Below are 224,723 nucleotides of genomic sequence, written 5' to 3'. Positions count from 1 at the left end.
TGATCCCGGGTGACGGCGACGTCGTCGAAGGCATCGCCTCGGTCGACGAGTCGGCGATCACCGGTGAATCCGCTCCGGTGATCCGGGAATCCGGCGGTGACCGGTCGGCGGTGACCGGCGGCACCACCGTGCTGTCGGACCGGATCGTCGTCCGGATCACGCAGGAACCGGGACAGAGCTTCATCGACAAGATGATCGCCCTGGTGGAGGGGGCCAGCAGGCAGAAGACCCCGAACGAGATCGCGCTGAACATCCTGTTGGCGGCGTTGACGATCATCTTCGTCTTCGCGGTGGTCACGCTGCAGCCGATGGCGATCTTCAGCAAGTCGAACAATCCGGGCGTGCCGGACACCGTGGCGCTGGACGCGCACGGCGTCACCGGCATCGTGCTGGTCTCGTTGCTGGTGTGCCTGATCCCCACGACCATCGGCGCGCTGCTGTCGGCGATCGGGATAGCGGGCATGGATCGCCTGGTGCAGCGCAATGTGCTCGCCATGTCCGGGCGGGCCGTCGAGGCGGCCGGAGACGTGAACACCTTGCTGCTGGACAAGACCGGCACCATCACGCTCGGCAACCGCCAGGCGGCGGACTTCGTCCCGGCGCCCGGCGTGAGCAAGGCGGAACTGGCCGACGCCGCACAGCTTTCCAGCCTGGCCGACGAGACCCCGGAGGGCCGCTCGGTCGTGGTCTACGCTAAACAGGCCTACGGCCTGCGGGAGCGCACACCGGGCGAGCTGAGCCACGCGCGGTGGGTGGAGTTCACCGCGCAGACCCGGATGTCCGGCGTCGACGTCGAGGGCCGTCTGCTGCGCAAGGGCGCGGCGAGCGCGGTCACCGATTGGGTGCGATCCCAAGGTGGTTCGGTGCCGGCGGAACTCGGCGCCACTGTCGACGGCATCTCCGCCGCGGGCGGCACACCGCTGGTCGTCGGCCAGGTCGACGGCGGCGCCGCCCGGGTGCTCGGCGTGATCCACCTCAAGGATGTGGTGAAGCAGGGCATGCGCGAGCGGTTCGACGAGATGCGCAGCATGGGCATCCGTACGGTGATGATCACCGGCGACAACCCGTTGACCGCGAAGGCGATCGCGGACGAGGCGGGGGTCGACGACTTCCTCGCCGAGGCGACGCCGGAGGACAAGCTGGCGCTGATCAAGCGGGAGCAGGAGGGCGGACGGCTGGTCGCGATGACCGGCGACGGCACCAACGACGCGCCCGCGCTGGCGCAGGCCGATGTGGGCGTCGCGATGAACACCGGAACGTCGGCCGCCAAAGAGGCGGGCAACATGGTCGATCTGGATTCCGATCCGACCAAGCTGATCGAGATCGTGGAGATCGGCAAGCAACTGCTCATCACGCGTGGCGCGCTGACGACGTTCTCCATCGCCAACGACATCGCCAAGTACTTCGCGATCATCCCCGCCCTGTTCGTGACGCTGTTTCCCGGCCTGGACCTGCTCAACGTCATGCGGCTGGCCAGTCCACAGTCGGCGATCCTGTCCGCGGTGATCTTCAACGCCGTCGTCATCGTGGCGCTGATCCCGCTGGCGCTGCGCGGTGTGCGCTACCGGCCGTCGAACGCGTCGAAACTGTTGAGCCGCAACCTGACCGTCTACGGGCTCGGCGGCATCATCGCGCCGTTCCTCGGCATCAAACTCATCGACCTCGTGGTCCAGTTCCTCCCCGGGATGTCCTGACATGCGCCTTTCAACCTGGATCCGGCAGCATCTCGCCGCCCTGCGCGCGTTGCTCGCGCTCACGGCGATCACCGGAATCGTCTACCCACTGGCCGTTTTCGCGGTGGCCCAGCTGCCCGGCCTGCACGAGAAAGCGGACGGGTCGCTGGTCGCCGTCGACGGAACGACCGTGGGGTCCGGCCTGATCGGGCAATCGTTCACCGGATCCGACGGTGCGGCCCTGGTGCGGTACTTCCAGAGCCGCCCTTCCGCCGCCGGTGACGGCTACGATCCTCGGTCCACCGCGGCGAGCAATCTCGGACCGGAGGACATCGTCGACACTCCGGCACGCGCGAGCCTGCTCACCACGATCTGCGCCCGCAGCAAGGAGGTCGGCGACCGTGAGGGGGTCGACGGCAGTCGACCGTTCTGCACGAAAGGCGGTGTGGGCGCGGTGCTCTCGGTGATCGGACCGCGTGACGCCGACGGGGACGTTTCGCATCCCGTCCAGGTCGTCAGCGTCAACGAGGCGTGCCCGGCGCAGCCCTTCGTCGCCGCCTATCGCGGCGTCCGGGTCGAATGCGCCGAACCGGGACGGGACTATTCCGCCGGGCGAGTCGTCCCGATCCACGGCGACGCGCCCGCCGATCCGGCGGTGCCCGCCGATGCCGTCACCGCGAGCGGGAGTGGGCTGGACCCGAACATCTCGCCGGAGTACGCGGCCATCCAGGTGTCCCGGGTCGCGAAGGCGCGCGGGATTTCCGAAGAGCAGGTGCGCGCGCTGGTCGCCGAGCACACCAGCGGCCGGACGCTGGGATTCCTCGGCGAGCCGCGAGTCGAGGTGCTCCGGTTGAACCTGGAGCTGGATCGCCGGTTCCCCGGTTGATCCGCGCGGTGCCGCCGCGGGCGGCGCCGGGTGCCGCCCGCGGCGGTCAGTGGCCGCGGGCGATCCAGTCGGCGAGGAAGGGTTTCTCCGCGCCGATGGTGGTGGAATCGCCGTGCCCGGTATGGACCGTGGTCTCCTCCGGAAGCGTCAGCAGGCGTTCGCGAATCGACTCGATGATCGTGCCGAAATCGGAGAACGATCGGCCGGTCGCACCGGGTCCACCGGCGAACAATGTGTCGCCCGTGAACACGACCTTCGCATCGGGCAGATGCAATGCGACGGAACCGGGGGAGTGGCCGGGGGTGTGCAGGACGTGAAGCTCGCTGTCCGACACGGCGATTCGATCGCCGTCCGCCAGCGGCCGGTAGGCCGTGTCCGGGTGGGTCATGCGCCACAGCGGCTCGTCGCCGGGATGCAGCAGGATCGGCGCCGCCGAGCGCTCGGCCAGTTCGGGGGCGACCGTCACGTGATCGTTGTGTCCGTGGGTGCATACGATCGCGCGAACGGTGCGCCCGGCGACCGCCGCGACGATCGGATCGGCGTCGTGGGCGGCATCGATGACGACCACTTCGTCGTCGTCGCCGACGAGCCAGATGTTGTTGTCCACCGCCCAGGTTCCGCCGTCGAGACAGAAGTCGCCGGAGGTGACGACGCGGTCGATGCGGACGGTCACCAGACCACCACCGAACGCAGCACGTCGCCCGCGTGCATCTTCGCGAAGGCCTGCTCGACCTGGTCGATCCCGATGCGCTCGGAGACGAAGCGGTCCAGTGGCAGCCGTCCCTGGCGGTAGAGGTCGATCAGGGTGGGGAAGTCGCGTTCGGGAAGACAGTCGCCGTACCAAGCGGATTTCAGCGCGCCGCCGCGCGAGAAGAAGTCCAGTAATGGCATCTCGAGGGTCATCTCCGGGGTCGGCACGCCGACGAGGACCACTGTGCCCGCCAGGTCGCGACCGTAGAAGGCCTGCTGCCAGGTCTCCGGCCGTCCGACCGCGTCGATGACCACGTCCGCGCCCCAGCCGTCGGTGTACTCCTGGATCTTCTCGACCACGTCCTCGGTGCTCGCGTCGATGGTGTGGGTGGCGCCGAAATCCGTGGCCCACCGCAGTTTCCGGGCGTCGCGGTCCACCGCGATGATCGTGCGCGCGCCCGCCAGCCGGGCTCCGGCGATGGCCGCGTCCCCGACGCCGCCGCAGCCGATCACCGCGACGGTGTCGCCGATCGAGACGTTGCCGGTGTGTATCGCCGAGCCGATGCCCGCCATCACCCCGCAGCCGAGCAGGCCCGCCACCGCCGGGTCGGCGGCCGGATCGACCTTCGTGCACTGGCCTTCGTGTACCAAGGTCTTGTCGACGAACGCGCCGATGCCGAGGGCGGGAGTCAGCTCGGTCCCGTCGGCGAGCGTCATCTTGTTGCTCGCGTTACGGCTGTCGAAGCAGTACCAGGGCTTGCCGCGCTTGCACGCCCGGCACTCGCCGCAGACCGCGCGCCAATTGAGGATCACATAGTCACCCTCGGCCACGTGGGTTACCGCGGCGCCGACGGCTTTCACCACGCCCGCCGCCTCGTGGCCGAGCAGGAAGGGGAAGTCGTCGGTGATGCCGCCTTCGCGATAGTGCAGGTCGGTGTGGCAGACCCCGCACGCCTGCACCCGCACCACCACGTCGTGCGGGCCCGGATCGGGGATTACCACTTCGACGAGCTCGACCGGTGCGCCTTTGCTGCGGGCCACGATCCCGCGGACGGTTTCCGACACCTGTGCCTCCTGAGCGAGTTCTCGGGACGCGGATCCGGACGTTTCATGGACCCGCGAGCTGAACACCTGTCCATACAGTTGTTCTCGGTGCGAACACTACCGCCGGATCGCGGGAAGTCTCGAGTTTCGGCGCGGAATCACGGCAGGGGTTGACATTCCACTTTGGAGGGTTATGCTTAAGTCATATTCCACTATGGAGGGTGGAACCCGTCGATAGGACCAGGCATGGACATCTCCACCGGCACCCGCGCCTCGAATGCCGAACGCGACGCCGTGGTGCGCCTGCTCGGCAGGCATATGGCGGACGGGCGGATCGATCTGCCCGAATACGACCAGCGCGTCGCCCAGGTGTACGCCACCACCGACCGGGAGGACCTGCGCGGGGTGTTGTCCGATCTGCCCGAACTGAGCAAGGACGCGGGCGCACCGGCCTCCGCACGCCCGCGCATCCCGATCTGGCAGCGCATCGAGGGCAGCACCTGGCTGGCCGTGAGCGCGCTGGTGCTGGTCATCTGGGGCGCGATCTCGCTCAGCGTCGGCGCCTTGACCTACTTCTGGCCGGTCTGGGTGATCGGCCCGTGGGGCGCCGTCCTGGCGTTCCGCATGGTGGCCGGCTTCGAGAACGGCCGATTCACCCACCGCGCGAGCTGAGCGTCATTCCTCGGCGCTGTCACCCGGAACATCGAGTGACAGCGCCGCTTTCGTGTCCTACCATCTGCGCCGCGAGGACTCGTGCGGGGGAAGCGAGGTATCGCGGCGTGACCGCTGGTCGTCGCGATGGCGGCGGCTGGGTGGTTGGTCGTAGGTCTGTTCCGGTGCTCGGTCGGATGGGGTGGGGCGGTCGCGGTAGGGAGTATCGGGTCGCTCTCGTCGGCCGGTCTCGGACTCGAAGTTCGTGGGCTCCTGGCCACGCCCCGATCGCCGGTTCGCTCGCGGCCATCGGGCATCCGCTTCGTCGTAGTCGTCGCGATGTCCAGCGACGGGTGTTGTGCCGTGCCCGTCCTGCTGCCGACGTCTCGGCAGTTCGGGGCGGCCGGGTGTAGGGCGCGGGTGTGAATCCGTCCCGCCGCCGCGCGGGAGCCGATCGCCGCGCCGAGTGGGTTCGGATTCGTCACGGCGACGGCGCGACGGCGCGGGCGAACCGTAGTCGTCGGCCGGACGGTTCGCTTGTCCGGTGGGCCGGGGTTTGTCGCCGCGAGTTCGTCGATCGGTATCGGTGCGCCGGGACGAGGACGGTGGGTCGGCGGCTCCGCGCCGGGTGGAGCGAGTTTCGCCGTGCGCGGACAGGGACTCGCGGGATCGTGTCGCAGCGGGTTTTCCGCGGTGGTCATGGTCGTCGGAGGCTTTCGCGGACGCGCGGGCCTCCCGTGCGCCGGCCGCGTCGTTCGGCGGCTTCCGGTGGGATCTGCTCGCGTGGGGCGGCTGCGGTGGACGCCCCGGCTGGAGCACGGGAAGTTCCCGGGTGTCCTGGGTGGCGCTGACGCCTTTCTCCTGATACTTCGCGGGAATGTCGTGAGCGCGCAGCCACGCACCCGGGTCGTGGCGGGCGGCGGCGTCCAGCCACGGAAGGGTGTCCTCGAGCAGATCGAGCAGGTCACCGCGCCCGTCGCCGAGTGCGCCGCGGATGGCGGGGAAGACGTCCGCGGGGAACGTCCACTTCCATTCCGACCGCGCCTCACCGTGTCGGCGGCCGTGCAGGACGAGGTCGCCGGAGCGGGAGATCTTGGCCCGCACCGTTCGCGTGCCGGATTCGATGACGAGTTCGCCGGTCTCGCCGCGGGTGATCTGCTCCGTCTCGTCATGGTCGTCGAGTTCGCCGGGCTCGATGTCGTCGTGGGGGTGGACGCGGCGCATCCATTTCGTCACCGCGCCCAGCGGGAGCAGCGGCTGCCGGTCGTCCGAGGCGCCGGAGCGGGTGATCCGCAATGTCCGCGCAATCCCGGCGACGAGATCCGCGCGCCTCGGGGTTTCCGCGGGTTCGGGCAGGTCCTCGTCCTCGAAGTGAGCCATGGGCGCCGACCGCGCGCCGATTCCGGTGCGTCCGGCCCGCTCGTCCCTGCCGTACGCGGGGTCGGCGGATCGCCCGGCTCGACCGGAAAAATTCCCAGAACTGGGAGTTTCGGCTTCCGCGTCGTCGTCCCACGGCGGGTCCGCGTCCTGCTCCTGCGCCCGCAGTTTGATCTCGAACCACGCCGCGCCCAGCGCGGCCGCACCGAAGGCGGCCGCGATCGCGACCTCCACCCGCACATCGCTCAGCAACGCGCTCTTGCTGCGTTCACAGGCGTGCAATAGCAGCAGGCTGCCGAGGACCAGCCCCGCGATCCGGGCAAGGCGGAACCGGGTACTTGTCCCTGGTGAGGGGGCAGACATCGTGGTGCGCTCCCGAAATTCCGCTGGCGAATCAGAGGGATCGTATGTGGCCGGAGGGGGTGGCGTCAGTGCCAGTTCGAGACCGCGCGGAATCGGCGGACCCACGGGTGGGGAGGGTACCGGTGGCCGGCCGAGTGCCGGCGAGCGTTTCCGGGGTCGCGGCACGAGGGCTGAGTGGGTCACGGCGCGGACGCCGACCGACAGTGCCGCCGCCCATGTGGGCAAACCTCGAGCACATCGAAATGCGCGCGAACCGGCGGCGAGTCGATAACCTACGGATATCGCCGAACCACCACTCGGCCGCGCACGCCGTCGGGCCCCGGAGGCTCCCGGTACGCGACGGATACCATGACAGGTCGCCGGATGCGCTGCCGCGACGCGAAACGCCGACCGGGCAGAACACGGAAAGGTCGTCGAACTTGCACCTGAAGAGCCTGACGTTGAAGGGCTTCAAATCCTTCGCGTCCGCGACGACCCTGCGCTTGGAACCGGGCATCACGTGTGTGGTCGGTCCCAACGGATCGGGCAAATCGAACGTCGTCGACGCGCTCACCTGGGTGATGGGCGAGCAGGGCGCGAAGGCGCTGCGCGGCGGCAAGATGCAGGACGTGATCTTCGCGGGCACGGCGGGCCGCGCCCCCCTCGGCCGCGCCGAGGTCACGCTGACCATCGACAATTCCGACGGCGCGCTGCCGATCGACTACGCCGAGGTGTCCATCACCCGGCGCATGTTCCGCGACGGCGCGGGCGAATACGAGATCAACGGCAACTCCTGCCGCCTGATGGACGTGCAGGAACTGCTCAGCGACTCCGGTATCGGCCGCGAGATGCACGTCATCGTGGGGCAGGGTCAGCTGTCGGCCATCCTGGAGTCGCGCCCGGAGGACCGCCGCGCGTTCGTCGAGGAGGCCGCCGGTGTGCTCAAGCACCGCAAACGCAAGGAAAAAGCGGTACGCAAGCTCGAAGCTATGCAGGCCAACCTGGCCCGGCTGACCGACCTCACCACCGAACTGCGCCGCCAGCTCAAACCGCTGGGCAGGCAGGCCGAGGTGGCGCGCAGGGCGCAGACCGTGCAGGCGGACCTGCGCGACGCCCGGCTGCGGCTGGCCGCCGACGATCTGGTCACCCGGCGCGAAGAGCTGGCGAGCCAGCAGAGCAAGGAAGCGTACGCGCGCGAGCAGCAGATCACCGTGCACTCCGAGCTGGACGCCGCCAACGCGGCGCTGGCGCAGCAGGAATTCCAGCTGTCCCGGCTGACGCCGAGCGCCGAGGCCGCCGCACAGCTGTGGTTCCAGCTCTCCGCGCTCGCCGAACGGGTCAACGCGACCATTCGCATCGCCGGCGACCGGGCGCGGCACCTGGACACCGCCGCTCCGGTCAGCGCCGGCCGCGACCCCGAGCAGCTCGAGGCCGAGGCCGCCCGGGTCGAAGCCGAGGAGGCCGAACTGCGCGAAGCGGTGGAGATCGCCGCGGAGACCTTGGAGGCGGCCCGAGACCAGCTGGCCGAACGCGAATACGCCGCCAAGGCCGCCGAGCAGGCGCACCTGGCCGCCGTGCGGGCGATCGCCGACCGGCGCGAGGGCGTGGCCCGGTTGTCCGGCAAGGTGGACACCCTGCGGGCCAGGGCGCAGTCGGTGGACGCGGAGATCGCGCGACTGTCGGTCGCCATCGCCGACGCCCGTCACCGCGGCGAGGCCGCCCAAGCCGAATTCGACACGGTGCAAGCCGAACTCGCCGAACTCGACGCGGGCGAGGCCGGTCTGGACGCCCAGCACGAGCACGCGGTACAGGCGCTGGAACTGGCCGATCAGCGGGTCACCGAACTGCGTGAACAGGACCGCGACGCGAGCAAGCGAGTCGCATCGCTCGGCGCGCGGATCGAGGCGCTCGGCATGAACCTGGCGCGCCGGGACGGCGTCGCCTGGCTGGTGGAGCACCGCGAACAAGGTCTGCTCGGCCCGCTCTCGGCGCTGCTGCGTGTGCACGGCGGCTTCGAGGCCGCGGTCGCCGCCGCGCTCGGCCCGCTGGCCGACGCCGTCGCCGCCGACACCGGCGAGTCCGCGCACGCCGCGATCCAGGCGCTCAAGGACGCCGACGGTGGCCGCGCCGCCGTCGTCTTCGGCGCCGAGCGCACCGATCGGCCGCAGCCGGGCGCGTTGCCCGACGGCGCCCGCTGGCTGGTCGACGTGGTGGAGTGCCCCGACACGGTGCGCGGCGCGATCGCGGCGCTCACCGCGGGGATCGCCGTGGCCGACGATCTGCCCGCCGCCCGCGCGCTGGTCGCGGTGCGGCCCGAGCTGCGCGTGGTCACCCGCGACGGCGATCTCGCCGGAAACGGCTGGCTGCTGGGCGGTTCCGATCGCGCGCCCAGCCAGCTGGAGATCCAGGCCGACATCGACGCCGCCCGGACCGAACTGGTCGCGGCGCAGCGGCGCGCCGAGGAACTCGAGGCCGCGCTGTCCGGCGCGCTCGAAGAGCAAGCCGATCGCAAGGACGCCGTCGACCACGCGCTGCTCGCCCTGCACGAATCCGACCAGGCGCTGGTGGCGATCTACGAGCGGCTGGGCAGGCTCGGCCAGACCGCCCGCACCGCACACGCGGACAGCGAACGGCTGGTCGGCCAGCGCGACGACGCGGAGACGAGCCGGGAAGAGGCACTCGCCTCGCTCGCCGAACTGGAAGACCGCCTGCGCCACGCGGAACTCGAGCAGGCCGAGGTCGATGCCGACGGTGCGGGCGCGGCGGGCACCGAGTCCGCGGGCCGGGCGCGGGAGGAGGCGGCGGCCGCGCTGGCCGAGGCGCGGGCGATGGAGGTCGAGGCCAGGCTCGCCGTGCGCACGGCCGAGGAACGAGCGGAATCGGTACGCGGCAAGGCGGACTCGCTGCGCCGGGCCGCGCGCGCCGAGCGGGAGACCCGGGCCAGGGCCGAGCGCGCCCAGGCCGCGCGCAAGAAGGCGGCGGAGGTGGCCGCCGCCGTCGCCGAATCCGGCGCGAAGATCGCGGGCGAACTCGAGCGCGTGGTCGCCGAGGCGGGCGCGCGCCGGGACGAACTGGTGCGCAAGCGCTCCGAGTGTGCCGCGCAGGTGGAACAGGTCAAGGAGCGGGTGCGTGCGCTCACCGCGCAGCTTTCCCAGCTCACCGACGCGGTGCATCGGGACGAGGTGGCGAAGGCTCAGGCGGCGCTGCGCATCGAGCAACTGGAGGCGACCATCGCCGAGCAGTTCGGCATCGCGCTGGACGACCTGATCGCCGAGTACGGTCCGGACGTGCCGCTGCCGCCCTCGGCGCTGGAGCTGCAGGAATACGAACAGGCCAAGGAGCGCGGCGAGCAAGTCAGCGAACCCGCGCCGATGCCTTACGACCGGCAGACCCAGGAACGTCGCGCCAAGCGTGCGGAGAAGGATCTCGCCACCCTGGGCAAGGTGAATCCCCTGGCGCTGGAGGAATTCGCGGCGCTGGAGGAGCGGTACAACTTCCTGGCCACGCAACTCGAGGACGTCAAGAGCGCGCGCAAGGATCTGCTCGACGTGGTCGCCGAGGTCGATGCCCGCATCCTCCAGGTGTTCACCGAGGCATACGCCGACGTGGAACGCGAGTTCGTCGAGGTGTTCGCGAAACTGTTCCCCGGTGGCGAGGGCAGGCTGCTGCTCACCGACCCCTCGGACATGCTCACCACCGGCATCGAGGTGGAGGCGCGTCCGCCGGGCAAGAAGGTCAAGCGGCTGTCGCTGCTGTCCGGTGGGGAGAAGTCGCTGACCGCGGTCGCGTTACTGGTGGCCATCTTCCGCGCCCGGCCCTCGCCGTTCTACGTGATGGACGAGGTCGAGGCCGCGCTCGACGACACCAACCTGCGCCGCCTGATCGGCCTGTTCGAGCAGTTGCGGGAGAAGAGCCAGCTGATCGTCATCACCCACCAGAAGCCGACGATGGAGATCGCCGACGCGCTCTACGGTGTCAGCATGCGGGGCGACGGCATCACCCAGGTGATCTCCCAGCGGCTGCGCGGGGAGAACCTGGCCCCGGTCGGCGCGGCGGGCTGAGCCGCGCCGCGCGGTCACCCGCGGCGTGCGGGAAGGCCAGGTACGCCTCGCCGCACGATCATCCCGTTGAACAGGGCGAATAGTCGCCTCGAATCACCCTGCGACGCGCGCGTTTTCGTGGTCGAGCAGCGCTTTGATCTGCGCCGCTCCGGTCTCGGCGAGCCAAGTGTCGAACGTGCGCAGCCCGGGGTGGATCTCGCGGATCTCGTCGACGTCGGCGCGCCAGCCGCCGGTGTGGCGCATGAGGCGCCACGTATTGCCGATCTCCTCGCCGAGCGCGTCCGACTCGGCTTCGGTGACTTCGTGGTAGCGCACCTGATGCCCGGTAGCGGCGCTGATCGCCGCGGCGGCCGCGGGCGGGACGAGCACATCGCCCGCGAGTTCGAGGACGCGGCCGTGGAAGCGATCCGGGTCGGCGAACGCGAGACCGGCGATATCGCCGATGTCCGCGACGGCGATGACCTTCATCGGACCTTCGGCCGGGAACAGGTGCCGGTGCACGCCGTCGAAGATGCCGTCGACGGGGGACGTGCGCAGCAGGTAGTTCTCCATGAAGCGCACCGGGCGCAGCAGGGTGTACCGCACGCCGCTGGCGATGACGGCGTCTTCGATGCGCTTCTTGCCCCTGGCGCCCCACGAGACGTCGTCGCCCATCGACGCGATGCCGGTGAACACGATCTGCCACACACCGGCCGCACGCGCGGCGTCCACGACGGCTTCTCCGCGCGCGGCTTCCAATTCGACATCCCAGCCTTTGGGGCCGTACGCGGCGGGCGGGACCAGGAACAGTCCGCTGACGCCGGCCAGCGCCGCGGACAAGGTCTCGGGGGCGTCGAAGTCGCCGACGGCGAGTTCCGCGCCCGCCGCGGCCAACTCCCGCGCGGCGGGCGACTGCGCGTCGCGGACCAGCGCGCGCACCGCCCTGCCGTCGGCCAGCAGTCGCCTGGCGGTCACGCCGCCTTGCTTGCCGGTGGCGCCGGTGACCAGGATGAGGTTGTGCTGAGGGGACATGCTCCGCCTTCTCTGCTCGGTAAAATCGGGTTGGTTGACCCGGATTCGAACGATACGGGTGCCTCGACCCGATTGACCAGGCTGCTCAACGGAAGGCCGTAACGAAATGACCGCATCGCTCGCCCAGGGCGCGACGTCGCGAGCCGATGCCCGCCGCAATCGCGCCCTCGTGCTGGCTGCCGCGCAACGCGCCTTCGCGGAGCAGGGCGCCTCCGTGTCGCTCGTCGAGGTCGCCCGCAGGGCGGGTGTCGGCGCGGGCACCGTCTACCGGCACTTCCCCACGAAAGCCGCACTGTTGGAAGCGGTTATGCAGCAGCGCGTCGACCGGTTGGCGAAGATGGCCGCAGACCATCTCGCCGCGCCGGATCCGGGCGCCGCCTTCTTCGACTTCTGCACCGCGGTGATCACCACAACGCCGGACAACCAGGCGTTATGCGACATCGTTCAGTCCGACGACGGCTGGCCTCGTGCGCTTTTGCGCAGCGCGGGGGCACGTTTCCACGACGCGTTGGCCGCCCTGCTCGTGGCGGCCAAGCGCGACGGGGCGGTCCGGGCCGACATCGAACTCGACGACGTGCTGGCGATCTTCACCGGATGCGTTGCGATCCAACGGCTCCGGAAGGCGCGGGGCGGCATGGACCGTAGCGCCGCCATCGTGCTGGACGCGCTGCGTGCGGAGCCGGTAGGGCTGATGGTGACGAAACGGGATGCGGTGGCCGAAGTCCGTAACGAAACTGTCGATCGTAACGAAAGTGAAGCCGACAGCTGCCCGGTGTGTCACGCGGCGTTGTCCCGCGCTGGGACGGGCCGACGGGCGAGATATTGCTCGGCGGCATGTCGTCAGAAAGCTCATCGCCGGCGCATCGCGGCGGCGCGCTGAGCCGAATGGCGCATTTGTGCCAATCGGTTCTCTACTGCGCCACGAACCGATCGGACACCGGCCCGCTATTCGGGTGAGCCGGTGGTCCGCGCTGCGCACCGCCGTAGGTGTTACCGGTGGCTCAGAGCAGGTCGCTGACGTCGTCGGGCACGTCGACGGCATACTTGCGCAGGATGTCCATCGAGATCACTTCCAGGGCGTTCTCGTGCGTGGCGGCCAGCACCACGGGCGCGGCGACGCCGTCCTCGTGCGCGTGCAGCCATCGCACGGCGACCACGCACCATCGGTCACCCGGCTGCAAACCGGGAAAATTGTTCTCCGGGCGCGGCGTGCTCAAATCGTTTCCGATGGAAGCTTGATGCTCCAGGAATTCTGCCGTGACGACGGTGCACACGGTGTGGCTGCCCAGATCCTCCGGCCCGGTACTGCAGCAGCCGTCCCGGTAGAAGCCGGTGAGAGGATCGGTGCCGCACTCTTCCAGCGGCCCCCCAAGCACGTTTCGATCGGTCACGTCGCCGATCCTATTGTCCCTTCGCGAGAAGTTCCGCAGGACAAGAAATCTGGAGGGCTGTGTCGGTGCCCGCTCGCACCTGCCCTCGGCCCCGCACCTGCGATGTTCGCCGAGTTCGCGCCCCCGGCCCCGGCGCGCGACGCGCGCGCCGGGTGCGGCTCGGGGCCGATCCCGTGACGGTCGGTCTGCAAGGATGGTCCGCGTGAGTCCTGAAGTCTGGATCCTGATCGCCGCGGTCGCCGCACTGCTGCTCGTCGTGCTCGTCGCCGGTTTCGTCCGGTACAAGCGTGGCCGCGTGTCGCTGACTCCGCCCACGCAGGAGAAAGAGGTGACCGACCGGTCCGGTGGTTATGCCGCGTCCGGCGGATTCACCTTCAGCCGGGGCGGCGCGGCGACCGAACCGCAACCGGTCGAGCGCACCGACACCGAAGGACAGCCGCACGTCGGCGACGACGCCGCGATTCCACGCGACGCGCCCAAACGCGGCATCACCAACGTTCCGTTGCCGGACGCGGACGTCACCGACGTGTCCGTCGCGCCGGACGTCGTGGAGCCGGCCACCGAGCGCGAGGCGGGCACTCCGGCGGCCGAGACGACAGCTCAGGCGCCCGACCAGCTGGAAACCCAGGAGAGCCCGGCCACGGCCGAGGACGCGACCGCCGAGCCGCCCACCGACACCGCGGAGCCGGAGACCGAACCCGCCACCGAGATCGTCGCGCCCGACACGCCCGCGGGGGCGGAAGCACCCGTCGCGCTGGAGGAGATCGAGCCCACCGCCGGCCGCCTGGTCCGGCTGCGCGGACGACTGTCGCGCTCGCAGAACGCGGTCGGCAAGAGCCTGCTCGGCCTGCTCGGTGGCGGTGACCTGGACGACGACTCGTGGGAAGAGGTGGAGGACACCCTCGTGCTGGCCGACCTCGGCACCGCGAGCACCACCGCTGTCGTCTCCCGGCTGCGCTCGGAGATGGCGGCACGCAGCGTGCGGACCACCGACCAGGCGCGTGCCGTGCTGCGCGACGTGCTGATCGAGCAGTTGCGACCGGAGCTGGACCGCTCGGTGCGCGCGCTGCCGCATCCCGATCACCCGTCGATCCTGCTCGTGGTCGGCGTGAACGGCACCGGTAAGACCACCACCACCGGAAAGCTCGCCCGCGTGCTCGTGGCCGACGGCCGCCGGGTGCTGCTCGGCGCGGCCGACACCTTCCGCGCCGCGGCCGCCGACCAGTTGCAGACCTGGGGCGAGCGGGTCGGCGCCGACACCGTCCGCGGCCGCGAGGGCGCCGACCCGGCCGCGGTCGCGTTCGACGCGGTGGCCGCGGGCGTCGAGCACGGCGTCGACGTGGTGCTGATCGACACGGCCGGTCGGCTGCACACCAAGACGGGTCTGATGGACGAGCTGGGTAAGGTCAAGCGCGTCGTGGAGAAGAAGGCAGCCGTCGACGAGGTCCTGCTCGTGCTGGACGCGACCGTCGGGCAGAACGGACTGACCCAGGCCAGGGTGTTCGCCGAAGTGGTCGATATCACAGGCGTCGTGCTGACCAAGCTCGACGGGACGGCGAAGGGCGGCATCGTCTTCCAGGTCCAGCACGAATTGGGCGTGCCGGTGAAGCTGGTCGGGCTCGGTGAGGGGGCTGACGACCTGGCTCCGTTCGAGCCCGCCGCGTTCGTGGACGCGCTGCTGGGCTGAGCCGTTCCACTCGCCGAGACCGGTCGAAAGAGGTTGCCGCCCGCGGCGTTCCATCCACGAGGTGCGCCGAGGGTGCTCGTTCGATCGCCGCCGCCCTCGGTGCGAGGGCGGTCACACCCCGGAAGTTTGCCGACTCCTCGTGCGCGGTAACGAATGCCCGATTTCCCGAACACCGTGCTCACAGCGCCGGAAAACCGCTGGTGCGCGGGACGAAACCTAGTGGCAACACAGCTGCTCCATCCGTTCACGTAGGTGAAACACGGCAGCTCTACGGATGAAACACCAAGTTAGGACCCTTCTGTTCAGGTCCATTTGCCGGAAGCGGCTGGGCCCGAGATGAGGAGGACATTAAGGTGGCTTTTCCACTTACCGGTGCACCGGATACCGGTGACACCGCTTGGATGCTGGCGAGTTCGGCGCTCGTGTTGCTGATGACGCCGGGCCTGGCTTTCTTCTACGGCGGCATGGTCCGGTCGAAGAACGTGCTCAACATGATCATGATGAGCATCAGCGCCATGGGCCTGGTCGGCGTTCTGTGGTCGCTGTACGGATACTCGACGGCCTTCGGCGACAACACGTTCGGCGTGATCGGTGACCCGACGCAGTTCTTCGGCCTGAAGGGGCTGATCGGCGGCAACTCCGTCGCCGAGGTCAAGGACGCGGCGGGCGCGGTCACCACCGACGCGGTGAACATCCCGCTCGCGGGCACGATTCCGGCGACCGTCTTCGTCGCCTTCCAGCTGATGTTCGCCATCATCACGGTTGCCCTCATCTCGGGTGCGGTCGCCGACCGCTTGAAGTTCGGCGCGTGGCTGGTGTTCGCGGGCATCTGGTCCACGGTGGTCTACTTCCCGGTCGCGCACTGGGTGTTCGACTTCGACGTCAAGGACGCCGACGGCAACGTCGTGCACGAGGGCGGCTGGATCGCCAACAAGCTGCTCGCGGTGGACTTCGCCGGTGGCACGGCGGTGCACATCAACGCCGGTGCGGCCGGTCTGGCCCTGGTGCTGGTGCTCGGCAAGCGCAAGGGTTGGCCGACCACCCCGTTCCGCCCGCACAATCTGCCGTTCGTCATGCTCGGCGCCGGTCTGCTGTGGTTCGGCTGGTTCGGCTTCAACGCCGGATCCGCGGTGACCTCCGGGGGCCTCGCCGGTTCGACCTTCATCACCACCACCATCGCGACCTGCGCCGGGATGCTGGCCTGGCTGTTGGTGGAGAAGATCCGCGACGGCAAGCCCACCTCGCTGGGCGCGGCCTCGGGCATCGTGGCGGGTCTGGTCGCCATCACGCCGTCGTGTTCCTCGGTGAACGTGCTCGGCGCGCTCGCCATCGGCGTCGTCGCCGGCGCGCTGTGCGCCCTCGCGGTCGGCCTGAAGTTCAAGTTCGGTTTCGACGACTCGCTCGACGTGGTCGGCGTGCACCTGGTCGGCGGTATCGTCGGCACCCTGATGGTCGGTTTCGTCGCGGCGCCCGAGGCGGGTGCGGCCAAGACCGGTCTGTTCTATGGCGGCGGTTTCGATCAGCTGTGGCGGCAGGCGGTGGGCGCCGGTGTGGTACTTGCCTTCTCCTTCATCGCGACCCTGATCATTGCCTATATCGTGAAGTTCACCATTGGGCTGCGCGTGAGCGAGGAAGCAGAGTCGGTCGGCTTGGACGAGTCCGAGCACGCGGAAACCGCCTACGACTTCGCCGCTCTGGGTAGCACGGCACGTTCGGCCGTCAAGGAGGCATGACGAACATGAAACTGATCACCGCAATCGTCAAACCGTTCACGCTCGAAGACGTCAAGTCGGGTCTCGAGCAGGCGGGTGTGTTGGGCATGACCGTCAGCGAGGTCCAAGGGTACGGCCGGCAGAAGGGCCACACCGAGGTGTACCGCGGCGCGGAGTATTCCGTCGACTTCGTGCCGAAGGTTCGCGTCGAGGTCGTCGTGGACGATGCCTCCGTCGACAAGGTCGTGGAGGTGATCGTGGAGGCCTCCCGCACCGGCAAGATCGGCGACGGCAAGGTCTGGATCACGCCGGTGGAGGCGATCATCCGGGTGCGGACCGGCGAACGCGGCACCGACGCGCTGTAGCGGAAACGAGTCGAGCGGCGGCCCCGCTCCCACCGGAGCTCCCGGTCGGGGCGGGGCCGCGCGCATCAAATGGGCGGTGGGTTGTGGCTAATCAGTACGAGCACGACGGTGATCCGAAGGTCACCGAACAAGGCAACGGCAAGGTGTCCAACGGGGCGGCCGACCTGGTCCGCGCGCGAACCCAACTGCTCGACGGCGGCCAGCCGCGCAATCCCCGGCTGGACGCCCAGTCGCTGCGCCAGGCGCTGGTCGACCTCTACGAACTCTGGCTCACCAGCAAGGGCGCCGAACTGGGCATCGCCCCCGACAGCGGTCTGGCCGTGGTGGCCGTCGGCGGTCTCGGGCGCGGGGAGATGCTGCCGTACTCCGATCTGGACCTGGTGCTGCTGCACGACGACGTCGACCCGGCCCGGGTGGCCGAGGTCGCCGACCAGCTCTGGTATCCGCTGTGGGACGCGCACATCAAACTCGACCACAGCGTGCGTACCGTTCCGCAGGCGCTTCGGGTGGCCGCGGACGATCTCATCGCCGCGCTCGGCATGCTCGAGGCCAGGCACATCGTCGGCGACCAGGAACTGAGCAATCTGCTGATCGGCGGGGTGCGCCGGGAGTGGCGCACCGGCATCCGCTCCCGCTTCGAGGAGCTCATCGCCCAGGCCAAGGCCAGATGGGAGCGCAACGGCGAGATCGCGCACCGCGCCGAGCCCGACCTGAAGAACGGGCGCGGCGGCCTGCGTGACATCCAGCTGCTGGACGCGCTGGCCATCGCCCAACTCACCGACGCCATGCCCGGATTGGGACCGGACGTGCCTGGCGGCGGATTGAAGCAGGCGCACCGTCGGCTGTTGGACGTGCGCACCGAACTGCACCGTGTGGCGGGACGAGCCCGCGACCAGCTGCGCGCACAGGACGCCGACGAGATCGGAGCTGCCCTGCGCATCGGCGATCGGTTCGATCTGGCCCGCACACTGAGCGATTCGGCCCGGACGGTCAGCTACTCCGTGGACGTCGGGCTGCGCACCGCGGCCAACGCGCTGCCCCGCCGGGGATTGGCGCGCCTGCGCCGGATGCCGGTGCGCAGACCGCTGGACGAAGGCGTGGTCGAGCACGCGGGTGAGGTCGTGCTGGCCAGAGACGCCCGCCCGCAGCGCGACCCCGGGCTGATCCTGCGCGTCGCGGCGGCGTCGGCGCAGACCGGCCTGCCGATGTCGGCCACCACCCTCAACCGGCTCTCCGAGGACGCTCCCGAGCTACGCGAGCCGTGGCCCAAGGACGCCCTCAACGACTTGCTGGTCCTGTTGGGCGCGGGCCGCGGCACGATCGACGCGATCGAGGCGCTGGATCGGACGGGATTGTGGGGCAGGCTGCTGCCGGAATGGGGCGCCGTGCGCGACCTGCCGCCGCGCGATGTACAGCACATCTGGACCGTCGACCGCCATCTCATGGAGACGGTCGCCTACGCGGGCGGGCTGAGCACCCGGGTCGCCCGCCCCGACCTGCTCGCCCTCGGTGCGCTGCTGCACGACATCGGCAAGGGTCGCGCGGGCGATCACAGCGTGGTCGGCGCGGAACTGGCCACCCACATCGGCCGCCGCCTCGGACTGTGGCCGTCGGACGTGCGCACGCTCAGCGCGGTCGTGCGCCATCACCTGCTGCTGCCGGAAACCGCGACCCGGCGCGATCTGTCCGATCCGGAGACGGTGCGGTACGTCGTCGAGGCGCTCGACGGCGATCCGCAACTGCTGGAGCTGCTGCACACCCTGGCCGAGGCGGATTCGCAGGCCACCGGTCCCGGCGTGTGGGGCGACTGGAAGGCGTCGCTGATCGGCGAACTGGTCCGGCGCTGCCGGTTGGTCATGGCGGGCGACCAGCTGCCGACACCGGAACCGATCGCACCGGAACTGGTCGAGAAGGCCAGGGCGGGCGGTGTGCACGTCGATCTGCAGCCCGGTGAGAGCAAGCACACGTATGTGGTCACCGTCATCGCGCCCGACAGCTCCGGGCTGCTGTCCGACGCCGCGGGCGTGCTCGCGCTGCATTCGCTGCGCGTGCTGTCGGCCGCGCTCGGCGTCGAAGGCGCCTCCGCGGTGGACACCTTCGTCGTCGCGCCCAAGTTCGGCGATCCGCCGGACCCGGGGCTGTTGCGCCAGGAATTGATCCGGGCCACGGCCGGCGACCTGGATGTGGCGGCGGCGCTGGCCAAACGCGAGCGCGAGGCGGGCACGATCGGCCGGAGCCGGTACGCGCAGGCCCAACCCCGGGTGATCTGGTCGGACACCTCGGTACCGGGGCAGGTGATCCTGGAATTGCGCGCCGAGGACCGGGTCGGCCTGCTCAGCCGCCTGGCCGCGGAGCTGGCCGGCTGCGGAGCCGACGTCCGTTGGGCCAAGGTGGTCACGATGGGGTCCGCGGTGGTCGACAGCTTCTGCCTCGAGCTGGGCGCCGAGGACAGCCCCGCGCGCCGCGAAACGATCGAGAAAGCGCTTATCGCGGTGGTTCCCAGAACCGCGCCGAAACCGCCTGCTGACGGTGCTCGGGACTCGGAAAATAGTGATTAGCGGCACTTTTATCCGGTGATAAATCTGTTGCGCAATATTTGCTGCATCCCAACTCTCGTCTCGCGAGCTGACCCTACGATCTAGAGCGTCCAGCTATCGCGAGCACGAGGGGAGCAGGTCGATGGCAATTGAAGTCGTTTCGGCATCCACGATGACGAGTGACGAGACCGCGCACATGGCGCGCTGCGTCGGCGGCGACCGGTGGGTGGTCTCCTGGCTTCCTGGTCGCACGCTGACCGGGCGACAGGCGGTTACCGCAATGACGATCGCCTCCACGGTCGCCACCTCGCCCATCCCGAGCAGGGCCGAGTGGGCCGTTCTCGACGGCCTGGCCCTCGAGCTGGGCCTGACCGCCAACGAGGCGGTCTTCATGGTGGCCGAGGAGAACCACGACTACCGCAAAACGGCCAGGCCGCGCCGTCGCGTGCTCGACTAGCGAGCCCGCCGCGCCGGGAAGGACGCACCGCCTGCGCGAACACGCGGGCGATCCCATTACCCTGGGAGAGAATGTGACGTCCCCCGAGATCAGGAGCGCGATCGGTGTTCGAATCCCTGTCCGACCGGCTTACCGGTGCCCTCAAGGATCTGCGCGGTAAGGGGCGTCTGTCACCGGCCGACATCGACGCCACCTGCCGCGAGATCCGCCTGGCCTTGTTGGAGGCCGACGTCGCGCTGCCCGTGGTCCGCGGGTTCATCGGGCGGATCAAAGAGCGTGCCAAGGGCGCGGAGGTCTCCGCGGCGCTGAACCCGGCCCAGCAGGTCGTGAAGATCGTCAACGAGGAACTCGTCGGGATCCTCGGCGGCGAGACCAGGCGGCTGAACCTGGCCAAGAACCCGCCGACGGTCGTCATGCTGGCCGGTCTGCAGGGTTCCGGTAAGACCACGCTCGCGGGCAAGCTGGCCAAACTGCTGAAGGGGCAGGGCCATCAACCGTTGCTGGTGGCGTGCGACCTGCAGCGCCCCGGCGCCGTCACCCAGCTGCAAGTCGTCGGCGAGCGCGCGGGCGTGCCCGTCTACGCGCCGCACCCCGGCACCTCGATCGGTGGCGGTGAGAACCCGCTCGGCATCTCCGCCGCCGATCCGGTGAACGTGGCGCGCGGGGGTGTCGAAGAGGCGCGGCAGAAGCAGTACGACGTCGTCATCGTCGACACCGCGGGCCGTCTCGGCATCGATGAAGAGCTCATGCGCCAGGCCGCGGGCATCCGCGACGCCGTGCAACCGGACGAGACCCTGTTCGTGCTGGACGCCATGATCGGCCAGGACGCGGTCAACACCGCCGAGGCGTTCCGTGACGGCGTCGGCTTCACCGGCGTGGTGCTCACCAAGCTCGACGGCGACGCCCGCGGTGGTGCGGCGCTGAGTGTCCGTGAGGTCACCGGCGTGCCGATCCTGTTCGCCTCGACCGGTGAGAAGCTCGAGGACTTCGACGTCTTCCACCCGGATCGCATGGCCAGCCGCATCCTCGGCATGGGCGACGTGCTCACCCTGATCGAGCAGGCCGAGCAGGTCTACGACGCCAAGCAGGCCGAGGAGGCCGCCCGCAAGATCGGCAGCGGCGAGCTCACCCTCGAGGACTTCCTCGACCAGATGCTGGCCATCCGCAAAATGGGCCCGATCGGGAACCTGCTCGGCATGCTGCCGGGCGCGGGCCAGATGAAGGACATGCTCGCCCAGGTCGACGACAAGCAGCTGGACCGGGTGCAGGCGATCATCCGCGGTATGACCCCGGCCGAACGGGCGAACCCGAAGATCATCAACGCCTCGCGCCGCCTGCGCATCGCCAACGGTTCCGGTGTCCAGGTCTCCGAGGTCAACCAGCTCGTCGACCGCTTCTTCGAGGCCAAGAAGATGATGACGATGATGGGCCGCCAGATGGGGTTGCCCGGCGCCCGTCGCGGCAACGCGAAGAAGGGCAAGAAGGGCAAGAAGGGTGGTCGCGGCCCGACGCCGCCGAAGGTGCGCGGTGGTTTCCCCGGGATGGGCGGCATGCCCGGCCTGCCCGCGGGGATGCCCGACCTGTCCAACATGCCTGCCGGTCTGGACCAGTTGCCGCCCGGCCTGGAGGGCTTCGATCTCAGCAAACTGAAGTTCCCGAAGAAGTAGGCCACTTACGCCGCCCACGCTGTTCGTGGGCGGCGTGCCTGTGTGCCTCGCCGGTCGGTCGCCGTGTGCGCGGCGTCGCTGCCGCGTGGCCGTGCTTCGCGCGAAATGTCCGATTCGGGAGTCGGACACCAGGTTGGCGGCCGCCGACGAGTTCCAGGAGGTTGCGGTGCATCTGCGCGGTGTGGTTCTTCCCGAAGGCGAGGTGCGCGACCTCTGGGTACGCGACGGCCTGGTGTCGTTCGAGCCCGTGCCCGGAGCCGAAACGCTCTGCGGCTCGGGCTGGATCGTGCCGGGACTGGTCGACGCCCACTGCCACGTCGGGATCCGGTACGGCGGGGGCCACGAGGACCACGCAGGCGCCGTCGCACAGGCCGAGACCGAGCGCGACGCCGGTGCCCTGCTGCTGCGCGACGCGGGCTCGCCCATCGACACCCGGTTCGTCGACGACCGCGAGGACCTGCCGCGGATCATCCGCGCGGGGCGCCACATCGCCCGTCCGAAGCGCTACATCCGCGAACTGGGCATCGAGCTCGACGACGAACGCGACCTGCCGGAGATCGTCGCCGAGCAGGCCCGCCTCGGCGACGGCTGGGTGAAGATCGTCGGCGACTGGATCGACCGCTCGGTGGGCGACCTGCGGCCGTTGTGGAGCGACGCGATCCTGAAGGAGGCCATCGCCGCAGCGCACGCCAACGGTGCGCGGGTCACCGCACACGTCTTCGGCGAAGACGCGCTACCCGGCCTGATCGACGCCGGTATCGACTGCCTGGAGCACGGCACCGGCCTGACCGACGAGACCATCGAGATGATGGTCGAGCACGGCACCGCCTTGGTTCCCACCCTGATCAATATCGACACCTTCCCCGGTATCGCCGACAGCGCGGGCAAATTCCCTGTCTACGCCGCGCACATGCGCGATCTGCACCGGCGGGTGCGCGGCACGGTCGCCGCCGCGCACGAGGCGGGCGTGCCGATCTTCGCGGGCACGGACGCGGGCGGTTCCATCCGCCACGGGCGCATCGCCGACGAGATCGCCGCGCTCGGCGCCGCGGGACTGTCCCGGCACGACGCGCTCGGCGCGGCCTCCTGGCAGGCGCGCGAGTGGCTCGGGCGACCCGGCATCGAGGACGGTGCTCCCGCGGATTTCGTTGTCTACGAGGAGGATCCGCGTAGCAACCCCGAGACGCTCACCACGCCGTACGCCGTCGTGCTGCGCGGGCGCGTGTACGGCGGGCACGGTCCGGTCACCGGCCATAGATAACTCGGCACCGTGGCTCACCCGCGCGTATCCGAAAGGGGCGTAAGGTCGGATTTCGTGACAATTCGCCTCGGATATCAGATGCCCAACTTCAGCTACGGCAAGTCGGTGCGCGAGCTGTTCCCCACGGTGATCGCACAGGCCCGAGAGGCCGAAGCCGCCGGTTTCGACACGGCCTTCGTCATGGACCACTTCTATCAGTTGCCCGGCATCGGCACGCCCGACGAGCCGATGCTCGAGGCCTACACCGCGCTCGGCGGCCTGGCCACGGCGACGGAGCGAATCCAGTTGTCGGCGTTGGTCACCGGCAACACCTACCGCAACCCGGCGATGCTCGCCAAGACGGTCACCACGCTGGACGTGGTCAGCGGTGGCCGCGCGGTGCTCGGCATCGGCGCGGGCTGGTTCGAACTCGAGCACCGCTCCCTGGGCTACGAATTCGGCACCTTCACCGACCGCTTCGAGCGGCTCGACGAGGCGCTGCACATCATCCAGCCGATGCTGCGCGGCGAGCGGCCCACCTTCCAGGGCAAGTGGTACCGGGTCGAGGACGCGATGAACGAGCCGCGCGTACGCGACGATCTGCCGATCCTGCTCGGCGGCAGCGGTGAGAAGAAGACCTTCGGCCTGGCCGCTCGCTTCGCCGACCACCTCAACATCATCTGCAACGCGTCCGAGCTGCCGCGCAAGATCGAGGCGCTGCGGGCGCGCTGCGCGGAGGTCGGCCGGGACCCGCGGACCCTGGAGACCAGCTACCTGTGCTTCGTCATGATGGACGAAGACGGTGACCTCGTGCGCAAGCAGCAGCGGGATTACTTGAGCCGCATGGGTATCGACCTGTCGGCCCTGTCGGACGCCGAGCTCGCGCAGAGCCCGGCCGACCGCCAGTTCGTCGGCACACCGGACGAGGTTGCCGAACAGCTGCGGACCCGCGTTCTCGACCACGGCGTAGACGGTCTCATCATCAATATGGTGTTCAACGGGCACGAGCCGGGTGCGGTCGAACTCGCCGGGCGTACCTTCGCTCCGTTGGTACGCTGACGAGCGCGAACAAGGCGCGAATACCGTTGGCGCTGGTTATGATCGGGCAATGATAGCCCCTCCGTGGCGCGCGTCGTACGGTGTCGACGCGCCGTCGGTGCTGTTGTTGCTGGGAGTTCTCGCGGTCGGGTATCTTGCCGCCGCGCTGGTGGTGGCGCTGTTCCAGCAACTGCGCCCGAGCCTGCTGCTCCTGCTGATCGGCGTCGTGCTGGCCACGCAGTTCGGGCTGTTCCTGCACGCGACCCGCCGGGGCAAGTTCCGGGTCTGGGCGCGCCTGCTCGACGACCTCGAACTGCGTGGCGACGAACGATTGCTCGACATGGGGTGCGGGCGCGGCGCGGTGCTGCTGGCCGCCGCGCGCCGCTTGCCCGCCGGGTGTGCGGTGGGCCTGGACCTGTGGTGCTCCGCGGACCACTGCGAGAACACCCCGGCCACCGTGGAGCGGAACGCGCTCGCGGAGAACGTCGCCGACCGGATCGAGTTGCGCACCGGCGACATGACCCGCATGCCGTTCCCGGACGGCGTGTTCGACGTCGTCGTCTCCAGCTTGGCGATTCACGACATCAAGACCGCCGAGGGCCGGGCGGCGGCGCTCCGGGAGGCGTGCCGCGTGCTGCGTCCCGGCGGCAAACTGGTCATCGTCGATATCGGCGACACCCGGGCGTACCGCGCCGTCCTGGCGGCGAACGGCGCGACCGCCATCACCCTGCGCCCCGTGGGGTGGCAGATGTGGTGGGGCGGCCCCTGGGTCCCCACCCGTGCGCTCACCGCCACCGCCCCGGGCTAGCCGCATCGAGACGCCGAGCCTCACTCCATGGCGCGGGCGACGCCCGCGGCAACGAGTCGCAGCACCCGGAACACGCCGGGTACGACGTACTCGACGGCAGCCTCCTCGCCGAGTTCGCTCGCGATGTCGCGGGTGATGCGGGCGGGTCGTGTGCGGTGGCGTCGGAACAGTCGCATGCCTGGTTATGGCGGGTGGGCATCGTTGTGTGAACACGCACGCGATTTCTGGCGGGATCGTCCGGTCTGGCACAATGGACCACCGTCCTTCCGGACAAGTGTCAGCCCGTCTCCGGTTCCGTACCGCGCGGCGGTCACACACTCGAAAGCGCAAAACCGGGCTCGCAGACCATGCGGGTCGCCGAATTGCGTCGTGACCAACCAACGAAAGGCAGATCAGCAGTGGCTGTTCGCATCAAGCTCACCCGCCTGGGCAAGATCCGCAACCCGCAGTACCGCGTCGTCGTCGCGGACGCCCGCACCCGCCGTGACGGCCGGGCCATCGAGTCCATCGGCAAGTACCACCCCAAGGAAGAGCCCTCGCTGATCGAGATCGACTCCGAGCGCGCGCAGTACTGGCTGGGTGTCGGCGCGCAGCCGACCGAGCCGGTCCTCCAGCTGCTGAAGATCACCGGCGACTGGCAGAAGTTCAAGGGCATCGAGGGCGCCGAGGGCACCCTGAAGGTCAAGCCGGCCAAGCCGTCGAAGCTGGACCTGTTCAACGCCGCGCTGGCCGCCGCCGACAACGAGCCGGTCGCCGAGGCGGTCACCCCCAAGAAGAAGGGCAAGAAGGACGCCGAGGAGGGCGCCGAGGCTGTCGAGGCCGGCGAGTAATGAGCGGGCGATACCCGTCCATCCGATATCCGTCGCGAGCCGTGCGCAGACCGGCCCCGACGACGGGTGAGTTGCGTCGTGAGGTGATGGAGCAGTGAGCGCCGTCGTCGCCGATGCCGTCGAGCACCTGGTGCGCGGTATCGTCGCCAATCCCGATGACGTCCGCGTCGAGCTGATCACCGGCCGCAGGGGACGCACCGTCGAGGTGCACGTTCACCCCGATGACCTGGGCAAAGTGATCGGTCGCGGCGGACGTACCGCGACCGCGCTGCGCACCCTCGTCGCCGGTATCGGCGGCCGGGGCATCCGGGTCGACGTGGTCGACACCGACCAGTAGATGGAACTCGTCGTCGGGCGGGTCGCCAAGTCGCACGGCGTGCGCGGCGAACTCGTCGTCGAGGTGCGCACCGACGAGCCGGAGGCGCGTTTCGCGCCGGGCGTCAGGTTGCGCGGTCGGCTGCGGCGAGCGGCGGAGGTTCGCGAGTTCACCGTGGAGTCGGCCCGGGAGCACTCGGGCCGGCTTCTGGTGTTCCTGTCCGGTGTGACCGACCGCACCGCTGCCGACGCGCTGCGCGGCATGCTGTTCGTGGTCGACAGTGCCGACCTTCCGCCTTCGGAGGATCCGGACGAGTTCTACGACCACGAACTGGAGGGGCTGGAGGTACGGCTCACCGACGGCACCGTGGTCGGCTCCGTGCGCGAAGTGCTGCATTCCGCGGCGGGTGAGTTGCTGGAGGTGCGGGCCGCGGACGACGGGCGGGAGATCCTGATCCCGTTCGTCACCGCCATCGTGCCCACGGTGTCCCTCGCCGAGGGCGTGATCGTGATCGATCCGCCCGAAGGTTTGCTCGACCCGGAATGACACGGTGGGCGTCCGACCGCGCGTCGCTCGCCGCGGCCGACGACCTGCGGCCCGGCGGCGCTAGGAGACAGTCATGAAACTCGACGTCGTCACGATCTTCCCCGAGTACCTGGAGCCGTTGCGCACGGCGCTGCTGGGTAAGGCGATCGACAAGGGACTGATCTCGCTCACGGTGCACGACTTGCGCCGTTGGACGCATGACGTGCACAAATCCGTCGACGATTCCCCCTACGGGGGTGGGCCCGGCATGGTCATGAAACCGACCGTGTGGGGCGACGCGCTCGACGAGGTGTGTCCCGATGACGCGCTGCTCGTGGTCCCCACGCCCGCGGGGGTGCCGTTCACGCAGGCCATGGCACACAGCTGGGCCGCCGAGCGGCATCTCGTCTTCGCCTGCGGGCGCTATGAGGGCATCGACCAGCGCGTCTTCGACGACGCCGCCCGCCGCGTCCGGGTGCAAGAGGTCAGCATCGGCGACTATGTATTGATCGGCGGCGAGGCGGCCGTGCTGGTGATGACCGAGGCCGTGGTCCGGCTGCTTCCCGGTGTCCTCGGCAATCAGCAATCACATCAAGAGGATTCGTTCTCCGACGGGTTGCTCGAAGGTCCCAGCTACACCCGTCCGGTCTCCTGGCGCGGGTTGGACGTCCCGCCGGTCCTGCTGTCCGGCGACCACGCGAAGGTGGCGGCCTGGCGGCGCGAGCAATCACTCGCGCGGACCCGCGAGCGTCGTCCGGACCTGCTCGCGGACCACGACACGGCCGGACCCGAGCGATAATCCCACGCCCGCGCAAGCGCCCCAAGTGTGCGGAGCTCGGCCGCGCGGTCCGGACGGCCGGGGATCAGTCTGCTTCTTGCCAGAGGGTGCGCCGCGCGGGACAGCTGCGTGGGAGCGTGTGCGCCGCGCACTACGCCGAGTGAATGCCAGACACCCAGTCCGCGCTGCTCGATTCCGCGATCCGGCTGCTCGACGCGGGCGGCGTCGAGGCGGTGACCCTTCGCGAGGTCGCGCACGGTGCCGCCGACCTCGCCGCGGCGGGTCACCTCGCGGCCGATGGAAAAGGCAACGCCGACCCCACCGACCTGGTCGACGACCTCCTCATCCACCTGAATCAGAATTCTCGAGCAGCCGGGCGTCGCAGGCCGTGCTCGGGCCTTCCCTCGGTGAACTCCAGCGGGAATCTTCGCCGCGTCAGGGCAGCAGACCATGGCGGCGGGCGGCCACCACCGCCTCGTGCCGGGAGTGGGCGTCGAGTTTGACCATCGCGTTGCGAAGGTAGCTCTTCACGGTCTCCGGGCCGAGTGAGAGTCGTTGCGCCGCTTCCTGGTTGGTGCAACCCAAGGCGATCTGGGACAGCACGTCGAGTTCTCGGCGGGACAGTTTCGGACCGTCCGGCCGCGGCTCGCCGGTCATGACCCGGGTGAGGCGCTCGCATACCGCGTGCAGGCGTCCGCGCAGCCGATCGTCCTCGGTCGAGCGCGCCATGCCGCGCAGTTCGGTGTGGATGTCGCGGAGTTCCTCCGTGATCGCCGGTGCCGCGGCCGCCGACGGCGCGGTGACCTCCAGCATGCGCAGCCGACGGTCGACCTCGTCGCGAACGGCGATCTCGGTGGCCAGGCGGCGCCCGGCCTGCACGACGAGATCCGCGGTGCGGTCGCCCAGCGGACTCGCGCCGCGCGTCGCGGCGTAGAGCACCGCGCGGGAGCGCTGGTCCACCACCACGGGCACGGCGAGCACGGAGCGGATGCCCTCGCCGGAGACCGGCCCGTCGTAGTCGTGGGTGATCGAGGAGGCGCGGCGATAGTCGGAGACCGCGGCGGGCCGTCCGGAATCCATCACCCGTCCGCCCAGCCCGGAAGCCCGCACGACGGCCAGACCGCGCAGGCCGTTGGTCAGCGTGCCGACGAATTCCGACAGCAGCAGCGCGTCGCCGTGCACTTCGCCGCCGAACGCCACCGGCACGCCCGCCGCGCTCGCCACCCAGCGGATCTCGGCGCGCAGCGCGTCGCTGTCGCGCGGACGCAGCAGGGCGGTGTGGGTCACGAGACTCACCCCTTTTCGGGGGTAGTGGGCAGCGGGATGTGACCCACATCCTATTGCACACCCGGGTTGAGCTGGATCACAGAACGAGGAGAACTGAAGATGGGCACCGATCTGAATCAGCGGGTGCGCGAACTGCTGGACTGTTACGACCGCGCCGACGCGTCGGCGGCGGACCTGCTGTGTGATCGGCACCCGGCCGACCGGGTCGCCTTCACGATCGTCGAGGCCGACTTGTCCTCGACCGACCTCACCTACGGCGAACTACGCGAACGCTCCGCCCGCTTCGCCGACGCACTCGCCGGACTCGGCGTCGAACCCGGCCAGCGGGTCGCCACGCTGATGGCGAAATCCGCGGACCTGGTGGTCGCTCTGCTCGGGATCTGGCGCCGGGGTGCGGTGCACGTTCCGCTGTTCACCGCCTTCGCTCCGCCCGCGATCGCCCTGCGGTTGAACGCCGGTCGCGCCTCGGTCGTCATCGCCGATGCCGACCAGGCGCCGAAGCTGGCGCCGGGACCCGATCTGCCCGACGACCCGTCCTGGCGGCTGATCGTCACCGGAGCGGAGGCTCCCGAAGGGGCGCTGCGGATGGACGAGTTGCTCCACGCTCATTCGGCCACCTCTCCGCAGGCTCAGCCGATCGCGGTCGGCGGTGACGGACTGCTCGTCCAACTGTTCACCAGCGGCACCACGGGCACGCCCAAGGGCGTCCCGATTCCGCTGCGCGCGCTCGCCTCCTTCCACGCGTACCAGGAATTCGCGCTGGACGTCCGCCCCGACGACGTCTTTTGGAACGCCGCCGATCCGGGCTGGGCCTACGGGCTCTACTACGCCATCCTCGGACCGCTGGCCACCGGCATCCGTAGCATCCTGCTGCACGCGGGCTTCTCGGCACCGCTGACCTGGCAGGTGCTGGAGACGTTCGGCGTCACCAACTTCGCCGCCGCACCGACGGTATATCGAGCGTTGCGCGCCGACGGTGCCACGCCGCCCGTGCATTCCCGATTGCGCCGTGCCTCTTCGGCGGGAGAACCGCTGACCCCTGAAGTGGTCGCGTGGTCCGTCGAGTACCTCGGTGTCGCGGTGCGCGACCACTACGGCCAGACCGAGCACGGCATGGTTATCTGCAACGCCTGGCACGAAGACCTGGACACCGAGACCCCGGCCGGATCGATGGGTCGCTCGCTGCCCGGCTGGACCTGCGCCGTGCTCTCCGACGACGCCGACACGATCGCTCCCACCGGCGAATTGGGCCGGGTCGCGATCGACACGGAACGCAGTCCGCTGCTGTGGTTCCTCGGCTACCTCGACGCTCCGGACCGCACCGCGCAGCGCTACACCGCCGACGGCCGCTGGTATCTGACCGGTGACGCGGGCTCACAGGACGCGGACGGCTTCTTCCGCTTCTCCTCCCGCGACGACGACGTGATCATCATGGCCGGCTACCGCATCGGCCCGTTCGAGGTGGAGAGCGTTCTGGTGCTGCACGAGCAGGTCGCGGAGGCGGCGGTGGTCGGCATGCCGGACGAACTGCGCGGCGAAGTGCTCGAGGCGTTCGTCGTGCTGCGTGACGGCGCCGTCGGCGGTGCCGAGTTGGAAGCCGAGCTACAGAGCCTGGTGAAGCGAAAGTTCGCGGCGCACGCCTACCCGCGCCGGGTCCACTTCGTGGCGAGCCTGCCGAAGACGCCCAGCGGCAAGGTGCAGCGGTTCGTGCTGCGGCAGGGCGGTGCCCGATGACTTCGGCCACGGTGCCCCTGCCCAGCTACGCCTCGGGCGTGTCGGACGTCGCGCTGCTCGGCGACACCATCGGCGGCAATCTCGATCGCGCGGTGGCGGCGTTCCCGGACCGGGAAGCCCTGGTGGACCTGCCGAGCGGACGGCGCTGGACCTATCGCGCTCTCGGCGCCGCGGTCGACGCCCTGGCCTGCGGCCTGGCCGCACAGGGCATCGGCAAGGGCGACCGGGTCGGCATCTGGGCGCCGAACCGCGCGGAATGGTTTCTGGTGCAGTACGCCACGGCGAAAATCGGCGCGATCCTGGTCAACATCAATCCGGCGTACCGCACCAGTGAACTGGAGTACGTGCTGTGCCAGGCGGGCGTGCGAATGCTCATCGCGGCCGAGCGGTTCAAGTCCTCGGACTACGTGGCGATGATCGAGCAGGTCCGGCCGAACTGTCCGGCGCTGACGCAGGTGCTCGTGCTGGGCACACCGGAGTGGGAGGCGCTGTCGGGCACCGAGATCGACACTGCTCGGCTCGTCGAACTGGGCGCGCGGCTTTCCGCCGACGACCCGATCAACATCCAGTACACCTCGGGCACAACCGGTTTCCCGAAGGGCGCCACGCTCAGTCACCACAACATCCTGAACAACGGCTATTTCGTCGGGGAACTGTGCGGATACACCGAGCAGGACCGGATCTGCGTCCCGGTGCCCTTCTACCACTGCTTCGGCATGGTGATGGGCAACCTGGCGAGCACCAGCCACGGTGCGGTTATCGTGATTCCGTCGCCGTCGTTCGAGCCCAGGGCGGCCCTGGCTGCGGTCGAAGCCGAGCGCTGCACCTCCCTCTACGGTGTGCCGACGATGTTCATCGACATGCTCGCCGCACTGGACTCGGCCGCCGCGGACCTGTCCACGCTGCGCACCGGGATCATGGCGGGCTCGCCGTGTCCGGTCGAGGTGATGAAGCGGGTGATCGACCGGATGGGCATGCGCGAGGTCTGCATCTGCTACGGCATGACGGAGACGTCTCCGGTCAGCACCCAGACCCGGCGCGACGACGGCATCGAACGGCGCACCGCCACCGTCGGGCGGGTCGGGCCGCACCTGGAGGTCAAGATCGTCGATCCCGCAACGGGTCTCACGGTGCCGCGCGGCGAACCCGGCGAGCTGTGTACCCGAGGCTATTCGGTGATGCTCGGGTACTGGGACGAGCCGGACAAGACCGCCGAGGCCATCGACGCCGCCCGTTGGATGCACACCGGCGACATCGGCGTGATGGACGACGAGGGCTACGTGGCCGTCACCGGCCGGATCAAGGACATGGTCATCCGGGGTGGCGAGAACGTCTACCCGCGGGAGATAGAGGAATTCCTCTACACCCATCCCGACATCCTGGACGCGCAGGTGATCGGTGTGCCGGATCCGAAGTACGGCGAAGAACTGATGGCCTGGATCCGGATGCGCGAGGGCGCAACGCCGTTGGACGCCACGGCCGTGCGCGACTTCGCCGCCGGCAAGCTGGCGCACTTCAAGATTCCCCGCTACGTGCATGTGGTCGAGGAATTCCCGATGACGGTCACCGGCAAGGTCCGCAAGGCGCAGATGCGGGAACTGTCGCGGCGGCTGCTCGGCCTGGACGACAGCTGAGACGAGGGAGGTTCACCTGGGTGTGGACCGCGTGTCAGGCGGCGACGGTAGTGTCTCCGACGTGACGACAGCGCCCGAGACTGCCAGTGCAGAGTCCACACCCGCCGTGCCACGCTCCGACACCGCGGGCCCAGCCAGCGTGAACCGTCGCATCGCCGAGGAACTCGCGGTGCGCGAGACCCAGGTGCGCGCCGCCGTCGAGCTGCTCGACGCGGGCTCGACGGTGCCGTTCATCGCCCGGTACCGCAAGGAGGTCACCGGCGGCCTGGACGACGCGCAGCTGCGCGTGCTCGACGAGCGTCTGCACTACCTGCGCGAACTCGACGAGCGCAGGGCCGCGATCGTCGAATCGATCCGGGGCCAGGGCAAACTCGACGACGCTCTGCACCGGCAGCTCCTGCTCGCCGAGACCAAGGCCCGGCTCGAGGACATCTACCTGCCGTACAAGCCGAAGCGGCGCACGAAGGCGCAGATCGCGCGTGAGGCCGGGCACGAGCCGGTGGCCGACGCCCTGATCGAGGATCCGAACACCGACCCGGCGCAGTACACCGCCGAGCAACTCGACGGCGCGCGCGCCATCCTGGTCGAACGTTTCGCCGAGGACGCCGATCTGGTCGGTGAGTTGCGCGAACTGATGTGGAACCGCGGGCAGGTCACCTCGACCGTGCGCGCGGGCAAGGAGGAGGCGGGCGCGAAGTTCGCCGACTATTTCGAGTTCAGCGAGCCGTTCGACAAGCTGCCCTCCCACCGCATCCTGGCGCTGCTGCGCGGCGAGAAGGAGGAGGTGCTCACCCTGCACCTCGAACCGGACACCGAGGAGCCGCAGCCGGGCGAGCGCACCGTCTACGAGGGTCGTATCGCCACTCGCTTCGGCATCGCCGACCGGGGCCGCCCCGCCGACTCCTGGCTGCTGGACACGGTGCGCTGGGCTTGGCGGACCAAGCTGCAGGTCAGCCTCGGCATCGACACCAGGATGCGGTTGCGGCAGGCGGCGGAGAAGGACGCGGTCGACGTGTTCGCCGCGAATCTGCGCGATCTGCTGCTCGCCGCCCCCGCGGGCACCCGCACGACGATGGGTCTGGACCCCGGCTACCGCACCGGCGTGAAAGTGGCGGTGGTCGACGCCACCGGCAAGGTGGTCGCCACCGAGGTGATCTACCCGCACAAACCGCAGGGCCAGACCGAGAAGTCGCTCGCGGTGCTCGGCGCGCTGGTGGCCCGATTCGGCGTGGAACTCATCGCCATCGGCAACGGCACCGCCTCGCGCGAGACCGACGCCCTTGCCGCCGAACTGATCTCGCGCATCCCGGAGAACAAGCCCACCAAGATCGTGGTCTCCGAGGCGGGCGCTTCGGTGTACTCCGCCTCGGCCTACGCCTCGCAGGAGCTGCCCGAGCTGGACGTGTCGCTGCGCGGCGCGGTGTCGATCGCGCGCCGGCTGCAGGACCCGCTGGCCGAGCTGGTGAAGATCGATCCGAAGTCCATCGGCGTCGGCCAGTACCAGCACGACGTGTCCGAATCGCTGCTGGCCCGTTCGCTGGGCGCGGTGGTCGAGGACGCGGTGAACGCGGTCGGCGTGGACGTGAACACCGCCTCGGTGCCGCTGCTGTCGCGGGTCTCCGGCATCGCCGGGTCGGTGGCGGAGAGCATCGTGGCGCACCGGGATCAGAACGGCCCGTTCCGCAGCAGGACCGCGCTGCTCGACGTCCCGCGGCTGGGCCCGAAGGCGTTCGAACAGTGCGCGGGCTTCCTGCGCATTCGCGGCGGCGACGATCCGCTGGACACCTCCGCGGTGCACCCGGAGGCGTATCCGGTGGTGCGGCGCATCCTCGAATCGACGGGGCGCGGGATCGCGGAGATCATCGGCAACACCACGGCGCTGCGCTCGCTGCGCGCGGGCGATTTCACCGACGAGCGCTTCGGTGTCCCGACCGTCACCGACATCATCGCCGAGCTGGAGAAGCCGGGGCGCGACCCGCGTCCGGAATTCAAGACCGCTGAGTTCGCCGCGGGCGTGGAGAAAGTCGCCGACCTGAAGCCGGGCATGGTGCTCGAGGGCGTGGTGACCAACGTGGCCGCCTTCGGCGCGTTCGTCGACGTGGGCGTGCACCAGGACGGCTTGGTGCACGTATCGGCGATGTCGCACAACTTCGTCAAGGACCCGCGCGAAGTGGTCAAGTCCGGCGACGTCGTGAAGGTGAAGGTGCTCGAGGTGGACGTCGCGCGCCAGCGCATCGGTCTGTCCCTGCGCCTGGACGACGAACCCGGCACGCCCGCCAAGGGCGGCGACAACCGGCAGCGCGGTCAAGGCGGCGGCCGATCCGGTGGAGGCGATCAGCGGCAGCGGCAGAATGGTCAGAACAGGCAGCAGGGCCAGAACCGCAATCAAGGACAGGGGCGTGGCGGCAATCAGCGCAGGAACGCGCCGGCACCTAGCGGCGCGATGGCGGACGCCTTGCGCAGGGCGGGTTTCGGCCAGTAGCCCGATCCGCAGGAGGAAGTAGCGGCCATGCGACGGTGGCTCCACGAGGACGTGATCGCCCAAGGGCGGCTGCCGTTGCTGTGCTTTCTACTCGGATTCATCGTCGGATTCCTGTTCATCCGCCTCAGCGTCCGGCTGATCCGCGCGCGCGTGCGCTGGTGGCCGGGCAACCTGCGGGCCGGTGACACGCACATCCACCACATGGTGTTCGGGGTGATCCTGCTGCTGTCCTCCGGCATCGGCATGGTCTCGCAGTACGAGAGCGCCGACGCCGCCACCGCCAGCGTCCTCGCCGCGCTCTTCGGCGTCGGCGCCGCTCTGGTGCTCGATGAATTCGCGCTGATCTTCTACCTGCGCGACGTGTACTGGGAGGAGCAGGGGCGCACATCGGTGGACGCGGTGTTCGTCGCGCTCGCCGTGACGGGACTGCTACTGCTGGGCTTCCACCCGCTGTGGCTGCTGGACATCAACGACTTCCGGCACGATCCGAGCCTCGAGGTCCGCGCCTTCGTCGTGGCGTTCGCCGTGGTCAACCTGGCTCTCGCCGCGATCGTGATCGCCAAGGGGAAGATCTGGACCGGCCTGTTCGGCATGTTCTTCCTGCCGTTGCTGGTCGTCGGTGCGCTGCGGCTGAGCCGCCCTGGCGCGCCCTGGGCGCGCTGGCGTTACGGCGACCGCAGGCGCCTGAGGTACCGGGCCATCGTCCGGGAACGGCGATACCGTCGCCCGGTCATCCGCGCCAAGATCTTCGTGCAGGATCTGGTCGCCGGAAAACCGGACGTCGAGCACGTCCGCACGGCGGCGGAGGCGGAACTCACCCGCACGGTCGTGCCCGCCCCGCCCGCTCCGCACCGCGACCATTCGTTCTGGCACTCCGACCACGGCTCGCCGCGTACGCCCGGCCCGCCGCCCGCCCAGGACGCGATCTCCGGCGAACAGAACCGCTGACGAACGTGCTCAGCGGCGGGTCGGCCGGGCAACGTGCCGTGCGCGGCCGGGGATGATCGGGGTCGCGTGAGATTGCCGGGAGCCTCTGTGTCGCGTAACCCGTGAATGGGTCGGTCGCAGGCCATTTTCGATCGACGGTGGCTATGCGTATACGTATACTGCGTTCATGTTGGATCCGCTCAGCCTTGCGGTCGGTGCCGGCCTCGTCGGTGTCGGCTGGGTATGTGGTCGATTCGTGCCTCGGCGAGGCCGGGCGGGGAAGGAGCTTCGCGCACGCTGCGGTTGTGGTCACGACCTGGCACTGCACGACCGCTCCTCGGGCGCTTGTCACGCCGAGATCTCCCGCAAAGGCATCCACGGCCTGCGTGAGTGGGTCGGTTGCCACTGCCGCCGCTACACCGGCCCGATTCCGCTCGAAGAAGTGTTCGCCTCGCCCATACTCCCGCCGGAGTCGTGAACAGATCGCACCGCCTCGGGCGTAACGTGAAAAGACCGCCGGACTCGCCGTCACCAGGGTCGATTTCTTCCTCGGCACGCCGATCTGGCACAATGCTCAGGTTGCCCTGGGTGGTTGTCGACCCGGCGCACCCCATTGATCGGAGCATGAACCGGCCGAGCACGCCCAGTGCCGCCAGGGTCCTCTGTTCGCGCGAAACCATAAGGATGGAAATGAACACCCTTGACTTCGTCGACGAGAAGTCGCTGCGCAGCGACGTCCCCGAGTTCCGGCCGGGCGACACGCTGAACGTGCACGTGAAGGTCATCGAAGGCTCGAAGGAGCGCATCCAGGTCTTCAAGGGCGTCGTGATCCGTCGCCAGGGTGGTGGCATCCGCGAGACCTTCACCGTCCGCAAGGTGTCGTTCGGTGTCGGCGTCGAGCGCACCTTCCCGGTGCACAGCCCGAACATCGACCACATCGATGTCGTGACCCGCGGTGATGTCCGCCGCGCCAAGCTGTACTACCTGCGCGACCTGCGTGGCAAGGCCGCCAAGATCAAGGAAAAGCGCTGAGTTAGCTTTTCGGCACAACAGATCTTCCTCAGCCCGGCATCGGACCTCGGTTTCGCTGCCGGGCTAATCTGTTCGGCGTGGCAGACGAAAGTGGGTCGGTATCGGTGTCCGAATCGGGCGACGAGAGTACGCGGGCGGGTCGCGCCAAGCGGCGATCGAAGAAGAAGCAGCGGCCGTTCTGGCAGGAATTGCCGATCCTCATCGTGATCGCCGCGGTGATCGCCGCGCTGATGGTTACCTTTGTCGGTCGGCCGTACGTGATTCCCTCGGAGTCGATGGAAACCACGTTGCACGGATGCGCCGGATGCACCGGTGACCGCATCTACGTGCAGAAGCTGAGCTACTACTGGGGCGACCCGCAACCGGGCGACGTGGTCGTGTTCGTCGGCCCGCCGTCGTGGAACACCCGCTACCAGTCGATCCGCTCGGACAATCCCGCGGTCCGTGGCGTGCAGAACTTCTTCTCCTTCTTCGGCTTGGTGCCGCCGGACGAGAACGATCTGGTGAAGCGCGTCATCGCGGTCGGCGGCCAGACCGTGGAGTGCTGCGACCCGCAGGGGCGGGTCATCGTGGACGGCAAGCCGCTGGACGAGCCGTACGCCCGATACCTCGCCCCGTACGTGCCCGGCCAGCCCTACAACGCGTCCGGCGGCCGCGAGTTCAAGCCCGTGAAGGTGCCCGAAGGGCATCTGTGGGTAATGGGCGACAACCGCAACCAGTCCGCCGACTCCCGCGCCCACATCACCGACGAACTGCAGGGCACCATCCCCGTGGAGAACGTCCGCGGCAAGGCGGTGTTCAAGATCTGGCCGCCGGGACGGATCGGTCCGGTGCACTCGGAGAATCCCCAGCAGAACTGATCACGCGAGGCGCTGGATAATTGAACGGTGGGGCAAGGTCGAGTGCCGGTGGGTAACGGTTGGCCGCCGCGTGTGGTGATGCGCAGGGCCGGAGGATTGCGCACGCTCGAGGCGGCGTTGATCCGCAGTGGTCTCGGGCCGGTCGCCGGTGTCGACGAGGCGGGGCGCGGCCCCTGCGCGGGACCACTGGTGGTGGCGGCGTGCCTGCTGGCGCCGAAGGCCTACGACAGGCTGGCCGGCCTCGACGATTCCAAGAAGCTCACCGAGGCCACTCGCGAAGAGCTGTACCCGGTGATCGTCCGTCTGGCACTCGCTTATCAGGTCGTCGTGATCCCGGCCTGGGAGATCGACTCGATCGGCATCCACGTCGCCAATATCGAGGGGATGCGCCGCGCCGTGGCCGGGCTCGGGCGCACTCCCGGCTACGTGCTGACCGATGGGTTCCGGGTGCCCGGCATACCGGTGCCTTCGTTGCCGGTGATCGGCGGCGACGGTGCGGCGGCCTGCATCGCGGCGGCCAGCATCCTGGCCAAGGTCACCAGGGACCGCATCATGGTCGAGCTGGACGGGCGGTTCCCCGGCTACGGATTCGCCGCCCACAAGGGCTACAACACGCCCGAGCACACCGCCGCGTTGCAACGTCTCGGCCCGAGCAGCGAGCACCGGCGCTCCTGGCGCAACGTGCGCGAAGCCGCCGGGTTGCGCCCGGTCGCGGCGGCGGCCGATGTCGCGGACGCCGTACTGGCCGAGGGCTTGGACGAAGCGCTGTCGGAGCACATTCCGAACGGGCGTACGGCTGGCCGAGTAGCTACCGACGCAGCGCATGCGCGATGATGTCACCACACGACGCGATGCGGCGAGAAGGAGGACGTCCCACCCGATGAGTGCCGAGGACCTCGAGAAGTACGAAACCGAGATGGAGCTCTCGCTGTATCGCGAGTACAAGGACATCGTCGGTCAGTTTTCGTACGTGGTGGAGACCGAGCGCCGCTTCTACCTGGCCAATTCTGTGGAGCTGCGGCCGCAGAACGCGGACGGCGAGGTGTACTTCGAGGTGCGGATGAGCGACGCGTGGGTCTGGGACATGTACCGCCCGGCCCGCTTCGTCAAGCACGTCCGGGTCATCACCTTCAAAGACGTCAACATCGAGGAGCTGGAGAAGCCGGACCTGCGCTTGCCCGAGTGAGCCCGCTCGGCGTTCTGCACAGCGACTCGGTTATCAACAGGTTTTCCGATTCCCCCGGTCGGCGGCGCTGACCTGATCCGGCTGCGGCGCACGCTGGCCGGGTGACGGACAAACAGGCGCTCGGCGCGCACGGGGAGGAATTAGCGGCGGACTTTCTGCGCGCCGCGGGGATGGAAATCGTCGCCAGGAACTGGCGGTGCCGATACGGCGAGCTCGATCTGATCGCCCGAGACGGGGATGTGACCGCGTTCGTCGAGGTCAAGACCCGCTCCGGGCTGGGCTACGGCACTCCCGCGGAGTCGGTCACCTTCGCCAAGCGGCAGCGGATCCGGCGGCTGGCGCTGCTGTGGCTGGCCGAGCAGGACGGACCGTGGCGGCGCATCCGGTTCGACGTGGTGTCGGTGCTGGTGGCGCGGGGGCGTACACCGGTCATCGACCATCTCGAGGCGGTGTTCTGAATGGCGCTGGGGCGGGCGCACTCGGTCGCCGTCACCGGCGTGGACGGTCTGCTCGTCGAGATCGAGGCAGATATCGGACAGGGCCTGCCATCGGTCCACCTGGTCGGGCTTCCCGACACCGCGTTACAGGAGTCCCGTGACCGGATCCGCTCCGCGGTGGCGAACTCGGGGGAGAAGTGGCCCGACGGCCGGGTGGTTCTCGCGCTGTCGCCCGCGACACTGCCGAAGCTGGGCAGCGTGTACGACTTGGCGCTCGCGATCGCCGTGCTGGACGCGTCCGGCTCGGTGCCCTCCGAACGGCTCGCGAAGACGGTGCTGCTCGGCGAACTCGCGCTGGACGGACGGGTGCGGCGAGTGCGCGGCATCCTGCCCGCCGTGCTCGCCGCGCGCAGGGCGGGCTGGTCGACCGTCGTGGTGCCCGCGGTGACACTGGCGGAGGCCGGGCTCGTCGAGGGTATCGAGGTCTTCGGGGCGCGCAGTTTGCGCGCGGTGGTGGCCTGGTTGCGCGGGGAAGGCGCGCTCGACGAGCCGGACGGCGACCTGCCGGACACGGTGCGCCACGGCGGCGATCTGAGCGAGGTGGTGGGGCAGGAAGAAGCCCGCTGGGCTCTGGAGGTGGCCGCGGCGGGCGGGCACCACCTGCTGCTGACCGGGCCGCCCGGCATCGGCAAAACCATGCTGGCCCAACGTCTTCCTGGGCTGCTGCCACCGCTCACGGAGACCGAGGCGCTGGAGGTCACCGCCATCCACTCCATGGCGGGCACACTCGCAGGCGATCACCCGTTGGTCACCGCGCCGCCGTTCGTCGCCCCGCACCACTCGACCTCGGTGACCGCGATGATCGGCGGCGGCTCGGGGACCGCAAGGCCGGGCGCGGTCAGCCGAGCCCACCGCGGCGTCCTGTTCCTCGACGAATGTGCCGAGCTCGGCACGAAAGTGCTGGAAGCGATGCGAACGCCGTTGGAAGAAGGGGAAGTGCGCATCGCCCGGCGCGACGGTGTCGCGCGGTACCCGGCTCGCTTCCAGCTGGTACTGGCGGCCAATCCGTGCCCGTGTGCTCCGGCGCGCGACGTCGACTGCATCTGCGCGCCGCTGGCTCGCCGTCGCTATCTCGGCAAATTGTCCGGTCCGCTGATGGACCGGATCGACATCTGGGTGCGGATGCACGGGCAGTCCGGCGCGGCGTTCAGCACCGATGCGGCCGAGAGCAGCGAGGTGGTCCGCGGCCGGGTCGCTGTCGCACGGCGCGCCGCCGCCGCCCGGTGGCGCGAATACGGATGGCTCACCAACGCCGAGGTTCCCGGCCACATCCTGCGTCAACGATTCCGGTTGCCGCGTGAATCGCTCGCTCCGGTCGAGGCCGCGTTGCGCCTCGGTCGCATGTCCGCGCGGGGTGCCGACCGAGCCATCCGCGTCGCGTGGACCATCTGCGATCTGCGCGGCGGCGAGCTGCCCTCGGCGCAGGACGTACTGTCCGCGTTGAACTTCCGTCAGCGGGGTGCGCAATGAGCGCGACGGTGCCGCCCGAAGGCGCGGACGACCTGCCTGTGGCGGCCGATGTGCCCGCGGTGGTGGACGTGCCTCGAAGCATTGATTTATCCGGCGTCGTGAATCTGCCAGCGATCGTCGGCGCCCCTGTGGTCTTCGGGGCAATGGCGGGGGCCCACATGCGCGCAGCCGCAGATGCGCCTGCAGTCGCCGAGGTGGTTGTTCCTGGTGTCGGACAGGCGCGTGAGGCCGTGGACGTGCCCGCGTCAATAGATCTGCCTGCCCGGGCGGGTTTGTCCGTGGTTGTAGACGTGGCTGGGAATACGGAAGGGCGCGAGGTGGATGTGCCTGCCGTCGTCGAGGTGCCCGCGATGGTGGCGGTCTCTCGAGCCGGGGACTCGAGTGCAGGCGCGGATCGCCCTGTGCTCGCGGAGGTGGCTGCTACGGCGAACGTAGTACCGGTTGTCGAGACGCCGGCAGCGGCGGGCGTTCCTGGGGTCGTAGATGCGCCTGCGGTGGTTGGTGTGCCCGTGAGCGGGGCGGGATCGTCGTCCGGTGAATGCGACGACCCGCGGCTCGCGTGGGTGTATCTGTCGCGGGTGGTGCAGGGGCCGTGTGCTCCGTTGTCGGCGCTCATCGAGTCGGTCGGGGTTGTCGAGGCGGCCCGTGCCGTGCGGGAGTGCGCGTTGCCCGAGCCGCTTCGCGGGCCCACGGCGCAGCGGCGCGACATCGACCTCGCGGCGCGGGATCTCGAGATCATCGAGCGGATCGGCGGGCGCGTGGTGACGCCGGACGATCCGGAATGGCCCGCATGGCGCATGCTCGGTCTCGCCCAGCTCGAGCCGGGCAAGGATCGCGACGGCGCGGTACCGCTGGTGTTGTGGGTACGTGGCCCGCGCTCGCTGCTGGAATCCAGTGAACGCGCGGTGGCGGTGGTCGGGGCGCGGTGCAGCACCGGCTACGGAAACCGGGTCACGGGGGAGATCGCGGGCGACCTCGCCGCGCAGGGGTGGACCATCGTGTCCGGAGCGGCGTTCGGTATCGACGGCATGGCGCACCGGGCGGCGCTGGCGGTGGAAGGCCCCACTATCGCCGTCCTGGCCTGCGGCATCGACCGGCCCTATCCGGTGCAGCACGAACGCCTGCTGGCCGATATAGCCGAATCAGGCTTGGTCGTCAGCGAATACCCGCCCGGCGTCACCGCACAGAAGCATCAGTTCCTGGCCCGGAACCGCTTGATCGCCGCTCTCGCCGACGGCGTGCTCGTCGTCGAGGCGGGCCTGCGCAGCGGCGCGCGCAACACCGTCAAATGGGCACGCCGCATGGGTCGTCCCGCCTTGGCCGTGCCGGGTCCGGTGACCTCGGCCGCTTCGGTGGGCTGTCACCGCATGATTCGCGACGGCGAAGCCCTGCTGGTGACCCGAGCCGAAGAAGTCGTCGACGAGGCCGGACCGTTGCGGCTGTCGATCCCCGCGGCGGCAGCGGGCGGCAATCCGGATGATCAGCTGACCGGAGACGACGCGCTGGTCTTCGCCGCGCTGCCGAGAATCGGCTCACGACTGCCACTGGAGGTCGCCCGGCAGTGCGGATTGTCGCTTCCGGTGGTCCGTGCGACTTTGTCCGCTCTCGAATTGGCGGGTCTGGTGTCCAGTGACGAAAGCGGTTGGCACCGAACGGTACGGGGTCGATGAGCGTGTTCGGCGCGGTCGCTTGCCATCCGGACCACGGGTGGGGACGGTGGAGGCATGGACGAACTGCCCGAAGACCTGGAAGCGCTGCTGACGGAGTACGGCAGGCATCTGCGGCTCGGGCGCAACCGCTCGGAGCACACGGTGCGCGCGTATCTGGGGGACGCGCGATCCTTGCTGGAGCATCTGTACGCGCGATCGGCGGATTCGGCGATTCGCGAACTGGACCTGATGTTGCTGCGTTCGTGGCTGGCCCGGCAAGCCGCCGCGGGTGCGGCGCGCACGACCGTGGCCCGGCGGGCGTCATCGGCGCGCACGTTCACCGCGTGGCTCACCCGGACCGGCCGGCTGCCTGTCGATCCCGGACTGCGTTTGGGGTCGCCGAAGGCGCATCGCGTGCTGCCCGCCGTACTCGGGCGGCAACAGGCGCTCGGTGCCATGGACGCGGCGGAATCCGGTGCCGCGCAGCGCGATCCGATGGCGCTGCGCGATCGGGCGATCGTGGAATTGCTGTACGCCACCGGTATCCGGGTCAGCGAGTTGTGCGGGCTGGACATCGAAGACGTGGACCGCGAGCGGCGCGTGGTGCGGGTGCTCGGCAAAGGCAACAAGGAGCGCTCGGCGCCGTTCGGCACGCCCGCCGACGAGGCGGTAGGCAACTGGCTGCGCTACGGACGCCCCGCTTTCGCCACCGCGGACTCGGGTCGAGCGCTGCTGCTCGGCCGCCGCGGCAGGCGCTTGGATCAGCGCCAGGCCAGAACCGTTGTGCACGAGGTGGTCTCGGCCATCCCCGGCGCACCGGACCTGGCGCCGCACGGTCTGCGGCACACCGCGGCGACCCACCTCCTCGAGGGCGGTGCCGACCTGCGCGTGGTCCAGGAACTCCTCGGACACGCAAGCATGGCCACCACCCAGCTCTACACCCACGTCTCCATCGACCGTCTCAAGAAGGTGCACGACCAGGCTCACCCCCGCGCCTGACCCGCTCGTGGGGCGGTGGCGGCGTGCGTGCACGTTGGTTCCGCCGATACCCAAGTGATCGGTCCGGGTGAGGGCCGAGCGAACGAGTGCATGCAGCCCACCTTCGGCGACGCGGCGTCCATCGGCTTCGGCCCTTTGGGGTCACGCGGAGACGGCAGCATCTCGAAGGCGACGACAAACAGCCCGGCTGTCGATGCCAATCACGGCGTCGGCAACCGGTCGGATGGCCGGGCACGCTGTCCTCCGGTACCGCCAGCGGGTGCGTACGTGCACAGTGCGCCGGACCCATGGCTTTGGCCTGTTGGAGCGCGTGCGGCCCGTGGCGTGCCGCTGGGCCTGCCGGAGTGTGCGGAGGGCGGTGGTCCGTGTGTTGGCCTGCTGGAGCATGTGCGAGTGTGGGCGGCCCGTGGCGTGCCGCTGGGCCTGCTGGAGTGTGCGTGAAGGCGCGCCGTTCGTGTGTTGGCCTGTGGAGCATGTGCCGAGTGCTGGCGGCCCGTGCTGGCCGTCCTGGAGTGTCTGGGGGCGGTGGTTCGTGTGTTGGCGTGCTGGAGCGTGTGTGAGTGCTGGCGGCCCGTGCTGGCCATCCTGGAGTGTGTGCGTGGGGGCGGCGGTTCGTGCGTAGCCTGCTGGAGTGTCTGGGGGCGGCGGTTCGTGTGTTGGCCTGCTGGAGTGTGTGCGAGTGCTGGCGGCCCGCGCTGGCCATCCTGGAGTGTGTGCGTGGGGGCGGCGGTTCGTGCGTAGCCTGCTGGAGTGTCTGCGGGCGGCGGTTCGTGCCTTGCCCTGCCTGAGCGTGTGCGTGTGTTGGCGGCTGGTGCCCTTGGCTTGCTGGAGTGTGTGAGGTCGGCGGTTCGTGCGTGGGCCTGCTGGAGAGTGTGGGTGAGGGAGGCGCGGCTCGTCCGTTGGCCTACCGGAGTGTGGGCGGCCGGTGCTCTTGGCCTGCTGGACTGTGTGCAAGTGTGGGCGGGGCCAGTGCCTTAGCCTGCCTGCGCGTGTGCGTGGGAGGCCGTGTGGGCTTCATCGGGTGAGCCGCATCCATTTTGCTCGTCGCGCCCCTGCCGAACCTGCATCTTCGGTGCGGTCGCCGATTCCGCCCGGGCGGTGCGCGCAGCCACTTACGCCACCCGGCATAGTCGCAGGTCGCGATCTCCCGGACAAAGGGAGTGAGCGGACAAGCGACAACATCCGCGACCCGTCACGGGCTGACGTAGTAATGCACCCGCGCCTCTTGTCCATCCGAGGTATGCCAACCGCCGGGCCCGCTGTACACCTGCCGCCAACCGTGCCGCTCGTACATCGCTATCGCCGCCGCACTGTCGAAGGCCACGGTGAGTACAGCACGGTGCCCCAGGCCCGCGGCCATGCGCGCAGTCGCGGTCAGCAACTGCGAACCCACTCCCACCCGGCGCGCGGTCGGGACGACATACAGCCGGATCACCGAGACGACAGTCTCCGCGCCGACCGATTCGCTCACGACCTCCGGTATTCCGCCGCCCGTGCCGAGTCCGGCGTGCCCGACCAACGCTCCGTCGTGTTCGGCGACAAGGGCCGCGAGGAGTTTGGGCGGCGACAGCCAGCCTGCCGGGTTCGCAGGCCACACGTCCGGATACCGATCGCTGTCGTGGACGTGCCGCAGTGCCGCGGCGCAGGCGTCGAGATCACCCTCGGTGCGCGGTCGAATGATGACGCTCATCTCGGCCATTCTTATTGCCCCACGCTGGAGGCAGCATTATTCAGACCGATCGGTTGGATTTCCGTTCATTGTCGTGCACTGCGGTCCGGTACTGCCTCGCTCGCGCAGCGAAGTAGTCGAATACGCATGTGATCGGCGTTGAGAAAGGGCACCCTTGAGGTAGCGAATCAGTGCCCGCAGTTCACGGCGTACTTCGAGTGGGAAGACGAGCGATGTCTACGTCCAGCGGACCGGAGGCCCTGCGTCGCGAACTGCACCCACTGGTGGGGCAGTCCGCGTGGCGACGCTCGGCCATCGCTTCCGCCTCGCCGCAGCCCGCCGCACCGGACGGGGCGCGGGAGATCTCCCTCGACGGCGGCGCGTCCAGGATGACGATCGGGCGCTCCGTCGCCGCCGACATCATCGTGACTTCCGACCCGACCGTGTCCCGGCTGCACGCCATTCTCGAGCGGGTGGGCGGATGCTGGACCATCGTCGACGACGGATTGTCCAAGAATGGGACATTCGTCAATGGCGAACGTGTGGGCGGTCGGCGGAAGCTCGGTTCCGGCGACATGATTCGCGTAGGTCGATCGGTATTCGTCTTGCGGGTCGACGAGTCCTTCGACGAGGAAATGACTCTCGCCCATTCACCACTGCCGACCCGAAACTCCCTTACCCCGGCCCAGTATGTGGTTCTCGAGGCGCTGTGCCACCCGTACGACGCGCGCGACGCGTACTCGTACCCTGCCTCCAACCGGCAAATCGCGGACAATTTGTGTCTGAGTCTGTCCACGGTGAAGACGCATATGCGGGCGCTGTTCCGGATATTCCAGGTCGAAGCCTTACCCCCGAACCAGAAAAGGCTGTTCCTGGTCGAACGCGCTATCGAATTCGGCATCATAACCGACCAGGAGAGGTAAGGCTCCGGCTGGGAACGAAATGAAATCCGATCAGATCGGCTGAAAACCGGACCCTGCCCCGCCGCGTGCATTTACGTCTGCGACGACCGCGGTGATGTCGGCGCCGAGTTCCGGTCCGAGACACGGCACCCCCAAGTAACCGTTGACCATGCCGACGAGCGTCGTTCCGACGACGAGCGGAGCGCCCGAATCTCCCTCGGCGACACATGTTTGGCTCCACGTCGAATTGCCGCCCGTCAACATATCGCCGTAGGCAGGCCCGCAGGTCCGGCCGGTCGTCCTGCCTTCCTTGCAGACGGTGTCCGGGAATCGAGCCGGTCCGCCCAGGCCGGTGATGGTGGTTCCGCCCACTTGGTTGACCGGCGTCACCTTCCCCGGATCGAATTCGATGACGGCATAGTCCATGTCGTTGTTGGCGTAGACGATGGTGCCGAGGGTGCCGGCGTCGCGATCGTTCTCCGAGACGATGGCGGCATTCGCCCCACCACAATGCCCCGCGGTGAACCCGACCAGCCGACCACCGGAGTCGCGTCCGATCGTGGTCAGAGTGCAGATGTTCTGACCGCCGACGACGATGCCGGAGCCGCCACCCAGCACGGATGGCGTCGCGGCCTGCGCGGTCCCAGGTGCTCCGAACGGCGCTGTCAGCGCGGCGAATGCCGCCGCAGCGCCCACGAGTTTCCTGAACTTGGTCATCCGGTAATTCAACCGCACTTGTCCGTGCGTCACCGTCGATTCCCAGATGTTCACGTGGCATGGATACGGCTCGAAACAAATTTCTTCATCGGGGTGGGAATCGATGGTCAGAAGTGATGCGCCTCGGGTCTACGCCCGAGGCGCACTCGTGTTCGACGAGCTTATGACGAAACGCGATCAGGCGGCGCAAACGGCCACGGCAACCGCATTGGCCACCGGCGGAAGCAGCAACAGAGGAGCGCAGAAAATGCCCAGCGGCCAAATCAGGCCCAGTGTCGCGGGCTCGACCTGGACAGGTACCGGATGGTCCGCCACTTGCACCGGTCCCGGTGCTACGTCCGGGGCTGCGGAAGCGAAACCTGACCCGAGGGCGATGATCGGTGCGAGCGCTACCGCCGCCGCCGTTACGCGCATTTTGTTCGTGATCATGATGTCTCCAGTGGTTGATTGCTTCACCAGCCCTCGTTTGTTGAAGGCCTCAGTGTGAACACACAACCAACTCTGCTCGGAGCAAGCGCAAGAGGCCATCAGCCTCCGGGTCGGAATCATTCATACCGGAGGAGGCGAGAAGACATCGGAATCGCTATTCTGCGCAAACGAATGTGGCCGCCGAATCAGGCGGCGCCGCGCCGGACGGTGATCTCACCTACCCGGCGCGGCCCGCCGAAACGATCAGCCGTGCGCGACCGGAGCGGGATCCGGCTGCTCGGTCGATTGCGGACGCCGGGCGCGCAGCAGCACCGCGCCGAGCACGGCGGCGGCGATGCTGAATCCGGCGCTGATCCACGCGCCCGTGGACATGGCGGCGGTGAAGGCGTCCTTGGCGGGCTCGACGTAGCCGAGCTGGAAGGCGGCGCCGATGGATTCACGCGCCGCGTCGGGCGCGTCGGCGGGCATGTTCGAGGTGAACACACCGGCCAGCACGCTACCGAGGACGGCGATGCTGATCGCCATGCCGACTTGCTGGATCGTGTCGTTCATCGCGGAGCCGACACCGGCGTGCTCCAGCGGAATGGCACTCATGATGGCCGCGTAGGCGGCCGGACCCGCCAAGCCGCCGCCCACACCCATCACCAGCATGCTGACCAGCACCCAGAGATATCCGCTCCCGAGCGCGAGGATGCCGAAGGCCACTCCCATGACGAGCAGGCCGGACACGACGAGTGTCTTGTTGCTCAGCGTCTTGCCGAGCGTCGCGCCGAGGCCGTTGCAGACCGCGGCGGCCACGGCGTACGGGAGCAACGCCAGTCCGGCCTTCATCGGGCCGTAGCCGAGTACGAACTGCAAGTACTGAGTGAGCATCAGCATGACCGCACCCATGCCGAAGACCATCAGCAACAGGGTGAAACAGGTGCCGGTGAAATCGCGGCTGCGGAACACCGCCAACGGCAGCATCGGATGTGCCGATCGGCTCTCCCAGATGACGAAGGCGGTCGCCGCGACAGCGGCCAGCGCGAGCACGCCGACGTTCCATTCCCGTTCGATGATCACGTAGACCGTGGCGCTCAGCGCCACGACGGACAGGACGACGCCGACGAGATCGACCGGTCGCTGCTCGCCGGTGGTCTCCGGCATCAGCACGACGGCCGCGATGATCGCGAGCACCGCCACCGGGATATTGAGCAGGAACACCGATCCCCACCAGTAGTGCTGGAGCAGGAAGCCGCCCAGCGTGGGACCGGCGACGATGCCGACCATGGAGACCGTCGACCACGCCGCCATCGCCGTGCGCCGTTCGTCCTCGGCGAAGCTGGTCATCAGGATCGACAGCGTCGACGGCATCAACAGCGACCCACCGACGCCCATCGCGACGCGGGCGGCCACGACCTGCCACGGTTCGGTCGCCAGTACGGCGGCCAGCGAGGCCATCCCGAACACGGCGAGTCCGGTGATCAGCGCTCGTCGCCTGCCGAACCGGTCGGACAAGCTGCCCGCGGTCAGCAGGAGCCCGGCGAAGACCAGCACGTAGGCGTCCAGGATCCACTGGACATCCGACGGTGTCGCGCCCAGTTCCCGAATCAGCGAGGGGATGGCGAGATTCAGCACGGTGCTGTCGAGCATCAGCACCAGCAAGGACAGGCAGAGGACCCCCAGGACCCACCAGCGCCGGGGGTCTCGCACAATGTTCGATTCCACTCGCACAGCGTACGAGAAAATCGAACAGTGTGCGAGCGATTATAAGATCGTGTTGTGACCAAGCAGTTCGCGTCGGTATGGACCAAGCAGCCGCGCCAGCCCAAATCGCCCGGGCTGCGCCGCGAGCAGATCATCGCGGCGGCCGTCGAGATTCTCGACGCCGAGGGGCTGGAGTCGCTGAGCATGCGCAAGCTCGGCGCGAAACTGGGTGCGGGGGCGACCAGTCTCTACTGGCACGTCTCCAACAAGGACGAGTTGCTGGAATTGGTGCTCGACGAGTTCTGGGGTCTGGTCCGGACTCCGGAGCCCGAGGAGGCGTCCTGGCGTGAACTGCTGAACACCTTCGCCTACAACTTGCGCGCGTCCATCAGGGAGCACCCATGGATGGCGTCGCTGGTCGGGCAACTGCCGAGCATCGGGCCCAACTCGCTGCGTTTGAGCGATCGGCTGCGCCGCGCGTTCGTCCGGGCGGGTTTTCATGGCGTGGACATCTATCTGGCCAGCGGCACGGTGATGTGTTTCGTCTTAGGCCAGGTGATTCCGGAGATCGCATGGGACAAGGTGTCCGAGGGGATGGAGATCGACGCCGACGGCGTGCTGCGCGTGATGCAGGACGTGGCCGGCGACTATCCCGAGATGCTGGCGGACTATCGGGCGACCGTGCCGACCGACCAGGAGGCCGGGCGTGCGATGGCGTTCGACTTCGGCTTGCTCTGCGTCCTCGATGGCCTGGAAGCTCGCCTGCGCAACCTGCGGGAACCTGGGCAAGAGTCGCGGGCGGCGGGATCTCCCATGGGTGACGCCGATCGAACGTGAAACAGGTTCTCGGTAGTTGAAACGAGGTGAGAATCGGGATTGTGCCGATAAATTGAAACGTGTTCTATAGACGTGATCCGGTACCGGATCACGCATGGCCACGCGGCGCGCCCGAGCGCCGATGCGCAGAAAGGCGTCTGACGTGAGCACGCACACCGTTCTCGGCCGAGAGGTGCGCATGCCGGTCCGCATCCGGCTCGCGCACGCGTTCATGGCCACCTATCTGGTGCCCGCTGAACGGGCGCAGCGCCTCATCGACTACTCCGGCTTGGGGATTCTCCGGCTCCCGGGCGGGCGGGCGATGTGCACGCTGGTCTTCGTCGACTACGTCGACGGCGATCTGGGGCCGTACAACGAGTTCGGCGTCTCGTTCATGGTGCGCCACCACACCGCGGGGGCGCCCTCCGGAATCGGCGACCTGCGGGCGCTGGTGACCGGGCAGGCCGGCGTGTTCATCCACAAGCTGCCGGTGGACGGCGAGTTCACTTTGGCCGCAGGGCGTGGCATCTGGGGCTTTCCGAAGGAACTCGCCGAATTCGTCGTCGATCACGACGGCCGCACGCCCAGCGGCGCGCTGCACCAGGACGGGCAGCTCATCGCCGATCTCACGGTGCGGCCGGGGTTCGCGACCCCGAACGGCCGCGCCGCGGCGTCCTCGTTCGACGCCTACTCGCACATCGACGGCGTCACTCGCTGCACGCGCTGGGAGATGCGGCCTTCCGGCATGCGTGCGCGTTTCGGCGGGGCGGAGCTGACGCTGGGCGACCATGCGATCGCCGCGGAACTCCGGTCGCTCGGCCTGCCGCGGCGTGCGTCGATGTCGTCGTCCGTCTCGCGGCTGGCGATGACGTTCGAAGACGCGATCTCGATCTGACGTGCCTTCCGCATAACCACCCGGTCACGGGCGGGTGGGGTACGTGGACGGTCCGGCGCGCCTGCGGTTAGCCTGGCTTAGCGGATCGTTTGCCAACGCTCTCAGTTATGGAGTGTGCCCGTGATCGTCGCCGACCGGACCTGCGTCGCTGATGGGCGCTGTGAACAGCGGATATCGCAAGATTCCGGGTGGCTTGCGCAAGCTATTTCCGGTCCCGGACACGCGTCGAAACTTTGGTTGCTGATTTATTCGGAAACGTTCGGGTCTTCGGCCGGCCGACCGGACCGCTCGATGGTCAGCGTGCTCGCCCGGGCAAGATTCTCAGGACACGTAGCGGAGTCGGTCGCGTTCCCGCCGCCGGTGATGGTGCGCCGCGAGCTACCCCGATCCCCACTAGCGTGGTGTGTCGTGACCACCGTGCAGTCCGGCGTCCTCCTGCGCATCGGAACACCGCCTGGCGCAACGACATGCAGACCCGCGGGGCGCGAGCGGGGCGCCCTCGCGAGGCGCAGGTGGGCGGACGCCCGATGTCGTTCGACCCGAACCGAGGCGGCGTGACGCTCCCGAACCCGAACCCCGGAGCCGAAGGGGAAGAGGGTGAGGAGGAGCTCGACTATCGCTTCACGCTCGCCAACGAGCGCACCTTCCTGGCTTGGATGCGGACCTCGCTCGGACTGCTGGCCGGTGGCGTCGCGGTGCACACACTGGTTCAGTCGTTCCGGATCGCGGGATTGCGGCGCGCGATCGCGCTCAGCTGCCTGGTCTTGGCGGCGATCGTCGCGATCGGCGCGTACGGGCACTGGCGGCGCATCGGCGTGGCCATGCGGCGCGGCGATCCGCTGCCGGAGACGGTGCTGGTGCCGATCCTGTCGGCGGGCATCGCGATCGTCTCGGTACTGGCGGCGGTGGCGGTGCTGCTGCGGTGAGCGCGCCACATCTATCCGCCGAACGCACCGCACTGGCGTGGCGGCGCACCGCCGTGTCGGCGATGGTCGTCGGCACGCTGTTCCTGCATCAGGCTCTCGGCAGCGGATGGCGTGCGGCCGCGGTCGCGCCCATCGGCGCCGCGATCGCGATGGCGGCGCTGACGGGGGCTTGTTATCTGCGTAACCGCGGTCTTCGCCGGGGCCGCTATGCCCACGGCAGCCGCGTCATCACCGCGACGGCCGCGGCTGTGGTCGTGGTCGCGCTGGCCGCCGCGGCGGCCGGTTCTCTCGAACCGCTGCCCTGACCGGGTAGCGGCCCAGCAAAGTTGGCCGAGACGACAGGAGGACGACAATGTGCACAGCGAGCGAGCCGAGCGGCTTCATCGTCGCGGAGCACGAGCGTGCGACCGCCGCGCTGCCATTCGCCGACACGACCGATCTGGCCGACGCCGATCGCGGCTTCGTCGCCGCGCTGGATCCCGGGGTGGTCACCTCCGAAGACGGAACCGTCGTCTGGGACAACGACTCCTACTCGTTCCTGCGCGAACCCTGCCCGCCCTCGGTCCATCCGAGCCTGTGGCGGCAGTCCGGCCTCGCGGTGCGACAGGGGTTGTACGAGGTCTGCGCGGGCATCTATCAGATCCGTGGTTTCGACATCTCCAATATGACGCTGGTCGAAGGCGAGACCGGAGTCCTCGTGATCGATCCGCTGATCTCGGTCGAGACCGCCGCGGCCGGTCTCGCGCTCTACCGCGCGCATCGTGGCGACCGCCCGGTGACCGGTCTGATCTACACGCATTCGCACGCCGACCATTTCGGCGGAGCCTGCGGCGTCATCACCGCCGAGGAGGTCGAGACGGGACGCTGCCCGGTGCTGGCGCCCGCCGGATTCCTGGAACACGCGGTGGCGGAGAACATCTACGCGGGCACGGCGATGGCGCGCCGTGCGGGGTACATGTACGGCGCCGTGCTGCCGCGCGGTCCGCTGGGCGCGGTGGGCTCCGGGCTGGGCCAGACCACGTCGGTCGGCACGGTCACGTTGATCCCCCCGACCGTCGACATCACCGCCACCGGGGAAGAGAAGACGATCGACGGCATACGGATGGTCTTTCAGCTCACGCCCGGCACCGAAGCGCCCGCGGAGATGAATTTCCACTTCCCCGACCGTCGCGCGCTGTGCATGGCGGAGAACGCGACCCACACCCTGCACAACGTGCTCACGCTGCGCGGCGCACTGGTGCGTGACGCGCATGTCTGGGCGAAATACCTGACCGAGGCGATCAACCTGTTCGCCCGTGACTCCGACGTCGTCTTCGCCTCGCACCATTGGCCGACCTGGGGCACCGACCGCCTGGTGGAGTTCCTCTCGCTGCAACGGGATCTGTACGGGTATCTGCACGACCAGACCGTCCGCCTGCTGAACCAGGGCTACGTCGGCGCGGAGATCGCCGAGCTGGTCGCCCTCCCGCCCGCCATCGAGGAGGCCTGGCACGCGCGCGGGTATTACGGCTCGGTCAGTCACAACGTGAAGGCTGTCTATCAGCGCTACATGGGGTGGTTCGACGGCAACCCCGCACATCTGTGGGAGCATCCGCCGGTCGAATCCGCTCGGCGGCACGTGGAATTCATGGGTGGTGCGGAAGAAGTACTCCGCAGAGCGCGGGCCTCCTACGACGCCGGGGACTACCGCTGGGTGGCGCAGGTGGTCAACTATGTCATCTTCGCCGATCCGGACAACGACGCCGCGAAAGAATTGCAGGCCAGCACATTCGAGCAACTGGGCTACGGCGCGGAGAACGCCACGTGGCGCAACTTCTATCTCAGCGGCGCCTACGAACTGCGCTACGGCTCGTTCGGCACGCCCACCAAGACGGAATCGGCCACCATGGCGGCGGCGCTGTCCGTCGACCAGATCTTCGACGCGCTGGCGTTGCGCGTCGACGGCCCGAAGGCGTGGAACCATCGGCTGGTGACGGACTGGATCCTCACCGACCAGGACCGCACCCATCGGCTCGAGTTGCGCAACGGCCGCCTCACCCACTTCGACGTCGCCGCGGGCATGTCCCTGCCGGAAGCCGATGCCGCCTTCACGCTGGCCAAGGCAACACTGATCCGCGTGCTGCTGGCCGGCGACGACTTCGGCGTCGCGGCGGCCGCCGGCGACATCGTCATCGAGGGAGACGTCACCAAGCTCGCCGAACTGGTCGACATCTTCGACGCCCCGGACCCCGATTTCGCGATCGTCACACCGTAGTTCGCGCTTTTCTCATCTCGCCTCGCGGCCGAAGAAATAGCCGACCACGATCCCGGCGAGGCCCGACACCGGCGCCAGGTATTGCGTCAGTTCCTGTGCGGGCAGACCTTTGACGATGCCGAACATGACTCCGGCCACCGTGCCCGCCACCAGCGCGGCGGCGAGTCCTGCGCGGTAGCGCGCCTCCAGGATCTTGTTCCTCGCCTCCGCCTCTTCTTTGATCAGCTCGGTGCGGCGCGACTCGGCCTGCAGTTCATGGTCGCGCCGAGCTCGGTCGACGGCCTCGGTGTCGGCATAGGCCGATGCTTGGTATTCGCGCTTCGCCGTGATGTAGGTCATCATCTGGTCGAACGAAAGGGACTCGACGCCCATCAGTCGAGAAGATTCGATGATCTCCTGGATCTCGGCACGGCTGTCGAGTGCCTCGCCGTAAATGGGCGAGGGGGGATCGCTGTCCACAGGGAAATTCACAGGACCCTCGGCCATTTCGGGTTCGCCGGTCACCGGAACATTATCGCCCCGTCCGCGCTGCCCTGCTGGTTGATCAAAAGTTCTGATACAAAGCCATTTTCGGTTGTTCCGAACGTACGGCCGTTCCGTCATCGTTCAATCGGACGTCGGCAATGTCGCGAGGTATCGGCCCGCGACGAAGCGCTGGGTCAGCCGCATCACGGGTCCGCCGAGCCGGGCGTACCAGGTGGCTGGGCGGGAGAACGCGACGATCAGCCCGTACACCATGTCATCGGCGGAGTCGTACTCGACCGCGAACAATTCTTCACCGGAGGCCGGGTGTCCGGGCAGGGTGCCGTAGGCGAAACCCCGCCGGTCGGGTTCGTCGAGGACGTACACCACGCGGCACGGAGCGGTGATCCCGAACGGACCGACTCCGAGCCGCACGGTGACGGCGGTGCCGGGCTCGGCCGTCGGAGTATCGGCGGATCGGAAGATCCCGGTGCCCTTCTGCACGCGGTAGGCCAGAATTTGCGCCCCCGCCTGCTCGAACAGCGCGCGTCCCCGGCCGATGCGCCGCCGCAGCCGTAACCCGTGATAGCCCTCCGGCACCACACCCCGGGTCGCGCCGAGTTCGGAGTACGTGAACGGCTCCAGCCCATCCGCCATGTCCTGATCTTCGCCCCACGGCCTACGGTCTCGCCACCTTCTGCCGCAGACACGCCGGTCCGGGGGCGCGCCGAGGCCGCCGACCGATGCGCTGCGACGCGGCGGATCGTCCGACGCTGGAACCAGGACGCACCGGCTTGAGCCGCAGGGGAGTGAGATGCAGAAGCCCTAGGGGGTCCAGATACTCACGGTCGCGGTGGAGACCGCCCTCGACGCGGGCTCCCCAGTGGAGGCACACCGCCACGCATCCCAGATGCCCGGACTCCAGCGTGCCGATCCGGGTACCTCGTCCGACCCGCCTTCCCACGGGGACTTCGGCGCGAACGGGCTCGTATGTCGTGCGCAGCCCGCCGGGGTGGTCGATGGAAACAACCGGCTTGTCGGCCACCGTTCCGGCGAAAATGACGATCCCCGCTCCCGCCGCGAGCACAGCTTGCCCCTCGGCGCCTGCCAGATCGACCCCGCGATGCCCCGGTAGCCAGTTCTGCGCGGGTTTGTCGAAGTGCCGAACCACCGCGGGGCGCGGCTGCAGGGGCCAGTCGAATCGCCCTTCGGGTCGGGCTGTCGCGGTCGGGGCCGCCGCGACGATTGCGGCGATGCCGAGAGCCAGCGCCGAAGAAGACCGCCGCCGCATCGCATTCGACCTGGTCATTCGCGCCGCGCCTTGAGGGCCGACTACGACCCGCACAGGGGTGCGGGCGGTGCGCACAGGTCGCTACCGGAGGCGGAACTCGTCTCATGCCGGTCGTCCTTACCGCCACCGAGTCCGGCTTGCCGGAAGGGCAGCGGCGCGCGACGCGGCAGGCCGGACAGAGACGGCAGGCAGACGGAGCCCGTGCAGGCCCCGAGCCCGGGTTTCGCGGCAGGCGTCTCGGCCCCGACCGGCGGCGCGGTCACTATGCCGAGCGCGAAGAACAGCGGAAGAAGAAGGGTTGTCGCGGTGGAGATCGGTTTCATGGCTCAACCCTTCCGCGGTTCCGGCGTCGCCGAGGGCTCGATCCGTGGAATGGGGATAACCCGCTCGACTGTGGAAAGCCGCCGTTCCGCCTGGTCGGAGGCTTCGGATCGGACCGATTTAGATCTGGTGCCCCGAGGTCGTAAACTGATCGAGCGGTCTGTGCGTGCATGGACCGACTTCGCGCGCCACCGTGCTTGTTCATAGCGGCGCTGTTCGAATCGAGCTCGAGACAAATTGGGTTCGCGGCAGCGTGTTCGGAACAGGGAATCGCCGGCTGGTCCCCACCTTCGTGGTCGGGTCCGACGATTCGGTGGCGCCAGGGCAGCGGATCGCCGATTCGCTGCGTCAACCGGCAAACGAAAGAGAGATACGGGAGCTATGGCTGTCGTAACCATGAAGCAGCTGCTCGATAGCGGCGCACACTTCGGACACCAGACCCGGCGCTGGAACCCGAAGATGAAGCGGTTCATCTTCACCGACCGCAACGGCATCTACATCATCGACCTGCAGCAGACGCTGACCTACATCGACAAGGCCTACGAGTTCGTCAAGGAGACCGTCGCCCACGGTGGCACCGTCCTCTTCGTCGGCACCAAGAAGCAGGCCCAGGAGTCGATCGCGGCCGAGGCGACTCGCGTCGGGATGCCCTACGTCAACCAGCGCTGGCTGGGCGGCATGCTCACCAACTTCTCCACCGTGCACAAGCGTCTGCAGCGCCTCAAGGAGCTCGAGGCCATGGAGCAGACCGGTGGTTTCGAGGGTCGCACCAAGAAGGAAATCCTCATGCTGACGCGTGAGATGAACAAGCTGGAGCGCACCCTCGGCGGTATCCGCGACATGCAGAAGGTGCCCTCGGCCATCTGGGTCGTCGACACCAACAAGGAGCACATCGCCGTCGGTGAGGCGCGCAAGCTGAACATCCCGGTCATCGCGATCCTGGACACCAACTGCGACCCCGACCTGGTCGACTACCCGATCCCGGGCAACGACGACGCGATCCGCTCCGCCGCACTGCTGACCAAGGTCGTCGCCTCCGCGGTGGCCGAGGGCGTGCAGGCGCGCGCCGGTCTGTCCTCGGGCGACGAGAAGCCGGAGGCGGGCGCGGGCGAGCCGCTGGCCGAGTGGGAGCAGGAGCTGCTCGCGCAGGCCGCCCCCGGCGCCGAGGCCGCAGAGACGTCCGCCGAGGCCTGAGCGGACTCGTAACCAGCTGTTTCGGCGGCGATCACGAGCCAGTGCCATCGTGATCGCCGCTGTCAACATCCACACTTCTCCAAAGGAGGCTCGCCGAGAATGGCGAACTACACCGCTGCCGACGTGAAGCGGCTCCGGGAGCTGACCGGCTCCGGCATGATGGATTGTAAGAACGCGCTGGCCGAGACCGACGGTGACTTCGACAAGGCCGTCGAGCTGCTGCGCATCAAGGGCGCGAAGGACGTCGGCAAGCGTGCCGAGCGCACCACCGCCGAAGGCCTGGTCGCCGCCAAGGACGGCGTCATGGTCGAGATCAACTCCGAGACCGACTTCGTCGCGAAGAACGCGGAGTTCCAGCAGCTGGCCGAGCAGGTCGTCGCCGCGGCGGCGTCCGCCAAGCCAGGCGACCTGGACACGCTGAAGGCTCTTGACCTGGGCGGCAAGACCGTCGACGAGGCTGTGCAGGCGCTCGCCGCGAAGATCGGCGAGAAGCTCGAGCTGCGCCGCGTCATCTCGCTGAACGGCCCGGTCGCCACCTATCTGCACAAGCGTGCCTCCGATCTGCCGCCCGCCGTCGGCGTGCTGGTCGAGTACACCGGTGAGGGCGACGCTGCGGCCGAGGCCGCTCGCGCCGCCGCCATGCAGGTCGCCGCGCTCAAGGCCAAGTATGTGACCCGCGACGAGGTTCCCGCCGACCTCGTGGAGAACGAGCGCCGCATCGCCGAGCAGACCGCTCGCGAGGAGGGCAAGCCCGAGGCCGCGCTGCCGAAGATCACCGAGGGCCGGGTCAACGGCTTCTTCAAGGACGTCGTGCTGCTCGAGCAGCCGTCGGTCACCGATTCGAAGAAGACCGTCAAGGCTCTGCTGGACGAGGCCGGTGTCACCGTCACCCGCTTCGCCCGCTTCGAGGTCGGCGCGAACTGAGTTTCGCCGCACCTTCAGCGTGCAGGCCCCCCGCCGACCGAACGAACGCCGGTTGACGGGGGGCCTTCTGCTGCCGCTCCAACCGAATAAGGCAGGATAGATGCCGCTCTGCCTTGCTCTACGTCACAGGCGCCTGCCGTGAGCAACGAATCGCCGGAAGAACGACAATCCCTCGCCGAAGGAGACTGGAGACCCATGACGGACCCGGGGACCGATCGCCCAGGATATCGCCGGGTACTGCTGAAACTCGGCGGAGAGATGTTCGGCGGCGGGAAGGTCGGACTCGACCCGGACGTGGTGCAGACGGTGGCCGAGCAGATCGCCGAGGTGGTCGCCACCGGCGTCCAGGTGGCCGTGGTGATCGGGGGCGGGAACTTCTTCCGCGGCGCCGAACTCGAGGAGCGCGGCATGGAACGCGCGCGCTCGGACTACATGGGCATGCTCGGCACGGTGATGAACAGCCTTGCGCTGCAAGACTTTCTGCAGCAGCAAGGCGTGGACACCCGGGTGCAGACCGCGATCACCATGGGCCAGGTCGCCGAGCCCTACCTCCCGCTGCGCGCCAAGCGGCATCTGGAGAAGGGCCGCGTGGTCATCTTCGGAGCGGGCATGGGCATGCCGTACTTCTCCACCGACACCACCGCCGCGCAGCGCGCGCTGGAGATCGGCGCGGACGTGGTCTTGATGGCCAAGGCGGTCGATGGAGTGTTCACCGCCGACCCGCGCGTCGACGAGACCGCGACCATGTACACCGAGATCACCCACAAAGAGGTCATCGAGCGCGACCTCAAGGTCGCGGACGCGACCGCCTTCAGCTTGTGCATGGACAACCAGATGCCGATTCTGGTGTTCAATTTGTTGACCAAGGGCAATATCGCCCGCGCGGTCGCCGGTGAGAAGATCGGCACACTGGTTCGGTCCTGATACCCGCCGACCGCGGATCATGACATGACGACGCTGTGGAGGAAACGGTCGTGATTGAAGAAGCGCTCTTCGACGCCGAGGAGAAGATGGAGAAGGCCGTCTCGGTGGCGAAGGACGATCTCGGAACCATTCGCACCGGTCGCGCGAATCCGGGCATGTTCTCTCGGGTCGTGGTCGACTACTACGGATCGCCGACCCCGATCACCCAGATGTCCAGCATCACGGTGCCGGAGCCGCGCATGGTCGTGATCAAGCCCTACGAGGCGGCCCAGCTCGGGCCGATCGAGACCGCGATCCGCAATTCGGATCTCGGCGTCAACCCCACCAACAACGGGGACATCATCCGCATCTCGGTGCCGCAGCTGACCGAGGAGCGCCGCCGTGAACTCGCCAAGCAGGCGAGAGGCAAGGGCGAGGACGCCAAGGTCGCCATTCGCAATGTCCGTCGCAAGGCGATGGACGAACTGGGCCGCATCCAGAAAGATGGCGAGGCGGGCGAGGACGAGGTCGGGCGTGCCGAGAAGGAGCTCGACAAGACCACCGCCAAGTATGTCGGCCAGATCGATGAACTGGTCAAGCACAAGGAAGCCGAACTGCTCGAGGTCTGACGCGGATCGGTCGGCAGGAGTGACCGGGCCCGGAGGAGGCCCAAGTCACCGCGAGTGCCGCCCGTGACAGCGCCGAGGCCCGCCCGGGCGGGGGACGAACGGAACGACGAGTTGAGCGACGGGACAATCGTGGCCGAGAATGCCGCCGCGACCGGTGCGGCAGAGGAGCCGCCGGTGAACGGAACAGCCGATGCGATGCGACAACACGCGCACGATGCTGGTGCTTCCGGTTATGAACGGTTAGGCGGTCCCGCGAATCCCGCCGCGGCGCACACCGCTCCCGCCTCGAGTGGTTCGCGGGCGGGTCGCAATCTGCCCGCCGCGCTGGCCGTCGGCTTCGGCCTCGGCCTCTCGCTGATCGCGATCCTGCTGTTCGTGCCGAAGGTGTTCATCGGCGTCGCGGCGGCCGGGGTCGGCGTGGCCACCTGGGAGGTCGCCAAGCGCCTGCGCGAGGCCGATGTGCTCGTCCCGCGGATTCCGCTGATCGTGGGCGGCCAAGCGGTGTTCTGGCTGGGCTGGCCGTACGGCGCCAGCGGTGTCGCGGGCGCGTTCGCCGCGACCACGCTGATCTGCATGGCGTGGCGGCTGTTCGACCACGGCTTACGGACAGCTCCACGAAACTTCTTGCGCGACACCGCTATCACGGTGTTCACGCTCGCCTGGATTCCGCTGCTCGCCTCCTTCGCCACCCTGCTGCTGCTCGAGCCCGACGGCAACCTGCGGGTGCTGACCTTCATGATCCTGGTGGTCTGCTCCGACGTCGGCGGTTATGTGGCGGGCGTGCTGTTCGGCAAGCATCCGATGGTGCCCTCGATCAGCCCGAAGAAGTCGTGGGAGGGTTTCGGCGGCTCGCTGGTGTTCAGTGTGATCGGCGGTCTGCTCACGGTGACGCTCCTGTTGGATGCCAACTCGATGATCGGCGTCGTCCTCGGCGTCGGCCTGGTGCTGGTGGCCACTTGCGGCGATCTGATCGAATCGCAGATCAAGCGCGAACTCGGCATCAAGGACATGGGCACGCTGCTGCCGGGCCACGGCGGCATCATGGACCGCCTCGACTCCATGCTCCCCTCGGCGTTCGTCTCCTGGCTGGTGCTGTCCACGCTGCTGTGATCCGGCGCGTCAGACCTTCTTGGCCGCGCGGCGCAGCTGCAGGATGCGCACGCCGCCCACCGAGGCCATGACGAGCGCGCCGCCGATCATCGACAGCAGCACGGTGACGCCGAGTGGCAGCGAGAAGTCCCAGAAGAAGAAGTGCACTTGGACCTGCTCGAGGTTCTGCACGATGAAGATCAGCAACAGGACCAGGATCAAGACGCCTGCGACGAGTCCGGTCCAGGCGTAACCCGTGCGCGAGGCAAGAGACTTCTTGACCGGGACGGCGGGCGGAACGACCGGCGGGGCGCCCGGCGGCGTCGTGCGCTTGCGCTGTGACAGGTCCGGATCCGGTTCCGGCGGGTGTTCGGCATGCGTGGACATATCTCGATCATGGCCGACGGCTATCACGCCCGCACGCATTTCCTCGGGACGAACCGGGCATGTCGAGACGTGCGTATGTGGTCGAGTGCGGGGGTGTCTGCCGCGGATGGGAGAATGGAACAATTATGACCGTCTCCCTGCCCCTGGTTTTCGACGCTCCGCGCCGTGGCATGCCGCCGCGTCATCTCGCCGACCTCGACGCCGATGGCAGGCGCGCGGCCATCGAAGAACTGGGCCTGCCGAAGTTCCGCGCCGATCAGATCGCCCGGCAGTACTACGCGCGATTGCAGGCCGATCCGGCGCGGATGACGGATCTGCCCGCCGCGGTCCGGGAGAAGATCGGCGAGGCACTGTTCCCGCCGCTGCTCGACGTGGTCAAGCATGTCGCGTGTGACGAGGGGGAGACTCGCAAAACGCTCTGGCGTGCGGGCGACGGCACGCTGCTGGAAAGCGTGCTCATGCGCTACCCCGATCGCGCGACCCTGTGCATCTCCAGCCAGGCCGGTTGCGGCATGGCGTGCCCGTTCTGTGCCACCGGCCAAGGTGGGCTGAACCGCAACCTGTCCACCGCGGAGATCGTCGACCAGGTGCGTGCCGCGGCCGCCGCGCTGCGGGACGGGGAAGTGGCCGGTGGGCCGGGCAGACTGTCCAACGTCGTCTTCATGGGCATGGGGGAGCCGCTGGCGAACTACAAGCGGGTGGTCGCCGCGGTCCGCCGGATCACCTCGCCCGCGCCGGACGGACTCGGTATCTCCCAGCGCAATGTCGTGGTCTCGACCGTGGGGCTGGCTCCGGCCATCCGCAAACTGGCCGACGAGGGATTGTCGGTGACGCTCGCGGTCTCGCTGCACACGCCCGACGACGAACTGCGCGACACCCTGGTTCCGGTGAACAACCGCTGGCCGGTCGCCGAGGTGCTCGACGCGGCCCGCTACTACGCCGACAAGACCGGCCGCCGCGTCTCGGTCGAATACGCGCTCATCCGGGACATCAACGACCATCCGTGGCGCGCGGATATGCTGGGCGAGAAGCTGCACAAGGCGCTCGGCTCCAGGGTCCACGTCAACGTCATCCCGCTCAACCCGACTCCGGGCTCCAAGTGGGATGCCAGCCCCAAGCCGGTCGAGCAGGAGTTCGTCCGCCGCGTCAACGCCAAGGGCGTGCCCTGCACGGTCCGCGACACCCGCGGCCAAGAGATCGCCGCCGCCTGCGGGCAGTTGGCCGCGGAGAACTGAATACTCGGCCGCGCATGATGGGTGGCGGCATAGCCTCGCGCCGCCTACTGCAGGACGAGCGTTTTCCCGACGGAAGCGCTAGCCGCGGTTCTTCGCCGGACGGTTGGTGGCGGCGCGACGTTCGGCTTCCTTCGTCTTGATGCGCTCGTTCTCCGCGCGGACCGCGGCGTAGTTCTCCCGCTCGCGCACGAGCCACTCCGGCGGGTCGGCGAGCAGGGCGTCGATCTCGTCGACCGTGAGATGGTCGGAGACCCCGGCGCGGGTCAAGCCGGTGTTGGAGACGCCGAGTTTGCGTGCCACCACGTCGCGCGGGAACGGGCCGGTGCGGCGCAGTTCGGTGAGCCATTCGGGCGGATCGGCGCGCAGCGCGTCGAGCTGGGTGCGGGAGATCGGCGTGTTGCGGAACTCCTCGGGTGCGGCCGGAAGGTAGATGCCGAGCTTGTTCGCCGCCGTCAACGGCTTCATCATCTGCGGTTTCTTGTCCGGGCTCACCGACCCAGCTTACTGGGCGGCGCGGCGGGGCCCGACCGCGCGGTGGCATACGCTTCCACGAATGAGCCCGTTGGAGTCGATCGATGTCGTGCGCCTGCGCTGGTTCGTCGCGGTCGCGCAGGAGTTGCACTTCGCGCGCGCGGCGAAGTCGCTGCACATCTCGCGGCAGAAGCTCAGCCATACCGTCATCGACTTGGAAAACGAACTCGGCACAAAGCTTTTCGTGCCCGGCGCGCAACCGACCCAGCTCACCGACGACGGCCGCGAATTGCTGGAGCGGGCCCGCGAGATCATCGCGCGCGCCGAGTCGGCGGCGCAGCGGCACGAGCCGGAGGCATCGGCCGCCCTGCGGGTGGGTTTCGTGCCGGGCGTCACGGTGTCCAAATGGACCCGGATCTGGGCCGAGCGGTTCCCGGACATCCCGCTGGAGGTGAGCGCGCTGGCGCAGGCGGATCAGGAGGCGGCTCTACGCGCGGGGAGCGTGGACATGTGCTTCGTCCGGCTGCCGATCGACCGCGAAGGCATGAGCGCGATCCCGCTCTACCGTGAGGTCCCGGTCGTGGTGGTGCAGAAGGAACACCCGCTGTCGGTGTTCGACGAGGTGCGCATGGCCGACCTGGCCGACGAGCGTCTCCAGGACACCTCGGACGTCGATGCGATCGGCGGCGCTCTCGAGCTGGTCGCGGCGGTCGGCGGCGCGGCGATCGTGCCGCACTCGCTCGCTCGCCTGCATCATCGCCGCGACCTCGTCTACCGTCCGATGCTCGACGTTCCCGACACGGAGGTCGCGCTGGCCTGGCCCGCCGGCCGCACCACGGATCTGGTCGAGGAGTTCGTCGGCGTCGTCCGTGGCCGTTCCGAGCGCAGTTCCCGCAGCCAGGCCCGAGCCGACAAGGACGAGTCGCGGAAGAAGCCCCCGGCCAAGAAGGTGGTCGGTCGTTCGGCCCCGGCCAAGAAGAAACCTGCCCGACGCCGCGGACGCTAGCGATCCGTCCGGCGACGGCGCGAACCCGGCCCGGGTCCGCGCCGCCCGGCGATCAGCTCTTGCAGACTCGGTTCAGCTCGTCCGTCGCGGCGTCCATGCTCGTGACCTTATCGTCGGTCAGAGCGCGGGCGTAGGCGGCGATGGCTTCTTTCTCCGCGCCGTCGGCGTGGATGGCCGAGAGCTTGGCGGCAAGGGACTGCTGCACGGTCGGGTCCAGATTCCCGCCCGACTCGTCGATGGCGGCGTTGATCGCGTCGACGGCCGCGCCGCACGCCGGTGACTGGGCGTACGCGGGCGCGGCGGGCGACAACAGCAGCGAGCCGAACGCACTCGCGGCGAGCAGGGCGGCCGAACAGATCTTGATCATTGCGTCCTAAGTAGTCGTGCGAACAGAAACCGAGGTCCGCGACCCGGCTGGGACGCGGACCTCGGACGCACACGGTACCGGGCCGCAGCCCGCGATACAGGACGAATGAAATTGTGCGAGAGGACTTTTCGGCTAGCGCGGCTTGCGCTGGAGCACCGAGTCGCGGATCAGGATGCCCGCGATCAGGACGGCGAAGCCGACGAGGAAGATGTCCTCGATCTTGCCCTTGTGATTGCCGACCAGCATGGCCAGCAGGATCAGCGCGACGATCCAGCCCGCGATACGGAAGGTACGACGCGACTCGCCGCTCCAGCCCCAGGCGGCGGAGGGAACTTCGGCGGGATCCACGCGAGTGACGACGCGCTCGGTTTCGACGTGTTCGAGTTCCGTGGCGGCCACGATCGCTCCTTAGCTGTTACTTGTACCGATATTCCGGTACGCACTCGATGAGCTGCTGCCGCATATCGTGACATACGACGGTGCGTCGTTGTAAGTCGGCCCGCGCCGGTCGAACACGTTCCCCAGGTAGGACACAATGAAGGCGTGTCCGACATCGTGAGAGTCCTGCTGCTGGGCAGCACCGGATCCATTGGCACCCAAGCGCTCGAGGTGATCGCCGCCAATCCCGACCGCTTCGAGGTGGTCGGACTCGCCGCGCGCGGCGGCAACACCGAGCTGCTCGCCGCCCAGATGGCCGCCACGGGCACACGCAATGTGGCCGTGGCCGATCCGGCCGCGGCCCAGCGGCTGGACCTGCGGCTGGGCGGCCCGGGTGCGGTGACCGAACTGGTGCGCCGCACCGAGGCGGACGTCGTGCTGAACGCTCTGGTCGGCTCGCTCGGGCTGGAGCCGACCCTGGCCACCCTCCAGTCCGGTACGCGCCTGGCGCTGGCCAACAAGGAATCGCTGGTCGCGGGCGGCTCCCTGGTCACCCGCGCCGCCGTCCCCGGACAGATCGTCCCGGTCGACTCGGAGCACTCCGCGCTGGCACAGTGCCTGCGCGGCGGTCGCGCCGACGAGGTCGACCGGCTGGTGCTGACCGCCTCCGGCGGCCCCTTCCGCGGCTGGACCGCCGAGATGCTGGAGTCGGTCGAGCCCGCCGAGGCCAAAGCGCATCCCACCTGGTCGATGGGTTTGATGAACACCCTGAACTCGGCCTCGCTGGTGAACAAGGGACTCGAGCTGATCGAGACGCACCTGCTGTTCGGCGTGCCCTACGACCGCATCGACGTCACCGTGCACCCGCAGTCGATAGTGCACTCGATGGTCACCTTCACCGACGGCTCCACGCTCGCCCAGGCCAGCCCGCCGGACATGAAGCTGCCCATCGCGCTGGCGCTCGGCTGGCCCGACCGGGTGCCAGGCGCGGCCGCGGCCTGCGATTTCGGCACCGCGTCCACCTGGACGTTCGAACCGGTCGACAACGACGTCTTCCCCGCGGTCGAGCTGGCCCGCGCGGCCGGCGAGGCCGGCGGCAGTGTCACCGCGGTCTACAACGCCGCCAACGAGGTCGCGGTGCAGGCTTTCCTGGACGGCGCCATCCGTTTCCCGCAGATCGTCGGCACGGTGGCCGCCGCGGTGGAGGCGGCCCAGCAGTGGCGCGCGGAGCCGGAATCGCTCGACGAAGTCCTCGCCGCGGACACCTGGGCGCGGGAGTTCGCCGCCGCCCGGGTACGCGGCTGAGGCCCTTCGGCGCCGGATCGGACGCGCGAAGCGACGGCGTCCTGGCACACTGAACACACAGGACAGAGCTTTGTCCCATTAAGGTGGTCAGAGTGCTCGCGGCCAGGAGCGGACGCGCGCGTGCGGGATATTCGAGCTGCGCATACGCAGGAGGGCTGTAGAGCAAATGGTGTTCGCGTTGGGGTTCGTGCTGTTCGCGCTGGGCATCACGGTGTCGATCGCGCTGCACGAATGTGGGCACATGTGGACCGCCCAGGCGACCGGCATGAAGGTGCGGCGGTACTTCATCGGATTCGGGCCGAAGATCTTCTCGTTCCGCCGGGGCGAGACCGAATACGGTCTCAAGGCGCTTCCGCTCGGCGGTTTCTGCGACATCGCGGGCATGACGGCGCTCGACGAACTGCGCCCGGAAGAACTCGACCGCGCCATGTATCGCCAGGCCACCTGGAAGCGGCTGGTGGTGATGTCCGGCGGCATCGCGATGAACTTCGTCCTCGGCTTCATCTTGATCGTGGTGCTCGCTGTCGGCTGGGGGCTGCCCAATCTGAAGGAACCCCCCGCCACCGCGCTGGGGGTCATGAGCTGCGTGCCGCAGGGGAAGCCGGACGGCTCGTCCGAGTCCTGCACCGGCACGGGTCCGGCGCAGCGCGCCGGATTGCGGCGCGGTGACATCGTCAAGGAGGTGAACGGCGTCAAGGTGGACACCTGGCGGCAGTTCCAGGCCGAGACCCAGAAGCAGACCGGCCCCTTCACCTACCTCATCGAGCGCGACGGCAGCACCCTCACCATTCCGGTGACCCCGGAGCGGGTCGTGCGCTACCCCGAGGGCGGTGGCGAGGGCCGCGTGGTCGGCGCCGTCGGCGTGGCGCCCGAGCGCTACGACCCCGTGCAATACGACCTGCTGGGCGCTGTCCCCGCCGCCGCCGGGTTCACCGGCGACATGTTCCTGCGCACGGTCGACTCGCTGACCGAGATGCCCGCGAAGGTCTCCGCGCTGTGGAACGCGGTCACCGGAGGCGAGCGTGATCCGGAGACCCCGGTCAGCGTGTACGGCGCCAGCAAGATCGGCGGCGAGACCGCCGAACGCGGCCTGTGGAACGTCTTCATCCTGGTGCTGGCCAGCCTGAACTTCTTCCTCGGCATCTTCAACCTGCTGCCGTTGCTTCCCCTGGACGGGGGCCACATCGCGGTGGTGATCTACGAGAAGATCCGCAACACCATCCGCGGTTGGAAGGGACTCGCGCCGGGTGCGCCGGTGAATTACCTGAAGTTGCTGCCCGCGACCTATGTCGTCGTGGTGATCGGCGGTGCGTACATGCTGCTCACCCTGGCCGCCGACATCGTGAACCCGATCAAGCTGTTCTGACCGGCGCCGCCGATCAGGCGGTGTGACCGGCGACGTAGGGTGGCCGTCGCGCGCCACGGCTAGACTCGGCACCGAACCGGCCGGACACGACGAAAGTAGGCAGCCGAAGGTGACCAGCACAATCGGATTGGGGATGCCGACCGCCCCCGCGGCAGTGCTCGCTCCACGGCGTAAGACCCGCCAGCTGATGGTGGGCAATGTCGGGGTGGGCAGCGACCACCCGATCTCGGTGCAGTCCATGACCACGACCAAGACGCACGATGTGAACGCCACCCTGCAGCAGATCGCGGAGCTGACCGCGTCGGGGTGCGACATCGTGCGGGTGGCCTGCCCGCGTCAGGAGGACGCGGACGCACTGGCCACGATCGCCTCGAAATCCCAGATCCCGGTGATCGCCGACATCCACTTCCAGCCCCGCTACATCTTCGCCGCGATCGACGCCGGGTGCGCCGCGGTCCGGGTCAACCCGGGCAACATCAAGGAGTTCGACGGCCGGGTCAAGGAGGTCGCCAAGGCCGCGGGTGCGGCGGGCATCCCGATCCGCATCGGCGTGAACGCCGGTTCGCTGGACAAGCGGATGATGGAGAAGTACGGCAAGGCCACGCCGGAGGCGCTGGTGGAGTCGGCGCTGTGGGAAGCGAGCCTGTTCGAGGAGCACGGGTTCGGTGACATCAAGATCTCGGTCAAGCACAACGACCCGGTGATCATGGTGGAGGCCTACCGGCAGCTGGCCGCGCAGTGCGACTACCCGCTGCACCTCGGCGTCACCGAGGCGGGCCCCGCGTTCCAGGGCACGATCAAGTCGGCGGTCGCGTTCGGCGCGCTGCTGGCGGAGGGCATCGGCGACACGATCCGCGTCTCGCTATCCGCGCCGCCCGCCGAGGAGGTCAAGGTCGGCGGGCAGATCCTGCAATCGCTGAACCTGCGCCCGCGCAAGCTCGAGATCGTGTCGTGCCCCTCCTGCGGGCGCGCGCAGGTCGACGTGTACACGCTGGCCAACGAGGTCACCGCGGGCCTGGAGGGCATGGCGGTGCCGCTGCGAGTGGCCGTCATGGGCTGCGTCGTGAACGGGCCCGGTGAGGCGCGCGAGGCCGACCTGGGTGTGGCCTCCGGCAACGGCAAGGGCCAGATCTTCGTCAAGGGCGAGGTCATCAAGACTGTTCCCGAGGCGCAGATCGTCGAGACGCTGATCGAAGAGGCGATGCGCATCGCCGAGGAGATGGGCGAGGACGCGGGCGCGGGCGAACCGGTCGTCACCGTCGGCTGAGGACGCGCCTACCAGCGCTTTCGGCTTAGTCATACCGCATAGCGCCGGTTCGTGGCAGGCTGTCATCGTGCGGAGTCTGCTGGAGCCGGCGCGACGGGCCAAATACGCCCCTGCGCGGCAGCTCGCTAATCGGGATCTTGCTCAGGTGCTACGTGTGCTGGATGCGGATCCGGTCGCCTCGTGCATGGTCGCGGCCCGCCTGCAAGAGTTCGGTTTGGACAACCGGTGCGGCCAAGGGGAGCTGTGGAGCAGGGGCGGTCCGTCGGAATCGCTGTGTTTCTCGGGTGCGAACCTGGTGCCGTTGCTGGGGGATCGTGGCGCACTTCGCGCGTTCGCCGACCGCGCTATGCGCTGGCCCCGCGTCTGTTCCTCGGTGGTCGGGCGCAGGGAACTGGCGTTGCCGCTGTGGGAGATGTTGACCGGGCACTGGGGTCCGGAACGTGAGCTACGCGGGGAACAACCGCTGCTGGCACTGGCCCAGCCACCACTGGCCACGCCCGACGCGGAGGTACGCCGGGTGCGTCGCGACGAACTCGACCGCTACCTTTCGGCCGCGATCGCCATGTTCATCGAGGAGGTCGGCGTCGATCCGCGCGCGGGTGACGGCGGACGCGGCTATCGCCGCCGCATCCAGAGCTTGATCGAATCCGGCCGCGCCTGGGCTCGTTTCGAGGACGGGGAAGTGGTCTTCAAAGCGGAGGTCGGCTCGCTGTCCCGGCGCACGGGCCAGATCCAAGGCGTATGGGTGCACCCGGATCATCGGGGGAAGGGGCATGGCACCGCGGGTACCGCGGCGGTCGCGAACGCCGTGGTCGCCTCGGGCCGCACTGCCAGCCTGTACGTGAACGACTACAACGCGATCGCTCGCCGCGCCTACAGCCGCGTCGGGTTCCGGCAGATCGCGACTTTCGCCACCGTGCTGGTCGACTGAGCGTGGCCGACTCCGCGGCGAATCCCGGAGTGCCGCAGGCGTTTGCCCATCAGTGACTATTACCATCGGTGCCGATGTCCACTCGGATGCTTCTCTCGGTCGCCGTCGCGGCCCTCACGGTGGCGGCCGCCGGTTGTGCGAGCAAGCCGCAGGGGCCGGTTCCCGTCGCGGACGCGTTCGTCAAAGCGTTCGCCGAGCACCGGGTCAGCGCCGCCGCCGACCTCACGAACCTGCCGGAAAAGGCAGACGCCGCATTGCGTTCCGCGTGGAATCAACTCCAGGCCGAACAGCTCACGGCGCGCACCGGCGCGGCGCGCGTGACCGGTGACACCGCGACCGTCGACTACACCTACGAGTGGCGGCTACCGAAGAACCGGACCTGGAAGTACTCGGGCCAGTTGCAGATGGGACGCAGCAACGGGCGTTGGATGGTCCGCTGGACCTCCTCCGACATCCATCCCAAACTCGGTGACACCCAGACCATGGCGTTGCGATCCGAGCCGCCGCCGCGGGCGCGGGTGAACGAGCAGTCCGGCAGCGACATCATGGTGCCCGGCAAGGTGTCCCGGGTCGCGTTCGTGGCGGCCGACGCCGCCGATCCGAAAAGTGTGGCCACCGCGCTCTCCGCCGCGCTGTACCGTTTCGACAAGTCGCTGACGCCGCAGTCGATTCTCGACGCGGCCGAGGCCGCGCACGGCGCCTACACGGTCGCGCTGCTCAACGATCTCGAATCCGCTGAGGTGACCACCGATCTGATCGGGTTGCCCGGCGTCACGTTGACCCAGCAGTGGGATCTGGTCGCCACCGATCGGGAGTTCGCGCCCGATCTGCTCACCCAGGTGCGTAAAACGGTGATCGCGGAAGTGGACGGCAAAGCGGGGTGGAGCGTGGTCACCTTGAACGCCAACGGCGCCGACACCGATGTCCTGATGGAGGTGCCCTCGCAACCCGCGCCGTCGTTCTCGCTCAGCGTCGACCGCAACGTGCAGAACGCCGCACAGCGTGCCGTGCAGGCGCGTACCGAGCAGACCATGATGGTGGTGCTGCGCCCGTCCACCGGCGCGATCCTGGCGGTCGCGCAGAACAAGGCCGCCGATCGAGACGGCCCCCTCGCGACGATCGGCCAGTATCCGCCCGGCTCGGTGTTCAAGACGGTGACCGCCGCCGCGGCCATGTCGAACGGCCTCGCGACCCCGGACACGGTGCTGCCGTGCCCGAGCCGAATCGTGATCGGGGAGCGGACCATCCCCAACTACAACCTGTTCACCGTCGGCAATGTGCCGATGTCGACGGCCTACGAGCGGTCCTGCAACACCTCGTTCGCCAAACTCGCCAGTGATCTGCCCGGTCCCGCGTTGCACGAGGCCGCCGCGAAGCTCGGTGTGGGGCCCACGTATACGGTGGTGGGGCTGCCGACGACCACCGGTTCGGTGCCCGCCTCGGACGACCTGATCCAGCGCACCGAGGACGGCATCGGTCAGGGCAAAGTGGTGGTCAGCCCGTTCGGCATGGCGCTCATGGCGGCGACCGTCGCGCACGGCTCGGCGCCCGTGCCGTACCTGATCGCGGGGCGGCCCACCCAGGTCGATGGCGACCGTCCGGCCCTCGCTCCCGACGTCATCGAGGGACTGCGCACGATGATGCGCAAGGTGGTCCTGGGTGGTACGGCAGAGCGGATCGCCGATCAGGGCGAGGTCTACGGCAAGACCGGCGAAGCCGAAGTGGACGGCGGGTCGCACTCCTGGTTCGTCGGCTTCCGTGGCGACATCGCTTTCGCGACGCTGCTGGTCGAAGGGGGCAGTTCCGACAACGCCGTCGCGGTGACACGGGACATGCTGGCGGCGCTGCCACCCGGATACTGACGCATCGCCGCTCGCACTGTCATTCACCGGAGGCCGGCCCGATCAGCAGATGCTCCAAGCTGACCGTGTGGTCGGAGTACTGGTCGACACCGATGACGGCGACGAAGTCGTGATCACCGGCACGCTGTTGCAGAGCCCCCCACGAGTGGGCCAGATACCATCCCGCTCCGGCGGTGCCCCGTGGACCCAAACCGCCGCAATGCATCCAGTAGCGGCCGGGATGCCGATCCGGGCTCGGGCGTACCCGGGCGACGACGCCGATGTTGCGGTCGTCGCCGGAGTCGTACCCGCTTCCGTCGGCCAGTCGCAGATGCACGGAACGGAAACCGTCCTCGGCGACGCTGTCGCGCACGGTGAACAGCGGACGCTCGACGGTGTCCAGATACAACCGCAGGCAGTCGTTGCCGGTCAGCCCGAAGCTGATGCACGGGCGGTCGCGGCGCGCGACGAGATCGCGGTCACTGCGGACGTCGACCGGGATGCTGGTGTGGCGTTGCAGGAAGGAAAGCACATACAGCAATCCCCGCAGATCGTTCTCCGCCACCACCGACGGGAGGTCGACGTATCGGTTCCCGAACGCGCCCCCATGCTTCTGGAACACACGCTGCTGGCCGATGCCCGCCGCTCGAAGTGCTTGCGCGGCGGGCCGTGCCAACTCGAATGCCGAGTACACCAGCGTCGTTCCGTTGGTGATCATCTCGGCGCCGAGGAAAGCCTCGAGTGAGGCCTCGACGCCGGAGAATCCCGTCTCGTGCGAAGGGATGTCGACGGGTGCGGAGTTGGCCATCTGGAACAATCCCTCAACGGTCCAGCCCGGGAACATCCGCTCCAGCACTCGGCAGTGATAGTCGCGCGGCAGCCCGATCATGCGCCCGGACAACCACTGGTAGTACTGCGCCTTCGCCGGCCCGTGCCCGGGCGGGATGGGCGGATCGAGCCGCGCCGCGCACCGGTCGTACGCGGCCAGAAAATCGTGATGACTCTTGAGATGCCGCTCCGCCAGCAGCATCTTGAGTACGGTCGCCAACGAAACCCCCTTAACCCCTGCAGCCTCCGTCCACAATGGCGGAGACTCGTGTCGTAGTCGCTCGACCGCGACGAAGCTGGGCCGCCGGTAACAAGCCTGCCGACGGCCCAGCCGCTTCAGCCGTCAGATGTAGGTGAACGCAAGGCCATTACTGGTTCCTCCTGCAGTGGTGACGGTGAGTTGTACGGTGCCCGTCCCGGCGGGTGTGACCGCCGTGATCTGGAGCGCGGAGTCGACGGTGAACGACGCCGCCGGTGTGCCGCCGAAGTCCACCGAGGTGGCTCCGAGCAGGTTCGTACCGGCGATGACGACCGTCGTCCCGCCCGCCGCCGACCCCACGTTCGGCAGCGCCGTGATCAATGTGGGAACCCCGAGGTAGGTGTAGGCGATTCCGTTGCTGGTACCTCCTGCGGTGGTGACGGTGACCTGTACGGTGCCGGTCCCCGCGGGTGCGACCGCGGTGATCTGCGTATCGGAGAGCACTGTGAACGAGGTGGCCGGTGTGCCGCCGAAGGTGACCGCGGTGGCGGTGGACGGCCCCGTCCCGGTCAGGACGACGATCGTCCCACCGGCTTCCAATCCCACATTCGGCAGCACCGTGGTGAGGGTGGGGAGCGGAATGTAGGTGTAGGCCACGCCATTGCTGGTTCCGCCCGCTGTGGTGACGGTGAGTTGCACCGTTCCGGTTCCGGCGGGTGCGACGGCGGTGATCTGGGTGGCGGAGTCGACGGTGAACGAAGTCGCCGGTGTGGCACCGAAGTCGACCGCTGTGGCTCCGGTCAGCCCCGTCCCGGTGAGAACGACGATCGTACCGCCCGCTTCCACGCCCACATTCGGGACAGCTGCCGTCAGCGTGGGAACTGCGATGTAGGTGTATGGAAGGCCGTTGCTGGTTCCGCCGGATGTGGTGGCGGTGACCTGCACTGTACCGGTTCCGGCGGGTGCGACGGCGGTGATCTGCGTATTGGAGTCGACCGTGAACGAGGTCGCCGGTGTACCGCCGAAGTCCACCCCGGTGGTACCGGTCAGCCCGGTTCCCGTGATGACGACTGTTGTTCCGCCCGCGGCAGGTCCGACATTCGGGACCACCGTGGTGAGGGTGGGAACCGGAATGTAGGCGTAGGGCAGGCCGTTGCTGGTTCCGCCTGCTGTGGTGACGGTGACCGACACTGTTCCGGTTCCGGCGGGTGCGACGGCCGTGATCTGAGTGGCGGAGTTGACGGTGAACGAGGTCGCCGGGGTGCCGCCGAAGTCGACCGCGGTAGCTGTCGACAACCCGGTGCCGGTGATGACGACCGTCGTCCCACCAGCTGCCACACCCGCATTCGGGACCAACGTGGTGAGGGTGGGCACCGCGACGTAGGTGTAGGCGACTCCGTTGCTGGTACCTCCTGCGGTGGTGACGGTGACCGATACGGTTCCGGTCCCCGCGGGTGCGACCGCGGTGATCTGGGTCGCGGAGTTGACGGTGAACGAAGTCGCCGGTGTGCCACCGAAGCTGACCGCTGTGGCTCCGGTCAGTCCGGTTCCAGTGAGAACGACGGTTGTTCCGCCGGAAACCGGTCCGACATTCGGGACCAACGTGGTGAGGGTGGGCACCGCGACGTAGGTGTAGGCGACTCCGTTGCTGGTTCCGCCCGGTGTGGTGACGGTGACCGATACGGTTCCGGTTCCGGCGGGTGCGACGGCGGTGATCTGGGTGGCGGAGTTGACGGTGAACGAGGTCGCCGGTGTGCCACCGAAGCTGACCGCTGTGGCTCCGGTCAGTCCCGTTCCCGTGAGAACGACCGTCGTTCCGCCCGACACCGGACCCACGTTCGGCACTACCGCTGTGAGGACGGGAACGGCGATGTAGGTGTAGGCGACTCCGTTGCTCGTCCCGCCCGCTGTGGTGACGGTGACCGATACGGTTCCGGTTCCGGCGGGTGCGACGGCGGTGATCTGGGTGGCGGAGTTGACGGTGAACGAGGTCGCCGCTGTGGCACCGAAGGTGACCGCTGTGGCTCCGGTCAGGTTGGTTCCGGTGAGAATTACCGTTGTTCCGCCCGCGGCCGGTCCAGTGTTCGGGACCACCGTGGTGAGGGTGGGCACCGCGACGTAGGTGTAGGCGACGCCGTTACTGATTCCACCCGGTGTGGTGACCTTGACCGATACCGTTCCGGTTCCGGCCGGTGCGACGGCGGTGATCTGGGTGGCGGAGTTGACCGTGAACGAGGTCGCCGGTGTGGCACCGAAGGTGACCGCTGTGGCTCCGGTCAGGTTGGTTCCGGTGAGAACCACCGTCGTCCCGCCGGTCACCGGCCCGGTGCTGGGGGCGATGCTCGTCAGCGTGGGCACCGCCGCGTAGGTGTAGGCGACGCCGTTGCTGGTTCCACCCGATCCGGTGACGGTGACTTGCACGGTTCCGCTCCCGGCGGGTGCGACGGCCGTGATCTGAGTCGGGGAGTTGATCGTGAAAAGCGTCGCGGTGCTGCCGAATCGCACCGTCAGCGGGCCGGTGAACCCGGTACCGGTGATGATGACGCTGTTACCGCCCGCGGTGGGACCGGAAGTCGGCGAGATGGACGTGATCGTGGGGACCACGACATAGGTATAGGGGACCGCGCCGCTGGTGCCGCCGGGACCGGTCACGGTGACCGGGACGATCCCCGTTCCGGCCGGGGTGACGGCCGTGATCTGCGTGTCGGAGACGACCGTGAAGGACGTAGCCGGTGTGCTGCCGAACGTGACCGCGGTGGCGCCGGTGAAGCCGGATCCGTTCAGAGTGACGGTCGTTCCGCCCGCGGTCGACCCCTGATTGGGAGTGATGCTGTTCAACGCGGGAACGGCGACATAGGTGTAGGGGAGCCCGTTGCTGGTCCCGCCCGAGTTGGTGACGGTGACCTGCACGGTGCCGACCGATCCGGCGGGTGCGACCGCAGTGATCTGGGTGGCGGAATCGAGCGTGAACGTGGTTGCGGTACTGCCGAATCGTACGGTGGTGGGACCGCCGAATCCGGTGCCCGTGATCGTGACGCTCGTACCACCCGTGGTCGGTCCCGATGTCGGGGACAGAGAGGTGATGGTAGGCATGACGCCTCCTTGTTGCCGTGGTGATTGTTCCTCTGTCACCGGGGGCGCCGACATTCCATGGCCCGGCTGGTTTCCATCTCACTCCGAGATACGGAGGCTGGCAACATGTCTGGAATCCGTTTTGGTCCGTTTTCGGATAGGTGCCGGCGTGTCTGTTTGCGAAGTGAACTACTTGGCACGCGTTGCGGCAGCGATGTTTTCGGCGGCGTCGCGACGCCGCCGATTGTTTGCCGACGCGAAGCGGGTGGCCGGAGCACGGAGAGCCGCGAACATTCGGCGACCACTGGAAAATGGCCTCGCGGTGTCCCGCTCGTCGAGCTCCTGTCCGCGTCACAGGAACAGTTCGGGCGGATCGTCGAATTCGATGCCCGCCTGCCGCACCCGCGTCACCATCTTCCGATCCCACTCCCGGTGTGCCCGCAGCGCCATGCGGAACTCGCCCATCTGCTCGGACATCTGCTGCGTCTGCGAAATGGCCAGGTCGCTGAGGACTTTCGCCGCGTCGGCCTTCGTCTTGGTCATGTTGGCGTCGACGTCGCCGCGCTTGAACCACGCCGTCACCGCCGCCGAGAGCGCCGATGAGCTGGCGATGAGCACCAGCGCGGCGAAGAGCGGCGACTGCTGTACCAGGTTCATGACGCCTCCCTCACCTTCACCGCGTGCAACGTCCGCACGTCTTGCAGCACCTGGCGGCGCTTCCACAGGAACGCGACGCCCAGCGCGATCGGCAGCGGACCGCCGAGAAACGTGGCCGCGCCGAGGCTTCGGTTCTCGAGCTGCAACAGCAGCAGCTGCGCACCGAAGGCCACCAGCGACCAGCCGAGCGCCCCGAGACCGACCTGCTCGATCAGATACCCCCAGACATGCCGGGCGAACAGACCGACCAGCGTCGTGGCGCAGCCGATCAGCATGAGAACCAGCCACAGCGTGCGGAGCCCCGACGGCATGGCCGCTGTCGCCGAATCAGGTGGCGGCCCGTAGACGCACTGCAAGAGCATCGAGACGCCGAAGACAGCGCACAGCACCACCTCGAAGGGGTCGTGGCGGGTCTTCTCCTTGGTCGCTTTCATGCTGGTTCACCGCTGTCCGGTGGCGCCGGGCTGACCCGGTGGCGTGCCGACTCGACCGCGGGCAGGCCCAGCGCCGCCGCGATGATGGCGAGGACGAATCCGGAGAGGTCGGACGAGACAACGCCCTTGGCGACTCCGTACCCGATCAGCGCGACCAGCAGTGGGTACAACAATGCGCGGACGGGCTCACTGTGCAGGAACGTGATTACTTTGTTCATCGGTTCTTTCCTTTCTTTCTTGCTGCGGCATCGACGGTGCCGCCGGCCGGTCTCGAAGCCCGATGACTGGGGAACTGTGCGCCGCACCCCAGGTGTCGGGGTCCATTGGGACACGGTCGCGAGTTCGGACCGTGTCGGTATCGTGGAATCCGCCCCGAGCGGGATCTAGTTGAACCCGTGTGCGGTGGATGACGGTTCGTGATGCGATGCTGTCGCCCGCACCACCGCGGTGCTGTCCACTCGAATGCCGGTCGCCACCGTGACACGAGAAGCCCGCGCGTGCCGTCCCGAAGACGGGGAGAGGAATGTAGGCATGGCGCTGCCTCTCTGTTTGCTGGTTCCTCCAAAGCGGGGGTGCCCGAAGCTGGTGTTGGATCGGTTAACTCCGTTATGCCCCAGGAACAGCGCGTCGGCAACGTGCAGGATGATCCGTTTTTGTCCGTTTTCCAGATTGTTGCCACGTGTTGACCAGCGCCGGGTACCGCGCCGGGAACGGATCGTCGGGCCTTGCCCCGGAGTTGTTCTCGCCGACATGGCAGGCCGGGACTGTCGCCTTTGCTGGCGACTGTCCCTCCTGAGAACGGAATCCCGTCGCGCGCAGTCACTATCGGTGCCGAGCCGTTCCACGGCGCGTGGGCCTCCGGGCACGTGGCCGCTGTCGGTCGCCGGTGTGAAGGAAGGATCCTGCTGTTGCGGGACGGTCTGCTCGAGAGGGACTGCGAGAAGCTCGCGGTGAGTCAGGCGCTCAACGCGATCGGGCCGCCGCCGGATTCCCGGCGACGGCCCGTGGGCTGTCTCGATCAGACGTAGGTGTAGGTGACGCCGTTGCTGGTGCCACCCGAGCCGGTGACGGTGACCTGCACGGATCCGGTCGCACCTCCGGGAGCGATGGCGGTGATCTGCAACGCGGAGTCGACGGTGAAGGTCGTGGCGGTACTGCCGAACCGGACGGTCAGCGGGCCGGTGAACCCGGTGCCGGAGATCGTGACGTTGTTGCCGCCCGATGCGGGACCCGAAGCAGGGGAGACCGCCGTGATGGTGGGCACCACGACATAGATGAAGGTGACCCCGTTGCTGGTGCCGCCCGGAGCGGTGACGGTGACCGACACGATGCCCGTGCCCGCCGGGGCGACGGCCGTGATCTGCGTATCCGAGTCGACGGTGAACGAAGTCGCCGGTGTGGTGCCGAAAGTGACGGCGGTGGCACCGGTCAGTCCGGACCCGGTGAGCGTGACCGACGTCCCGCCGGCGGTTGACCCCTGGCCGGGGGCGATGGAGGTCAAAGCCGGGACGGCGAGATAGGTGTAGGTGGCCCCGTTACTGGTCCCGCCCGAATCGCTGACCGTCACCTGTACCGCACCGGCCGACCCCGCGGGAGCGACGGCCGTGATCTGTATGGCGGAGTCGATGGTGAAAGTCGTTGCGGTGGAGCCGAACCGCACGGTCAGCGGACCGGTGAACCCGGTGCCCGCGATCGTGACGCTGGTGCCTCCCGTGGTGGGGCCCGAGGTGGGTGTGATCGAAGTGATTGTGGGCACGGCGATGCCTCCTGGTTTCGTGGAGATTGTTTCTCTACGCCGGGGGGAGGGCGCCCCGACTCACTCAGTGGCCCGGCTCTTTCCATTAGCGCCCACCGCCGCTACCTCGGCAATAAGTCAGCCACTCCGTTTTTGTCCGTTTTGAATCGGCGTTGGTCAGACGTCGCTCAGCGGAGTCCTAATGGACACAGCGACAGTTCCGAGGCGCCGGGGGCGCCACCGGTCTCCGACAGCACCTGTTTCGAGCCCGCTATCGTGGACCTCAACCGCGCTGTCGAGCGCGTTGCGTCGGAGGGGGATACGTTGACCGAGCGGAGCGGTGCCGGAATCGTTATGTGGGACAGTAGAGCCGGACTCGGCTGGGCTCCCACCGGCACGCTGGTTTGTCCTTCCCGTCGATCCGCGCAGGCAGGAATCGGAGCATGAACGGTCGGCCTCCACTGCTCCCAGCCGGTCCCGGGCGGGTCCTCGACGTCAAAGCCATCATGGACGGAACCGTCGACATGAGCACCTACCGACGCAGATACCTGGTCATCTGCGCACAGCCTCGACGGACTCTGGCATGGGACATGGGCCTGACCAAGCCCGACCACAACGGAACCCTGTCGACTCTGACCGCCTGCATCGAATGGCTGGACGTGCACTTCGGCTGGGAACTGGTGAGCGTCTTCACCCGCCAGGTCGACAAGTACTACATCCACCACGCGATGCTGCGGCGTCGAGCCCCGCATCAGCAGGGCTGAACCTCACTTCGCCGATCCGGCTGCGCTGTTCGGCGACCATGGTCGGCCGGAGAACCCACAGCCGTCCGGCCCTACATCCTCCGGTTGTGGACGGTCCGTTTGGCGGCGATCCAGCGTCCGGTCGGCTTCATCGCGGCAAGGACGAGAGCGATCAGCACGGGCGTCGCAAGGATGAGAAAAGCCGGTTTCCCCGTGTGGTCGACCATGGCGACGACGTAGATCACTCCGAGGACGGAATCGATGATCACCAGCACCCTACCGACTGTGGTGCGAAAGATCAGCAGGACCGCTCCGAGTACATAGAGGATGGCCGCGCCCCCGACCAACCCGAGGGTCAGGGCCATTTCGCCCGACCAGTACTTCCGGTTGTCGTATGCGAATGTGGCCCCAGAGAAGGTTCCGACAGCGCACATCAACCCAATGCTCAGTGTTATCGCAGCCGCGAAGATCGCGGTGGCACCGCTGGGCGGGGGTGGTTCAGGACGGCCGAACCCCGGCGGCGGCAGCTCGCGGCTGACGCCGCCATACGGATACCCCATTGGAATCCCCTCCCTCTTCCGTCGGAACTTGCCTCACCACCGACAGCTTCGGCCGCGCCTCCCGGCCCCGTGGAGCCCGCAGTCCACCGCTGCGGGCTGCGATGTTGTCCACCAACCGGTCACCAACCGACGGAATCCAATCAAACCTCATGGCACGTCGTAGATCTCCCACATCGCGAGTTCGGCCTCCGGAGAAGGAGTGCCATCCCATCGATGCGCTTGGAAGTCGTGGTCCGCCAGATATGACCGGTACTTTATCTTCGCGGCGCCAGTGTCGGCGATGTACAAGGTGCCTGTACGCGCCCCCAGTTCGCTCTTCTTCAAAGCGTGGGCGACGGTGGTCGCTACCGCCCGAAGACCATCAGGATTCGTAGACGCCGGTACGCAGAGATGGACGAAGACGATATCCCTGCCCCGCTCGTCCGCGGCGATGCCGAAGTTCACATCGAACAGGTTGACCTCGGGTGGAAGCCGAAGATCGGCGGCGAATTTCGCTAGATCGGGTTCTTCGATCTTCTGCGTCGGAAAGCAACTGGCTATCTTCGCGGTGGTCGTCGACGATGACACCGTGCTCGTCGTCATCGAGCTGATGTCCGTGTCGGGCGTCGATCCGCAGCCGACGCCCGTGCATGCTACGGCTATCGCTGCAAGGGCTGAAGCGTACCGCGCAAATCGCCGGGTGGTGCGACGTAGCGAGATCATTTGACTGCCAGCTCCCATAGCTTTGGGTCGTCGAAAGTGGTGGAAACGGAGCTCGGCCACGTGTTGTTCGGCAGCCCGCGCGGGTTGTTCCGGAGATTCTTGAGTTCGTTCGCCGCGATCCCCTGCTCTTGCAGATTACCCACGGCAGCGGTGAAGATATCGGCCATCGCGGTGAAGGCTTGTCCGGCCAGTTGTCCTACAACGCCAGCGGCCTCCAGTGCTCCGACTACCTCGGCGATGTCGACGATCAACTCAACTATTTTGGCGTAAAATCCGACAATGGCTTTGACGATCTCAGTGTAGAGCGCATGTCCGCTTCTGGCTAAGGAGATCAGCTGATCGTGCACTTTGTCGCACAGTTCTGCTGTGGTGGTCATCGCCTGTTGCTGGCTCGTACGGGACGCGCTGTACCGATCCTTTGCGGCTCCGGTCCAATGCCCGTCCAGGCTGACGGTAGAGTTCGATTGGGCGTTTTCCGCACCTCGAACCGTACCACCTACAGCTTGCCAGTCGGCCGCGTACTGAATGAACAGATACGGTGCGGCAATTCCCTCGCCGATCTCGACGAATTTATCCATCACCTTCTTGAGTTCTACCTGTGCGTCGTCCCGCTTTGAAGTCACCAGCGCATAGAGTGGCGGCGCCTTCCATTTCAGGCCATCCACCGCGTCGTTCAATTTGTCCGGCAAATTGTTCCAATCGTTCCGCGCTTTCTTGAAGTCGCCGATTGATTTGTCCAGGTCTTCCTTCTTGAGCGTTTCGGTCATATGCTGAAGTCCACATCCAATTTTTTGAGATCGCCTTCACTCGCTTCGTCCTGGCTTCTGTAAGTGGCCGCCGCTCTATGTAGTGCGACACCCATTTCGGTGGCCTCGGCGCCCCCTTCACGAAGGCGATTCTGGATATACGCGGCGGTCTGGGTGTACTGATCCCAGGGGACTTGGAAGATGCCGAACTGAATCCTCGAAAATTTCAGTGGCTCTATTTGGTCTGCAGCATTGTAGAGTGCCTGATCCACGGTGTCGGTCCAGGCTTTCGATGCTCGATCGAGTAGATCCAGTTCTACGGATAGATTGTCTGCCATCAGATCTCGTTCTCGGTGAGTTGTCGAATGTGCTGGGCAAGGCGCTTGGAAATATCCGCCTCAGATTCTTGATCGAGGTGAGGATCTCTGACGAAAACCGGCTTCATCGCGCGGATCTGATCGGCGCATGCCACGATATCGTGGGCGATCGTGAAGGGTTCGGCAGACTGCGCCCATCGCGGATCGAGTCGGATAGCGATAATCCTTCTTTCATTCGCAGTCACGGTGAGAGCGGGCTTATCGGATTCGGTCAATCCGGAGCCGTGCGCTTCGTACGTGACGGGACCTATCAGACGTGCGAAGGTCTCTTGGTATTCATGAGTATCTCGCGTTCGCAGAAGTGCAGGGGCGATATCGTGCAGGGATGGCATCCCCGATTTCGGGATCGAGCCGGACTCGGCATAACGAATTTGCCGTTCATAGAGGGCGTATTTGTATGCGGTCATTATGCTCTCCGCGTAGCGCGACGGCTCCCAGTTGTCCTTCCAGTTGCGACTGAGTTTCACTTCCGTTGGCAGGCAGTCTTCAGCTATTTTCACTGATACCAGCGCGGACTTCTGCGGCAGAGTGAACGTGTCGTGCTCGATACCGGCCGTGTTGCCACCCCGATCTACGGCTGCCGATTCATCCTGCCGCCGACTGTCGTCGTCGGGCTCGTCATCCCAATAATTCGGGTCATCCCACGGAGGCGGGGTGTGTGCCGTCACTTGTCCGCTTTCGAAACCGACAGTGCCTGATACTCGGAAAGTCGCCGTCCAGCGAACTCTACCGGTGCGATATTCATGCTCGCCAAAACTCCCCTCTCGGTAGCCTGTCTACATATTCATACAGGCCGATGAACTCCCCATTGGGTTCCCGACACTACCGGGCGTGCCGGGCCGTCGGCAAGCGGCTGCGCAACGAGTTGTCCACGTATCTACCAACTTTCGGGGCGGGTGGCGGCGAGGCGTTGGAGGGCTTGGTCGATCCAGGTTGTGAAGTGGGTGGTCAGGTCGGTGGGGGTGGTGGGGCGGACGGTGATGTGGTCGGTGCGGTGTTCGGTGTAGCGGCCGTCGGTGGAGATGTCGTGCCACTGGAGGACTTTGGTGGGTTTGGTGTGGGTGTGCAGGGGGGCGGTGATGAGGACGGCGGTGCCGCCGCCGTCGACGGGGCGGCCGAGGAGGCGCTGGTATTGCTCGCGGGGGGTGTTGCGGGCGTTGTCCTGGAGGTAGGTGTCGCGGCGGGGAATCAGGTCGTCGGGGTGGAAGGTGGCGGGTTTCTCTGATCCGGGGGCGCAGGCGGGGATGGCGTTCACGAGGCGTGCCGGGAGTTGTTCGGCGGGGAACATGCGGGCGCGGATGGGGCCGTGTTCGTGTTGGTTGCCCGCTTGGCTGAGGATGACGGCGCGGTAGCTGTCGCGGGCGCCGAGGATCCGGTACTCGCGGATGTCGTCGGGGCCGGTGCTGTTCTTGTGCTTGCAGGTGCCGCCGAGGATTTCGATCCGGAGATCGGAGTCGCCGAGGGTGCGGAAGGCCGCGGCGATCTCGTCTAGTTCGTCCGCGGAGTAGCGCTGCCATACGGCGGTGCGGTGGGCGGCGAAGTCGTCGCGGAAGGCGAAACGGCTGGTGTAGCGCAGTGGGCTGGGGATGCGATCGTGCGCGTCGCCGTACCAGAGAGCGGCGAAATCGTCCGTTTCCCAGGTCCATTCAGCCATGTGAAGTCCAATCCGGCCGCGTCGGAGCGGCCACTCTCCACGCACGCCCGCGACCTGTGGATGCGGGCGTGCGCCGAGTCGAGAAGTGTGCGGGCAGTCAGTCGGGGGTGCCACCGATGACGCCGCCGGGCAGCGTTCTCGGGGGCTCGCCGAGCAGCTCGTCGGTGTTCTCCTGGGTGATCAGGTAGTCCGGTGTCTTGTGCTCGGATTCATCGTCCTTGCCGCTGCCGCGAGAGCCGTGCGGCATCATGCCCGACGTTCCGCTCGTGCCTCGCAGTCCGGAGGTGGTCCGCGCCGCGGCTGCCGGATTCATTGATGTGTTCGGCGTTCCCGGTGCGCCCGCGATGCTGCGTCCCGGTTGCGGCTGGTTCGTTGTGCCGGGCGTGCCGGGGCTGCCCGGTGTGCCCGGGCTGTGCGGGGTCGGGGTGCCCGTCGACGTGGTCTTCGTCGGGTCCGTGGTGGAGGCGGGAGTCGTCGACGTGGGGTCCACGCCTGCGGGCTTGGTCGTGGTATCGGACGCCGTCGTGTCGGAGGATTGCTGGTTCTGGGTCGACTCGTCGGTGGACTGCTGCTGTTCTTCGGTGCTCGTCGTATCGGGCTTGCCGTCGCCGTCCTTATCGCCGGGAGTGCCGGAATCGGTACTGGTAGGACCGTTGCCGGAGTCGTTCGACGAAGGGCCGCCGCTGTCGTCGCTGTGGTATCCGCCAGGCGGAGGCGCTGGGATGTCCACCGACGCGGTCGGGCCGACCGGCGTGGGCAGCACCGGAATTTTGCCGTCCATCTCGCTGAACGGTTGGACGTAGTATTCCTTCATCGCGACCCGCGCCGACTGTTCGGCCTCGGATCGTTCGCCGCTCAGGCTCCAGCGTGTCGGGTGGAAGATGCGCTCGCCGAACGTGAAATTGACGAGGTCGGGGAGCGCCTTCTTAGTATTGGCGATCGCGGTGGCGGCGTCGCGGACCCGGCAGTACAACTCCTCTAGGGATGTCGTCAGATTCTGCGCGTCGGTGGTGTATTTGGCGATCGCGTTCTTGGATTGCTCCGCTGCGGGGCCGGACCATGCTTGAGCGATGGAGGTCTGGATGGAGCGGGCAAAGGTCTCCACGCCCTGCTCCCACTGGGTTCGGGCTTTCCAGTATTTGTCCGCTTGGTTGACCGCGTCGGTCGTATTGAGTGGATCGAATGCATCATTGATCTGCGAGTGTGCCCAGCTGTCGGGGTGTTCGCCGCCGTTGGGTATGCGTGTGCCCTCGTAGCCGCTCATTTACCGGTTCCGTCCGGGAGGGCAACCGGGCCGTACGGCAGTTGGACCGGCGGGCGTTCTGGAAGGGTGGTGTTCAGCCTGTTGAAGTCAGCGGCAAAGTCACTGTCCGACTGCATCATTCGATCGCGCACAATCTTGTAAGTCTCTTGGATGTCTTCGACGATGCGGTAGTGATCATCGAGGATTTCGGACACGCTGTTGCGGTCGTCTGCGAGGTTTGCTTTCTTCTTGAACCTGCTCACCAGCGTATTTGCCGACACCATTCCCTCTGTTGTCTCACCAAGCCCCCATTGCTCGTGGCGACTTACCTCGTTCATCACGACTTGAATACGCCGGATCGCGTCTTTGAAGTAGTTGCAGTCGCGATCGATATAGATGAAATCTTCGGCCTTCATCGCCACGGAGAGTTGGCCTTCGCGTGCTGCCGCAAGCATGTTCGCCATAGGTCGTGTCTGTGACGGATTGTCGTCGCTCATAGTTTGTCCCTCCCGACGAGCTTGTATTACTTGTTAGACACTGGCAGGTATAGTGGGAGCGATCTTCTCTGCGAGCGTACGCGCAATCACGCATGAATCCGTCTGGCCGGTATCCCTATTTGACGCAGGATTGAGAACGCTGATGTCGAGGCTGCCGTTGCTCATCGATACGTTCGCCACGCAGGCTTCACGGCGGCCTTCCGTCTGACGGCTGATGATCGTCTTGCGGCCGTTTATGGTTAGTTCTGTCGCATCGGGGAAGTTTTTCGCTCGTGTCATGTCGACAGTGACGTTCGTCGTTGTGATGGTCGCGAAATATCCGTCGGTCCGACCATAGACGCACCCCCGCCACTTGAGGCTACCGTTGGCATCTGAGTTACCGGTGTCCTGCCGCCTCAGCTTTTCGGAGTCCAGCACCGACTGGGGGATGTCCTTGCAGGTGTCGTATCCGGATGGAACATCAGGTGCGACGCTGGGCGTGCTTGACGCTTGTCCAGCAACTGTTGGTCGGTCGCCGCTGTCAGTAGAGGAGTCGCAGCCCGCTAGGGTGAGTACAGCACCGACGGCGAGAACCGCGAGCTGAAGCGGTTTGGAACTGCCTGTCATCCGAATCCCCTTGCGCCGGTTTGCTGCCTCTGGCCTCTTTGGGGCCGGACCGGCTTCTCCGCCCCCCGCAGCGAATGACGACGCTACCGGTGCCTTTCTCCTGGTGCAAGCGGTCAGAAGGTCGGGGAATCGCGGATAGGGTGAGCGCCCCAAGCCCCATCTGGGAGTGCCCGGGGCGCCTGCGTCGCCTCATCAGGCCCACGCCACGTCCAGCCCGCCCTCGATAATGCAGCCGGTGAACGAATCCCACACGCTCGGCGTGAACACAAGCACAGGTCCGGCTGGATTCTTCGAATCGCGTACGCTCACCGAGCCTTCGCGGAGGAACGCGACCTCGACGCAGTCCCTCTCCGCGCTGCTGTAGCTGCTCTTGAACCAGGTGGCATCAGATAGGCTGGCGCTCATTCGGAGTACTCCTCGGCGATCTTGCGGATGAGGGCTCGGCTGTCCTCCTGGTCAAGAGCCGATCGCAAGATGTCGGCATACGCCTGGCGGTATTGCCTGACCTCGTCAGGCTTCTCAAGATACAGGTTGCCGGTGAACCCCTGCATGTAAACGACCGGTGGTTCAGTGAGAGGGGCGGTCGGGTGCTCAGGGAAGTCGAGCATCACGAACGAGCCGACGTTGAGCCCTGCATACGCCTCGGCTGCGAGCGGAACCACCCGCACAGAGATATTCGGTTGTGTAGTGACTCGCAGTAGATGACTGAGCTGGTCTTTCATGACCGAGGGGCCGCCGACCGCCCGGCGCAGTGCGGATTCATCAATGACGGCATCGAGCCGTAGCGGGTCGCGGGTGTTGTCCAAGCGCGACTTTCGTCGCCTGAACGCCTCGATCCATCGTTCGACCTCCGCTCCAGCCATCGTCGGGAACCTGACCCAGATCAAGGCGCGTCGATACTCGTCGGTTTGCAAGAGCCCTGGAAGCAGGGTCGTTTGGTAAGAGACGAGTCGTTTGGCTGTTGCCTCCAACTCCACGAAGAGATTGAAGTCCTTGAGAATGGTGTCATCGAATGCGTGCCACCACCCAGTCCGTTTGGTTTCTTCGACCAGGTTGAGCAGGATGGCGGTCCGCTCCTCCGACGCCCCATAGACCTTGCACAGCCGCTCGATGAACAGCGGATGCAGCCGGACCGGTTGCCCGGTCTCCATCCGCCAGAGGGTCTGCTTGCCCACGTCGATCGCGTCGCGGGCGTACTCCGCGCTGACGCCTGACTCGATCCGCAGCTCGCGCAGCTGCCGCCCCAGCATGCGGCGGGGGAGACTGGATCCGGTTGAACTCACGACGAAATCCCTTTCGTAGTCTAAGTATTGGTCGGGTACCTAACTGGAACCTTGTGGCGGGGGGCCTTGGAACCTGGGCCGTTTCCGCCCGATTCCACCACTGAGAACATTCCCGCCCAGCGATATCCGGTGCTTCACTGAACGCGCCCGGACCCAATCGAAGAAGTGCTGAAACCTTAACCGCGCCAACGGTTCCAGGTCCAGCGACCGGGATTTCGCGTACCGAACTATGTGAATCGAGGATGGCGAATGAATCATGCGGCATTCGCGGACACTCCCGCGTCCCGTTGCGCGTTTTACCGCCGCACCTGTGGGTTGCCGGCCGGGATACATCCGGAGATCGGCCGCATCGTCGTGAAGGCGGGCGTGGTGGGCGGAATCACGATGCCCGACAGGCTAGGGCAGCGCGTGCGCGACGACATGCTTTTCCGTGGTCAGGCGATCGGCCCGGTGATCGCGCATATCCGTTCTCGCCGATGGACTTTCCTGTGCAGGCCGGATCTGCCCGACGACGTGCGGTTGTTCGCCGCGTTGTTCCGGGTCGACGTTTCGATCGTGCCGTTCGGCAGTGAAATCGCGCTGCCGTCACCCGCCGACGCGAACGGCGTATTCCGCCGCTGGGTGGTGGCGCCGCGGGATACGTTTCGTCCGTCCGGGATGGTGATCGTGAACTGCGTGCTGGCCCGCGCGGGCGGGAAAGGTGCGGTATGAGTGAAGGACTGCCGACGCGAAGTCAACTACTGCGCGCCTGTAGAGAAGACGTGCCGCCACCGGGACATCCCGTGCTGCTGCGGGCGCGCACCTTGGCTGACCTCCATATTCGCCGCATCCGGGTGGATGGGGAATGTAGTTGCGGCGGCGATGAGCGCCGGTCACGGCTGATTCGGGACATCGACCGCTGGGTCGAGGTTCGTTTGCCCACCGCGCGCGGCGGAGCCTATCTGCACACCGAATCGTTCGGCTCGGTGGTCGACCGCCTGGCGCGGCTCAGCGCGTACGCGCACGCGGCCATGGCCGACGACCAGGAGTGGGACCTCTGGTTCGCGTGGGAGCGGCTGGCCGAATCAGCGGTCGCTTACGAAGACCTGGTCAGCGAGCTGAGCAGTGGGCGGCGCCGGTTGCCGAGCACCTTCCGGCCGGGGTCAATTCCGTAGCAGAGTGGCGGCCAGGTGATGTTGCAGTGGTTCGCCGACCGCCGCCATCCGGAGTGTGTAGTCGATGGTGTCGCCGGAGAGGTGCAGCGATCGGCCGAGGGCGGTCACGAGTTTCGCCGTGCTGCTGCGGCCGAGGGCGGTGGAGTTCAATTCCATGCGCAGCGTGCCGTCCTCGACGGCGAGCGAGCCCTCGCAGATTTCCGTGATGCCGGTGGGATGGGCGAGGATCAATTCGACGCGGTCGGGGCGCGGGCAACGCAGATAGCCCGTCTCGGCGTGCAGCGGCCTGCCGTCGTCGGTGGCGCGGGTCTTCTGCCGGTAGGTGAGGAACGGGCGGCCGAGATGGCCGAACCGGATTTCCTCGACATAGCCGAACGGCTGAATGGTCGGGTATTCACCCTGCCCATTACCGCGCCACGTGCCGAGCAGCGGAGCGAGCGGAGCGATATCGGGGTGCAGGGCAATCGCAGGCTGGGGTTCGACCACGGCGAACAGCCTAAACCCGTACTTGTCGAACCGTTCGGGTACTCCCTAATTTGCCGCAGGCTAAGGTTAGCTTCGCCTTATCACCAATGTGGTGTGGTCGGAAAGGAAACAAGAAGTTGAACGGACGCTGGAATGAGTCGCGCCGTGGCGGTACGCCCCGGTCGCGGACCCGAAGTGGTCTGCTGCGCGCGTCGGCGCTTGGCGTCGCGCTGGTCGTGGCGGCCGGCTGCTCGGACTCGAAGTCGGACGAGGTGCCCGCGCTCGACGGCAACAAATACGTCCAGACCAATCTCGCGGCTAACAACGCGGAGTACAAGGCGCAGTTCGTTTTCCCCGACCTGGTGAACGCCTGGGGGCTGGCCAACCGCCCCAAGGGCGCGGGCGGGCACTTCTGGGTCGGCGCGGGCGGCAAGTCGTTCCAGTTCGTCGGTGACGTGACCAAGTCCTCGGACGACAAAGTGCACAAGCTGTTCCAGGACCCGCTGAAGATCGTCGCCATCCCCGGCGCCGACGCCGACACCTCGGACAAGAGCGCGGGCAAGACCACCGGCGTGGTGTTCAACCCGGCGCCGATCACCTCCGATCTGTTCGTCGTCCACGATCAGCCGGTGGAGGAGGAAGGCGGGCCGCTGAACGGTTCGGCGCGGTTCATCTTCGCCACCGACTCCGGCAAGATCTCCGCCTGGACCGAACTGGGCTTCGAGGGCCGGATCGTGCGCCACGACGGCCCCGCCAACCTGGTCTTCGACGGCCAGTCGCAGGGGATGCAGTTCTTCGGGATCGCGCTGGCTCCCTCCGGTGACAAGCTGCTGGCCGCGGACTTCGGCGCCGACCCGCAGGTGCGGACGTTCGACAAGAACTGGCAGTTGATCCCGACCACCGGCTTCGCCAACCCGTTCGCCACCGGCGACGCGATCGACCCGGCCGCGCCGGAGAAGGGCAAGAAGGCCAAGCCCGGCGATCCCGCGCCGTTCAACGTCTCGACCATCGGCAACCGGGTCTTCGTCGCCTATGCCACCACCCAGCCGGACGAGAAGGACGCGACCAAGTTCGATGCCGGTGAGGAGGACTCGCTGGACAAGGACAAAGAGGGCGGGAAGCCGGACAAGGGCAAGCTCGCCGAGTTCGACGCAGGCGGCAAACTGGTGCGGATCATCGACGACGGCAAGCGCCTCAACGCCCCGTGGGCGGTGACGATCGCGCCGGACGGGTTCGGTCCGCTCAGCGGCAAACTGCTGGTCGGCAACTTCGGCGGCGCGGGGCACGTGCTGGCCTACGACGACACCACCGGCAAGTTCGCCGACTACCTGCGCGATGCCGACGGCAAGCCGGTCGCCATCGAAGGACTGTGGGCGCTGATGTTCGGCAACGGCGAGAGCCTCGGTGACGCCGACTCGCTGTACTTCACCGCGGGACCGGACGACGAGAAGGACGGTCTGTTCGGCAAGCTTCGCTTGAAGTAGTCGCGCTCCGCAGCAGCCCGCACCGAATCGGTGCGGGCTGCTCGCGCTTCAGCGGCCTCCGGTCGGGGCCGAGGCCCGGGGTTCGGTGCGCCGTTCGCGGATAGCCGACTCGACTTCGTCGACCGCCGTTCGGATCGTCGCCCCGTAGCCGTCGTCGGCGAGCGTGTGCAGACGTGTGCGAGCGGCATCGATTTCACGCTGTGCGGCGTCGAACGAGCCGAGCCTGCGATAGTCGTCGGCGAGATTGAGGTGCAGCGACGGGTAGAACGCGGTCACCCGCAGTGATTCGTCGAAGGTTCGAGCGCGAGCGTCCGAAAGGCTGTCGGCGGCGTCCAGTGCGCGGATGTCCCAGGTGAGCGCTTCGGCGGCGTCGTCGTACAAGTCGGCCAGGTAGTGGGCGAGGGTGCACCGGTGCAGTGGGTCGCCCTGTGGGCCGAGCGAGGCCCATACGGCGAGCAGAGCTTCCCGCGCGTCGTCCGGACGGCCTTCGCGGCCGAGTGCGACGGCGCTGGTGATGGTGTTCATGGTGTGGTCGTGGGCCGGGTTCATGCGGATCTCCTTCAGGTGGGGGATGGACGCGGATCGTTTCGTGTGCGAGGCCGGATAGCCGGCTTCGGCGTCGGGCGGCCGATCGATCGGAAGTAGTGGCGGGCGCTTGCGATCCCGAGAAGGGTGATCCGATCGGAAGTAGTGGCCGCGGGCGGGCAACCGCGACCGCGAGATGGGCGTTCGGATCGTGGTGCCGCCGGGGTGGGAGGGACGCGGTTGCGCGAGTAATGGCCGTAGGCGCGGATGACTTATTCGGCGGCGTCGTGGTGCGGGGGCCGGACCGGCATGGCGAGGGTGGTGAGGTCGCCGTCGGTGGCGGAGCGCAGAATCACCGGCTGATCGGCTGCGATGATGTCGAGCATGAGATCGGGGCCGAGCGCGGTGTGGACGGCGGGCAGCAGTGTCGCGGGGTCGAACGACAGTGTGACGGCGGAGCCGGTGACCTTGGCGGGCAGGCAGTGCACATCTCCCGACACCGATATCGAGATTTCCGTCGGCTGAATCGCGAATTGCGCTGATTCGTCCGATTTTTCGAGAAGATGCAGCAGCAGATGCCGGGCGACGACCGCCCTGGTGCGCACCGGTCCCAGTCCCGCCAGTAAGGCGCGATGGTCGGGGAAGGGAGCGTCGATGACAGCCGGTCGGTGTTCCGCGCCGCCTCCGGTCAGAAGCAGCCCGCCGTTGGACGGTGCGGCGACGACCTCGTCCATGCCGCGCAATCGGTCGGTGATCGACTCGAGTCCGTTCGAATCGAGTACCACGGACCACTCGCCGCCGTGCTGCCGGTTCGCCACCACGGTGCGCGTGGACAGCCGGTAGCGATCGGTCGCGGTCAGGGTTACCGCGTTGGCGCCCGCTTCCAGCAGAACGCCCGCCAGCACGGGTATCTCGCGGGTACGGGCGACGGCGGTGCGGACCTGGTCGAGCGCCTCGGCCAGCGTCGCCGCATCTATCGCCACCTGCGCGCCGAGCGACTGTTCGACCACGGCGGCGACGCGCGCGGCCTCGTCCGCTCGCCGCGCCAGTTCCGCGACGTGACGATCGAGCAGGCATCGTGCCCGGTCGGTGTCACCGGCGAGAATCTCCGCGATGGTGTCCAGCGGCAGATCGATCGAGCGCAGCTGCCGGATGAGCACCGCCCGCTCCCGCTGCGCCTCGGAGTAGTAGCGGTATCCGGTCAGTGGATCGACTCTGGCTGGAACGAGCAGGCCGCAGTCGTCGTAGAACCGCAGCGCGCTCGCCGTGAGCCCACTGGCCCGCGCGAGCACGCCGATCGTGATCAACCCTGTCGACTCCGTACTCACCACCCGGCCATCATGGAGCCTCAACCAACTCGAAGGTCAACTTCTCGGCCGGGGCAACGAACCGCAGTCCATGTGTTCCGCCGTCGGAACACGACGCGCACTCCGCTGAGCTGCGGGAGGAGCCGAAGTTCTCGCAGCCCGCCAGGGCGCAGTGCACGCGCAGGGGTGTGGGAAAACGCGCCTTCCTTCGTCCTGACCATGCTGTGATTCGCGTCTCGTGCATACAAGGTCGCCCCTCGCCGAACCGTAGAACGTCGAGTGTGGCGCGAGTCAGTCGGCCCCGGCCTCGACGGGGGTCACGCGCCAGCGGCGCGACCAGTCCCAGACCGATCCGAGTGCCGTGCCGAGTTCGGCGCCCGCGGTGGTCAGTTCATAGGACTTGTCGGGGTTCTTCGCGATCAGGCCCGCGGATTGCAGGTGTTGCAGGCGGACCGAAAGCATGCTCGAGGAGCAGTTGCCCATCCGTCGGCGCAGTTCGAGGAAGCCGAGGCGGTCGGGTTCCAATTCCCACAGGATGCGCAGGATCCAGCGTTGGCCGAGTAGGTCCATCGTGGCCAGCAACGGCGCGTTCGCCGGGTCGTCCCGCCCACGCGGCGGCTTGGATTCGTTTGCGCTTCTCATTTAGAACCAGCATAGTGGTTCTGAATCAGAAGCAGTGGCCCGGGTGCCGGGCGGACCGAAAGGGTGACGGTGGACGACAGGACCGGTCGGCGAATCGTTCTGATCACGGGCGCCTCCCGCGGGATCGGCGCGGAGACCGCCCGGGTGCTCGCGACGCGCGGCGACCATGTGGTGATCAATTACCGGGAGAAGGCGAAGCGGGCCGACGCGCTTGCGGAGTCGATTCGGCAGGCGGGCGGCAGTGCCTCGACGGCGGGCGCCGATATCGCCGACGCGGATTCGGCCCGGGCGCTGGTCGCCGGGGTCGCCGAGGAGTTCGGCCGTCTCGATGTGCTGGTGCTGAACGCGTCGGGTGGGCTGGAGCGCGATGCCCGGCCCGACTACGCCATGGCCCTCAATCGTGACGCGCAGGAACGGCTTGTGCGGCTTGCCCTGCCGCACATGCCTTCCGGTGCGCGGATCGTTTTCGTGACCAGCCATCAGGCGCACTTCCACGGCCGCAAGCCCGTCCCCGCCGACTACGAACCCATCGCCGCCAGCAAGCGCGCGGGCGAGGACGCGCTGCGCGCCATGATCCCGGTACTCGATGCCATGGGCATCGCCCTGCACGTGGTCTCCGGCGACATGATCGACGGCACGATCATCGTCCAACTGCTGGAACGCCGAAATCCCGACGCCGTCGCCGCGCGCCGCGAGCACGGCGACTTGCCCACGGTCACGGAGTTCGCCACCGCGGTCGCCGATGCCACCGCCGCCACCGCTGACCCCGGCCACACCATCTACATCGGCGGTCTGGATTATCTCGACGCGCAAGAGATCACATCCTGAAGCGATGCCGATCCGCAGGCGTGGCGCATTCCGGCCGTGGGCGGCAACCGGCCACGCCGCGTGTCGATCGCGCGCGGGGAATAGAAGCGCTCCGGTAGTGCCCGGGAGAACCATCCGGAACGCGCGCTTCGAATTTCGCACCAATCCCATCAGGCGCCAGCGCCTCGAGTGCGGAGACGCCCTGCGGCGCGAAAGCTGAATTGCCCAGAGTCGAAGCGCTTGCCCATGTGTGACGAGGTCGCCCTTGCGTTCGGCCTTGCCTCATGAAGAAGTGCGGCGGTGCAGTGCCGATCCGAGCGCATGCGGGCGCGTAATTCGGTGGTGAGTTCCCGGTGCGGCTCGGACGATCGAGTGATGGTGGATTACGAGGGCACCGCTCTGCGGATCGGATGGGCCGAGGCGCCGGAGCCGGTACGGACGGAAGTAGCACGCGTACTCGGAGACGCCGTCCACACTGCCGAGAATCAGCGCGGAGGGTTCAGCCACGGTGTGGCAGCGCGCTTGCGCACCGTCGGCGGTGGTGCTGCCTTCGTGAAGGCGATCGAGGCGGAAGACGGTCTCGCGGTGATGTATCGGCAGGAAGCGCGGATCGCGGCTCGGCTCCCAGCGACGGTGCCCGCACCGCGATGCCGGTTCGCGACGGAGATCGCGGGGTGGTTCGTCGCGGTTTTCGACGATGTCGAGGGAGCGTTCCCCCGACTCGGCGAGCCGGGGGAGTTGCGAGACACTCTCGAGCTGGTGACGCGATTGGCGACGGAGCTGACTCCGAGCCCACTGGCTGATGTGCCGACGGTTGCGGAAGCCTACGGACCGGAGCTGACCGGCTGGCGAACGTTCGTGACGGAGGGGCCTCCGGCGGACTTGGACAATTGGTCGCTTCGTCACCTGACGAAATTGGCCGAGCTGGAAGCCGCGTGGCCGATGGCCGCGGAAGGAAACACTCTGCTGCACACGGATCTTCGGCCGGACAACATGCTGCGACGGCCCGATGGTGCGGTGCTGGCGGCCGATTGGGCGTGGGCCTGCCGGGGCGCCGCGTGGATCGACCTCGTCGCGCTCGCGCCGTCGATCGCGGCCGCCGGTGTTGATCCGGATCCGATCATCGCCACCCATTCAGTGACTCGCGACGTGGACCCCGTGGCGGTCGACGCTTTCGTCTGCGCGCTCGCGGGGTATTGGGCGGCGGCTTGCCGGAAGCCGGGTCCGCCGCGTTCGCCGCGGTTGCGTGAGCATCAGTCAGGGTTTGCCCGGCTCGCCGGAGCGTGGCTGGCGTGTCGTCTCGGCTGGCAATAATGCCAGGAGGTATGGCTCTATCGTCGAAAAACGCAAGGTCACTGGATGTTTGCCAAAGCTTTGGAGGGTGGCGTGTGACCGGATAAATCGGTCAATGGGCGTGTCGCGTGCGCGGAAGTGATCGAATTCGACGCGACCCGGACCACTCTCGGTCACGCTGGGCATATGTGGATGTTCGGGCAGTGCCGGGACACCGGCGAGGCAAGGCATCGCGGGCGCGACCGAGACGCGTCCACGCTGGTCGGAATGGGGGTCCGGAGAATGGAACAGGTGTCCGAGGCCAGGGTGATTCCGGGCAAAGAACTCCTGCTGGCTGCCTTCCGGGGCTTGCCGCACATGGATCATCCGATGCTGGAAGCGGCCGGAGAACTGGCTCAGCTGCATCAGACACGCGAACGCACTCCCGCGAGCCGGTGCGACAAACTCGACCGGCGTCGAGTGCAACTCGTGCGCGGCATCGACCGCTGGGTCACCCTGGCGACGCCGATACCGCCGCCGGGCGCGCCCGAACACGCCGAGACCGTGGGCCACATCGTCGACCGGCTGGCCATGCTGGCCGCTCAGGCGTTCGTGGCGCTGGCGCACGCGCCGGAATCGGTCTTCTACGACGCATGGGTCCGAATCGACGAATTGGCCGACGGTTACCAGGATCTCATCGACGACCTGCGTGCCGGAGCCAGACGACTACCCGACGGGCGCTACGACCGCTGGTAGCTACCGACCCCGCCCGAACAGCCGGAACGAGCGGCGGCGCCGACGTGGCAGAGTCGCGTACACCATGGTCATGTCGGCGAAGACCTCCGCCTCCCGCTCGCGATCGGCGCCGAACTCGGCACGGCCGAGGACGTGGTCGATCGATTGCGGCGAAATCGAGGGCAGGACGACGGCCAACGAAGGCGGCAACGGATCGCCGCGTTCTTGGTCGTTGTGGTGACCCAAGAGCATGTGACCGATCTCGTGCAAGATGACGTGATCGGCGTTGCGGCCGGTCGCCGCGGCGTCGTAGACGATGATGTCGTCGTGCTTGCGTGCCACCCACAGGCCGCCTCCGCCGCAACCCATGTCCGCCAACATCGCCTTGGGCACCGGATGCAGGCTGATCGAGCGTCCGCGATGGGCGGCCACCGCGGCCAGGTAAGCGGTCAGATTCCACGGGTTCGGGAGGGGCACGGTCCGGGTGGCATCGCCGAAACGGGCTTCCATGCTGGTCATCGGCGCCCACCTTACCCATCGGTCGGCGACTAGTCATCTGCGGAATCCGGGCATACCGACAAAAGGTGATCCGCGGCGCGACAACGCGATCGGTCACTCAGCGGATGACCCGCTGTCCAAGGGTTGTGCCCGCATGGCCCGAATGGCCAGGTAGTTCAGGCCCCACAGTGCGACCCCGATGGCCAGCAGCACGCCGGCGATGGCGTACTGCGCCGGATTCCGGTCGGTGAAGGGTGTGACGAGAAAGCCGCAGCTGAGCGCGCCGACGACCGGCAGCGGCGTCGGCGTCTTGAAGTGCTTGTGCGACACAGGGTCTCGGCGCAACACGAGCACCGCGACGTTGACCACCGTGAACACCGCCAGCAGAAGCAGGGCGGTGGTGCCACCGAGTTCGGGTACCTCGCCGACGAGCAGGATCAACCCCAGCGCGAGCAGCGTGGTGAAGACGATGGCGGTGACGGGCGTCCGGCGCCGCTGGTGCACGCGGCCGAACGGCCGGGGCAACACGCCTTGACGAGCCATGCCGTAGATCAGTCGGCTGGCCATCAGCATGTTGATCAGCGCCGAATTGGCGACGGCGAACATGGTGATGTAGGCGAAGATGTGGGTCGGGAAGCTCGGCGCGCCGACCTGGACCACTTTGAGTAGCGGCGTGTCACCTTCGCCGAGTTGGTCTGCGGGCACGAGTGCGACCGCGCTGATCGATACCAGCACGTAGATGAGGCCGGTGATGATCAGTCCCGCGAGCAGCACCTTCGGGAAGATGCGGGTGGGCTCCTTGCACTCCTCGGCCATGTTCACCGAGTCCTCGAAACCGACCATCGCGTAGAACGCGAGCGTGGTGGCCACGATGACGCCACCGACCGCGTTGCGCTCCCCGGTGTCGAATTCGACGATGCGGGAGAAGTCGCCGTCGCCCACGCCCAATGCCCAGCAGCCGATCCCGATGACGATCAGCAGCCCGGTCAGCTCCACACAGGTGAGCACCACGTTGAGCTTGACACCCTCGCTCACCCCGCGCAGGTTGATCGCCGCCACCACGGCCATGAACAGCAGCGCGATCACCGTCACCGCGGCGCCGCTGCCGAGATCCGGATCGAAGGCCTCGGCGAAGTTGGCCGCGAAAGCCCGCGAGGCCGTGGACGCGGAAGTGATGCCGGAACTCATCACCGCGAAAGCGACCATGAACGTGAAGAAGTGGATGCCGAACGCTTTGTGCGTGTAGAGGGCCGCACCCGCGGCGTGCGGGTACTTGGTGACCAGCTCCAGATAGCTGCAACCGGTGATGAGCGCGACCAGGAACGCCACCAGGAAGGGCACCCAGACCGCCCCGCCGACTTCGTTGGCCACCTTGCCGGTGAGCGCGTAGATGCCGGTGCCGAGGATGTCGCCGACGACGAACAGCAAGAGCAATCCCGGCCCCATTACCCGTTTGAGTTCGGGCCCGGAGTCGGACGTCGGATCGGCTGTGACTTCGGACATGCGTCCTCCCCTCGGCAGTAGGGCGAGGGTACCCATTCCGATACGGAATAGTCGTGCGCCGGGCCGTGTTTCGCCTGGATTTCACCTGCCAGGGGCGGGCTGCTAGTCCTCCCGATCCATCTGCCCCGCGGCCTCCACGATCATGGCCGCGGAGTCGCGCGGGCTCAGCGCCATGGCGCGCAGCTGATCGAAGATCACGCCGAAGCGACGGATCTCGGAGTGGCCCTCGATCAGCTCGTCACCCGCGATGCCCTCCACATAGACCAGTTCGGGATCGGCGGGGTCGGGGAAGTCCAACAAGGTGAACGAACCCGCCATGCCGGGGTGCGCGCCCGCGTCGAACGGCAGGATCTGCAGGATCACGTTCTTGCGCTTGATCTCTTGCAGCAGTCGCTCGAGCTGCCCCCGCATCACCGCGGGCCCGCCGACGGTGCGGCGGATGGCGGCCTCGTCCAGGACGACCCAGAGTTCGAGCGGGTCGTCCTTGGTCAGGTTGACGGCGCGATCCATCCTCGCCTTCGCCCTACTCTCCATGACCGACGCCTCCAGCTTGGGCATGGAGGTGTCGATCACGGCGGTGGCGTACTCGTAGGTCTGCAAAAGTCCTGGAATGAAAGAGGTTTGGTAGTGCCGCGCGGACAACGCCTCGGACTCGAAATTGATGTAGGCGGCGTAGACCTCCGACACGCTGCCCTCGTAGGCGCGTGACATGCCGGGCTTCAGCGCGTCGGACAGCAGCTCCAGCGCGTCCTCGCGTTGCTCGTCGCCGATGCGGTAGAGGTCGAGCATCGCCATGAGGGTGCGCCGCTGCGGCCGCGCCTGCGCGGTCTCGATCCGGTACAGCGTGGTGACGTTGATCCCGGTCTTCGCGCTGACCTCTTCTTTGCTGAGCTGAGCGTTCTCGCGCATCTCGTGCAGCATCGCCGCCAGCCGCCGCAACCGGACGGTCAGTACGGTGCGCTTGCCTGCCATCAGTCCAACCCCTTCGGTGTGCGCACTTGCTGGAACGTGTTCTGACGTTCGACCTCGAATGCGGCCTGCGTGCAGCGGATCTGTGCCTGGTGTGGGCACAGCAACAGAGACTACCTCCCGTGATGCACCTTATGGTCGGTGTTTTCGTGTGCGTTTACGGCCGCTGGGCGATATCGCGGGGCGAACCGGACCGACCGCTCGGTTGCGGGGGTGTGTGGAGACTCGCCGAACTGCGCGGGGCCGCTTTCCGGGCGGTGGGAACGCCACGCTCGAACGTGATCGCCGGACGACGCCGCGCGTCCGTGCGGGCCGGGAGAGGCCCGGCTGCCCCGCCTGGGCGACGCAACGCGGCCGGTGTGGATTCCGGCTCGGGGCGTGGGCAATAGCGCTGACCGCCCGGCATCACGCCCATTGCGGATTAATTGCCAATACATTCATACATATGCACTAGGTCCATAGTGCCGAGCTAGATGGCATTTTCGTGATGATGCCGAAAGTTTGCCACAATTTGGTTTCATCTCGTGTTCCCGGCCGTGGCCCTCGGGCGCCGATGGATAATGACCGCGTGACGAGGATGGACGACCTCGCGCTGAGAAGCGCCTCCGCGATCGAGAGCGTCATCGCGGGCACGCCGCAGAGCGTGGGCAGCTTCCGCTTCTGGTTCGAGGATCAGCGATGGGAATGGTCGGACGCGGCGGCCGCGATATACGGCTACACCGAGGGGAGTGCGCGACCCAGTACGGAGCTGTTGCTGGCGCACAAGCATCCCGACGACCGCGCTCTCGTCGCCGAGTCCATCGCCTCCGCCGTGCGAACCGGTGAGCCGTTCTGCGGACGTCACCGCGTCATCGACACCGCCGGGCGCACCCATCACGTCATCGTCGTCGCCGATCGCATGCTCGACGACCAGGAGTCGGTGGTCGGCACCGCGGGCTATTTCATCGACGTGTCCGGCACACTCGAGGAGAACCGGCAGGAGATCCTCGACGACACGCTGCCCGAACTGGTGCAATCACGTGCGGTGATCGAGCAGGCCAAGGGTGTGCTCATGGTGGTCTACGGCATCAACGCCGAACAGGCCTTCCGGGTGCTGCAATGGCGCTCCCAGGAAACCAACATCAAGTTGCGGACCCTGGCGCAACAACTGGTCGGCGAGGTTCCCGCGATGGGTGGCGGTCCTGCGGCGCAACGGGCGCGCTTCGACCATCTGCTGCTGACCATGCACGACGTCCTGGCGTCGAAGTGAGCGCCGTACCGGTGACCGATACCCGATAGGCGGCCCTACGGGGAGGTCGCGTCCGGCGACATCGGCACCGGAGCACCCTGCGCGTCCCGTACCGGCCGCTTGCCTCCATGCGCCATCTCGACTCTCGAGCCGTGGCGCCGCGCTGCGGACCGAGCTCCCGTTTGCCGCGGTGTCGCCGTCAAATACGCGATGCACCAATGCCATTCAGGGCGCGAGTGTTGCGTGATCTTCGCCCTTCGACCGGTCCCACTACCGATAAGTCGGAGACAATTCATTAGAAGTAACCATAGTGGGAGGGAGTCGTTGTGGTCAGTGAGTACACATCGGCACTCGAGCGGGAAATCGTCGACATGCGCGGGCAACACGAGATGTTGCTGCGGACCGGGCGGCAGTGGTCGTTGCGCGCGATGTTCGGCACACCCGACTGGGACATCATCGACTACTGCCGCGACTTCCGGCCCAATCGGTTCGGGGAGCAAGCCTGTGCGGAGGTGGAACGTTTCTGCCGCGAGCACGGCATCTGGCTCGAGCCCGCGGGCCCGCACTACAACAGCATGACGCCCTATCTGCACCCCGGCGCCGTCAGCGCCGAGCGGATGACGATCATCGGCCTGTACAACGCGATCCTGTTCTGGCTCAACGACACCGTCGGCCGGGAGAAGTTCGGGCACCTCGGCGACGACGAACAGCGACAGGCGCGGGTGGCGATCGATCGGCTGTGCGCGCTCCTGTGCACGGGGTCGGTTCCGGCGGACGCCACCCCGTTGGAGACCTCGACCTCGGCGTTCCTCACGATGCTGTCCGCCCGCGCGGACGCGGACTGGCTCGATCGGTTCATCGAAGCCACCGTCGCGCACCTGCGGCCCGCGATCCAGGACCAGAACGCCCGGGCGCGCGGTGGGTTGCTCAGCGTCGCGGAGTACATCGATCTGCGGGCTCAGGTCTCGGGTATGTATCCGGCGATCGCGCTGTGCGAGTTCGGCCGGGACGACTATCTGCCCTGGGAGCTGATCCGGCGGACGGGGCTGGCCGGGGACCTCCTCCGGCTGCGGGTGCTGACCGTCGAGATCGGCGCGTTGATGAACGACGTGTTCTCCTTCGAGAAGGAGTGCATCGTCGATCTGGCGGATTTCAACTTGATCCCCGCGGTGTTGCTGAACCACCCCGGATACTCGCTGGAGGACGCCGTGCGGGGCGCCACCGAGATCGTGCGCGCGCGCCTGGCCGAGTTCCGGGAACTGTGCGCGGTCGCCACCGAACGATGCGATCGACTGGCAGCCGCGGACGCCGCCTTGGCGTCCACCGTCGCGACCCACCTCGCCGATCTGGTCGCCTGCGTCCAGGCGACCTGGGTCTGGCAGGTGAAGACTCTGCGGTACAAGGGGGCGTCGATCTTCCGCGAGAACGGGTTGCAGTTATAGCTCCACTCTCACCATTCCTGGGAATGCTTCCAGGCGGCAGTACTCGACGGTCTCGAACATGTGTGGATACGATGCGTCGGGGGCTATCTCCGGCCTGAATGGTGAGGGGGTTGCGGTGGAACAGATCGAACTCGCCAGGATGGCGAACATGTGGTGGCGCGCTCTGCAGGCCGTCGCCGGTGGGTCCGCGTCTGTACCGGACCCCGAGCTCGCGCTACTCGGGATGGTCGAGGAGCTGGCTTCCGGCTTGGAAGCCGAACCCTTCGACGCGAGCGTCGGCAGGCATGTCGGCGCGTCGCTGGCCTCCGCGGGACTGGACGACCCGGCCGTGCCCAGCACGTCGGCCCAGGTCCTGTACGGGCTGGCCGAACAGGCGACGGCCCCGGAGGCCGGCCGGCGGCTCGCGGCGCTGCTCGCGGAGGTCGGTCAGGGATACGAAGCCCAGCGGCGCGCGAACGAGGACGCGCACCGATCCGATGACGAGCGTTTCCGTGTGGTGTTCGACAACGCGGCGATCGCGATCGCCATCGGTGACACCGACGGTACGTTGCTGGATGTCAACCGGGGTCTGGCCGAGATGATCGGAGTCCCGGTGGAAAGCTTGCGCGGGGTGTCGGTCTACGACTTCGCGCACCCCAACGACCGCGAGGGCATCCGCACGCTGGTGTACGAGAAACTGGTCCCGGCCGGTGCGGGCACGGTGAAACTGGAACAGCGCATCCGGCGCGCCGACGACAGCTACGGGTGGGCGTCGTTCGCCATCACCTTCGTCAAGGGCGCGGAGGGGCAGAGCGATTACCTGCTCGCGGTCGGCGAGGACGTCACCGAACAGCACCGGATGCGCGAGGAACTGCACCGGCAGGCCCGGCACGATCCGCTCACCGGACTGCCGAACCGGCGGCATCTCATCGAACGGATCGACGCGATGATCGACGAGGCGCGCAACGGCGATCGGGCGGGATTGTGTTTCGTCGACATCGACCGCTTCAAGCACATCAACGACCGCTACGGCCACGGCACGGGTGACCAGATATTGACCGCGGTCGCCGGACGCCTGCAGGACAGTGTGCGCGGATCCGGGTGTCTGGTCGCCCGCATCGGCGGGGACGAGTTCGTCGCGCTGATCCCGCCGCCCGCCAGCGATCACCGGGTGGCCACGGTGGCGAACAGCCTGCTCGAGGCGCTTGTCGACCCGATCACGGCCGGTGACCGGCGACTACGCATGTCGATCAGCATCGGCGCGGTCGTCACCGCGGTCGCGGGCGCGGACGCCGAATCGCTGCTCGACGCGGCGGACACCGGCCTCTACCGGGCGAAGGCCGACGGCAAGGGCCGGTGGGTGTTGCACATTCTGGACACCGACACTTCGCTCGGTCCGCAACCGGTGTTGTGAGCGGCGGAAGCGAGCCACCGCCCGTCGGCGCGTGACTGTCGCGGCCGAGCGATGTCCGGCGTCCGCGTTCGAGCAGAGGTATCGCGGCGGGCGGCGACTCAGACGGCTGATGGCGCTCAGCGGGCCAGCAACCTGCGCAGAAACGCGGGCGGGATCATCGGTCGTTCCTCGTCCCAGAGGCCTTCGCGCAGGTCGTAGTCCAAGCTGTGCAGCAACGACATGATCCAGGGGCCCTCGTCGAGCAGCGGCCGGATGAGACCGGCATCGGCGTACCTGACCACCACCGGGGCCAGCTCGTCCTTGGCCGCTTCGGTCTTTCCCGCCGCCGCGAGGCAGGAGGCGAGCAGCAGCGATGCCTGTGCCGCGGCGCGGGGACGTCGATCGGGGTCGATCGAATCCCGCAGCTGACGGGCGCGCGTGGACGCGGCGGTCACCCTTTTGGCGGCCCCCGAACGCAGCAGCATGCGGATAGCGGAGTCCTCACGCATTTCCGCGGCCATCGTGGCGATACCGCCCTCTCCGGCCGGCGGTTCGGTGACGTAGGTGGCCGTCAGGCCCAGCCGGACCTGCTCGTTGGCCACGCGGGTGGCCAGGCGCGGCAGCTTCATGGCCCGCGCCAACTCGGCGCCTTCGTCCAGCCGTCGCGCGGCGGCGGCCAGGTCACCGCGCAGGGCTTTGATCCGCGCGCCGGTGGCGTAGTTGGCCATCAGCAGGTCGACCGGGCCGCCCTCGGTGCCGAGCCTGCCCGCTTCGTCCAGCAGGCGCTCGGCCGCGGCGAGCTGGTCGCGTTCGTAGAGCAGCTCGCCGAGCAGGGCGCCGGCCAAGCGAGCGGCATAAGACCGCGGGCCCGACGAGGTGGTGGATATCTCGACCGCCGTGCGGAAGCTGTGTTCCGCCGTGGCGATGTCGAGTTGTTCCCTGGCCGCGATGCCGACCAGGCAGTGGCTGTACATCAAGGTGAACGTGCTGCGGTTCTTGCGATAGAAGGGGGTGGCCCAGTCGTTCCACTCCCGTGCCCGCTCGTAGTCGAACTTGGTGATCGCGGAAAACGCGGCGAGGTTGGCGGCCGCGCACAGCGCCCACGGCCCCAACGTGTCGGCCCGGGCCAGGCATTTGCCGACCACGGCGTCCAGTCCTTCCGGGTGGTCGCCGAAGGCGCGCTCCACGCTCTCGATGAGGTCGGCTTCGAGCGCGACATCGGGATCCGCGGCGGGCTCGTTCTCCAGCGATGCCCGCACCAGCCGTAACGCGGCATGCAGTTCGGTGGGCCGCCGCAGCAGCACGTGCGTCCAGGCGACACCGACCTGAAGCATGGGGCGGCCGGCGGCGATGCCGGGCGGGAGCTTGTCGAGCAGTCCCAGGAACGTGGCGAGCTGCCCGTCCTGCACCAGAGCGCGGGATTTCGCCTCGAGGAGGTCTGCGGCCATGTCGCCGTCGTCGGCGGCCAGCGCGTGGTCGATGGCCTCGCTGAGCATCCTGTTGTCGCCGAACCACGAGGCTGCCTTGCAATGCAGTTCGCGCACGCGCTCGGGATGGTCGCGCTCGAGGCGCTGGCGCAGGAACTCCGCGAACAGATGGTGGTAGCGGAACCATTCGCCGCCTTCGTCGACGCGGCGCAGGAACAGGTTACGGCGTTCGAGATTCTCGAGGAGGGCCTGCCCGTGCGGGTCCCCGGTCAGCGCCGTGGCGAGGCCGCCGGAGATCCGTTCGGGAAGCGAGGTGGCGAGCAGGACCTCGCGCAGTTCGGGCTCGACGGTGTCGAGCACGTTCTCGGCCAGGTACTCCGCGATGGCGTGATGACGCCCGGACAGGTGGGCGATCAGCGAGGCCGGATCGGGATGCTCACGCAGCGACAGCGAGGCCAGCTGCAAGGCCGCCGCCCAGCCCTCGGTGTAATCGCGCAGCTCGGCGCTCTCGGTATCGGCCAGGGTGAGCCCGGTCTGCTCGGTGAGGAAGGCCCGCGCCTCCCCGGCGTCGAAACGCAGTGCGGCGGCGTCGATTTCGACGAGTTGGTGACGAACGCGCAGGGTGCCGAGCGGCAGGCCCTCCAGCGATCGGCTGGTCAGGATGATCTGCAGGTGCCGCGGCCCCTGGTCGATCAGGTAGAGCAGGGCATCGACGGCGGCGGGGTCGGTGATCCGGTCCCAGTCGTCGATCACCAGGGCGAACCGCTCGTCGCGTTCGTCGATGGCGTTGATCAGCGTGGTGAGCACGTAGCGCGCTGCGCTGGTGTCGCCCTCTTCGAGGACCGGGGCAAGGCCGGGCGCCAGCGCGGGGCTCACCCGGTTGAACGCCTCGATCAGGTGGGTCAGCAACCACACCACGTTGTTGTCGTCGCGGTCGACGTTCAACCAGGCCACGGCCACTTTCTCGGTGTCGGCGAGACGCTTGGCCCACTGGGCCGCGAGCGTGCTCTTGCCGAACCCGGCCGGGGCGTGGATGACGGCGAGGCGGGGCCGCGGCTCGGTCTGCAACGCGTCGATCAGGCGCTCGCGCTGGACCAGCGGCCGGGTGGGCATCGCAGGGCGGAACTTGGTCTCGGGTGTCGGCGGCGTCTTGGGGTGGGGAGTGGGAAAACGCGCTGTGGCGGTGAGGGGCCGCGTGCTGAGGTCTTCGGGCGCGGGCTGCTCGCCGGTGGGCAGGGTCATGTGCTCGACCGGCATGTCGTTACCGCGCTGGATCTCGCGCAACATCTCGCCGAAGGCGGCGGCCGAGGGCGGACGATCCGCGGGATTGTGCGCCATGCTGGCCTCGATGGCGGCCGCGACCTCGTCGGGGATGCCGTCGAGCCGCAGGTCCGGCAGCGGATCGGCGGAGATGCGCAGGAACTGCGCGACGATCTGCTCACCGGAACGTCGCTCGTAGGCCGCGTGGCCGGTGATCATGGCGAACAGCGTCGCGCCGAGCCCGTAGACGTCCGAGGCGACGGATGGAACGCCGGAGCGCAGCACCTCCGGGGCGGTGAACGCGGGCGAGCCGGTCACCACTCCCGTGGTGGTCTCGAAACCACCTTCGACGCGGGCGATCCCGAAATCGGTCAGTTGCGGTTCGCCGTAGTCGGTGAGCAGGACGTTCCCCGGTTTGATGTCGCGGTGCAAGATCCCGGCCCGGTGCGCGGTCTCCAGAGCGCCCGCCAGCTTGACGGTGATCCCGATCGCCTCGGGCAACGGCAGAAAGCCTTCCCGGCGGATACGGTTCTCCAGCGAACCGTGCGAGTGATACGGCATCACCAAGTAAGGGCGTCCGCTGCGGGTGGTGCCCACTTGGAGGATCGGCACGATGTTCGGATGCCCGGACAGGGCGCCCATGGCCTGCTGCTCGCGCAGGAATCGCTCGACGTTCTCCGGCTCCAGATCCGGCCGGGCGGTGAGGACCTTGACCGCGACGCTGCGGTTCAACGCCCGCTGCCTGCAGCGGTAGACGACGCCGAACCCGCCTTTTCCGATCACTTCGGGGTCGTCGAGACCCGCGCCCTCCAGTTCCCGCTCGATACCTGGAGGTCGATCGTGCTGTGTGGCGAACGGGTCCGAACCTGCCATGGCCCTGCTCTTGTCGGCTGTCTGTGGTCCTGCGGTAGATACCCAGTTTATGCCCAGCGAACCCTTTGCCTGGTTATTACGGCTGATATAGACCATGAGGTGGGAAGGGTATTATCGCCGGTTTCGGGGGCGGGTGCGGTGTGGCTGACGCGACTCGGCAATATCTGTACGTCGCGATGGGAGTCGCTGTCTCGCACCGTTTGTCGCGAAAGTACCTTTCCACGGCGCGCGTCATAGCGGGGGTGTCCGGGGCGCTATGACGTATGTCAGAATCCGCGCATGACCATCGACGTCTGGGCGCAGCATCCGACTCGGAGATTCCTCGCCCACGACATGTTCGCCTCGCTGCGGCGGTGGACCGGGGCCGTGATACCGACCGACGAGATCCCGCTGTCGTTCACTCTCGACGCGATGGATGCCGCAGGCGTCGACCGAGCGCTCATCTCGGCGTGGCACGCGCCGGAAGGCGTCCTCATCTCCAACGACGAGGTCGCGGCCTGGGCGGCCGAGGCGCCGGAGCGCCTGCTCCCCATCGCGTCGGTGGATCTGCGCAGGCCGATGGACGCGGTACGGGAGTTGCGCCGCCGCGTGGACCAGGGCTTCAAGGGGCTGCGGGTGCTCCCGTGGCTGTGGGAAGTGCCCCCGACCGATCGGCGCTTCTATCCGTTGTTCGCCGCGTGCGTCGATGCGGGAATCCCGTTCTGCACGCAGGTCGGGCACACGGGACCGTTGCGGCCGTCGGAAACCGGGCGCCCCATCCCGTACATCGATCAGGTCGCGCTCGACTTCCCGGAGCTGACGATCGTCTGCGGGCATATCGGCTATCCGTGGACCGAGGAGATGATCGCGGTCGCGCGCAAGCACGAGAACGTCGTCATCGACACCTCGGCGTACACGACGAAACGCCTTCCCGCGGAACTGGTGTCGTACCTGAAGTCCGGTAGCGGCCGCCGCAAGGTGTTGTTCGGTACGAATTATCCGATGATCTTCCCGCAGCACGCGCTCGACGGCCTCGCCGCGCTCGGCCTGGACGACGAGACTCGCGAGCTGTACCTGGGCGGCAATGCCCGACGCGTTTTCGGACTGGCCGGTTGACCGACTAGCGCGGCGGCGTGTCGGCGGTGTGTTGCGCGGCGTTCCGCGGGTGGGGGCCATAGGATTCCCCGGCGCGCATCGTGAGGAGGTCGAATGCTCTGGGTCGTACAGGTGTTCGCCGTCGCGGCCGCCTTACTCCATGTCGGCATCTTCGTCATGGAGTCCGTGCGGTTCGGCGACCCCAAGGTGTACCAGGGGGTATTCCGGGTTTCCGGAGCCGAACTGCCCGCGGCGCGGCCGTGGGCGTTCAATCAGGGTTTCTACAACCTGTTCCTCGCGGTGACGACACTGGTCGGCGTGGCCATCCTGCGGACAGTGCCCGCGGCGGGATGGGCACTGGTGCTCGCCGGCTGCGGGTCGATGCTGGCTGCCGCGGTGGTGCTGGTGGCGCACGACCGCCGGTTCGCCAGGGGCGCGGTGGTGCAGGGCGCCTTGCCCGCGCTGACGTTGCTCGCCGCCGTGACCCAGCTGTGAACGTGGCCGCGTAGTCGGCGAGCGGCTGAGGATCGGTGCGACGCTCCGGTATCGGCGCGAGTGGCACGGCGCTCGGCGAGGGGGTTTCCACGTCGTAGGGAAGGTCGACAGCGCACTGGCGGCTACCGAAGGTACGCGGCGGTGGGCGAATTCGTGCGCACGGATCTGCGACCGGCGGTGGGGGCGGCCGGAACTCGGAACGAGTGGTGGTGCTCGTCACCGCCGATCGGCACCGGAAGCACCCGATCGGTGAGCCGAAAAGGGTTGCGACCGGTCTGCTCTGGGCCTCCGCGCGCCGTAAGGAGCCCTTGACCGCAGAAATGCAGACGCAATCTTGCGTTCTTGCATCTGTACGTGCATGATCCAGCTAGCCTAGTTGTGACAACCCATCCGATGGCCGGGATAACCGAATCGAGAGCCAATTATGTTGGTACAAAGAGCGTTGGGGTCGGGTCAACTCGGAGTGCGGCGGTGAGCGCGCCGACGGTCGGCGCCTTACCGACCGCGCCGCAATTGTTGTGCGCTTTCCAGGGACGGCGTTTCCAAGACCGGGAACTGCTGCGGTCCGCACACGCACTCGCCGAGCTGCACCAGCGCCGCGCGCAGGTGGTGGACGCCGCACTCATCGCCGAAATCGACTGTCGGCGACTCGAACTGATCGACGACATCAACGACTGGGTCGCGCAGGAGATCCCGCAGCATCGCAACGGCGCGTCGTTGCACACCGAAAGCCTCGGCGCCGTGGTGGACCGGATGGCGCGTAGCTGGGTGGATGCCAATCAGGTCATCCACATCGAGGGCGGGCGCAGCGACAACACCCATAAACATTGGTACCAACTGGCCGAACTCGTCGACGGGTACACTGACCTGGTAACCGACGTGGCCGGTGGCCGCCGCCGTTTGCCCGAACAATGAGTTCGTCGCGACGGTGGTCTCGTCCGCGGTAGTGACACTGCCCCGCAGCGTCACTCGTCCGAATGGCGACGTCCCGGCGCCGAGTCCCACGACCGGCGGCTCCAGCCGGGCGCTCATGTCGCCGGCACAGTGACGGCGGGCGCAACGGGGCGCCCCGCCCGGCGTGCCGCGTGGTCGACTGGCGCGGCACGCCCGTGACGGATTCGCCTGCGTGGCAATTATTCAGCGACTGCGACTCGGTTGCCCGCGCGCGCTGCCCGGCGGGCGCGGCGGCGGCGCAGATAGCGACGGATCCGGCTCGCGCAGAAATACACCAGCGCCAAACCGATGACGAGCAGCACCGCCGCGATCACCGCCGCCGCCAGAGGGTGAAACACGGCCAGAGTGACCACACCCGCGACGGTCACGTCCTCGGCGGTGCTGACCACGATGTTGCTGGCGGGCTCGGGCGAGGTGTTGACGGCCATGCGCGTTCCGGCCTTCACCAGGTGGCTCACCAGCGCGGCGGTACCGCCCACCGCACCCGCGGCGAGTTGTGGCAGCGAACCGTCCTGTCCGGCCAGGAGAGCCGCGACCACGGCGCCCGCGATCGGCCGCACCACGGTGTGCAGAGCGTCCCAGAACGAGTCGAGATAGGGGATCTTGTCCGCCACGGCCTCGATCAGGAACAACACTGCCGCCGCGATCAGGACATCGGTGCGCTGCAATCCATCCGGTACCGAATCGGTGAATCCGAACCGGCCCAAGATTCCGAGCAGCAGGACCACCGCGTAGGCGTTCACGCCGCTGGCCCAGCCTGCGGTGAAGATGAGAGGTAGTGCGGACACGCCGCCCATGGTATGGCGACCGGGAGTGCAGTGTCGGCGGCGTGCTCTCGTTGCCAGGCTGCCGAGCCGAGCAAGGGGGTGGACCTCCGCTGCCCGCCGCGGCTACCGGGTTGGGGCGACCCTACGTGCTCGACTCAGAGGCAGTGCATGCCCATTCCGTACGAACACGGACCAGCAGGCTAGCCGAGGTCCTTGCGGCCCTGCTCGATGAAGTCGCTCATCAAAGAATCGAGCTTGTTGATGAAATTCATGAGCACCGTATCGAGGGCGGCGCCGTCGAGCTTCCGTTCATCGCTGTCGGAAGGGGCCTCGGTCCTGATCGTATATTTCTGTACGAAGGGCATGTAGTGCTTGTCCAGCAATTCTTTGGTCTCTTCGGGAAATTTGGCCAACAGGTGGATCATGTCTTCGCTGGATGTCATGGAGGCCATATAGAGAGTGGACAGGAACTTGTTCATGCGCTGGCTGAACTCGACTGTCGCGGAGCGGAAGCCGTCGAGGTTGTCCACGCGAAGGAGACCGGCCATCTTTCCCGTCTGCTCCACGAAATTGAAAGTGCTCGCAAGAAATTCGTAGTATGACTTTTGGCGATTCTCGCGAGTCACCTGTATCAACGCTAGTTGCTGGTCTCTGTCTGCCTTGTTGACCGTGACGTACACGGCCGCCGACGCCGACACGACACTGGAGATCAGTGCAGCGCACAGGGCCGCTATGAGCGCGTAGCGTCCACTTCTGGTGGTCGCGTCCGCCTCGCGCGGGTGCACGTCCTCTTGCGCGGCCGGTGCGGTCGTGGAGTTTTCCTCGGACTGGTCGGGGGGTATCTCGGGCGACGAAGCCGCTTCATTTCTGTCCCGGTGCGGTGGAGAAGCTGGTTCAGTGGCCATTTTCACTCCCACCGGAAGAGGGCTTTCGGTCGACAGATGATCTTATGTGGACGGAGGACGTGGTCGGCGGAATTACTCGCTCGGGTGTCGCCTATGCCGACGTGCCGGGGATGGCTCGTTCCGAGGGTGTGCCGATGAGCACGGTGCTCGTGGTCCGGCCCTGTCCCCGGAGGCCCTCGGCACCGGTGGGGTCGGCCGATTACGCTGTTCGCTATGTCTGTCCGCACCCGCAAGCCTCTCGTCCCCGGAACGCTGTCGCCCACCCGCGAAGTACCGCGCACCATCGAGCGCCCGGAATACGCGTGGAAGAAGACCGCCAACGAGGGACGCGAGCCCTGGGTGCAGACCGCCGAGACGATCGAGAAGATGCGCATCGCGGGCAAGATCGCCGCGCAGGCGCTGGAGGAGGCGGGCAAGGCGGTCGCCCCCGGTGTCACCACCGACGAGCTGGACCGCATCGCGCACGAGTACATGTGCGACCACGGCGCCTACCCGTCGACCCTCGGTTACAAGGGTTTCCCGAAGTCGTGCTGCACCTCGCTGAACGAGGTCATCTGCCACGGCATTCCGGACTCGACCGTGATCGAGGACGGCGACATCGTCAACATCGACGTCACCGCCTACATCGACGGCGTGCACGGCGACACCAACAAGACCTTCCTCGCCGGTGACGTCGACGAGGAGGTGCGCCTGCTCGTCGAGCGGACCGAGGAGGCCACCATGCGGGCCATCAAAGCCGTGCGTCCCGGTCGGGCGCTGAACGTGATCGGCCGCGTCATCGAGTCCTATGCCAACCGTTTCGGCTACGGCGTGGTGCGCGACTTCACCGGCCACGGCGTCGGCCCGACCTTTCACAGCGGGCTCGTGGTGCTGCACTACGACCAGCCCGCGGTGGAGACCATCATCGAACCCGGCATGACGTTCACCATCGAGCCGATGATCAACCTCGGCGGCATCGACTACGAGATCTGGGACGACGGCTGGACCGTGGTGACCAAGGACCGCAAGTGGACCGCGCAGTTCGAGCACACCTTGGTGGTCACCGATTCCGGGACCGAGATCTTGACCCTCCCGTGACCGGGGGCCCGGCCGTGCGCCGGAGGACCGGCCCGCGATGAAGGGCGCGCTGCTGGTCGCGGGCACGACCTCGGACGCGGGGAAGAGCGTCGTCGTGGCCGGGATCTGCCGGTGGCTGGCGCGGCGCGGCGTGCGGGTCGCGCCGTTCAAGGCGCAGAACATGTCCAACAATTCCGTGGTCACGCTCGACGGCGGGGAGATCGGGCGGGCGCAGGCGTTGCAGGCTCAGGCGTGCGGGCTGGAGCCCAGCGTGCGGTTCAATCCCGTCCTGCTCAAGCCCGGCAGCGACCGCCGTTCCCAGCTGGTGGTGCGGGGCAAGGCGATCGGCACCGTCGGCGCCGAGGACTACTTCCGGCATCGGCGGGAATTGCGCGATGTGGTGGCCGCGGAACTCGCCGCGCTGCGCGCCGAATTCGACGTGGTCGTCTGTGAAGGCGCCGGATCGCCCGCCGAGATCAACTTGCGCGCGACGGATCTGGCGAACATGGGCCTCGCGCGCGCGGCGGGCCTGCCGGTGCTGCTGGTCGGGGACATCGATCGCGGCGGCGTGCTCGCCCACCTGTTCGGCACCGTCGCCATCCTGGAACCCGAGGACCAGCGACTGATCTCGGGTTTCATCGTGAACAAGTTCCGCGGCGCGGTGGAGCTGCTACAGCCGGGACTGGAGCGTCTCACCGAACTCACCGGTCGCCCGACCCTCGGTGTGCTGCCGTACGCCGAAGACCTCTGGATCGACGCGGAGGACTCGCTGGGCACCCTCGCCGACGCGCCGGTGGGCCGCCCCCGGCCGCCGGTGGGCGAGGAATGGCTGACCGTCGCCGCGATCCGGCTGCCGCGCATCTCCAACTCCACCGACGTCGAGGCGCTGGCCTGCGAACCGGGCGTCGCGGTGCGCTGGGTGACCGAGCCGTCCCGGCTGGCGAACGCCGATCTGGTGGTGCTGCCCGGCAGTAAGGCGACGGTGTCGGATCTGCGGTGGTTGCGGCGTACCGGCATCGCCGACGCGCTGATGGCGCGCGCCGCCGCGGGTGGGCCGATCCTGGGCGTGTGCGGCGGATATCAGATGCTCGGCACCCGCGTTCTCGACCGCGTCGAGTCCGGCGCCGGTGCGGTGGACGGACTCGGGCTGCTCGACCTGACCGTCGAATTCGCCGAACCGAAGGTGTTGCGCCGCAGTGCGGGGCACGCGGCGGGCGTCGCCGTGCGCGGCTACGAGATCCATCACGGCCGCCTCACGCACCGCGGCGACCCGGCGTGGCTCACGATCGACGGCGAGCCGGAGGGCAGCGTCCGCGGCGCGGTGTGGGGCACCCACCTGCACGGGCTGCTCGAGTCCGACGAGTTCCGCCGCGGGTGGCTCCGCGCGGTCGCCGCCGCGGCGGGCCGGTCGGGATTCGCTGTGGCCGAGGATGTTTCGGTCGCGGGGGTGCGCGCCGCGCAACTCGATCTGCTGGCCGACCTGATCGAAGGTCACCTCGACCTCGCCGCGCTCGAGCGCCTGGTCGCCGAGGGCGCGCCCGCCGGTCTGCCGATCATGGCCACCGACGTGGTGCTCGCGAGCGACCGTATCGGTTGACGGGAGCCACCCCGCGCCTTACCTTGCAGTAAGGAATTCGGCTCCAGGTAAGGCTGAGTCGAGCGAGTGCGGTCGGGTGCGAGGATGATGGCGGCGGAGAAGAGACCCAACAGCCGAGGGGGCAATGTGGTGTCGGCGACGGTGACCAGTAAGGGGCAGATCACCATCCCGATCGACGTGCGTGTGGCGATGGGATTGCGTACCGGAGTGCGGGTCGCCTTCGTCCCCACGCCCAGCGGCACCTACGAACTGGTGCCCGAAACGCGCACGATCAAGTCGCTGAAGGGCATCGTGGGCTGGTCCGGCTCGCCGATCGGCCTCGCGGAGATGAACGAGGCCATCGCGGGCAACGTGGTGGAAGGGAAGGCGCAATGATCGGCCTGGACGCGAACGTGCTGATCCGCTACCTCACCCAGGACGACCCGGAGCAATCCGCCCGCGCCAATCAGGTGATCGACGGGCTCAGCGAGAGCAAACCCGGCTACATCACGATGATCGTGCTCGCCGAGATCCACTGGGTGCTGCGCCGCGGCTACAAACAGGATCCCGAAGCGGTCACCGACGTGTTGCTCGGACTGCTCGATTCCAGCGAGATCGTGGTCGAGCGCGCCGACACCGTTCGCCAGGCGCTGCGCCGGGCCGCCGACGGCGCGGACTTCGCCGACGCGCTGATCCAGCAGCTCGGCCAGGAGGCCGGGTGTGACCTGACCGTCACCTTCGACCACAACGCAGGTGAGCGGGCCGGGATGCGCCTGCTCGCCTGATTCCGCCACCCCGGACCCGCCGCCACGGCGCCGCGAGCCGTGTAGCGTGAATCGGCATGGAATCTCGGCAGATCACGGTGGGTGACCGGGCGCGGACCGTGCGGATCGACGGACCGGAATCCCGGCACAGCGTGCTGCTGCTGCCCGACGCGGGCGAGCCGGCGGACGTCTTCGATCGGGTGTGCGCTCGCCTGCACACCTCGGATCTGCGCACCTTCGCGGTGGAGTCGATCGACGGCCTCGACGCGGCCGGTGTGACCGCGATCCTCGATGAGCTGGGGTTGCCGTGGGTCAACGTGGCCGGATGCGGCGCAGGCGCCGTGCTGGCCTGGCAGGTGTGCGCACAGGGCTTCGGCCGCTTCCAGAGCCTGGTCGTGGCCGATCGCGGCCACCCGGCGACTCCCGGCGCCGACGGAACGGTGGTGGATGCGTCCACCGGTCCGGTCGAGGTACCCACCACGCTCTTGGTGACCAAGAATCTGCCGCGCTCGGTGGCCGACACGTCGGGGCGGTTCGTCTACGGCGAATTCCGGGTGGTCGAGGTCGACGTCACCGACGTGGCCACCGAAGCCGACCACGAGCTGGCCACCGAGATCGTGCTACGCACCAGCCTCTGGTGACTTCGCGCCCTGGTAGTCCGCGAGCCAGTCGAGCCAGCTGTCGAGCTCGCGGAACGCCTGGGCCAGCGGTTCCGGGCCGGACAGGAACACGTCGTGCTTGGCGCCGTCGATCGGCACCATGTTGGTGCGGTCGCCAAGGCAACCCGACCAGCGCTGGATCTGTTTGACGTCGAGCACCGCGTCGGCCACGGCCACGGCGGGACCGTACTGTTTGGCGAACTTGGTCATCCGGGAGCGCAGGATCAGGGAGGGCACCCCGATGTCCAGGCCCTGGTGCAGCCGCGCGTGGCCGTTGCGGATCGCGCGCAGCCAGCCGAGCCGGACCGGGAAGCCCTGCAACGGCTTCCAGTCCAGGTTGTACTCCCACTCACCGGACGCCGAGTGGTGCAGGCTGTCGCCGTAGGTGCTGATCTTGCCGCCGGGCAGCTGGACCATCTTCCGGAACCGTCCCACGGCCTTGATGATCGGCGTTCCGATGCTCCGGTAGTACGCGGGACCCTGCAGGTCGAACCACGGGCTGTTGAGCACGACGCCGGTGATCCCCGCGGCGGCCGTGCCCTGGGCCCGATTGAGCCGGTCCAGCCACAGCGACACGACCAGGCCGCCGGTCGAGTGGGCGTTGAGCACGACGGGAGCACCGGTCTCGGCCCGGACGATCCGCAGCGACTCCGCCAGCTCGCGATCGTAGAAAGCGAGATCCGTCACATAGTGGGGGGTCTGCCCTTCACGCAGCGACCGCCCGCATTTACGCAGGTCGAGAGCATAGAACTGGAACCCGCGCGCGGTGAAGTGCTCGGCCAGGTGCTCCTGGAAGAAGTAATCGGTGAAGCCATGGACATAGAGCACCGCGCCCGCGGTCTGCTCGACGTCGCCGGACGGGACGTAGCGCACCAGCGTGGCGGCCACCTCGCCCTCACCGTCGGGGTCGGGACCGAGGTCCAGCGTGCGCTGCTGATAGTGCGGGCCGAGGACGTCGGGGCGCCAGCCTGCGCCATCCGGGGAGGTGCTGACCGGCTCGGCAAGCGACTGTTCGTTCGTCACGCGACCAATCTATTGGACGGTGTCGAACGCGGACAGTCCGCGGCCGCCGCCCGGCCGCCGAAGTGACGACCGTCTCTGTCGCATTCCGCACATTCCGCAGGTTCGCTGCGGGGTGGCGGCGTGGTGAGGTGCACAATTGGGCTTAGGTGAACGGCGGGTAACCTGACTCCCGCCATGCCGTTCGGAACCGGCGGACGCCGGAACCGAGCCACAACTACACCGTGCCCAGGCTGGTCCACCCGCCCGGTGGGCCCGCGCAGACAAGGAAGTCGATCTACCCGTGCCGAACGCTGCCATGACTGAAAAGACCGATGTAGTACTCATCGGTGCCGGCATCATGAGTGCCACCCTCGGCGCGCTGCTGCGGCAGCTGCAGCCGGACTGGTCGATCTCCCTGTTCGAGCGGCTCGACGCCGCCGCCGCGGAGAGCAGCGATCCGTGGAACAACGCGGGCACCGGACACTCGGCGCTGTGCGAGCTGAACTACAGCCCGCAGGCGCCCGACGGCTCGGTGGACATCACCAAGGCCGTCGACATCAACGAGCGCTTCCAGGTCTCCCGCCAGTTCTGGTCCTACGGCGTGGAGAACGGCATCCTGCGCGATCCGTCCGCCTTCATCAACCCCATCCCGCACGTCAGCTTCGTGCACGGCGCCGACAACGTGCAGTACCTGCGCAAGCGGTACGAGGCGCTGGCGCCGCACCCGCTGTTCGAGGGCATGGAGTACATCGACAGCCCCGACGAGTTCTCCCGCCGCCTGCCGCTGATGGCCCGGGGGCGCGACTTCTCCGATCCGATCGCGTTGAACTGGACCGACGGCGGCACCGACATCGACTTCGGCTCGCTCACCCAGGAACTGCTCGCCTACCTCGGCGCCTCCGGCGCCGACCTGGCCTTCGGGCACGAGGTGCGTGACCTGTCCAAGCAGTCCGACGGATCCTGGCTGGTCACGGTCCGCAACGTACGCACCCGCGAAAGTCGCACGCTGATCAGCAAATTCGTCTTCGTCGGCGCGGGCGGCGGCGCGCTGCCGCTGCTGCAGAAGGCGAATATCAAGGAAGCCAAGGGCTTCGGCGGGTTCCCGGTGAGCGGTCAGTTCTTCCGCTGCGTGAACCCGGCGCTGATCAACCAGCACGAGGCCAAGGTGTACGGCAAGGCCGCGGTCGGCGCTCCGCCGATGTCGGTGCCGCATCTGGACACTCGCGTCATCAAGGGCAAGCCGGGCCTGCTGTTCGGCCCGTACGCGGGCTGGACGCCGAAGTTCCTCAAGGACGGCAAGAACACCGACCTGTTCAAGTCGGTGCGGCCGAACAACATCTTCTCGCTGCTCGGCGTCGGCGTCACCGAACTCGGCCTGACCAAGTACCTGGTCAGCGAGCTGCTGAAGTCGGAGGCGGGCAAGGTGATCACGCTGTCGGAGTTCATCCCGCGCGCCGAGGCCAGGGACTGGGAGCTGATCACCGCGGGCCAGCGCGTGCAGGTGATCCGGCGCAAGGGCGCGGGTGGCGTGCTCGAGTTCGGCACCGCCGTGATCGCCGCCCAGGACGGCACCATCGCCGGTCTGCTCGGCGCGTCCCCGGGCGCCTCCACCTGCGTGACCGCCATGCTGGACGTGCTGCAGCGGTGCTTCCCGCAGGAGTACGCCGAATGGACGCCGAAGCTGAAGGAGATGGTGCCCTCGCTGGGCGTCAAGCTCTCGGAGGACCCGGCGCTGTTCCACGAAGTGTGGGATTGGACCTCCAAGGCGCTCAACCTCGTCGACGGCGGCGACAACACGCCGAGACGTGCAGGGGTCGCGGCGAACGCCTAGGTTGTGATAGCAAGGCGCGATGATGTCAACGGTTGCTCTCAAACGCTCCTGGGCGCAGGATCTCGATACCGCGACGCTCTACCAGCTGTTGAAACTTCGCGTCGAAGTCTTCGTCGTCGAACAGAAGTGCGCGTACCCCGAACTGGACGGGAAGGACCTGCTTCCCGAGACCCGGCACTTCTGGCTCGATGACGAGGGCGAGGTCATCGCCACGCTGCGGTTGTGCGAAGAGCACCGCGACGGGGTGAAGAGCTTCCGCATCGGCAGGCTCTGCACCGCGGCTCCCGCTCGCGGACACGGGTACACCACGCGACTGCTGCAGGCGGCGCTGGCCGAGGTGGGCTCGGCGACGGTGCGCCTGAGCGCGCAGAGCTACCTGATCGACCTGTACACCAAGCACGGCTTCAAGGTCGACGGCCCGGAGTTCGAGGAAGACGGCATCGCGCACGTGCCGATGCGCAGGGGAGGCGAGTAGCCAACCCATCCGCCATTCGCACCCGCTCCGGAAGTCTCCGGGGCGGGTGCGGCGCTTTCGCGGCCCGCCCGCATCGGTTCTGAATCGAAGGGCACTGTCGGATGGGCGCGGGCGCGCCCTTAGAGTTGGGGCGTGTCCCTGTCCCATGCCGAAACAGTGCCTACGTCCGATCAGCGCGGCCGAACACTTTCCACCTCGGACGGTGAGGCGGGATTTCCCTTCTCGGCGGTGGTCGGGCAGGAACGGCTGCAACTGGCGCTGATTCTCTGCGCGGTGCATCCCGGTATCGGCGGGGTGCTGGTGCGCGGCGAGAAGGGCACCGCGAAATCGACCGTGGTGCGCGCGCTGGCGCAGTTGCTGCCCCCGGTGGTGGACGAGACCGGCGCGCGGCCCGCGCGCTTGGTGGAGTTGCCGGTGGGCGCGACCGAGGACCGCGTGGTCGGCTCGCTGGACTTGGAGCGGGTGCTGCGCGACGGGGAGCAGGCGTTCCGTCCCGGCCTGCTGGCCGCCGCCCATCACGGTGTGCTGTACGTCGACGAGGTCAATCTGCTGCACGACCATCTGGTGGACGTGCTGCTGGACGCCGCGGCGATGGGCCGGGTGCACATCGAGCGCGACGGTGTGTCGCATTCGCACCCGGCGCGATTCGTTCTGGTCGGCACCATGAATCCAGAAGAGGGCGAGCTGCGTCCACAGCTGCTGGACCGATTCGGCCTGACCGTGGACGTGGCCGCCTCCCGGGACGTGGACGTGCGCATGGCGGTGGTGCGCCGCAGGCTGGACTACGAGGCCGACCCGGCCCGATTCGCCGCCGGGTACGCCGAGGCCGACCAGGAAGTGGCCGAACGGATTCTCGCCGCTCGCGACCGACTGGGACAGGTGGCGCTCGACGATGTGGAGCTGCGCCGGATCGCCGCGCTGTGCGCCGCGTTCGACGTCGACGGCATGCGCGCCGACCTGGTCGTCGCGCGTACGGCGACAGCGCACGCCGCATGGCGCGGCGGCGACGCGGTGACCGAGCACGACGTGCGGGTGGCCGCCGAACTGGCGTTGCCGCACCGGCGCAGGCGCGATCCGTTCGACGAGCCCGGCATCAGCGAGCAACAGCTCGACGACGCCATGCGCGACGCCGCCGCGGAGGCGCAACGCGAACAGCCGTCGTCCGCGCAGCAGGACGCCGGGGAGGCCGACGGTGCGGTGACGGACGACGAAAGACGGGCTCGTCCCGGGGACGACCCGGACGACCCCCTACCGCCGGAAGGTCCGGGCGGAGGCCATGAAGACCCGTCGCCGCCGGACGGTCCGGGTGGCGGGCGCTCGGGTGAAGGTCGTACCGGCACACCGGTTTCCGCTGGTGCGCGGACACCGCGCTGGGAGGTGCCCGGTGTCGGCGAGGGCGCTCCGGGGCGCCGCTCACGCGCGGAATCCCGGCACGGGCGAGCGGTGCGTTCCAGCACCGACACCTCCTCGGGGCTGCACCTGCTCGGCACCGTGTTCGCGGCCGCGCCGCATCAGCATGCGCGCGGGCGGGCCGCCGGGCCGTTGCGGCTGGCCGCCGAGGACCTCCGTGGTGCGTATCGGGAAGGCCGCGAAGGGAATCTGGTCGTGTTCGTCGTCGACGCCTCCGGCTCGATGGCCGCCCGCGACCGGTTGTCCGCGGTCACCGGCGCGGTCGTCACGCTGCTGCGCGATGCCTACCAGCGCCGCGACAAGGTCGCCGTCGTCACCGTGCGGGGTGCCGAGGCCGAACTCGTGCTGCCGCCCACCTCGTCGGTCGACATCGCGGTGCGCCGGTTGTCCGGGATGCGCACGGGCGGGAAGACGCCGTTGGCCGCGGGCCTGCTGAAGGCGCGCGAGATCGTGCTGCGCGAGCGGGTGCGGGATCCGCGCCGCAGGCCCATGCTGGTGCTGCTCACCGATGGTCGCGCCACCGGAGGCGCGGACCCGGTTCCCCGTGCCCGCGCCGCGGCCCGCTTGCTCGCCAGGGACGCGGTCACCTCGATCGTGGTCGACTGCGAACGCGGCATGATCCGCCTCGGTCTCGCCGCGGATCTGGCTCGCGACCTGCGCGGCGGATATCTGCGGTTGGCCGAGCTGACCGGCGATTCGGTCGCCGATGTCGTGCGGTCGAGTTCCGCACGCCCGAGTGGTGCGGTTCGAGCGGCGTGACCACGACTTTCGATCGGCGTGTCCGCTGCGTGCCGCTCGGCGGCACTCGCCTGGTGGGCGGCGCGATCGGTCGAGCGGGCACGCGCCCGTTCGGTCCGGGCCGGTTGTGTGAGGTCGTGGCTTCCGACCTGGACACGCTGTAGGTCGAGAGCAAGGAGATTCGATGCCCAAGGGTGTTCCCGAGACCGTTCCCGACGACGGACTGACCACGCGGCAGCGGCGCAACCAGCCGGTGCTCGCCGTGCACACGGGGCCGGGCAAGGGCAAGTCGACGGCCGCGTTCGGGATGGCGCTGCGGGCCTGGAACCAAGGTTTCGACGTCGCGGTGTTCCAATTCGTGAAGAGCGCCAAATGGAAGGTCGGGGAGGAAGCCGCCTTCCGCGCTCTCGGCACACTGCACGAGCAGACCGGCGCGGGCGGGCCGGTCGAATGGCACAAGATGGGCGAGGGCTGGTCCTGGACCCGCAAGCAGGGCACCGAAGACGACCACGCCGCGGCCGCGCTGGCGGGCTGGCAGGAGATCGCCCGCCGCCTGAAGAATGAACAACACCGCTTCTACGTCCTCGACGAATTCACCTACCCCCTCAAATGGGGCTGGGTGGACACCGCCGAAGTAGTCGAAACCCTCCGCACCCGCCCCGGAAACCAACACGTCGTCATCACCGGCCGCGACGCCCCCCAACCCCTCATCGAAGCCGCCGACCTGGTCACCGAAATGACCAAACTCAAACACCCCATGGACGCGGGCCGCAAAGGCCAACGAGGCATCGAATGGTGATCTCCGCGAGTGGCACATGGCTGCGGCGAATCGCGAGAGGGCCGCACGAGGGTGTGCCACTCGCGAAGCGGAGGCGGGGATGAGAGCCGTTGTGGTGGCGGCGCCTGCGTCGGGGAGCGGGAAGACGACGGTGGCGACCGGGTTGGTGGGGGCGTTGCGGCGGGTGGGGCATCGGGTGGCGCCGTTCAAGGTGGGGCCGGATTACATCGATCCGGGATATCACGGGTTGGCGGCGGGGCGGCCGGGGAGGAACCTGGATCCGGTGCTGGTGGGGGAGGAGCGAGTTGTGCCGTTGTACCGGCACGGCGCACGGGGGTGCGATCTCGCCGTGGTCGAGGGCGTGATGGGGCTGTTCGACGGGCGGATCGATGAACACTATTCCGGCGCGGTGGCGGAGGGTTCGACGGCGCAGGTCGCGGCGCTGCTCGGGGCGCCTGTGGTGCTGGTGGTGGACGCGCGCGGGCACAGCCAGAGCCTGGCGGCGCTGCTGCACGGATTCGCGACCTTCGACAGCGGCGTCCGGCTCGGCGGTGTGATCCTGAATCGGGTCGGCAGTGAACGGCACGAGCAAGTGCTGCGCGCCGCCTGCGATCGCGTCGGGCTGCCGGTGCTCGGGTCGTTGCCGCGCCTGGCCGAACTCGAGGTGCCTTCCCGGCATCTCGGCTTGATCCCGGCCGTGGAACACGGTTCGGCCGCGACAGCGGCGGTGGCGGCGATGACGGACCTCGTCGCCGCGCATGTGGACCTGCACGCCGTCGCCGCACTCGCTCGCTCGTCGGTGGCGGGACCCGCGTGGGATCCCGCCGCGGCCGTGCGTGGGCTCGAAGGAGTAGCGGACTCCACGGCGTCGCTCGGTGAAGCCGGTGACATGGCGGCGTCGACAGTTGTCGGCGGTGATCGGGACTCGCGCGTCTCCACGGAGCCTGGTGGTATGCCGCGAGCCGACGAAAGCACGGACGGCGCGATCGTCATCGGCGGACCCGCCGATCGGGAGGGTCCGCTGATCGCCGTGGCGGGTGGCCCGGCGTTCACGTTCGGCTATGCCGAGCACCGCGAGTTGCTGACGGCCGCGGGGGCGCAGGTGGTCGTCTTCGATCCGCTGCACGACGAATTGCCCGCCCGGACAGCGGGAATGGTGCTGCCAGGTGGCTTCCCCGAGGAACACGCCGCGGAGCTGGCCGCCAATGCCGGCCTGTTGCGGGCGGTGGCCGAAGCCGCCCGCCACGGGATGCCGGTCCATGCCGAATGCGCCGGGCTGCTGTATCTGACCCGCTCGCTGGACGGGCACCCGATGGCCGGGGTGGTGGAGGCCGACGCCGCGTTCGGGCCGCGCCTGACGCTCGGTTACCGAGACGCCGTCGCGCTCGCCGACTCGCCGTTGTGGCGGGCCGGGGAACGGGTCCGTGGGCACGAATTCCACCGCACGCGCCTGGTGTCCGCGCCGCCACGGAATCCGGCGTGGGGATGGCGCGGAAGCGCGGGAGAGCGCGTCCAGGAAGGGGCCCTCAGCGGCAACGTGCATGCCTCGTACCTGCACACACATCCGGCGGGGAATCCCCAGGCGGTGCGTCGATTCGTGACGGAGACAGTGCGTTTCGCGAGTTCCCGTGCCGTCCGCTGAGATCGTCGTCGGCATCGGCCTGCGACCGCGCACTTCGGCCCGCACGATTCGCGCTGCCCTGCACGAGGGCGTAGGCGACCATCGGATCGTGTGCCTCGCCACCATCACGCGGCGCTCCGCCGAACCCGGACTGCGCGCGGTCGCCGCTGACCTCCGGGTGCCGCTACGGTCCTACTCCGCCGACGAACTGGCGGCGGTCACCGTCCCGAACCCGGGAGACCGGACGCGTGCCGCCATCGGCACGGCAAGCGTCGCGGAGGCCGCGGCGCTGCTCGCCGCCGAAGGCGGGCCGCTGGTGCTGTCCAAATGCGTCGTGCACGGCGTGGTGCTCGCTGCAGCGCTGTACGAGCGGTAGAGCCGTTCGACCCTGCGGCCCCTGTTTCAGGGTGCGACCGAGCCCCAGTCGGCGAAGCCCGTGGGGTCGTGGCGGCCGATGCTGGCGTGCTCGAACAGGCCCCAGCCTTCGGCGTCGCCGCAGCGGGCGCGGGCCACGTGGTCGGTGACGCCGTAGGGGATGCGGGCGGCGATCCCAGGGTCGGTGAGGTCGTTGCGGCTGGAGGAGGACCAGTCGCGGCCTTTCCACTGGCCGTGCTGCCAGTCGGGATCGCCGCCGTAGCCGCACCCGACGTGCAAGGGAACGCCCGTGCCCGGCGTGATCTCGATCTCGAGGGGTTTGCCGTCCGGCGTGGTCAGCTCCAGTCGCGCCCCGACGGGAAACCTTGTGCCGGAACGATAGTCGATGGCGATGCGGGGCCAGCCGAGCTGTTCGGTGCGTCCGTCCGGCCAGATCCGGGTCGCGTCGTTGAGGGTGCGCCTGCCGTCCGGCTCCTCCTGCACGATGACCACGACGGCGAAGTCGTCGAACCGCAGCGGCACGTAGAGCCACCAGAATCCGCCCGAGGGCTCGGCGGCCGCGCGTCCGGGCGGCTCGGTCTCGCCGACCGGGCGGATGCCCCACGAACGATCCCTGGTCCCGGTCCACACCGCCGGGTCGACCGTGATGTCGTCGCCGTCCACGTGCAGCGTTCCCGCCCACGAGCCGACCTGCGCGAATCGGGACGCGTCGATGATCGGCCGGTTGCCCGCGAGGATCAGGTGCGGTTGTTCCTGCACGGCGGGGAAGGCCCCGGTCCAGGTCAGGTCGAAGCCGAGATCGTCGTGCTCGCAGACCACCCGGATGCGCCGCAGCGGTTCGATCACTTCGACGCGGTAGCCGCCGACGCGCTGGTCGAGGCTCCGGTCGCCGAGCGCGTCGGAGAAGCGCACCGCGCGCACCGTGTCGCCGCGCCGGACGGCGGCGTAGGCGTCGGTCACCCCGAGGTTGGGGTACACGCCGAGACCGGTGATCAGGAACGTGCCGCCGTCGCGGTCGTGCGCGTTGAAGTAGCTGCGGTCGTAGAAGTTCCGATCGCTACTGGCCACCCGGGCCAGCGACAGCGGGGTCTGGTGGATCGGGTACTCGTCCAAGGGCACAGGCATGATCAGTCCCATTCGTAGGTTCCGTCGAGCAGCGCTTCCAGGCTTGCCCGGTGCATGACGTAGTCGTCGCGGTCCGGCGTGTCGGTGTCCTCGCCGAAGTGGATCATCCTGCGTTTCACCCGCGCCATCACGATCGCGTGCCGCAGCGCGGCGTACACGAGGTAGAAATCGAGATCGCGCACCGTGTGACCGGTCAGCTCCTCGTATTTCGACACCACGTCGTCGCGGCGGAGGAAATCGGGGAGCCCCGGCTGCCCGAAGCGGGTGGCCAGATCCTGGAAGAACCGGTGGATGAAGATCACCCAGCCCAGGTCGAGTTCCCGCGGCCCGAGGGCGGCCATCTCCCAGTCCAGCACCGCCACCGGGTCGAATTCGCGGTAGATGATGTTGCCCGGGCGGGCGTCGCCCCAAGTGAGCACATCCGGACCGGGGTCGGCGGGCCAGTGCTCCTCCAGCCAGGTGAAACTTCGCTCGATGAGTGGGATCTCGTAGCCGTCGTCCGCGAGCGCCCACCGGTACCAGGAGCGCTGCGCGGCGACGTGCCTGCGCAGCGAGTCACCCGGCCCGCTCAGCATCGGGAAGTGCGCCGCCGGGTCGGGGATGCCGTGGATCTTCGCGATCACCTCGACGGTGTTGTGGGTGAGCCGAAGGCGGTCGGCGGGATCGGCATCGAACAGCCAGCCGATGAACACGTACGGCGGGTTGTCCGTCGGCACCCGTCCGTCCACCCGGCGCATGACGAAGAACGGTGCGCCGAGCGGCGTTTCGTCGTTCTCCAGCCAGCACAGGCCCGGCACCGGCACGTCGGTGGCCGCGGCGACGCCGGCCATCACCTGGTACTGGGTGGCCAGGTCGTAGGTCTCGAAGACCGGGAACGATCCGGCCTCGGGCGCCATCCGCGCCACGAACGACCCGCGCTCCGCCCGACCCCCGACGGTCCATTCGGCGTCGAACAGAATCGAGGTGCTGGACATGCCGCCGGACTGCGGACGCGACAGATCCGAGATGCGCGGCAACTCGTCCGCGGCGACCTTCGTGTTCAGCCAGCGCGCCAGGTTCCCGGCGAGCGTGTCCAGGTCGCGTTCGCTGACGGTCAGCTGCTGTCGCTGTGCCGGGTCCGGATCGTCGGTCATCATTGTCCTCCTGACACGTGCGGCCCGGGTGCACCGCTGGCGGTGCGCCGGGATACGCGACTGTAACGCGTTCTAGTTATTGACGGGCCGGAACCGGGAACGAATCCCGGCGCCGCTCGGTGCGGCGGGCACGTAGGCCGAAAGAAGTACCCGGAAATCCAGGGTTTTCCCGGAGGTCATCCCATGACCTGGTCGGATACTTTCGGCTGGCCAATCTGTCGGCCTGCGAGGGGAGCGGTGTGCGTACCGTCGAAATGGAAGTCCTGACGAGCGGCGAGGCGCGAACCGGTGGCGAGCGGCGGCCGTGGAGCCTGCCGGCCCGGATCGCGTTCCGCTTCGTCTTCGCCTACTTCGGTCTGTTCTGCCTGCTGTTCGCCCAGATCCTCTTCGTCTTCACCGGGATACTGAGCAAGTGGCTGCCCGAGAGCGCGATCCTGTGGCAGATGCGCACGACGAGCCCGCTGGTCGGGTGGGTCGGCGAGCATGTCTTCGGGGTCGAAGCCGTCTTGCACGAGAATTCGGGCAGCGGCGACCAGGCCGCGATCTGGCTGCTGATCTTCTGCGAACTCGTCGCCGCGGCGCTGATCACGATCGTCTGGTCGATCCTCGATCGCCGCCGCCGGGACTACACGGCACTGCGCAACTGGTTCCTGGTATTCATCCGGCTGTGCCTGGGCGGCCAAATGCTCTTCTACGGTCTGGCCAAGGCGATTCCGTCGCAGATGCCCGCGCCTTCGCTGACCGCGCTGCTGCAACCGTACGGGACGATGAGCCCGGCGTCGGTGCTCTGGAACCAGGTCGGCGCCGCGCCCATGTACGAAATCCTGCTCGGTACGGCCGAGGTGCTCGGTGGCCTGCTGCTGTTCCTCCCGCGCACCGCGACGGCGGGCGCGTTGCTCAGTCTGGTGAGCATGGCGCAGGTCTTCGTGCTGAACATGACCTACGACGTGCCGGTGAAGATCCTCTCGTTCCACTTGCTGTTGCTCTCGCTGGTGGTGCTGGCGCCGCAGGCCGGGCGGTTGGCGAACCTGCTCGTGCTGGAACGCCCGTCCGAACCGGCCGCGCAGCCGCCGCTGTTCGGTTCCCGCCGCGCGAATCGGATCGCTGCGGTGGCGCAAGTGGCTCTGGGCCTGTGGGTGCTGATCGGCGGTGTGTACATCGGCTGGCACACCTGGCGCGAGTCGGGTGACGGCGCGCCGAAGCCTGCGCTCTACGGCATCTGGACCGTCGGCGAGTTCACCAGGGACGGGCATCCGGCGCCGCCGCTGCTCACCGACGAGGGCCGCTGGCGGCGGCTCGTCTTCGACCGCCATGGCACGACCGTGCAGAAGATGGACGACTCGTTCGTGCCCGTCGTGGCGGTGGTCGACGAGGCCGCGCACACCATTGTTGTGTCGGAGGCTTCCGCGTCGGCAGGCGCTCCGCCCGCCCGCCTCGGCGCCTTCACCTTCACCCGACCCGGTACGGACACGCTGTCGTTGACAGGTGAGCTGAACGGAACGCCGGTGACCTTGTCGATGGACCGGATGGACCTGAATTCCTTCCCGCTGCGCGGCCGGGGATTCCACTTTGTTCAGGAATACCCGTACTTCCGCTGAAATCCCCTACGGCCACGGCTCTTTTCGATACCTTCGGTCTGCATCGACTCGGACTGGAGGGCCGTCGTGACCGAAGCGATCTTGGATCGGACCGACGCCGCCGCTAGCGCGGAGGACGCCGGGGTCCGGCCGTGGAGCGGGGCGACCCGGATGGCGTTCCGTTTCGGCTTCCTGTACTTCGGACTGTTCTGCCTGGTGTATCCGTCGATCGTCCCGGAGTTCCTCGGACTGACGCGCGAATGGCTGCCGGACTGGGTGAACTACGGCGCGGCCCGCGCGCTGCGTCCGGTGGTGGAGGGGGTCGGGACGCGCGTGTTCGGCGCGTCCGTCGCGGCGAACACCGCTTCGATCAGCGGTGACCAGGCGTACTTCTGGGTGCTGGTGTTCGTCGTCCTGGTGGCCGCGGTGTTCGGAACCCTGCTCTGGAGCGTGCTGGATCGGCAGCGGCCGCATTACCGCGCCGTGCAACCGTGGTTCCTGCTGTTCGTGCGTTTGTGCCTGGCGGGGCAGCTGGTCTCCTACGGAATGGCGAAGGCCGTCCCGACCCAGATGCCGCCCACACCGCTGAGCCGATTGCTCGAGCCCTACGGGAACTTCAGTCCGATGGCGGTGCTCTGGAATCACATCGGGGTGTCGCCGCAGTACGAGATCCTGCTGGGCTCGGCAGAACTGCTCGCCGGTGTGCTGCTGTTCGTACCGCGTACCGCGCTGGTGGGCGCCATGCTCGCCTTGGTATGCACGACACAGGTGTTCGTGCTGGACATGACCTACGACGTGCCCGCGAAAATCCTGTCGTTCCACCTGATGTTGCTGTGCCTGGTGCTGCTCGTTCCGGAGGCCGGGCGTCTGGCGAACGTGCTCGTACTGGACCGGCCCACCGGACCGTCGACGACACCGCCGTTGCTGCACTCGCCCCGGGCCCGTCGGATCGCGGCCGCGGTGCAGATCGCGCTCGGGGTGTGGCTGGTGTTCTCGAACGCCTACACCGGCTGGGAAAGGTGGAACGAAGAGGGAGCCGGGCGGCCGGAACCTCCGCTGTACGGCATCTGGGCGGTCACCGACTTCAGCGTGGACGGCAACCCGCTTCCACCGTTGAGTACCGATCAACTACGTTGGCAGAAAATCGTTTTCGACCGGGACGGGGCGACCGTGCAACGAATGGACGGTCAGTTGGTCCCCGTGCTCGCCATGGTCGATCCCGGCGCGCGCACGCTTGTCATGGCCGCGCCGCCGACGGCCGTCGGCGGGGGACCGCAACCGCTGGGCAGTTTCGGCTTCGACCGGCCCGCGCCCGAACGGCTGACCTTGACGGGCACGCTCGCCGGGCAGCCGGTCTCGGTGGCGCTGACCCCGGTCGCGCTCGAGGACTTCCCATTGCGCAGCCGCGGTTTTCATTGGGTGCAGGAATATCCGTATTTCCGCTGAGCCGCCCGCTGCTCGGGTCAAGCCTCGAGATCGTCGGCGAATCCGATGTCCTCGTGCCACAGCGCGGGATGCTCGGCGATGAAGCGGGTCATCAGGTCGATGCAGCGCCGGTCTTCCAGAACGGTGACGGCGACGCCGTGCCCGGCGAGCCATTCGTGCCCGCCGGAGAAGGTCTGCGACTCCCCGACCACCACCGAGCCGATGCCGAACTGACGGACCAGGCCGCTGCAATACCAGCACGGCGAAAGCGTGGTGACCATGATGGTGTCGCGGTAATCGCGGCGACGTCCCGCCGCGCGGAAGGCGTCGGTCTCGGCGTGCATGCTGGGGTCGCCGGACTGCACCCGGCGGTTGCGGCCACGCCCGAGCAGGGTGCCGCCCGCGTCGAAGAGGGCGGCGCCGATCGGGATCCCGCCCTCGGCGAGCCCGCGCAGCGCCTCGTCGTAGGCCACGTCGAGCAGTCGTGCCGGTGTCGGCTGCTTCATCGGTCCGCCTTTCCGAGCTGGACGACTACACCGCAACCTACCGCCGCGGACCGCCGAATCGCTTGTTACCGCTGGTCACAGTAGGTTTGCCCGGCCGCGCGGTCGTTGCGTCGTCCGTGCGGGCGTGCCGGTCGATTGCCGGGGCCCGACGGTCACGCCGTAGGCTCGAAACTTGTGCCGAACACGTCAGACGCAACGCAAGAGCAGCCCACCGGCGACCCGAACTACCTGGTCGGGCTCGATCTGCACGGACGGCGTGTCGTCGTGGTCGGCGGTGGGTCGGTGGCGCAGCGCAGGCTGGGCCTGTTGATCGCCTCCGGCGCGGACGTCCACGTCGTGAGTCGTGCCGTCACGCCGGCGGTCGAGGGAATGGCGAGCTCCGGGCAGATCACCGTCACGCTGCGCGATTACGCCGACGGCGACCTCGACGGCGCCTGGTACGCGATCGCGTGCACCGACGAACCCGAGACCAACGCGGCGGTGGTGGCCGAGGCGACCCGGCGGCGGGTCTTCTGCGTGCGGGCCGACACGGCACGGCTGGGCACGGCGGTCACCCCGGCCACCGCGCGCTACGACGGGCTCACCCTCGGTGTGCTCGCGAGCGGGCAGCACCGGCGCTCGGCGGCCGTGCGCAACGCGTTGCTGGAAGCCCTGCAATCCGGTGTCGTGAGCGACGACTCGACGCCGATCGCGCCCGGTGTCGCCCTGGTGGGCGGTGGGCCCGGTGATCCCGACCTGATCACCGTGCGCGGACGGCGGCTGCTGGCCAGGGCGGATCTGGTGGTGGCCGACCGGCTCGCGCCGCCGGAACTGCTCGCCGAGCTCGGGCCCGAGGTCGAGGTGGTCGACGCCGCCAAGATCCCGTACGGGCGGGCGATGGCGCAGGAAGCGATCAACAACGCGTTGATCGAAGGCGCGAAGGCGGGCAAGTTCGTGGTGCGGCTCAAGGGCGGCGACCCGTACGTGTTCGGGCGCGGGTACGAGGAGCTGGAGGCCTGTGTGGCCGCCGGGGTCCCGGTCACGGTGGTGCCCGGCGTCACCAGTCCCATCTCGGTGCCCGCCGCCGCGGGTATCCCGGTGACCCATCGCGGCGTCACCCACGAGTTCGTGGTGGTGAGCGGGCACGTCGCGCCGGATCACCCGGATTCGCTGGTGGACTGGCCCGCACTGGCCCGGCTGCGCGGCACCCTGGTGCTGATGATGGCGGTGGAGCGGATCGAACAATTCGCCGCCGCGCTGCTGGAGGGCGGTCGTCCGGCGGGTACCCCCGCCACCGTCATCCAGGAGGGCACGCTGCGCACGCAGCGCGTGCTGCGCGCCGATCTCGGCACGGTGGCCGCCCGGGTGCGCGCCGAGGGCATCCGCCCACCCGCGATCGTGGTGATCGGCCCGACCGCCGGTTTCTCCGCCGACGCGCTCGTTCCGCACGCCGACTCCGCGGCGGGCTAGCGTCCGCGGCGGTGCGGCGATCCGATTCCGCGAGACCATGGCCGCATCGACCGCCTCCCGTCCCGGTCGCGGTGGCACCCGTGCCGGTGGCCGCACGCCGAGTGCACGCGTCGTCGCTCGCGGGCCGGCACCCGATCCGCCCCGCGACGTGCCGCACAGCAGGTCGCCCGGTCGACCGAGGGCCGGCAATGGAGCGGACGAGCGGGAGACCTTTCGGCTCGCCCGGATGACAGGGTCCGCTCCCCGTCGTGCGCCCGGCCGGGCCGGTGGGCGGACAAATACGGCAGCGGCATCAATTACAGTGACTCACTGTGCTTCGGAACCCCGCTGCGACGATGCAGTATCCAGTGACGCAGCGGGCCTTCGGGCTCGCGATCCTAGTCCTGAGCGGATTGCAGCTCATGGTCGTGCTCGACGGCACGGTCGTGATCTTCGCGCTGCCGCGGCTGCAAGAGGAGATGGGGTTGTCCAGCGCGGGCAGCGCGTGGACGGTGACCTCCTACGGGCTCACCTTCGCGGGTCTGATGCTGCTCGGCGGCAGGCTCGGTGACGCGTTCGGCCGCAAGCGCATGCTCGTGGTCGGTGTCGCGGTGTTCACGCTGGCCTCGCTGTTGTGCGGATTGGCGCAGAACCAGGCGATGCTGCTCGCCGCGCGGGCCTTCCAGGGCGCGGGCGCGGCCGTCGCGGCGCCGACCGCGTTCGCGCTCGTGGCGACGACCTTCGCGCCGGGCAAGGCGCGCAACCAGGCGATCGCGATCGTCGGGTCGATGGTCGGCATCGGCTCCGTCGGCGGCCTCGTGGTCGGCGGCGCGCTGACCCAGTTGTCGTGGCGGTGGATCTTCCTGATCAACGTCCCGATCGGCGCGCTGATCATCCTCGGCGCGGCCTACAAGCTCGCCGACACCGAACATCACCGTTCGGCCCTCGACATCCCCGGCGCGGTGCTCGGCACCTTCGCCTGCGCGTCGATCGTTTTCGGCGCGACCGAGGGGCCGGAGATGGGGTGGGGGCACCCGGCGATCATCGGTTCGCTGATCGCGGGCGTCGTGCTGCTGATCGTCTTCGTGGCGCTGGAACGGCGGGTGGACGACCCGCTGCTGCCGTGGTCGCTGTTCGACAGCCGTGACCGCGTCGCCACCTTCCTGCTGATCTTCCTGGCCGGCGGCGTGCTGGGCGCGATGACCTTCTTCGTCGCCCAGTTCATGCAGAACGTCATCGGGTACGGGCCGCTCAAGGCGGGCGTCGCGGCGATTCCGTTCACCGTCGGCATCGGCATCGGCGGCGCGGTGGCCTCCAAGGCGGCGCTGTACATCGCGCCGCGCTGGCTGCTCGCGGGCGCGGCCGTGGTGCTCGGTGTCGGACTGCTGTTCGGCTCCACCCTCGACGGCGAGGTCATGTACTTCGCCACGCTGCTGCCGCTGCTGGTGGTGATCGGCTTCGGCGTCGGCATCGCCATGGTGCTCGCACCGCTGTGCGTGCTGGTCGGCGTGCCGCCCGCCAATATCGGCCCGCTGGCCGCGGTCGGGCAGATGTTCATGAACCTTGCCACCCCCGTGGCCATCGGCCTGCTCACCCCGATCGCCGCCTCCCGCACCCTCTCGCTCGGCGGCCGCACCGAGAAGGTGGCCGGGATGACGTCCGCGGAGATCGCCGCGCTCGGCAACGGCTACACCCTGGTGCTGTTCGTCTGCGCCTTCGCTGCCTTCGCGGCCGGGCTGGTCGCCCTGACCCTGCGCTTCACCCCGCAGCAACTGGCCATGGCCCAGCACGCCCAAGAAGAAGCCCAGCAGGCCTGAACTCAGAACCTCCCCGCTACTCGACGGGGTGTCACGCGCACGATGACGCGCGGGCCGTCGTTGACGGAGGCGGGGTTGAAGTCCACGTACTTCTGTCCGGTGTACTTCGCCGACAGCTCGTTGGGCAGCGTCTTCTCCGGATCGGGCGTGAGGGTCGCGCTGCCCCGGATCTCCGCGTAGACGTACGGGTTGTCCGGCGGATTGATCAGCACGGTGATGCGCGGGTCGCGCGCGAGGTTCTTGCCCTGCTGGCGATCCGTCGTGGTGGAGAAGAGCAGGTCGTTGCCGTCGCGCTTCAGCCAGATCACGGTCAGGTGCGGCTGCCCGTTGGGGCCGATCGTGGCCGCGGTGGCGAAGACCTTCTCTTCGTCCAGGTACTTCTTCAGTTCGTCGGAGAACTCAGCGGTAGTGGTCACGCTCTGAGCGAACAGCGCCAGACGGCCCCGCATTCCCGTCGGCCGCGAAAGACGCTGTCACTCAGACGGTGTGCCGGTCCGCCGCCGCCAACGCGTGGTCCAGAATCGCCAGACCCTCCTTCGTCTCGGTCTCGGTGAGCACGCACGGCGGCACGACGTGCAGCCGGTTGAAGTTCACCAGCGGCAGCAACCCGGCCGCCCGGCATGCCGCGACCAGTTCGGTCATCGCCGGGCTCGAGCCGCCGTACGGTGCCAGCGGCTCGCGGGTTTCCCGGTCGCGGACCAGCTCGACCGCCCAGAACACGCCCAGGCCGCGCACTTCGCCGATGCTGGGATGGCGTTGCGCGAGTTCCCGCAGACCCGGTCCGAGCACGCGGGCGCCGATGTCGGCGGCGTTCTCCACGATCCGCTCCTCGCGCATCGCGGTGATGGTGGCCACCGCCGCGGCCGTGGCCAGCGGATGCCCCGAGTAGGTGAGCCCGCCGGGGTAGGCCCGGTCGGCGAAGGTCGCGGCGATGGCCGGACCGATCGCGACCCCGCCCAGCGGCACGTATCCGGAGTTCACGCCCTTGGCGAAGGTGAGCAGGTCCGGCACGACGCCGTCGAAATGCTCGAGGGCGAACCATTTGCCGGTCCGGCCGAAGCCGCACATCACCTCGTCGGCGATGAACACGATCCCGTACGCGTCGCACAGGGCACGCACGCCGGCCAGGTATCCCGGCGGCGGGACCATGATGCCCGCGGTGCCGGGGACCGTTTCGAGCACGATCGCCGCGATCGTCTCCGGCCCCTCGAACGCGATGGTCTGCTCGAGATGCGCGAGCGCGCGCTCGGCTTCCTCGGCCTCGGTGGTCGCGTGGAACTGGCTGCGGTACAAGAACGGTCCGAAGAAATGGACCACGCCGGTGTTGCCGTGGTCGTTGGGCCAGCGCCGCGGGTCGCCGCGCTCGGGTTGGCTCGCCGTGCCGTCTACGTGCCGCTGGCCGTCGAGGTCGCCGCGGCGGCCGAGTCCGATCCGCTGGCGGGTCAGCGCCGCACGGCGGGCATCGTGGACGCGGTGACGCACGGGCTGGGGCTGGCCAAGGTGACCGCGCTGGTCGCCACCGAGCCGGGCGACCGGGTGTCGTTGATCGTCGCGCTGCCCCGGGCCGGCGATCCGGACGAGGCATTGGCCGCCGCGTGCGCCGCGATGCTCGGCGAGGTTCGGCGCGTCGACGGAGTGCGCCGGGTGGTGATCGGCGCGGGCACCATGTCGGAAACACTGCTGGACACCGCCCACGGCCTCCCGCACGCCGCGCACGTCGCGGAAGTCGCGCTCTCGCTGCGAACTTCGGCGTCTCGGCCGTTCTACCGCAGCGGCGACGTGCGGCTGCGCGGACTGCTGTCGCTGATCCGGGCGGAGCCGGGCGTGCAGCGCTTCGCCGAGACCGAGCTGAGCGCGCTGCTGCGCTACGACATCCGCCACGACGCGGATCTGACCCGCACGCTGCGGCAGTTCCTCGATCTCGCGGGCAACAAGACCGAACTCGCCCGCAGGCTCGGAATCAGCCGCCCCACCCTCTACGAACGGCTCGCCCGTATCGCGCGCATCCTCGAAGTCGATCTCGACGACGGCGAGTCCCGCACCTCCCTGCACACCGCGCTGTTGATCCGTGATCTGACGGCGAGTCCGGGTCAGGGGTGATCCCGGTCGCCACGCCGTTGTCGCGCGACCGCGGTTCGCGTGAGACTGGGCCCATGACGGTGGAGGAACGTTTGCTTGGAGCAGCCGCGGTTGTTCCGGACGCCCACGGCACGGCGCCGGTACGAGGAGGCGGCCCGAGCCAACCTCGCGGCCGAACTCGCCGCGCTCACCACGGAACAGCCGGACGCGCTCAGGTGATGATCAGAAGTTCGGTGGCAGAGGCGATCTCGGCTCGCAACCCCGCTTTGGCCGCCACCCGTGCGACGCCCCGCACGTCGGCTGGTTCGGCCCTGGTGAGCACGAGGGCACGCGCCAGCAGACCCTTGTGGTGTTTGTTGAAATGACTCACCACCGTGCGCGACCCATCCGGATGCTCGGTGAGGACGTTGGCGGTGATCGCGCCGGGCACCCGCCCCAACTGCTGATAGGTGCCCGAGCGCAGGTCGACGACGAGTTCGCCCGCCGCCTCGGCGTGCAGCGCCGCCGCGAGCTCGTCGCGCCAGACGGCCGAAAGAGTCGGCAGACCGGGTAGTTTCGAGCCGCCGGACAGACGGTACGCGGGAATCGGGTCACCGGCGCGGACCGCGCCGAACAGCGCGGAGCCGATGCCGAGCCGGGCATCCGCCTTGGCCCGCTGCGCCTTGGTAAACGAGCGCGCGTCGAGCGCGTCGTAGAGCACGCCGGTGTAGCGCTCCAGCGCGGGCCGCGTCGGCGAGGTGCGCAGCGCGGCGTTGCGGGCGATCTCGCCGTCGGCCCCCTTGCCGAGGCCGAGCGCGTGCCGGGAGCGTTCCGGGTCGGCCGCCAGGCGCACCACTTCCTCGATCAGCCGGGCGCGCACCGCCGTGAGCTGCGGCATCGCCAGCGAGTCCAGGGTGAGCGGCGCCCCGGCGCCGCCGTCGGACTTGGTTTCGGAGGGAGGCAGCAGGACCAGCACGAACGAATACGGTAATGCGCTGGGACCGGCGTCCGGCCAGCGACTACCCTGTGCTTCCGTGATCACCCGCCTCTCCCGCCTGTTCCTGCGCACTCTCCGCGACGATCCCGCCGACGCGGAGGTGCCCAGCCACAAACTCTTGGTCCGTGCCGGCTACGTGCGCCGCGTCGCCCCGGGTGTCTACTCGTGGCTGCCGCTGGGCCTGCGTGTGCTGCGCAAGGTCGAGGACGTGGTGCGCGCGGAGATGGACGCGATCGGCGGGCAGGAGATCTCGCTACCCGCGCTGCTGCCACGCGAACCGTACGAGACCACCAACCGGTGGACCGAATACGGCGACGGCCTGTTCCGGCTGCGCGACCGCAAGGGCGCGGACTACCTGCTCGGGCCCACCCACGAGGAGCTCTTCGCGCTCACCGTGAAGGGCGAGTACAGCTCCTACAAGGACCTGCCGGTCACGCTGTACCAGATCCAGACCAAGTATCGCGACGAGGAGCGCCCGCGGGCGGGCATCCTGCGCGGGCGCGAGTTCGTGATGAAGGACTCCTACTCCTTCGACCTGGACGAGGACGGCCTCAAGGCCAGCTATCACGCGCACCGCCAGGCCTACCAGCGCATCTTCGACCGGCTGCGGGTCAAATACGTCATCGTGGCCGCCACCTCGGGCGCGATGGGCGGCAGCGCGTCGGAGGAGTTCCTGGCCGACAGCCCGGTCGGCGAGGACACCTACGTGCGCTGCCCGGAATCCGGCTACGCGGCCAACGTGGAGGCGGTGGTCACGCCCGCTCCCGAACCGCTGCCCATCGAAGGACAGCCCGAGGCGGTCGTGCACGACACCCCGGACACTCCCACCATCGCGACGCTGGTGGACTGGGCCAACGGCGCGGGCATCGCCGAGCGCTACGGTCGCCCCGTCACCGCGGCCGACACCTTGAAGAACGTGATGGTCAAACTGCGCCACCCCGACGGGAAGACCGAGATCGTCGGCATCGGCGTCCCCGGTGACCGCGAGGTCGACGACAAGCGCCTCGGCGCCTCGGTCGAACCGGCCGAGGTCGAGTTGCTCACCGAAGCGGACTTCGCCGAGAATCCGTTCCTGGTCAAGGGCTACATCGGCCCGAAGGCGTTGCAGGCCAACGGCATTCGGTACCTGGTCGATCCCCGCGTCGGTACCGGCACCAGCTGGATCACCGGCGCCGACGAGCCGGGCAGGCACGTCGTCGGCCTGGTCGCGGGCCGCGACTTCGTCCCGGACGGCACCATCGAGGCCGCCGAGGTCCGTGACGGCGACCCCTCGCCCGACGGGCGCGGCACCCTGGTGGCGGCCCGCGGTATCGAGATCGGCCACATCTTCCAGCTCGGCAACAAGTACACCGACGCGTTCGAAGTGGACGTCCTCGGTGAGAACGGCAAGCCGGTGCGGCTGACCATGGGGTCCTACGGCATCGGCGTCTCCCGCATGGTCGCGGTGATCGCCGAGCAGCAGCACGACGACAAGGGGCTGCGCTGGCCCGCGGCGGTCGCGCCCTACGACGTGCACGTCGTCATCGCGAACAAGGACGACGCGGCCCGCGCGGGCGCCGAAGAGGTGGTGTCCGGCCTGCACGCGCAGGGCTTGGACGTGCTCTTCGATGATCGCACCGCCTCGCCGGGCGTGAAGTTCAAGGACGCCGAGCTGCTCGGCATGCCGCTGGTGCTGGTGATCGGCCGCGGCTGGGCCGAGGGCAAGGTCGAGCTGCGCGACCGCTTCACCGGCGAGACCGAGGAACTGCCCGCCACCTCCGCGGTGGACGCGGTGGTGGCCAGAGTTCGCGGCTGACTCGTTTCCCCGAACGGCCCCCGGCAGAAAACGCCGGGGGCCGTTCGCTATCGGCACGAAGGCCGCAGGAGAATGCGCACGCGGGAACGGGACGGTGTCCACCTACGCGACCGTAACCTGAATTCGCTGGTCACAGATCCGCAGACCTTGTCCACGCTGCTGTTACCCGCTGGTAAGTTAACCCGCATGACAAACAGCGACGTGCGGTTGTTCAACCCCGCCACCTATGATCCGCAGCAGTTCGACGCCGAGACGCGGCGCCTGCTGCGCGCCACGATCGAGTGGTTCGAGGGGCGGGGCAAGCAGCGTCTGCTCGCCGACGACGCGAATGCGGTGTGGACCGCGGACTTCCTCGACTTCGTGAAGAAGGAGAAGTTGTTCGCCACCTTCCTGACCCCCGCGGCGTACGCGGACGGTGACCCGGACCGCCGCTGGGACGCCGCGCGCAACGCGGCGCTGTCGGAGATCTTCGGCTTCTACGGTCTGGCGTACTGGTACGCCGAGCAGGTGACCATCCTCGGTCTCGGCCCGATCTGGCAGAGCGACAACGAGGCGGCCAAGAAGCGCGCGGCCGCCGACCTGGCCGCGGGTGAGGTGATGGCGTTCGGTCTGTCCGAGCAGACCCACGGCGCCGACATCTACAACACCGACCTGGTGCTGACCCCGACCGAGCCGGGAAGCGCGGACGCCGAAGCCGGAATCCTCTTCCGCGCCAACGGCGAGAAGTACTACATCGGCAACGGCAACGTGGCCAGTATGGTGTCGGTGTTCTCCCGCCGCGCCGACCTCGAAGGCGCCGACGCGTACGTCTGGTTCGCCGCCGACTCCAGGCACGAGAACTATCGCCTGCTCGGCAATGTCGTGCACCAGCAGATGTACGTGAGCACCTTCCGGCTGGAGAACTACCCGGTGCGCGCAGAGGACATCCTGCACACCGGCCCCGAGGCGTTCTCCGCGGCGCTGAACACCGTGAACGTGGGCAAGTTCAATCTGTGCCACGGCGGGATCGGCATGGTCGAGCACTCCTTCTACGAGGCGATCACCCATGCGAACAACCGCGTCCTCTACGGCAACCCGGTCACCGAATTCCCGCACGTGCGGGCGAATTTCGTCGACGCCTACGCGCGCATCATCGCGATGAAGCTGTTCAGCGACCGTGCGATCGACTACTTCCGCGGCGCGAGCCTGGAGGATCGCAGGTACCTGCTGTTCAACCCGATGACGAAGTCCAAGGTGACCTCCGAGGGCGAAACCGTCATGACGCTGCTGCTGGATGTGCTGGCAGCCAAGGGATTCGAGAAGAACACCTACTTCGCCGAGGTGCAACGGCTGATCAGCACGCTGCCCCGGCTCGAGGGCACGGTGCACGTGAACGTCGGGCAGATCCTGAAGTTCATGCCCAACTATCTGTTCGACCCGCAGGACTACCCGGAGATCGGCACCCGGCAGGACGCGGCCGACGACGCGTTCTTCTGGCGCCAGGGCCCGGCGCGGGGCGCGGGCAAGGTGCGCTTCGCCGACTGGGCGCCGATCTACGACAAGCACGCCGACATCCCGAACGTGAGCCGGTTCTACGAGCAGGCGCAGGCGCTGCGCACGCTGCTGACCACGGCGGCCCCGGACGCCGCGCAGCAGAAGGACCTGGACTTCATGCTGACCATCGGCCACCTGTTCTCCCTGGTGGTCTACGGCCAGCTGATCCTGGAGCAGGCCGCGATCACCGGCTTGGACCGCGACCTGATCGACCAGATCTTCGACTTCCAGGTCCGCGACTTCAACGGCTACGCCACCGCGCTGTACGGCAAGCCGTCGGCCACGCCGGACCAGCAGGGCTGGGCGGCATCCGCCTTGCGGCCGCCGGTCGCCGATCGCCCGCGCTTCGACCGGGTGTGGGCCGAGGTCGCGTCCTACGACGGCGCGTACGAGATGCGGCCGTAGGTCGGTTGTCGAGCGAACGGCGGCCCGGGTCGCCCGCGGCCGCCGTACGCGTCGTTTCCTTTGCGGCGCATCAGATCTCGGGCAGTCGGCCCGGTCGACGGGTCAGGCTTTGCCAGGAAACGCGACCGTGGGCGGATTCGCGCCGAGAATCGACTGCCACGCGGCCAGCCGGACGGCGGCCTCGGTGAGCGCTTCGACGCCGGTGCGCCGGATGGCCATGGAGTCACCGCGCTCGACCACCGACCGCCAGGCCACGGCGGAGTCGGACTCGACCGTCACGGCCAGCTTGGCGGCCGAGATCGGATCGGTCACGGCGAACGGCACCGTGTAGGCCGCGTCCGGCGGCGGCACCGTCGCGCCGCCCAGAGCGAGGGCGTCCACCGTGGTGTCGCGGCGAGCCCGGTGCGCGGCGGTGTGCTCGGCGACCAGCCTGGTGCGCTCGGAGGAGGCGTAGGCGGCGATCACCCCGTAGGCGTACACCGCGCCGTATTCGGCGTTCAGCGCGCCGATGAGCGCTCGGCGTTCGTCCTCGGTCATGCCAGCAACACCCCCGTCTGCACCGCGCAGGCCGCGCTGATCGAAGCGAGCAGACCGGCCCGATAGCCGGTCAGGGCGCGGGCGAGTTCGGCCGCCGATTTCTGGGAGGCGGTGAGCTGCGTGCGCAGCGTCTCGACGCTCGGCGGCGCGGTGGGCGGCACGGCGCTGCCCGAAGCCACGGCCGACGGGCCGGACGCACCGGCGCGGGTGCGGTGCGCCGGTTTGGTGCCGTCGGCGTAGACGCCGATCGCGCGGTCGATCTCGGTGCGCAAGGCGTCGGCGTGGGCGGTGCGCTCGGCCGCGATCGCCGCCAACGCGGCGTGCCGGTCGGGCGCGACGGCGATGGCCGCGGTCGCCGCCGCGGCGTCGGATCGGGCCGCGACCTCTTGTGCGGCAAGCGGATCCGGCTCATGGACCACGTCGTCACCGGTGCAGCCGACCAGCGCGCCGAGGGCGATCACCCCGGCCGTTCCGCCGCAGGCGAGACGTAGCGCGCTGCGACGATCCAGGGCGGCGCGGCGGTGCTCGTGCCGGTCGGAGGGCATGCCGGTAGTGCGCCCGGCACGCGGCGGGGCGGGAAGGCGGATGGGCACGGCACTATCGTGCCAGACTCGCGGGGCGTCGCCGGACGAGCATCGGCCGTGGCGTGCGGACTCCGAGACCGCTGGTCCTTTACACTCTCGTGGCGCGTTACGCTAGACCTTCGGTAGAGAAATTTCCCGCCGCGTCACAACTGAACCAGGAGCCGCCCACATGCCGATGCCGACCGAGGAAAGGGTGAGCCAGCTAGTAGCTGGTCTCGTCGAACGCCGAGGATTCGATCTCGAGGGCGTCGAGATCTCGACGGCGGGCACGCGCGTGGACGCGCAGGCTCGGGTGCAGGTGACCGTGGACCGCGACACCTCCGATCTGGACTCCCTGGCGACTCTGAGTACGGAGCTGTCGGCGCTGCTGGACGACGCGGGGGAGTTCGGCGAGACGCCCTACCTGCTGGAAGTCACGACCCCCGGGATCGACCGCCCGTTGACCGCCGACCGGCACTGGCGTCGGGCGCGCGGGCGGAAGGTGCGCGTGCGACTACGCGAAGGCGCACAGCCCCCGGAGGGGTCGGCGACCTTCGAGGCCAGGGTCGGCGCGCTCACCGGTGATTCGGTGGCGCTGGTGCTCGGCGGCAAACGCGACCCGCACCGGGTGACGGTCCCGCTCGCCGACATCGCCACGGCCGTCGTCCAAGTCGAGTTCTCCCCGCCGAGTGCTCGAGAGCTGGAACTCACGGGCGGAGTCGTTCCGGGGCGGCCCGCTCCGGGTGCGGACGACGCGGTGGCGGTCGAGGACGCCGCGCAGCTCCGAGGAACACCGAATGCACTGTCCGAATCCTTAACAGCGTCCGATTCGCCGACCGAAGGGATCGTGGAATGAACATCGAAATCGAAGCCCTGCGCGCGATCGTCGCCGACAAGGGGATCTCGATCGAGACCGTGATCTCCGCGATCGAGTCGGCGCTGCTCACCGCGTACCGCCACACCGAGGGCCACCAGCCCAACGCGCGCATCGACATCAACCAGAGGACCGGCGTGGTTCGGGTGATGGCGCGCGAGGTGGACGCCGACGGCAACGTGATCTCCGAATGGGACGACACCCCGGAGGGGTTCGGCCGGATCGCGGCGACCACCGCCAGGCAGGTCGTACTGCAGCGGCTGCGCGACGCGGAGAACGAGAAGTCCTTCGGCGAGTTCTCCACCCACGAGGGCGACATCGTCGGCGGTGTGGTGCAGCGCGACGCGCGCGCCAACGCCCGCGGCACCATCGTGGTGCGCATCGGCAGCGAACTGCACGGCGCGGAGGGCTTGATCCCGCCCGCCGAGCAGGTGCCCGGCGAGACCTACGAGCACGGCGACCGGATCAAGTGCTACGTCGTCGGGGTCTCCCGTGGGCCGCGTGGACCGCAGATCACGCTGTCGCGCACCCACCCGAATCTGGTGCGGCGCCTGTTCGCGCTGGAGGTGCCGGAGATCGCCGACGGCTCGGTGGAGATCGTCGCCGTGGCGCGCGAGGCGGGGCACCGATCCAAGATCGCCGTGCGCACCACGGTGCCCGGCGTCAACGCCAAGGGCGCCTGTATCGGGCCCATGGGACAGCGCGTGCGCAACGTGATGAGCGAACTGGCCGGCGAGAAGATCGACATCATCGACTACGCCGACGATCCGGCGACCTTCGTCGGCAATGCGCTCTCGCCGTCGAAAGTGGTTTCGGTCACTATCGTCGACCCGGAGGCAAGGGCGGCCCGCGTAGTGGTCCCCGATTTCCAGCTTTCCCTGGCGATCGGCAAGGAGGGGCAGAACGCTCGCCTGGCCGCGCGGCTGACCGGCTGGCGCATCGATATCCGCAGCGACGCCGCGCCCGACATGGGCGGATCCGTTCGGACGGAGGCGCATCGCAGTTGACCGGAGCCCGCCCGCGGAGTGCTCGGGATGACAGGTTCGTAACTTCCGCGGGGGAGGGGTTCGGCGTTCCGAGCGTGGCAGCGGTAGAGTGGTCCAAGGTTCAGTCCGAGTCTTCGGTTTCCATGCCCGACCGCACCACCGAGCAGCACCAGGCGCCCCGGCGCCGAGCGGCTCCGGTACGGACGTGTATCGGGTGCCGGAAGCGCGAGCTGGCCGTCGATCTGTTGCGGATCGTGGCTCGGGACCGTGAGACCGGAGACGGCTCCCACGTCATCGAGATCGTTCCCGATCCGCGGCGCAGACTTCCCGGACGGGGTGCCTGGCTGCACCCCCTTTCGGCTTGTCTGCGCGCGGCAGAGCGGCGCCGAGCGATCGGCAGAGCACTACGAGTGTCCGGACATCTGGATATCTCAGCCCTGGAGCATTACCTCGAGAACAGGCACGAGCACTCATGAGCACACCGTGAAGTACCAACGATGAACGTCCATCGGAGATAACCCGAGGTCGTGCGGGCCGCCGTCCCCAACGGTGGCGCTGCTCGGCCTCTCAGTGAGGAGAGCAGTGGCAGGCAAGGCCCGCGTGCACGAGTTGGCAAAAGAACTCGGTGTCACGAGCAAGGAACTACTCGCAACGCTCAAGGAGCAGGGCGAGTTCGTGAAGTCGGCGTCCTCGACGGTGGAAGCTCCCGTCGCCCGCCGGCTGCGTGAGTCGTTCGCGGCGAAATCCGCCCCGTCCAACGGCAACAAGCCGGGTGCACGCCCCGGACCGTCCGGTCGTCCGGCCCCCAAGCCCGCGGGCGGAGGCCCGCGTCCAGGTCCCCGTCCGCCGGCGCCCACTCCGGCGCCCACCGCGCAGGAGACCGCCGCTCCGGCCGCGCGCACCGGTGAATCCCCGGCCGTGAAGCCGGGCCCCGCCGCGCGTCCCGGACCGTCCCCGGCGCCCAAGCCCGCCGCCCGGGAATCGATCAACCCGCAGGCCGCCGCGGCTTCGGGCGCGAGCGCGAGTTCCGCGCCCGCCCCGGCCGGTCCCCGTCCGACGCCGGGCGGCCCGCGCCCCGGGCAGCAGCAGCGTCCCGGCGGCCCCGGCCAGGGTGGACATCGCCCGGGTGGCGCGGCTCCCGGCCCGCGTCCTGGGCCGAAGACCCCGCGCGTCGGTAACAACCCCTATTCGTCGGCTCCCGAGCGTCCCGCGCCGCGTCCGGCCCCCGGTCAGGGTGGCCCGCGTCCCGGTCCGTCCCAGGGTGGTCCGCGTCCCGGCCCCGCTCAGGGTGGTCCGCGTCTCGGTCCGTCGCAGGGTGGTCCGCGTCCCGGCCCGGCTCAGGGTGGTCCGCGTCCGGCGCCCGGCCCTGGTGGTCCGCGTCCCGGCGGCCCGCGGCCGAGCCCCGGCTCGATGCCGCCTCGTCCGAATCCCGGCGCGATGCCGTCGCGTGCGGCGCGTCCCGGCGGCGCCGGAGGCCCCGGTGCGGGTCGTCCCGGTCGTCCCGGTGGCGCCGGTGCCGGTCGTCCCGGTGGCGGCGGTGGCGGTGGCTACCGCGGTGGCGGTGGCGGCGCTCCCGGTGCCGGTGCGGGTGCGCCCGGTGCCGGTGGTGCGGCCGGTGGCTTCCGCGGTCGTCCCGGTGGCGGCGGTGGCGGCGGCGGTCGTCCTGGCGGTCCCGGTGGCCGCGGTGGTGCGGCAGGCGCGTTCGGCCGTCCCGGTGGCGCGCCCCGGCGTGGCCGCAAGTCGAAGCGGCAGAAGCGGCAAGAGTACGACTCGATGCAGGCGCCCGCCGTCGGCGGCGTGCGGCTGCCGCGCGGCAACGGCGAGATCATCCGGCTCGCTCGCGGCGCGTCGCTGTCGGACTTCGCCGAGAAGATCGACGCTAACCCGGCCGCGCTGGTGCAGGCCCTGTTCAACCTCGGTGAGATGGTCACCGCGACCCAGTCGGTGAACGACGAGACCCTCGAGCTGCTGGGCAGCGAGATGAACTACGTCGTCCACGTGGTCAGCCCCGAGGACGAGGACCGCGAGCTGCTGGAGTCGTTCGACCTCACCTATGGCGAGGACGAGGGCGGCGAGGAAGACCTCGAACAGCGTCCGCCGGTGGTGACCGTCATGGGTCACGTCGACCACGGTAAGACCCGCTTGCTGGACACCATCCGCAAGGCGAACGTCCGCGAAGGCGAGGCAGGCGGCATCACCCAGCACATCGGCGCCTACCAGGTGCTCACCCACCTCGGCGACGAGGACCGGCTGATCACCTTCATCGACACCCCGGGTCACGAGGCGTTCACCGCCATGCGCGCCCGTGGTGCGAAGGCCACCGACATCGCGATCCTCGTGGTCGCCGCCGACGACGGCGTCATGCCGCAGACGGTGGAGGCGATCAACCACGCGCAAGCGGCCGACGTGCCGATCGTCGTGGCGGTCAACAAGATCGACAAGGAAGGCGCCAACCCGCAGAAGGTGCGTCAGCAGCTCACCGAGTACGGCCTGGTCGCCGAGGAATACGGCGGCGAGACCATGTTCGTCGACATCTCCGCCAGGCAGAACATCAACATCGATGCGCTGCTCGAGGCGGTCCTGCTGACCGCGGACGCGGCGCTGGACCTGCGGGCCAACCCGGACATGGACGCGCAGGGTGTGGCCATCGAGGCGCACCTCGACCGTGGCCGCGGCCCGGTGGCGACCGTGCTCATCCAGCGCGGCACCCTGCGGGTCGGCGACTCGATCGTGGCGGGAGACGCCTACGGCCGGGTGCGCCGGATGGTCGACGAGCACGGCGACGACGTCGAGGCGGCGCTGCCGTCGCGGCCGGTTCAGGTCATCGGCTTCACGTCGGTGCCCGGCGCGGGTGACAACCTGCTCGTGGTCGACGAGGACCGGATCGCCCGGCAGATCGCCGATCGGCGCAACGCGCGCAAGCGCAACGCGCTGGCCGCACGCAGCCGCAAGCGGATCAGCCTGGAAGATCTGGATGCCGCGCTGAAGGAAACCAGCGAGCTGAACCTGATCCTCAAGGGCGACAACTCGGGTACGGTCGAGGCCCTCGAAGAGGCGCTGCTCGGGATCCAGGTGGGCGACGAGGTGCGGCTGCGGGTGATCGACCGCGGCGTCGGTGGCGTCACCGAGACCAACGTCAACCTCGCTTCGGCGTCGAACGCGATCATCATCGGATTCAACGTCCGCGCCGAGGGCAAGGCGACCGAGCTGGCCAACCGCGAGGGCGTCGACATCCGGTACTACTCGGTGATCTACCAGGCCATCGATGAGATCGAGAAGGCCCTCAAGGGCATGCTCAAGCCGATCTACGAAGAGGTCGAGCTGGGGCGGGCCGAGATCAGGGCGATCTTCCGTTCGTCGAAGATCGGAAACATCGCCGGTTGCATGGTCACGTCGGGCTCGGTCAAGCGCAACGCCAAGGCGCGCCTGCTCCGGGACAACGTGGTGATCGCCGAGACGATGTCGATCTCGTCGCTGCGCCGGGAGAAGGACGACGTCACCGAGGTCCGCGAGGGCTTCGAATGCGGTATGACGGTCACCTACTCCGACATCAAGGAAGGCGACATCATCGAGGCCTACGAGCTGCGCGAGAAGCCGCGCGACTGATAGACCGAGACGAGTCCGGGCGCCGCGCGAAGTGCGCGGCGCCCCGCGGGTCTTCCTGACTGGGGAGGGTGTGGGTGTACCTGGGTGCACTGGAGTTCGACCTGCTGCTCGGCGATGTGCATTCACTGAAACAGAAGCGCTCGGTGATCCGGCCGATCCTGGCCGAATTGCAGCGTTTCGGTGTGAGTGCCGCCGAAGGCGGGGAACACGATCTATACCGTCGTTCGCTGCTGGGCGTGGCCATGGTCAGTGCGGGCATGGATCATCTGACCGAGGTGCTGGACAAATGTGAACGGCACGTCGCGGCCCGTCCGGAGTTACAGTTGCTGGCGGTGCGCCGCCGAATCTTCGGGCCCGAGGACTGACCGCGGCGCAGCGACGGAGCTCGGGTGGCGGCCGCGAGCCACGCTCCGACCGCCATCGAACAGAGTTGATAGTGAGGAGGAAACGGCCATGGTGGATCAAGCCAGGGCACGCCGACTCGCCAAGCGGATCTCCTCGATCGTCGCGACCGCGATCGAATACGAGGTGAAGGACCCGCGGCTGCGTTTCGTGACCGTGACCGACGCCAAGGTCACCGGCGATCTCCGGGAGGCGACGGTGTACTACACCGTGATGGGTGAAACCCTAGACGCCGAACCGGATTACGACGGTGCGGCGGCCGGACTGGAGAAGGCCAAGGGAGTTCTGCGCTCCAAGGTGGGCGCGGGTACCGGGGTGAAGTTCACCCCGACGCTGGCATTCGTACTGGACACCGTGCCCGACGCGGCACGGCAGATGGAGGAACTGCTCGCCAGGGCGCGGGCCGCGGACGACGAGGTCGCCAAGGTGGCCGCCACCGCCAGGCCCGCGGGCGACGCCGACCCCTACAAGGTCGAACGCGACGCCGACGAGTGACATGCGGTAGTCGATGACGACGATGCGAGAAACGGCCGGCTTGGACACGGCCGTGGCGGCGCTCGACGCCGCGCGCTCGGTGACCATCGTCTGCCATGTGCAGCCCGATGCGGACACCATAGGAAGTGGTCTGGCGCTGGCGCTGGTGCTGCACCGGCGCGGCGTCCCGGTGCAGGTGTCGTTCGCCGAGCCCGCGGAATTGCCCGTATCCATGCGGTCGCTGCCCGGCGTACGGCACCTGGTGGCGCCCGCCGAAGTGCGCGCCGAGGTCGACCTGCTGGTCGCGGTCGACTGCGGCAGCGCGGGCAGGCTCGGTGCGCTCGTCGACCGATTGTCCGGTGCCGCAACGACACTGGTGATCGATCACCATCGGTCGAACACGCGGTTCGGAGCGATCAACGTGGTCGATCCCGCCGCGGAGTCCACCACGAGCCTGATCGCGCGACTGCTCGACGCGTGGGGTGTGCCGATCGATGCGGACGTGGCGCATTGCCTGTACGCCGGTCTGGTCACCGACACGGGTTCGTTCCGGTGGGTGCGGCCGGGTACCCACGAACTGGCGGAGCGGCTGCTGGCCACGGGAATCGACGGCGCGCATATCGCCCGCACCTTGATGGACACGCACCCGTTCGGATGGCTGCCCATGTTGGCGCGGGTGCTCGGGACGGCGCAGCTCGTCCCGGAGGCGCGCGGCGGCGTCGGATTGGTGTACGCGTTCGTGCGGCGCGACGACATCGACGACGTGCGTTCGGAGGAAGTCGAGAGCGTCATAGATATCGTGCGCACGACCGCCGAAGCGGGAATCGCCGCGGTGTTCAAGCAATCTCGTGTGGTGCCGGATCGGTGGACGGTATCGCTGCGCTCACGGGACAGCGGAGCGTGTGCGGGCGACGGGGTGGACGTCGCAGAGGTGGCCACGACACTGGGTGGTGGTGGGCATCGCTTCGCGGCCGGGTATACCGCACACGGCGCGCCCGAGGACCTGATCGGCGCGCTGCTGACCGCGCTCGGATGACCGTGTTCGATCCTCGGCGAATGCCGGGTCGGCTCTCATCAAAACGTCCCGACCCGACGGGTTTTCGAGTGCTGAGGCCGAATTCGTCGCCCGGACGAGTCCGCGGATCGACCGGGGCGGTGTGCGGATGCGGCGCGCTCCTGGCATGTGCGGGGCGCCCCGCGTTCGCGCCCGGTGCCCTGCGGGCGCTTGCCTGTCGAGTGGCGCGGGAAGTCGAGCCGGTTCGCCCGCCTCGCCATCCGAACCCGGTTCGGCGTCGTGCCACACGTCCGGAATCACCGGTGATGCGACCCTCTCCGCGACCGGAGCCGGACGCCGCCGAGTTTGTCGGTGGGCCGTGCCAAGGTGGGAGCCGGATCGCAACGACGGTGGTCTCGGAGGACGACATGCGGGGGAGGTGTTCGTGAGCGCGCAGGGTTCCAGTGGGGCGGATATCGGTGACCAGGTCCTGCGCGCGAGCGAGCCGGAAACCGTCGACCGGGCCGCCGCCGCCGGGCCCAAGCGCATTCTCGGCCTGGCGTTGCCCACCCTCGGTGTGCTGGTCGCCGAACCGATCTACCTATTGTTCGACCTGGCCGTGGTCGGCAGGCTCGGCGCGCTCGCGCTGGCCGGGCTCGCCGTGGGCGGGTTGATCCTGGCGCAGACGAGTTCGCAGCTGACCTTCCTGTCCTATGGCACCACCGCGCGCTCGGCGCGCCGTCACGGCGCGGGCGACCATCAAGGAGCCGTCGCCGAGGGCGTGCAGGCCACGTGGATCGCGGTGGCCGTCGGCGTCGCGATCCTGCTGCTGGTCCAAGCGTTCGCCGTGCCGGTGACCAGCGCCATCGCGGGCGGTGGGGACATCGCGGCGCAGGCGCTGGACTGGGTGCGGATCGCGCTGTTCGGCGTGCCGCTGATCCTGATCTCCATGGCGGGGAACGGGTGGCTGCGCGGCGTCCAGGAGACGCGCGGGCCGTTGGTCTACGTCGTCGCCGGACTCGGGGTGTCGGCGGTGCTCTGCCCGGCGCTGGTGCACGGACTGTTCGGCGCGCCGCACCTGGGTCTGCCGGGCTCGGCCGTGGCGAACGTGGCGGGTCAGATCGTCACCGCGGTCCTGTTCCTGAACGCGCTGATCCGCGAGGAGGTTTCCCTCGCCCCGCACTGGTCGGTGATGCGTGCCCAGCTCGTCCTCGGACGCGACCTGATCGTCCGCAGTTTCGCCTTCCAGGCGTGCTTCGTCTCGGCGGCGGCCGTCGCCGCGCGTTTCGGCGCCGCGTCGGTGGCGGCCCACCAGTTGGTGCTGCAACTGTGGAATTTCCTGGCGCTCGCCCTGGACGCGCTGGCCATCGCCGCGCAGACGCTCACGGGCGCGGCTCTGGGCGCGGGTGATGCCACCGGCGCCCGAGGGATCGCCCGGCGCGTGACCCGCTGGTCGGAGATCTTCAGCCTCGGGCTCGCCGGCTGCTTCGCGGCGGGGGCGGTGGCGATCCCCGCGCTGTTCACCGATGACCCGGACGTGCTGGAGCGCGCGCACGTGGTGTGGTGGTTCTTCGTCGCGCTCATTCCGGTGGCGGGCATCGTCTTCGCGCTCGACGGCGTCCTGCTCGGAGCCGGTGACGCGGCCTATCTGCGCACCACCACGCTCGGCGCGGCCCTGCTCGGCTTCCTGCCCGCTATCTGGTTGTCGCTGGCCTTCGACTGGGGCGTCGCCGGAATCTGGTCCGGCCTCGCCGCGTTCATGCTGTTGCGGCTGATCGCCGTCGCGGGGCGGGCGCTGTCGGGCCGGTGGACCCTGGTCGGCGCCGAAGTGCCGAGGTGAGCGACACCCGGCTCGGCCGGTGCGCGCGAATCCGAAACGATGTGCCAAGGTAGGTGTGGTGATACCCAAGTTGATGGCGGTGAGCGACATTCATGTCGGGCACCAGGGGAATCGGCCGGTCGTCGAGCAGATCAAGGCGGACTCGCCGGAGGACTGGCTCATCGTGGCCGGCGACGTGGGGGAGAAGACCGAGGACATCCGGTGGGCGCTGGAGCTGCTGCGCCGCCGGTTCGCCAAGGTGATCTGGGTGCCGGGCAATCACGAGCTGTGGACGACGGCCAAGGACCCGGTGCAGATGGTCGGGGTGGCACGCTACGACTACCTGGTGTCGATCTGCCGCGACCTGGATGTGTTGACGCCGGAGGATCCGTTTCCGGTGTGGCAGGGCGCGGGCGCGGAAGAACACGGCGGAGCGGTCACGCTGGTTCCGATGTTCCTGTTGTACGACTACTCGTTCCTGCCGGAAGGAGCCACCACCAAAGCGGAGGGTCTGGCGATCGCGCGTGAGCGCAACGTGGTTGCCACCGACGAATTCCTGCTCTCGCCGGATCCGTACCTGACCAGGGACGCGTGGTGCCACGCCCGGGTGCAGGTGACCAAGCGCAAGCTCGACGCGCTCGCCCCGGGCACCCCGATCGTCCTGATCAACCACTTCCCGCTGGTGCGGCAGCCGACCGACGTGCTGTTCTACCCGGAGTTCGCGCTGTGGTGCGGCACCGAACTCACCGCGGACTGGCACACCCGTTACAACGTGGTCTGCTCGGTCTACGGTCACCTGCACATCCCGCGGACCTCGCACTACGACGGCGTCCGATTCGAGGAGGTCTCGCTCGGCTACCCGCGCGAGTGGCAGCGCCGTGGCCTGCCCGAGCGATTGCTGCGCCAGATCCTGCCGACCCCGCAGTATCCGCCGGGCACGCTGAACAAGTGGGGCGGACACTTCCAGGTGACTCCCGAGATGGAAGCCGCCGCCGCGGAGATGCGCAGCAAAGCGCAGCAGCGGCGCGGGCTGGCGTAGTCCCACGCACATGGCGCTGCGATCCCACCCGGTGCGGCTCGACTACGCTCGTCGGTGATGATCGAGAACATTCTGCCCGCGGGTGTGGCCTCGGCCGAGTTGCTGGCGTACCCGGAGGATCTGCGGCCGCATCCGGCGGAGGAGCATCTCATCGCCAAGTCGGTGGAGAAGCGGCGCCGTGACTTCATCGGCGCGCGGCATTGCGCCCGCCTTGCGCTCACGCAACTCGGTGAGCAGCCGGTCGCGATCGGCAAGGGCGAGCGCGGCGCTCCGGTGTGGCCGCGCGGAATCGTCGGCAGCCTGACCCACTGCGACGGCTACCAGGCCGCCGCGCTCGGTCACAAACTGCGGTTCCGTTCCATCGGCATCGACGCCGAGCCGCACGCCACCCTGCCGGACGGCGTACTGGACTCGGTCAGTCTGCCGCCGGAGCGGGAATGGCTGAAGACCACCGAGTCCGAATTGCACCTGGACCGGTTGCTGTTCTGCGCCAAAGAGGCCACCTATAAGGCGTGGTTCCCGCTGACGCTGCGCTGGCTCGGCTTCGAGGACGCGCACATCACGTTCGAGATCGAGGACAGCTCCGCCGCTTCCGGGCGCGGCAGTTTCCATACCGAACTGCTGGTGCCGGGGCAGACCACCGACGGCGGCACGCCGCTGCTCGCGTTCGACGGTCGTTGGCTGATCACCGACGGGTACATCCTGACCGCGATCGCGCACGTCTGATGGACGGACTCGGCGGGCTGCTCGTCATCGACAAGGCCGGTGGCTGGACCAGTCACGACGTCGTCGCGAAGTGCCGGAAGCTGCTGCGCACCAAGAAGATCGGCCACGCGGGCACGCTCGATCCGATGGCGACCGGTGTGCTGGTGCTCGGCGTGGAACGCGCGACCAAACTGCTCGGCCTGCTCACCCTGACCACCAAGGCGTACACCGCGACCATCCGGCTGGGGCAGGCGACCAGCACCGACGACGCCGAGGGCGAGGTGCTGGCCACGACACCGGCCGGTCACCTCGCCGACGCCGACATCGCCACGCGCACAGCCGAACTGACCGGGAACATCGAGCAGGTGCCCGCCACCGTCAGCGCGATCAAGGTGAACGGCGAACGTGCCTATGCCCGCCACCGTGCGGGCGAGGACGTGCAGTTGGCCGCCCGCCCGGTCACGGTGTCGCGGTTCGACGTGCTCGCGCGGCGCGAGGTCGGCGATTTCGTCGACCTGGACGTGGTGGTCGAATGCTCCTCGGGTACCTACGTGCGCGCGCTGGCCAGAGACCTGGGCGCCGGGCTCGGCGTCGGCGGCCACTTGACCGTGTTGCGCCGCACCAGCGTCGGGCCGTTCACGCTCGAGCATGCACGCACCTTGGACGATCTGGCCGCCGCCGCTGAGTCCGGCGTGCCGCCACTGAGCCTCGATATCGATGCCGCGGTGCGAACGGCGTTCCCGCGCCGCGACATCGATGACAAGCAGGCTGACGATCTGCGCAACGGACGCTGGCTCGCTCCGGCCGGAATGCCCGGCGTCTACGCCGCCATCGATCCGGAAGGCCGCGCTATCGCCCTGCTCCGGGAATCCGGTAATCGCGCGTCCTCGGTGATGGTCGTCCGCCCCGCCAATCTCTGATCCCGGGCGATAGTGGTTGACCACCTCGCGGCGCTTGCTCGGCACTGTGCAATGCTCGCACCTGCCCGTGCCGCAGGATTCGAGCCTCGTCTGCTGATTTCCGTGACCGGCTCCGGCCCGCCGCGGGCGTTCATCACATAAATACCGCCGCAAGGAAATTCGCGCAGTGTGGGAAAGTCGGCTGCGGCGGCAGTGGCCGGGTAGCGGTCGCGGTGAGTCGGCGTTCAGGAGCCGATCTGGTGCCGGAGGCGTTGCACGGCGTCGTCCATGTGCTCGACGAGCAGAGCGCGGGCGCGTGCCGGGTCGCCCGCGCCGATCGCGTCGCGCAGGCCGATGTGTTCGCGGGACTGTTCCCGCAGGTCCGGATAGGTCGTCTGCAAGGCGCCCAAGCACATGCGCGTCTCGATCAGCAAGGTGCGAGCCGCGCGTACCAGCCGCGGACTGGCCGCACTCTCCACCAGCGCCTCGTGGAAGGCCTGGTCGGCCTCCGACACGCCGACCGCGTCGCCGCGTTCGGCGCACGCGATCATCTCCTCGACGCTGGGACCGAGCGCCTCGTAGGCGATGGGGCGGCGACCGTCCAGGATCAGCTCCAGTGCGCCGCCCTCCAGTGCCGTCCTGGCCCGGTAGATGTCGACGACGTCGTCGAGGCTCAATTCGATGACGAAGATGCCGCGGTGGCGGATGCTGCGCAGCAGACCCTCGGACACCAAGCGCTGCATCGCCTCGCGCACCGGCCCGCGCGAGACCGCGAACCGCGCCGCGAGGTCGGCCTCGCCGAGCTGCGACCCTGGCGCGAGACTGCCGCGCATGATCGCCTCGCGGAGCCGATCTGCGATCATCTCCGCGGTCGACTGCCGGTTCACCGGCTCGAAATCAACGACGGACATCGATCTGCCTTTCCGCGAACAAGGTCCCGAATCCGGGAACGACCGGCTCGGCGCCGGCCAGCCGCAGCCCTGCCCAGATCGTGACCTGGTTGGCCGTCAGCACCGGTTTGCCCAGCGTAGCCTCCAGGTCCGGCAGCACCGCCACGGTGTGCATCGCGGTGTCGGGGATGAGCAGCGCCTCCGCGTCGGGATGGTCGTTGTCCGCCGCCAGCCGCAGCACCTGGGCCGGGGTGAGGGTGCCGACCTCGGCGGCGGTGTCGATCCCCGCGCTGGACATCGAGACGACGTCGATGCGCGCGTCGGCGAGGAACTCCACGAACAGCCGGGCGACCTCGTCGGGATAGCTGGCGGCGACCGCGACGGTGCGCAGTCCCAGCGTGTGCACGGCGTCGGCGAACGCGATGCTGGTGCTGGTCGCCGGGACGCCCGCGACCTCGGCCAGCGCGCGCACCTGATCGCGCGCGCCCTCGGGTCCGTAGACGAAACTGCCCGACGTGCAGGCCCAGACGATCGCGTCGGGGCGGTGCCGGGCGAGCAGCGAGGCGCCGAGGCGCAATTTCTCCGGGCTGCCCAGTTCGAGCAGTTCGGGGACGGCGTGCAGATCGGTGCCGTAGATGTGGGCCACCGGAAGGTGCGCGCCGAGCGCTGCCGCCGCGAGCGGGTAGTCGTCCTCGGCCGCGTGGTCGGGGTAGATGAAACCGACGGTGGGTGCGTGCATGTGATGTTCTTCCTTCAGAAAACGTTGAGCAGCCACTTGCCCGGGCCCATCATCGGGAGCTTCATCCGGCCGAGACATGCCCACATGGTGAGTTGGTTGGCGGTGAGCACCGGCTTGCCGAGGGCTTTCTCCAGCGGCTCGATCACGTCGTACGTGGGCAGGTTGGTACAGCTGACGAAGACGGCCTGGGCCTCGGGGTCGTCGGCGCCGACGATGCGTTCGGCGATCGTGCGATAGCTGACCTTCCAGATGCCGCCGCCGAGCCCGAGGTGATCGGAGCGCACCACCGTGCACCCGGCTTCGGCGAGGAACTCGTGCAGCCGGTGGGTGAGGATCTCGTCGTACGGGGTCAGTACCGAGATCCGGGTGAGGTCCAGATGGCGGATCGCTTCGAGCAACGCGCCCGAGGTGGTGACCGCGTCCAGCGCCCCGGCACGGCAGATGGTGTCGCGCAACGACTTCTCGTAGGCGAGGCCTTTGATGAAACTGCCCGATGTGCACAGGTAGGCCACGACTTCGGGTTCCACGTGCAGGACGTTGCGGGTGGCCGCGGTGAGATGCGCCGCGTCGGAGACCAATTCGGCCATCTCCAGCGACACCGGAACCGGTTCGTAGGGGGTACGGGCCAGGTGCAGACTCACCTCCAGAGGCGCCCAGCGCCAGAGCTCCCGTTCGAGGGCGAGGTCGAACGGTGCGATGATCCCGATACCCCGTTGTGCAACGGGCCCTTCGAGGTCGGGAAAGCTCAAATCCACTACGGCCCCTCTCGCGCTCAGCCGGGACGACCTCCGAACACGATCGGATTGTTGACAATCATACGATGTGATCTTAGTGTGTCAATGTGGAACAGGGCCCGATTGTCGTCGTCCTGCACAGTGACAGTGTGCCCGACGACGAACGAATGGACCGATTAGCAGGCCGCGCCACCATCCGGTACACCGAGGCGCCCGGGTTGGCGAACGCCCTGCGCGGAGCGGAGATCTTGTTCGTCTACGACTTTCGCACCCGGGCGCTGCCCGGCGCCTGGCATGCCGCCGACCGGCTGCGCTGGGTGCACATGGGATCCACCGGCGTCGATCCGGCGATGTTTCCCGAACTGCGGGCCAGTGACGTGGTCGTGACCAACACCAGAGGCGTCTTCGACGCCGCGATCGCCGAGTACGTGCTCGGGCAGATTCTCGGTTTCGCCAAGGACCTGTCCGGTTCGTTGCTGCTGCAACAACGGCACGAGTGGCGGCATCGGGAATCCGAACGGGTCGCGGGGTCGACGGCGCTGATCGTGGGCACCGGCTCGATCGGGCGTCATATCGCCCGATTGCTGCGCGCGGTCGGCATGACCGTGCGCGCCGTCGGCAGGCGGGAGCGCGCGGCGGACCCGGATTTCGGCGAGGTCACCACCGATCTGCACGCCGAACTGGCCCGCGCCGATTACGTCGTCGCGATCGCTCCGCTCACCGAGCGGACCAGGAACATGTTCGACGCCGCCGCTTTCGCCGCGATGAAGCCGCACGCCAGGTTTGTCAACGTCGGCCGCGGGGAACTCGTTGTGACCGACGATCTCGTCGCCGCGCTGCGCACCGGATCGATCGCCGCGGCGGCGCTCGATGTGGTGGACCCCGAGCCGCTCCCCGCCGATCACCCCCTGTGGGAACTGCCGAACGTCCGGATCACCCCGCACAACTCCGGTGACTTCATCGGATGGCGCACCGAGATCGTCGACGCGTTCACCGAGAACTTCGACAACTGGATCGCCGGACGTCCGCTGGACAACGTGGTCGACAAAAGGCTGGGGTACGTGCCCGGCTGAAGGAGCCCATCCATGAGCTACCCCGACAAGAACCAACCCACCGACCCGACCGCCATGACCGCGGTCGAACTGGTCTCGGCCTACGCGGCGGGCGCGCTGTCGCCCGTCGAGGCGACCGAGGCGATCCTGCGCGCGATCGCCGATCGCGACGGCGCGCTCAACGCCTTCTGCCTGGTCGATCCCGATCGCGCGCTGGTGCAGGCGAAGGACTCCGAGGCGCGCTGGCAGTCCGGTCATGCCAGAGGGCTGCTCGACGGCGTGCCGATCTCGATCAAGGACGTCTTCCTGACCGAGGGCTGGCCCACCCGGCGCGGCTCCACATCCATCGACCCGGCGGGACCATGGCTGGTGGACAGTCCGGTGGCCGCGCGGCTGCGCGAGGACGGCATGGTCTTCCTCGGCAAGACCACCACCCCGGAGATCGCGTGGAAGGCGGTGACCGACAGTCCGCTGGCGGGTGTCACGAGGAATCCGGCCGACCCGTCCACCACCGCGGGCGGCTCCTCCGGCGGCAGCGCCGCGGCCGTCGCCGCGGGCATGGGCCCGGTGTCGGTGGGCACGGACGGCGGTGGCAGCGTGCGCATTCCGGCCGCCTTCTGCGGCATCGTCGGCTTCAAGCCCACCTACGGCCGGATTCCGCTGTTCCCGGCCAGCCCGTTCGGTCCGCTGGCGCATGCGGGACCGATGACGCGCACCGTCGAGGACGCGGCGCTGCTGATGGACATCCTGTCGCTACCGGATCCGCGAGACCCCACCGCGCTGGCTCCCACGCTCGCCGCCTTCCGCGCCGAAATGCAACGCGACGTGCGGGGATTGCGCGTGGCGTACTCACCTGCGCTCGGCTACGCCACGGTCGACCCCGAGGTCGCCGCGATCGTGGAAGCGGCGGTGACCCGGCTGGCCGACGCCGAACTCCGGGTGAGCGCCGCCGATCCCGGATTCGCCGATCCGCGCGAGGCGTTCGAGCTGCTGTGGGCGGCCGGCGCGGCCACCATGCTGTCCGGGTACCCGGAAGGTACGCGCGAACGGGTGGATCCCGGCCTGCGCGCGGTCTGGGAGCGCGGTGAAACCGTCACCGCCGTCGAGTATCTCGACGCGCGTAACGTCGCGGCCCAGATCGGTATCACCATGGGCGCCTTCCACAACGACTACGACATCCTGATCACTCCGACGGTGCCGATTCCCGCGTTCGAAGCGGGACACGACGTGCCACCGGGCAGCGGCCTGCGCAGCTGGCCCGAATGGACGCCGTTCACCTACCCGTTCAACATGACCCAGCAACCCGCGATCAGTATCCCGGCGGGCACGACTCGCGCGGGTCTACCGGTCGGGATGCAGATCATCGGCCCACGCCACTCCGACGATCTGATTCTCGCGGTAGCCCGCTACGCCGAATTCGTGCTGGCTTCCTGAAAGCGAATGGCCCCGCGGAAGACCGCGGGGCCACTCGTCGCCGTCGCTCAGCCGCGGGCGAAGGCGAGCGTCTCGCCCTGCACACCGTGCAACCACAGCGTGTTGCAGGCCGCGGCCATCTCGGCGAGCCCATCCTCGATGGTGGCGAACACATTGCCCGGCACCCACCCGAGGTCGCCGTTGATCAGCAGATTGTTGCGGCCGTAGAACAGCGCGAGATCGGTCGCCCCGCGCTCGTGCTCGGCCGCGGAACCGGGCTCGTAGCCGTAGGCCGGATTGCCGATCTCCCACGGCTCGAAGTCGAACAGGCACACATCGCCGGGGATGGGCGTGACCGTCGGATTCTCCCGATGCGGGGCCGCGCCGATGCGCGGGAGCAGGGTGTACACCTCGTTGCGGGCGTACTTGGCGTGGAAGGCGTCGCCTTCCAGCGGCAGCGCGTTCCACACCGCGGCGCAGGTCTGCGGCGCTTCCTCGTCCAGCAAACGGGCGCGGCAGGTCACCGCGGCTTTGGTGAGCGTGATGGTGATGTAGCGGGCCATGCGGTCCTGCTTCCTGATCGGGCCCGCCGGGCGGGCACTGCGGACGGGTGGGGTGCGCGCTACAACTCGGCGAGCACCTCGGACCAGATCGCCAGAGCGTCCTCGATCTGAGTATCGGTCACGATCAGCGGCGGAATCATCCGCACCACGTTCATGTGCGCGCCGCAGGTCAACAGCAGCAGTCCCTTGTCCACCGCCGCGCGCTGGGCGGCCGCGGCGGTGGCCGTGTCGGGCTCGCCGGTGGCCGTGGTGAACTCGGCGCCCACGAGCAGTCCGAGGCCGCGGACGTCGCCGATCGCCTTGGTGGCGCTCTCGCGCATACCGCGCAGCAGTTGCGCCCCTCGGGCGGCCGCGTTGTCCACCAGCCCTTCGGATTCGATCACGTCGAGCGTGGCGATCGCCGCCGCGCACGCCACCGCGTTGCCACCGTAGGTGCCGCCCTGCGAACCCGGCCACGCCCGCGCCATCAGTTCGCGCGGCGCCGCGATGCCGGACAGGGGAAAGCCGCTCGCCAGGCCCTTGGCGATGGTGATCACGTCGGGCCGGACACCGAAGTGCTGATGCCCGAAGAACTTCCCGGTGCGGCCGAAACCGGTCTGGATTTCGTCGAAGACGAGCAGGATGCCGTGCCGGTCGGCGCGTTCGCGCAGCCCGTGGAAGAACTCGGTGTTGCCGGGGACGTAACCGCCCTCACCGAGCACCGGCTCCACGATGAACGCGGCGGTCTCGGCGGGCGAGGTGAGGGTGGCGAACAAGTAGTCGAGTTCGCGCAGCGCGAAGGCGGTGGCCTCCCGCTCGCTCCAGCCATAGCGGTAGGCGGTGGGGAAGGGCGCGACGTGCACGCCCGGCATGAGCGGGCTGAACCCGGCCGAGAAACGGGTGCCCGAGGTGGTCATGGTCGCGGCGGCCACGGTGCGGCCGTGGAAACCGCCGTGGAAGACGACGACGTTCGGCCGCCCGGTGGCCTGGCGCGCCAGTCGCAGTGCGGCCTCGACCGCCTCACTGCCGGAGTTCGCGAAGAACAGCGTGTCCAGTCCTTCCGGAAGGACCGCGCCGAGCCGTTCGGTCAGCTCCAGCAGCGGCCGATGCAGCACGGTCGTGTACTGGCCGTGGATCAGCGAGGCCACCTGTGCCTGCGCGGCGGCGACCACCTTCGGGTGGCAGTGGCCGGTGCTGGTCACGCCGATGCCGGCGGTGAAGTCCAGGTAACGGCGTCCGTCGGTGCCGTAGAGATAGCACCCCGCGCCGTGGTCGACGGTCACCGGAGTGGCCTGTTTCAGGATGGGCGAGAGCTCGGTCATGGTGATTCGCCTCCGGATGCGGGCGGGATGGAGGGTAATTGTCTATTGTCGGATTGTCGACAATATGCATAACATGGCCGCACGGGTCGCAGCAATGGCCGGACGCTGCGCGCTGCCGAAAGGAGCCACCGACCATGCTCACCGAAAGCGCGCTGAGCGCGCCCGAACGCGCCGCGATCGACACGGTCCCGCGCGGCTTGTTCATCCAAGGGCAGTGGCGTGCGACGACCCGCACGCTGCCGGTCTTCGATCCGTCGACGGGTGAGCTGCTGTGCGAAGTAGCCGACGCGACCCCGGACGACGGTCGCGCGGCGCTGGACGCGGCGTGCGCGGCGCAGGCCGACTGGGCAGCCACCGCGCCGCGCGAGCGCAGTGATCTGCTGATGCGCGTGCATCGCGCGTTGCTGGCCGACACCGACCGGCTCGGGCTGATCGCGACCCTCGAAATGGGCAAGCCGCTGGCCGAGGCGCGCGGTGAGATCGCCTACGCCGCGGAGTTCTTCCGCTGGTTCGCCGAGGAAGCCGTCCGCCTGGACGGCGGGTACATGCCCGCGCCGACCGGCGGCTCGCGTTTCCTGGTGGCCCGGCAGCCGGTCGGTCCGAGCCTGCTCATCACGCCATGGAACTTTCCCGTCGCCATGGGCGCGCGCAAGATCGCGCCCGCGCTCGCCGCGGGCTGCACCTGCGTCGTGAAACCCGCGGAGCAGACGCCGCTTTCGATGCTGGCGCTGGCTCAGGTGCTGGCGGACGCCGGGTTGCCCGCCGGGGTGGTCAACGTCGTCACGACGGCGGATCCCGCCGCGGTGATGACTCCGCTGATCCTCGACGACCGCTCGCGCAAGCTGTCGTTCACTGGCTCGACGGCGGTCGGCAAGCAGTTGCTCGCGCAGTGCGCGCAGACGGTGATGCGCACCTCGATGGAACTGGGCGGCAACGCGCCGCTGCTGGTTTTCGACGACGCGGATCTCGACGAGGCGGTCGAGGGCGCGGTGGCGGCGAAGATGCGCAACATCGGTCAGGCGTGCACCGCCGCCAATCGGATTCTGGTTCAGCGCGGTGTCGCCGAGGTCTTCGCACGCAGGCTCGCCGAGCGGCTGGCGGCCCTGCCGATGGGCCGGGGCACCGAGCCGGACGTCGTGGTCGGCCCGCTGATCGATACCGAGGCCGTCGCCAAGGTGCAGCGCTTGGTCGACGACGCCCGCGCCCGTGGGGCCGGGGTGCTCACCGGAGGGGCGGCCTGGGACGGACCGGGCACTTTCTATCCCGCGACCGTCCTGGTCGACGTCCCCGACGACGCCGAGTTGTGCCACACCGAGATCTTCGGACCGGTCGCCGCGATCGGCGTCTTCGACACCGAGGACGAAGCCGTGCGCCGGGCCAACGACACTCCCTACGGGCTGGTGAGCTACGTGTTCACCGAGAATCTCCGGCGCGGACTGCGGGTGTGCGAGGCGCTGGAGACCGGGATGGTCGGACTCAACCAGGGCGTGGTGTCGAATCCGGCCGCGCCCTTCGGCGGCGTCAAGGAATCCGGGCTCGGACGCGAGGGCGGGCTGACCGGGATCGACGAATTCCTGGAGACCAAGTACATCGGAGTGCGACTGTGAAGGAGTGCCAGTGAGCGAGTACCGCATCGCCACCATCCCGGGTGACGGGATCGGAGTCGACGTCACCGCGGCGGCGGTACGTGTGCTCGACGCCGTGCTGCCCGGTCTGGCATGGACCGAATTCGACTGGTCGTGCGAGAACTACATGCGCACGGGCGCCATGATGCCGCCGGACGGCGCGCAGCGGCTCGCGGGCTTCGACGCGATCCTGCTGGGCGCTGTCGGCTTTCCCGGTGTGCCCGACCATGTTTCGCTGTGGGGCCTGCTGATCCCGCTGCGCCGCGCCTTCGGTCAGTACGTCAACCTGCGCCCGGTGCGCCTGCTGCCCGGCACGGAATCGGCACTGCGCGGCCGGACCGCCGACGATCTGGACATCCTCATCGTGCGGGAGAACTCCGAGGGCGAGTACTCACGGATCGGCGGCATCCACAACGAGGGCCGCCCCGACGAATTCGTGCTCCAGGAATCGGTGTTCACCCGCACCGGATGCGAGCGGATCATCCGCTACGCCTTCGAGCGGGCCGCCGAGCGATCCGGGCGATTGTGCTCGGCGACCAAGTCGAACGGGCTCATCCATTCGATGCCCTACTGGGACAGTGTGTTCGAACGCGTCGCAACCGAGTATCCCCAGGTGCGAACGCGGCAGATGCACGTCGACGCGCTGGCCGCCGAAATCGTGCTGCACCCGGACCGGCTGGACGTGATCGTAGGCTCGAACCTGTTCGGCGACATCCTCTCCGACCTCGCCGCCGCGGTGACCGGCGGGCTCGGCTTGGCGCCGTCGGGCAACGTCAACCCCGAGCGCACCGGCCCCTCGATGTTCGAGGCGGTGCACGGCAGCGCGCCCGACATCGCCGGTCAGGGCATCGCGAACCCCGTCGCGCAGGTCCTCGCGGGCGCGATGCTGCTGGATCATCTCGGCGAGTTCGCCGCGGCGGCCGCGGTGGACCGAGCGGTGTGCGACGTGCTCGCCGCGGGGGAGGTCCGCACCCCGGACCTCGGTGGCACCTCGACCACCGACGAACTGGGCGACGCCATCGCCACCCGCGCGGCCGAGTTGGTGCGTCCCGCCCTCAGGGCCGACCTGGGCTGAGTCCGCGGCTGGAACCGCCTCGGAAACCGGGGGTGTTCGGAAGCGGTCTGGGCGGGATCGTTTCGCCGTTTTCCGGGCACGGGCTTCGCGGTGGTCATCCATCCATCGCCGGGCTCGAGTCGTATGCGCCCGCGCGTGGCCGGCGGAGGGGCTGCGTGACCCCGGTCCTGCGCCATGCCGTTACCCGGTGCGGCACCGACGGCACGCCTGGCGGCGTCCGAGCCCGACGCTGCCCGCCGCACCCGCTACCGCCGGTTCGACGGGGTGGGCCTGATCTGTGGAGCCCCGGTCAGGCGGTGAGCCAGATGGCCTCGGCGGCGGGGCGCCCGAGGTCGGTCGGTGACTCGGTGGCGCCGATGCGGATGGCGATGGTGCCCGCGAAGTCACGGCGTTCGACGACGGCGATGGCGGTATCCAGGGCGATGCCGACGGAGTCGAAGTAGCGCAGCATGTCGGGATCGGCGTCGGAGATGCGCGCGACCCGGCCGGATTCACCGGCATGGAAGTCGCTGAGCTGGCGCGCGGGCGGGGTGGGCACCGCGCCGTCCACCGACGGGATCGGGTCGCCGTGCGGATCGCGATCGGGGTATCCGAGTTTGGCGTCGATCCGCGCCATCAGCAGCTCGGAGACCGCGTGCTCGAGCACCTCGGCTTCGTCGTGCACCTCGTCCCAGCCGTAGCCGAGCTCGTTCACCAGGAAGGTCTCGATGAGCCGATGCCTGCGCACCATCGCGACGGCGGCTCGGCGGCCCTCCGGGGTAAGGGCGATCGCGCCGTAGCGGGCGTGCTCGACCAACCCTTGGTCGGCGAGCTTGCGGACGGCTTCGGACACGGTCGAGGCCGATACGCCGATCCGTTCGGCGAGCAACTTGGTGGTCACCTTCTCCTGCGACCACTCCTGCGCGGTCCAGATGACCTTCAGATAGTCCTGGGCAACCGACGAGAGCACAGGCGCGATCGTCGCGGTACCGCCGTGCGCATCGCCCGGCGCCGGGGCGTCGGCCAACTCGCGTCGAGTGGCGATATCTCGTTTACCTGGCACATACCCGAGCTTAGGCACTGGCGAGCCGATACACACATCCCCGAGCTGTCGTCGGCCGATCGACAGCGAATCGCTATTCGCCGTTCACCCGCCCGGAAGAGGGCGGATCGGCGCCGTGCCGGGTGGGTCATACCGTTCTCTACAGATCCGGTGCGTTCCGATGATCGGCCACGCCATCGAATCGGCGACCGGCCAACCGGGCGGTCGCGGGCGCGCCGACCGGCTCGCCGGACAACTCGTAGAACGTCGCCGTGGCGCGTCCGGTGAACTCGTCGCCGGTCACGTCGAGTTCGAAGGCGACGATCCCTTTGCGGACTACGGCGGGGTCGGTGCGATCGACGGTGAACTCCAAGAAGGCGCCGGTAACCCGGTTGCCCGCGCCGTGCCAGGTGCCCATGCCGTTGCTGTCGCTCGTGGCGCGATTGCCGTGGTCGGGATTCGATTGCAGCATCGTGCCGCCAGGGTGGAACTGCATCACGTGGTAGCCGAACGGAGCGCCGTCGGCGCGAACCTCCCAGGTGCCGAGCACCGGATGCCGATCGCTCATGCCGTGTCCCCGCAGACGGCCGCAAGCGCGGCGATGCCGCGATCGATATCGTCGCGCGGCACGTTCGCGAAACTCAGCCGCATGGTATTGCGGTGCCCGGTGACGTCGTCGGCGTAGAACGCGCTGCCGGGCAGGAACGCGACTCCGTGCCGCAGTGCCCGCGCCAGCAGCGCGTCGGCATCGAAACCCGGCGGCCCCTCGACCCACAGGAACATCCCGCCCTCCGGCTCGACCCACCGGAACCCGGCCGGGAAATGCCGCTCGAGCGCGACCGTCAACGCGTCCAACTTGGCCGAATAGGCGTCGACGACATGAGCGAGGTGCGCGGCCCCGTCCGGACTGCCGAGAAATTCGGCCGCAATCGCCTGGCAGTACGTCGAGGTCTGCATGTCGATGCCCTGCTTCAACGCGAGCACGGTCCGTAGCAGATCCGGGGGCATAACGGTGATCCCGACGCGGATCGCAGGAGCGAGAGTTTTCGACAGGGACGTGATGTACACCGAGTTGTCCGGCGCGAAAGACGACAACGCGGGCGGTGCCACACCGCGATAGCGCAGGTCGGTGTAGACGTCGTCTTCGATGACCAGCGTGCCGTGGCGGACGACGATCTCGGCGATTCGTTCGCGCCGATCGACAGGCATAGTCCGGCCGGTCGGATTCTGGAAAGTCGGCAGTAGGTAGACGAACGCCGCGTCGTATCGAGCCAGGGCTTCTTCGAGCGCTTCCGGAAGGATGCCGAATTCGTCGGACGGCACCGCCACGACGGTCGCTCCGTGACTGCGGAATTCCTTGACCGCCGGACCGTAAGTGGGGGTTTCGACCAGAACCACGTCCTGCGGGTCGAGCAGCGCCAAACACACGTTGTGCAATGCGCCGGAGCCGCCGGTCGAGATATGCAGGCGATCGAGCGTGCACTGAACGTCGCGGCCGTGCAGAAGGTTTCGGGCTTCGTCCAACAGCGGAGCGAATCCCTGGGTCATGCCGTATTGGAGGACGGCGCTGCCGTATCTGCCGATGACCGTTTGCGCCAGCGTCGCCACGAGCTCGCTCGGCAGCAGAGCGGGATCGGGCGCTCCGACCGCGAAGGACACCACGTCGGGGCGGCCTGCCAGTGCCGCGAAGATATCGTCGATGGGACCGCTGGTCACCTCGGCCGCGCCGCGGCTGCGTTTGCCGACGGCCATGTCAGGCGCCCGCCGGCCCGCGCCGCCGCAGGCGGGCAACGGCTTCGGGCACGCGGGCGTCGTATTCCGGCGTCAGCACCACGTCGTCGTTGAACAGGGGATCGGTCCGCATTTCCACCGCGACCAGGTCCTCGGCATCGTCGAGGTTCACCGCCACGTGCACGACGCCGTCGGGGATGTAGATGAACTCACCGGGACCGTGGAAATAGGGCGTCAGTTCCGGGCCGATCAAGGTGGCCGCTCGCCCGCGCAGGCAAACGACGACGATCTCGCTGTGCGCGTGATAATGCGCTTTCGACATCGCTCCCGGGGCCATGTTGACCATGCCCGCCGAAATGCCGGTGGCGCCACAGGTTTCCGTGGTGATGCAAGGAATGAGGCGTTGTCGTTGCCGTCCGATTGTTTCGGCCGAATCGGACGGTTTGATCACACGCACGTGCTTGACTGCGCTTTTCATGGCTACTCCGGGGCATTCCGTCATCGACGAATTGGACGCTAGACCATTCCCGCTGCTGGTGAGACGAGCTTGCGGGCCCGTGGAAAACCCGGGGCATATCGGCGCTTTCGCGAATCCGTCCGGTTAGTTTCCGGTGCGCGAAGACTTCCGCGGCGATGTCGGCGACCCCGACGTAGCGGCCCCGCGGCGCGCCGTCGTGCGACGGCCACGGCGACCTGCCGGTTATCCCACCGCCGCGGTTGCGGCACGAGTCGTGCCGCGGTTCGGATGATCCGACCGGTTCGCGGCGCGGCCGCGCGGCGCGCGACCTGCGCGCGGGGCCCCGGCGCGGTTCGCACTTCCACGTCGGCTCACGGCCGCGCAACCGTTGTGTGAGATCAGCACGCCCGAATACTGTTCGCTACCTGATTTGCGTAGGCTGCGCACTGTGCAGAGATGGCGAAGTCTCGACGAGGTGCCCGCGGACTGGGGGCGCTGTGTCCTCACGATCGGTGTGTTCGACGGTGTGCACCGCGGCCACGCGCAGCTGATCAGCCGGGCCGTGAAGTCCGCCGCCGCGCGCGGCGTGCCCGCGGTGCTGATGACGTTCGATCCGCACCCGATGGAAGTGGTCCGCCCCGGGTCGCACCCCGCGCAATTGACCACCCTGACCCGCCGCGCCGAACTGGCCGAGGAACTGGGTGTCGACGTGTTCTGCGTCATGCCCTTCACCCAGGAGTTCATGAAGCTGACTCCGGCGAGCTATGTCCACGACCTGCTGGTGGAGCGGCTGCACGTGGTGGAGGTGGTGGTCGGCGACAACTTCACCTTCGGCAAGAAGGCCGCGGGCACGGTCGAGACCATGCGGGAGCTCGGCAAGCGATTCGGTTTCGAGGTCGACGGCGTGACGCTGCTCGCCGAACACGCCGTGACCTTCTCCTCGACTTATATCCGCTCGTGCGTCGACGCGGGGGACATGGCGGCCGCCGCCGAGGCGCTCGGGCGTCCGCACCGGGTGGAGGGCGTCGTCGTACACGGTGACGGCCGCGGCAAGCAACTCGGCTTCCCGACCGCGAACGTCGCGCCGCCGATGCACGCCGCCATTCCCGCCGACGGCGTGTACGCCGGGTGGTTCACCGTGCTCGGCCCCGGCCCCACCATCGGCACCGTCACCCCGGGCGAGCGGGCCATGGCCGCCGTCTCGGTGGGCACCAACCCGACCTTCTCCGGACGCGCCCGCACGGTGGAGGCGTACGTGCTCGACGGCGAGGCGGATCTCTACGGTCAGCACGTCGCGGTGGACTTCGTCGAGCACATCCGGGGCCAGCGCAAATTCGACTCGGTGGACGAGCTCATCGAGTGCATGGGCCGCGACGTGGAGACCGCGCGCAAAATCCTCACCGCCGTCGACGCCCGCTGAGCGTCGGGAATTCCGAACTCGAGCGGATCGCTGTAGCGGCGGGTCTCGTGCTCGATCAGCGCGGGCGAGCGTCGTTGCCCGGATGGGACTCGGTCGGCCCGCGATTTCGGCGGGAAGATCCCGGTCCGGTAGGGTGGTCCCTCGGGTTTGCTGCGGTCCGCGGTGGCGCCCGCACCCGGGTAACCGGACATTCGAGCGCGGAACTGAGAAATAGGAGTGGATGCCCCATGGCACTGACCACCGAGCAGAAGTCGGCGATTCTCGCCGAGTACGGCCTGCACGAGAAGGACACCGGTTCTCCGGAGGCGCAGATCGCGCTGCTGTCCAAGCGCATCGCCGACATCACCGAGCACCTGAAGAAGCACAAGCACGACCACCACACCCGTCACGGCCTGATGGCCCTGATCGGTCGTCGCAAGCGGCTGTCGAAGTACCTGCAGGACAACGACATCAACCGCTACCGTTCGCTGATCGAACGGCTCGGGCTCAGGCGCTGATTTCCAGCGCCTGCGGCGCGGGGTGTTCGCGGCCCCTTCATGGCTCGCGTCCGAGCGGCCACTGCTGGCGACTTCGTCGCGGACGCAGCGGCCACTCGGACGCGAACCGGGCCGCGAACGGCGGATGCTCGGTCTCGCTTCGCTCGGAAGACGTGGTCGAGGTGGGCTGAGCGCGTCGGGCGGCGAAGGCGTGGTCTAGGTGTATGCCTGCCGTGGCGGGGCCGCGTTGTTCGAGAAGTATCCGTCTGGCAGAGCCGCGTTGTATGTTTGTTCGCCGTCTGGCAGAGCCGCGTCGGTAGATAATTCCTGCCCTGGACGTTCAGGTCGCTGTGGGCCGTCGTTCGTAGCTGCCGGGGCCCGGGGCCACACCTACATGATCTTGACGGTGATTTCGTCGTAGACGGTGATTCACTCGGATTCGACACGGGCCACGTGGTCTGCGGCCCATGCCGCGTCAGGTGTTCGCGGCCGTCTCGGTTCGGCTGTGGCTCGCGCGGTTGCCTGCCATGGCTATCGGGCGTCCGGTTCGCCGATGGGCGGAGTGGTAGGCGGCTGCTCGACACGGGGGTGTCCGAGGCAGTCGCTGGTTCGGCCAACGGGGAGACGTACAATCGCACCGTTGGTTATATGTGTACAGGGGTGCGGATTGCCCCCGTCGCACGACAACATTGCACAGCCGTATGCACCCGTCGCGTGGCGTCGGTCTTCGGTAGTGGCCTATCGGCAGCGAGTTGGCGCCGTCGGGCTTCGATCGATGACCGCCTCCGCGTCGCCGTGTCCAAGGGGATTCGGCCGGGTGTGCGCGCCGCAGCCAGGAGGGTCGCCGCGCGTCCGTACCCGGTACGGCTGACGACAGCCGGATCGCGCCAGCGTGCGCTGGAGCCGGCGAAGACGAGAGGTTGAGAGAGAAGAATGACCGAAACAACTGAACGCAAGAGCTCGGCCGTCGAGGTCGAGCCGGGCGTGTTCGAATCCGTAGCGCTGATCGACAACGGCAGCTACGGCACCCGCACCATCCGGTTCGAGACCGGACGCCTCGCCAGGCAGGCCGCCGGTTCGGTCGTCGCCTACCTGGACGACGAGACCATGCTGCTGTCGGCCACCACCGCGGGCAAGCAGCCCAAGGACCAGTTCGACTTCTTCCCGCTGACGGTCGACGTCGAGGAGCGGATGTACGCCGCGGGCCGCATCCCCGGGTCGTTCTTCCGCCGCGAGGGCCGCCCCTCCACCGACGCGATCCTGACCTGCCGCCTGATCGACCGTCCGCTGCGTCCGTCGTTCGTCGACGGCCTGCGCAACGAGATCCAGGTCGTGGTCACCGTGCTGAGCCTGGACCCCAAGGACCTCTACGACGTGGTGGCCATCAACGCCGCGTCCGCGTCCACCCAGATCGCGGGCCTGCCGTTCTCCGGCCCGGTCGGCGGCGTGCGCGTCGCGCTGATCCACGACGGGGCGGGTTCCCAATGGGTCGCCTTCCCGACCACCGAGCAGCTCGAGGGCGCGGTATTCGACATGGTCGTCGCGGGCCGCGTGGTCGAGTCCGGTGACGTCGCGATCATGATGGTCGAGGCGGAGGCGACCGAGAACGTCATCGCGCTGGTCGACGGCGGTGCGCAGGCGCCGACCGAGGCCGTCGTCGCCGAGGGGCTCGAGGCCGCCAAGCCGTTCATCGCCCGCCTCTGCCGCGCGCAGCAGGACCTGGCCGAACTGGCCGCCAAGCCCACCGAGGAGTTCCCGCTCTTCCCGCCGTACGGCCGGGACGTGTACGAGGCCGTCGAGGGCACCGCGAAGCGCGAGCTGGGCGAGGCGCTGAGCATCTCCGGCAAGCAGGAGCGCGAGGAGAAGATCGACGAGATCAAGCTCGCCGTGCTCGACCGCCTGGCCGACGACTACGCCGGGCGGGAGAAGGAACTGGGCGCGGCATTCCGCTCCGTCACCAAGAAGCTGGTCCGCCAGCGGATCCTGTCCGACGGCTTCCGCATCGACGGCCGCGGGCTGGCCGATATCCGCGCGCTGTCCGCCGAGGTCGCCGTGGTGCCCCGGGCGCACGGCTCGGCGCTGTTCGAGCGTGGCGAGACCCAGATCCTGGGCGTCACCACCCTGGACATGGTGAAGATGGCCCAGCAGGTCGACTCGCTCGGCCCGGAGACCAGCAAGCGCTACATGCACCACTACAACTTCCCGCCGTTCTCCACCGGCGAGACCGGCCGGGTGGGTTCGCCCAAGCGCCGCGAGATCGGCCACGGCGCGCTGGCCGAGCGGGCGCTGATTCCCGTGCTGCCCAGCCAGGAGGAGTTCCCTTACGCCATCCGTCAGGTGTCGGAGGCGCTGGGATCCAACGGCTCCACCTCGATGGGTTCGGTGTGCGCCTCCACCCTGTCGCTGCTGAACGCCGGCGTGCCGCTGAAGGCGCCGGTCGCCGGCATCGCGATGGGTCTGGTGTCGGACACCATCACCAACGACCAGGGTGAGGAAGAGGTCCGCTACGTCGCGCTGACCGACATCCTCGGCGCCGAGGACGCCTTCGGCGACATGGACTTCAAGGTCGCGGGCACCCGCCAGTTCGTCACCGCGTTGCAGCTGGACACCAAGCTGGACGGCATCCCGTCGCAGGTGCTGGCCGGCGCGCTGAGCCAGGCCCACGACGCGCGCACCACGATCCTGGACGTGATGGCCGAGGCCATCACCACCCCGGACGAGATGAGCCCGTACGCGCCGCGCGTCACCGCGATCAAGATCCCGGTCGACAAGATCGGCGAGGTGATCGGCCCCAAGGGCAAGGTGATCAACCAGATCACCGAGGACACCGGCGCCAACATCTCCATCGAGGACGACGGCACCGTGTTCGTCGGCGCGACCGACGGCCCGTCCGCGCAGGCCGCGATCGACGCCATCAACGCCATCGCCAACCCGCAGCTGCCGAAGGTCGGCGAGCGCTTCCTGGGCACGGTCGTCAAGACCACCGCCTTCGGCGCGTTCGTCTCGCTGCTGCCGGGCCGCGACGGTCTGGTGCACATCTCCAAGCTGGGCAACGGCAAGCGCGTGGCGAAGGTCGAGGACGTGGTGAACGTCGGCGACAAGCTGCGGGTGGAGATCGCCGACATCGACAACCGCGGCAAGATCTCGCTCGTGCCGGTCGAGGAGAACGCCGAGGAGACCGGCGACGACACGGCCGATGCGGGTTCGGCCGGGACCGAGTAGTACTTGTCTCTGTGACGAAGAAGAAGACGACAACCCCTCTGCTCAGCACCGGGCAGGGGGGTTCGTCACTCGAGCTGCGGGCGGACTCGGACAGCGGCGTGCGGCGTACCGTATTGCCCGGCGGATTGCGGGTGGTCACCGAGCATCTGCCCGGGGTGCGCTCGGCGTCCGTGGGTGTTTGGGTCGGTGTCGGGTCGCGTGACGAGGGCCCGACCGTCGCGGGAGCTGCCCACTTCCTGGAGCACCTGCTGTTCAAGGCGACGCCGACGCGGTCGGCCCTGGACATCGCCGAGGCGATGGACGCGGTCGGCGGCGAGCTGAACGCGTTCACCGCGAAGGAGCAGACCTGCTACTACGCGCATGTCCTGGACGATGACCTGCCCCTGGCGGTCGACATGGTCTCCGACGTGGTGCTCAACGGCTTGTGCCGGGCCTCGGACGTGGACGTGGAGCGGCAGGTGGTGCTCGAGGAGATCGCCATGCGCGACGACGACCCCGAGGACCTGGTCGGCGACTCCTTCTTGGCGGCGTTGTTCGGCGATCATCCGATCGGGCGTCCGGTGATCGGCTCGATCGAATCCATCGAGGGGATGCGGGCCGCGCAGCTGCGGTCGTTCCACCTGCGGCGGTACCGGCCGGACCGGATGGTGGTCGCGGTCGCGGGCAACGTGGAGCACGACCACACCGTGGAATTGGTGCATCGTGCCTTCGAGAACCGGCTCGACCTGGCGGCGGCGCCCGCCCGGCGGCGCGAGGGCCGGTTCCGCCCACACGGCGACCCGCAGCTGCACTGGAGTCATCGCGACAGCGAGCAGGCTCATCTGGTGTTCGGCGTGCGCGCCTTCGGACGGCACGAAGGGGACCGGCGCTGGCCGCTGTCGGTGTTGAACACCGTGGTCGGCGGCGGGTTGAGTTCCCGTCTGTTCCAGCGCATCCGGGAGGAGCGCGGACTGGCCTATTCGGTGTATTCCAGCGTGGACACCTTCGCCGACACCGGAGCGTTCTCGGTCTACATCGGCTGCCAGCCGGAGAACCTCGGTCAGGTGGCGGCACTGGCTCGCGGCGTTCTCGAGGAAGTCGCCGCCGACGGCATCAGCGACGCCGAGTGCGCCCGCGCCAAGGGCTCGTTGCGCGGCGGGCTGGTGCTCGGTCTGGAGGATTCGGCCTCGCGTATGAACCGGTTGGGGCGCAGCGAACTCAGCTACGGCAACCACCGCACCGTGTCGGAGACCTTGGCCCGCATCGACGCCGTCACGACCGAGGAAGTGTCGGCCGTCGCGCGGACCCTGCTGGCGCGGCCGTTCGCCGCGGCGGTCGCCGGACCGTACAAGCGCACCCGTGATCTGCCCGCTGCCGTCCGGCGGCTGGCGCCGAGCTGATCCGCACGCGGGCGCGGGGTTGCCGCTTGGCGGAGCATCCCCCGCCGCGATACTGTTTCGGCCGCCCGGCCGTCGGTTCTTCGCCGGAGGGCGCTGAACTCGATTGTCCGGGTGTCGGATCCGGCGATCTCTGGCAAGGAGTCGAGATGAACCGAACAAGTCGTGCCCTTCGCGTGCTCGGCGCGGTTTCGCTGCCCGTCGTCGTGCTGGCCGGGTGCGGCGGAACGGACGCGGACGCGGGCAAGCCGGGTGAGCCGACCGAGGCCGCACTGCGCACGGAAGCCACGAAGATGACCGAGGCGCTGGCGAGTCACGACTACGCCGCCGCGTACCGATTCCGTTCCGCGCGTTGCAGGCTCACGCTCAACGAGGACGACTACGTGGCGTCCATGGCGCAGCTGTACGACGGCAGGGACCTGAAGTCGAAGCCGTCGGAGATCACCGTCACCACCTCCGGATCGACCGGGACGGTCACGGTCAAGAATTTCGACGCCCGCGCCGCCCAGGACGACTCGAAGCCCAAGACCTGGACATTCGTCGACGGGCAGTGGCGCTTCGACAACTGCTGACCGCAGACCCGCTCGGCCGGGTCATTCCGGCCGGGCGCGGTTGGCGGCCGCCACGATCGTCGGCACCAGTCCGGGCAGAGCGGACTCGAGGTCGTCGGTGCGCAGACGCTGGCAGGTCTGGCCGTCGATGACCAGGCGCTCGATCACGCCCGCGTCGCGCAGGATCTTGAAGTGGTGGGTGGCGGTCGACTTGTTGATCACCTCGTAGAGCGCGCCGCAGCGGACCGCCGTTCCCGCGTTGCTGAGCCGGCGCACCATTTCCAGGCGCACCGGGTCCTGCAGCGCGCTGAGCACCGCGGGCAGCGTGGCGACCGGGGGCGCCTGCTGGTCCGCGTCTCGGACATCGACCATGATCTGGCTCACTCTCGGGTTTGATGATCGTCGTACCGGATGTATCGTCGACTGCTGTTCGATCATCATCAAACCTACCTGATCGGAGTACCGATGGCAGCGACGATGGCGGTGGCCGTCGACGAGCAGACCTCACAGCGCTGGGCTTACGCCCTGGTGCTGGCGGCCAGCGGCGTGGCGCTGGGGGTTTCGGGCGTTCCCGCGCCGCTCTACGGCATCTATCAGAAACAGTGGCATCTCTCGCCGCTCACCACGACCATCGTGTTCGCGGTCTACGCGGTGGCCGCCCTGGGCGCGGTGCTGGTATCCGGGCGGATCTCCGATGTGGTCGGCCGGAAACCGGTGCTGCTCGGCGCCTTCGCCACGATGGTCGCCGGATTGCTGGTATTCGTGCTCGCCGACAGCGTGCCCATGCTGCTGCTGGCCCGTGCGCTGCACGGCGTCGCGGTCGGCTCGACCGTGGTCGCGGGCGCGGCCGCGCTGCTGGATCTGCGTCCGCACCGCGGCGCGCGGTCCGGGCAACTCAGCGGCGTCGCGTTCAACGTGGGAATGGCGGTGGCGATCCTGGGCTCGGCGCTGCTGGCCCAGTACGCGCCGCATCCGTTGCGGACGCCGTACGTCGTGATCACCGTCGTCTGCCTCGCGATCGGCGTCGGCGTGCTCGCGCTGCGCGAACCGCATTCGGCCCGGGTGGCCGGGCGCATCCGGATCGCGAAACCCGCCGTACCGGCGGAGATTCGGGCCGACTTCTGGTTCTCGGCCATCGGCGTGATGGCGGCCTGGTCGGTGCTGGGCGTGCTGCTGTCGCTATACCCGTCGCTGGCCACGCAGCAGACCGGCATTCACAACTTGGTCTTCGGCGGCGCCGTCGTCGCCTCGACCGCCCTCTCCGGCGCCACCGCGCAACTGTTCGCGACCGGCGTGCCCGCTCGGCGGGCCGCGATCCTCGGCGACACCGGCATGGCGCTGGCGCTTGTGCTGACGGTGCCCGCGCTGGCCACACACAACTGGGTGGTGGTACTCGCCGCGGGCGTCGCACTGGGCGCGACCTTCGGACTCGGTTTCGGCGGATCGCTGCGCCACCTGTCGGATGTCGTGCCGCAACACAAGCGCGGCGAGACCATGTCGGCGTACTACTTGCTCGCCTATTCGGCCATGGCGCTGCCCACCATCGCGGCCGGTTGGGCGGCCACCACCTGGGGCCTGAGCACCGTGTTCCCGTGGTTCGTCGGTGTCGTGGCCGTCGCCTGCCTGATCGCGGCCGGTCTCGGCCTGCGCCGCGACCGGTCTGGGGTCGTACGGGCATAGCGGCGATTGGCTTTTTGCCACGAGTGTCCGCTAATGTTCTGTGTCGCATCACGGTCACCGCGATGCGAATGCGGATGTAGCGCAGCTGGTAGCGCATCACCTTGCCAAGGTGAGGGTCGCGGGTTCGAATCCCGTCATCCGCTCCACGAAATCACCCGGCCGCTCCGCCGGGTTCACGCGATCACATCCAGTCGATGGTCACTCGCCATCCCCCGGTGGACCTGCTGTGCGGTACCGGCCAACCGGCGTAGAACGTGTATCAGTCGCCTGGTGAGCGGTTCCCCGGACTCGCGCGGATGCGAGGCATCGATCGCGCTCGTCTGTCCCATGCGACCTCCTGTGGAGACGATCCGACGGCCCGGCACGAATGTCGTCGTTCTACCCGGGGTCCGACGGCACAAACCGCGCCGCATCCGAGACGGAATGTTTCGGCGCGGTCGGTCCGGGCATGTCCGCACGTGCGGGCTTCGCCGTGAGGCCCGGATCGGTAACTGCGCGTTCCATCCAATCGTCCTCGGCGAACGGAGACAGCAGTGCAGATCGCCACGGTGTCCGAGCATGCGGGCCCGGCGGCCGGATCCGGTGGCGACGGCTGTGGCGGGAGCGCCGCCGAAGCCCGGCACCTGTCGGCCGACTTCGGGCCTTCCCAGCTGGAGCGGCCGTGATGGCAGCGGGCGACCCGCTCGTCGTGATCGGCGACGCGCTGCTCGACATCGATGTCGAGGGCCGCGCCGACCGATGCAGCCCGGATACGACCGCTCCCGTCGTCGACGTCGCGCACCGGACGTTCCGCCCCGGTGGCGCGGGATTGGCGGCCCGGCTCGCCGCGGCGCAGGAGCGCGAAGTGGTGCTGATCGCGGGCTTCGCGGCAGACGAGGCGGCTGCCCGGCTGCGCGGGCTGCTGGACTCGCACGTGCGGGTCATCGCCCTTCCCCAGCGCGGTTCGACGGTCTGCAAGCAGCGAGTGCGGGCGATCGGCCCCTGCGCCCCGAACGGCCACGCCCGTGCCCGGCAGTCCCGGCGGCCCATCCTGATCACCAGAATCGACTCCGGCGCCGGGCAGGTAGGCGCCGACCTGCTTCCCGACGAGGCGGTCGCCGCGCTTGCGGCGGCGCGCGCGGTCCTGGTCTCGGACTATGGTGGCGGCGCCGCGGCCCACCCGCAGATCCGTGGGCTGCTGCGCGCCCACGCCGACCACGTTCCGATCGTCTGGGACCCCCATCCCCGCGGACCCGTACCGATCCCGGGCGCGGCCCTGGTCACCCCGAATCACGCGGAAGCGCTCACCCTGCTGTCCGGGCGGCTCGACGACGGACCTGACCTGTGGAGGCTCGCCAAAGGGTGGGCTGTCGGGGCGATCGCGGTGACCCTCGGAACGGAAGGGGTCCTGGTCTGCCTGCGCGCGTCGGGCAAACGCCTGCGCATCCCGCTTCCGTCCGTGGCCAGGGCGCCGGATGGCGCCGACACCTGCGGTGCGGGGGACAGCTTCGCCGTTGCCGCGGCAGCCCGCTTGGCCGAGGGGCGTGGACCGGAGAGCGCGGTGCGCCGCGCGGTGCTCGCGGCAGCCGAGTTTGTCGGGTCGGGCGCCGCCGCCGCGTTCTCGGAGACGGAAGCGGCGACGGTTTCCGGAGCGTCCGCCGCCCGCGACCGGCTGTGGACCTGATCCGCCTGCCTCGAAAACCTTGTGTGCCAAGCGATCACCCCGAAGCTCGGAAACCGAGTCCTTCCTCGCTTTTCCGGCGGGAACCGAACCTCCTCGTGCCCGAGCCCGACGCGGATGACATACTGGGTTCGCAGGTCACCGGCTGCCGTCAGGATGTGTGCGCGCGCCGGCCGTTGAGTCAACAGCGGATTCTCGGCCGAACGCGCCCGTGTCCGCGCGATCCCGTCGAAGGGATGGCGGCGGTGCCGTGGTGTCGCGGCCGCAAGCCCCCTGTACCTCGGAGAGGCATTGCATTCATGACTCAACACATGCAACCCCACATGTCCGACGTGCTCGCAGATAGCTCCATACCGTCGGACCAGCCCGCGGTGGGAAGCTTCCGGTTCTGGTTCGCCACCCGTCGCTGGGAATGGTCGGCCGAGGTGTATCGCATGCACGGCTACCGGCCCGGTGAGATCGAGCCCACCACGGAGTTGTTGCTGGCGCACAAGCACCCGGACGACCGCACGCACGTCGCCGAGATCATCGAGCGCGCCATCGATCGAGGGGAGACCTTCTCGAGCAGGCACCGGTTCATCGACCTGTCCGGTCAGGAACACACCGTGCTCGTCGTCGCCGACCGGATCCTGGACGACACCGGCACCGCCGTCGGCACCTCCGGTTTCTACGTCGACCTCTCCGACACCATCGCCGAAGCGCACCAAGCCATGCTCGCCGCGACCCTGCCCGGACTCTACGAGAATCGCGCGGTGATCGAGCAGGCCAAAGGGGTGCTCATGCGCATCTATCAAATCAGCGCAGATCAGGCGTTCCAAGTGCTGCGCTGGCGTTCTCAGGAGACCAACACCAAATTACGAGCGCTCGCCCAGCAACTGATCGCCGAACTTCCGCTCGTCCCGCCGCCACCTGCGGACCTGGTCGCCGCGTTCGACCACATCCTGCTCACCGTCCATCACCGGATACCGCCCGACTGATCGTGCGAGAGGCGGCTCCCCGGCGGTGCGGGCATTTCGTTTTTCGGACCGATGTTCCGTGGGACTTCGTCTATCGCGCTGACATGCACGTCGATGGCTGTCAGGCTCGAGCATGCGGTCTCGTGCCGACACCGGCCGCGGGAGGTGCGCATGACCTGTCGGTACGGCGTGAAAGGCATCCGGACCGCGGATGGTCTGCTCGTGGTGACGTACGGTGAACTGGACGCGGCGAACGCCGACGAGTGCTTCACCCCGATCATCGATGTCGTCGAAAACTACTGCGACACAACCGCGAATCCCACTTCGGTCGTGATCGACCTCTGCGGGCTGCGTTTTCTTTCCTGCGCGGGCGTCAGTATGGTGCTGCGGCTGGCGAGATGGGCTGCGCGAGCGGGCATCTCGGTCGGCGTGACCGTGCCCGACGACGGCCCCGTGCGGCGCATCGTGGACGTCCTCGGAGTGGGACGGAGCGTGCCGGTCGTCGCGTGCCCGGCGCCTGCGGTACACGGCGGCGCCCACGACCCGCGCGAGTGCCGTTCGTCCGGAGTTCCGCTCCGGCGGCGTCCGGCGCTGACCCGCGGTCCCGAGAACGCAGATCCACGCTGTCGGCCGTCCGATTTACGAACAAGACCGCCCACGAGCGCTTGAGGCAGCCGCCGGGCGGTACCCCGCGATCATCGCCTCGTTCACCACCGGTGAGCGCGTCGATCGCTGGACAACGGGAATCGAGGAAGCTCATGTCATTGGCGACCGCGAACCACAGGACCGCCACACCCCGCCGGACGCGGCGCGGAACCGACAGCTACGACGGCATCGAACCGTGGCTGGAGAAACTGTCCGCGATGGACGAGAACGATCCCGAACGCTCGCGATTGCGGGAAGCGATTCTGCGGCGGTGTCTACCGCTCGCCGAGCACATCGCCCGTCGCTTCGTCGGTCGCGGGGAAAACTACGACGATCTGTACCAGATCGCGACTGTGGGGCTGGTGCTCGCGGTCGATCGGTTCGACCCGGCGCGGGGACCGTCGTTCCTGTCGTTCGCGGTCCCCACGATCATGGGCGAGGTGCGTCGCCACTTCCGCGATCACAGCTGGGCGGTGCGGGTGCCGCGCCGGATCAAGGAGATCCAGTTGACCATCGGCCCGGCCGTGGAGCGGCTCTCCCAGCGCCTGGAACGGATGCCGACCGCTCTGGAGATCGCCGTGGAGTTGAACCTCGACCTGACGGAAGTCACGCAAGCGCTGCTGGCAGGCAACGCCTATTCCACGAACTCGATCGACGCCGTCGTCGAGGACGACGAGACCGGCAGCACCTCGGTCCGGATCGCGGAGACCTTCGGCGAGGAGGACCCGTCCTACGAGTTGACCGACGAGGCCCTGGCGATCGCTCCGCTGCTCGCCGAACTGCCCGAGCGAGAGCGGCGCGTGCTGCACATGCGCTTTTTCGAATCGCGCACGCAAGCACAGATCGCCGCGGTGCTCGGCGTCTCGCAGATGCACATCTCGCGTGTTCTGGCACGGACGCTCGCCGAGCTCCGCGAGCGCGCCATGCGGGACTGACCGAGGTCATCCGGACTCGTCGCAGGCCGAATGCCCCCGCGTCACGCGCTGAGCGTCGTGTGCGGGGATCGGCCGTACGCGCCGCGGTAGGCGGTCGCGAATCGTCCCGGGTGAGCGAAGCCCCATGTCGCGGCGATGGAGGTCACTGTGTGCCCGTCGTCGGGCGAGAAGTCGCGCAGTTGTTCGTGCGCCCCGCGCAGGCGAAGCCGCCGCAGATACGCCATGGGCGTGGTGTCCAGATGGCGGCGGAACGCCAGTTGCAGCGCACGGGCGCTGACATAGGAGGCCGCGGCGATGTCGGCCACGCTGATGTCCTCGCACACATGTGCCTCGAGGTACGCCACTGCGCGCCGCACGGTGTCGGGGTGGGCGTCGTTGCGGTCGCTCGCCGTCGGATCCAGGTGTGCGGTGCTCGGCAGGGTGTGCAGCACGGTGGCGGCCAGGTACTGCACGGCGGTGGATGCGATCAGCGGCGCCTCGCTGGCCACAGGATCCGCGGCGACACCGCGCATATGCCCCAGTACGTCGGACAAATGCTTCGCCGCGACCGCGGAGACCGGGCGATGACCCGTCAGGCGAACCGGCTCCAGGTCGTGCTCGGGGCTCGCGGCCGCCACCCGGGTCAGCAGCGCGGGATCGAACATCGTGATGCGGTAGCGGGCGTGGTGGACCACCCCGGAGTACGGCAGGTCCGGTGGCGTGAGCAGCCCGAGTTCACCGGGCTGGAAGAAGTCGGTGGTGCCGTCGGCATAGTTCTCTTCGATCGACCCCGAGTCCACCTCGCACAGGCAGATCTTGCCCAGCGGCTGAGCGTCGTACTTCATGTCGAAGCTCAGGTCGAGATCATCCAGGCTGACCGGACCGAGCATTTTCCGGGTGATGTCCGTGCGCACCGCCACACCGGTGCTGGTGCCGATCCGCATCCTGGTGTAGTTGGAATTGAGGAATTCCTCTGTGTCGCCCAAACTGTCGCTGTGGAAGGCCAATGACTCCATTGCTGCGACACTCCTGCTGTTTCGATAAGGCATCCCGCCCAGCACGTCGTAAAAGGTTTGTCGAGCAACTCTGCTTCGACGTGCGGCCTGGTCACAACCGTGGTCGATTCAGGCGAGGCGCGCGGTTGGTACCACCAACTGCGACGAGGCTCCGATCCCGCACGCACCGAGATGAGGTGAATACCCGCTCCGGCTGCGTTTCAACCGTCGGGAGACTCCTACTCTACCCGCCGCGCGGCGATCGCACCGGGCGCCTGGGACGGGCACGCGCGGGTGGCGCGGGCATCGACGTGTTTCGTCCGCACCTGAGCGGCCACCCTGACCACGAAGGGCGCGGTGGCGTCCTTCTACAACGCCGTCCCGAGAGACGAGGAGGCCCTATGGTTTCGCAGGACACGATCGCGCAATTGCGCCAGGACATCACCACCGCCTCGGACGCGGGTGACGAGGTGAATGCCGAGCGCCTGCGCCGTGAGCTCGCCGAAGCGATCCGGGAAGCCGACAAGAGCGGCGAGACCGAGCAGCGGTGACGGATCGGCGGACGCGCAGGCCGGCTGCTGCCGGCCTGCGCGCCGATCATCCCGCGCTCTCCCGGTTCTCGAGGCCGACGGCGTCGGTGAGTTCGCGGCGGTGACGCAGGAGTTCGGGGTGCTCGGAACTCAGCTCGCGCATCAGATCGCCAAGCCCGTCGGCTATGGCGTTGAGCTTCTGCTGGATGGCGGCGTCGGAGCGGCTCTGGGTGTTCTGCAGCAACGCGACGAGCAGGAACGTGATGATCGTCGTCGCGGTGTTGATGACCAGTTGCCAGGTGTCGACGCTCGGCAGCAGGAAGATCGTCGGCGCCCACACCAAGACCAGGATCACACAGAAGACGAAGAATCCCGCTTTGGAGGCCAGTGCGCTGGCCGCTGTCGCGAAGCGGTCGAATACCGACAGTTTCCCCTTGATGTCCGACGGCATGGTGGCGGGCTTTCCTGCGACGGGGCTTTCAGTGCGCTGAGCCATGCGAATCCTCTCGAAAATGCCCGATTCAGACGAGCTTCGATTTACCTGACCGGCCGGGTTCAAACGCCGTGTGCGGCGCGGCTGTGTCACCGATGCGCCGGCGCTGTCCCGCGAAACCCTTGCGGTTGTCGCTCATTCGTCGGGCTCGTCGCGCGGCGGCAAGTAGGGCTCGGCCTCCTCGGGGTGGCCGCTTGCGATGCTGCGCGCACGCGCGAGTTCGGCATCGAGTTCCGCCCCCAGCAGGATCGCGATGTTCGAGATCCACAGCCAGACGAGGAAGACGACCACGCCACCAAGAGAGCCGTAGACCCGGTTGTAGGAGCCGAAGTGGCCGACATAGAAAGCGAATCCCCAAGACGCGCCCGCCCAGAGGAGAACGGCTATGGCGCTACCGGGCGTCAGCCAGCGGAATCCCGGCTGCCGCACGTTCGGCGCCGCCCAGTACAGCAGGGCGAAGACCAGACCGATCAGTGCCATCATCACCGGCCACTTGACGATGCCCCACACTGTGATCGTCGCGTGCCCGAGGCCGAGCCACCGGCCGATCTGCTCGGCCAGCGAACCGCTGACGACGACGCCGACGGTGCAGGCGCCCAGCAGGACCACCACCGCGGCGGTCAGGGCGACCCGCACCGGCACGGTCTTCCAGACCGGCCGCCCCTCCGCGATGTCGTAGATGGCGTTGGTCGCGCGCATGAACGCGCCGATGTAGGCGGACGCGGTCCACAGCGCCGACGCCAATCCGAGCAACGCCAGCGGTCCGGCGGGTGCTTGCGCTTGCTCTATGTTGTTCACCGCGTCGGCGAGCAGATCGGTACCGCTGCCCGGCGCGATCTCGCGCATGGTGTCGATCAGCGCTTTGGTGTCGTCGCGTCCCAGCATGCCAAGCCCTGCGGTCAACACGATCAACCCCGGAAACAGCGACAGCACGCTGTAGTACGTCAGCGCCGCGGCCCAGTCGGTGAGATTGTCCCTTTGGAACTCGCCGACCGACCGCTCGACCACGCCCCACCACGACCGCCACGGCAGATCCGCGGGCCCGCGCAGCCGGCGTCGCACCGCAAACCTCTTCTGCAATCCCTGCGCCACCCGCCTCACCTCCGCTCGCGACGGATACCCGGCAGGTGGGCTCCGAAACAGATTCGGAGGCAGTGATGTTCGATGATTTCGGCGCACTCGATGGGTGCTGGGCGCGGTGTGCGGAGGGCGGAAAATCCGTTGTTCCCCGTAACACGGAACCGTAACGTCGCTCGAGTTTGTCCACCGATCGACCGAAGGAGACCCATCGTGGAACCCGTCACCGAACGCGACATCAGGTCGTCGTTCGTCAACTGTTCGAAAGGCGACGCCAAACGGCTGCCGGTACCCAAGGACCTGGACGAACGGCCCTGGGCGGATCTGGACTTCCTCGGCTGGAGCGATCCGTCTCTGCCCGGGCGCGGCTACCTGGTCGTCCCGCGGGACGACCGCTTGGTGGGCGTGGCGCTGCGCTATGCGACCGGCGGCACCGGCCGGGCGCAGATGTGCACGATCTGCCTGACCACCCATACCGGCGGCGGGGTCTCGCTGATGACCGCGCACAAGGCGGGCGAATCCGGCCGTAGGGGCAACTCGGTCGGCACCTACATGTGCACCGATCTCGCTTGCTCGCTCTACGCGCGCAACAAGAAGCGCCCCGCGCTCGGAAGCCGATACCGCGAGGATCTCACGCCAGAAGAGAAGATCGAGCGGGTGCGCGACAACCTGAACACCTTCCTGGCGAAGCTGTACGCCTGATCCTCGCGCCCATCCACCGGCAGCCCGTGCGCTGCCCGCCAGAACGGAGGTAGATGCCATGTGCCGACATTCGACAACCGCACTATCGAGCCACCTCGAGTCGCCTACCCCGCAACGGGACTCGGGGTGGCCGTGATTCCTCGCCGGTCGAGTCGGCCCGGATCGCCCGGGTCGTCCCGTCCGGCGAGGAATCACCGCTCCGGAGATCCCGAGCGCATCAGCCCGCCGGTTCGTCGCGCGCGGATTCCCACACCGCGCGCAAGCTGGGGGCGCCGGGGACCAGGTCGGGCAGGTCGGGGATCGAGCCTGCCTCGGCGACGATCGGAGCGATGATCGCCGCGTGCTGTTCACGGGCCAGCCGAGCCGCCTGTTTGCCCGCTTCGGTGACCGAACGGCCCAGCTGTTCCGGTGTGCCGCGCAGCGCGGTCGGCGCGAACCGTACGTCGACGAGGACGCCCGCCGCGTCAACGGTCACCTCCACCGACTTGTCCGCCGACGCGGCCGTGCACCGCACGGCGGCCAGCTTGTCGCGCGCCTCCGACAGGTGGGTGCGCTGCTCGGCGAGCGCATCCAGGATGTGGTCCACCTGGTTGCGGATTCCGCTGTTGGCGGAGCGCAGCCCGTCGCGTTCCCACCGGTCCACCGGCACCGACCTCCTCGAGTCCACCCTGTTCCCGACCGTCGAACCGCGTCCGGGAACGAGGTCGAAATTGTCCGGCAGGCGGGACGCGAACGCATCGCGCGCATCCCGATGCTGGGAAGGGTCAGGTCGGTGCGGACTCGGTCTCGTGCACCGTCAGCCAGCGAACCGCGCCGGGGTCATCGGTGGTCAGCACGGCGGTCACCCGGCGGCTGGTGACGTTTCCGGCCGTCCGATGTGTCTCCAGGAACCGCACCACCGCGATGTCGCCGGAGCGCAGGAGTTCCTCGACTTCGGACACTTCGATCGCCAATCCGGGCAGAGCGTTTCGCGCGCCGCGGACACCCGCGAGCAACGCGCCGCGCCCGAGTACTTCGCCACCGGTCGTCACCATACTGAACCGCTCGTGCTGCGCCGCGGCGAATCGCTCGAACACCTCCGCCTGCGCTTGCGACCCGAGCCACGTGGCGAGGTCGGCGTGCAACCGCTCGACCGCATCCACCAGATCCACACCCATGCGCGGCATCGTACGCAGGCGGCGCCCGACGTGGCGAGGAGCGGCGACCGTCCCATGTGCCCGGACCGCAGGGCGCGGTAGCGTCGGCGGCATGAAGATTCGTGGAGCGGTCCTGGAGCAGATCGCGGCGCCGGCGCCCTTCGCCGAGTCGGCGCCCATCACCGTGTGCGATCTGGAGCTGCGCGAGCCGGGGCCGGGAGAACTGCTGGTCCGGATCGAGGCGGCGGGGATCTGCCATTCGGACCTGTCCGTGGTGGACGGCAACCGGGTCCGGCCGGTGCCCATGCTGCTTGGCCACGAGGCCGCGGGCCGGGTGGAAGCGGTCGGTCCCGGTGACGGCGATATCGCGGTCGGGCAGCGCGTGGTCATGACGTTCCTGCCGCGGTGCGGTGAGTGCGCGGGGTGCGCGACCGACGGTCGCACGCCTTGCGTGCCCGGCAGCGTCGCCAACAACGCGGGCGAATTGCTCAACGGCGGCAGGCGGTTGTCCCGTGACGGCACCGAGGTGCACCACCACCTGGGTGTGTCCGCTTTCGCCACCCACGCGGTGGTGGATCGCAGGTCGGTCGTGCCGGTCGAGGACGACGTGCCCGCCGAGGTCGCCGCCGTCCTCGGTTGCGCCGTGCTGACCGGCGGTGGCGCTCTGCTGAACTCGGCGCGACCTGGCGCCGGTGACCGGGTGATGGTCGTCGGCCTGGGCGGCGTCGGGATGGCGGCGGTGCTGGTCGCGGTGTCGCTCGCCGCCGAGGGACACGAGGTGAGCGCGGTCGACACCGTGCCGGAGAAGCTGGCGCTCGCCCGGGAATTGGGCGTGCACGCGGCGTACACCCCGGCCGAGGTCGCCGAGCTCGGTGTGCAGGCCGAGGTGGTGGTCGAGGCGGCGGGCAACGTCCGTGCCTTCGAGACCGCCGTCGCCGCGACCGCTCCGGGCGGCACGACCGTGACGGTCGGACTGCCCGCTCCCGACGCCCGTGCCAGCATCTCGCCGTTGGCGCTGGTCGCCCAGGGGCGCTCCATCGTCGGCAGTTACCTCGGTTCCGCGGTGCCGTCGCGGGACATCCCCGAGTACGTCCGCATGTGGCGGGCGGGACGTCTGCCGGTGGAGCGGCTCGTCTCGGCGCACGTCGGGCTCGACGAAATCAACCGCGCCATGGACGAACTCGCCGCGGGCCACGCCTTGCGGCAGGTCATCGTCTTCGACTGACCCGGTGCGCCGCCGGAACCCGCTCGACCGCGGGCGTGCGGCGCGCGTCGCTCAACCGGCGGGCCGGTCCATCCGGTCGACGAATCGCTCCAGCAGGCGGGCGAACTCGGCGCGCTCGGCGGGGGTCCAGTCGGCCATGGCGGCGGCCATGGCGGCGCGCCTGCCCGCTCTGGCCGCGGCCACCGCCTGGTTCCCGGCGGCGGTCAGGCGCAGGACCGAACGCCGTCCGTCGCGCTGATCGGCGACGCGTTCCAGCAGGCCGGAGGACACCGCCTGGGCTGCGAGGCGGCTGGCCCTCGGCTGATCCACGCCGAGCGCGGGAGCGAGCGCGCCGACCGTGTCGGCCGCGCCGTCGGCCACGGCGTCCAGCGCGCGGAACACCGCGACGGGAATCGCCCCGTCGCTCAGCGCACCGCGTGTCTGCCTGCGCCGGATCCGAACCATCGCCGCTTCGACGGCGACGGTGATCGCATCGTCCTCGTCCATTCGCTCACTTTGTCATGCCCGGAATTTATATGTCATGCTACATGCAGTTGTTGATATGCATAGATTGGAAGTGGTCATGGCCGTTCATCGCCCCATCGGGTACTGGCTGGTGGAGCTCGATCGACTGATCAACCAGCGCTTCGACGAAGACCTCGCCTCGGGTGGACTCACTCGCAGGCGCTGGCAGGTGACGCACTCGCTGGCCGACGGACCGCAGCGCGCCGATGACATCCGCGACGCGCTCGACACGTTCTGGACCGACGACTCCGAATGGCCGACCGAACTGGCCGGACTCGTCGCCGACGGGCTGGTCTCCGACGAGGGGGGCGTGCTGTCGCTGACCGCTGAGGGCCGCATCACTCACGACCAGGCATTCGTTCGGATCGCCGAGCGTAGAAGGCAATTCGCGGAGGGAATCAGTGACGAACAGTTCGCCGCGACCGTGCGGACCCTGCAGCGGATGGTCGAGAATCTCGGCGGCGCGCCGAACTCGGAGATCGGGGAACCGCAGCGGGCGCGATAGGCGGTTGCCGCCCTTTCGCGGGGCACTGTCGGGCGGCGGGCTCGCGGTCGGCCTAGCCCATTAGGCTGATCCCGACCGGAAACGGAACGAGGAGGTGCGGTGGCCATTCGGGTCGGAGTGCTCGGAGCGCGAGGCAAAGTCGGACAGGCGATCTGCGCGGCGGTGACGGCGGCGGACGATCTGGAACTGGTCGCCGCCGTCGACAAGGACGATTCGCTCGACGGGTTCGCCGCGGCGGATACCCAGGTGGTCGTCGACTTCACCCACCCCGACGTGGTGATGGGGAATCTGAAGTTCCTGGTGGAGCACGGCATCCACGCGGTGGTCGGCACCACCGGTTTCGACGAGGCTCGCTTGGCGGAGGTGCGGAGCTGGTTGTCGGGTCGCCCAGAAGTCGGCGTGCTGATCGCGCCGAACTTCGCCATCGGCGCGGTGCTGACCATGCGTTTCGCCGAGCAGGCCGCCCGGTTCTTCGAATCGGTGGAGGTCATCGAGTTGCACCACCCCAACAAAGCGGACGCGCCGTCCGGCACCGCCTACCGCACCGCGGGCTTGATCGCCGCCGCCCGGGACAAAGCGGGCCTGAACCGCAGTCCCGACGCGACGACAACCGAGCTGGAGGGTGCGCGCGGCGCCGAGGTGGACGGGGTGCGGGTGCACTCGGTGCGGCTCGCCGGTCTGGTCGCCCACCAAGAGGTGCTGTTCGGCACGCAGGGTGAGACGCTCACGATCCGGCACGACTCGATCGACCGCTCGTCGTTCGCCCCCGGTGTGCTGCTCGGCGTGCGTGAGATCGCGAACCGCCCCGGCCTCACCGTCGGACTCGACCCGTTCCTGGACCTGTGAGCCGGCGGCGAGCGCCGCGGCGGGCCGGAGCGCGACCGTGAGCGGCTCGGAGCCTGCCGAGCGCAAGGGCAGCGGGGAAATCGTCAAGGTGGTCGCGCCGATCGCGGCGCTCATCTTGGTGCTCGTGTTCTATTTCCTGCTGCTCGGCCGGATCGCGTTCAGCCTGATCGGTTCGGGCGAGGTGGCGGCGATCGTGATCGGCGTCGGCGTGCTGATCCTGCCGCTGCTGGGCGTCTGGATCGTCGTGGCCACGGTGCGTGCGGCCCTGGCGCATCAGCATCTGGCGCGGCGCATCCACGACGAGGGCCTGGAACTCGACACCTCCGCGTTGCCGCGCCTGCCGTCCGGCCGCATCGAACGCTCGGCCGCCGACGAGCTTTTCGCGACGGTCAAGGCGGAGTGGGAGGCCGACCCGGACAACTGGCGCGTCTCCTACCGCCTCGCGCGCGCCTACGACTACGCCGGTGACCGCACCAGGGCCCGCGAGACCATGCGCCGCGCGGTCGCCTTGGAACGGCACGAGCGCGGCACCGACTGACGAACGCGCGGGCCGATACCATCGCAGGGTGGCCCGGTTGCTGATCATCCATCACACGCCGTCCCCGCACATGCAGGCGATGTTCGAGGCCGTCGTCTCCGGGGCCACGGACCCTGAGATCGAAAACGTGGAGGTGGTGCGCCGAGCCGCGCTGGCCGTCACCGCCTCCGACGTGCTGGCCGCCGACGGATATCTGCTGGGCAGTCCGGCGAACCTGGGATACATGAGTGGTGCGCTCAAGCACGCGTTCGACACGTTCTACTATCCGTGCCTGGACTCCACGCGCGGGCGTCCGTACGGCATGTATCTGCACGGCAACGAAGGCACCGAGGGCGCCGAGCGCGGGGTGGCGAGCATCACCACCGGACTGGGCTGGGAGCAGGCCTCCGCCGCGGTCGTGGTCTCCGGTCCGCCCGCCAAGGAGGATTTGCAGCGGTGCTGGGAGCTGGGCGCCACGCTCGCGGCCGGGCTGATGCCCTGATCCCCCGAATTCTGGTGTCTGACCATGGCGCACCATTGCCCGGCATACTGTCTGCGATGTTGTCGCGGTGGGGATGTGGACGAGTACCTCGGGATGGGAGAGCCAGGTGACCTGGGCCGAAGGGAGCGAGAACGCCCCGCGCCGAATCGGATTGGTCGAGGACCACGAATCGGTCGCGATCGGTCTCGCCGCGATGCTCGCGCGGGAAACGGATCTCGATCTGGTGCTGACCGCGGGCACCGTGCCGGAACTGCTGTCCGCCGCCGACGGCGCGCCGAAGCTGGATCTGGTGGTGCTGGACCTGCGGCTGGCCGACGGGTCCTCGCCCGAGGACAACGTGCGCGCCCTGCGTGACCGCGGCATCGAGGTGCTGGTCTTCACCGGCGCGGACAACGCCTTCCTGGTGCGGTCCGCCGCGCGCGCCGGGGTGCTCGGTGTGGTGCGCAAGTCCGAGGACGTGCCGACGGTCGTCGCCGCCGTGCGCCGTGCGGCCAGCGGCGAACAGGTGGTCACCACCGACTGGGCGGCCGCCATCGACGGCGATCCGCAGCTGTCCGACGTGGGCCTGAGCCCGCGCCAGGAGGAAGTGCTCACGCTGTACGCGTCCGGGGAGAAGGCATCCCGGGTCGCGCGGTTGACCGGCCTGTCCGAGCAGACGGTCAACGACTATCTCGGCCGGATCCGGCAGAAGTACGCCGACGCCGGTCGTCCGGCGCCCACCAAGACCGACCTCTACAAGCGGGCGGTGGAGGACGGGTGGTTGCCGGTTCCCGAGCGGCAGCGCGGATGACCGCGTCCAGCATGCTGGACACTCCGTCGCACCCCCGTTCCCGCCCGCTCGACCGGCCGCGTGCGAGCCGTTGGCGTCGCGGAGTCGTCGCGCTGTCCAGGGAGAAGGCCTCCGAGGGCGCCGCCGATCGCATCCTGCGCCGGTTCGGTTTCGCCATCGGCATCGCCGGCGTGATCGCCGCGATCGTGGAGCTGCCCGAGATCGCCGATCAGGGCCGCTTCGTGCCCGTTCAGTGGACGATCGTCGAGGTGGTGCTGGCGTTCGGACTGTTCCCGGTGCTCGCGGTCGTTTCGGTCGGTATGGGCCCGCGCGTGATCCAGCGGGTGGCCGGTGCGGCGGCGGTGAGTTTCCTCGGGGCGATGGCGGTGGTTCCGGTGGCGTACGCGGCGCCGAATGCCGAAGCGGCTTCGGTGTGGCTGTATCGGGTGTTGGCACTCGGCGTGCTCGCGGCCGTGCTCGCCTGGCGTCCACCGCTGGCCGTGGCCTACCTGGTGGTGGGTGCGGCGTTCAGCGCGCTGGCCAATCTGGTCGTGCTGCGGGAGACCACCGCACTCGCGCTGCTGGGCGATTTCGCCAGGGCGGCGGGACTGAGCGCGCTGTTCCTGTGGTGCGTGATCTATGCCAGGGCGGCGGCGGCCCGAGTGGATCGTGAGTCGGCGATCGAGAGCAGCCGCGCGGCGGCGGTCGCGGGCACGGCGGCCCGGGAACGGGAACGAGCGCGATTCGCCGCGCTGATCCATGACGCCGTGCTGTCCACTCTGCTGGATGCCTCTCGCACCGGGACCGAATCTCCGGTGCTGCGCCGCCAAGCCGAACGGACCCTGGAACAACTCGACGAGTGCCGGGGCGCCGAGATCGAACTCGACCGCCTGGACGCGCAATCCGCGATCGGGTTCCTGCGCTCGGCCGTGCACGAGGTGAACCCCGGTATCCGGTTCACCACGCGACGCTGGGCCGGATTCGACGATCTGCACCTGCCGGTGGACGCCGCGAGCACGATCGCGGCCGCGCTGGCCGAGGCCGTGCGCAACAGCCTGCGGCACGCCACCGTCGTCGGGCGAGAGGTGCGCCGGACCGTCACTGTGACGATCAGCGCCGGCGGGATTCGCGTGGTGTTCCGCGACGACGGAGCGGGCTTCGACCTGAGCGCGGTGCCCGTCGATCGGCTCGGCATCTCGGTGAGCATCCTGGGCCGCATGCGTCAGCTGTCCGGCGGCGCCGGGTTCGTGGAATCCGAGCCGGGCGAGGGAACGACCGTGACGCTGGTGTGGGGCGGAAATGGCTGAGACGGAAACCGAATTCGGGTTGCGCGATCTGCTCGGGCTCCGCGACCGCGCGGCCTGGTTGTTCCTGGTCGTGCTCGAAGCGACCATCGTGCTGTACATGGTCCGGAACTTCTCGGAATCGCCGGTGGCCGCGGCGGTCGCGGCACTGGTCGTGCTGGCGCTGGCCGGTGTCGTGGTGATGGCGGCGCCGACCGACCCGCTGCCTTGGCCCGCGACCGTGTTCGTCGCCGCCTCCGGACCGCTGGCCACCACCCTGACCTCGTTCGATGTCGAGCACGGTTGGTCGAAGCAGGTGTGGACGGCGTTCGCCGCGTCCTACGTGCTGGCCGTGCTGGTGCTGCGCGGACGATCGGCCGCGGCCTGGCTCGGTGTCGCCGGCATCGGCGTGGTGATCGCCGTGGTCGGTGTGGTGGCGGGCCTGCGGGAGGGCGTCGTCGTCGGTTCGATCGTGCCGGTCGCCACGGTCGCCGGGGTTTCCCTGTTCGCGGCGATCATGCGGCCCACCCAGCGATCGCTGCGGCTGCTGCGCGACGAAGCGGCCATGCGCGCCGCCGCCGAAGCCGCCATGGCCGCGGAGAACTCCGAACGCACCCGTCAGCTGGCTCGGTTGGACGCGGTGGCGCGCCCGATCCTGGAACGCATCGCCGACGGCGACGAACTCACCGCCGCCGAGCGGGAACAGTGCAGGCTCCTGGAAGCCGAACTCCGCGACGGGCTTCGGGCACCGCAGCTGGCCACCGACCAACTCAGCAGCGCCGCCCGCGGAGCGCGCTCCCGCGGTGTCGAGGTGATCCTGCTCGACGACGGCGGTTTCACCGGCGTCTCGCATCGGGTGCGCCAGCAGGTGATCGACGCCGCCACCAAAGAACTGGACGCCGCCAACGACGGTTCGGTCACCGTCCGCATCCTCCCGACCGGCCGCCGCATCCTGGCGACCGTCCTGGCCACCGCGTCGGACCGCGACCGCCGCACCGAGATCGACGCCACGGGCGCGGTCACGGTATCCACCTGACCTGTCGGTGCCCCATGGCATCGTTGTCGGTTATGCGGAAGATGAGTGCGGCGGCGGCGCGGCGAACGGCGTTGGCGGCGCAGGGCTTCGGGGCGCGCAAGCCCGGTCGGATCACGCGGCGGACGGTGCTCGGCGTGCTGGACCGGACGCAACTGCTGCAGCTGGATTCGGTGTCGGCGGTGGTGCGGGCGCATTACGCGCCGGTGTTCAGCCGGATCGGGCCCTACGACCGCACGCTCCTGGATCAAGCCGCGTGGAGCAACGGCTCGCGGCGGCCACGGTCGCTCGTCGAGTATTGGGCGCACGAGGCCGCGCTCATCCCGGTCGAGGACTGGCCGCTGCTGCGCTGGCGGATGCGGCGCTACGAGCACGGGCGCTGGTCCGGCATGCGCAAGGTGGTCGAGCGCAATCCGACCTTGGGCAAGGACATCCTGGACGTGATCACCGCGGTGGGCCCGGCCACCGCGGGTGAGGTGGAGCGTCACCTGGAGCTGGACAAGCCGCGGCCGAAGGGCTCCTGGTGGAATCTCAGCGATACGAAGATGATCTGCGAGCAACTCTTCGCGGCGGGCGCGCTGTCTGTGGCCACGCGTGTGGGGTTCACCAGGCACTACGATCTGACCGAGCGGGTGCTGCCCGCCGAGGTGCTGGCACGCGACGTCACCGAGCAGGACGCCGTTCGTGAGCTCGTGCTGCGTGCCGCCACCGCGCACGGCATCGGCACCGAAGCGGACCTGCGGGACTACTACCGCCTCCAGCGCACCCAGACCGAACCCGCCATCGCCGATCTGGTGGACGCGGGCGAGCTGATCCCGGTGGAGGTGGCGGGCTGGGGGAAACCGGCTTATCTGCGGGCGGGCACTCCCACGCCGCGTCGCATCGAAGGCGCGGCGCTGCTGTGCCCGTTCGACCCGCTCATCTTCTTCCGCGCCCGTACGGAGCGGATCTTCGACTTCCACTACCGCATCGAGATCTACACCCCGGAACACAAACGGGTGCACGGGTATTACGTCTTCCCGTTCCTGCTCGACGGCGAACTCGTGGGCCGCGTCGATCTGCGGGCGGAACGCGCGAACGGCCGGTTGTGGGTGCCGGCCGCGTTCGCCGAGCCCGGCTACGACACTCCGGCCACCGCGCAGGCCCTCGGCGGCGCGCTGCGCGAGCTGGCGGACTGGCTCGAACTGGACGAGGTCGCGACAGGCGATCGCGGCAATCTCGCCGCATTGCTGTAGCGCGTTCGGGTCAGATGTCTCGTTTGGGCCCGTACCCGCGCATCTGATCGCGCAATGCTCCGTGGACGGCGCTCGACAGCCACGAGTTCAGGGACTGACCACTCTGTGCGGCAGCCTCTTCCGCACGCGCCTTCATCTGTTCCACCAGCCGCAGCGTGACCCTGCTGATGTCCCCGGTCATCTCCTCGAAGGAGGCGCTCTGCTCGCCCACCGTGCTCTTGCGCACATCGATGGAGGCGTCGGTGCCGTCGACCGAGACGTGCACCGTGCGGTCGCCGAGCGCGGCGCTGACCTCGGCGGCGAGGTCCGACAGCGCGGCGAGCAGCGCCAAGCGGGCCGGGCCTTCCGTCGCCGCGGCCAGTGCGGCCGCCGTGGCCTGCGTCTTCTCGTCACCGAGCGCCGCGGCGGCGATCAGGTTCTCGCGCAGTTGGCCGGTGTATTTGTTCAAATCCATGATGTCAGTGTGACGTCATGAATGACATCGGGCAAGCGGCGAAATGACATCATCGCACCGTCGTCGATATGGATTCGCGTCCTTGTTGCGGCCTGATCGCCGACGACGGTGTCGAGGGCGTGTCCCCGACCGGGTAGCCTTTCTGACCATGAAGAACGGTGAATCGACGCCAACGGAGCTGCGTGCGTCCGGCACGGTAGGTGTCGCTATGGTGACCCCCTTCAGCGCCGACGGCAAGCTCGACGTCGATGCCGGGGTCGCGCTCGCGGCCCGCCTGGTCGACCGCGGCGTCGACCTGCTCGCGATCTCGGGAACTACCGGTGAATCGCCGACCACCACCGAATCGGAGAAGGCCGATCTGCTGCGCGCCGTCGTCGACGCCGTCGGCAAGCGGGCGACCGTGATCGCGGGGGCGGGCACCTACGACACCGCCCATTCGATCGAGCTCGCGCGCAACGCGCAGCGGGCGGGTGCGCACGGTTTGCTCGTGGTGACGCCGTACTACTCCCGGCCCTCGCAGGAGGGACTGATCGCTCATTTCACCGCCGTCGCGGATGCCACCGATCTGCCGGTCACGCTGTACGACATCCCCGGACGGTCGGTGGTGCCGATCGCCAGCGACACCATCCGCAAGCTCGCCGAGCATCCGCGCATCGTCGCGGTCAAGGACGCCAAGGGCGACCTGAACATGGGCGCCGAACTCATCGCGAGCACCGGCCTGGCGTTCTACTCCGGTGACGACGCGCTCAACCTGCCCTGGCTGTCGGTCGGCGCGGCCGGATTCATCAGCGTCATCGGACATCTCGCGCCCGAACGGCTGCGCGCGCTGCTGGAGGCGTACACGGCGGGCGAGGTCGTGCGCGCCCGCGAGATCAACACCACGCTGCTGCCGCTGCACGCCGCGATGGCCAGGCTGGGCGGCGTCGCGATGAGCAAGGGTGGTTTGCGGCTGCTCGGCGTGGAGGTCGGCGAACCGCGCCTGCCGCAACTGATGCCGACCGGCGAGCAGCTGGAAGTGCTCGCCGCGGACCTGCGAGCGGTGGGAGTGCTTTCGTGAGCGAGTCCCTACCCCGTCGCCGCCGTCGCGGCGCGTCCCGTCCCGCCGGAGCGCCCGCCCCCGCCGCACCGGCCGAGCAGACGCCGTCGGAAACCGTCGCGCTGCCCGAACCGGCGCTCGACGAGACGACGGTGCCCGCCGTTCCAGCCGAGCAGCCCGCGCCCGCGCAGGCGCGTCGACAGACCAGGACGCAGGATGCGGGATCCCGGCGAGCGGGCCGCGGACGGGGACAGTCCGGTGCGCGGCGGGTCGAAGAGCCTCCGGCGCAGGCGGATCCGATCGCCGCGCACGACCGGCTCGGCGCTCCGCCCGCCCTCCCCGAAAACGGCCTGCGCGTGGTCGCCCTCGGCGGCATCGGCGAAATCGGCCGCAATATGACGGTTTTCGAGTACGGCGGCCAACTGCTGATCGTCGACTGCGGCGTGCTGTTCCCGGAGGACCAGCAGCCCGGTGTCGACCTGATCCTGCCGGACTTCCGCCCCATCGAGGACCGGATCGCCGATGTCGTGGCCGTCGTGCTCACGCACGGGCACGAGGACCACATCGGGGCGGTGCCGTTCCTGCTGCGGCTGCGGCCCGACATCCCGGTCGTCGGCTCGAAGTTCACCCTGGCGCTGGTCGCCGCGAAGTGCCGGGAACACCGCCTGCACCCGAAGCTCATCGAAGTGACCGAGGGGCAGCACACCGCGCACGGCCCGTTCGGCTGCGAGTACTTCGCCGTCAACCACTCCATTCCCGACGCGCTCGCCGTCGCCATCCGCACGCCGGCCGGCGTCGCCCTGCACACCGGTGACATCAAGCTCGACCAGCTTCCGCTGGACGGGCGGCTCACCGACCTGGCCGGATTCTCCCGGCTCGGTGACGAGGGCGTCGATTTGTTCCTGGTGGACTCCACCAACGCCGAGGTCCCCGGCTTCGTCACGCCGGAGCGGGAGATCGGCGGCGTGCTGGACTCGGTGATCGGCAAGGCACGCGGCCGGGTCATCGTCGCATCCTTCGCCAGTCACGTGCACCGCATCCAGCAGGTCGTCGACGTGGCCCAGAAGTACGGGCGGCGGGTGTGCTTCGTCGGCCGCTCGATGGTCCGCAATATGCAGATCGCCCAGGATCTGGGCTATCTCACCGTGCCGGAGGGCGTGGTCGTCGACCTCGACGTCGCCGCCACCTTGCCCGGCCATCGCTTGGTGCTGATCTCGACGGGTTCGCAGGGCGAGCCGCTGTCGGCGCTGTCGCGGATGGCGCGCGGCGACCACCGGCAGATCAACATCCGCCCCGACGACCTGGTGGTGCTGGCCTCCTCGCTCATCCCGGGGAACGAGAACTCGGTGTTCGCGGTGGTCAACGGCCTGGCTCGGCTCGGAGCCACGGTGATCACCCAGCAGAACGCCAAGGTGCACGTCTCCGGGCACGCCTCGGCGGGCGAGCTGCTGTACCTGTACAACGCGGTGCGTCCGACCAACGCGATGCCGGTGCACGGCGAGTGGCGCCACCTGCGTGCGAACGCGGCGCTGGCGGTGGCGACCGGGGTGCCGCAGGAGCGGGTGGTGCTCGCCGAGGACGGCGTGGTGGTCGACTTGGTCGACGGCATAGCCTCGGTCGTCGGCCGGGTGCCGGTGGGACACGTCTACGTCGACGGGCTTTCGGTGGGCGACGTCGGGGAATCGACGTTGTCGGACCGGCTGGTGCTCGGCGAGGGCGGTTTCATCGCCATCACCGTCGCCATCGACGAGACCACCGGTAAGGCGGTGAGCACGCCGGAGCTGAGCGGACGCGGCTTCTCCGACGATCCCACCGCACTGCTCGATGCGGCCGAACTGGTGGAAGCCGAACTGCTGCGGCTGGCGGGCGAGGGCGTCACCGACACCCATCGCATCGCGCAGGGCGTGCGCCGCGTGGTGGGCCGTTGGGTGGCCGATACCTACCGTCGTCGTCCGATGATCGTGCCGACCGTGATCGGCGTCTGACCTTCCGCACAGCGAAAAGCGCCGGGCAGCCCAGCTGCCCGGCGCTTCTCACGCGGTAGCGGCTTACTCCTGGCAGGCCGCGGACTCGATCTTCGCGCTCTTGACGATGTTGCAGGCGAAGGTGTGGTCGACCTTCCACTGGCCGCCCTCGGACACGAATTGGATGAACGCGCTGTCCACCGGGGTGCCGTCGATGGTGACCTTGGCGTCGGCCTTGAGCTTGCCGTCCTTCGGGTCGCCCACGTTGGTGACCTCGACGGTGACCTTCTGCTTCTTCGCGGCGTCGACGAGGTTGGCGACCAGATAGGGATCCTGCTCGGCGGCCTGGATCCAGCTGATCTTCTCGGTGTTCGGCACGTTCGGGTCGAACGCCTTCTGCAGCCGCTCGTTGAGCTGCTGCGTGGTGGACTTCGGCAATACGGGCGAGGACGGCGTGGTCGGCGCGGAGCCTGCCTCCTTGTCGCCCTTGCCCGAGCCGCCCTCCAATTCACCCGCGGGGTGCCCGGGAGCGGCGCTGGTGCTCGGGGACGAGGAGTCGTCGTTGGAGGCGCAGGCGGTCAACGAGCACGCCAGTGCGGTGAGGACGACGGCCACGGTGGTCCGGAAAGTGCGGTGCTTCACGTTGTTTCCTTCTCGAATTCCGGGCGTCAGCCGTGGTTGGACGTGCAGTTCCAGTGCACGATGTAGGCATCGGAATCGTTGTGCGCCAAGGCCTGGCCCTGCGCGCTGCGCCGCGACGACGCGTACCCCCAGCTCCAGGTGCCGGTGCCGCTGGAGTACGCCACGGCGCCGCAGCCGTTGCGGAACCAGACCACCGACTGGCAATCCCCTGCGCCACAAGAGTTGATCGCGCGTTGCTCCGCGGCAGCCGAGTTCGGGTAGTCGTAGGAGTACCCGATCAGACCGGTGGAGGTGGACAGCGCGATCGCGCCGTAGTTGTTGGTGTAGGCATTCGCGGCAGGCGCGCTGACAGCCAGCGCGGCACCTACCGCCGCGAGCGCGGCCACACCGGTAGCAAACTTCTTCACGAGGATTTGCCCCTTCTTGTCATTGGCCCACGACCCGATGGACCGAGTGACAAGGTACAGAGCCGATTCTCATTACGCTAGCCGGAGATTTCCCGGCAGGGAGAGCCGCGAATGCCATGCTATGGATGCACGTCGATCGGCGTGGCGCCAAGTGTGGCCCACGGTCAGCTGCCTCGCAACCCGGAGGCGGGACTCACGCTGCCTTTTTTGTGCGGTGAAACCCGCTGAACCGCAAGGTCGTAACGATCCGGTTCCGGATGAGGCCGAGGCGCGGCAGTGCTTCGGTTTCCGCGGTCGGCCGCGCGCTGCGGTCAGATCCCGGTGCGGGATCGGCTGGTGGCGCGGCGGTTGCGGTGATCGCGGTGCGTCGCGCCGCGCGGCAGCATGGCCGAGCGGTCGGTATGTTCAGGGTGTGACTATGGCACAGCGGGAACGCCGGGGAATCGTCGCGGCGATGGAGGCCGCGGGACCGGACGCGCGGACGCTCTGCGGTACGTGGACGGTGCGGGACTTGGCCGCGCACTTGGTGGTTCGCGAACGGCGGCCCGACGCCGCGCCGGGCATCCTGCTGAAGCCGCTTGCGGGGTATCTCGAGCGTGTGCAAGCGAAGGCGGCGGGCAAGCCGTTCCCCGAACTGCTGGAGCTGGTGCGTACCGGCCCGCCGTGGTGGTCGCCGCTGCGACCGGTCGACGCCGTGGTCAATCTGTCGGAGATGTTCGTCCATCACGAGGACGTGCGCCGCGCCGAGCCCGGTTGGCAGCCACGTGAACTGCCCGCAGCCGACGAGGAACAGCTGTGGTCGGTGCTGCGCAAGATGGCCAGGATGGCCTACCGCAAGGCGCCGGTCACGGTGGAGCTGGCGACGCCGGACGGCAGGCGCACGGTGGTGCGGTCCGCCGCCGAGGATGTCGTCACGCTGACCGGCAAGCCGTCGGAACTGGTATTGCATGCCTTCGGCCGGGATGAAGTGCGGCTGGAGACCGCCGGATCTCCCGAGGCCGTTCGGGCGGTATTCGAGTCCGACCGGTCGTTCTGATTTCCGCGCCGCCACCCCGTCGCGCGGGACCGGGGGATCGGCGAAAAGCCGCCAGAGGCGCAACGGCACCAGTGTTGCGGATGGTCCGGATGGGGCGATTGCGGCTAGCCTGGGGCCATGGCAGGTAAGTCCCGCAGCACCACGACCAGTCGGGCGCGGGCGGGATCGGCGCGGGGGAGGACCACTGCGGCGCGGTCTCGCGCGGCCACGCCCCGCACGGCCACGCCCCGCGCAGCCACGCCCAGGGCGACCGCCACGCCCCGCCGACGCGCCACCGCGGCCCGGCGCCCGGCGCGCCGTCCGTCCGACACGGCTCCGCTGACGGTGATCAGCCGGGGTATCGGCAGCGGCTGGACCATGCTGGCCCGCGGGCTCGGCGCCACCACACGCGCCCTGAGCCGTGCGGGCGAGATCGAACACGGACATCGGCGCGACGGCGTAGCGCTGGCGCTGATCGCGGTGAGCGCCGTGATAGCGGCGGCGGTCTGGTTGTCGGCAGGCGGTCCCATCGGCCACCTGGTCGAGGACGTGATCCGCGCGATCTCCGGATCGGCCTCCGCATGCCTGCCGTTCGTCGCCTCCGGAATCGCCGTCGTCCTGATGCGCACCGAACCGCGCCCCGAGATCCGGCCGCGGCTGGTGCTCGGCGGCCTGCTGATCGGCCTGCCGGTCCTCGGGCTGTGGCACATCGCCGCGGGCGCCCCCACCGACGCGCACGGGCGTTCCCGCGCAGCCGGTTTCGTCGGCTTCGTGACCGGCGGGCCGCTGACCGACGGCCTCACCGCCTGGCTCTCGGTCCCGATCCTTTTGCTGGCCATCGTCTTCGGCGCGTTGCTGGTGACCGGGACGACGGTGCGCGAGGTCCCCGCCAAGCTGCGGCGCTACCTCGGCACCGAGACAGGTGGCGACGAATACGGCGAATTCGACGGCGAGCATAGAGACTACGACCCGGCCGACTACGACGCCGACGGATTCCCGGTGCATCGCGCCGCCGCCAAGCGGCGCGGTCGCACGCCCGCGGAGAACTACCCGCCCGACGAGTTCGGCGATCCCGACGCGGTCACCGAGTCGCTGGGCGAGCCCCCGCTACGCGACGCCAAGCAGATCGGGGTCGAGGAACCCGCGCCGAAACCGAAGCCGAAGAAGCAGCGCCCCGCCGCGGTGGTGGAGGATCAGACGCCACCGCCGCCGAAGCAGCTGGAGTTCGTCACCGACCGTGAGGTCGAAGGCGACTACACGTTGCCGCCGTTGTCGCTGCTGACCGACGGGGATCCGCCGAAGAAACGCAGCGCCGCCAACGAATCGATGATCGAGGCGATCACCGAGGTGCTGGTGCAGTTCAAGATCGACGCCGCGGTGACCGGCTTCGTGCGCGGCCCGACGGTGACGCGCTACGAGGTCGAACTCGGCCCCGGCGTGAAGGTGGAGAAGATCACCGCGCTGGCGCGCAACATCGCCTACGCCGTCGCGACGGAGAACGTCCGGCTGCTCGCGCCGATCCCCGGCAAGTCCGCGGTCGGCATCGAGGTGCCCAACGCCGACCGCGAGCTGGTCCGGCTGGCCGACGTGCTCAAGGCGCCCTCCACGCGCACCGACCACCATCCGCTGGTGATCGGTCTTGGCAAGAACATCGAGGGTGAGTTCGTCTCGGCGAATCTGGCCAAGATGCCGCACCTGTTGGTCGCCGGTTCCACCGGTTCGGGTAAGTCCAGCTTCGTGAACTCGATGCTGGTGTCGCTGCTGCAGCGGGCGACGCCGGACGAGGTACGGATGATCCTGATCGATCCGAAGATGGTGGAACTGACGCCGTACGAGGGCATTCCGCACCTGATCACGCCGATCATCACCCAGCCGAAGAAGGCCGCGGCCGCCCTGGCCTGGCTGGTGGAGGAGATGGAGCAGCGCTACCAGGACATGCAGGCCAACAAGGTGCGCCACATCGACGACTTCAACAAGAAGGTGAAGTCGGGGGCGATCACCGCGCCGCTGGGCAGCGAACGGGTGTACCGGCCCTACCCGTACATCCTCGCCATCGTCGACGAGCTGGCCGATCTCATGATGACCGCTCCGCGCGACGTGGAGGACGCCATCGTCCGCATCACGCAGAAGGCTCGTGCGGCCGGCATCCACCTCGTGCTGGCCACGCAGCGGCCGTCGGTGGACGTGGTGACCGGCCTGATCAAGACCAACGTGCCCTCCCGGCTCGCCTTCGCGACCTCCTCGCTGACCGACTCGCGGGTCATCCTCGACCAGCCCGGCGCGGAGAAGCTGATCGGCATGGGCGACGGCTTGTTCCTGCCGATGGGGGCGGGCAAGCCGACCCGGTTACAGGGTGCGTTCATCAGCGACGAGGAGATCCACGGCGTCGTCGACTTCACCAAGAACCAGGCGGAGCCGGAATACCAAGAAGGCGTCACCGCCGCGAAGGCGGGCGAGAAGAAGGACGTCGACCCCGATATCGGCGACGATCTCGACGTCTTCTTGCAGGCGGTGGAACTCGTGGTCACCTCGCAATTCGGGTCCACCTCCATGCTCCAGCGCAAGCTGCGCGTCGGCTTCGCCAAGGCGGGACGGCTGATGGACCTCATGGAGACCCGGGGCGTGGTCGGCCCGAGCGAGGGGTCCAAGGCGCGCGACGTGCTGGTGAAACCCGATGAACTGGAAGGGTTGCTGTGGTCGATCCGCGGCGGCGGGGACGGCGGCGACTCCGACGAGTCGGAGTGATCCGGCTGGTTCCCTCGGCGAGATTCGAACTCGCATCTACCGGAATCTAGGTCCGGCGCCTCTACCGATTGGGCTACGAGGGATCGGTCGGGGTTCCGACCTGAAGGATTGGGCACGGACGGAGGGATTCGAACCCCCGGCCCGCGGTTTTGGAGACCGCTGCTCTACCGGCTGAGCTACGTCCGTTCGCACGAAAAAGGGGTCGCTCCTGGCGATTCGCCGCGGAGTGACCCCTTTCGATACGGTCTGCGAAAGACACGTTCAGGGGCGGCTCCGCGCGGCTCTCCAGGAGACGGACCAAGCCGATAGCGCGGCGCCGGTGCGCGAGACATCGCTCGGCGACACCTGTCGCTCCGCTGTCCCGGTCATCGTCTCGCCTTCCTGTGGTCTGATCTTCGCCGGCTCAGAAGGTAACACCGGATGTCGGTGTTGGGAACCGCTTTTCCTTAGCCGACGACCCTACCCGGTCAGTTCTTCCGTGCCTGAAGGGTATGGCTCAACGGTAGCCTTTCGGGTGCCGGGCCAGCCGCCATTCACCGTCCCGGCCCGTTGTCATCAGGCCGGGCAGCGCGTTCCACGGAACACTGCGATGTTCGACCAGGCCGGTCAGCGTGAGGTCCGCCGCGGCAGCGCGGTCACGACCTTGCCGAGAGGTTCCGTTCGTGCGTGGTGGTCCGGCTGAACCGGGCGTCGGTCTCGAAGTAGGCGGTGCGGTAGTCGTCGGCCACCAACGTCGACGGTGGCACGAACGGCCGGGTGAACGCATGTGGAATTATGGTCGGCAATCACCCCGCTATCGCGCAGTAACGGACAAATCGGGCATTATGGACGTCATGTTCTTCGATCGGCACGCCGCATGCACGTAACCGCACTCGAATGGGGGATCACCGTCGTGGTGATCCTCGGTCTGTTCGTCTTCGACTTCTACGCCCACGTGCGCACTCCGCACGAGCCGACGTTCCGGGAATCCGGCTTCTGGTCCGGGGTCTACATCGGGCTGGCGCTGCTGTTCGGCGGCGTGGTCGCCTGGCAGTGGGGTTCGACCTACGCCGGGGAGTACTACGCGGGTTTCGTCACCGAGAAAGCGCTCTCGGTCGACAATCTGTTCGTCTTCCTGATCATCATGTCCACCTTCGCGGTGCCGCGGATCTACCAGCAGAAGGTGCTGCTGATCGGCATCGTGCTCGCCCTGGCCATGCGCGGCGCGTTCATCGCCGTCGGCGCGGCCGCGATCGGCGCGTTCAGCTGGGTGTTCTACCTGTTCGGCATGTTCCTCGTCTACACCGCGGTCAAGCTGTTGCGCGAGAGCGGCCACGAGGTCGAGGTCGAGGAGAAACGAGACAGCCGGATCGTCGCGCTGGCCAAGCGGGTCCTGCCGACCACCGATGAATACGACGGCGACAAGCTGGTGACCAGAGTGGACGGACGCCGGGTGGTCACGCCGTTGTTGCTGGCGCTACTGGCCATCGGGTTCGCCGACCTGCTCTTCGCGCTGGACTCCATCCCGGCCATCTACGGACTGACCGAGCAGCCGTACCTGGTCTTCACCGCGAACGCGTTCGCGCTCATGGGCCTGCGGCAGCTGTACTTCCTGATCGGCGGATTGCTCGACCGGCTGGTGTACCTGTCCTACGGGCTGGCGGCGATCCTGGCGTTCATCGGCATGAAGCTGGTGCTGCACGCCCTGCACGAGAACACGTTGCCGTTCGTCAACGGCGGCGAGCACGTCGCGGTCCCGGAGATCTCCACGTCGGTCTCGCTGGGTGTGATCCTGGTCATCCTGGTGGTCGCGACGGTCGCCAGCCTGCTCCGCACGCGGGTCCGAGCGGACCGGTAGCCGCTCAGGGTGCGAAGGCGCCGAAGACGGGGGCCCATTCCACGGCGCGGACGTCATCGATGAGGTTCGCCCGGGCGAACGGGTCCTGGGCGAGCAGGTCCTTCAGCTGTCCCGGGTCCGGCGAGCGGAAGAGCAGCAGCGCTCCGGACCCGTCCGGGTACGGACCGCTGCTCAGCAGGGTGCCCGACTCGAGCAGCCCGGCCAGCCAGGCTCGGTGCTCGGGTCGGTGGACGTCGCGGTCGGCGGCGGTGGCCTCGGAATAGACGTAGTGGACGGCGAAGATCGGCACGGGCATCGCTTCCTGTGGGGGACGGGCTCAGAGCGTCAGCAGCATCCGAGTATTGCCGAGAGTGTTCGGCTTCACATAGCTCAAATCGAGGAACTCGGCCACGCCGGTGTCGTAGGAGCGGCACATCTCGGCGTACACCTCGGCGGTGACCGGCGTGCCATCGATCTCGACGAAGCCGTGCCTGCCGAAGAACTCCACCTCGAAGGTCAGCACGAACAGCCGTTCCAGCTCGAGTTCGCGCGCCACCGCGACGAGACGTTGCACGATGAGCTTGCCCACACCGCTGCCCTTGACGTCGGGATGCACCGCGACCGTGCGCACCTCCCCGAGATCGGCCCACAGCACGTGCAGCGCCCCGCAGCCGACCACGCGGCCGTCGAGTTCGGCGACCCAGAATTCCTGTACCGCCTCGTAGAGGGTGACCAGGTTCTTCTCCAGCAGGATGCGGCCTGCGTAGACGTCGACGAGGCGTTTGATCTCGGGCACGTCGGAGGTTCGCGCGCGTCGGACGACCGGGAGGGAGTTCTGCGCGGCCGAAGCCGCGCCCGGATACGCGTCGCTGGTCGAACCACCTAGTGGTCCCCGAGAGGTCATGGGGTGCACAGTAGTCGGCTCGGCTACCGATAGTCTGAACGTGTGCCGCAGATCCACTCGTCCAACTCACCGCATCGCGCCGGGCGGCGCGGCGGTCCGACGAGGCGGCCGTGAGCGAGCCGATCGCCGGTGAGGCGATGGCATGAGCGTGCAACCCGACGAGACGGACCGCCCCTGGAGCGCGCCCGCCCCGATCCGTCCCGGCTTCGCACCCGCGCAGGCCGAGAGCGGCCCTCCGCTGCTGAACATCGCGAACGTGCTCACCATGTTGCGCATCGCGATCGTGCCGCTGTTCGTCGTCGCGCTGTTCGCCGGAGATGGTCACCAGACCGGTTGGCGGATCGCCGCCGCGGCGCTGTTCGGCCTCGCCGCGATCACCGACCGGTTCGACGGGCAATTGGCTCGCAAATACGGGTTGGTGACCGATTTCGGCAAACTGGCCGATCCCATCGCGGACAAGGCGCTGATCGGGTCCGCGGTGATCGGTTTGTCCGTGCTCGGCGACCTGGCCTGGTGGATCACGTTGGTGATCTGCGGCCGGGAGATCGGCGTCACACTGCTGCGTCTGATCGTCGTGCGGCGCGGAGTCATTCCCGCAGGGCGCGGGGGAAAGCTGAAAACACTGGTCCAGTCGGTGGCCATCGCCATGCTCCTGCTGCCGCTGTCGGGCTGGGTCGCCGGTATCGGCACGCTGCTGATGTATGTGGCGGTCGCGCTGACCGTGGCCACCGGCCTCGACTACATCGGCCAGGCGGCCCGGGTGTGGTTCGCGGGCGGCCCGGGGCGGAACCGCGGCGCATGAGCGATCCGCTGGTCGCCGACGTGCCCGCCATCGATCTCGTTCGTGCGCTGGTGACTATGCGGCAAACGGTAGCCACCGCGGAATCGCTGACCGCGGGTCTGCTCGCCGCGACCATCGCCGGGGTACCGGGCGCCAGTGCCGTGCTGCGCGGCGGGTTGGTGGTCTACGCCACCGACCTCAAGCACAGCCTCGCGGGGGTCGACGCGGAGGTCCTCGCGGCCGAAGGCCCGGTGGCGGCGAGCACCGCCGAACAGCTGGCCGTCGGCGCGCGCACGCGCTGCGGCGCGGACTGGGGTGTGGGGCTGACCGGCGTGGCGGGCCCCGATTCGCAGGACGGGCACCCGGTCGGCACGGTCTTCCTCGGACTGGCCGGTCCCGGGCACACCGAAGTGATGCGGTTGAAACTCCCCGGCGACCGGTGGACGATCAGAATCGGTGCGACGCGCACGGCGGTGGCGGAATTGCTGCGGTGTGTGCGGGAGGCGGGCACGGACCCGGCCGACCGCGTCGGGCGGAGCGGCTGAGGTGCTTCCGGCGGGAACCATCCGCCCCGGTTCCGACGTTGTGCCAGAAAGAACGGCATGCGTGGGGTCGGCGATCGCGTCGGCCCCGCGACCGGGAGCGAAGGAGAACGAGATGACGCTGCTGCGAGAGGCGATCGGGGACAGTCTGCGGCGTGCGCGTCTCGCCCAGAGCCGGACCTTGCGCGAGGTGTCGACATCGGCGCGAGTGAGTCTCGGCTATCTCTCCGAAGTCGAGCGGGGTCGCAAGGAGGCCTCCAGCGAACTGCTTGCCGCCATCTGCGAAGCGCTGGACGTCCCGCTGTCGCGGGTGCTGTGGGATGTGAGCACGATCATGGCCGGTGTCGACGCGGCGACGGCCGGCGCGCCCGCGGACGAGGCCGCGGCCGCCGCGGCCGAGCCGGAGCGGACGGCGGCCGAGCCCGCCGCGCAGGCCGAGTCCGCGTCCGCGGCGGCAACCATGTCGGCCGACGCCGCGCCGCGGCCGCTGCCGCTGGCGGAGGACACCCGGATCGTCATCCCGGCTCCGCGATCGGACATGTTGGTCCTGGTGAAAGGTGCGTGACCGGCGACGAGTTGCGGCCACGGCGGCAACGCTGCGGGCCGGTGCGGAAAGCGGATAGATTCTCCGTAGGCGTCGGTTGGGCCGGGTTCGCCCGGCCCTGGTGCCACATGGTGGAGGATAGGCACATATCGGGTGCGTGACGGTCGCGCACTGGAGTCGCGCCGGAGCGCGGCATGTCAGATGGAGGCGGGATCAATCGATGGCTAATCCGTTCGTCAAGGCCTGGAAATACCTGATGGCCCTCTTCGACGCGAAGATCGAGGAGCACGCGGATCCGAAGGTCCAGATTCAGCAGGCTATCGAGGAAGCCCAGCGGCAGCACCAGGCCCTTTCGCAGCAGGCCGCCTCGGTCATCGGCAACCAGCGTCAGCTGGAGATGAAGCTGAACCGGCAGCTGGACGAGGTCGAGAAGCTCAACGCCAACGCACGTCAGGCCGTCCTGCTGGCCGATCAGGCCACCGCGGCGGGCGACACCGAGAAGGCGATCCAGTACACCAACGCCGCCGAGGCGTTCGCCGCGCAACTGGTCACCGCCGAGCAGTCCGTCGAGGACCTGAAGGTCCTGCACGACCAGTCGCTGCAGGCGGCCGCCCAGGCGAAGAAGGCCGTGGAGCAGAACGCGATGCTGTTGCAGCAGAAGGTCGCCGAGCGCACCAAGCTGCTCAGCCAGCTGGAGCAGGCCAAGATGCAGGAGCAGGTCTCCGCCTCGCTGCAGCAGATGGATTCGACGCTGTCGGCGCCCGGCAGCACGCCGAGTCTGGACGCGGTGCGCGAGAAGATCGAGCGCCGCTACGCCAACGCGCTGGGCGCAGCGGAACTCGCGCAGAATTCGGTGCAGGGCCGCATGCTCGAGGTGCAGCAGGCCAGCATCCAGATGGCCGGGCACAGCAAACTGGAGCAGATCCGCGCGTCCATGCGCGGGGACCAGTTGCCCGCCGGTGGCGCCCAGCCCGCCATCAATCCGGCACAGGCCGGTTCGGCACAGCCGCAGATGAACAAGGGACAGGCCGCGCAGCAGTAGCCGCCTCCGGGTGTTCGGCGAACACGTGTCGGTGGGGGCTGGTTCACTGGAGGACAAGGCGTGGGGACCCGACCGGCCGGCCGTCGGCCGAGTCGGGTCCCGGTCTGTCCGATGTGTGCAACCGGTGGGAGAGAAGGTATGAGCGGCAGTGCATTTCGCGAGCGTCGGCCCGAAACGCGGCGCCTGCGCGGGACGGCGATGATCCGGGCCCAAGCCGCGCTCGCGCCACAGCCGGGCAGCCTGCCGGACAGTCTTCGCGAAGTCGGTGAGAACGCGCTCGTCGCCGTGCGGCGCTGGGCCGACCCACGGGAGCGGGAGTTGCGCCGCCGCCGCAGGGTCCGCCGCCGCAGCTTCCAGCTGGGCACGGTGTCCGGCCTCACCACAGTGGGAACCGTTGGCCTCGTCGCCCTTTCGGCGCCGGTGTGGGCTGTGGTCGTGGTCGGCGGCGGCGCGGTGGCACTGGTCACCGGCGCGGCGCTGAGCACTCGTCGCTATCTGCGACTGCGGGGAGCGCCGCTGCCGCATGCGGCGTTCGTCCCGCGTAAGCAGCCACCGGTATGGTCGAACGCCCGGCCGTCGATCGCGCGTCTGGTGCGCGCGGAGAAGGCCTTGCACGGCTTGGGCGTTCAGATCGCCCGCTCGCATCGGCTGCCCCCGGACGAACTGGCCGACATGCTCGAGACCGCCGCCTCGGGCGCGGCGGCGCTCCATGCGCTGGCTGCCGACATCACGGCGATGGAACAGGGGCTCGGGGCCATCGGAAGCGCGAATTCGCCCGCGGCGGTGGCGCTCACCGAGAACCTGCGGCTGATCCTGGCCAGGCTCGACGCGGGCGTCACGGAGTACGAGCAGGTGGTGGCCGCGGCGGGCCGGATTCTCGCGGTGCCGGAGACCACCGTGGTGCGGCACAACTTCGACACCATCGTGGCGGATCTGCGCCACGCCTCCGACCGGCTGGACGGGTGGGCGCAGGCCCTCATCGAGGTGGCCGACAAATCGGTGCCCGCGTCGCCGCGGCCACCGATCTGATCCGGGCCGGTCAGCTCGGCCGGTCCCGGCGGCGAAGTTCCTCGGCCCTGGCCCGAAACGCCGCGCCGACGAGTTCGCGGCTTTCGGCCATGAGGTCGAGCACTTCCCACGACGCTTTGCGGGCGGCCGATCCGACGATTCCCGCGATCGCCGAACCGTGCCGCCGGGCCGCGGCCGCGAGTTCCTGTGCCAGCTCGTTCGTCTGTTCCATCGGGGTCCCGGTCGTCAGAGGAGATTCAGTGCATGACTGTGTGCTGATTGGGGTGTCTGCGTCATTGGATCATCCCTTCCCTGTTGTCGCGCAGCGCCGTTTGGCGTTGAAGATCAGAGTACATCCGTGCACTGAAGTCGCATCGGTCTCGACCGCGCCGGGGGATCCCGCGCGCGCCTGAGCGCTCGCGCCCGCACCGAGTGGTCGTGTGGGCGCGGCGCTCGAGCGATCGGTAGGCTGCGGCGATGCGGTTTCTCTCGACTCGCGAACGCGACGGTGGGGTGATCGGAAGGACGAGCAGCCTGGATCGCTGGCTGGTCGGCCGCAGTGCGCGCGTGCGTGCGACTCCGGCGGATCGGGCGTTGAAGGCATTGAGCACCGCCGCCGACAAGAGTCGGTTGTGGATGGCACTCGGGGCGGTCCTGTTCGTCGCCGGAGATCGCTCGGCCCGGCGCGGCGCGGTGCGCGGGTTGCTCGCGCTGAGCATCGCCAGCGGCGTGGCCAACGGTGTGGCCAAGCCGCTGTTCCCGCGCCGTCGTCCGCCGGACGAATCCGTTCCGTTCGTGCGCAGGCTGGTCGCGCCGCCGGTCTCGTCATCGTTCCCCTCCGGGCACGCGGCCTCCGCCGCGGCCTTCGTGACGGGCTTGGCGTTGGAATCGCCCGCGGCGGCCGTCGCGGTGGCCCCGGTCGCCGCCGCGGTGGGATATTCGCGTGTGCACATCGGCGTGCACTGGCCCTCCGATGTGGTCGCTGGCGCGCTGTTCGGTAGCGCGGTCGCACTGGTCACTCGGCGGTGGTGGGCGGTGCGCGACGACGAACCCGCCGCCCTCGGTCCGGTCGAACACATCGACCCGCTGCCGAAGGGCGCCGGATTGCTGCTGATCGGCAACCCGCACGCGGGATCGGGCGATGGCGACGACGCGCTCGCCGACCTGCGTGAGCGACTGCCCGCCGCCGAGGTGCTGGAACTGGGCGGCGACGATTTCGAGGAGCGGGTCGACGAACTGGTGCGGCGCGACGATCTCCGCGCTCTCGGCGTCGTCGGAGGGGACGGAACGGTGTCGGCCGTCGCGGAGTACGCGGTCCGTCACCGGTTGCCGCTGGCGGTATTCGCGGGTGGCACGCTGAACCACTTCGCCAGGGACGCCGGAGTGGAGCGGACCGACGTGACCGTCGCCGGGCTGGAAGCGGGCGAAGCGGTGCGGGTCGACGTGGCGGGTGTTTGTTTGGACGGCGCCGAGCAGCGCACCTTCGTGAACACCGCCAGTCTCGGCGGTTATCCCGATTTCGTCCGTGTTCGCGAGCGCTGGGAACGGCGGATCGGCAAATGGCCCGCGGCGGGAATCGCCATGGTGCGCGTGCTGTTCCGCGCCCAGCCGCTGCACGTCACCGTCGATGGCGCCCACACCGCGCTCTGGATGCTGTTCGTGGGCAACGGCACCTACCACCCGGCCGACCAGATCCCCATGTCGCGTCCGGAGTTGCGCGGCGGCACCCTCGATGTCCGTTACCTGCGCGCCGATGTCCCGTTCTCGCGGCTGCGGCTGGTCTTCGCGACGTTCACCGGCACGCTGGAGTATTCGCCCACCTATCGGCACCGCAGGGTTTCCCGGGTGGATGTGCGGGTCGCCGAGGAGGCGGTGTCGCTGGCCACCGATGGCGAGGTCGACCATCGCGGCAAGGACTTCCGATTCACCAGCGGACCGTCGGCGCTGATGCTGATCAAGCGTGGGCGCGCGGGGAACTCGCAGCGAAATACATAACGAATAGCTATCAGATAGCTGTGTCGTCACTTCTGGCGCGGCGTGTCGACGAATTGAGTACTGAGCCTGGTTTGGTCGAGGAATGCACGGGTAGTTGCCATCATGTAGCTGATCATTTCCGGTCTCGTCTGGGGCCGGGCACATGCACTACTGGCAGGAGCACGTCATGCTCGATGTTTCCTACCGTCGATCGCTGCTCGACCAGGACACGCAGCGGCTGGACGTCAGCCGGTATCTGACGTGTGACAGCGCCGAGGACCCGGTGCGGCTGTCGCGCAGAACGCAGCGCGTCGTCGCGAGCCCCGACGTCACGGATCGACCCACCAGCGATTGAACTGCTTTTCCCAGCACGCGCGGTGGACAGCCGCGTTCTGTCGAGCTGCGCATCGCACGGACGAACTGCGGAGGAACCCATGACTGAAATGCTGGAAACGCTCATCGGCAGCTCGGTGTACGGCCCCGAAGGCGAGAAGATCGGCAAGGTCAAACGGGTCTACGTCGACAACAATTCCGGATCGCCCACCTGGATCGCGGTATCCACCGGTCTGTTCAGCGCCGACGCGTTGGTCCCGCTCGCGGGCGCCGAGCATCGCCCTGAGGCGGCCGTGTTGCAGGTGCGAGTCGGTAAGGACGCGGTCAAGGCCTCGCCGCAGCTGGACCACAACGGGCAGATCAGCCCACAGGCCGAGCAGGAACTGTTCGACCACTATCAGATCGATCCGGATCAGTCCGCCTGGGATGTCTACGGCAGGCAGCCGGTGCCGCAGCCGCCGCGCACCCGCCCCGCGATGACCCGCCCGCCGGAGCGGCGGACCGGGGAGCCGGGAGGCGTCGCCACCGCGCGTATGCGGAACAATCCGGGTCCGGACGAGGAGACGTTGCGGATGCCGGCGTCCGGCGATCGGTCGAGCATGGGTCTGGATCCGATGGTCGACCCCTACGCGGTCGACACTGCCGATCTCGGTATGCGGGAACCGGATGGCATGCCGCACGACGATCCTCTGGCCGGCGAGTTGCCGGACGCCGAGCCTCGCTGATCGGCTCGTCCTCGACGATGGTGTGCGCGTCCTCCGACGCGCACACCATCGTGGCGTGTTCGGGACGGGAGATCTTCGGTCGGCGGCGAAACCCCGATCGCCGCGCGACGAGCGGGGCGCCGGCCTAAGGGGGAACCCTGATTTACACCCCGAAATGCCTCCCCACCTGGTGATTTCCGCTGATCCAAGTGCCATGCTCGAAGCGGAAACCGACTTCTTGGAGGCATCGAAATGTTGTGGAAGATCATCGGCATCGTCGCGGTCGTCTGGATCGCGCTGGCCGTCATCGGCGCGCTGATCAAAGGCCTGTTCCCCATCCTGGTGATCAGCGCCATCGTGTTCGGGCTGTACCTGCTGTACAAGGCGGTCTCGGGCTCGGACAAGTCGACGGTGAGCAAGCTGTAGCGAGCGGTGTCGCGATGCGGGTGTGATCGACCTCGAAGGGGGTGTGGCAGGCTAGGCGGATGCGAGTAGCCGTCGTCGCGGGGCCCGATCCCGGTCACGCGTTCCCCGCTATCGCGTTGTGCTCGAAATTCCTGGCCGCCGGTGACGAGCCGGTCCTGTTCACCGGTCCGCGGTGGTTCGACGCCGCGCTCGCCGCCGGAATCGGGGTGCGCAGACTGAAAGGCCTGGCGCCGCGACCGGTGGACGACGACGCCGACGCCGGGCAGCGCATCCACGAGCGGGCCGCGCACATCTCTACCGAGATCCTGCCCGAATTGAGCGCCATGCTGCCCGAACTGGTGATCTCCGACGTGCTGACCGCGGGCGGCGGCATGGCCGCGGAACGGCTCGGCGTCCCATGGGTTGAGCTGTCCCCGCATCCGCTGTACCTGCCGTCGAAGGGATTGCCGCCCATCGGAAGCGGGCTCGCGCCCGGTTCGGGTCTGCGCGGTCGGGTGCGCGACGGCGTACTGCGCGGCATGACCGCACGCGCGCTGCGGAACGGGCGTCGCCAGCGGGAGCGGGCGCGCGAGAGCGTCGGCCTGCCTGCGGTCGATCCCGGGCCCGCCGCGCGCCTGATCGCCACCCTGCCCGCGCTCGAGGTACCGCGCCCCGACTGGCCGGAATCCGCCCACGTGATCGGCCCGCTGCTGTGGGAGCCGACCGACGCGATCCTGGACCTGCCGCCAGGGAACGCGCCGCTGGTCATGGTCGCGCCCTCGACCGCGCACACCGGTGTGGCGGGCATGGCCGAGACCGTCCTGCGGGCGTTGGAGGGAACCGGTGTCCGCGTGGCCATTTCGATGCTGGACACGCCGCCCGCCGATCTTCCGCCATGGGCCACGGCGGGGTTGGGACGGCAGGACGAACTGCTGACCCACGCGTCCGTCGTCGTCGGCGGCGGCGGTCACGGCCTGCTCGCCAAAACGCTGTCCGCCGGCGTCCCGATCGTCACCGTTCCCGGCGGCGGCGACCAGTGGGAGCTGGCCAATCGCGCGGCGCGACAAGGTAGTTCGATCGTCGTCCGGCCGCTTTCACCCGAGGCCGTCCGTGCCGCGGTCGGTGCGGTCCTCGCCGACCCGCGCTACACCCGAGCGGCGAGGGAGGCCGCCGCCACGCGCGATTTCCCGGACCCGGTCGCCCTGTGCCACCAGGTCTGTTACGCCGTCCAACCCTGACCGGAGCGGGTGCCGGGCGTGCCCCTGACCAGCGAACGCGCGGGACGGGAGTAAGTTCGGGACGGTGCGGTTGACCGAGTTTCAGGAACTGTTGCACACCGAGTTCGGTGTGGCCCGCGGCGACGCCCTGCTGACCGACCACGTGATCCCGGCGTTGGGCGGGCGCACCGGCGCCGCCGCCATCGAGGCCGGAACCGATCCCCGCGACGTCTGGCGCGCCCTGTGCGCCGAATTCGACGTGCCGAGGACGCGCTGGTGAGCGCCCCCGGGCAGGTGGAGCGCGACGAGCCGCTGTACCGGTTCGACGAGCGGCAGCGGATGATCCCGCACGACCCGGAACGATTGGCGGTCCGGGTGGCGCAGGCGCGCCCCGACGACTTCGCGAGCTACCGGCAGACCGGCATCGAGTTGATGCTGCTCGGCCGCTACGACGAGGCGCTCGACCACCTCGATCGTGCGCTCGAACTGGTGGACACGGAGCGGCGCCGGATCACCGTGTGGATCAACTTGGGCGACGTCTACCGCTATCGCGGCGACGCGGGCACCGCGGAGACGTTGTACCGCCGCGCCGTGGAACACGCGCGGGTAGCCGCGCCGGAGGTGCTCTCGTTCGCCGTGCAGCACCTGGGCAAGGCGCTCGCCGAACGGAACCACCTGGCCGAGGCGCGCGAACTGCTGGCCGAGGCGATGCGGCTGCGCGTGGCCGAGGGCGATCCCGAGGAGATCGAAGCCACCCGCACCGCGCTGGACACGCTGGGCGAGCTGCCGATTCCGTTGCCGCCCACCGTCGCGGCGTTGTTCGGCGAGGTGCCGAGCTGGTCGTACGAGCACGAGGGCATGAGCGGTGGTGTGGTGCGCGTCGACGGCGCCTACTGGCTCAAACGCGGTCCGAAGGCCGTCGCCGAGTATCGGCGGCTCACCTGGCTGCGTGAGCGCGGGATCGCCGTGCCGGAGGTGACGGCGTTCGAGGACGACGTGCTGGTACTCGCGGACGTGGGCGCGCCCAGCTTGTCGGCGGGCTCCGGCGGCGCTCACGCGGCCTCGACCGGCGCCGTGCTCGGCGCGTTGTTGCGCCGGCTGCACAGCATTCCGGTCGCCGAGTGCCCGTTCGACGGACGCCTGGACGTCGTGCTGGCGCGGGCGCGCCGCAACGTGGTCGAAGGTCTGGTTGACGCGGACGATTTCGACGACGACAACGCCGGGTCCACCCCCGCGGAGATCCTCGAGCGGCTGCTGGCACAGCGGCCGGAGCGTGAGGATCTGGTGGTGGCGCACGGTGATTTCACCCCGCCGAACGTGCTGGCGAACGGCGTCCTCCTCGATGTCGGCGGGCTCGGTGTTGCCGACCGTTACCGTGATCTGGCGCTCGCCGCCCGCGACCTGCGCGCGGATTTCGGCGAAGCGGAGGTGACGGCCTTCTTCGCGGCCTACGGACTGGCCGAGCCGGACGAGAGCCGCTTGACGTATTACCGGCTGCTCGACGAGTTGTTCTGAGCCTCAGGGCTTTCGCGCGTAGTGCCGCGCCGCTTTGGTGCGGTTGCCGCAGGTGGCCATGGAGTGCCAGCGGCGGGTTCCGTTCTTCGAGGTGTCGTAGAAGAACAGCACGCACTCCGGATGCGCGCATTGGCGGATCCGATCGGGTGCGGTGCGCAGCAGCTCCAGCAGATTGTCGGCAGCCAGCCAGCCGGGCAACCAAGCTTGCTCCGGGACGTCCACCAGGTCGGCGGGCCCGGACGCGGTGAGCGCGCGGCGGACGCGGCCGTGTTCCAGCACGTCGTTGAGTCCGGCAGGGGAAGCGTGCACCACCACGTCGTAGATGGCGGTCCGGGCGGTCAGCACCGCGTTCAAGGTGGCTTCGTCGGCGGTCGCGCGATCGGTGAGGCCCGCGGACGCCAGCCAGGTGTGCAGGCCGGTGACATCGGTGAGCAGGTCCTGTGGTCCGTGCTCGATCCATCTCGTGTTCAGCAGATCGAGCGCCAGGGGTTCACCGAGGTGGGGGCGTGGATCGGGCATGCCCGAGGGTACCGAGTGGGCGCCGTCGTCCACGGCCGTCACCTCCTTTCTAACCGTTGAAAATTATTTAGATGGTTGACACCATTGTTCCCGGGTCGGTACGTTCTAACCAGTGAAACCGCATAAGGCGGTTGAATCTTCCGAGGAGGAACTCATGATCACGGTTGCCGCGCCTCAGCTCAGCACCGGGCACATCGGCCTGAACGTCTCGGATCTGGATCGTTCGGTGGACTTCTACCGTCGGGCCCTTGGTTTCGAACAGCTCGCCGCGAGCGCCGACGAGCAGCGCCGTTGGGCCTTCCTCGGTCGCGACGGCAAGCTGGTGGTCACGCTGTGGCAGCAGAGCGGCGGCGCGTTTTCCACCGAAACGCCTGGGCTGCATCATCTTTCGTTCCAGGTCGACAGCATCGACGAGGTACGCGCGGTGGAACGGGTGCTGCGTGAACTCTCGGTCACCTTCGCCCACGACGGCGTGGTGGCGCACGGCGAGGGCGTCGCCTCCGGTGGGATCTTCTTCACCGATCCCGACGGCATCCGGCTGGAGGTGTACGCGCCCAGTGGCGCGGAATCCGCTCCCGCGCCCAGCGGTGCGGCACCGACCTGCGGCTTCTTCTGATCCGGCCGCGTAGCGAAGGGAGTATCGCGATGGAGGCGTTCCACCGCGGGGAGGTCGCCGTGCAGCGCCGGATGGGGCAGGCGGACATCGCCGGACGGGTCGGTCGCATGATCCGCGCCGATATCCCCGCGGTCGCGGCCGATTTCCTGGCCGAACAACGGATGGTGGTGCTCGCCGCCGCCGACGCGGCGGGCAGGCTGTGGGCGAGCGAGCTGGTCGGGCAGCCGGGATTCGTCCGAGCGGTGGACGACCGGACCATTTCGATCGGCACCATGCCCGCTGCCGCCGACCCGCTGCACGAAGCGCTGACCCGCAGGTCTCGCGTCGGCATGATCGCCCTGCAACCGCAGCGGCGCAGGCGGATGCGCGTCAATGGGAGGTCCGCGCCGGAGGACGCGGGCGTGCGCATAGTCACCGATCAGGTGTACTCGAACTGTCCCAAGTACATCTCCCGGCGGGACGTCGCGAGCTACACGCCCGGCGCTACGACGCCCGCGGTGCGTCGCGGTGCCGAATTGGATGCCGAGCAGCGGTCCGCGATCGCCTCGGCCGACACGTTCTTCGTCGCGACCGCGGACGAGGAAGGCAACGCCGACGCCTCGCATCGCGGCGGGAATCCCGGCTTCCTGCAAGTGCTCTCGCCCACGCGGCTGCGCTGGCCGGACTATCGGGGCAATTCGATGTTCATGACGCTCGGCAACCTCGCGGTCAACCCCCGCTGCGGGATCCTGATCCCGGACTGGTCCACGGGCGCCACGTTGCAGCTCACCGGCACGGCCGAGTTGGTCTGGGCAGCCGAGACCTTCACGGCGGGCGCGCAGTGCTCCCTCGATTTCACCATCGAAGAGGTGGTCGAGCGATCCACGGGAGCGCTGCGATGGGGCCCTGCCGAACTTTCTCCCGTGAATCCCTGAGACTTCGAGAAAAGGAGTTGTCCCATGCGACCTCCGCTACCCCCGTTCGACGCGGAATCCGCCGAAGCCAAGGTGCGGGCTGCGGAAAACGCCTGGAACACGCGCGATCCCGAACGGGTCGCCGCCGCGTACACCGAAGATTCGGTGTGGCGCAATCGCGACGAGTTCTTCACCGGCCGTGACGCCATCGTCGAGTTCCTCACCAGGAAGTGGTCCATCGAGAACGGCTACGCGCTGCGCAAGGATCTATGGGCCTTCCACGGCAACCGCATCGCCGTGCGGTTCCAGTACGAATGGCACGACGAGTCCGGCCGGTGGTTCCGCAGCTACGGCAACGAGCAATGGGAGTTCGCGCCGGACGGGCTGATGTCCCGGCGTGAGGCCAGCATCAACGATGTCCCGATCGGGGAATCCGAGCGGCGCATCTTCGGGCCACGCGAGCCTGGTGACGAGTCGGTACTGCCGCAGCGTTAGGGCCGCCGGGGCACGGGAAACGGCGGCGCCCGTCCGGGACGCCGCCGTCTCTTCGTGCTGGATCGCGATCAGGCGGCGACGGCCTGCCGCTCGGCTTCGGGCGATCCGGCGTCGGCGCGCTTCCGGTGGAACAGTCCGAACGCGACCAGTCCGAATCCGATGCCCACCGCCGCCGCGATGCCGAACGCCGCGTCGAGCCCGGCGACGAAGTGCGGCGACGTCATCGGCTGCGCGGCGTCGGCCACCCCGCGGAAGACGGTGCCGAGCACCGCGACGCCGAGCGCGAGGCCCAGTTGCCGGGCAGTGTTCACCGCACCCGCGGCGGTGCCCGCTTGCTCCGGGGCGACCGCCGCCATGCCGACCGAGACCAGCGCGGGCGCGTTGACGCCGATCCCGATGCCGATCACCACGAATCCCGGGATCAGCGCGACCCAGGAGGACTCGGCGCCGACGATCATCAGCAGCCAACTGCCCAGGCCGACCACCACCAACCCCGCGCCGATGGTCCATTTCGGCGCGACATCGTGCAGCAGCCGACCGAAGGCGCCCGCCACCACGAACGCGGTCGCGGCCATCGGGAGCATCGCCAGACCCGCGTGCAGGGGCGACATGCGCAGTTGCTGTTGCAGCCACAGCGAGACCAGGGGAGTGCTCGCGAACGCGGCGAACGTCTGTCCGGACGCGCCGAACAGGGTCGCGCCGAAATCGCGGTTGCGCAGCAGTGCCAAGGGGAACATCGGTGCGGCGCCGCGCGCTTCGACCCAGCCGAAGATCGCGGTCGCGGCAGCGCCCAGCGCGAACGCCGTCACCGCGGCCGCGTCCGTCCAGCCGTGCTCGCCGCCGCGGATGACACCGTAGGTGACCGCCGTCGCCGCGGTCGCGAAGGCCAGCATGCCCGGCAGGTCCACCGCTCGGCCCACCCGCCGCTGGACGGGCGGGAACACGGTGGCGGTCAGCCCGATCGCCAGCACGGCGATGGGCAGGTTGACGAAGAAGATCCAGCGCCACGACAGCGCCTCGGTGAGCACGCCGCCGAGCACCACTCCGATGCCCGCCGCCGCACCGGACACCGCGCCCCAGACGCCGAAGGCGACGCCGCGGTCACGGCCGGTGTAGGTGGCGTGCAGCAGCGACAGCGTGGTGGCGAACATGGCCGCGCCGCCGACGCCTTGCAGCGCCCGCGCCGCGACGAGCGCCGCCGCGTTCTCGGCGACGCCGCACCCGAGCGACGCGATCGCGAAGACGACCAGTCCGGCCAGGTAGGCGTGCTTCGCACCGACCCGGTCGGCGAGCGAGCCGAGCACCAGCAGCAGCGCCGCCAGCGCCAAGGCGTAGCCGTCCACCATCCACTGCAAGCCGGACAATCCGGTGTCCAGATCGGCGGCGATATCCGGCAGGGCGACGTTCACGATGGTGACGTCGATGAGCAGCATCAGCGTGCCGAGGCACGCGGCGAACAGGGGGAGCCATTTCCTCACGGGAGCCTCCACGGCGGATTCGAATGATTTCGACGCCAAGCGTGCGGCAATCGGACGGATCCCCCTAGCCACAGCGGTAATTGCGTTAGATTCCTCCTGTGCGCGACGATGGCCCGAGGGAATCTTCCGATCTGGATGTCCTGGACAAACAGATCGTGCACGCGCTGGTTCACGACGCCCGGATGCCGTTCGCCCGGCTGGGCGGCGCTCTCGGCGTCTCCGAGCAGACGGTGGCGCGGCGCTACCGCGCACTGCGGCAATGCGGCATCCTGCACGTGGCCGGACAGGTGAACGCGGCGCCGCTCGGTCACGCGCGCTGGGTGCTGCGCTTGAAATCGACACCGGACAAAGCGCTGCGGCTGGCCGAATCCCTGTCCCGGTTCCCGGATCTGAGCTGGGTGACCCTGCTGTCCACCGGCTCCGAGGTGACCTGCGTGGGCAGGCCGCGCTCGATCGAGCGGCGCGACGCGCTGCTGTTGCAGATCCTGCCGCGCGCCCCGCAAGTGCTGGCGCTGACCGCGTACGAGGTCATCCATCGTTTTCCGCTCGACGAGGAGTGGCCGCGCTATCGGCACCTGCTCACCGCCGCCCAGCTCGACGCACTCGGCCCCGCCCGGCCCCGGACCGCGGACGCGGGACCGGAAGCACCGGTGCACCTTTCGGCGGCCGACGAGGCGATGCTCACGCTGCTCGGCCGGGACGGGCGCGCTCCGTACGCCCAGCTCGCGGCCGAAACCGGGTGGACAGCGCCGCGAGTCGCGCGGCGCATGGCCGAGCTCACCGCGGCGGGCGTGCTGTACTTCGACGTCGATTTCGCGATCGAGCGGATGGGCTACGGCGTGCGCGGCGCGCTCTGGCTGCGCGTGCGGCCCGCCGATCTGGACGCGGTGGGGCGCGCGCTGGCGACGCACCAGGAGATCGTGTTCGTCGCCGCCACCACCGGGCCGTCCAATGTGTTCGCTTCGATCATCTGCCGCGACACCGCGGATCTCTACCGGTACGTGACCGAGCGCCTCGGCGCGCTGGACGGGATCACCGACGTGGAAGTGACTCCTTCCCTGCGCGTGCTCAAACAGGCGCAGACGCTGCTGGACACCGACCGGATCGCCCTGGTGCGCTGATCGCGCGGCGTTCGCCGGAGAGGGCGCGAGCGGTGCGCTGCGCGCCGGGCGCGTCGCTTGACTCGAACACCTGTTCGTCTAGGCTGGTCGCCAGAACTTGTCGGTGCCGCGCTCTACTGTAGGCGCCAACCACAGAACGAGACTTACCCGTCGAAAAGGGGAGCAGGACCATGGCACCACAGGCGTACGACCGGGACAAGGCGCTCGAACTCGCGCTGGCCCAGGTGGAGAAGAGCTTCGGCAAGGGCGCCGTCATGCGCCTCGGCGAGGAGGCGCGCCAGCCCATCTCGGTGATCCCCACCGGCTCGATCGCGCTCGACGTGGCGCTGGGCATCGGCGGCCTGCCGCGCGGCCGCATCGTCGAGATCTACGGCCCCGAATCCTCGGGTAAGACCACCGTGGCGCTGCACGCGGTGGCCAACGCGCAGGCCGCGGGCGGCGTGGCGGCGTTCATCGACGCCGAGCACGCGCTCGATCCGGACTACGCCCGCAAGCTGGGCGTCGACACCGACGCGCTGCTGGTCTCCCAGCCCGACACGGGTGAGCAGGCGCTGGAGATCGCCGACATGCTGGTGCGCTCCGGCGCCATCGACATCATCGTCATCGACTCGGTGGCCGCGCTGGTGCCGCGCGCCGAGATCGAGGGCGAGATGGGCGACAGCCACGTCGGTCTGCAGGCCCGCCTGATGAGCCAGGCGCTGCGCAAGATGACCAGCGCGCTGAACAATTCCGGCACCACCGCGATCTTCATCAACCAGCTGCGCGAGAAGATCGGCGTGATGTTCGGCTCGCCGGAGACCACCACCGGCGGCAAGGCGTTGAAGTTCTACGCGTCGGTGCGCCTGGACGTGCGCCGCATCGAGACGCTCAAGGACGGCAGCGACGCGGTGGGCAACCGCACCCGCGTGAAGGTCGTGAAGAACAAGGTCTCCCCGCCGTTCAAGCAGGCCGAGTTCGACATCCTCTACGGGCACGGTATCTCCAAGGAGGGCTCGCTCATCGACATGGGTGTCGAGCAGGGCTTCATCCGCAAGTCCGGCTCCTGGTACACCTACGAGGGCGATCAGCTCGGCCAGGGCAAGGAGAACGCCCGCAAGTTCCTGCTGGAGAACGTCGACGTCCGCGACGAGATCGAGAAGAAGATCAAGGAGAAGCTCGGCATCGGCGCCGACGTGACGGCCGATGCGGCCGCAGAGGTGCCCGCCGATTTCTGAGCCGACGCACAGCCGTCGCTCGCCCGGAACGGCTCCGGCCGATTCCGGGCGGCCACGGGCCGACGCGGTGCAGGAGATGCGGCGTCGGCTGGAAGAACTCTTGTCCGCTTCCGGTCCGCCAGACGGCGCCCGGTCCTGCGGACAGGACGCCGAGCTCGTCCGGAGGGCCGAAGGTGGTTCGGTTGCGCCGGACACCATGGGAACTCGGCCGGGCGCGTCCGATCCGCAGCGGGCGCGCCCGGCTGGGTCCCGTCGTGGTCCCCGGGGTGCGCGGGCGCGTATCGGCTCGCCCACGGCCGACTCCGGTCTCACCGAAGGACCAACGGCCGATCCGGGAGCGGCCGGATCCGAAGCCGGAACGGTCGAACAGGCGAAGGAGGCGTGTCTCCGATTGCTCGCCGTTCGTGCCCGCAGCCGTGCCGAGCTGGCTCAGCGTCTGGCCGCCAAGGGGTACTCGGCCGAAGTGAGCGAACGGGCGCTCGATCGCCTCGGCGAAGTGGGTCTCGTCGACGACGCCGCCTTCGCCGAGCAATGGGTGCACTCTCGGCACACCTTCTCCGGTAAGGGCAAGCAGGCGCTCGCGCAAGAACTTCGGCGCAAGGGCGTCGCACAATCGGATGCCGTGGCCGCCCTCGACGCCATCACCACCGACGACGAGGAAACCCGCGCCGCCGAGCTGGTCCGCCGCAAATTGCGCTCTCTGCCGCGAGATCTGGACCGGGACAAGATGATTCGCCGCCTCGTCGGCATGCTCGCCCGCCGTGGCTACGGTCAGTCCACGGCGTATCGGGTGGTCAAGGCCGAACTGGCCGATCAGGGGTTCGAGGGCGACCTCGACGAGACCATCGACTGAACTCGCCCATGCGGCTCCCGGCGATCGGGAGCCGTGCTCCACCAGTTCGAGGCGTTGTCGTATACCGGCGGCAGTCGAACCGCGCGAGTTGGTGGGAGTTCGTCGGCGGTACCGATCTCACCGGAATCGGCACACCGCTGCCGAAGCGATGTGCGGTCGTGCGGGGGAGCGCGCACGGTTGGCGCCGACCGGATCCGGCCCGGTGGGGGAAGCCCTATCCCGCTCACAACTGCGCTCCACGCCGGTCGGCTGTGCGGGATACGGATGGTCGGTGTGCGGCTACTGCTCGGGTACGGCCCGGCGCAGCCGCCGTGCTAGCGAAAACGCGGGCGACTACGGCGTTTTCGATCGGTTTGCTGATTGTCGCTGCTCGGACAGCCGATCGGGGCCCGGCCCGCGGCGGTCGAGGTCTGTGCCCTTCGTACCGCTGCGGCGGAGGTGCAACGCTGCGCGGGTTTCGGGTGCGGCATCGTCGGTCTACACCTCTCCTGTATCCGCGGATAGACCGGCGGCCTCGATACCCGCCACGGCGGCGCGTTCGTCCTCCAAGGAGGTCGTGGCCCCAGTCGAACCGACCGCGCCGAGAATCGAGCCCGCCGCGTCCCGGATGAAGACACCGCCGGGGACATCGAGGATGCGCCCTTCGGCGAGCGCGGCCACCGACGTGAAGAAGGTCGGCGCGGCCGCCGCGCGGCGGGCGATCTCGCGGTTGGAGACGCCGAGGCCGAGCACGCCCCAGGCCTTGGCGATCGCGATCTGTGGTCGCAGGATGCCGGAGCCGTCCTGGCGTTGTAACGCGACGAGATGGCCGCCGGGATCCAGAACCGCCACCGTGAGCGGGTCGAACCCGTGCGCGGCGCCGTAGGCCAGCGCCTCGCTAACGATGAGCGTCGCGCGTTCCAGCGTGATCGAGGTCGTGGTAACCGTCATTTCCTACTCCTGTGTCGAGGACTTTCGGATTGCGTTGGCTACAGGTCAATGCCGCGAGCACGAGCCCCGCACCGGCGACCTGCGGCCAGGTGACGCGTTCTGTGCCGGCCGCGACGGCGAACACCGCCGCCGCCACCGGCACCGCGAACATGAAGACCATCGTTTGCGCCGACCCCACCCGCCGCACGCCCCAGTACCACGCCACGAGGCCGTAAATGGTCACGGCGAGCACGGAAAAGGCCAGCGAGACCAGGGTCGTTCCAGAAATCTCCTGCACATCGCGCGGCGGTCCCAGTGCGGACGCCGCGGGCAGCAGTATCGCGGCGCCGATCACCGAAGCCCACGCCGTCACCCGCAGGGGGCTGTGGTCGACCAGCAAGGGACGGGTGACGACCGGGTAGGCGCCCCACAGCGCGGACGCGACCAAAGCGGCCAGATCCCCGAGCGCGCGGTTCGGCGCCGCGTGGCCCGCCTCGCGGCCGAGGACGACCAGGACCACGCCTGCCATCGCCACGCCCGCGCCGATCAGCACGGCGGCGCGGACGGGCTCACCGCTCAGCCGCGCGAGCAGCGCGGTCCAGAACGGCGACAAAGCGATCAGGATGGCGGACTCGGTGACCGTGGTGAGCGCCACCGCGGCGCTGAAGGCCAGCTGATACGCCACGATGCCGATCGCGGCCGACAGCGCCAGCCGCGGCCACCACCGGCTCGCGATGGCGGGCCTGCCCTCCACGGCGCACGCGAGGACCAGCAGCAGTGGCGCGGCCGCGGCGAAGCGGATCGCGTTGAAGGTCACCACGTCCAGTTCGCGCAGACCCCAGCCGGTGACCGTGTAGCTGGCGCCCCACACGGTGCTCACCGAGGCGAGCACCCAGGTCGCGCGATCAAGCCGCACGCGGCACGCTCACCTGATCCAGCACGTGGCGCACCGACTCCAGCGCCGATTGCAGCGCGCCTTGGATCCAGGCGTGCGCGACCGAGAGATGCTCGCCTGCGAAGAACACCCGCGGCGCCGGATGCGGATGCGGTGCGCCGATTTCCGCGAGGTAGCGCGCGTGCTGTCCCGGCGCCAAGTAGGCGAACGCCCCGCCGCCGATGCCGACCTGCTCGTCCCAGGTCCAGTGCACGACGTCGTCGACGACGGCGGTCAGGCCGGGATGCAGCTGTTCGAGCGAGGCGAGCACAATTCTGGTGCGGTCGCTCTCGGGCAGCGCCGCGAACCGCCGGGCGTTGTTCTCCCACAGGTAGGCCGCGGTGAGCACGGCCGGTGCGTGCGAGCGCTCGGGATCCGCCGCACTCCAGCGGGCCGACTCGGGGGCGAGCCGGGCGTTGTCGGACGGGTACCACACCTGCTGGATCGGCAGATCGGTGAAGCTGCCGCCGCCGAAGATCCCGTCGACGTGCTCCCAGTGCCGCGCACGGACGTGGACGAGGGTCTTCGTGCTGCTGGCGTAGCTGATGCCGCGGATCGCCTGCCGCTGGGGCGCGGGCAGCGCGGGGGAGATGTCGATCTGATCCAGGCCGGGCGCGGGTACCGCGCAGATCACGAAGTCGACTTCGTCGGTGAACGCCGCGCCGTGCCGCTCGCCGCGCAACCGCACGCCGTCGCCGGTGACGTGCAGTTCGGTGATGCGGGTGGCCAGCCGCAGGCTGCCTGGGCGCAACGCGTCGGTGAAACCGCGGATGAGCGCATCGGTGCCGTCCACCAGCTCCAGTTGGTCGACATTGAACAACCCGAAGTAATCCACGAGCACTTCCAGCAGCGAGGCGTGCTCGTAGTGCAGCAGTCCGCTGGCATGCCCGATCAGATCCCAGGCGTCCGGCGAGAGGCGTTGCCGGGTGAACTGCCACAGCGAGGTCGCCGCGAGCCGGTCCAGCTCCGGGTCGGCCACGTCACCGGCCAGCAGGGCCTTGCGCCGATGATCGCCGAGACCCTGCCAGGCGGCGCGCAGCAGCCGCTCGAGCACCAGTAGCGGGTCGGTGCGCTCGGCCTCGTCCAGCTGGTAGGCGGGCAGCACCTGTTCCACCTGGGACCTGCGCACCCGACGGCCCCGCAGCAGGTAGTACGCATCCGGATTCGCGTTGACGAAAGGCCTGGTGGCCAAGCCGAACTCGTCGACGTAGTGCAGCGTGCAGTGATGGTTGCCCGGGATCCGCATCGCACCGAGTTCACCGTGGGTGCCGTCCCAGAACCGCCAGGTGCGGACCCGCCCACCGGGACGTGCCGTGCGCTCATAGACGGTCACGTCCAGACCGTGGCGTTGCAGCTCGTAGGCGGCGGCCAGACCGCTCGCACCCGCGCCGATCACCGCGACCCGTGCGGGGCCCGCGTTCCCGGGGTGGCGCAGTTCGCCGGGGAAGGAGAAGGACTCGTCGAAGAGAAGGTCGGAGGTACGGCTGGTCATCGATCAACTCCCGCAGGTATGACGCGCTGATGACCGTCCCACCGGTCGAATACCGGGGATCGGCGTATGCCTACGAGATTGACGGGACGCCGCCGAGGGCACGAGTGTTGCGCTCAGCTCGAGCACAACACTCCGGCCCGTGCGGAATTGCCGCGCGCTAACCAGTTCGCTTGCGCGGCAAGGTTTCCGCAGCCCGGCTCAGGGCTTCTGGCCGAGGTCGACGCCGGGCGCGGCATCGGTGATGACCGAGTCCGCGGCGAGGACAGCGCCGCCGCCCTTTCCGCGCTTGCGCGCCCGCAGCCGCCGTTCCAGCCTGGTCGCCACCAGCGTCAGCGCGCTGTTGAGCGCGATCATGACGATCGCGATGACGATCAGCGCCGGAATCGTGTTCTGTTCGGCCGCGCCGAGTTGCTGGCCGGAGCGCACGATTTCGACGTAGGTGATCTGGTAGCCCAGCGCCGAGTCCTTGAGCGCGACCACCATCTGTGAGACCAGCGCGGGCAGCATGGCCGTGATCGCCTGCGGCAGCAGGATCAACCGCATCAGCTGGTTCTTGCGCATGCCCAGCGCGACGGCCGCCTCGGTCTGCCCCTTCGGCAGCGAGCGGATGCCCGCGCGCACGATCTCCGCGATGACCGAGCCGTTGTAGACGGTCAGCGCCGTGACCACCGCGGCGAGCGCGAGATCCTCGGACTGGAACACGTCGTACTGGGAGTACACCGCGAACAGGAAGATCATCAGGATCAGCACGGGGATGGCGCGCGCCACCTCGACGACGGTGCCCGCGACCCAGCGCACCACGCGATGGTCCGACAGCCGCAAGACGCCGAAGATCATGCCGATGATCAGCGCGAACACGATGGACAGCAGCGCGGCGACGACGGTGCCGCGCAGACCGGGCAGCAGGTAGGTCGACCAGACCTCCGCCTCCAGGAACGGCTTCCACTTCTCCGCGGTGAACTGCCCCTTGTCGGCGAAACCGCGATAGAGCACCCAGCCCGTCGCGGCCACGGCGACCACGACCAGCAGCGAGTAGACGTTGTTGCGCAGCCTCGCCTTCGGGCCCGGCGCGTCGAACAGGACCGAAGCGCCTGCGCTCATCGGGACACCTCGTATTTCTTGGCCAGCCAGCCGAAGAACAGGCCGGTCGGCAGGGTCAGGATCACGAAGCCGAGCGCGAAGATCGCGCCGATCGCCAGCACCGCGGCCTCGGTCTCGGTCATCTCCGCCATCAGGGTCGCCGCTTCGGCGACGCCGATCGCCGAGGCGATGGTGGAGTTCTTGGTCAGCGCGATCAGCACGCTGCCCAGCGGGGCGATCACCGAGCGGAAGGCTTGCGGCAGCACGACCAACCGCAGGTTCTGCAGGAAGCCGAATCCGAGCGAGCGGCCCGCCTCGGACTGGCCCATCGGCACGGTGTTGATGCCCGCGCGCAGCGACTCGCAGACGAAGGAGGCGGTGTAGATGCTCAGGCCGACGACCGCGAAGCGGAAGTTGTTCTGGGCCAGCGAGTTCGGGCCCTCACCGGCGAGGCGCCAGCCCATCGTCGTGTAGAGGCCCAGCGACATGAACACGATGATCAGCGTGAGCGGAGTATTGCGGAAGATGGTGACGTAGGCGGTGCCGACCCAGCGGGCGACCGGCACGGGGGACACGCGCAGCGCCGCGACGACGGTGCCGAGGATCAGCGCGCCGACCGCGGACAGCACGGTCAGCTGGATGGTCACCCAGAAGGCTTCGAGGATTTGGCTGTCGTACCTCGAGATCAGGTCGAACACGGCGGACGCGTTCCTCCGATCGGGTCGCGATGGTCAGGGGAGGTGCGGCGGGTGGCCCGGCCCGGTCGGGGACGGGCCACCCGTGCTGAGGCGAACGGTGCGGACGCTCAGTACCGGTTCACCGTCGGCGGCTGCGGGGCCTGGTAGCCCGAGGCGCCGACGGTCGAGTCGAACGCCTTCTTCCAGGAACCGTCGGCGATCATCGCCTCGATCGCGTCGTTGATCTTGTCGCGCAGTTCCTTGTCGCCCTTCTTCGACCCGATGCCGTAGTTCTCGGTGGTGAACGGCTTGCCGACCACCTTGAACGCGCCGCTGCTCTGCGCCGCGTAACCGGCCAGGATGATGTCGTCGGTGGTCACCGCGTCCCAGGATCCGGCGCGCAGGCCCTCGAGGCAGAGCGAGTAGGTGTCGTTGGTCTGCAACTGCGTGTCGGGGAAGTTCTTCTCGATGTTCTGGGCTGGGGTGGAGCCCTTCACCGAGCAGACCTTCTTGCCCTTCAGGTTGTCCGGGCCGTTGATGTCGGTGTTGTCGGCGCGCACCAGCAGCGACTGTCCCGCGACGTAGTACGGACCGGCGAAGTCGACCTTCTCCTTGCGCTTGTCGTTGATCGAGTAGGTGGCGACGATGTAGTCGACCTGTCCGTTCTCGATCAGGGTCTCACGCTGCGGCGACGGCGCTTCCTTGAACGTGATGTCGTTCGGCTGCACACCCAGTTTCCCGGCGACGTACTTGGCCACTTCGACGTCGAAGCCGCTGTAGGACCCGTCCTTGTTCCGCAGGCCCAGGCCCGGCTGGTCGAACTTGATGCCGATGGTGAGCTTGCCGTCCTTGGCGTGATCCAGGGCGGACTTGTCGCCGCCGCCGCCACACGCGGTGGCTGTCGCGGCGGCGAGTGTCAGGGCGATCGCCCCGACACCGATGCGCAGAGCGCGATTGATCCTCATCGAGTTCCTTCTCCCTATCCAGTGGGTGTGCTGGCCGCTGTGTCCGGCAGGTCAGTGGCTCAAGATCTTGCCCAGGAAATCCTTCGCTCGCTCGGACTTCGGGGCGGTGAAGAAGGTGTCCGGCGTCGCGTCCTCCACCACCTGGCCGTCGGCCATGAACAGCACCCGATTCCCCGCGCGGCGCGCGAAGCCCATCTCGTGGGTGACGACCAGCATCGTCATCCCGTCCTTGGCCAGCGAGACCATGACCTCGAGCACCTCGTTGACCATCTCCGGGTCCAGCGCGGAGGTCGGCTCGTCGAACAGCATCACCTTCGGGTTCATCGCCAGCGCCCTGGCGATGGCGACGCGCTGCTGCTGGCCGCCGGACAGCTGCGCCGGGTACTTGTCGGCCTGATCGGCGATGCCGACCCGGTCGAGCAGCTCCATGGCGCGGGCGCGGGCGGCGTCCTTCTTGATCTTGCGGACCTTGACCGGCGCGAGCACGACGTTCTCGAGGATCGTCTTGTGCGCGAAGAGATTGAAGGACTGGAAGACCATGCCGACGTCGGCGCGGAGCGCGGCCAGCGCGCGGCCCTCGGCGGGCAGCGGGACACCGTCGATGGCGATGTCACCGGAATCGATCGGCTCCAGCCGGTTGATGGTGCGACACAGCGTCGACTTGCCGGATCCCGAGGGGCCCAGCACGATGACGACCTGCCCTTTGGGGACCTCGAGGTTGATGTCCTTGAGTACGTGCAGGTCGCCGAAGTGTTTGTCCACTTTGCGCATCAAGATCATCGGTGGGCCGCTGGTGGCGGCGTTGACGGCCCCGGCAGAGGCGTCCCCGGTCGTGGCGGGCGCGGCGTCGTCGTCGGTCATGGTCATGACCTTAGGCAAAAATCGGAAATTTGCCCGACTTTCGGCGACACACCCTCTCGCCACGCCGATTCGACATGTGCGCGTAACTTCGCGGTTCCTCCGTCGTCGGCGGTGGACCGCCCCGAGCCTGCGTCGATGCCCGCGAAAGCCACCGGAGGCCGCCCCGTACCCTGGACGGGTGGATTCGATCGGACAGGCAGTGTTGTCTCCCGCGCCCGCCGAGGGCACAGCACGCAGTTACGAGGTCCGCACCTTCGGTTGCCAGATGAACGTGCACGATTCCGAACGCTTGTCGGGTTTGCTGGAGGACGCGGGCTACGTGAAGGCCGCGCCCGGCGCGACGGCCGACCTCGTCGTCTTCAACACCTGCGCGGTGCGTGAGAACGCCGACAACAAGCTCTACGGCACGCTCGGGCACCTCGCGCCGATCAAGGCGGGCCATCCGGGCATGCAGATCGCCGTGGGCGGCTGCCTGGCGCAGAAGGACCGCGACGTCGTGGTGCGCAAGGCGCCGTGGGTGGACGTGGTCTTCGGCACCCACAACATCGGTTCGCTGCCGGTGCTGCTGGAGCGGGCGCGGCACAACAGGGAAGCCCAGGTGGAGATCCTGGAGTCGCTGGAGGCGTTCCCGTCCACCCTCCCCGCCAAGCGCGAATCCGCCTACGCGGGCTGGGTTTCCATCTCGGTCGGCTGCAACAACACCTGCACCTTCTGCATCGTGCCGTCACTGCGCGG

At 68.6% G+C, this 224,723-nt stretch carries 227 protein-coding genes, 3 tRNA genes and 2 pseudogenes (1 of these 232 running past the window's edge); 144 read left to right on the top strand and 88 right to left on the bottom strand.

Annotation, left to right across the window (positions count from 1 at the left end; translation table 11 throughout):
- Together kdpB and ACIA5H_RS15875 are read left to right on the top strand one after the other, a co-directional pair.
- Positions 1-1,694 carry the 3' portion of a potassium-transporting ATPase subunit KdpB gene (gene kdpB / locus ACIA5H_RS15880; protein WP_397076618.1) on the top strand. Its footprint begins 460 nt before the window's first position, so only the last 1,694 of its 2,154 coding nucleotides appear in the window; its start codon lies off the left edge, out of view; it ends in the stop codon at positions 1,692-1,694.
- A gap of 1 nt (position 1,695) precedes the next feature.
- Positions 1,696-2,559, top strand: a complete 864-nt coding sequence (locus ACIA5H_RS15875; protein WP_379251491.1) for a potassium-transporting ATPase subunit C — start codon at positions 1,696-1,698, stop codon at positions 2,557-2,559.
- Between the two features lie 46 nt (positions 2,560-2,605).
- Here ACIA5H_RS15875 and ACIA5H_RS15870 read toward each other — a convergent pair whose 3' ends face one another.
- Positions 2,606-3,235, bottom strand: a complete 630-nt coding sequence (locus ACIA5H_RS15870) for an MBL fold metallo-hydrolase (RefSeq protein WP_397076696.1) — start codon at positions 3,233-3,235, stop codon at positions 2,606-2,608.
- Positions 3,229-4,314, bottom strand: coding sequence for an S-(hydroxymethyl)mycothiol dehydrogenase (locus ACIA5H_RS15865; protein WP_397076617.1), 1,086 nt, complete (start codon positions 4,312-4,314; stop codon positions 3,229-3,231). Before ACIA5H_RS15865 ends, ACIA5H_RS15870 begins: the two co-directional genes overlap by 7 nt.
- A 225-nt stretch (positions 4,315-4,539) precedes the next feature.
- Between ACIA5H_RS15865 and ACIA5H_RS15860 the strand changes: the two genes are divergently transcribed.
- Positions 4,540-4,965, top strand: a complete 426-nt coding sequence (locus ACIA5H_RS15860; RefSeq protein ID WP_355069864.1) for a DUF1707 domain-containing protein — start codon at positions 4,540-4,542, stop codon at positions 4,963-4,965.
- A gap of 57 nt (positions 4,966-5,022) precedes the next feature.
- Here the strand turns inward: ACIA5H_RS15860 and ACIA5H_RS15855 are convergent, their stop codons facing one another.
- Positions 5,023-6,684, bottom strand: a complete 1,662-nt coding sequence (locus ACIA5H_RS15855) for a hypothetical protein (protein WP_397076616.1) — start codon at positions 6,682-6,684, stop codon at positions 5,023-5,025.
- A 419-nt stretch (positions 6,685-7,103) separates the two neighbouring features.
- On the opposite strand from ACIA5H_RS15855, the gene smc reads away from it, so the two are divergent.
- Positions 7,104-10,724: a chromosome segregation protein SMC gene (gene smc, locus ACIA5H_RS15850; RefSeq protein WP_397076615.1), complete on the top strand. Its 3,621-nt coding sequence runs from the start codon at positions 7,104-7,106 to the stop codon at positions 10,722-10,724.
- A gap of 93 nt (positions 10,725-10,817) precedes the next feature.
- Here smc and ACIA5H_RS15845 read toward each other — a convergent pair whose 3' ends face one another.
- Positions 10,818-11,735, bottom strand: a complete 918-nt coding sequence (locus ACIA5H_RS15845; protein WP_379251487.1) for an NmrA family NAD(P)-binding protein — start codon at positions 11,733-11,735, stop codon at positions 10,818-10,820.
- Between the two features lie 106 nt (positions 11,736-11,841).
- Between ACIA5H_RS15845 and ACIA5H_RS15840 the strand changes: the two genes are divergently transcribed.
- Positions 11,842-12,615, top strand: coding sequence for a TetR/AcrR family transcriptional regulator (locus ACIA5H_RS15840; protein WP_397076614.1), 774 nt, complete (start codon positions 11,842-11,844; stop codon positions 12,613-12,615).
- A gap of 121 nt (positions 12,616-12,736) precedes the next feature.
- On the opposite strand, the gene ACIA5H_RS15835 is transcribed toward ACIA5H_RS15840, so the two are convergent.
- Complete coding sequence (locus ACIA5H_RS15835) at positions 12,737-13,126, bottom strand: DUF2237 family protein (RefSeq protein ID WP_019048221.1); 390 nt, start codon at positions 13,124-13,126, stop codon at positions 12,737-12,739.
- A gap of 193 nt (positions 13,127-13,319) precedes the next feature.
- On the opposite strand from ACIA5H_RS15835, the gene ftsY reads away from it, so the two are divergent.
- From ftsY to ACIA5H_RS15790, 9 genes are all read left to right on the top strand, one after another.
- The gene (gene ftsY / locus ACIA5H_RS15830) at positions 13,320-14,813 is read left to right on the top strand and encodes a signal recognition particle-docking protein FtsY (protein WP_379251485.1); all 1,494 of its coding nucleotides are present in this window, start codon (positions 13,320-13,322) and stop codon (positions 14,811-14,813) included.
- A gap of 353 nt (positions 14,814-15,166) precedes the next feature.
- Positions 15,167-16,546 carry an ammonium transporter gene (locus ACIA5H_RS15825; protein ID WP_379251484.1) on the top strand — a complete coding sequence of 460 codons (1,380 nt, stop codon included), beginning with the start codon at positions 15,167-15,169 and terminating at the stop codon, positions 16,544-16,546.
- Between the two features lie 5 nt (positions 16,547-16,551).
- On the top strand, positions 16,552-16,890 hold the full coding sequence (locus ACIA5H_RS15820) for a P-II family nitrogen regulator (RefSeq protein WP_330249397.1): 339 nt from the start codon (positions 16,552-16,554) through the stop codon (positions 16,888-16,890).
- 143 nt (positions 16,891-17,033) lie between these two features.
- Positions 17,034-19,448: a [protein-PII] uridylyltransferase gene (locus tag ACIA5H_RS15815; RefSeq protein WP_379251575.1), complete on the top strand. Its 2,415-nt coding sequence runs from the start codon at positions 17,034-17,036 to the stop codon at positions 19,446-19,448.
- Positions 19,449-19,569: 121 nt separating this feature from the next.
- Positions 19,570-19,884 carry a hypothetical protein gene (locus ACIA5H_RS15810; RefSeq protein ID WP_355069876.1) on the top strand — a complete coding sequence of 105 codons (315 nt, stop codon included), beginning with the start codon at positions 19,570-19,572 and terminating at the stop codon, positions 19,882-19,884.
- Between the two features lie 104 nt (positions 19,885-19,988).
- Positions 19,989-21,551 carry a signal recognition particle protein gene (ffh, locus tag ACIA5H_RS15805; RefSeq protein ID WP_379251483.1) on the top strand — a complete coding sequence of 521 codons (1,563 nt, stop codon included), beginning with the start codon at positions 19,989-19,991 and terminating at the stop codon, positions 21,549-21,551.
- A 166-nt stretch (positions 21,552-21,717) separates the two neighbouring features.
- Positions 21,718-22,812: an amidohydrolase family protein gene (locus tag ACIA5H_RS15800; RefSeq protein ID WP_379251482.1), complete on the top strand. Its 1,095-nt coding sequence runs from the start codon at positions 21,718-21,720 to the stop codon at positions 22,810-22,812.
- Between the two features lie 54 nt (positions 22,813-22,866).
- Entirely contained in the window at positions 22,867-23,850 is a 984-nt protein-coding gene (locus tag ACIA5H_RS15795) for an LLM class F420-dependent oxidoreductase (RefSeq protein ID WP_379251481.1), read from the top strand.
- Positions 23,851-23,899: 49 nt separating this feature from the next.
- Positions 23,900-24,637: a class I SAM-dependent methyltransferase gene (locus tag ACIA5H_RS15790; protein ID WP_397076613.1), complete on the top strand. Its 738-nt coding sequence runs from the start codon at positions 23,900-23,902 to the stop codon at positions 24,635-24,637.
- A gap of 20 nt (positions 24,638-24,657) precedes the next feature.
- Here ACIA5H_RS15790 and ACIA5H_RS15785 read toward each other — a convergent pair whose 3' ends face one another.
- Complete coding sequence (locus ACIA5H_RS15785; RefSeq protein WP_379251479.1) at positions 24,658-24,813, bottom strand: hypothetical protein; 156 nt, start codon at positions 24,811-24,813, stop codon at positions 24,658-24,660.
- 222 nt (positions 24,814-25,035) lie between these two features.
- Here ACIA5H_RS15785 and rpsP point away from each other — a divergent pair, with 222 nt between their 5' ends.
- The 4 genes from rpsP to trmD all read left to right on the top strand — a co-directional run bounded on the left by rpsP (position 25,036) and on the right by trmD (position 27,107).
- A complete protein-coding gene (gene rpsP, locus ACIA5H_RS15780; protein ID WP_397076612.1) occupies positions 25,036-25,467 on the top strand; it encodes a 30S ribosomal protein S16 in 432 nt (143 codons plus the stop codon).
- A 94-nt stretch (positions 25,468-25,561) separates the two neighbouring features.
- Positions 25,562-25,804: an RNA-binding protein gene (locus ACIA5H_RS15775; protein WP_011210690.1), complete on the top strand. Its 243-nt coding sequence runs from the start codon at positions 25,562-25,564 to the stop codon at positions 25,802-25,804.
- Positions 25,805-26,329, top strand: coding sequence for a ribosome maturation factor RimM (gene rimM / locus ACIA5H_RS15770; protein WP_379251477.1), 525 nt, complete (start codon positions 25,805-25,807; stop codon positions 26,327-26,329).
- A gap of 73 nt (positions 26,330-26,402) precedes the next feature.
- On the top strand, positions 26,403-27,107 hold the full coding sequence (gene trmD, locus ACIA5H_RS15765; protein WP_397076611.1) for a tRNA (guanosine(37)-N1)-methyltransferase TrmD: 705 nt from the start codon (positions 26,403-26,405) through the stop codon (positions 27,105-27,107).
- A 414-nt stretch (positions 27,108-27,521) separates the two neighbouring features.
- Here the strand turns inward: trmD and ACIA5H_RS15760 are convergent, their stop codons facing one another.
- On the bottom strand, positions 27,522-28,373 hold the full coding sequence (locus tag ACIA5H_RS15760; protein ID WP_397076610.1) for a LuxR C-terminal-related transcriptional regulator: 852 nt from the start codon (positions 28,371-28,373) through the stop codon (positions 27,522-27,524).
- Positions 28,374-28,472: 99 nt separating this feature from the next.
- Between ACIA5H_RS15760 and ACIA5H_RS15755 the strand changes: the two genes are divergently transcribed.
- The 13 genes from ACIA5H_RS15755 (at position 28,473) to ACIA5H_RS15695 (ending at position 42,843) form a co-directional block, all read left to right on the top strand.
- Positions 28,473-30,107 (top strand): AMP-binding protein, encoded by a 1,635-nt coding sequence (locus ACIA5H_RS15755; protein ID WP_397076609.1) that lies wholly within the window; start codon positions 28,473-28,475, stop codon positions 30,105-30,107.
- Positions 30,104-31,741 (top strand): AMP-binding protein, encoded by a 1,638-nt coding sequence (locus ACIA5H_RS15750; RefSeq protein WP_397076608.1) that lies wholly within the window; start codon positions 30,104-30,106, stop codon positions 31,739-31,741. Before ACIA5H_RS15755 ends, ACIA5H_RS15750 begins: the two co-directional genes overlap by 4 nt.
- 106 nt (positions 31,742-31,847) lie before the next feature.
- On the top strand, positions 31,848-34,223 hold the full coding sequence (locus ACIA5H_RS15745; protein WP_379251574.1) for a Tex family protein: 2,376 nt from the start codon (positions 31,848-31,850) through the stop codon (positions 34,221-34,223).
- Positions 34,224-34,250: 27 nt separating this feature from the next.
- Entirely contained in the window at positions 34,251-35,171 is a 921-nt protein-coding gene (locus ACIA5H_RS15740) for a hypothetical protein (protein WP_379251472.1), read from the top strand.
- A gap of 166 nt (positions 35,172-35,337) precedes the next feature.
- Complete coding sequence (locus ACIA5H_RS15735) at positions 35,338-35,628, top strand: hypothetical protein (protein ID WP_397076607.1); 291 nt, start codon at positions 35,338-35,340, stop codon at positions 35,626-35,628.
- A gap of 212 nt (positions 35,629-35,840) precedes the next feature.
- Positions 35,841-36,182: a 50S ribosomal protein L19 gene (gene rplS, locus ACIA5H_RS15730; protein WP_014352079.1), complete on the top strand. Its 342-nt coding sequence runs from the start codon at positions 35,841-35,843 to the stop codon at positions 36,180-36,182.
- A 77-nt stretch (positions 36,183-36,259) separates the two neighbouring features.
- Positions 36,260-37,042 carry a signal peptidase I gene (gene lepB / locus ACIA5H_RS15725; protein WP_355069897.1) on the top strand — a complete coding sequence of 261 codons (783 nt, stop codon included), beginning with the start codon at positions 36,260-36,262 and terminating at the stop codon, positions 37,040-37,042.
- A 27-nt stretch (positions 37,043-37,069) separates the two neighbouring features.
- A complete protein-coding gene (locus tag ACIA5H_RS15720) occupies positions 37,070-37,876 on the top strand; it encodes a ribonuclease HII (protein WP_379251470.1) in 807 nt (268 codons plus the stop codon).
- A 46-nt stretch (positions 37,877-37,922) separates the two neighbouring features.
- Positions 37,923-38,228 carry a DUF2469 domain-containing protein gene (locus ACIA5H_RS15715; RefSeq protein WP_011210678.1) on the top strand — a complete coding sequence of 102 codons (306 nt, stop codon included), beginning with the start codon at positions 37,923-37,925 and terminating at the stop codon, positions 38,226-38,228.
- A 101-nt stretch (positions 38,229-38,329) separates the two neighbouring features.
- On the top strand, positions 38,330-38,686 hold the full coding sequence (locus ACIA5H_RS15710; protein ID WP_355069898.1) for a YraN family protein: 357 nt from the start codon (positions 38,330-38,332) through the stop codon (positions 38,684-38,686).
- Positions 38,687-40,195, top strand: a complete 1,509-nt coding sequence (locus ACIA5H_RS15705; protein WP_364427199.1) for a YifB family Mg chelatase-like AAA ATPase — start codon at positions 38,687-38,689, stop codon at positions 40,193-40,195.
- A gap of 509 nt (positions 40,196-40,704) precedes the next feature.
- Positions 40,705-41,865, top strand: a complete 1,161-nt coding sequence (gene dprA / locus ACIA5H_RS15700) for a DNA-processing protein DprA (protein ID WP_379251469.1) — start codon at positions 40,705-40,707, stop codon at positions 41,863-41,865.
- Between the two features lie 54 nt (positions 41,866-41,919).
- A complete protein-coding gene (locus tag ACIA5H_RS15695; RefSeq protein ID WP_397076606.1) occupies positions 41,920-42,843 on the top strand; it encodes a tyrosine-type recombinase/integrase in 924 nt (307 codons plus the stop codon).
- 1,192 nt (positions 42,844-44,035) lie between these two features.
- Here ACIA5H_RS15695 and ACIA5H_RS15690 read toward each other — a convergent pair.
- Positions 44,036-44,533 (bottom strand): GNAT family N-acetyltransferase, encoded by a 498-nt coding sequence (locus ACIA5H_RS15690; RefSeq protein ID WP_397076605.1) that lies wholly within the window; start codon positions 44,531-44,533, stop codon positions 44,036-44,038.
- A 212-nt stretch (positions 44,534-44,745) separates the two neighbouring features.
- Here ACIA5H_RS15690 and ACIA5H_RS15685 point away from each other — a divergent pair, with 212 nt between their 5' ends.
- Positions 44,746-45,435, top strand: coding sequence for an FHA domain-containing protein (locus ACIA5H_RS15685; protein ID WP_379251466.1), 690 nt, complete (start codon positions 44,746-44,748; stop codon positions 45,433-45,435).
- Between the two features lie 30 nt (positions 45,436-45,465).
- Here the strand turns inward: ACIA5H_RS15685 and ACIA5H_RS15680 are convergent, their stop codons facing one another.
- The 3 genes from ACIA5H_RS15680 to ACIA5H_RS15670 form a co-directional block, all read right to left on the bottom strand.
- Complete coding sequence (locus ACIA5H_RS15680) at positions 45,466-46,131, bottom strand: serine protease (RefSeq protein WP_364427182.1); 666 nt, start codon at positions 46,129-46,131, stop codon at positions 45,466-45,468.
- Positions 46,132-46,308: 177 nt separating this feature from the next.
- Positions 46,309-46,587 (bottom strand): hypothetical protein, encoded by a 279-nt coding sequence (locus ACIA5H_RS15675; protein WP_379251464.1) that lies wholly within the window; start codon positions 46,585-46,587, stop codon positions 46,309-46,311.
- Positions 46,588-46,803: 216 nt separating this feature from the next.
- The gene (locus tag ACIA5H_RS15670) at positions 46,804-48,267 is read right to left on the bottom strand and encodes an MFS transporter (protein ID WP_397076604.1); all 1,464 of its coding nucleotides are present in this window, start codon (positions 48,265-48,267) and stop codon (positions 46,804-46,806) included.
- Positions 48,268-48,321: 54 nt separating this feature from the next.
- Between ACIA5H_RS15670 and ACIA5H_RS15665 the strand changes: the two genes are divergently transcribed.
- The 5 genes from ACIA5H_RS15665 to ACIA5H_RS15645 all read left to right on the top strand — a co-directional run bounded on the left by ACIA5H_RS15665 (position 48,322) and on the right by ACIA5H_RS15645 (position 53,137).
- Positions 48,322-49,083, top strand: coding sequence for a TetR/AcrR family transcriptional regulator (locus tag ACIA5H_RS15665; protein ID WP_397076603.1), 762 nt, complete (start codon positions 48,322-48,324; stop codon positions 49,081-49,083).
- Positions 49,084-49,225: 142 nt separating this feature from the next.
- Positions 49,226-49,957: an acetoacetate decarboxylase family protein gene (locus tag ACIA5H_RS15660; RefSeq protein WP_356961313.1), complete on the top strand. Its 732-nt coding sequence runs from the start codon at positions 49,226-49,228 to the stop codon at positions 49,955-49,957.
- Between the two features lie 527 nt (positions 49,958-50,484).
- Complete coding sequence (locus ACIA5H_RS15655; RefSeq protein WP_397076602.1) at positions 50,485-50,883, top strand: YidH family protein; 399 nt, start codon at positions 50,485-50,487, stop codon at positions 50,881-50,883.
- Positions 50,880-51,188 carry a DUF202 domain-containing protein gene (locus tag ACIA5H_RS15650; RefSeq protein ID WP_379251460.1) on the top strand — a complete coding sequence of 103 codons (309 nt, stop codon included), beginning with the start codon at positions 50,880-50,882 and terminating at the stop codon, positions 51,186-51,188. Before ACIA5H_RS15655 ends, ACIA5H_RS15650 begins: the two co-directional genes overlap by 4 nt.
- A gap of 47 nt (positions 51,189-51,235) precedes the next feature.
- Positions 51,236-53,137 carry an alkyl/aryl-sulfatase gene (locus ACIA5H_RS15645; RefSeq protein WP_379251459.1) on the top strand — a complete coding sequence of 634 codons (1,902 nt, stop codon included), beginning with the start codon at positions 51,236-51,238 and terminating at the stop codon, positions 53,135-53,137.
- A gap of 12 nt (positions 53,138-53,149) precedes the next feature.
- On the opposite strand, the gene ACIA5H_RS15640 is transcribed toward ACIA5H_RS15645, so the two are convergent.
- The 4 genes from ACIA5H_RS15640 to ACIA5H_RS15625 form a co-directional block, all read right to left on the bottom strand.
- Complete coding sequence (locus ACIA5H_RS15640) at positions 53,150-53,641, bottom strand: hypothetical protein (protein ID WP_379251458.1); 492 nt, start codon at positions 53,639-53,641, stop codon at positions 53,150-53,152.
- 102 nt (positions 53,642-53,743) lie between these two features.
- Positions 53,744-54,256: a DUF1990 family protein gene (locus ACIA5H_RS15635; protein ID WP_397076601.1), complete on the bottom strand. Its 513-nt coding sequence runs from the start codon at positions 54,254-54,256 to the stop codon at positions 53,744-53,746.
- Between the two features lie 22 nt (positions 54,257-54,278).
- A complete protein-coding gene (locus ACIA5H_RS15630) occupies positions 54,279-54,908 on the bottom strand; it encodes a M23 family metallopeptidase (RefSeq protein WP_397076600.1) in 630 nt (209 codons plus the stop codon).
- A 23-nt stretch (positions 54,909-54,931) separates the two neighbouring features.
- Positions 54,932-55,213: a hypothetical protein gene (locus ACIA5H_RS15625; protein WP_397076599.1), complete on the bottom strand. Its 282-nt coding sequence runs from the start codon at positions 55,211-55,213 to the stop codon at positions 54,932-54,934.
- A gap of 379 nt (positions 55,214-55,592) precedes the next feature.
- On the opposite strand from ACIA5H_RS15625, the gene rpsB reads away from it, so the two are divergent.
- The 5 genes from rpsB (at position 55,593) to ACIA5H_RS15600 (ending at position 59,971) form a co-directional block, all read left to right on the top strand.
- Positions 55,593-56,405 carry a 30S ribosomal protein S2 gene (rpsB, locus tag ACIA5H_RS15620; RefSeq protein ID WP_355069923.1) on the top strand — a complete coding sequence of 271 codons (813 nt, stop codon included), beginning with the start codon at positions 55,593-55,595 and terminating at the stop codon, positions 56,403-56,405.
- A gap of 99 nt (positions 56,406-56,504) precedes the next feature.
- Positions 56,505-57,329, top strand: coding sequence for a translation elongation factor Ts (gene tsf, locus ACIA5H_RS15615; RefSeq protein ID WP_355069925.1), 825 nt, complete (start codon positions 56,505-56,507; stop codon positions 57,327-57,329).
- A 195-nt stretch (positions 57,330-57,524) separates the two neighbouring features.
- Entirely contained in the window at positions 57,525-58,253 is a 729-nt protein-coding gene (pyrH, locus tag ACIA5H_RS15610) for a UMP kinase (RefSeq protein ID WP_039799499.1), read from the top strand.
- A gap of 50 nt (positions 58,254-58,303) precedes the next feature.
- The gene (gene frr / locus ACIA5H_RS15605) at positions 58,304-58,861 is read left to right on the top strand and encodes a ribosome recycling factor (protein ID WP_355069927.1); all 558 of its coding nucleotides are present in this window, start codon (positions 58,304-58,306) and stop codon (positions 58,859-58,861) included.
- Between the two features lie 195 nt (positions 58,862-59,056).
- Entirely contained in the window at positions 59,057-59,971 is a 915-nt protein-coding gene (locus ACIA5H_RS15600) for a phosphatidate cytidylyltransferase (RefSeq protein WP_379251573.1), read from the top strand.
- A 9-nt stretch (positions 59,972-59,980) separates the two neighbouring features.
- Here ACIA5H_RS15600 and ACIA5H_RS15595 read toward each other — a convergent pair whose 3' ends face one another.
- Positions 59,981-60,337 (bottom strand): lipopolysaccharide assembly LapA domain-containing protein, encoded by a 357-nt coding sequence (locus ACIA5H_RS15595; protein WP_379251454.1) that lies wholly within the window; start codon positions 60,335-60,337, stop codon positions 59,981-59,983.
- Positions 60,338-60,462: 125 nt separating this feature from the next.
- Here ACIA5H_RS15595 and rlmN point away from each other — a divergent pair, with 125 nt between their 5' ends.
- Positions 60,463-61,572 (top strand): 23S rRNA (adenine(2503)-C(2))-methyltransferase RlmN, encoded by a 1,110-nt coding sequence (gene rlmN / locus ACIA5H_RS15590; protein ID WP_397076598.1) that lies wholly within the window; start codon positions 60,463-60,465, stop codon positions 61,570-61,572.
- A 78-nt stretch (positions 61,573-61,650) separates the two neighbouring features.
- Here rlmN and ACIA5H_RS15585 read toward each other — a convergent pair whose 3' ends face one another.
- Positions 61,651-62,064: a DUF5997 family protein gene (locus ACIA5H_RS15585; RefSeq protein ID WP_397076597.1), complete on the bottom strand. Its 414-nt coding sequence runs from the start codon at positions 62,062-62,064 to the stop codon at positions 61,651-61,653.
- A gap of 61 nt (positions 62,065-62,125) precedes the next feature.
- On the opposite strand from ACIA5H_RS15585, the gene ACIA5H_RS15580 reads away from it, so the two are divergent.
- The gene (locus ACIA5H_RS15580) at positions 62,126-63,049 is read left to right on the top strand and encodes a LysR substrate-binding domain-containing protein (RefSeq protein ID WP_364427146.1); all 924 of its coding nucleotides are present in this window, start codon (positions 62,126-62,128) and stop codon (positions 63,047-63,049) included.
- A 52-nt stretch (positions 63,050-63,101) separates the two neighbouring features.
- Here ACIA5H_RS15580 and ACIA5H_RS15575 read toward each other — a convergent pair whose 3' ends face one another.
- The gene (locus tag ACIA5H_RS15575; RefSeq protein WP_397076596.1) at positions 63,102-63,416 is read right to left on the bottom strand and encodes a hypothetical protein; all 315 of its coding nucleotides are present in this window, start codon (positions 63,414-63,416) and stop codon (positions 63,102-63,104) included.
- 132 nt (positions 63,417-63,548) lie between these two features.
- Entirely contained in the window at positions 63,549-63,815 is a 267-nt protein-coding gene (locus ACIA5H_RS15570) for a DUF2631 domain-containing protein (RefSeq protein WP_355069939.1), read from the bottom strand.
- 144 nt (positions 63,816-63,959) lie between these two features.
- Here ACIA5H_RS15570 and dxr point away from each other — a divergent pair, with 144 nt between their 5' ends.
- From dxr to ACIA5H_RS15545, 5 genes are all read left to right on the top strand, one after another.
- Positions 63,960-65,099 (top strand): 1-deoxy-D-xylulose-5-phosphate reductoisomerase, encoded by a 1,140-nt coding sequence (dxr, locus tag ACIA5H_RS15565; protein ID WP_356961328.1) that lies wholly within the window; start codon positions 63,960-63,962, stop codon positions 65,097-65,099.
- A gap of 166 nt (positions 65,100-65,265) precedes the next feature.
- Positions 65,266-66,465 (top strand): site-2 protease family protein, encoded by a 1,200-nt coding sequence (locus tag ACIA5H_RS15560; RefSeq protein ID WP_355069942.1) that lies wholly within the window; start codon positions 65,266-65,268, stop codon positions 66,463-66,465.
- Positions 66,466-66,574: 109 nt separating this feature from the next.
- Entirely contained in the window at positions 66,575-67,732 is a 1,158-nt protein-coding gene (gene ispG, locus ACIA5H_RS15555) for a flavodoxin-dependent (E)-4-hydroxy-3-methylbut-2-enyl-diphosphate synthase (protein WP_379251452.1), read from the top strand.
- Between the two features lie 67 nt (positions 67,733-67,799).
- Positions 67,800-68,663 carry a GNAT family N-acetyltransferase gene (locus ACIA5H_RS15550; RefSeq protein ID WP_397076595.1) on the top strand — a complete coding sequence of 288 codons (864 nt, stop codon included), beginning with the start codon at positions 67,800-67,802 and terminating at the stop codon, positions 68,661-68,663.
- Between the two features lie 74 nt (positions 68,664-68,737).
- Positions 68,738-70,525, top strand: a complete 1,788-nt coding sequence (locus tag ACIA5H_RS15545) for a penicillin-binding transpeptidase domain-containing protein (RefSeq protein WP_397076594.1) — start codon at positions 68,738-68,740, stop codon at positions 70,523-70,525.
- A gap of 19 nt (positions 70,526-70,544) precedes the next feature.
- On the opposite strand, the gene ACIA5H_RS15540 is transcribed toward ACIA5H_RS15545, so the two are convergent.
- The 6 genes from ACIA5H_RS15540 to ACIA5H_RS15515 form a co-directional block, all read right to left on the bottom strand.
- On the bottom strand, positions 70,545-71,552 hold the full coding sequence (locus ACIA5H_RS15540; RefSeq protein WP_356961332.1) for a hypothetical protein: 1,008 nt from the start codon (positions 71,550-71,552) through the stop codon (positions 70,545-70,547).
- A 123-nt stretch (positions 71,553-71,675) separates the two neighbouring features.
- Positions 71,676-74,624 (bottom strand): IPT/TIG domain-containing protein, encoded by a 2,949-nt coding sequence (locus ACIA5H_RS15535; RefSeq protein ID WP_397076593.1) that lies wholly within the window; start codon positions 74,622-74,624, stop codon positions 71,676-71,678.
- A 330-nt stretch (positions 74,625-74,954) separates the two neighbouring features.
- Positions 74,955-75,260: a hypothetical protein gene (locus ACIA5H_RS15530; RefSeq protein ID WP_356961335.1), complete on the bottom strand. Its 306-nt coding sequence runs from the start codon at positions 75,258-75,260 to the stop codon at positions 74,955-74,957.
- Complete coding sequence (locus ACIA5H_RS15525) at positions 75,257-75,694, bottom strand: hypothetical protein (RefSeq protein ID WP_379251447.1); 438 nt, start codon at positions 75,692-75,694, stop codon at positions 75,257-75,259. The genes ACIA5H_RS15530 and ACIA5H_RS15525 overlap by 4 nt, the downstream gene beginning before the upstream one ends.
- Positions 75,691-75,912 (bottom strand): hypothetical protein, encoded by a 222-nt coding sequence (locus ACIA5H_RS15520; RefSeq protein WP_355069956.1) that lies wholly within the window; start codon positions 75,910-75,912, stop codon positions 75,691-75,693. The genes ACIA5H_RS15525 and ACIA5H_RS15520 overlap by 4 nt, the downstream gene beginning before the upstream one ends.
- A gap of 800 nt (positions 75,913-76,712) precedes the next feature.
- Complete coding sequence (locus ACIA5H_RS15515) at positions 76,713-77,450, bottom strand: IPT/TIG domain-containing protein (protein ID WP_356961338.1); 738 nt, start codon at positions 77,448-77,450, stop codon at positions 76,713-76,715.
- Between the two features lie 422 nt (positions 77,451-77,872).
- Here ACIA5H_RS15515 and ACIA5H_RS15510 point away from each other — a divergent pair, with 422 nt between their 5' ends.
- Entirely contained in the window at positions 77,873-78,193 is a 321-nt protein-coding gene (locus ACIA5H_RS15510; protein ID WP_397076592.1) for a hypothetical protein, read from the top strand.
- A 71-nt stretch (positions 78,194-78,264) separates the two neighbouring features.
- Here the strand turns inward: ACIA5H_RS15510 and ACIA5H_RS15505 are convergent, their stop codons facing one another.
- From ACIA5H_RS15505 to ACIA5H_RS15455, 11 genes are all read right to left on the bottom strand, one after another.
- A complete protein-coding gene (locus ACIA5H_RS15505) occupies positions 78,265-78,606 on the bottom strand; it encodes a hypothetical protein (RefSeq protein WP_397076591.1) in 342 nt (113 codons plus the stop codon).
- Positions 78,607-78,879: 273 nt separating this feature from the next.
- A complete protein-coding gene (locus ACIA5H_RS15500) occupies positions 78,880-79,314 on the bottom strand; it encodes a hypothetical protein (protein WP_379251444.1) in 435 nt (144 codons plus the stop codon).
- Positions 79,315-79,430: 116 nt separating this feature from the next.
- A complete protein-coding gene (locus ACIA5H_RS15495) occupies positions 79,431-80,201 on the bottom strand; it encodes a hypothetical protein (protein ID WP_379251443.1) in 771 nt (256 codons plus the stop codon).
- Positions 80,198-80,518, bottom strand: a complete 321-nt coding sequence (locus ACIA5H_RS15490) for a hypothetical protein (protein ID WP_379251442.1) — start codon at positions 80,516-80,518, stop codon at positions 80,198-80,200. The genes ACIA5H_RS15495 and ACIA5H_RS15490 overlap by 4 nt, the downstream gene beginning before the upstream one ends.
- On the bottom strand, positions 80,518-81,225 hold the full coding sequence (locus tag ACIA5H_RS15485; RefSeq protein WP_397076590.1) for a hypothetical protein: 708 nt from the start codon (positions 81,223-81,225) through the stop codon (positions 80,518-80,520). Before ACIA5H_RS15485 ends, ACIA5H_RS15490 begins: the two co-directional genes overlap by 1 nt.
- A 209-nt stretch (positions 81,226-81,434) precedes the next feature.
- Positions 81,435-82,211 (bottom strand): ESX secretion-associated protein EspG, encoded by a 777-nt coding sequence (locus tag ACIA5H_RS15480; protein ID WP_397076589.1) that lies wholly within the window; start codon positions 82,209-82,211, stop codon positions 81,435-81,437.
- Positions 82,212-82,308: 97 nt separating this feature from the next.
- Positions 82,309-83,475, bottom strand: coding sequence for a WXG100 family type VII secretion target (locus ACIA5H_RS15475; RefSeq protein WP_397076588.1), 1,167 nt, complete (start codon positions 83,473-83,475; stop codon positions 82,309-82,311).
- A complete protein-coding gene (locus tag ACIA5H_RS15470; RefSeq protein WP_397076587.1) occupies positions 83,472-83,951 on the bottom strand; it encodes a hypothetical protein in 480 nt (159 codons plus the stop codon). The genes ACIA5H_RS15475 and ACIA5H_RS15470 overlap by 4 nt, the downstream gene beginning before the upstream one ends.
- A gap of 33 nt (positions 83,952-83,984) precedes the next feature.
- Positions 83,985-84,557, bottom strand: coding sequence for a DUF3558 domain-containing protein (locus tag ACIA5H_RS15465; RefSeq protein WP_397076586.1), 573 nt, complete (start codon positions 84,555-84,557; stop codon positions 83,985-83,987).
- Positions 84,558-84,749: 192 nt separating this feature from the next.
- Complete coding sequence (locus ACIA5H_RS15460; protein WP_397076585.1) at positions 84,750-84,962, bottom strand: DUF397 domain-containing protein; 213 nt, start codon at positions 84,960-84,962, stop codon at positions 84,750-84,752.
- Positions 84,959-85,840, bottom strand: coding sequence for a helix-turn-helix domain-containing protein (locus tag ACIA5H_RS15455; protein WP_397076584.1), 882 nt, complete (start codon positions 85,838-85,840; stop codon positions 84,959-84,961). Before ACIA5H_RS15455 ends, ACIA5H_RS15460 begins: the two co-directional genes overlap by 4 nt.
- Positions 85,841-86,224: 384 nt before the next feature.
- Here ACIA5H_RS15455 and ACIA5H_RS15450 point away from each other — a divergent pair, with 384 nt between their 5' ends.
- Positions 86,225-86,551: a hypothetical protein gene (locus ACIA5H_RS15450; RefSeq protein ID WP_397076583.1), complete on the top strand. Its 327-nt coding sequence runs from the start codon at positions 86,225-86,227 to the stop codon at positions 86,549-86,551.
- Positions 86,548-86,994 (top strand): DUF4254 domain-containing protein, encoded by a 447-nt coding sequence (locus tag ACIA5H_RS15445; protein ID WP_379251433.1) that lies wholly within the window; start codon positions 86,548-86,550, stop codon positions 86,992-86,994. Before ACIA5H_RS15450 ends, ACIA5H_RS15445 begins: the two co-directional genes overlap by 4 nt.
- On the opposite strand, the gene ACIA5H_RS15440 is transcribed toward ACIA5H_RS15445, so the two are convergent.
- Entirely contained in the window at positions 86,983-87,480 is a 498-nt protein-coding gene (locus ACIA5H_RS15440; protein ID WP_379251432.1) for a peroxynitrite isomerase, read from the bottom strand. The genes ACIA5H_RS15445 and ACIA5H_RS15440 overlap by 12 nt on opposite strands.
- Positions 87,481-87,596: 116 nt before the next feature.
- On the opposite strand from ACIA5H_RS15440, the gene ACIA5H_RS15435 reads away from it, so the two are divergent.
- On the top strand, positions 87,597-88,943 hold the full coding sequence (locus ACIA5H_RS15435) for a TIGR03118 family protein (RefSeq protein WP_397076582.1): 1,347 nt from the start codon (positions 87,597-87,599) through the stop codon (positions 88,941-88,943).
- A gap of 48 nt (positions 88,944-88,991) precedes the next feature.
- On the opposite strand, the gene ACIA5H_RS15430 is transcribed toward ACIA5H_RS15435, so the two are convergent.
- The 3 genes from ACIA5H_RS15430 to ACIA5H_RS15420 all read right to left on the bottom strand — a co-directional run bounded on the left by ACIA5H_RS15430 (position 88,992) and on the right by ACIA5H_RS15420 (position 91,417).
- Positions 88,992-89,492, bottom strand: coding sequence for a hypothetical protein (locus ACIA5H_RS15430; protein WP_397076581.1), 501 nt, complete (start codon positions 89,490-89,492; stop codon positions 88,992-88,994).
- Between the two features lie 248 nt (positions 89,493-89,740).
- A complete protein-coding gene (locus ACIA5H_RS15425; RefSeq protein WP_397076580.1) occupies positions 89,741-90,799 on the bottom strand; it encodes a MerR family transcriptional regulator in 1,059 nt (352 codons plus the stop codon).
- A 267-nt stretch (positions 90,800-91,066) separates the two neighbouring features.
- Complete coding sequence (locus ACIA5H_RS15420) at positions 91,067-91,417, bottom strand: winged helix-turn-helix transcriptional regulator (RefSeq protein ID WP_397076579.1); 351 nt, start codon at positions 91,415-91,417, stop codon at positions 91,067-91,069.
- Between the two features lie 69 nt (positions 91,418-91,486).
- Here ACIA5H_RS15420 and ACIA5H_RS15415 point away from each other — a divergent pair, with 69 nt between their 5' ends.
- The 3 genes from ACIA5H_RS15415 to ACIA5H_RS15405 all read left to right on the top strand — a co-directional run bounded on the left by ACIA5H_RS15415 (position 91,487) and on the right by ACIA5H_RS15405 (position 94,252).
- Positions 91,487-92,245, top strand: coding sequence for an SDR family oxidoreductase (locus ACIA5H_RS15415; RefSeq protein ID WP_397076578.1), 759 nt, complete (start codon positions 91,487-91,489; stop codon positions 92,243-92,245).
- 354 nt (positions 92,246-92,599) lie between these two features.
- The gene (locus tag ACIA5H_RS15410) at positions 92,600-93,538 is read left to right on the top strand and encodes a phosphotransferase (RefSeq protein WP_397076577.1); all 939 of its coding nucleotides are present in this window, start codon (positions 92,600-92,602) and stop codon (positions 93,536-93,538) included.
- A 261-nt stretch (positions 93,539-93,799) separates the two neighbouring features.
- On the top strand, positions 93,800-94,252 hold the full coding sequence (locus tag ACIA5H_RS15405) for a DUF4254 domain-containing protein (protein ID WP_397076695.1): 453 nt from the start codon (positions 93,800-93,802) through the stop codon (positions 94,250-94,252).
- Here the strand turns inward: ACIA5H_RS15405 and ACIA5H_RS15400 are convergent, their stop codons facing one another.
- The 3 genes from ACIA5H_RS15400 to ACIA5H_RS15390 all read right to left on the bottom strand — a co-directional run bounded on the left by ACIA5H_RS15400 (position 94,253) and on the right by ACIA5H_RS15390 (position 97,204).
- Positions 94,253-94,750: a hypothetical protein gene (locus ACIA5H_RS15400; RefSeq protein ID WP_397076576.1), complete on the bottom strand. Its 498-nt coding sequence runs from the start codon at positions 94,748-94,750 to the stop codon at positions 94,253-94,255.
- Between the two features lie 93 nt (positions 94,751-94,843).
- Entirely contained in the window at positions 94,844-96,232 is a 1,389-nt protein-coding gene (locus tag ACIA5H_RS15395; RefSeq protein WP_397076575.1) for an APC family permease, read from the bottom strand.
- Between the two features lie 102 nt (positions 96,233-96,334).
- Positions 96,335-97,204 carry a helix-turn-helix domain-containing protein gene (locus ACIA5H_RS15390; RefSeq protein WP_379251423.1) on the bottom strand — a complete coding sequence of 290 codons (870 nt, stop codon included), beginning with the start codon at positions 97,202-97,204 and terminating at the stop codon, positions 96,335-96,337.
- A gap of 574 nt (positions 97,205-97,778) precedes the next feature.
- On the opposite strand from ACIA5H_RS15390, the gene ACIA5H_RS15385 reads away from it, so the two are divergent.
- The 3 genes from ACIA5H_RS15385 (at position 97,779) to ACIA5H_RS15375 (ending at position 101,264) form a co-directional block, all read left to right on the top strand.
- Complete coding sequence (locus ACIA5H_RS15385; protein WP_356962435.1) at positions 97,779-98,450, top strand: PAS and ANTAR domain-containing protein; 672 nt, start codon at positions 97,779-97,781, stop codon at positions 98,448-98,450.
- A gap of 305 nt (positions 98,451-98,755) precedes the next feature.
- Positions 98,756-99,871 (top strand): terpene synthase family protein, encoded by a 1,116-nt coding sequence (locus ACIA5H_RS15380; protein ID WP_397076574.1) that lies wholly within the window; start codon positions 98,756-98,758, stop codon positions 99,869-99,871.
- A 115-nt stretch (positions 99,872-99,986) separates the two neighbouring features.
- Positions 99,987-101,264: a diguanylate cyclase domain-containing protein gene (locus tag ACIA5H_RS15375; protein ID WP_397076573.1), complete on the top strand. Its 1,278-nt coding sequence runs from the start codon at positions 99,987-99,989 to the stop codon at positions 101,262-101,264.
- A 116-nt stretch (positions 101,265-101,380) separates the two neighbouring features.
- Here ACIA5H_RS15375 and ACIA5H_RS15370 read toward each other — a convergent pair whose 3' ends face one another.
- Complete coding sequence (locus tag ACIA5H_RS15370) at positions 101,381-104,803, bottom strand: protein kinase (RefSeq protein WP_379251421.1); 3,423 nt, start codon at positions 104,801-104,803, stop codon at positions 101,381-101,383.
- Positions 104,804-105,082: 279 nt separating this feature from the next.
- Between ACIA5H_RS15370 and ACIA5H_RS15365 the strand changes: the two genes are divergently transcribed.
- The 3 genes from ACIA5H_RS15365 to ACIA5H_RS15355 all read left to right on the top strand — a co-directional run bounded on the left by ACIA5H_RS15365 (position 105,083) and on the right by ACIA5H_RS15355 (position 107,287).
- Positions 105,083-105,898, top strand: coding sequence for an amidohydrolase family protein (locus ACIA5H_RS15365; protein ID WP_356961373.1), 816 nt, complete (start codon positions 105,083-105,085; stop codon positions 105,896-105,898).
- A gap of 93 nt (positions 105,899-105,991) precedes the next feature.
- Positions 105,992-106,372, top strand: a complete 381-nt coding sequence (locus ACIA5H_RS15360) for a DUF1304 domain-containing protein (protein ID WP_356961375.1) — start codon at positions 105,992-105,994, stop codon at positions 106,370-106,372.
- Positions 106,373-106,927: 555 nt separating this feature from the next.
- A complete protein-coding gene (locus tag ACIA5H_RS15355; RefSeq protein ID WP_397076694.1) occupies positions 106,928-107,287 on the top strand; it encodes a DUF4254 domain-containing protein in 360 nt (119 codons plus the stop codon).
- Between the two features lie 218 nt (positions 107,288-107,505).
- On the opposite strand, the gene ACIA5H_RS15350 is transcribed toward ACIA5H_RS15355, so the two are convergent.
- Together ACIA5H_RS15350 and ACIA5H_RS15345 are read right to left on the bottom strand one after the other, a co-directional pair.
- A complete protein-coding gene (locus tag ACIA5H_RS15350) occupies positions 107,506-108,114 on the bottom strand; it encodes a DUF4126 domain-containing protein (RefSeq protein WP_379251417.1) in 609 nt (202 codons plus the stop codon).
- 179 nt (positions 108,115-108,293) lie between these two features.
- Positions 108,294-108,998 carry a hypothetical protein gene (locus ACIA5H_RS15345; protein WP_379251416.1) on the bottom strand — a complete coding sequence of 235 codons (705 nt, stop codon included), beginning with the start codon at positions 108,996-108,998 and terminating at the stop codon, positions 108,294-108,296.
- 213 nt (positions 108,999-109,211) lie between these two features.
- Here ACIA5H_RS15345 and map point away from each other — a divergent pair, with 213 nt between their 5' ends.
- The 5 genes from map to ACIA5H_RS15320 all read left to right on the top strand — a co-directional run bounded on the left by map (position 109,212) and on the right by ACIA5H_RS15320 (position 113,035).
- Positions 109,212-110,075 carry a type I methionyl aminopeptidase gene (map, locus tag ACIA5H_RS15340; protein ID WP_397076572.1) on the top strand — a complete coding sequence of 288 codons (864 nt, stop codon included), beginning with the start codon at positions 109,212-109,214 and terminating at the stop codon, positions 110,073-110,075.
- A gap of 37 nt (positions 110,076-110,112) precedes the next feature.
- Positions 110,113-111,651 carry a cobyric acid synthase gene (locus ACIA5H_RS15335; RefSeq protein ID WP_397076571.1) on the top strand — a complete coding sequence of 513 codons (1,539 nt, stop codon included), beginning with the start codon at positions 110,113-110,115 and terminating at the stop codon, positions 111,649-111,651.
- Between the two features lie 141 nt (positions 111,652-111,792).
- Positions 111,793-112,026: an AbrB/MazE/SpoVT family DNA-binding domain-containing protein gene (locus tag ACIA5H_RS15330; RefSeq protein ID WP_355070037.1), complete on the top strand. Its 234-nt coding sequence runs from the start codon at positions 111,793-111,795 to the stop codon at positions 112,024-112,026.
- Positions 112,023-112,415 carry a PIN domain-containing protein gene (locus ACIA5H_RS15325; protein WP_195149221.1) on the top strand — a complete coding sequence of 131 codons (393 nt, stop codon included), beginning with the start codon at positions 112,023-112,025 and terminating at the stop codon, positions 112,413-112,415. The genes ACIA5H_RS15330 and ACIA5H_RS15325 overlap by 4 nt, the downstream gene beginning before the upstream one ends.
- Before the next feature lie 56 nt (positions 112,416-112,471).
- On the top strand, positions 112,472-113,035 hold the full coding sequence (locus tag ACIA5H_RS15320) for an alpha/beta hydrolase (RefSeq protein WP_397076570.1): 564 nt from the start codon (positions 112,472-112,474) through the stop codon (positions 113,033-113,035).
- Here the strand turns inward: ACIA5H_RS15320 and ACIA5H_RS15315 are convergent.
- Positions 113,015-114,076, bottom strand: a complete 1,062-nt coding sequence (locus ACIA5H_RS15315) for an alpha/beta hydrolase (protein WP_379251412.1) — start codon at positions 114,074-114,076, stop codon at positions 113,015-113,017. The genes ACIA5H_RS15320 and ACIA5H_RS15315 overlap by 21 nt on opposite strands.
- A 295-nt stretch (positions 114,077-114,371) precedes the next feature.
- Between ACIA5H_RS15315 and mqo the strand changes: the two genes are divergently transcribed.
- From mqo to ACIA5H_RS15280, 7 genes are all read left to right on the top strand, one after another.
- Positions 114,372-115,886 (top strand): malate dehydrogenase (quinone), encoded by a 1,515-nt coding sequence (gene mqo / locus ACIA5H_RS15310; protein WP_355070043.1) that lies wholly within the window; start codon positions 114,372-114,374, stop codon positions 115,884-115,886.
- Positions 115,887-115,905: 19 nt separating this feature from the next.
- Entirely contained in the window at positions 115,906-116,361 is a 456-nt protein-coding gene (locus ACIA5H_RS15305) for a GNAT family N-acetyltransferase (RefSeq protein ID WP_379251410.1), read from the top strand.
- A gap of 156 nt (positions 116,362-116,517) precedes the next feature.
- A complete protein-coding gene (locus tag ACIA5H_RS15300) occupies positions 116,518-118,530 on the top strand; it encodes a VWA domain-containing protein (protein ID WP_397076693.1) in 2,013 nt (670 codons plus the stop codon).
- A complete protein-coding gene (locus ACIA5H_RS15295) occupies positions 118,527-118,673 on the top strand; it encodes a hypothetical protein (RefSeq protein WP_379251408.1) in 147 nt (48 codons plus the stop codon). The genes ACIA5H_RS15300 and ACIA5H_RS15295 overlap by 4 nt, the downstream gene beginning before the upstream one ends.
- Positions 118,674-118,693: 20 nt before the next feature.
- Positions 118,694-119,308, top strand: a complete 615-nt coding sequence (gene cobO, locus ACIA5H_RS15290) for a cob(I)yrinic acid a,c-diamide adenosyltransferase (protein ID WP_379251406.1) — start codon at positions 118,694-118,696, stop codon at positions 119,306-119,308.
- A 79-nt stretch (positions 119,309-119,387) separates the two neighbouring features.
- Positions 119,388-120,929 carry a cobyrinate a,c-diamide synthase gene (locus ACIA5H_RS15285; protein WP_379251404.1) on the top strand — a complete coding sequence of 514 codons (1,542 nt, stop codon included), beginning with the start codon at positions 119,388-119,390 and terminating at the stop codon, positions 120,927-120,929.
- Positions 120,916-121,284 carry a cobalamin biosynthesis protein gene (locus ACIA5H_RS15280; RefSeq protein ID WP_379251402.1) on the top strand — a complete coding sequence of 123 codons (369 nt, stop codon included), beginning with the start codon at positions 120,916-120,918 and terminating at the stop codon, positions 121,282-121,284. The genes ACIA5H_RS15285 and ACIA5H_RS15280 overlap by 14 nt, the downstream gene beginning before the upstream one ends.
- A gap of 26 nt (positions 121,285-121,310) precedes the next feature.
- Here ACIA5H_RS15280 and ACIA5H_RS15275 read toward each other — a convergent pair whose 3' ends face one another.
- Both ACIA5H_RS15275 and ACIA5H_RS15270 read right to left on the bottom strand, forming a co-directional pair.
- The gene (locus ACIA5H_RS15275) at positions 121,311-122,408 is read right to left on the bottom strand and encodes a hypothetical protein (RefSeq protein ID WP_397076569.1); all 1,098 of its coding nucleotides are present in this window, start codon (positions 122,406-122,408) and stop codon (positions 121,311-121,313) included.
- 2 nt (positions 122,409-122,410) lie between these two features.
- Positions 122,411-123,541: a phosphotransferase family protein gene (locus tag ACIA5H_RS15270; protein ID WP_379251398.1), complete on the bottom strand. Its 1,131-nt coding sequence runs from the start codon at positions 123,539-123,541 to the stop codon at positions 122,411-122,413.
- Positions 123,542-123,780: 239 nt separating this feature from the next.
- Here ACIA5H_RS15270 and ACIA5H_RS15265 point away from each other — a divergent pair, with 239 nt between their 5' ends.
- Both ACIA5H_RS15265 and ACIA5H_RS15260 read left to right on the top strand, forming a co-directional pair.
- Positions 123,781-125,139 carry a DoxX family protein gene (locus ACIA5H_RS15265; protein WP_379251396.1) on the top strand — a complete coding sequence of 453 codons (1,359 nt, stop codon included), beginning with the start codon at positions 123,781-123,783 and terminating at the stop codon, positions 125,137-125,139.
- A 66-nt stretch (positions 125,140-125,205) separates the two neighbouring features.
- A complete protein-coding gene (locus tag ACIA5H_RS15260) occupies positions 125,206-126,564 on the top strand; it encodes a DoxX family protein (protein WP_397076568.1) in 1,359 nt (452 codons plus the stop codon).
- Positions 126,565-126,581: 17 nt separating this feature from the next.
- On the opposite strand, the gene ACIA5H_RS15255 is transcribed toward ACIA5H_RS15260, so the two are convergent.
- Positions 126,582-127,025, bottom strand: coding sequence for a nucleoside deaminase (locus tag ACIA5H_RS15255; RefSeq protein ID WP_355070998.1), 444 nt, complete (start codon positions 127,023-127,025; stop codon positions 126,582-126,584).
- Positions 127,026-127,223: 198 nt separating this feature from the next.
- Here ACIA5H_RS15255 and cobA point away from each other — a divergent pair, with 198 nt between their 5' ends.
- A complete protein-coding gene (gene cobA, locus ACIA5H_RS15250) occupies positions 127,224-128,498 on the top strand; it encodes a uroporphyrinogen-III C-methyltransferase (protein ID WP_355070063.1) in 1,275 nt (424 codons plus the stop codon).
- 335 nt (positions 128,499-128,833) lie between these two features.
- Positions 128,834-130,294 carry an MFS transporter gene (locus ACIA5H_RS15245; RefSeq protein ID WP_355070065.1) on the top strand — a complete coding sequence of 487 codons (1,461 nt, stop codon included), beginning with the start codon at positions 128,834-128,836 and terminating at the stop codon, positions 130,292-130,294.
- A gap of 2 nt (positions 130,295-130,296) precedes the next feature.
- Here the strand turns inward: ACIA5H_RS15245 and ACIA5H_RS15240 are convergent, their stop codons facing one another.
- Entirely contained in the window at positions 130,297-130,710 is a 414-nt protein-coding gene (locus ACIA5H_RS15240; RefSeq protein WP_355070067.1) for a PPOX class F420-dependent oxidoreductase, read from the bottom strand.
- Between the two features lie 61 nt (positions 130,711-130,771).
- Positions 130,772-131,653, bottom strand: a pseudogene (locus ACIA5H_RS15235) (aminotransferase class III-fold pyridoxal phosphate-dependent enzyme); the annotation flags it as partial.
- Here ACIA5H_RS15235 and ACIA5H_RS15230 point away from each other — a divergent pair.
- Together ACIA5H_RS15230 and ACIA5H_RS15225 are read left to right on the top strand one after the other, a co-directional pair.
- Entirely contained in the window at positions 131,603-132,394 is a 792-nt protein-coding gene (locus tag ACIA5H_RS15230) for a PucR family transcriptional regulator (RefSeq protein ID WP_397076567.1), read from the top strand. The pseudogene ACIA5H_RS15235 and the gene ACIA5H_RS15230 overlap by 51 nt on opposite strands.
- A 75-nt stretch (positions 132,395-132,469) precedes the next feature.
- Complete coding sequence (locus ACIA5H_RS15225) at positions 132,470-132,592, top strand: hypothetical protein (RefSeq protein WP_397076566.1); 123 nt, start codon at positions 132,470-132,472, stop codon at positions 132,590-132,592.
- Here the strand turns inward: ACIA5H_RS15225 and yaaA are convergent.
- A complete protein-coding gene (gene yaaA, locus ACIA5H_RS15220; protein WP_356961402.1) occupies positions 132,585-133,328 on the bottom strand; it encodes a peroxide stress protein YaaA in 744 nt (247 codons plus the stop codon). The two genes, ACIA5H_RS15225 and yaaA, sit on opposite strands and share 8 nt — an antisense overlap.
- Before the next feature lie 58 nt (positions 133,329-133,386).
- On the opposite strand from yaaA, the gene ACIA5H_RS15215 reads away from it, so the two are divergent.
- Positions 133,387-135,144 carry a proline--tRNA ligase gene (locus ACIA5H_RS15215; RefSeq protein WP_397076565.1) on the top strand — a complete coding sequence of 586 codons (1,758 nt, stop codon included), beginning with the start codon at positions 133,387-133,389 and terminating at the stop codon, positions 135,142-135,144.
- A gap of 186 nt (positions 135,145-135,330) precedes the next feature.
- Positions 135,331-137,082 (top strand): acyl-CoA dehydrogenase family protein, encoded by a 1,752-nt coding sequence (locus ACIA5H_RS15210; protein ID WP_379251387.1) that lies wholly within the window; start codon positions 135,331-135,333, stop codon positions 137,080-137,082.
- Positions 137,083-137,184: 102 nt separating this feature from the next.
- On the opposite strand, the gene ACIA5H_RS15205 is transcribed toward ACIA5H_RS15210, so the two are convergent.
- Together ACIA5H_RS15205 and ACIA5H_RS15200 are read right to left on the bottom strand one after the other, a co-directional pair.
- A complete protein-coding gene (locus ACIA5H_RS15205) occupies positions 137,185-137,619 on the bottom strand; it encodes a ferritin-like domain-containing protein (RefSeq protein ID WP_397076564.1) in 435 nt (144 codons plus the stop codon).
- Positions 137,616-138,212: a hypothetical protein gene (locus ACIA5H_RS15200; RefSeq protein WP_397076563.1), complete on the bottom strand. Its 597-nt coding sequence runs from the start codon at positions 138,210-138,212 to the stop codon at positions 137,616-137,618. Before ACIA5H_RS15200 ends, ACIA5H_RS15205 begins: the two co-directional genes overlap by 4 nt.
- A 160-nt stretch (positions 138,213-138,372) precedes the next feature.
- Here ACIA5H_RS15200 and rimP point away from each other — a divergent pair, with 160 nt between their 5' ends.
- The 11 genes from rimP (at position 138,373) to truB (ending at position 150,001) form a co-directional block, all read left to right on the top strand.
- Entirely contained in the window at positions 138,373-139,038 is a 666-nt protein-coding gene (gene rimP, locus ACIA5H_RS15195; RefSeq protein WP_397076562.1) for a ribosome maturation factor RimP, read from the top strand.
- Complete coding sequence (gene nusA / locus ACIA5H_RS15190; RefSeq protein ID WP_355070087.1) at positions 139,035-140,063, top strand: transcription termination factor NusA; 1,029 nt, start codon at positions 139,035-139,037, stop codon at positions 140,061-140,063. Before rimP ends, nusA begins: the two co-directional genes overlap by 4 nt.
- A 122-nt stretch (positions 140,064-140,185) precedes the next feature.
- On the top strand, positions 140,186-140,518 hold the full coding sequence (locus ACIA5H_RS15185) for a YlxR family protein (RefSeq protein WP_355070089.1): 333 nt from the start codon (positions 140,186-140,188) through the stop codon (positions 140,516-140,518).
- Positions 140,519-140,624: 106 nt separating this feature from the next.
- Positions 140,625-143,648: a translation initiation factor IF-2 gene (gene infB, locus ACIA5H_RS15180; protein WP_397076561.1), complete on the top strand. Its 3,024-nt coding sequence runs from the start codon at positions 140,625-140,627 to the stop codon at positions 143,646-143,648.
- A 74-nt stretch (positions 143,649-143,722) separates the two neighbouring features.
- Positions 143,723-144,013 carry a DUF503 domain-containing protein gene (locus ACIA5H_RS15175; RefSeq protein ID WP_067810001.1) on the top strand — a complete coding sequence of 97 codons (291 nt, stop codon included), beginning with the start codon at positions 143,723-143,725 and terminating at the stop codon, positions 144,011-144,013.
- 88 nt (positions 144,014-144,101) lie between these two features.
- Positions 144,102-144,545, top strand: a complete 444-nt coding sequence (gene rbfA / locus ACIA5H_RS15170) for a 30S ribosome-binding factor RbfA (RefSeq protein WP_379251376.1) — start codon at positions 144,102-144,104, stop codon at positions 144,543-144,545.
- A gap of 13 nt (positions 144,546-144,558) precedes the next feature.
- Positions 144,559-145,560, top strand: a complete 1,002-nt coding sequence (locus ACIA5H_RS15165) for a bifunctional oligoribonuclease/PAP phosphatase NrnA (RefSeq protein WP_379251374.1) — start codon at positions 144,559-144,561, stop codon at positions 145,558-145,560.
- 448 nt (positions 145,561-146,008) lie between these two features.
- Positions 146,009-147,358 carry an MATE family efflux transporter gene (locus ACIA5H_RS15160; RefSeq protein ID WP_397076692.1) on the top strand — a complete coding sequence of 450 codons (1,350 nt, stop codon included), beginning with the start codon at positions 146,009-146,011 and terminating at the stop codon, positions 147,356-147,358.
- A 58-nt stretch (positions 147,359-147,416) separates the two neighbouring features.
- Entirely contained in the window at positions 147,417-148,376 is a 960-nt protein-coding gene (locus ACIA5H_RS15155; protein ID WP_356961411.1) for a metallophosphoesterase, read from the top strand.
- A gap of 57 nt (positions 148,377-148,433) precedes the next feature.
- A complete protein-coding gene (npt, locus tag ACIA5H_RS15150) occupies positions 148,434-149,102 on the top strand; it encodes a 4'-phosphopantetheinyl transferase Npt (protein ID WP_379251370.1) in 669 nt (222 codons plus the stop codon).
- Positions 149,102-150,001 carry a tRNA pseudouridine(55) synthase TruB gene (truB, locus tag ACIA5H_RS15145; protein ID WP_397076560.1) on the top strand — a complete coding sequence of 300 codons (900 nt, stop codon included), beginning with the start codon at positions 149,102-149,104 and terminating at the stop codon, positions 149,999-150,001. The genes npt and truB overlap by 1 nt, the downstream gene beginning before the upstream one ends.
- Positions 150,002-150,225: 224 nt before the next feature.
- Here truB and ACIA5H_RS15140 read toward each other — a convergent pair whose 3' ends face one another.
- Genes ACIA5H_RS15140 through ACIA5H_RS15130 form a run of 3 tightly spaced genes read right to left on the bottom strand, consistent with a single transcriptional unit; the run spans position 150,226 to position 152,364 of the window.
- Positions 150,226-150,891, bottom strand: a complete 666-nt coding sequence (locus ACIA5H_RS15140; RefSeq protein ID WP_355070104.1) for a GntR family transcriptional regulator — start codon at positions 150,889-150,891, stop codon at positions 150,226-150,228.
- Positions 150,878-151,609, bottom strand: a complete 732-nt coding sequence (locus ACIA5H_RS15135; protein ID WP_355070106.1) for a maleate cis-trans isomerase — start codon at positions 151,607-151,609, stop codon at positions 150,878-150,880. The genes ACIA5H_RS15140 and ACIA5H_RS15135 overlap by 14 nt, the downstream gene beginning before the upstream one ends.
- 14 nt (positions 151,610-151,623) lie before the next feature.
- On the bottom strand, positions 151,624-152,364 hold the full coding sequence (locus ACIA5H_RS15130; RefSeq protein ID WP_356961417.1) for an Asp/Glu/hydantoin racemase: 741 nt from the start codon (positions 152,362-152,364) through the stop codon (positions 151,624-151,626).
- 86 nt (positions 152,365-152,450) lie between these two features.
- Here ACIA5H_RS15130 and ACIA5H_RS15125 point away from each other — a divergent pair, with 86 nt between their 5' ends.
- Together ACIA5H_RS15125 and ACIA5H_RS15120 are read left to right on the top strand one after the other, a co-directional pair.
- Entirely contained in the window at positions 152,451-153,416 is a 966-nt protein-coding gene (locus tag ACIA5H_RS15125; RefSeq protein ID WP_397076559.1) for a D-2-hydroxyacid dehydrogenase, read from the top strand.
- Between the two features lie 12 nt (positions 153,417-153,428).
- The gene (locus tag ACIA5H_RS15120) at positions 153,429-154,829 is read left to right on the top strand and encodes an amidase (protein ID WP_397076558.1); all 1,401 of its coding nucleotides are present in this window, start codon (positions 153,429-153,431) and stop codon (positions 154,827-154,829) included.
- 47 nt (positions 154,830-154,876) lie between these two features.
- Here ACIA5H_RS15120 and ACIA5H_RS15115 read toward each other — a convergent pair whose 3' ends face one another.
- Positions 154,877-155,371: a DUF3830 family protein gene (locus tag ACIA5H_RS15115; protein WP_397076557.1), complete on the bottom strand. Its 495-nt coding sequence runs from the start codon at positions 155,369-155,371 to the stop codon at positions 154,877-154,879.
- A gap of 59 nt (positions 155,372-155,430) precedes the next feature.
- Positions 155,431-156,672: an aspartate aminotransferase family protein gene (locus ACIA5H_RS15110; protein WP_379251359.1), complete on the bottom strand. Its 1,242-nt coding sequence runs from the start codon at positions 156,670-156,672 to the stop codon at positions 155,431-155,433.
- A 134-nt stretch (positions 156,673-156,806) separates the two neighbouring features.
- Between ACIA5H_RS15110 and ACIA5H_RS15105 the strand changes: the two genes are divergently transcribed.
- Both ACIA5H_RS15105 and ACIA5H_RS15100 read left to right on the top strand, forming a co-directional pair.
- Positions 156,807-158,279, top strand: a complete 1,473-nt coding sequence (locus ACIA5H_RS15105) for an NAD-dependent succinate-semialdehyde dehydrogenase (protein WP_379251357.1) — start codon at positions 156,807-156,809, stop codon at positions 158,277-158,279.
- A gap of 10 nt (positions 158,280-158,289) precedes the next feature.
- Positions 158,290-159,372, top strand: coding sequence for a tartrate dehydrogenase (locus ACIA5H_RS15100; protein ID WP_379251355.1), 1,083 nt, complete (start codon positions 158,290-158,292; stop codon positions 159,370-159,372).
- A gap of 289 nt (positions 159,373-159,661) precedes the next feature.
- Here the strand turns inward: ACIA5H_RS15100 and ACIA5H_RS15095 are convergent, their stop codons facing one another.
- The 4 genes from ACIA5H_RS15095 to ACIA5H_RS15080 all read right to left on the bottom strand — a co-directional run bounded on the left by ACIA5H_RS15095 (position 159,662) and on the right by ACIA5H_RS15080 (position 162,602).
- Positions 159,662-160,330, bottom strand: a complete 669-nt coding sequence (locus tag ACIA5H_RS15095) for a metal-dependent transcriptional regulator (protein ID WP_355071001.1) — start codon at positions 160,328-160,330, stop codon at positions 159,662-159,664.
- A 223-nt stretch (positions 160,331-160,553) separates the two neighbouring features.
- A complete protein-coding gene (locus ACIA5H_RS15090; protein WP_379251353.1) occupies positions 160,554-160,961 on the bottom strand; it encodes a hypothetical protein in 408 nt (135 codons plus the stop codon).
- On the bottom strand, positions 160,958-162,145 hold the full coding sequence (locus ACIA5H_RS15085) for a PLP-dependent aminotransferase family protein (protein WP_379251352.1): 1,188 nt from the start codon (positions 162,143-162,145) through the stop codon (positions 160,958-160,960). The genes ACIA5H_RS15090 and ACIA5H_RS15085 overlap by 4 nt, the downstream gene beginning before the upstream one ends.
- Before the next feature lies 1 nt (position 162,146).
- Positions 162,147-162,602 (bottom strand): cupin domain-containing protein, encoded by a 456-nt coding sequence (locus ACIA5H_RS15080; protein ID WP_397076556.1) that lies wholly within the window; start codon positions 162,600-162,602, stop codon positions 162,147-162,149.
- Between the two features lie 427 nt (positions 162,603-163,029).
- On the opposite strand from ACIA5H_RS15080, the gene ACIA5H_RS15075 reads away from it, so the two are divergent.
- The 5 genes from ACIA5H_RS15075 to ACIA5H_RS15055 all read left to right on the top strand — a co-directional run bounded on the left by ACIA5H_RS15075 (position 163,030) and on the right by ACIA5H_RS15055 (position 169,647).
- Complete coding sequence (locus tag ACIA5H_RS15075; RefSeq protein ID WP_355070128.1) at positions 163,030-164,001, top strand: bifunctional riboflavin kinase/FAD synthetase; 972 nt, start codon at positions 163,030-163,032, stop codon at positions 163,999-164,001.
- A gap of 227 nt (positions 164,002-164,228) precedes the next feature.
- A complete protein-coding gene (rpsO, locus tag ACIA5H_RS15070) occupies positions 164,229-164,498 on the top strand; it encodes a 30S ribosomal protein S15 (RefSeq protein ID WP_039799352.1) in 270 nt (89 codons plus the stop codon).
- 912 nt (positions 164,499-165,410) lie between these two features.
- Complete coding sequence (locus ACIA5H_RS15065; RefSeq protein WP_355070130.1) at positions 165,411-167,699, top strand: polyribonucleotide nucleotidyltransferase; 2,289 nt, start codon at positions 165,411-165,413, stop codon at positions 167,697-167,699.
- A gap of 38 nt (positions 167,700-167,737) precedes the next feature.
- Positions 167,738-169,078 carry a M16 family metallopeptidase gene (locus tag ACIA5H_RS15060; RefSeq protein WP_397076691.1) on the top strand — a complete coding sequence of 447 codons (1,341 nt, stop codon included), beginning with the start codon at positions 167,738-167,740 and terminating at the stop codon, positions 169,076-169,078.
- A gap of 146 nt (positions 169,079-169,224) precedes the next feature.
- A complete protein-coding gene (locus ACIA5H_RS15055) occupies positions 169,225-169,647 on the top strand; it encodes a hypothetical protein (RefSeq protein ID WP_397076555.1) in 423 nt (140 codons plus the stop codon).
- Positions 169,648-169,668: 21 nt separating this feature from the next.
- On the opposite strand, the gene ACIA5H_RS15050 is transcribed toward ACIA5H_RS15055, so the two are convergent.
- The gene (locus tag ACIA5H_RS15050; RefSeq protein ID WP_355070134.1) at positions 169,669-169,998 is read right to left on the bottom strand and encodes a helix-turn-helix domain-containing protein; all 330 of its coding nucleotides are present in this window, start codon (positions 169,996-169,998) and stop codon (positions 169,669-169,671) included.
- A 93-nt stretch (positions 169,999-170,091) separates the two neighbouring features.
- Between ACIA5H_RS15050 and ACIA5H_RS15045 the strand changes: the two genes are divergently transcribed.
- The 7 genes from ACIA5H_RS15045 (at position 170,092) to ACIA5H_RS15015 (ending at position 175,502) form a co-directional block, all read left to right on the top strand.
- On the top strand, positions 170,092-171,306 hold the full coding sequence (locus ACIA5H_RS15045; protein WP_397076554.1) for an MFS transporter: 1,215 nt from the start codon (positions 170,092-170,094) through the stop codon (positions 171,304-171,306).
- A gap of 70 nt (positions 171,307-171,376) precedes the next feature.
- Positions 171,377-171,452: transfer RNA gene (locus ACIA5H_RS15040), tRNA-Gly, on the top strand.
- 387 nt (positions 171,453-171,839) lie between these two features.
- Entirely contained in the window at positions 171,840-171,971 is a 132-nt protein-coding gene (locus ACIA5H_RS15035) for a hypothetical protein (RefSeq protein WP_397076553.1), read from the top strand.
- On the top strand, positions 171,971-172,969 hold the full coding sequence (locus ACIA5H_RS15030; RefSeq protein ID WP_397076552.1) for a PfkB family carbohydrate kinase: 999 nt from the start codon (positions 171,971-171,973) through the stop codon (positions 172,967-172,969). Before ACIA5H_RS15035 ends, ACIA5H_RS15030 begins: the two co-directional genes overlap by 1 nt.
- A 320-nt stretch (positions 172,970-173,289) precedes the next feature.
- On the top strand, positions 173,290-173,943 hold the full coding sequence (locus tag ACIA5H_RS15025) for a PAS and ANTAR domain-containing protein (protein WP_379251339.1): 654 nt from the start codon (positions 173,290-173,292) through the stop codon (positions 173,941-173,943).
- A 150-nt stretch (positions 173,944-174,093) separates the two neighbouring features.
- A complete protein-coding gene (locus ACIA5H_RS15020; protein ID WP_397076551.1) occupies positions 174,094-174,591 on the top strand; it encodes an STAS domain-containing protein in 498 nt (165 codons plus the stop codon).
- Between the two features lie 89 nt (positions 174,592-174,680).
- Positions 174,681-175,502: an RNA polymerase sigma factor SigF gene (locus ACIA5H_RS15015; protein ID WP_379251335.1), complete on the top strand. Its 822-nt coding sequence runs from the start codon at positions 174,681-174,683 to the stop codon at positions 175,500-175,502.
- A 41-nt stretch (positions 175,503-175,543) separates the two neighbouring features.
- Here the strand turns inward: ACIA5H_RS15015 and ACIA5H_RS15010 are convergent, their stop codons facing one another.
- Complete coding sequence (locus ACIA5H_RS15010) at positions 175,544-176,497, bottom strand: helix-turn-helix transcriptional regulator (protein WP_397076550.1); 954 nt, start codon at positions 176,495-176,497, stop codon at positions 175,544-175,546.
- A 380-nt stretch (positions 176,498-176,877) separates the two neighbouring features.
- Here ACIA5H_RS15010 and ACIA5H_RS15005 point away from each other — a divergent pair, with 380 nt between their 5' ends.
- Positions 176,878-177,027, top strand: coding sequence for a hypothetical protein (locus ACIA5H_RS15005; RefSeq protein ID WP_379251331.1), 150 nt, complete (start codon positions 176,878-176,880; stop codon positions 177,025-177,027).
- Between the two features lie 46 nt (positions 177,028-177,073).
- On the opposite strand, the gene ACIA5H_RS15000 is transcribed toward ACIA5H_RS15005, so the two are convergent.
- Positions 177,074-177,502: a low affinity iron permease family protein gene (locus tag ACIA5H_RS15000; protein ID WP_397076549.1), complete on the bottom strand. Its 429-nt coding sequence runs from the start codon at positions 177,500-177,502 to the stop codon at positions 177,074-177,076.
- Positions 177,503-177,634: 132 nt separating this feature from the next.
- A complete protein-coding gene (locus ACIA5H_RS14995) occupies positions 177,635-178,591 on the bottom strand; it encodes a YihY/virulence factor BrkB family protein (RefSeq protein ID WP_397076548.1) in 957 nt (318 codons plus the stop codon).
- A 198-nt stretch (positions 178,592-178,789) separates the two neighbouring features.
- Here ACIA5H_RS14995 and ACIA5H_RS14990 point away from each other — a divergent pair, with 198 nt between their 5' ends.
- Positions 178,790-179,278 (top strand): FBP domain-containing protein, encoded by a 489-nt coding sequence (locus ACIA5H_RS14990; RefSeq protein WP_356961448.1) that lies wholly within the window; start codon positions 178,790-178,792, stop codon positions 179,276-179,278.
- A gap of 217 nt (positions 179,279-179,495) precedes the next feature.
- On the opposite strand, the gene ACIA5H_RS14985 is transcribed toward ACIA5H_RS14990, so the two are convergent.
- Together ACIA5H_RS14985 and ACIA5H_RS14980 are read right to left on the bottom strand one after the other, a co-directional pair.
- Positions 179,496-179,927 (bottom strand): YbaB/EbfC family nucleoid-associated protein, encoded by a 432-nt coding sequence (locus ACIA5H_RS14985; RefSeq protein WP_397076547.1) that lies wholly within the window; start codon positions 179,925-179,927, stop codon positions 179,496-179,498.
- A 115-nt stretch (positions 179,928-180,042) separates the two neighbouring features.
- A complete protein-coding gene (locus ACIA5H_RS14980) occupies positions 180,043-180,435 on the bottom strand; it encodes a DUF4440 domain-containing protein (RefSeq protein WP_379251322.1) in 393 nt (130 codons plus the stop codon).
- Positions 180,436-180,526: 91 nt separating this feature from the next.
- Here ACIA5H_RS14980 and ACIA5H_RS14975 point away from each other — a divergent pair, with 91 nt between their 5' ends.
- Positions 180,527-181,639 carry an alcohol dehydrogenase catalytic domain-containing protein gene (locus ACIA5H_RS14975; protein WP_397076546.1) on the top strand — a complete coding sequence of 371 codons (1,113 nt, stop codon included), beginning with the start codon at positions 180,527-180,529 and terminating at the stop codon, positions 181,637-181,639.
- A 51-nt stretch (positions 181,640-181,690) separates the two neighbouring features.
- Here ACIA5H_RS14975 and ACIA5H_RS14970 read toward each other — a convergent pair whose 3' ends face one another.
- Positions 181,691-182,125, bottom strand: a complete 435-nt coding sequence (locus ACIA5H_RS14970; protein ID WP_355070163.1) for a MarR family transcriptional regulator — start codon at positions 182,123-182,125, stop codon at positions 181,691-181,693.
- Positions 182,126-182,201: 76 nt separating this feature from the next.
- On the opposite strand from ACIA5H_RS14970, the gene ACIA5H_RS14965 reads away from it, so the two are divergent.
- The 8 genes from ACIA5H_RS14965 to ACIA5H_RS14930 all read left to right on the top strand — a co-directional run bounded on the left by ACIA5H_RS14965 (position 182,202) and on the right by ACIA5H_RS14930 (position 188,833).
- The gene (locus ACIA5H_RS14965) at positions 182,202-182,648 is read left to right on the top strand and encodes a MarR family winged helix-turn-helix transcriptional regulator (RefSeq protein ID WP_397076545.1); all 447 of its coding nucleotides are present in this window, start codon (positions 182,202-182,204) and stop codon (positions 182,646-182,648) included.
- Positions 182,649-182,747: 99 nt separating this feature from the next.
- Positions 182,748-183,494 (top strand): 4-hydroxy-tetrahydrodipicolinate reductase, encoded by a 747-nt coding sequence (dapB, locus tag ACIA5H_RS14960; protein ID WP_379251315.1) that lies wholly within the window; start codon positions 182,748-182,750, stop codon positions 183,492-183,494.
- A 37-nt stretch (positions 183,495-183,531) separates the two neighbouring features.
- The gene (locus ACIA5H_RS14955) at positions 183,532-184,032 is read left to right on the top strand and encodes a hypothetical protein (protein ID WP_397076544.1); all 501 of its coding nucleotides are present in this window, start codon (positions 183,532-183,534) and stop codon (positions 184,030-184,032) included.
- A 28-nt stretch (positions 184,033-184,060) separates the two neighbouring features.
- A complete protein-coding gene (locus ACIA5H_RS14950) occupies positions 184,061-184,513 on the top strand; it encodes a flavodoxin family protein (RefSeq protein WP_355070171.1) in 453 nt (150 codons plus the stop codon).
- A gap of 73 nt (positions 184,514-184,586) precedes the next feature.
- Entirely contained in the window at positions 184,587-185,303 is a 717-nt protein-coding gene (locus ACIA5H_RS14945; protein ID WP_379251569.1) for a DNA-binding response regulator, read from the top strand.
- The gene (locus tag ACIA5H_RS14940) at positions 185,300-186,589 is read left to right on the top strand and encodes a sensor histidine kinase (protein ID WP_397076543.1); all 1,290 of its coding nucleotides are present in this window, start codon (positions 185,300-185,302) and stop codon (positions 186,587-186,589) included. Before ACIA5H_RS14945 ends, ACIA5H_RS14940 begins: the two co-directional genes overlap by 4 nt.
- Positions 186,582-187,601 (top strand): hypothetical protein, encoded by a 1,020-nt coding sequence (locus tag ACIA5H_RS14935; protein WP_397076541.1) that lies wholly within the window; start codon positions 186,582-186,584, stop codon positions 187,599-187,601. Before ACIA5H_RS14940 ends, ACIA5H_RS14935 begins: the two co-directional genes overlap by 8 nt.
- Before the next feature lie 32 nt (positions 187,602-187,633).
- Positions 187,634-188,833, top strand: a complete 1,200-nt coding sequence (locus tag ACIA5H_RS14930; protein ID WP_397076539.1) for a winged helix-turn-helix domain-containing protein — start codon at positions 187,634-187,636, stop codon at positions 188,831-188,833.
- A 10-nt stretch (positions 188,834-188,843) separates the two neighbouring features.
- On the opposite strand, the gene ACIA5H_RS14925 is transcribed toward ACIA5H_RS14930, so the two are convergent.
- Positions 188,844-189,287: a hypothetical protein gene (locus ACIA5H_RS14925; RefSeq protein ID WP_397076537.1), complete on the bottom strand. Its 444-nt coding sequence runs from the start codon at positions 189,285-189,287 to the stop codon at positions 188,844-188,846.
- Positions 189,288-189,435: 148 nt separating this feature from the next.
- Here ACIA5H_RS14925 and dapA point away from each other — a divergent pair, with 148 nt between their 5' ends.
- Positions 189,436-190,344 carry a 4-hydroxy-tetrahydrodipicolinate synthase gene (gene dapA, locus ACIA5H_RS14920; RefSeq protein ID WP_355070179.1) on the top strand — a complete coding sequence of 303 codons (909 nt, stop codon included), beginning with the start codon at positions 189,436-189,438 and terminating at the stop codon, positions 190,342-190,344.
- Positions 190,341-192,308 carry a ribonuclease J gene (locus ACIA5H_RS14915; RefSeq protein ID WP_379251305.1) on the top strand — a complete coding sequence of 656 codons (1,968 nt, stop codon included), beginning with the start codon at positions 190,341-190,343 and terminating at the stop codon, positions 192,306-192,308. The genes dapA and ACIA5H_RS14915 overlap by 4 nt, the downstream gene beginning before the upstream one ends.
- 63 nt (positions 192,309-192,371) lie before the next feature.
- Here ACIA5H_RS14915 and ACIA5H_RS14910 read toward each other — a convergent pair whose 3' ends face one another.
- Positions 192,372-192,929, bottom strand: a complete 558-nt coding sequence (locus ACIA5H_RS14910; RefSeq protein ID WP_397076534.1) for a hypothetical protein — start codon at positions 192,927-192,929, stop codon at positions 192,372-192,374.
- Between the two features lie 26 nt (positions 192,930-192,955).
- Complete coding sequence (locus ACIA5H_RS14905; protein WP_355070184.1) at positions 192,956-193,336, bottom strand: DUF4189 domain-containing protein; 381 nt, start codon at positions 193,334-193,336, stop codon at positions 192,956-192,958.
- 412 nt (positions 193,337-193,748) lie between these two features.
- Here ACIA5H_RS14905 and ACIA5H_RS14900 point away from each other — a divergent pair, with 412 nt between their 5' ends.
- Positions 193,749-194,372, top strand: coding sequence for a TIGR03085 family metal-binding protein (locus ACIA5H_RS14900; RefSeq protein ID WP_397076531.1), 624 nt, complete (start codon positions 193,749-193,751; stop codon positions 194,370-194,372).
- A gap of 117 nt (positions 194,373-194,489) precedes the next feature.
- On the top strand, positions 194,490-197,096 hold the full coding sequence (locus ACIA5H_RS14895) for a DNA translocase FtsK (protein ID WP_397076529.1): 2,607 nt from the start codon (positions 194,490-194,492) through the stop codon (positions 197,094-197,096).
- Between the two features lie 6 nt (positions 197,097-197,102).
- Here the strand turns inward: ACIA5H_RS14895 and ACIA5H_RS14890 are convergent.
- Both ACIA5H_RS14890 and ACIA5H_RS14885 read right to left on the bottom strand, forming a co-directional pair.
- Positions 197,103-197,179, bottom strand: a tRNA-Leu gene (locus ACIA5H_RS14890).
- A gap of 30 nt (positions 197,180-197,209) precedes the next feature.
- A tRNA-Trp gene (locus tag ACIA5H_RS14885) sits at positions 197,210-197,282 on the bottom strand.
- A 670-nt stretch (positions 197,283-197,952) separates the two neighbouring features.
- Here ACIA5H_RS14885 and ACIA5H_RS14880 point away from each other — a divergent pair.
- Positions 197,953-198,933, top strand: coding sequence for a TerC family protein (locus tag ACIA5H_RS14880; protein WP_355070191.1), 981 nt, complete (start codon positions 197,953-197,955; stop codon positions 198,931-198,933).
- 4 nt (positions 198,934-198,937) lie between these two features.
- Here the strand turns inward: ACIA5H_RS14880 and ACIA5H_RS14875 are convergent, their stop codons facing one another.
- Both ACIA5H_RS14875 and ACIA5H_RS14870 read right to left on the bottom strand, forming a co-directional pair.
- Positions 198,938-199,228 carry a YciI family protein gene (locus tag ACIA5H_RS14875; protein WP_397076527.1) on the bottom strand — a complete coding sequence of 97 codons (291 nt, stop codon included), beginning with the start codon at positions 199,226-199,228 and terminating at the stop codon, positions 198,938-198,940.
- 21 nt (positions 199,229-199,249) lie between these two features.
- Positions 199,250-199,816: an amino-acid N-acetyltransferase gene (locus ACIA5H_RS14870; protein WP_379251297.1), complete on the bottom strand. Its 567-nt coding sequence runs from the start codon at positions 199,814-199,816 to the stop codon at positions 199,250-199,252.
- Between the two features lie 142 nt (positions 199,817-199,958).
- Between ACIA5H_RS14870 and pgsA the strand changes: the two genes are divergently transcribed.
- The 5 genes from pgsA (at position 199,959) to ACIA5H_RS14845 (ending at position 203,754) form a co-directional block, all read left to right on the top strand.
- On the top strand, positions 199,959-200,618 hold the full coding sequence (gene pgsA / locus ACIA5H_RS14865) for a CDP-diacylglycerol--glycerol-3-phosphate 3-phosphatidyltransferase (protein ID WP_397076524.1): 660 nt from the start codon (positions 199,959-199,961) through the stop codon (positions 200,616-200,618).
- On the top strand, positions 200,615-201,142 hold the full coding sequence (locus ACIA5H_RS14860; protein WP_397076522.1) for a CinA family protein: 528 nt from the start codon (positions 200,615-200,617) through the stop codon (positions 201,140-201,142). Before pgsA ends, ACIA5H_RS14860 begins: the two co-directional genes overlap by 4 nt.
- 112 nt (positions 201,143-201,254) lie before the next feature.
- Positions 201,255-201,704 carry a helix-turn-helix domain-containing protein gene (locus ACIA5H_RS14855; RefSeq protein WP_379251295.1) on the top strand — a complete coding sequence of 150 codons (450 nt, stop codon included), beginning with the start codon at positions 201,255-201,257 and terminating at the stop codon, positions 201,702-201,704.
- 199 nt (positions 201,705-201,903) lie between these two features.
- Complete coding sequence (locus ACIA5H_RS14850) at positions 201,904-202,725, top strand: PspA/IM30 family protein (protein ID WP_355070202.1); 822 nt, start codon at positions 201,904-201,906, stop codon at positions 202,723-202,725.
- 138 nt (positions 202,726-202,863) lie between these two features.
- Positions 202,864-203,754 (top strand): hypothetical protein, encoded by an 891-nt coding sequence (locus ACIA5H_RS14845; protein ID WP_397076519.1) that lies wholly within the window; start codon positions 202,864-202,866, stop codon positions 203,752-203,754.
- Positions 203,755-203,764: 10 nt separating this feature from the next.
- On the opposite strand, the gene ACIA5H_RS14840 is transcribed toward ACIA5H_RS14845, so the two are convergent.
- A complete protein-coding gene (locus tag ACIA5H_RS14840; RefSeq protein ID WP_067809022.1) occupies positions 203,765-203,965 on the bottom strand; it encodes a hypothetical protein in 201 nt (66 codons plus the stop codon).
- A 245-nt stretch (positions 203,966-204,210) separates the two neighbouring features.
- On the opposite strand from ACIA5H_RS14840, the gene ACIA5H_RS14835 reads away from it, so the two are divergent.
- From ACIA5H_RS14835 to ACIA5H_RS14805, 7 genes are all read left to right on the top strand, one after another.
- Positions 204,211-205,728 (top strand): bifunctional phosphatase PAP2/diacylglycerol kinase family protein, encoded by a 1,518-nt coding sequence (locus ACIA5H_RS14835; RefSeq protein WP_397076517.1) that lies wholly within the window; start codon positions 204,211-204,213, stop codon positions 205,726-205,728.
- Positions 205,729-205,894: 166 nt separating this feature from the next.
- Positions 205,895-206,062: a hypothetical protein gene (locus tag ACIA5H_RS14830; RefSeq protein WP_355070207.1), complete on the top strand. Its 168-nt coding sequence runs from the start codon at positions 205,895-205,897 to the stop codon at positions 206,060-206,062.
- Positions 206,063-206,141: 79 nt separating this feature from the next.
- On the top strand, positions 206,142-206,765 hold the full coding sequence (locus tag ACIA5H_RS14825) for a PRC-barrel domain-containing protein (RefSeq protein WP_379251288.1): 624 nt from the start codon (positions 206,142-206,144) through the stop codon (positions 206,763-206,765).
- A 231-nt stretch (positions 206,766-206,996) separates the two neighbouring features.
- Positions 206,997-207,170, top strand: coding sequence for a hypothetical protein (locus tag ACIA5H_RS14820; RefSeq protein WP_355070211.1), 174 nt, complete (start codon positions 206,997-206,999; stop codon positions 207,168-207,170).
- A 59-nt stretch (positions 207,171-207,229) separates the two neighbouring features.
- The gene (locus ACIA5H_RS14815; RefSeq protein WP_379251286.1) at positions 207,230-208,387 is read left to right on the top strand and encodes a glycosyltransferase; all 1,158 of its coding nucleotides are present in this window, start codon (positions 207,230-207,232) and stop codon (positions 208,385-208,387) included.
- 64 nt (positions 208,388-208,451) lie between these two features.
- The gene (locus ACIA5H_RS14810; RefSeq protein ID WP_355070215.1) at positions 208,452-208,646 is read left to right on the top strand and encodes a DUF3046 domain-containing protein; all 195 of its coding nucleotides are present in this window, start codon (positions 208,452-208,454) and stop codon (positions 208,644-208,646) included.
- Positions 208,643-209,881 carry an APH(3') family aminoglycoside O-phosphotransferase gene (locus ACIA5H_RS14805; protein WP_397076513.1) on the top strand — a complete coding sequence of 413 codons (1,239 nt, stop codon included), beginning with the start codon at positions 208,643-208,645 and terminating at the stop codon, positions 209,879-209,881. The genes ACIA5H_RS14810 and ACIA5H_RS14805 overlap by 4 nt, the downstream gene beginning before the upstream one ends.
- A 3-nt stretch (positions 209,882-209,884) precedes the next feature.
- Here ACIA5H_RS14805 and ACIA5H_RS14800 read toward each other — a convergent pair whose 3' ends face one another.
- Positions 209,885-210,400 carry a CGNR zinc finger domain-containing protein gene (locus ACIA5H_RS14800; RefSeq protein WP_356962441.1) on the bottom strand — a complete coding sequence of 172 codons (516 nt, stop codon included), beginning with the start codon at positions 210,398-210,400 and terminating at the stop codon, positions 209,885-209,887.
- A gap of 154 nt (positions 210,401-210,554) precedes the next feature.
- On the opposite strand from ACIA5H_RS14800, the gene ACIA5H_RS14795 reads away from it, so the two are divergent.
- The 3 genes from ACIA5H_RS14795 to ACIA5H_RS14785 are packed head-to-tail and all read left to right on the top strand — an operon-like array spanning position 210,555 to position 212,404.
- Positions 210,555-211,016, top strand: coding sequence for a VOC family protein (locus ACIA5H_RS14795; protein WP_397076511.1), 462 nt, complete (start codon positions 210,555-210,557; stop codon positions 211,014-211,016).
- Between the two features lie 29 nt (positions 211,017-211,045).
- A complete protein-coding gene (locus ACIA5H_RS14790; protein WP_355070221.1) occupies positions 211,046-211,930 on the top strand; it encodes a pyridoxamine 5'-phosphate oxidase family protein in 885 nt (294 codons plus the stop codon).
- 24 nt (positions 211,931-211,954) lie between these two features.
- Entirely contained in the window at positions 211,955-212,404 is a 450-nt protein-coding gene (locus ACIA5H_RS14785; RefSeq protein ID WP_355070223.1) for a nuclear transport factor 2 family protein, read from the top strand.
- A 68-nt stretch (positions 212,405-212,472) separates the two neighbouring features.
- Here ACIA5H_RS14785 and ACIA5H_RS14780 read toward each other — a convergent pair whose 3' ends face one another.
- On the bottom strand, positions 212,473-213,882 hold the full coding sequence (locus ACIA5H_RS14780; protein ID WP_397076508.1) for an MFS transporter: 1,410 nt from the start codon (positions 213,880-213,882) through the stop codon (positions 212,473-212,475).
- A 98-nt stretch (positions 213,883-213,980) separates the two neighbouring features.
- Here ACIA5H_RS14780 and ACIA5H_RS14775 point away from each other — a divergent pair, with 98 nt between their 5' ends.
- From ACIA5H_RS14775 to recX, 3 genes are all read left to right on the top strand, one after another.
- Complete coding sequence (locus tag ACIA5H_RS14775) at positions 213,981-215,003, top strand: Lrp/AsnC family transcriptional regulator (RefSeq protein ID WP_379251275.1); 1,023 nt, start codon at positions 213,981-213,983, stop codon at positions 215,001-215,003.
- Positions 215,004-215,173: 170 nt separating this feature from the next.
- Positions 215,174-216,217, top strand: a complete 1,044-nt coding sequence (gene recA, locus ACIA5H_RS14770) for a recombinase RecA (protein WP_039799269.1) — start codon at positions 215,174-215,176, stop codon at positions 216,215-216,217.
- A 196-nt stretch (positions 216,218-216,413) separates the two neighbouring features.
- Positions 216,414-217,070: a recombination regulator RecX gene (gene recX, locus ACIA5H_RS14765; protein ID WP_397076505.1), complete on the top strand. Its 657-nt coding sequence runs from the start codon at positions 216,414-216,416 to the stop codon at positions 217,068-217,070.
- Positions 217,071-217,547: 477 nt separating this feature from the next.
- Here the strand turns inward: recX and ACIA5H_RS14760 are convergent, their stop codons facing one another.
- The 7 genes from ACIA5H_RS14760 to ACIA5H_RS14730 form a co-directional block, all read right to left on the bottom strand.
- On the bottom strand, positions 217,548-218,000 hold the full coding sequence (locus ACIA5H_RS14760) for a heme-binding protein (RefSeq protein WP_379251271.1): 453 nt from the start codon (positions 217,998-218,000) through the stop codon (positions 217,548-217,550).
- Positions 217,948-218,895 carry a DMT family transporter gene (locus tag ACIA5H_RS14755; RefSeq protein ID WP_397076503.1) on the bottom strand — a complete coding sequence of 316 codons (948 nt, stop codon included), beginning with the start codon at positions 218,893-218,895 and terminating at the stop codon, positions 217,948-217,950. Before ACIA5H_RS14755 ends, ACIA5H_RS14760 begins: the two co-directional genes overlap by 53 nt.
- Entirely contained in the window at positions 218,885-220,405 is a 1,521-nt protein-coding gene (locus ACIA5H_RS14750) for an NAD(P)/FAD-dependent oxidoreductase (protein WP_355070233.1), read from the bottom strand. The genes ACIA5H_RS14755 and ACIA5H_RS14750 overlap by 11 nt, the downstream gene beginning before the upstream one ends.
- A gap of 198 nt (positions 220,406-220,603) precedes the next feature.
- Entirely contained in the window at positions 220,604-221,506 is a 903-nt protein-coding gene (locus ACIA5H_RS14745) for an amino acid ABC transporter permease (protein WP_356961487.1), read from the bottom strand.
- On the bottom strand, positions 221,503-222,183 hold the full coding sequence (locus ACIA5H_RS14740) for an amino acid ABC transporter permease (RefSeq protein WP_355070237.1): 681 nt from the start codon (positions 222,181-222,183) through the stop codon (positions 221,503-221,505). Before ACIA5H_RS14740 ends, ACIA5H_RS14745 begins: the two co-directional genes overlap by 4 nt.
- A gap of 107 nt (positions 222,184-222,290) precedes the next feature.
- Complete coding sequence (locus ACIA5H_RS14735) at positions 222,291-223,127, bottom strand: glutamate ABC transporter substrate-binding protein (protein WP_355070239.1); 837 nt, start codon at positions 223,125-223,127, stop codon at positions 222,291-222,293.
- Between the two features lie 51 nt (positions 223,128-223,178).
- Complete coding sequence (locus ACIA5H_RS14730; protein ID WP_379251568.1) at positions 223,179-223,907, bottom strand: amino acid ABC transporter ATP-binding protein; 729 nt, start codon at positions 223,905-223,907, stop codon at positions 223,179-223,181.
- A 346-nt stretch (positions 223,908-224,253) separates the two neighbouring features.
- Here ACIA5H_RS14730 and ACIA5H_RS14725 point away from each other — a divergent pair.
- Positions 224,254-224,723, top strand: a pseudogene (locus tag ACIA5H_RS14725) (tRNA (N6-isopentenyl adenosine(37)-C2)-methylthiotransferase MiaB); the annotation flags it as partial.

The sequence above is a fragment of the Nocardia sp. NPDC051900 genome, assembly GCF_044452545.1.
Classification (GTDB): domain Bacteria; phylum Actinomycetota; class Actinomycetes; order Mycobacteriales; family Mycobacteriaceae; genus Nocardia; species Nocardia sichangensis.
The sequence above is the reverse complement of the archived record's forward strand: the minus strand, read 5'-3'. Positions and strand labels throughout refer to the sequence as shown.

Excerpts from the sequence above, each read along its gene's own strand:
- ACIA5H_RS15080 (WP_397076556.1), bottom strand. The coding sequence starts at position 162,602 with ATGAAAAGCGCAGTCAAGCACGTGCGTGTGATCAAACCGTCCGATTCG.
- ACIA5H_RS14930 (WP_397076539.1), top strand. The coding sequence starts at position 187,634 with ATGCGGAAGATGAGTGCGGCGGCGGCGCGGCGAACGGCGTTGGCGGCG.
- ACIA5H_RS14850 (WP_355070202.1), top strand. The coding sequence starts at position 201,904 with ATGGCTAATCCGTTCGTCAAGGCCTGGAAATACCTGATGGCCCTCTTC.
- ACIA5H_RS15015 (WP_379251335.1), top strand. The coding sequence starts at position 174,681 with ATGTCATTGGCGACCGCGAACCACAGGACCGCCACACCCCGCCGGACG.
- ACIA5H_RS15245 (WP_355070065.1), top strand. The coding sequence starts at position 128,834 with ATGCAGTATCCAGTGACGCAGCGGGCCTTCGGGCTCGCGATCCTAGTC.
- ACIA5H_RS14875 (WP_397076527.1), bottom strand. The coding sequence starts at position 199,228 with ATGCCCGTGCCGATCTTCGCCGTCCACTACGTCTATTCCGAGGCCACC.
- ACIA5H_RS14975 (WP_397076546.1), top strand. The coding sequence starts at position 180,527 with ATGAAGATTCGTGGAGCGGTCCTGGAGCAGATCGCGGCGCCGGCGCCC.
- ACIA5H_RS14945 (WP_379251569.1), top strand. The coding sequence starts at position 184,587 with ATGTGGACGAGTACCTCGGGATGGGAGAGCCAGGTGACCTGGGCCGAA.
- ACIA5H_RS15480 (WP_397076589.1), bottom strand. The coding sequence starts at position 82,211 with ATGGCTGAATGGACCTGGGAAACGGACGATTTCGCCGCTCTCTGGTAC.
- ACIA5H_RS15595 (WP_379251454.1), bottom strand. The coding sequence starts at position 60,337 with ATGTCCACGCATGCCGAACACCCGCCGGAACCGGATCCGGACCTGTCA.
- ACIA5H_RS15365 (WP_356961373.1), top strand. The coding sequence starts at position 105,083 with ATGACCATCGACGTCTGGGCGCAGCATCCGACTCGGAGATTCCTCGCC.
- ACIA5H_RS14860 (WP_397076522.1), top strand. The coding sequence starts at position 200,615 with ATGAGCGATCCGCTGGTCGCCGACGTGCCCGCCATCGATCTCGTTCGT.
- ACIA5H_RS14870 (WP_379251297.1), bottom strand. The coding sequence starts at position 199,816 with ATGACCTCTCGGGGACCACTAGGTGGTTCGACCAGCGACGCGTATCCG.
- ACIA5H_RS15460 (WP_397076585.1), bottom strand. The coding sequence starts at position 84,962 with ATGAGCGCCAGCCTATCTGATGCCACCTGGTTCAAGAGCAGCTACAGC.
- ACIA5H_RS15580 (WP_364427146.1), top strand. The coding sequence starts at position 62,126 with ATGAGCCCGTTGGAGTCGATCGATGTCGTGCGCCTGCGCTGGTTCGTC.
- ACIA5H_RS15560 (WP_355069942.1), top strand. The coding sequence starts at position 65,266 with ATGGTGTTCGCGTTGGGGTTCGTGCTGTTCGCGCTGGGCATCACGGTG.
- ACIA5H_RS14735 (WP_355070239.1), bottom strand. The coding sequence starts at position 223,127 with ATGAGGATCAATCGCGCTCTGCGCATCGGTGTCGGGGCGATCGCCCTG.
- map (WP_397076572.1), top strand. The coding sequence starts at position 109,212 with ATGTCTGTCCGCACCCGCAAGCCTCTCGTCCCCGGAACGCTGTCGCCC.
- ACIA5H_RS15535 (WP_397076593.1), bottom strand. The coding sequence starts at position 74,624 with ATGCCTACCATCACCTCTCTGTCCCCGACATCGGGACCGACCACGGGT.
- ACIA5H_RS15030 (WP_397076552.1), top strand. The coding sequence starts at position 171,971 with ATGGCAGCGGGCGACCCGCTCGTCGTGATCGGCGACGCGCTGCTCGAC.
- ACIA5H_RS14795 (WP_397076511.1), top strand. The coding sequence starts at position 210,555 with ATGATCACGGTTGCCGCGCCTCAGCTCAGCACCGGGCACATCGGCCTG.
- ACIA5H_RS15385 (WP_356962435.1), top strand. The coding sequence starts at position 97,779 with ATGGACGACCTCGCGCTGAGAAGCGCCTCCGCGATCGAGAGCGTCATC.
- ACIA5H_RS15230 (WP_397076567.1), top strand. The coding sequence starts at position 131,603 with ATGGACCACGCCGGTGTTGCCGTGGTCGTTGGGCCAGCGCCGCGGGTC.
- ACIA5H_RS15855 (WP_397076616.1), bottom strand. The coding sequence starts at position 6,684 with ATGTCTGCCCCCTCACCAGGGACAAGTACCCGGTTCCGCCTTGCCCGG.
- ACIA5H_RS15025 (WP_379251339.1), top strand. The coding sequence starts at position 173,290 with ATGTCCGACGTGCTCGCAGATAGCTCCATACCGTCGGACCAGCCCGCG.
- ACIA5H_RS15790 (WP_397076613.1), top strand. The coding sequence starts at position 23,900 with ATGATAGCCCCTCCGTGGCGCGCGTCGTACGGTGTCGACGCGCCGTCG.
- ACIA5H_RS15055 (WP_397076555.1), top strand. The coding sequence starts at position 169,225 with ATGAACCGAACAAGTCGTGCCCTTCGCGTGCTCGGCGCGGTTTCGCTG.
- ACIA5H_RS15820 (WP_330249397.1), top strand. The coding sequence starts at position 16,552 with ATGAAACTGATCACCGCAATCGTCAAACCGTTCACGCTCGAAGACGTC.
- ACIA5H_RS15530 (WP_356961335.1), bottom strand. The coding sequence starts at position 75,260 with ATGAACCTGGTACAGCAGTCGCCGCTCTTCGCCGCGCTGGTGCTCATC.
- dapA (WP_355070179.1), top strand. The coding sequence starts at position 189,436 with ATGAAGAACGGTGAATCGACGCCAACGGAGCTGCGTGCGTCCGGCACG.
- ACIA5H_RS14925 (WP_397076537.1), bottom strand. The coding sequence starts at position 189,287 with ATGGATTTGAACAAATACACCGGCCAACTGCGCGAGAACCTGATCGCC.
- npt (WP_379251370.1), top strand. The coding sequence starts at position 148,434 with ATGATCGAGAACATTCTGCCCGCGGGTGTGGCCTCGGCCGAGTTGCTG.
- ACIA5H_RS15495 (WP_379251443.1), bottom strand. The coding sequence starts at position 80,201 with ATGACCGAAACGCTCAAGAAGGAAGACCTGGACAAATCAATCGGCGAC.
- ACIA5H_RS15680 (WP_364427182.1), bottom strand. The coding sequence starts at position 46,131 with ATGACCAAGTTCAGGAAACTCGTGGGCGCTGCGGCGGCATTCGCCGCG.
- rpsB (WP_355069923.1), top strand. The coding sequence starts at position 55,593 with ATGGCTGTCGTAACCATGAAGCAGCTGCTCGATAGCGGCGCACACTTC.
- ACIA5H_RS14845 (WP_397076519.1), top strand. The coding sequence starts at position 202,864 with ATGAGCGGCAGTGCATTTCGCGAGCGTCGGCCCGAAACGCGGCGCCTG.
- ACIA5H_RS15785 (WP_379251479.1), bottom strand. The coding sequence starts at position 24,813 with ATGCGACTGTTCCGACGCCACCGCACACGACCCGCCCGCATCACCCGC.
- ACIA5H_RS14855 (WP_379251295.1), top strand. The coding sequence starts at position 201,255 with ATGACGCTGCTGCGAGAGGCGATCGGGGACAGTCTGCGGCGTGCGCGT.
- ACIA5H_RS15050 (WP_355070134.1), bottom strand. The coding sequence starts at position 169,998 with ATGGTCGATGTCCGAGACGCGGACCAGCAGGCGCCCCCGGTCGCCACG.
- rplS (WP_014352079.1), top strand. The coding sequence starts at position 35,841 with ATGAACACCCTTGACTTCGTCGACGAGAAGTCGCTGCGCAGCGACGTC.
- ACIA5H_RS15395 (WP_397076575.1), bottom strand. The coding sequence starts at position 96,232 with ATGTCCGAAGTCACAGCCGATCCGACGTCCGACTCCGGGCCCGAACTC.
- ACIA5H_RS14935 (WP_397076541.1), top strand. The coding sequence starts at position 186,582 with ATGGCTGAGACGGAAACCGAATTCGGGTTGCGCGATCTGCTCGGGCTC.
- ACIA5H_RS14745 (WP_356961487.1), bottom strand. The coding sequence starts at position 221,506 with ATGAGCGCAGGCGCTTCGGTCCTGTTCGACGCGCCGGGCCCGAAGGCG.
- ACIA5H_RS15420 (WP_397076579.1), bottom strand. The coding sequence starts at position 91,417 with ATGAGAAGCGCAAACGAATCCAAGCCGCCGCGTGGGCGGGACGACCCG.
- ACIA5H_RS15410 (WP_397076577.1), top strand. The coding sequence starts at position 92,600 with ATGGTGGATTACGAGGGCACCGCTCTGCGGATCGGATGGGCCGAGGCG.
- ACIA5H_RS14895 (WP_397076529.1), top strand. The coding sequence starts at position 194,490 with ATGGCAGGTAAGTCCCGCAGCACCACGACCAGTCGGGCGCGGGCGGGA.
- ACIA5H_RS15705 (WP_364427199.1), top strand. The coding sequence starts at position 38,687 with ATGGCGCTGGGGCGGGCGCACTCGGTCGCCGTCACCGGCGTGGACGGT.
- pyrH (WP_039799499.1), top strand. The coding sequence starts at position 57,525 with ATGACGGACCCGGGGACCGATCGCCCAGGATATCGCCGGGTACTGCTG.
- ACIA5H_RS15360 (WP_356961375.1), top strand. The coding sequence starts at position 105,992 with ATGCTCTGGGTCGTACAGGTGTTCGCCGTCGCGGCCGCCTTACTCCAT.
- ACIA5H_RS15325 (WP_195149221.1), top strand. The coding sequence starts at position 112,023 with ATGATCGGCCTGGACGCGAACGTGCTGATCCGCTACCTCACCCAGGAC.
- ACIA5H_RS15275 (WP_397076569.1), bottom strand. The coding sequence starts at position 122,408 with ATGCCTGTGCCCTTGGACGAGTACCCGATCCACCAGACCCCGCTGTCG.
- ACIA5H_RS15105 (WP_379251357.1), top strand. The coding sequence starts at position 156,807 with ATGCTCACCGAAAGCGCGCTGAGCGCGCCCGAACGCGCCGCGATCGAC.
- mqo (WP_355070043.1), top strand. The coding sequence starts at position 114,372 with ATGACTGAAAAGACCGATGTAGTACTCATCGGTGCCGGCATCATGAGT.
- ACIA5H_RS15320 (WP_397076570.1), top strand. The coding sequence starts at position 112,472 with ATGGAATCTCGGCAGATCACGGTGGGTGACCGGGCGCGGACCGTGCGG.
- recX (WP_397076505.1), top strand. The coding sequence starts at position 216,414 with ATGGGAACTCGGCCGGGCGCGTCCGATCCGCAGCGGGCGCGCCCGGCT.
- ACIA5H_RS15645 (WP_379251459.1), top strand. The coding sequence starts at position 51,236 with ATGTGCACAGCGAGCGAGCCGAGCGGCTTCATCGTCGCGGAGCACGAG.
- ACIA5H_RS15140 (WP_355070104.1), bottom strand. The coding sequence starts at position 150,891 with ATGTCCGTCGTTGATTTCGAGCCGGTGAACCGGCAGTCGACCGCGGAG.
- ACIA5H_RS14820 (WP_355070211.1), top strand. The coding sequence starts at position 206,997 with ATGTTGTGGAAGATCATCGGCATCGTCGCGGTCGTCTGGATCGCGCTG.
- ACIA5H_RS15045 (WP_397076554.1), top strand. The coding sequence starts at position 170,092 with ATGGCAGCGACGATGGCGGTGGCCGTCGACGAGCAGACCTCACAGCGC.
- cobO (WP_379251406.1), top strand. The coding sequence starts at position 118,694 with ATGCCCAAGGGTGTTCCCGAGACCGTTCCCGACGACGGACTGACCACG.
- ACIA5H_RS15115 (WP_397076557.1), bottom strand. The coding sequence starts at position 155,371 with ATGGCCCGCTACATCACCATCACGCTCACCAAAGCCGCGGTGACCTGC.
- ACIA5H_RS15735 (WP_397076607.1), top strand. The coding sequence starts at position 35,338 with ATGTTGGATCCGCTCAGCCTTGCGGTCGGTGCCGGCCTCGTCGGTGTC.
- ACIA5H_RS15490 (WP_379251442.1), bottom strand. The coding sequence starts at position 80,518 with ATGGCAGACAATCTATCCGTAGAACTGGATCTACTCGATCGAGCATCG.
- ACIA5H_RS15110 (WP_379251359.1), bottom strand. The coding sequence starts at position 156,672 with ATGACCGAGCTCTCGCCCATCCTGAAACAGGCCACTCCGGTGACCGTC.
- ACIA5H_RS15755 (WP_397076609.1), top strand. The coding sequence starts at position 28,473 with ATGGGCACCGATCTGAATCAGCGGGTGCGCGAACTGCTGGACTGTTAC.
- ACIA5H_RS15600 (WP_379251573.1), top strand. The coding sequence starts at position 59,057 with ATGCGACAACACGCGCACGATGCTGGTGCTTCCGGTTATGAACGGTTA.
- rimM (WP_379251477.1), top strand. The coding sequence starts at position 25,805 with ATGGAACTCGTCGTCGGGCGGGTCGCCAAGTCGCACGGCGTGCGCGGC.
- ACIA5H_RS15520 (WP_355069956.1), bottom strand. The coding sequence starts at position 75,912 with ATGAACAAAGTAATCACGTTCCTGCACAGTGAGCCCGTCCGCGCATTG.
- ACIA5H_RS15630 (WP_397076600.1), bottom strand. The coding sequence starts at position 54,908 with ATGACCAGGTCGAATGCGATGCGGCGGCGGTCTTCTTCGGCGCTGGCT.
- ACIA5H_RS15065 (WP_355070130.1), top strand. The coding sequence starts at position 165,411 with ATGACCGAAACAACTGAACGCAAGAGCTCGGCCGTCGAGGTCGAGCCG.
- ACIA5H_RS15845 (WP_379251487.1), bottom strand. The coding sequence starts at position 11,735 with ATGTCCCCTCAGCACAACCTCATCCTGGTCACCGGCGCCACCGGCAAG.
- ACIA5H_RS15020 (WP_397076551.1), top strand. The coding sequence starts at position 174,094 with ATGACCTGTCGGTACGGCGTGAAAGGCATCCGGACCGCGGATGGTCTG.
- ACIA5H_RS15750 (WP_397076608.1), top strand. The coding sequence starts at position 30,104 with ATGACTTCGGCCACGGTGCCCCTGCCCAGCTACGCCTCGGGCGTGTCG.
- truB (WP_397076560.1), top strand. The coding sequence starts at position 149,102 with ATGGACGGACTCGGCGGGCTGCTCGTCATCGACAAGGCCGGTGGCTGG.
- ACIA5H_RS15475 (WP_397076588.1), bottom strand. The coding sequence starts at position 83,475 with ATGAGCGGCTACGAGGGCACACGCATACCCAACGGCGGCGAACACCCC.
- ACIA5H_RS14980 (WP_379251322.1), bottom strand. The coding sequence starts at position 180,435 with ATGGGTGTGGATCTGGTGGATGCGGTCGAGCGGTTGCACGCCGACCTC.
- ACIA5H_RS15405 (WP_397076695.1), top strand. The coding sequence starts at position 93,800 with ATGGAACAGGTGTCCGAGGCCAGGGTGATTCCGGGCAAAGAACTCCTG.
- nusA (WP_355070087.1), top strand. The coding sequence starts at position 139,035 with ATGAACATCGAAATCGAAGCCCTGCGCGCGATCGTCGCCGACAAGGGG.
- ACIA5H_RS14785 (WP_355070223.1), top strand. The coding sequence starts at position 211,955 with ATGCGACCTCCGCTACCCCCGTTCGACGCGGAATCCGCCGAAGCCAAG.
- ACIA5H_RS14830 (WP_355070207.1), top strand. The coding sequence starts at position 205,895 with ATGCTCGATGTTTCCTACCGTCGATCGCTGCTCGACCAGGACACGCAG.
- ACIA5H_RS15370 (WP_379251421.1), bottom strand. The coding sequence starts at position 104,803 with ATGGCAGGTTCGGACCCGTTCGCCACACAGCACGATCGACCTCCAGGT.
- ACIA5H_RS15005 (WP_379251331.1), top strand. The coding sequence starts at position 176,878 with ATGGTTTCGCAGGACACGATCGCGCAATTGCGCCAGGACATCACCACC.
- rimP (WP_397076562.1), top strand. The coding sequence starts at position 138,373 with ATGCCGATGCCGACCGAGGAAAGGGTGAGCCAGCTAGTAGCTGGTCTC.
- ACIA5H_RS15450 (WP_397076583.1), top strand. The coding sequence starts at position 86,225 with ATGCCCGACAGGCTAGGGCAGCGCGTGCGCGACGACATGCTTTTCCGT.
- ACIA5H_RS14825 (WP_379251288.1), top strand. The coding sequence starts at position 206,142 with ATGACTGAAATGCTGGAAACGCTCATCGGCAGCTCGGTGTACGGCCCC.
- trmD (WP_397076611.1), top strand. The coding sequence starts at position 26,403 with ATGAAACTCGACGTCGTCACGATCTTCCCCGAGTACCTGGAGCCGTTG.
- ACIA5H_RS14965 (WP_397076545.1), top strand. The coding sequence starts at position 182,202 with ATGGCCGTTCATCGCCCCATCGGGTACTGGCTGGTGGAGCTCGATCGA.
- pgsA (WP_397076524.1), top strand. The coding sequence starts at position 199,959 with ATGAGCGTGCAACCCGACGAGACGGACCGCCCCTGGAGCGCGCCCGCC.
- ACIA5H_RS15205 (WP_397076564.1), bottom strand. The coding sequence starts at position 137,619 with ATGACCGAGGACGAACGCCGAGCGCTCATCGGCGCGCTGAACGCCGAA.
- ACIA5H_RS15285 (WP_379251404.1), top strand. The coding sequence starts at position 119,388 with ATGAGAGCCGTTGTGGTGGCGGCGCCTGCGTCGGGGAGCGGGAAGACG.
- ACIA5H_RS15500 (WP_379251444.1), bottom strand. The coding sequence starts at position 79,314 with ATGACGACGAGCACGGTGTCATCGTCGACGACCACCGCGAAGATAGCC.
- rbfA (WP_379251376.1), top strand. The coding sequence starts at position 144,102 with ATGGTGGATCAAGCCAGGGCACGCCGACTCGCCAAGCGGATCTCCTCG.
- ACIA5H_RS15000 (WP_397076549.1), bottom strand. The coding sequence starts at position 177,502 with ATGGCTCAGCGCACTGAAAGCCCCGTCGCAGGAAAGCCCGCCACCATG.
- ACIA5H_RS15400 (WP_397076576.1), bottom strand. The coding sequence starts at position 94,750 with ATGACCAGCATGGAAGCCCGTTTCGGCGATGCCACCCGGACCGTGCCC.
- ACIA5H_RS15575 (WP_397076596.1), bottom strand. The coding sequence starts at position 63,416 with ATGATCAAGATCTGTTCGGCCGCCCTGCTCGCCGCGAGTGCGTTCGGC.
- ACIA5H_RS15690 (WP_397076605.1), bottom strand. The coding sequence starts at position 44,533 with ATGAGCGTCATCATTCGACCGCGCACCGAGGGTGATCTCGACGCCTGC.
- ACIA5H_RS15120 (WP_397076558.1), top strand. The coding sequence starts at position 153,429 with ATGAGCTACCCCGACAAGAACCAACCCACCGACCCGACCGCCATGACC.
- ACIA5H_RS15635 (WP_397076601.1), bottom strand. The coding sequence starts at position 54,256 with ATGGCGGATGGGCTGGAGCCGTTCACGTACTCCGAACTCGGCGCGACC.
- ACIA5H_RS14790 (WP_355070221.1), top strand. The coding sequence starts at position 211,046 with ATGGAGGCGTTCCACCGCGGGGAGGTCGCCGTGCAGCGCCGGATGGGG.
- ACIA5H_RS15445 (WP_379251433.1), top strand. The coding sequence starts at position 86,548 with ATGAGTGAAGGACTGCCGACGCGAAGTCAACTACTGCGCGCCTGTAGA.
- ACIA5H_RS15505 (WP_397076591.1), bottom strand. The coding sequence starts at position 78,606 with ATGTGCGCTGTCGGAACCTTCTCTGGGGCCACATTCGCATACGACAAC.
- ACIA5H_RS15510 (WP_397076592.1), top strand. The coding sequence starts at position 77,873 with ATGAACGGTCGGCCTCCACTGCTCCCAGCCGGTCCCGGGCGGGTCCTC.
- ACIA5H_RS14940 (WP_397076543.1), top strand. The coding sequence starts at position 185,300 with ATGACCGCGTCCAGCATGCTGGACACTCCGTCGCACCCCCGTTCCCGC.
- ACIA5H_RS15465 (WP_397076586.1), bottom strand. The coding sequence starts at position 84,557 with ATGACAGGCAGTTCCAAACCGCTTCAGCTCGCGGTTCTCGCCGTCGGT.
- ACIA5H_RS15185 (WP_355070089.1), top strand. The coding sequence starts at position 140,186 with ATGCCCGACCGCACCACCGAGCAGCACCAGGCGCCCCGGCGCCGAGCG.
- recA (WP_039799269.1), top strand. The coding sequence starts at position 215,174 with ATGGCACCACAGGCGTACGACCGGGACAAGGCGCTCGAACTCGCGCTG.
- ACIA5H_RS14750 (WP_355070233.1), bottom strand. The coding sequence starts at position 220,405 with ATGACCAGCCGTACCTCCGACCTTCTCTTCGACGAGTCCTTCTCCTTC.
- ACIA5H_RS15625 (WP_397076599.1), bottom strand. The coding sequence starts at position 55,213 with ATGAAACCGATCTCCACCGCGACAACCCTTCTTCTTCCGCTGTTCTTC.
- ACIA5H_RS15090 (WP_379251353.1), bottom strand. The coding sequence starts at position 160,961 with ATGAGCGATCGGCATCCGGTGCTCGGCACCTGGGAGGTTCGCGCCGAC.
- ACIA5H_RS14800 (WP_356962441.1), bottom strand. The coding sequence starts at position 210,400 with ATGCCCGATCCACGCCCCCACCTCGGTGAACCCCTGGCGCTCGATCTG.
- ACIA5H_RS15210 (WP_379251387.1), top strand. The coding sequence starts at position 135,331 with ATGACAAACAGCGACGTGCGGTTGTTCAACCCCGCCACCTATGATCCG.
- ACIA5H_RS15545 (WP_397076594.1), top strand. The coding sequence starts at position 68,738 with ATGTCCACTCGGATGCTTCTCTCGGTCGCCGTCGCGGCCCTCACGGTG.
- ACIA5H_RS14840 (WP_067809022.1), bottom strand. The coding sequence starts at position 203,965 with ATGGAACAGACGAACGAGCTGGCACAGGAACTCGCGGCCGCGGCCCGG.
- ACIA5H_RS15695 (WP_397076606.1), top strand. The coding sequence starts at position 41,920 with ATGGACGAACTGCCCGAAGACCTGGAAGCGCTGCTGACGGAGTACGGC.
- ACIA5H_RS15010 (WP_397076550.1), bottom strand. The coding sequence starts at position 176,497 with ATGGAGTCATTGGCCTTCCACAGCGACAGTTTGGGCGACACAGAGGAA.
- ACIA5H_RS14835 (WP_397076517.1), top strand. The coding sequence starts at position 204,211 with ATGCGGTTTCTCTCGACTCGCGAACGCGACGGTGGGGTGATCGGAAGG.
- ACIA5H_RS15525 (WP_379251447.1), bottom strand. The coding sequence starts at position 75,694 with ATGAAAGCGACCAAGGAGAAGACCCGCCACGACCCCTTCGAGGTGGTG.
- ACIA5H_RS15685 (WP_379251466.1), top strand. The coding sequence starts at position 44,746 with ATGTCTACGTCCAGCGGACCGGAGGCCCTGCGTCGCGAACTGCACCCA.
- ACIA5H_RS15305 (WP_379251410.1), top strand. The coding sequence starts at position 115,906 with ATGATGTCAACGGTTGCTCTCAAACGCTCCTGGGCGCAGGATCTCGAT.
- rlmN (WP_397076598.1), top strand. The coding sequence starts at position 60,463 with ATGACCGTCTCCCTGCCCCTGGTTTTCGACGCTCCGCGCCGTGGCATG.
- ACIA5H_RS15655 (WP_397076602.1), top strand. The coding sequence starts at position 50,485 with ATGTCGTTCGACCCGAACCGAGGCGGCGTGACGCTCCCGAACCCGAAC.
- ACIA5H_RS14970 (WP_355070163.1), bottom strand. The coding sequence starts at position 182,125 with ATGGACGAGGACGATGCGATCACCGTCGCCGTCGAAGCGGCGATGGTT.
- ACIA5H_RS15840 (WP_397076614.1), top strand. The coding sequence starts at position 11,842 with ATGACCGCATCGCTCGCCCAGGGCGCGACGTCGCGAGCCGATGCCCGC.
- ACIA5H_RS15470 (WP_397076587.1), bottom strand. The coding sequence starts at position 83,951 with ATGAGCGACGACAATCCGTCACAGACACGACCTATGGCGAACATGCTT.
- ACIA5H_RS15860 (WP_355069864.1), top strand. The coding sequence starts at position 4,540 with ATGGACATCTCCACCGGCACCCGCGCCTCGAATGCCGAACGCGACGCC.
- tsf (WP_355069925.1), top strand. The coding sequence starts at position 56,505 with ATGGCGAACTACACCGCTGCCGACGTGAAGCGGCTCCGGGAGCTGACC.
- ACIA5H_RS14760 (WP_379251271.1), bottom strand. The coding sequence starts at position 218,000 with ATGACGGTTACCACGACCTCGATCACGCTGGAACGCGCGACGCTCATC.
- ACIA5H_RS15715 (WP_011210678.1), top strand. The coding sequence starts at position 37,923 with ATGAGTGCCGAGGACCTCGAGAAGTACGAAACCGAGATGGAGCTCTCG.
- ACIA5H_RS15345 (WP_379251416.1), bottom strand. The coding sequence starts at position 108,998 with ATGGCCACTGAACCAGCTTCTCCACCGCACCGGGACAGAAATGAAGCG.
- ACIA5H_RS15270 (WP_379251398.1), bottom strand. The coding sequence starts at position 123,541 with ATGACCGACGATCCGGACCCGGCACAGCGACAGCAGCTGACCGTCAGC.
- ACIA5H_RS15875 (WP_379251491.1), top strand. The coding sequence starts at position 1,696 with ATGCGCCTTTCAACCTGGATCCGGCAGCATCTCGCCGCCCTGCGCGCG.
- ACIA5H_RS14815 (WP_379251286.1), top strand. The coding sequence starts at position 207,230 with ATGCGAGTAGCCGTCGTCGCGGGGCCCGATCCCGGTCACGCGTTCCCC.
- ACIA5H_RS15085 (WP_379251352.1), bottom strand. The coding sequence starts at position 162,145 with ATGGCCGTCGGCAAACGCAGCCGCGGCGCGGCCGAGGTGACCAGCGGT.
- ACIA5H_RS15810 (WP_355069876.1), top strand. The coding sequence starts at position 19,570 with ATGGCAATTGAAGTCGTTTCGGCATCCACGATGACGAGTGACGAGACC.
- ACIA5H_RS15135 (WP_355070106.1), bottom strand. The coding sequence starts at position 151,609 with ATGCACGCACCCACCGTCGGTTTCATCTACCCCGACCACGCGGCCGAG.
- ACIA5H_RS15390 (WP_379251423.1), bottom strand. The coding sequence starts at position 97,204 with ATGGCAGGCAAGCGCACCGTACTGACCGTCCGGTTGCGGCGGCTGGCG.
- ACIA5H_RS15430 (WP_397076581.1), bottom strand. The coding sequence starts at position 89,492 with ATGAACCCGGCCCACGACCACACCATGAACACCATCACCAGCGCCGTC.
- ftsY (WP_379251485.1), top strand. The coding sequence starts at position 13,320 with ATGGTCCGCGTGAGTCCTGAAGTCTGGATCCTGATCGCCGCGGTCGCC.
- ACIA5H_RS14880 (WP_355070191.1), top strand. The coding sequence starts at position 197,953 with ATGCACGTAACCGCACTCGAATGGGGGATCACCGTCGTGGTGATCCTC.
- rpsO (WP_039799352.1), top strand. The coding sequence starts at position 164,229 with ATGGCACTGACCACCGAGCAGAAGTCGGCGATTCTCGCCGAGTACGGC.
- ACIA5H_RS15740 (WP_379251472.1), top strand. The coding sequence starts at position 34,251 with ATGCGACGGTGGCTCCACGAGGACGTGATCGCCCAAGGGCGGCTGCCG.
- ACIA5H_RS14730 (WP_379251568.1), bottom strand. The coding sequence starts at position 223,907 with ATGATCTTGATGCGCAAAGTGGACAAACACTTCGGCGACCTGCACGTA.
- ACIA5H_RS15165 (WP_379251374.1), top strand. The coding sequence starts at position 144,559 with ATGACGACGATGCGAGAAACGGCCGGCTTGGACACGGCCGTGGCGGCG.
- ACIA5H_RS15335 (WP_397076571.1), top strand. The coding sequence starts at position 110,113 with ATGAAGGGCGCGCTGCTGGTCGCGGGCACGACCTCGGACGCGGGGAAG.